General features: G+C 37.4%; 242 protein-coding genes, 14 tRNA genes, 2 rRNA genes, 1 riboswitch and 3 other annotated features (1 of these 262 cut by a window edge). Of the genes, 226 read left to right on the forward strand and 32 right to left on the reverse strand.

Annotated features, from left to right (window positions below; genetic code table 11):
• The 14 genes from G6O73_RS01185 to G6O73_RS01250 all read left to right on the forward strand — a co-directional run.
• Positions 1–1,173: ribosomal RNA gene (locus tag G6O73_RS01185) — 23S ribosomal RNA — on the forward strand (it extends 1,744 nt beyond the left edge of the window).
• A 79-nt stretch (positions 1,174–1,252) separates the two neighbouring features.
• A 5S ribosomal RNA gene (rrf, locus tag G6O73_RS01190) occupies positions 1,253–1,369 on the forward strand.
• A gap of 10 nt (positions 1,370–1,379) precedes the next feature.
• A tRNA-Asn gene (locus G6O73_RS01195) sits at positions 1,380–1,452 on the forward strand.
• 11 nt (positions 1,453–1,463) lie between these two features.
• Positions 1,464–1,555, forward strand: a tRNA-Ser gene (locus G6O73_RS01200).
• Between the two features lie 9 nt (positions 1,556–1,564).
• Positions 1,565–1,636: transfer RNA gene (locus tag G6O73_RS01205), tRNA-Glu, on the forward strand.
• A gap of 4 nt (positions 1,637–1,640) precedes the next feature.
• Positions 1,641–1,713, forward strand: a tRNA-Val gene (locus G6O73_RS01210).
• A gap of 8 nt (positions 1,714–1,721) precedes the next feature.
• Positions 1,722–1,795 (forward strand) — tRNA-Asp (locus G6O73_RS01215).
• Positions 1,796–1,812: 17 nt separating this feature from the next.
• Positions 1,813–1,885, forward strand: a tRNA-Phe gene (locus tag G6O73_RS01220).
• 4 nt (positions 1,886–1,889) lie between these two features.
• A tRNA-Tyr gene (locus G6O73_RS01225) sits at positions 1,890–1,972 on the forward strand.
• 4 nt (positions 1,973–1,976) lie between these two features.
• A tRNA-Trp gene (locus tag G6O73_RS01230) sits at positions 1,977–2,050 on the forward strand.
• A 5-nt stretch (positions 2,051–2,055) separates the two neighbouring features.
• Positions 2,056–2,128 (forward strand) — tRNA-His (locus tag G6O73_RS01235).
• 6 nt (positions 2,129–2,134) lie between these two features.
• Positions 2,135–2,206: transfer RNA gene (locus G6O73_RS01240), tRNA-Gln, on the forward strand.
• A 22-nt stretch (positions 2,207–2,228) separates the two neighbouring features.
• A tRNA-Cys gene (locus tag G6O73_RS01245) sits at positions 2,229–2,299 on the forward strand.
• Between the two features lie 49 nt (positions 2,300–2,348).
• Positions 2,349–2,433, forward strand: a tRNA-Leu gene (locus G6O73_RS01250).
• A gap of 62 nt (positions 2,434–2,495) precedes the next feature.
• On the opposite strand, the gene G6O73_RS01255 is transcribed toward G6O73_RS01250, so the two are convergent.
• From G6O73_RS01255 to G6O73_RS01270, 4 genes are all read right to left on the reverse strand, one after another.
• On the reverse strand, positions 2,496–3,623 hold the full coding sequence (locus G6O73_RS01255; protein WP_057886718.1) for a tyrosine-type recombinase/integrase: 1,128 nt from the start codon (positions 3,621–3,623) through the stop codon (positions 2,496–2,498).
• A 105-nt stretch (positions 3,624–3,728) separates the two neighbouring features.
• Positions 3,729–4,268, reverse strand: a complete 540-nt coding sequence (locus tag G6O73_RS01260; protein WP_057886719.1) for a hypothetical protein — start codon at positions 4,266–4,268, stop codon at positions 3,729–3,731.
• 19 nt (positions 4,269–4,287) lie between these two features.
• Positions 4,288–5,358: a restriction endonuclease gene (locus G6O73_RS01265; protein WP_057886720.1), complete on the reverse strand. Its 1,071-nt coding sequence runs from the start codon at positions 5,356–5,358 to the stop codon at positions 4,288–4,290.
• Positions 5,359–5,473: 115 nt separating this feature from the next.
• The gene (locus tag G6O73_RS01270) at positions 5,474–6,100 is read right to left on the reverse strand and encodes a LexA family protein (protein WP_057886721.1); all 627 of its coding nucleotides are present in this window, start codon (positions 6,098–6,100) and stop codon (positions 5,474–5,476) included.
• A gap of 153 nt (positions 6,101–6,253) precedes the next feature.
• Here G6O73_RS01270 and G6O73_RS01275 point away from each other — a divergent pair, with 153 nt between their 5' ends.
• The 3 genes from G6O73_RS01275 to G6O73_RS12930 are packed head-to-tail and all read left to right on the forward strand — an operon-like array spanning position 6,254 to position 7,279.
• Entirely contained in the window at positions 6,254–6,496 is a 243-nt protein-coding gene (locus G6O73_RS01275; protein ID WP_057886722.1) for a helix-turn-helix transcriptional regulator, read from the forward strand.
• A gap of 12 nt (positions 6,497–6,508) precedes the next feature.
• Entirely contained in the window at positions 6,509–7,135 is a 627-nt protein-coding gene (locus G6O73_RS01280) for a BRO-N domain-containing protein (protein WP_057886723.1), read from the forward strand.
• Positions 7,136–7,150: 15 nt separating this feature from the next.
• The gene (locus G6O73_RS12930) at positions 7,151–7,279 is read left to right on the forward strand and encodes a hypothetical protein (RefSeq protein ID WP_268871661.1); all 129 of its coding nucleotides are present in this window, start codon (positions 7,151–7,153) and stop codon (positions 7,277–7,279) included.
• Between the two features lie 162 nt (positions 7,280–7,441).
• Here G6O73_RS12930 and G6O73_RS01285 read toward each other — a convergent pair whose 3' ends face one another.
• Complete coding sequence (locus G6O73_RS01285) at positions 7,442–7,963, reverse strand: hypothetical protein (RefSeq protein WP_057886724.1); 522 nt, start codon at positions 7,961–7,963, stop codon at positions 7,442–7,444.
• Positions 7,964–8,030: 67 nt separating this feature from the next.
• On the opposite strand from G6O73_RS01285, the gene G6O73_RS01290 reads away from it, so the two are divergent.
• Positions 8,031–8,168: a hypothetical protein gene (locus G6O73_RS01290; protein ID WP_157056715.1), complete on the forward strand. Its 138-nt coding sequence runs from the start codon at positions 8,031–8,033 to the stop codon at positions 8,166–8,168.
• On the opposite strand, the gene G6O73_RS01295 is transcribed toward G6O73_RS01290, so the two are convergent.
• Positions 8,169–8,447 carry a hypothetical protein gene (locus tag G6O73_RS01295; RefSeq protein ID WP_057886725.1) on the reverse strand — a complete coding sequence of 93 codons (279 nt, stop codon included), beginning with the start codon at positions 8,445–8,447 and terminating at the stop codon, positions 8,169–8,171. It lies immediately after the preceding gene.
• A gap of 69 nt (positions 8,448–8,516) precedes the next feature.
• Between G6O73_RS01295 and G6O73_RS01300 the strand changes: the two genes are divergently transcribed.
• The 18 genes from G6O73_RS01300 (at position 8,517) to G6O73_RS01385 (ending at position 20,154) form a co-directional block, all read left to right on the forward strand.
• Positions 8,517–8,837, forward strand: coding sequence for a DUF771 domain-containing protein (locus G6O73_RS01300; protein WP_057886927.1), 321 nt, complete (start codon positions 8,517–8,519; stop codon positions 8,835–8,837).
• Between the two features lie 297 nt (positions 8,838–9,134).
• The gene (locus tag G6O73_RS01305) at positions 9,135–9,296 is read left to right on the forward strand and encodes a hypothetical protein (RefSeq protein WP_157056716.1); all 162 of its coding nucleotides are present in this window, start codon (positions 9,135–9,137) and stop codon (positions 9,294–9,296) included.
• A gap of 2 nt (positions 9,297–9,298) precedes the next feature.
• Positions 9,299–10,600 carry an AAA family ATPase gene (locus tag G6O73_RS01310; protein ID WP_057886727.1) on the forward strand — a complete coding sequence of 434 codons (1,302 nt, stop codon included), beginning with the start codon at positions 9,299–9,301 and terminating at the stop codon, positions 10,598–10,600.
• On the forward strand, positions 10,601–11,659 hold the full coding sequence (locus tag G6O73_RS01315; RefSeq protein WP_057886728.1) for an ATP-binding protein: 1,059 nt from the start codon (positions 10,601–10,603) through the stop codon (positions 11,657–11,659).
• Positions 11,660–11,679: 20 nt separating this feature from the next.
• Complete coding sequence (locus G6O73_RS01320) at positions 11,680–12,255, forward strand: hypothetical protein (RefSeq protein ID WP_057886729.1); 576 nt, start codon at positions 11,680–11,682, stop codon at positions 12,253–12,255.
• Between the two features lie 15 nt (positions 12,256–12,270).
• Positions 12,271–13,866: a DEAD/DEAH box helicase gene (locus G6O73_RS01325; protein WP_057886928.1), complete on the forward strand. Its 1,596-nt coding sequence runs from the start codon at positions 12,271–12,273 to the stop codon at positions 13,864–13,866.
• A gap of 87 nt (positions 13,867–13,953) precedes the next feature.
• A complete protein-coding gene (locus G6O73_RS01330; RefSeq protein ID WP_057886730.1) occupies positions 13,954–14,247 on the forward strand; it encodes a hypothetical protein in 294 nt (97 codons plus the stop codon).
• Positions 14,247–16,490 (forward strand): AAA family ATPase, encoded by a 2,244-nt coding sequence (locus G6O73_RS01335; protein ID WP_057886731.1) that lies wholly within the window; start codon positions 14,247–14,249, stop codon positions 16,488–16,490. Before G6O73_RS01330 ends, G6O73_RS01335 begins: the two co-directional genes overlap by 1 nt.
• A 236-nt stretch (positions 16,491–16,726) precedes the next feature.
• Positions 16,727–17,137 carry a RusA family crossover junction endodeoxyribonuclease gene (locus G6O73_RS01340; protein ID WP_057886732.1) on the forward strand — a complete coding sequence of 137 codons (411 nt, stop codon included), beginning with the start codon at positions 16,727–16,729 and terminating at the stop codon, positions 17,135–17,137.
• Positions 17,134–17,586, forward strand: coding sequence for a class I SAM-dependent methyltransferase (locus G6O73_RS01345; RefSeq protein WP_057886733.1), 453 nt, complete (start codon positions 17,134–17,136; stop codon positions 17,584–17,586). The genes G6O73_RS01340 and G6O73_RS01345 overlap by 4 nt, the downstream gene beginning before the upstream one ends.
• A gap of 4 nt (positions 17,587–17,590) precedes the next feature.
• On the forward strand, positions 17,591–17,806 hold the full coding sequence (locus G6O73_RS01350) for a hypothetical protein (protein WP_057886734.1): 216 nt from the start codon (positions 17,591–17,593) through the stop codon (positions 17,804–17,806).
• Positions 17,807–17,826: 20 nt separating this feature from the next.
• Entirely contained in the window at positions 17,827–18,048 is a 222-nt protein-coding gene (locus G6O73_RS01355) for a hypothetical protein (protein ID WP_083478565.1), read from the forward strand.
• On the forward strand, positions 18,049–18,288 hold the full coding sequence (locus G6O73_RS01360) for a hypothetical protein (RefSeq protein WP_057886736.1): 240 nt from the start codon (positions 18,049–18,051) through the stop codon (positions 18,286–18,288).
• Positions 18,278–18,859, forward strand: a complete 582-nt coding sequence (locus tag G6O73_RS01365) for a hypothetical protein (RefSeq protein WP_057886737.1) — start codon at positions 18,278–18,280, stop codon at positions 18,857–18,859. The genes G6O73_RS01360 and G6O73_RS01365 overlap by 11 nt, the downstream gene beginning before the upstream one ends.
• Positions 18,852–19,049, forward strand: a complete 198-nt coding sequence (locus G6O73_RS01370) for a hypothetical protein (RefSeq protein WP_057886738.1) — start codon at positions 18,852–18,854, stop codon at positions 19,047–19,049. Before G6O73_RS01365 ends, G6O73_RS01370 begins: the two co-directional genes overlap by 8 nt.
• On the forward strand, positions 19,039–19,383 hold the full coding sequence (locus tag G6O73_RS01375; RefSeq protein WP_057886739.1) for a YopX family protein: 345 nt from the start codon (positions 19,039–19,041) through the stop codon (positions 19,381–19,383). The genes G6O73_RS01370 and G6O73_RS01375 overlap by 11 nt, the downstream gene beginning before the upstream one ends.
• Positions 19,383–19,730, forward strand: coding sequence for a hypothetical protein (locus G6O73_RS01380; RefSeq protein WP_057886740.1), 348 nt, complete (start codon positions 19,383–19,385; stop codon positions 19,728–19,730). The genes G6O73_RS01375 and G6O73_RS01380 overlap by 1 nt, the downstream gene beginning before the upstream one ends.
• Before the next feature lie 7 nt (positions 19,731–19,737).
• Positions 19,738–20,154, forward strand: a complete 417-nt coding sequence (locus tag G6O73_RS01385) for a hypothetical protein (protein ID WP_057886741.1) — start codon at positions 19,738–19,740, stop codon at positions 20,152–20,154.
• Between the two features lie 16 nt (positions 20,155–20,170).
• Here G6O73_RS01385 and G6O73_RS01390 read toward each other — a convergent pair whose 3' ends face one another.
• The 3 genes from G6O73_RS01390 to G6O73_RS01400 are packed head-to-tail and all read right to left on the reverse strand — an operon-like array spanning position 20,171 to position 21,671.
• Positions 20,171–20,380, reverse strand: coding sequence for a helix-turn-helix domain-containing protein (locus tag G6O73_RS01390; protein ID WP_057886742.1), 210 nt, complete (start codon positions 20,378–20,380; stop codon positions 20,171–20,173).
• Positions 20,364–21,245, reverse strand: coding sequence for an AP2 domain-containing protein (locus tag G6O73_RS01395; RefSeq protein ID WP_057886743.1), 882 nt, complete (start codon positions 21,243–21,245; stop codon positions 20,364–20,366). The genes G6O73_RS01390 and G6O73_RS01395 overlap by 17 nt, the downstream gene beginning before the upstream one ends.
• Positions 21,246–21,257: 12 nt before the next feature.
• On the reverse strand, positions 21,258–21,671 hold the full coding sequence (locus tag G6O73_RS01400) for a hypothetical protein (protein WP_057886744.1): 414 nt from the start codon (positions 21,669–21,671) through the stop codon (positions 21,258–21,260).
• Positions 21,672–21,941: 270 nt separating this feature from the next.
• Here G6O73_RS01400 and G6O73_RS01405 point away from each other — a divergent pair, with 270 nt between their 5' ends.
• The 32 genes from G6O73_RS01405 (at position 21,942) to G6O73_RS01560 (ending at position 52,267) form a co-directional block, all read left to right on the forward strand.
• The gene (locus tag G6O73_RS01405) at positions 21,942–22,430 is read left to right on the forward strand and encodes a hypothetical protein (protein WP_057886745.1); all 489 of its coding nucleotides are present in this window, start codon (positions 21,942–21,944) and stop codon (positions 22,428–22,430) included.
• 76 nt (positions 22,431–22,506) lie between these two features.
• Positions 22,507–23,301 carry a phage terminase small subunit gene (gene terS / locus G6O73_RS01410; protein WP_057886746.1) on the forward strand — a complete coding sequence of 265 codons (795 nt, stop codon included), beginning with the start codon at positions 22,507–22,509 and terminating at the stop codon, positions 23,299–23,301.
• On the forward strand, positions 23,291–24,532 hold the full coding sequence (locus tag G6O73_RS01415) for a PBSX family phage terminase large subunit (RefSeq protein WP_057886747.1): 1,242 nt from the start codon (positions 23,291–23,293) through the stop codon (positions 24,530–24,532). The genes terS and G6O73_RS01415 overlap by 11 nt, the downstream gene beginning before the upstream one ends.
• Complete coding sequence (locus tag G6O73_RS01420; protein ID WP_235805100.1) at positions 24,529–26,025, forward strand: phage portal protein; 1,497 nt, start codon at positions 24,529–24,531, stop codon at positions 26,023–26,025. Before G6O73_RS01415 ends, G6O73_RS01420 begins: the two co-directional genes overlap by 4 nt.
• Positions 26,022–26,324, forward strand: a complete 303-nt coding sequence (locus tag G6O73_RS01425; RefSeq protein WP_057886748.1) for a ribosomal-processing cysteine protease Prp — start codon at positions 26,022–26,024, stop codon at positions 26,322–26,324. Before G6O73_RS01420 ends, G6O73_RS01425 begins: the two co-directional genes overlap by 4 nt.
• Positions 26,308–26,463, forward strand: coding sequence for a hypothetical protein (locus tag G6O73_RS01430; protein WP_169787471.1), 156 nt, complete (start codon positions 26,308–26,310; stop codon positions 26,461–26,463). Before G6O73_RS01425 ends, G6O73_RS01430 begins: the two co-directional genes overlap by 17 nt.
• A 10-nt stretch (positions 26,464–26,473) precedes the next feature.
• On the forward strand, positions 26,474–26,812 hold the full coding sequence (locus G6O73_RS01435) for a hypothetical protein (RefSeq protein WP_057886749.1): 339 nt from the start codon (positions 26,474–26,476) through the stop codon (positions 26,810–26,812).
• Between the two features lie 14 nt (positions 26,813–26,826).
• Positions 26,827–28,017: a minor capsid protein gene (locus tag G6O73_RS01440; protein ID WP_057886750.1), complete on the forward strand. Its 1,191-nt coding sequence runs from the start codon at positions 26,827–26,829 to the stop codon at positions 28,015–28,017.
• A gap of 72 nt (positions 28,018–28,089) precedes the next feature.
• Positions 28,090–28,308 carry a hypothetical protein gene (locus G6O73_RS01445; RefSeq protein WP_057886751.1) on the forward strand — a complete coding sequence of 73 codons (219 nt, stop codon included), beginning with the start codon at positions 28,090–28,092 and terminating at the stop codon, positions 28,306–28,308.
• A gap of 19 nt (positions 28,309–28,327) precedes the next feature.
• Complete coding sequence (locus G6O73_RS01450) at positions 28,328–28,750, forward strand: DUF2829 domain-containing protein (RefSeq protein WP_202813161.1); 423 nt, start codon at positions 28,328–28,330, stop codon at positions 28,748–28,750.
• 171 nt (positions 28,751–28,921) lie between these two features.
• Positions 28,922–29,584 carry a capsid assembly scaffolding protein Gp46 family protein gene (locus G6O73_RS01455; protein WP_057886752.1) on the forward strand — a complete coding sequence of 221 codons (663 nt, stop codon included), beginning with the start codon at positions 28,922–28,924 and terminating at the stop codon, positions 29,582–29,584.
• A 13-nt stretch (positions 29,585–29,597) separates the two neighbouring features.
• The gene (locus G6O73_RS01460) at positions 29,598–29,939 is read left to right on the forward strand and encodes a hypothetical protein (protein ID WP_057886753.1); all 342 of its coding nucleotides are present in this window, start codon (positions 29,598–29,600) and stop codon (positions 29,937–29,939) included.
• Positions 29,940–29,961: 22 nt separating this feature from the next.
• Positions 29,962–30,972 carry a major capsid protein gene (locus G6O73_RS01465; protein ID WP_057886754.1) on the forward strand — a complete coding sequence of 337 codons (1,011 nt, stop codon included), beginning with the start codon at positions 29,962–29,964 and terminating at the stop codon, positions 30,970–30,972.
• A 12-nt stretch (positions 30,973–30,984) separates the two neighbouring features.
• Positions 30,985–31,137: a conjugal transfer protein gene (locus G6O73_RS01470; RefSeq protein ID WP_157056718.1), complete on the forward strand. Its 153-nt coding sequence runs from the start codon at positions 30,985–30,987 to the stop codon at positions 31,135–31,137.
• A gap of 12 nt (positions 31,138–31,149) precedes the next feature.
• Entirely contained in the window at positions 31,150–31,488 is a 339-nt protein-coding gene (locus tag G6O73_RS01475) for a phage head-tail connector protein (protein WP_057886755.1), read from the forward strand.
• Positions 31,485–31,844, forward strand: coding sequence for a hypothetical protein (locus G6O73_RS01480; RefSeq protein ID WP_057886756.1), 360 nt, complete (start codon positions 31,485–31,487; stop codon positions 31,842–31,844). The genes G6O73_RS01475 and G6O73_RS01480 overlap by 4 nt, the downstream gene beginning before the upstream one ends.
• On the forward strand, positions 31,837–32,385 hold the full coding sequence (locus G6O73_RS01485) for an HK97 gp10 family phage protein (protein WP_057886757.1): 549 nt from the start codon (positions 31,837–31,839) through the stop codon (positions 32,383–32,385). Before G6O73_RS01480 ends, G6O73_RS01485 begins: the two co-directional genes overlap by 8 nt.
• Positions 32,386–32,388: 3 nt before the next feature.
• Positions 32,389–32,754, forward strand: a complete 366-nt coding sequence (locus G6O73_RS01490; protein ID WP_057886758.1) for a hypothetical protein — start codon at positions 32,389–32,391, stop codon at positions 32,752–32,754.
• A gap of 13 nt (positions 32,755–32,767) precedes the next feature.
• Positions 32,768–33,229: a phage tail tube protein gene (locus tag G6O73_RS01495; protein ID WP_057886759.1), complete on the forward strand. Its 462-nt coding sequence runs from the start codon at positions 32,768–32,770 to the stop codon at positions 33,227–33,229.
• Positions 33,230–33,320: 91 nt separating this feature from the next.
• The gene (locus G6O73_RS01500) at positions 33,321–33,710 is read left to right on the forward strand and encodes a DUF6096 family protein (protein WP_187327520.1); all 390 of its coding nucleotides are present in this window, start codon (positions 33,321–33,323) and stop codon (positions 33,708–33,710) included.
• A gap of 86 nt (positions 33,711–33,796) precedes the next feature.
• Positions 33,797–34,084 carry a hypothetical protein gene (locus G6O73_RS01505; RefSeq protein ID WP_057886761.1) on the forward strand — a complete coding sequence of 96 codons (288 nt, stop codon included), beginning with the start codon at positions 33,797–33,799 and terminating at the stop codon, positions 34,082–34,084.
• 1 nt (position 34,085) lies between these two features.
• Positions 34,086–40,178, forward strand: coding sequence for a hypothetical protein (locus G6O73_RS01510; RefSeq protein ID WP_057886762.1), 6,093 nt, complete (start codon positions 34,086–34,088; stop codon positions 40,176–40,178).
• Between the two features lie 14 nt (positions 40,179–40,192).
• Positions 40,193–40,555 (forward strand): DUF6711 family protein, encoded by a 363-nt coding sequence (locus G6O73_RS01515; RefSeq protein ID WP_057886763.1) that lies wholly within the window; start codon positions 40,193–40,195, stop codon positions 40,553–40,555.
• A 16-nt stretch (positions 40,556–40,571) separates the two neighbouring features.
• Positions 40,572–44,813, forward strand: a complete 4,242-nt coding sequence (locus G6O73_RS01520) for a gp58-like family protein (protein ID WP_057886764.1) — start codon at positions 40,572–40,574, stop codon at positions 44,811–44,813.
• Positions 44,813–45,250, forward strand: coding sequence for a DUF1617 family protein (locus tag G6O73_RS01525; RefSeq protein WP_057886765.1), 438 nt, complete (start codon positions 44,813–44,815; stop codon positions 45,248–45,250). Before G6O73_RS01520 ends, G6O73_RS01525 begins: the two co-directional genes overlap by 1 nt.
• Before the next feature lie 2 nt (positions 45,251–45,252).
• Entirely contained in the window at positions 45,253–45,483 is a 231-nt protein-coding gene (locus G6O73_RS01530) for a hypothetical protein (protein WP_057886766.1), read from the forward strand.
• A gap of 15 nt (positions 45,484–45,498) precedes the next feature.
• Positions 45,499–45,759, forward strand: a complete 261-nt coding sequence (locus G6O73_RS01535; protein WP_057886767.1) for a hypothetical protein — start codon at positions 45,499–45,501, stop codon at positions 45,757–45,759.
• An 11-nt stretch (positions 45,760–45,770) separates the two neighbouring features.
• A complete protein-coding gene (locus G6O73_RS01540; protein WP_057886768.1) occupies positions 45,771–46,268 on the forward strand; it encodes a phage holin in 498 nt (165 codons plus the stop codon).
• Positions 46,269–46,280: 12 nt separating this feature from the next.
• A complete protein-coding gene (locus tag G6O73_RS01545; protein ID WP_057886769.1) occupies positions 46,281–47,513 on the forward strand; it encodes a GH25 family lysozyme in 1,233 nt (410 codons plus the stop codon).
• A 500-nt stretch (positions 47,514–48,013) separates the two neighbouring features.
• On the forward strand, positions 48,014–48,457 hold the full coding sequence (locus G6O73_RS01550; RefSeq protein WP_057886770.1) for a hypothetical protein: 444 nt from the start codon (positions 48,014–48,016) through the stop codon (positions 48,455–48,457).
• Positions 48,458–48,467: 10 nt separating this feature from the next.
• Entirely contained in the window at positions 48,468–49,616 is a 1,149-nt protein-coding gene (locus G6O73_RS01555; RefSeq protein ID WP_057886771.1) for a DUF6575 domain-containing protein, read from the forward strand.
• 1,334 nt (positions 49,617–50,950) lie between these two features.
• Positions 50,951–52,267 (forward strand): ammonium transporter, encoded by a 1,317-nt coding sequence (locus G6O73_RS01560; RefSeq protein ID WP_057886772.1) that lies wholly within the window; start codon positions 50,951–50,953, stop codon positions 52,265–52,267.
• 90 nt (positions 52,268–52,357) lie between these two features.
• Here G6O73_RS01560 and G6O73_RS01565 read toward each other — a convergent pair whose 3' ends face one another.
• Both G6O73_RS01565 and G6O73_RS01570 read right to left on the reverse strand, forming a co-directional pair.
• Positions 52,358–52,894, reverse strand: a complete 537-nt coding sequence (locus G6O73_RS01565) for a 3'-5' exonuclease (protein WP_057886773.1) — start codon at positions 52,892–52,894, stop codon at positions 52,358–52,360.
• Positions 52,891–53,661, reverse strand: a complete 771-nt coding sequence (locus G6O73_RS01570; protein ID WP_057886774.1) for an exodeoxyribonuclease III — start codon at positions 53,659–53,661, stop codon at positions 52,891–52,893. The genes G6O73_RS01565 and G6O73_RS01570 overlap by 4 nt, the downstream gene beginning before the upstream one ends.
• Positions 53,662–53,788: 127 nt before the next feature.
• On the opposite strand from G6O73_RS01570, the gene murB reads away from it, so the two are divergent.
• Complete coding sequence (gene murB / locus G6O73_RS01575; RefSeq protein WP_057886775.1) at positions 53,789–54,697, forward strand: UDP-N-acetylmuramate dehydrogenase; 909 nt, start codon at positions 53,789–53,791, stop codon at positions 54,695–54,697.
• 82 nt (positions 54,698–54,779) lie between these two features.
• Complete coding sequence (locus tag G6O73_RS01580) at positions 54,780–56,921, forward strand: cation:proton antiporter (protein WP_057886776.1); 2,142 nt, start codon at positions 54,780–54,782, stop codon at positions 56,919–56,921.
• On the opposite strand, the gene G6O73_RS01585 is transcribed toward G6O73_RS01580, so the two are convergent.
• Positions 56,908–57,597 carry a DUF1361 domain-containing protein gene (locus G6O73_RS01585; protein WP_057886777.1) on the reverse strand — a complete coding sequence of 230 codons (690 nt, stop codon included), beginning with the start codon at positions 57,595–57,597 and terminating at the stop codon, positions 56,908–56,910. The genes G6O73_RS01580 and G6O73_RS01585 overlap by 14 nt on opposite strands.
• Before the next feature lie 172 nt (positions 57,598–57,769).
• Here G6O73_RS01585 and cdaA point away from each other — a divergent pair, with 172 nt between their 5' ends.
• The 15 genes from cdaA (at position 57,770) to fba (ending at position 71,571) form a co-directional block, all read left to right on the forward strand.
• Positions 57,770–58,612 carry a diadenylate cyclase CdaA gene (gene cdaA, locus G6O73_RS01590; RefSeq protein ID WP_057886778.1) on the forward strand — a complete coding sequence of 281 codons (843 nt, stop codon included), beginning with the start codon at positions 57,770–57,772 and terminating at the stop codon, positions 58,610–58,612.
• Complete coding sequence (locus G6O73_RS01595) at positions 58,609–59,748, forward strand: CdaR family protein (RefSeq protein ID WP_057886779.1); 1,140 nt, start codon at positions 58,609–58,611, stop codon at positions 59,746–59,748. Before cdaA ends, G6O73_RS01595 begins: the two co-directional genes overlap by 4 nt.
• Positions 59,749–59,785: 37 nt before the next feature.
• A complete protein-coding gene (glmM, locus tag G6O73_RS01600) occupies positions 59,786–61,138 on the forward strand; it encodes a phosphoglucosamine mutase (protein WP_057886780.1) in 1,353 nt (450 codons plus the stop codon).
• Positions 61,139–61,858: 720 nt separating this feature from the next.
• A complete protein-coding gene (locus tag G6O73_RS01605; protein ID WP_057886782.1) occupies positions 61,859–62,167 on the forward strand; it encodes a hypothetical protein in 309 nt (102 codons plus the stop codon).
• 220 nt (positions 62,168–62,387) lie between these two features.
• Complete coding sequence (locus tag G6O73_RS01610) at positions 62,388–63,287, forward strand: phosphate ABC transporter substrate-binding protein (RefSeq protein ID WP_057886783.1); 900 nt, start codon at positions 62,388–62,390, stop codon at positions 63,285–63,287.
• 16 nt (positions 63,288–63,303) lie between these two features.
• Positions 63,304–63,471 (forward strand): hypothetical protein, encoded by a 168-nt coding sequence (locus G6O73_RS01615; RefSeq protein ID WP_157056720.1) that lies wholly within the window; start codon positions 63,304–63,306, stop codon positions 63,469–63,471.
• Positions 63,472–63,546: 75 nt separating this feature from the next.
• Entirely contained in the window at positions 63,547–64,464 is a 918-nt protein-coding gene (pstC, locus tag G6O73_RS01620) for a phosphate ABC transporter permease subunit PstC (RefSeq protein WP_057886784.1), read from the forward strand.
• 1 nt (position 64,465) lies between these two features.
• The gene (gene pstA, locus G6O73_RS01625) at positions 64,466–65,359 is read left to right on the forward strand and encodes a phosphate ABC transporter permease PstA (protein ID WP_057886785.1); all 894 of its coding nucleotides are present in this window, start codon (positions 64,466–64,468) and stop codon (positions 65,357–65,359) included.
• Positions 65,360–65,373: 14 nt separating this feature from the next.
• Positions 65,374–66,183, forward strand: coding sequence for a phosphate ABC transporter ATP-binding protein PstB (gene pstB, locus G6O73_RS01630; RefSeq protein ID WP_057886786.1), 810 nt, complete (start codon positions 65,374–65,376; stop codon positions 66,181–66,183).
• A gap of 12 nt (positions 66,184–66,195) precedes the next feature.
• Complete coding sequence (gene pstB, locus G6O73_RS01635; RefSeq protein WP_057886787.1) at positions 66,196–66,951, forward strand: phosphate ABC transporter ATP-binding protein PstB; 756 nt, start codon at positions 66,196–66,198, stop codon at positions 66,949–66,951.
• Positions 66,952–66,963: 12 nt separating this feature from the next.
• Positions 66,964–67,623 (forward strand): phosphate signaling complex protein PhoU, encoded by a 660-nt coding sequence (phoU, locus tag G6O73_RS01640; protein WP_057886788.1) that lies wholly within the window; start codon positions 66,964–66,966, stop codon positions 67,621–67,623.
• Between the two features lie 174 nt (positions 67,624–67,797).
• Entirely contained in the window at positions 67,798–68,295 is a 498-nt protein-coding gene (locus G6O73_RS01645) for a FeoA family protein (RefSeq protein ID WP_235805101.1), read from the forward strand.
• Positions 68,292–70,424 carry a ferrous iron transport protein B gene (gene feoB / locus G6O73_RS01650; protein ID WP_057886790.1) on the forward strand — a complete coding sequence of 711 codons (2,133 nt, stop codon included), beginning with the start codon at positions 68,292–68,294 and terminating at the stop codon, positions 70,422–70,424. Before G6O73_RS01645 ends, feoB begins: the two co-directional genes overlap by 4 nt.
• Positions 70,421–70,594 carry a FeoB-associated Cys-rich membrane protein gene (locus tag G6O73_RS01655; protein WP_148126848.1) on the forward strand — a complete coding sequence of 58 codons (174 nt, stop codon included), beginning with the start codon at positions 70,421–70,423 and terminating at the stop codon, positions 70,592–70,594. Before feoB ends, G6O73_RS01655 begins: the two co-directional genes overlap by 4 nt.
• A gap of 113 nt (positions 70,595–70,707) precedes the next feature.
• The gene (gene fba / locus G6O73_RS01660; RefSeq protein WP_057886791.1) at positions 70,708–71,571 is read left to right on the forward strand and encodes a class II fructose-1,6-bisphosphate aldolase; all 864 of its coding nucleotides are present in this window, start codon (positions 70,708–70,710) and stop codon (positions 71,569–71,571) included.
• 71 nt (positions 71,572–71,642) lie between these two features.
• On the opposite strand, the gene G6O73_RS01665 is transcribed toward fba, so the two are convergent.
• Positions 71,643–71,864, reverse strand: a complete 222-nt coding sequence (locus tag G6O73_RS01665; protein ID WP_057886792.1) for a hypothetical protein — start codon at positions 71,862–71,864, stop codon at positions 71,643–71,645.
• Between the two features lie 137 nt (positions 71,865–72,001).
• Positions 72,002–72,082, forward strand: a riboswitch (SMK box riboswitch).
• On the opposite strand from G6O73_RS01665, the gene metK reads away from it, so the two are divergent.
• From metK to G6O73_RS01685, 4 genes are all read left to right on the forward strand, one after another.
• Positions 72,082–73,272, forward strand: coding sequence for a methionine adenosyltransferase (gene metK / locus G6O73_RS01670; protein ID WP_057886793.1), 1,191 nt, complete (start codon positions 72,082–72,084; stop codon positions 73,270–73,272). (Overlaps the previous riboswitch by 1 nt.)
• Before the next feature lie 55 nt (positions 73,273–73,327).
• Positions 73,328–73,549: a binding site (T-box leader), on the forward strand.
• 58 nt (positions 73,550–73,607) lie between these two features.
• The gene (leuS, locus tag G6O73_RS01675; RefSeq protein WP_057886794.1) at positions 73,608–76,022 is read left to right on the forward strand and encodes a leucine--tRNA ligase; all 2,415 of its coding nucleotides are present in this window, start codon (positions 73,608–73,610) and stop codon (positions 76,020–76,022) included.
• Between the two features lie 194 nt (positions 76,023–76,216).
• Positions 76,217–77,578 (forward strand): amino acid permease, encoded by a 1,362-nt coding sequence (locus G6O73_RS01680; protein WP_057886795.1) that lies wholly within the window; start codon positions 76,217–76,219, stop codon positions 77,576–77,578.
• A 63-nt stretch (positions 77,579–77,641) separates the two neighbouring features.
• Complete coding sequence (locus G6O73_RS01685; protein ID WP_057886796.1) at positions 77,642–79,285, forward strand: putative polysaccharide biosynthesis protein; 1,644 nt, start codon at positions 77,642–77,644, stop codon at positions 79,283–79,285.
• Between the two features lie 116 nt (positions 79,286–79,401).
• On the opposite strand, the gene G6O73_RS01690 is transcribed toward G6O73_RS01685, so the two are convergent.
• Complete coding sequence (locus tag G6O73_RS01690) at positions 79,402–80,247, reverse strand: NAD(P)H-hydrate dehydratase (protein WP_057886797.1); 846 nt, start codon at positions 80,245–80,247, stop codon at positions 79,402–79,404.
• Between the two features lie 198 nt (positions 80,248–80,445).
• On the opposite strand from G6O73_RS01690, the gene G6O73_RS01695 reads away from it, so the two are divergent.
• Both G6O73_RS01695 and G6O73_RS01700 read left to right on the forward strand, forming a co-directional pair.
• Positions 80,446–80,691 (forward strand): hypothetical protein, encoded by a 246-nt coding sequence (locus G6O73_RS01695; protein WP_057886798.1) that lies wholly within the window; start codon positions 80,446–80,448, stop codon positions 80,689–80,691.
• A gap of 49 nt (positions 80,692–80,740) precedes the next feature.
• The gene (locus G6O73_RS01700) at positions 80,741–81,025 is read left to right on the forward strand and encodes a hypothetical protein (protein ID WP_057886799.1); all 285 of its coding nucleotides are present in this window, start codon (positions 80,741–80,743) and stop codon (positions 81,023–81,025) included.
• On the opposite strand, the gene G6O73_RS01705 is transcribed toward G6O73_RS01700, so the two are convergent.
• Both G6O73_RS01705 and G6O73_RS01710 read right to left on the reverse strand, forming a co-directional pair.
• Positions 81,026–81,475 carry a universal stress protein gene (locus G6O73_RS01705; protein WP_057886800.1) on the reverse strand — a complete coding sequence of 150 codons (450 nt, stop codon included), beginning with the start codon at positions 81,473–81,475 and terminating at the stop codon, positions 81,026–81,028.
• 598 nt (positions 81,476–82,073) lie between these two features.
• Positions 82,074–82,157: transfer RNA gene (locus G6O73_RS01710), tRNA-Leu, on the reverse strand.
• 171 nt (positions 82,158–82,328) lie between these two features.
• Between G6O73_RS01710 and G6O73_RS01715 the strand changes: the two genes are divergently transcribed.
• From G6O73_RS01715 to G6O73_RS01735, 5 genes are all read left to right on the forward strand, one after another.
• Complete coding sequence (locus tag G6O73_RS01715; protein ID WP_057886801.1) at positions 82,329–82,607, forward strand: hypothetical protein; 279 nt, start codon at positions 82,329–82,331, stop codon at positions 82,605–82,607.
• 98 nt (positions 82,608–82,705) lie between these two features.
• Complete coding sequence (locus tag G6O73_RS01720; protein ID WP_057886802.1) at positions 82,706–83,158, forward strand: universal stress protein; 453 nt, start codon at positions 82,706–82,708, stop codon at positions 83,156–83,158.
• Between the two features lie 23 nt (positions 83,159–83,181).
• Positions 83,182–83,517 carry a hypothetical protein gene (locus G6O73_RS01725; RefSeq protein ID WP_057886803.1) on the forward strand — a complete coding sequence of 112 codons (336 nt, stop codon included), beginning with the start codon at positions 83,182–83,184 and terminating at the stop codon, positions 83,515–83,517.
• A gap of 253 nt (positions 83,518–83,770) precedes the next feature.
• On the forward strand, positions 83,771–85,228 hold the full coding sequence (locus tag G6O73_RS01730; RefSeq protein WP_057886804.1) for an APC family permease: 1,458 nt from the start codon (positions 83,771–83,773) through the stop codon (positions 85,226–85,228).
• The gene (locus tag G6O73_RS01735) at positions 85,215–86,552 is read left to right on the forward strand and encodes an aspartate aminotransferase family protein (protein WP_057886805.1); all 1,338 of its coding nucleotides are present in this window, start codon (positions 85,215–85,217) and stop codon (positions 86,550–86,552) included. The genes G6O73_RS01730 and G6O73_RS01735 overlap by 14 nt, the downstream gene beginning before the upstream one ends.
• A gap of 80 nt (positions 86,553–86,632) precedes the next feature.
• On the opposite strand, the gene G6O73_RS01740 is transcribed toward G6O73_RS01735, so the two are convergent.
• The gene (locus tag G6O73_RS01740; RefSeq protein WP_057886806.1) at positions 86,633–87,193 is read right to left on the reverse strand and encodes a nucleotidyltransferase family protein; all 561 of its coding nucleotides are present in this window, start codon (positions 87,191–87,193) and stop codon (positions 86,633–86,635) included.
• Positions 87,194–87,352: 159 nt separating this feature from the next.
• On the opposite strand from G6O73_RS01740, the gene G6O73_RS01745 reads away from it, so the two are divergent.
• From G6O73_RS01745 to purD, 14 genes are all read left to right on the forward strand, one after another.
• Entirely contained in the window at positions 87,353–88,573 is a 1,221-nt protein-coding gene (locus tag G6O73_RS01745; RefSeq protein ID WP_057886807.1) for an acetate/propionate family kinase, read from the forward strand.
• A 109-nt stretch (positions 88,574–88,682) separates the two neighbouring features.
• The gene (locus G6O73_RS01750; protein ID WP_057886808.1) at positions 88,683–88,886 is read left to right on the forward strand and encodes a hypothetical protein; all 204 of its coding nucleotides are present in this window, start codon (positions 88,683–88,685) and stop codon (positions 88,884–88,886) included.
• A 196-nt stretch (positions 88,887–89,082) separates the two neighbouring features.
• Positions 89,083–89,592, forward strand: a complete 510-nt coding sequence (gene purE / locus G6O73_RS01755; protein WP_187327521.1) for a 5-(carboxyamino)imidazole ribonucleotide mutase — start codon at positions 89,083–89,085, stop codon at positions 89,590–89,592.
• A gap of 1 nt (position 89,593) precedes the next feature.
• Positions 89,594–90,706, forward strand: a complete 1,113-nt coding sequence (gene purK / locus G6O73_RS01760; RefSeq protein WP_083478575.1) for a 5-(carboxyamino)imidazole ribonucleotide synthase — start codon at positions 89,594–89,596, stop codon at positions 90,704–90,706.
• A gap of 16 nt (positions 90,707–90,722) precedes the next feature.
• Positions 90,723–92,024, forward strand: coding sequence for an adenylosuccinate lyase (gene purB, locus G6O73_RS01765; RefSeq protein ID WP_057886811.1), 1,302 nt, complete (start codon positions 90,723–90,725; stop codon positions 92,022–92,024).
• Between the two features lie 349 nt (positions 92,025–92,373).
• Positions 92,374–93,087, forward strand: coding sequence for a phosphoribosylaminoimidazolesuccinocarboxamide synthase (gene purC, locus G6O73_RS01770; RefSeq protein WP_057886812.1), 714 nt, complete (start codon positions 92,374–92,376; stop codon positions 93,085–93,087).
• 5 nt (positions 93,088–93,092) lie between these two features.
• Positions 93,093–93,341: a phosphoribosylformylglycinamidine synthase subunit PurS gene (gene purS / locus G6O73_RS01775; RefSeq protein ID WP_057886813.1), complete on the forward strand. Its 249-nt coding sequence runs from the start codon at positions 93,093–93,095 to the stop codon at positions 93,339–93,341.
• On the forward strand, positions 93,338–94,021 hold the full coding sequence (gene purQ, locus G6O73_RS01780) for a phosphoribosylformylglycinamidine synthase subunit PurQ (RefSeq protein ID WP_057886814.1): 684 nt from the start codon (positions 93,338–93,340) through the stop codon (positions 94,019–94,021). The genes purS and purQ overlap by 4 nt, the downstream gene beginning before the upstream one ends.
• On the forward strand, positions 94,021–96,246 hold the full coding sequence (gene purL / locus G6O73_RS01785) for a phosphoribosylformylglycinamidine synthase subunit PurL (RefSeq protein ID WP_057886815.1): 2,226 nt from the start codon (positions 94,021–94,023) through the stop codon (positions 96,244–96,246). The genes purQ and purL overlap by 1 nt, the downstream gene beginning before the upstream one ends.
• The gene (gene purF, locus G6O73_RS01790; protein ID WP_057886816.1) at positions 96,222–97,676 is read left to right on the forward strand and encodes an amidophosphoribosyltransferase; all 1,455 of its coding nucleotides are present in this window, start codon (positions 96,222–96,224) and stop codon (positions 97,674–97,676) included. The genes purL and purF overlap by 25 nt, the downstream gene beginning before the upstream one ends.
• Complete coding sequence (gene purM / locus G6O73_RS01795; RefSeq protein ID WP_057886817.1) at positions 97,676–98,713, forward strand: phosphoribosylformylglycinamidine cyclo-ligase; 1,038 nt, start codon at positions 97,676–97,678, stop codon at positions 98,711–98,713. The genes purF and purM overlap by 1 nt, the downstream gene beginning before the upstream one ends.
• Positions 98,714–98,722: 9 nt before the next feature.
• Positions 98,723–99,307, forward strand: coding sequence for a phosphoribosylglycinamide formyltransferase (purN, locus tag G6O73_RS01800; protein ID WP_057886818.1), 585 nt, complete (start codon positions 98,723–98,725; stop codon positions 99,305–99,307).
• A complete protein-coding gene (purH, locus tag G6O73_RS01805; RefSeq protein ID WP_057886819.1) occupies positions 99,307–100,848 on the forward strand; it encodes a bifunctional phosphoribosylaminoimidazolecarboxamide formyltransferase/IMP cyclohydrolase in 1,542 nt (513 codons plus the stop codon). Before purN ends, purH begins: the two co-directional genes overlap by 1 nt.
• Before the next feature lie 15 nt (positions 100,849–100,863).
• Positions 100,864–102,138, forward strand: coding sequence for a phosphoribosylamine--glycine ligase (gene purD / locus G6O73_RS01810; protein ID WP_057886820.1), 1,275 nt, complete (start codon positions 100,864–100,866; stop codon positions 102,136–102,138).
• A gap of 99 nt (positions 102,139–102,237) precedes the next feature.
• Here purD and G6O73_RS01815 read toward each other — a convergent pair whose 3' ends face one another.
• Entirely contained in the window at positions 102,238–103,422 is a 1,185-nt protein-coding gene (locus tag G6O73_RS01815) for an aminotransferase-like domain-containing protein (RefSeq protein WP_057886821.1), read from the reverse strand.
• Positions 103,423–103,542: 120 nt separating this feature from the next.
• Between G6O73_RS01815 and G6O73_RS01820 the strand changes: the two genes are divergently transcribed.
• The 10 genes from G6O73_RS01820 (at position 103,543) to G6O73_RS01865 (ending at position 113,299) form a co-directional block, all read left to right on the forward strand.
• Entirely contained in the window at positions 103,543–104,430 is an 888-nt protein-coding gene (locus tag G6O73_RS01820; protein WP_057886822.1) for a LysR family transcriptional regulator, read from the forward strand.
• A 130-nt stretch (positions 104,431–104,560) separates the two neighbouring features.
• On the forward strand, positions 104,561–105,946 hold the full coding sequence (locus G6O73_RS01825) for an MATE family efflux transporter (protein ID WP_057886823.1): 1,386 nt from the start codon (positions 104,561–104,563) through the stop codon (positions 105,944–105,946).
• 73 nt (positions 105,947–106,019) lie between these two features.
• Positions 106,020–106,226 carry a hypothetical protein gene (locus G6O73_RS01830; protein WP_057886824.1) on the forward strand — a complete coding sequence of 69 codons (207 nt, stop codon included), beginning with the start codon at positions 106,020–106,022 and terminating at the stop codon, positions 106,224–106,226.
• Positions 106,227–106,274: 48 nt separating this feature from the next.
• A tRNA-Gly gene (locus tag G6O73_RS01835) sits at positions 106,275–106,345 on the forward strand.
• Positions 106,346–106,551: 206 nt separating this feature from the next.
• Complete coding sequence (argS, locus tag G6O73_RS01840; RefSeq protein ID WP_057886825.1) at positions 106,552–108,255, forward strand: arginine--tRNA ligase; 1,704 nt, start codon at positions 106,552–106,554, stop codon at positions 108,253–108,255.
• A 151-nt stretch (positions 108,256–108,406) separates the two neighbouring features.
• Positions 108,407–109,129, forward strand: a complete 723-nt coding sequence (locus tag G6O73_RS01845; RefSeq protein WP_057886826.1) for a Crp/Fnr family transcriptional regulator — start codon at positions 108,407–108,409, stop codon at positions 109,127–109,129.
• A gap of 92 nt (positions 109,130–109,221) precedes the next feature.
• Complete coding sequence (locus tag G6O73_RS01850; protein WP_057886827.1) at positions 109,222–109,683, forward strand: arginine repressor; 462 nt, start codon at positions 109,222–109,224, stop codon at positions 109,681–109,683.
• 45 nt (positions 109,684–109,728) lie between these two features.
• A complete protein-coding gene (locus G6O73_RS01855) occupies positions 109,729–111,858 on the forward strand; it encodes a PBP1A family penicillin-binding protein (RefSeq protein ID WP_057886828.1) in 2,130 nt (709 codons plus the stop codon).
• An 81-nt stretch (positions 111,859–111,939) separates the two neighbouring features.
• Positions 111,940–112,287 carry a YlbF family regulator gene (locus G6O73_RS01860; protein ID WP_057886829.1) on the forward strand — a complete coding sequence of 116 codons (348 nt, stop codon included), beginning with the start codon at positions 111,940–111,942 and terminating at the stop codon, positions 112,285–112,287.
• Between the two features lie 43 nt (positions 112,288–112,330).
• Positions 112,331–113,299, forward strand: coding sequence for a 3'-5' exoribonuclease YhaM family protein (locus tag G6O73_RS01865; protein WP_057886830.1), 969 nt, complete (start codon positions 112,331–112,333; stop codon positions 113,297–113,299).
• A gap of 281 nt (positions 113,300–113,580) precedes the next feature.
• On the opposite strand, the gene G6O73_RS01870 is transcribed toward G6O73_RS01865, so the two are convergent.
• The 3 genes from G6O73_RS01870 to G6O73_RS01880 all read right to left on the reverse strand — a co-directional run bounded on the left by G6O73_RS01870 (position 113,581) and on the right by G6O73_RS01880 (position 115,350).
• Positions 113,581–114,474: a peptidylprolyl isomerase PrsA gene (locus G6O73_RS01870; RefSeq protein ID WP_057886831.1), complete on the reverse strand. Its 894-nt coding sequence runs from the start codon at positions 114,472–114,474 to the stop codon at positions 113,581–113,583.
• 144 nt (positions 114,475–114,618) lie between these two features.
• Positions 114,619–114,918 carry a hypothetical protein gene (locus G6O73_RS01875; protein ID WP_057886832.1) on the reverse strand — a complete coding sequence of 100 codons (300 nt, stop codon included), beginning with the start codon at positions 114,916–114,918 and terminating at the stop codon, positions 114,619–114,621.
• Positions 114,919–114,921: 3 nt separating this feature from the next.
• Complete coding sequence (locus G6O73_RS01880) at positions 114,922–115,350, reverse strand: HIT family protein (protein WP_057886833.1); 429 nt, start codon at positions 115,348–115,350, stop codon at positions 114,922–114,924.
• A 105-nt stretch (positions 115,351–115,455) separates the two neighbouring features.
• Between G6O73_RS01880 and G6O73_RS01885 the strand changes: the two genes are divergently transcribed.
• From G6O73_RS01885 to trmB, 4 genes are all read left to right on the forward strand, one after another.
• Positions 115,456–116,196 (forward strand): ABC transporter ATP-binding protein, encoded by a 741-nt coding sequence (locus tag G6O73_RS01885; RefSeq protein ID WP_057886834.1) that lies wholly within the window; start codon positions 115,456–115,458, stop codon positions 116,194–116,196.
• A complete protein-coding gene (locus G6O73_RS01890) occupies positions 116,189–117,403 on the forward strand; it encodes an ABC transporter permease (protein ID WP_057886835.1) in 1,215 nt (404 codons plus the stop codon). The genes G6O73_RS01885 and G6O73_RS01890 overlap by 8 nt, the downstream gene beginning before the upstream one ends.
• Positions 117,404–117,467: 64 nt before the next feature.
• On the forward strand, positions 117,468–118,268 hold the full coding sequence (locus G6O73_RS01895) for a phosphotransferase family protein (protein ID WP_057886836.1): 801 nt from the start codon (positions 117,468–117,470) through the stop codon (positions 118,266–118,268).
• Positions 118,269–118,353: 85 nt separating this feature from the next.
• On the forward strand, positions 118,354–118,992 hold the full coding sequence (trmB, locus tag G6O73_RS01900) for a tRNA (guanosine(46)-N7)-methyltransferase TrmB (RefSeq protein WP_057886837.1): 639 nt from the start codon (positions 118,354–118,356) through the stop codon (positions 118,990–118,992).
• Here the strand turns inward: trmB and G6O73_RS01905 are convergent.
• Positions 118,989–119,339, reverse strand: coding sequence for a hypothetical protein (locus tag G6O73_RS01905; RefSeq protein WP_057886838.1), 351 nt, complete (start codon positions 119,337–119,339; stop codon positions 118,989–118,991). The genes trmB and G6O73_RS01905 overlap by 4 nt on opposite strands.
• Positions 119,340–119,495: 156 nt before the next feature.
• Here G6O73_RS01905 and G6O73_RS01910 point away from each other — a divergent pair, with 156 nt between their 5' ends.
• The 27 genes from G6O73_RS01910 (at position 119,496) to G6O73_RS02035 (ending at position 143,223) form a co-directional block, all read left to right on the forward strand.
• Positions 119,496–119,816, forward strand: a complete 321-nt coding sequence (locus tag G6O73_RS01910) for a thioredoxin family protein (RefSeq protein WP_057886839.1) — start codon at positions 119,496–119,498, stop codon at positions 119,814–119,816.
• Between the two features lie 22 nt (positions 119,817–119,838).
• Positions 119,839–120,474: a YtpR family tRNA-binding protein gene (gene ytpR / locus G6O73_RS01915; RefSeq protein WP_057886840.1), complete on the forward strand. Its 636-nt coding sequence runs from the start codon at positions 119,839–119,841 to the stop codon at positions 120,472–120,474.
• Between the two features lie 173 nt (positions 120,475–120,647).
• Positions 120,648–123,011: a DNA translocase FtsK gene (locus tag G6O73_RS01920; protein ID WP_057886841.1), complete on the forward strand. Its 2,364-nt coding sequence runs from the start codon at positions 120,648–120,650 to the stop codon at positions 123,009–123,011.
• A gap of 84 nt (positions 123,012–123,095) precedes the next feature.
• Positions 123,096–124,427 (forward strand): UDP-N-acetylmuramate--L-alanine ligase, encoded by a 1,332-nt coding sequence (murC, locus tag G6O73_RS01925; RefSeq protein WP_057886842.1) that lies wholly within the window; start codon positions 123,096–123,098, stop codon positions 124,425–124,427.
• Between the two features lie 190 nt (positions 124,428–124,617).
• On the forward strand, positions 124,618–125,325 hold the full coding sequence (locus tag G6O73_RS01930) for a Bax inhibitor-1/YccA family protein (RefSeq protein ID WP_057886843.1): 708 nt from the start codon (positions 124,618–124,620) through the stop codon (positions 125,323–125,325).
• 162 nt (positions 125,326–125,487) lie between these two features.
• Entirely contained in the window at positions 125,488–128,148 is a 2,661-nt protein-coding gene (gene polA, locus G6O73_RS01935) for a DNA polymerase I (protein ID WP_057886844.1), read from the forward strand.
• A 15-nt stretch (positions 128,149–128,163) separates the two neighbouring features.
• Complete coding sequence (gene mutM, locus G6O73_RS01940) at positions 128,164–128,994, forward strand: DNA-formamidopyrimidine glycosylase (RefSeq protein ID WP_057886845.1); 831 nt, start codon at positions 128,164–128,166, stop codon at positions 128,992–128,994.
• Positions 128,991–129,590, forward strand: coding sequence for a dephospho-CoA kinase (gene coaE, locus G6O73_RS01945; RefSeq protein WP_057886846.1), 600 nt, complete (start codon positions 128,991–128,993; stop codon positions 129,588–129,590). The genes mutM and coaE overlap by 4 nt, the downstream gene beginning before the upstream one ends.
• Before the next feature lie 20 nt (positions 129,591–129,610).
• Complete coding sequence (nrdR, locus tag G6O73_RS01950; RefSeq protein WP_057886847.1) at positions 129,611–130,105, forward strand: transcriptional regulator NrdR; 495 nt, start codon at positions 129,611–129,613, stop codon at positions 130,103–130,105.
• Positions 130,106–130,129: 24 nt separating this feature from the next.
• Positions 130,130–131,476, forward strand: a complete 1,347-nt coding sequence (locus G6O73_RS01955; protein WP_057886848.1) for a DnaD domain protein — start codon at positions 130,130–130,132, stop codon at positions 131,474–131,476.
• 23 nt (positions 131,477–131,499) lie between these two features.
• Positions 131,500–132,423, forward strand: a complete 924-nt coding sequence (dnaI, locus tag G6O73_RS01960; RefSeq protein WP_057886849.1) for a primosomal protein DnaI — start codon at positions 131,500–131,502, stop codon at positions 132,421–132,423.
• Positions 132,424–132,480: 57 nt separating this feature from the next.
• A complete protein-coding gene (locus G6O73_RS12935; RefSeq protein ID WP_268871662.1) occupies positions 132,481–132,603 on the forward strand; it encodes a hypothetical protein in 123 nt (40 codons plus the stop codon).
• 123 nt (positions 132,604–132,726) lie between these two features.
• Positions 132,727–134,676, forward strand: coding sequence for a threonine--tRNA ligase (gene thrS, locus G6O73_RS01965; protein ID WP_057886850.1), 1,950 nt, complete (start codon positions 132,727–132,729; stop codon positions 134,674–134,676).
• Between the two features lie 52 nt (positions 134,677–134,728).
• Positions 134,729–134,848, forward strand: a sequence feature (ribosomal protein L20 leader region).
• 45 nt (positions 134,849–134,893) lie between these two features.
• Positions 134,894–135,400, forward strand: a complete 507-nt coding sequence (gene infC / locus G6O73_RS01970) for a translation initiation factor IF-3 (RefSeq protein ID WP_057886851.1) — start codon at positions 134,894–134,896, stop codon at positions 135,398–135,400.
• Between the two features lie 22 nt (positions 135,401–135,422).
• A complete protein-coding gene (gene rpmI / locus G6O73_RS01975) occupies positions 135,423–135,623 on the forward strand; it encodes a 50S ribosomal protein L35 (protein ID WP_057735940.1) in 201 nt (66 codons plus the stop codon).
• Between the two features lie 74 nt (positions 135,624–135,697).
• Positions 135,698–136,057, forward strand: coding sequence for a 50S ribosomal protein L20 (gene rplT, locus G6O73_RS01980; RefSeq protein WP_057886852.1), 360 nt, complete (start codon positions 135,698–135,700; stop codon positions 136,055–136,057).
• Positions 136,058–136,567: 510 nt separating this feature from the next.
• A complete protein-coding gene (locus tag G6O73_RS01985; RefSeq protein WP_057886853.1) occupies positions 136,568–137,104 on the forward strand; it encodes a YqeG family HAD IIIA-type phosphatase in 537 nt (178 codons plus the stop codon).
• Positions 137,094–138,212, forward strand: a complete 1,119-nt coding sequence (gene yqeH / locus G6O73_RS01990) for a ribosome biogenesis GTPase YqeH (protein ID WP_057886854.1) — start codon at positions 137,094–137,096, stop codon at positions 138,210–138,212. The genes G6O73_RS01985 and yqeH overlap by 11 nt, the downstream gene beginning before the upstream one ends.
• 1 nt (position 138,213) lies before the next feature.
• Entirely contained in the window at positions 138,214–138,549 is a 336-nt protein-coding gene (locus tag G6O73_RS01995) for a YhbY family RNA-binding protein (RefSeq protein WP_057886855.1), read from the forward strand.
• Between the two features lie 11 nt (positions 138,550–138,560).
• A complete protein-coding gene (locus tag G6O73_RS02000; RefSeq protein ID WP_057886931.1) occupies positions 138,561–139,196 on the forward strand; it encodes a nicotinate-nucleotide adenylyltransferase in 636 nt (211 codons plus the stop codon).
• Positions 139,183–139,779: a bis(5'-nucleosyl)-tetraphosphatase (symmetrical) YqeK gene (gene yqeK / locus G6O73_RS02005; protein WP_148126830.1), complete on the forward strand. Its 597-nt coding sequence runs from the start codon at positions 139,183–139,185 to the stop codon at positions 139,777–139,779. Before G6O73_RS02000 ends, yqeK begins: the two co-directional genes overlap by 14 nt.
• An 18-nt stretch (positions 139,780–139,797) precedes the next feature.
• On the forward strand, positions 139,798–140,151 hold the full coding sequence (gene rsfS / locus G6O73_RS02010; protein ID WP_057886856.1) for a ribosome silencing factor: 354 nt from the start codon (positions 139,798–139,800) through the stop codon (positions 140,149–140,151).
• A gap of 21 nt (positions 140,152–140,172) precedes the next feature.
• Positions 140,173–141,327, forward strand: coding sequence for a nucleotidyltransferase (locus G6O73_RS02015; protein WP_057886857.1), 1,155 nt, complete (start codon positions 140,173–140,175; stop codon positions 141,325–141,327).
• A 77-nt stretch (positions 141,328–141,404) separates the two neighbouring features.
• A complete protein-coding gene (locus tag G6O73_RS02020; RefSeq protein ID WP_057886858.1) occupies positions 141,405–141,938 on the forward strand; it encodes a YceD family protein in 534 nt (177 codons plus the stop codon).
• A gap of 79 nt (positions 141,939–142,017) precedes the next feature.
• Positions 142,018–142,194, forward strand: coding sequence for a 50S ribosomal protein L32 (gene rpmF / locus G6O73_RS02025; protein ID WP_057870847.1), 177 nt, complete (start codon positions 142,018–142,020; stop codon positions 142,192–142,194).
• Positions 142,195–142,320: 126 nt separating this feature from the next.
• The gene (gene yihA / locus G6O73_RS02030; RefSeq protein WP_057886859.1) at positions 142,321–142,905 is read left to right on the forward strand and encodes a ribosome biogenesis GTP-binding protein YihA/YsxC; all 585 of its coding nucleotides are present in this window, start codon (positions 142,321–142,323) and stop codon (positions 142,903–142,905) included.
• A gap of 18 nt (positions 142,906–142,923) precedes the next feature.
• Positions 142,924–143,223: a nucleoside triphosphate pyrophosphohydrolase family protein gene (locus G6O73_RS02035; protein WP_057886860.1), complete on the forward strand. Its 300-nt coding sequence runs from the start codon at positions 142,924–142,926 to the stop codon at positions 143,221–143,223.
• A 46-nt stretch (positions 143,224–143,269) separates the two neighbouring features.
• Here the strand turns inward: G6O73_RS02035 and G6O73_RS12940 are convergent, their stop codons facing one another.
• Positions 143,270–143,404, reverse strand: coding sequence for an SPJ_0845 family protein (locus G6O73_RS12940; protein WP_261905927.1), 135 nt, complete (start codon positions 143,402–143,404; stop codon positions 143,270–143,272).
• A 201-nt stretch (positions 143,405–143,605) separates the two neighbouring features.
• Here G6O73_RS12940 and G6O73_RS02040 point away from each other — a divergent pair, with 201 nt between their 5' ends.
• From G6O73_RS02040 to uvrC, 3 genes are all read left to right on the forward strand, one after another.
• Positions 143,606–145,066 (forward strand): ABC transporter substrate-binding protein/permease, encoded by a 1,461-nt coding sequence (locus tag G6O73_RS02040; protein WP_057886861.1) that lies wholly within the window; start codon positions 143,606–143,608, stop codon positions 145,064–145,066.
• Entirely contained in the window at positions 145,059–145,811 is a 753-nt protein-coding gene (locus tag G6O73_RS02045) for an amino acid ABC transporter ATP-binding protein (protein ID WP_057886862.1), read from the forward strand. Before G6O73_RS02040 ends, G6O73_RS02045 begins: the two co-directional genes overlap by 8 nt.
• Positions 145,812–145,974: 163 nt before the next feature.
• Positions 145,975–147,762, forward strand: coding sequence for an excinuclease ABC subunit UvrC (uvrC, locus tag G6O73_RS02050; protein WP_057886933.1), 1,788 nt, complete (start codon positions 145,975–145,977; stop codon positions 147,760–147,762).
• Here uvrC and G6O73_RS02055 read toward each other — a convergent pair.
• Positions 147,756–148,667 carry a cation diffusion facilitator family transporter gene (locus G6O73_RS02055; RefSeq protein ID WP_057886863.1) on the reverse strand — a complete coding sequence of 304 codons (912 nt, stop codon included), beginning with the start codon at positions 148,665–148,667 and terminating at the stop codon, positions 147,756–147,758. The two genes, uvrC and G6O73_RS02055, sit on opposite strands and share 7 nt — an antisense overlap.
• A gap of 213 nt (positions 148,668–148,880) precedes the next feature.
• Here G6O73_RS02055 and obgE point away from each other — a divergent pair, with 213 nt between their 5' ends.
• From obgE to G6O73_RS02095, 8 genes are all read left to right on the forward strand, one after another.
• Complete coding sequence (gene obgE, locus G6O73_RS02060; RefSeq protein WP_057886864.1) at positions 148,881–150,179, forward strand: GTPase ObgE; 1,299 nt, start codon at positions 148,881–148,883, stop codon at positions 150,177–150,179.
• A gap of 29 nt (positions 150,180–150,208) precedes the next feature.
• Complete coding sequence (locus G6O73_RS02065; protein WP_057886865.1) at positions 150,209–152,116, forward strand: acyltransferase family protein; 1,908 nt, start codon at positions 150,209–150,211, stop codon at positions 152,114–152,116.
• Between the two features lie 211 nt (positions 152,117–152,327).
• A complete protein-coding gene (gene rnz / locus G6O73_RS02070) occupies positions 152,328–153,284 on the forward strand; it encodes a ribonuclease Z (RefSeq protein ID WP_057886866.1) in 957 nt (318 codons plus the stop codon).
• Positions 153,281–154,090: an SDR family NAD(P)-dependent oxidoreductase gene (locus G6O73_RS02075; RefSeq protein WP_057886867.1), complete on the forward strand. Its 810-nt coding sequence runs from the start codon at positions 153,281–153,283 to the stop codon at positions 154,088–154,090. Before rnz ends, G6O73_RS02075 begins: the two co-directional genes overlap by 4 nt.
• Positions 154,091–154,103: 13 nt before the next feature.
• Complete coding sequence (locus G6O73_RS02080; RefSeq protein WP_057886868.1) at positions 154,104–154,448, forward strand: lipopolysaccharide assembly protein LapA domain-containing protein; 345 nt, start codon at positions 154,104–154,106, stop codon at positions 154,446–154,448.
• Positions 154,449–154,462: 14 nt separating this feature from the next.
• Entirely contained in the window at positions 154,463–156,775 is a 2,313-nt protein-coding gene (recJ, locus tag G6O73_RS02085) for a single-stranded-DNA-specific exonuclease RecJ (RefSeq protein ID WP_057886869.1), read from the forward strand.
• A 16-nt stretch (positions 156,776–156,791) separates the two neighbouring features.
• Entirely contained in the window at positions 156,792–157,310 is a 519-nt protein-coding gene (locus tag G6O73_RS02090) for an adenine phosphoribosyltransferase (protein ID WP_057886870.1), read from the forward strand.
• Between the two features lie 86 nt (positions 157,311–157,396).
• Positions 157,397–158,059 (forward strand): potassium channel family protein, encoded by a 663-nt coding sequence (locus tag G6O73_RS02095; RefSeq protein WP_057886871.1) that lies wholly within the window; start codon positions 157,397–157,399, stop codon positions 158,057–158,059.
• Here the strand turns inward: G6O73_RS02095 and G6O73_RS02100 are convergent.
• Positions 158,056–160,707 carry a YfhO family protein gene (locus G6O73_RS02100; protein ID WP_057886872.1) on the reverse strand — a complete coding sequence of 884 codons (2,652 nt, stop codon included), beginning with the start codon at positions 160,705–160,707 and terminating at the stop codon, positions 158,056–158,058. The genes G6O73_RS02095 and G6O73_RS02100 overlap by 4 nt on opposite strands.
• 186 nt (positions 160,708–160,893) lie before the next feature.
• On the opposite strand from G6O73_RS02100, the gene G6O73_RS02105 reads away from it, so the two are divergent.
• The 5 genes from G6O73_RS02105 to G6O73_RS02125 all read left to right on the forward strand — a co-directional run bounded on the left by G6O73_RS02105 (position 160,894) and on the right by G6O73_RS02125 (position 165,017).
• Positions 160,894–162,960 carry a peptidoglycan D,D-transpeptidase FtsI family protein gene (locus G6O73_RS02105; RefSeq protein WP_057886873.1) on the forward strand — a complete coding sequence of 689 codons (2,067 nt, stop codon included), beginning with the start codon at positions 160,894–160,896 and terminating at the stop codon, positions 162,958–162,960.
• 128 nt (positions 162,961–163,088) lie between these two features.
• Positions 163,089–163,238 (forward strand): 50S ribosomal protein L33, encoded by a 150-nt coding sequence (rpmG, locus tag G6O73_RS02110; RefSeq protein WP_057886874.1) that lies wholly within the window; start codon positions 163,089–163,091, stop codon positions 163,236–163,238.
• A gap of 171 nt (positions 163,239–163,409) precedes the next feature.
• Positions 163,410–163,652 carry a YqgQ family protein gene (locus tag G6O73_RS02115; RefSeq protein WP_057886875.1) on the forward strand — a complete coding sequence of 81 codons (243 nt, stop codon included), beginning with the start codon at positions 163,410–163,412 and terminating at the stop codon, positions 163,650–163,652.
• Complete coding sequence (locus G6O73_RS02120; protein WP_057886876.1) at positions 163,627–164,586, forward strand: ROK family glucokinase; 960 nt, start codon at positions 163,627–163,629, stop codon at positions 164,584–164,586. The genes G6O73_RS02115 and G6O73_RS02120 overlap by 26 nt, the downstream gene beginning before the upstream one ends.
• A gap of 23 nt (positions 164,587–164,609) precedes the next feature.
• On the forward strand, positions 164,610–165,017 hold the full coding sequence (locus G6O73_RS02125) for a rhodanese-like domain-containing protein (RefSeq protein WP_057886877.1): 408 nt from the start codon (positions 164,610–164,612) through the stop codon (positions 165,015–165,017).
• 121 nt (positions 165,018–165,138) lie between these two features.
• On the opposite strand, the gene G6O73_RS02130 is transcribed toward G6O73_RS02125, so the two are convergent.
• Positions 165,139–165,315 (reverse strand): DUF3042 family protein, encoded by a 177-nt coding sequence (locus G6O73_RS02130; protein ID WP_083478569.1) that lies wholly within the window; start codon positions 165,313–165,315, stop codon positions 165,139–165,141.
• 96 nt (positions 165,316–165,411) lie between these two features.
• Here G6O73_RS02130 and miaA point away from each other — a divergent pair, with 96 nt between their 5' ends.
• The 4 genes from miaA to glnA all read left to right on the forward strand — a co-directional run bounded on the left by miaA (position 165,412) and on the right by glnA (position 169,452).
• On the forward strand, positions 165,412–166,338 hold the full coding sequence (gene miaA, locus G6O73_RS02135; protein ID WP_057886878.1) for a tRNA (adenosine(37)-N6)-dimethylallyltransferase MiaA: 927 nt from the start codon (positions 165,412–165,414) through the stop codon (positions 166,336–166,338).
• A gap of 5 nt (positions 166,339–166,343) precedes the next feature.
• Positions 166,344–167,618: a methionine gamma-lyase family protein gene (locus G6O73_RS02140; RefSeq protein WP_057886879.1), complete on the forward strand. Its 1,275-nt coding sequence runs from the start codon at positions 166,344–166,346 to the stop codon at positions 167,616–167,618.
• Between the two features lie 75 nt (positions 167,619–167,693).
• Positions 167,694–168,083: a MerR family transcriptional regulator gene (locus G6O73_RS02145; protein ID WP_148126821.1), complete on the forward strand. Its 390-nt coding sequence runs from the start codon at positions 167,694–167,696 to the stop codon at positions 168,081–168,083.
• A 25-nt stretch (positions 168,084–168,108) separates the two neighbouring features.
• Positions 168,109–169,452, forward strand: a complete 1,344-nt coding sequence (gene glnA, locus G6O73_RS02150) for a type I glutamate--ammonia ligase (RefSeq protein ID WP_057886880.1) — start codon at positions 168,109–168,111, stop codon at positions 169,450–169,452.
• Between the two features lie 31 nt (positions 169,453–169,483).
• On the opposite strand, the gene G6O73_RS02155 is transcribed toward glnA, so the two are convergent.
• Positions 169,484–169,840: a hypothetical protein gene (locus tag G6O73_RS02155; RefSeq protein WP_057886881.1), complete on the reverse strand. Its 357-nt coding sequence runs from the start codon at positions 169,838–169,840 to the stop codon at positions 169,484–169,486.
• Between the two features lie 216 nt (positions 169,841–170,056).
• Between G6O73_RS02155 and gmk the strand changes: the two genes are divergently transcribed.
• The 11 genes from gmk (at position 170,057) to G6O73_RS02210 (ending at position 181,931) form a co-directional block, all read left to right on the forward strand.
• On the forward strand, positions 170,057–170,677 hold the full coding sequence (gene gmk / locus G6O73_RS02160; RefSeq protein ID WP_057886882.1) for a guanylate kinase: 621 nt from the start codon (positions 170,057–170,059) through the stop codon (positions 170,675–170,677).
• Positions 170,674–170,886, forward strand: a complete 213-nt coding sequence (rpoZ, locus tag G6O73_RS02165; protein WP_057886883.1) for a DNA-directed RNA polymerase subunit omega — start codon at positions 170,674–170,676, stop codon at positions 170,884–170,886. Before gmk ends, rpoZ begins: the two co-directional genes overlap by 4 nt.
• A 145-nt stretch (positions 170,887–171,031) precedes the next feature.
• Positions 171,032–172,240, forward strand: coding sequence for a bifunctional phosphopantothenoylcysteine decarboxylase/phosphopantothenate--cysteine ligase CoaBC (gene coaBC / locus G6O73_RS02170; protein ID WP_057886884.1), 1,209 nt, complete (start codon positions 171,032–171,034; stop codon positions 172,238–172,240).
• Position 172,241: 1 nt separating this feature from the next.
• The gene (priA, locus tag G6O73_RS02175; RefSeq protein WP_057886885.1) at positions 172,242–174,656 is read left to right on the forward strand and encodes a primosomal protein N'; all 2,415 of its coding nucleotides are present in this window, start codon (positions 172,242–172,244) and stop codon (positions 174,654–174,656) included.
• A gap of 22 nt (positions 174,657–174,678) precedes the next feature.
• Positions 174,679–175,632, forward strand: coding sequence for a methionyl-tRNA formyltransferase (fmt, locus tag G6O73_RS02180; protein ID WP_057886886.1), 954 nt, complete (start codon positions 174,679–174,681; stop codon positions 175,630–175,632).
• Positions 175,629–176,936 (forward strand): 16S rRNA (cytosine(967)-C(5))-methyltransferase RsmB, encoded by a 1,308-nt coding sequence (rsmB, locus tag G6O73_RS02185; RefSeq protein WP_057886887.1) that lies wholly within the window; start codon positions 175,629–175,631, stop codon positions 176,934–176,936. Before fmt ends, rsmB begins: the two co-directional genes overlap by 4 nt.
• Before the next feature lie 14 nt (positions 176,937–176,950).
• Positions 176,951–177,703, forward strand: a complete 753-nt coding sequence (locus G6O73_RS02190) for a Stp1/IreP family PP2C-type Ser/Thr phosphatase (RefSeq protein ID WP_057886888.1) — start codon at positions 176,951–176,953, stop codon at positions 177,701–177,703.
• Entirely contained in the window at positions 177,700–179,718 is a 2,019-nt protein-coding gene (pknB, locus tag G6O73_RS02195) for a Stk1 family PASTA domain-containing Ser/Thr kinase (protein ID WP_057886889.1), read from the forward strand. The genes G6O73_RS02190 and pknB overlap by 4 nt, the downstream gene beginning before the upstream one ends.
• Before the next feature lie 11 nt (positions 179,719–179,729).
• Positions 179,730–180,599, forward strand: coding sequence for a ribosome small subunit-dependent GTPase A (gene rsgA, locus G6O73_RS02200; protein WP_057886890.1), 870 nt, complete (start codon positions 179,730–179,732; stop codon positions 180,597–180,599).
• A gap of 28 nt (positions 180,600–180,627) precedes the next feature.
• Positions 180,628–181,287 (forward strand): ribulose-phosphate 3-epimerase, encoded by a 660-nt coding sequence (rpe, locus tag G6O73_RS02205; RefSeq protein ID WP_057886891.1) that lies wholly within the window; start codon positions 180,628–180,630, stop codon positions 181,285–181,287.
• A complete protein-coding gene (locus G6O73_RS02210; RefSeq protein ID WP_057886892.1) occupies positions 181,284–181,931 on the forward strand; it encodes a thiamine diphosphokinase in 648 nt (215 codons plus the stop codon). Before rpe ends, G6O73_RS02210 begins: the two co-directional genes overlap by 4 nt.
• Positions 181,932–182,010: 79 nt before the next feature.
• Here the strand turns inward: G6O73_RS02210 and rpmB are convergent, their stop codons facing one another.
• Positions 182,011–182,196, reverse strand: a complete 186-nt coding sequence (gene rpmB, locus G6O73_RS02215; protein ID WP_056959959.1) for a 50S ribosomal protein L28 — start codon at positions 182,194–182,196, stop codon at positions 182,011–182,013.
• A gap of 212 nt (positions 182,197–182,408) precedes the next feature.
• Here rpmB and G6O73_RS02220 point away from each other — a divergent pair, with 212 nt between their 5' ends.
• The 14 genes from G6O73_RS02220 to rplS all read left to right on the forward strand — a co-directional run bounded on the left by G6O73_RS02220 (position 182,409) and on the right by rplS (position 197,312).
• Positions 182,409–182,771, forward strand: coding sequence for an Asp23/Gls24 family envelope stress response protein (locus G6O73_RS02220; RefSeq protein ID WP_057886893.1), 363 nt, complete (start codon positions 182,409–182,411; stop codon positions 182,769–182,771).
• Between the two features lie 22 nt (positions 182,772–182,793).
• Positions 182,794–184,500: a DAK2 domain-containing protein gene (locus tag G6O73_RS02225; protein ID WP_057886894.1), complete on the forward strand. Its 1,707-nt coding sequence runs from the start codon at positions 182,794–182,796 to the stop codon at positions 184,498–184,500.
• A 61-nt stretch (positions 184,501–184,561) separates the two neighbouring features.
• On the forward strand, positions 184,562–186,604 hold the full coding sequence (gene recG, locus G6O73_RS02230; protein ID WP_419504873.1) for an ATP-dependent DNA helicase RecG: 2,043 nt from the start codon (positions 184,562–184,564) through the stop codon (positions 186,602–186,604).
• Positions 186,605–186,620: 16 nt separating this feature from the next.
• Positions 186,621–187,658, forward strand: coding sequence for a phosphate acyltransferase PlsX (gene plsX / locus G6O73_RS02235; RefSeq protein WP_057886895.1), 1,038 nt, complete (start codon positions 186,621–186,623; stop codon positions 187,656–187,658).
• Positions 187,655–187,897 (forward strand): acyl carrier protein, encoded by a 243-nt coding sequence (gene acpP / locus G6O73_RS02240; protein ID WP_057886896.1) that lies wholly within the window; start codon positions 187,655–187,657, stop codon positions 187,895–187,897. The genes plsX and acpP overlap by 4 nt, the downstream gene beginning before the upstream one ends.
• 119 nt (positions 187,898–188,016) lie before the next feature.
• The gene (gene rnc / locus G6O73_RS02245) at positions 188,017–188,715 is read left to right on the forward strand and encodes a ribonuclease III (protein WP_057886897.1); all 699 of its coding nucleotides are present in this window, start codon (positions 188,017–188,019) and stop codon (positions 188,713–188,715) included.
• A gap of 19 nt (positions 188,716–188,734) precedes the next feature.
• On the forward strand, positions 188,735–192,268 hold the full coding sequence (gene smc / locus G6O73_RS02250; protein ID WP_057886898.1) for a chromosome segregation protein SMC: 3,534 nt from the start codon (positions 188,735–188,737) through the stop codon (positions 192,266–192,268).
• A 16-nt stretch (positions 192,269–192,284) separates the two neighbouring features.
• On the forward strand, positions 192,285–193,292 hold the full coding sequence (ftsY, locus tag G6O73_RS02255; RefSeq protein WP_057886899.1) for a signal recognition particle-docking protein FtsY: 1,008 nt from the start codon (positions 192,285–192,287) through the stop codon (positions 193,290–193,292).
• An 18-nt stretch (positions 193,293–193,310) separates the two neighbouring features.
• Entirely contained in the window at positions 193,311–193,649 is a 339-nt protein-coding gene (locus G6O73_RS02260) for a putative DNA-binding protein (protein WP_057886900.1), read from the forward strand.
• A 14-nt stretch (positions 193,650–193,663) separates the two neighbouring features.
• Entirely contained in the window at positions 193,664–195,100 is a 1,437-nt protein-coding gene (gene ffh / locus G6O73_RS02265) for a signal recognition particle protein (protein WP_057886901.1), read from the forward strand.
• A gap of 97 nt (positions 195,101–195,197) precedes the next feature.
• Complete coding sequence (gene rpsP / locus G6O73_RS02270) at positions 195,198–195,473, forward strand: 30S ribosomal protein S16 (protein WP_057886902.1); 276 nt, start codon at positions 195,198–195,200, stop codon at positions 195,471–195,473.
• A 135-nt stretch (positions 195,474–195,608) separates the two neighbouring features.
• The gene (gene rimM, locus G6O73_RS02275) at positions 195,609–196,121 is read left to right on the forward strand and encodes a ribosome maturation factor RimM (RefSeq protein ID WP_057886903.1); all 513 of its coding nucleotides are present in this window, start codon (positions 195,609–195,611) and stop codon (positions 196,119–196,121) included.
• Positions 196,121–196,864 (forward strand): tRNA (guanosine(37)-N1)-methyltransferase TrmD, encoded by a 744-nt coding sequence (trmD, locus tag G6O73_RS02280; RefSeq protein WP_057886904.1) that lies wholly within the window; start codon positions 196,121–196,123, stop codon positions 196,862–196,864. The genes rimM and trmD overlap by 1 nt, the downstream gene beginning before the upstream one ends.
• Before the next feature lie 97 nt (positions 196,865–196,961).
• Positions 196,962–197,312 (forward strand): 50S ribosomal protein L19, encoded by a 351-nt coding sequence (gene rplS, locus G6O73_RS02285; RefSeq protein ID WP_057886905.1) that lies wholly within the window; start codon positions 196,962–196,964, stop codon positions 197,310–197,312.
• 83 nt (positions 197,313–197,395) lie between these two features.
• Here rplS and G6O73_RS02290 read toward each other — a convergent pair whose 3' ends face one another.
• Together G6O73_RS02290 and G6O73_RS02295 are read right to left on the reverse strand one after the other, a co-directional pair.
• The gene (locus G6O73_RS02290; RefSeq protein ID WP_057886906.1) at positions 197,396–197,818 is read right to left on the reverse strand and encodes an ImmA/IrrE family metallo-endopeptidase; all 423 of its coding nucleotides are present in this window, start codon (positions 197,816–197,818) and stop codon (positions 197,396–197,398) included.
• A gap of 15 nt (positions 197,819–197,833) precedes the next feature.
• Positions 197,834–198,151 (reverse strand): helix-turn-helix domain-containing protein, encoded by a 318-nt coding sequence (locus G6O73_RS02295; protein WP_057886907.1) that lies wholly within the window; start codon positions 198,149–198,151, stop codon positions 197,834–197,836.
• Between the two features lie 184 nt (positions 198,152–198,335).
• On the opposite strand from G6O73_RS02295, the gene G6O73_RS02300 reads away from it, so the two are divergent.
• Positions 198,336–198,542 (forward strand): helix-turn-helix domain-containing protein, encoded by a 207-nt coding sequence (locus tag G6O73_RS02300; RefSeq protein WP_057886908.1) that lies wholly within the window; start codon positions 198,336–198,338, stop codon positions 198,540–198,542.
• A 98-nt stretch (positions 198,543–198,640) separates the two neighbouring features.
• On the opposite strand, the gene G6O73_RS02305 is transcribed toward G6O73_RS02300, so the two are convergent.
• The gene (locus G6O73_RS02305) at positions 198,641–198,760 is read right to left on the reverse strand and encodes a DUF4044 domain-containing protein (protein ID WP_083478571.1); all 120 of its coding nucleotides are present in this window, start codon (positions 198,758–198,760) and stop codon (positions 198,641–198,643) included.
• A gap of 207 nt (positions 198,761–198,967) precedes the next feature.
• Here G6O73_RS02305 and dapG point away from each other — a divergent pair, with 207 nt between their 5' ends.
• From dapG to recD2, 29 genes are all read left to right on the forward strand, one after another.
• Positions 198,968–200,188 (forward strand): aspartate kinase, encoded by a 1,221-nt coding sequence (gene dapG, locus G6O73_RS02310; protein WP_057886909.1) that lies wholly within the window; start codon positions 198,968–198,970, stop codon positions 200,186–200,188.
• On the forward strand, positions 200,178–200,540 hold the full coding sequence (locus tag G6O73_RS02315; RefSeq protein ID WP_057886910.1) for a DUF3397 family protein: 363 nt from the start codon (positions 200,178–200,180) through the stop codon (positions 200,538–200,540). Before dapG ends, G6O73_RS02315 begins: the two co-directional genes overlap by 11 nt.
• A 258-nt stretch (positions 200,541–200,798) precedes the next feature.
• On the forward strand, positions 200,799–201,230 hold the full coding sequence (gene mraZ, locus G6O73_RS02320; protein WP_057886911.1) for a division/cell wall cluster transcriptional repressor MraZ: 432 nt from the start codon (positions 200,799–200,801) through the stop codon (positions 201,228–201,230).
• Positions 201,231–201,250: 20 nt separating this feature from the next.
• On the forward strand, positions 201,251–202,186 hold the full coding sequence (gene rsmH / locus G6O73_RS02325; protein WP_057886912.1) for a 16S rRNA (cytosine(1402)-N(4))-methyltransferase RsmH: 936 nt from the start codon (positions 201,251–201,253) through the stop codon (positions 202,184–202,186).
• A gap of 31 nt (positions 202,187–202,217) precedes the next feature.
• On the forward strand, positions 202,218–202,586 hold the full coding sequence (ftsL, locus tag G6O73_RS02330; protein ID WP_057886913.1) for a cell division protein FtsL: 369 nt from the start codon (positions 202,218–202,220) through the stop codon (positions 202,584–202,586).
• Entirely contained in the window at positions 202,583–204,724 is a 2,142-nt protein-coding gene (locus G6O73_RS02335; RefSeq protein WP_057886914.1) for a penicillin-binding transpeptidase domain-containing protein, read from the forward strand. Before ftsL ends, G6O73_RS02335 begins: the two co-directional genes overlap by 4 nt.
• 16 nt (positions 204,725–204,740) lie before the next feature.
• Positions 204,741–206,231 carry a UDP-N-acetylmuramoyl-L-alanyl-D-glutamate--2,6-diaminopimelate ligase gene (locus tag G6O73_RS02340; RefSeq protein WP_057886915.1) on the forward strand — a complete coding sequence of 497 codons (1,491 nt, stop codon included), beginning with the start codon at positions 204,741–204,743 and terminating at the stop codon, positions 206,229–206,231.
• Positions 206,228–207,190, forward strand: coding sequence for a phospho-N-acetylmuramoyl-pentapeptide-transferase (gene mraY / locus G6O73_RS02345; RefSeq protein WP_057886916.1), 963 nt, complete (start codon positions 206,228–206,230; stop codon positions 207,188–207,190). Before G6O73_RS02340 ends, mraY begins: the two co-directional genes overlap by 4 nt.
• 20 nt (positions 207,191–207,210) lie before the next feature.
• Positions 207,211–208,584 carry a UDP-N-acetylmuramoyl-L-alanine--D-glutamate ligase gene (gene murD / locus G6O73_RS02350; RefSeq protein WP_057886917.1) on the forward strand — a complete coding sequence of 458 codons (1,374 nt, stop codon included), beginning with the start codon at positions 207,211–207,213 and terminating at the stop codon, positions 208,582–208,584.
• A gap of 3 nt (positions 208,585–208,587) precedes the next feature.
• Positions 208,588–209,673, forward strand: coding sequence for an undecaprenyldiphospho-muramoylpentapeptide beta-N-acetylglucosaminyltransferase (gene murG / locus G6O73_RS02355; RefSeq protein WP_057886918.1), 1,086 nt, complete (start codon positions 208,588–208,590; stop codon positions 209,671–209,673).
• A 15-nt stretch (positions 209,674–209,688) separates the two neighbouring features.
• Positions 209,689–210,537, forward strand: coding sequence for a cell division protein FtsQ/DivIB (locus G6O73_RS02360; RefSeq protein ID WP_057886919.1), 849 nt, complete (start codon positions 209,689–209,691; stop codon positions 210,535–210,537).
• A gap of 147 nt (positions 210,538–210,684) precedes the next feature.
• On the forward strand, positions 210,685–212,022 hold the full coding sequence (ftsA, locus tag G6O73_RS02365; RefSeq protein WP_057886920.1) for a cell division protein FtsA: 1,338 nt from the start codon (positions 210,685–210,687) through the stop codon (positions 212,020–212,022).
• Between the two features lie 18 nt (positions 212,023–212,040).
• Positions 212,041–213,315, forward strand: a complete 1,275-nt coding sequence (ftsZ, locus tag G6O73_RS02370; RefSeq protein WP_057886921.1) for a cell division protein FtsZ — start codon at positions 212,041–212,043, stop codon at positions 213,313–213,315.
• 27 nt (positions 213,316–213,342) lie between these two features.
• Positions 213,343–213,771, forward strand: coding sequence for a cell division protein SepF (locus tag G6O73_RS02375; RefSeq protein ID WP_057886922.1), 429 nt, complete (start codon positions 213,343–213,345; stop codon positions 213,769–213,771).
• 10 nt (positions 213,772–213,781) lie between these two features.
• On the forward strand, positions 213,782–214,042 hold the full coding sequence (locus tag G6O73_RS02380; protein ID WP_057886923.1) for a YggT family protein: 261 nt from the start codon (positions 213,782–213,784) through the stop codon (positions 214,040–214,042).
• Between the two features lie 12 nt (positions 214,043–214,054).
• Positions 214,055–214,840 (forward strand): YlmH family RNA-binding protein, encoded by a 786-nt coding sequence (locus tag G6O73_RS02385; protein ID WP_057886924.1) that lies wholly within the window; start codon positions 214,055–214,057, stop codon positions 214,838–214,840.
• A 24-nt stretch (positions 214,841–214,864) separates the two neighbouring features.
• Positions 214,865–215,590 carry a DivIVA domain-containing protein gene (locus G6O73_RS02390; protein WP_057886925.1) on the forward strand — a complete coding sequence of 242 codons (726 nt, stop codon included), beginning with the start codon at positions 214,865–214,867 and terminating at the stop codon, positions 215,588–215,590.
• Positions 215,585–215,814: a binding site (T-box leader), on the forward strand. Its footprint overlaps the gene before it by 6 nt.
• A 38-nt stretch (positions 215,815–215,852) precedes the next feature.
• Positions 215,853–218,648: an isoleucine--tRNA ligase gene (gene ileS, locus G6O73_RS02395; protein ID WP_057886926.1), complete on the forward strand. Its 2,796-nt coding sequence runs from the start codon at positions 215,853–215,855 to the stop codon at positions 218,646–218,648.
• A gap of 159 nt (positions 218,649–218,807) precedes the next feature.
• Positions 218,808–220,199 (forward strand): ISLre2 family transposase, encoded by a 1,392-nt coding sequence (locus G6O73_RS02400; protein WP_219935191.1) that lies wholly within the window; start codon positions 218,808–218,810, stop codon positions 220,197–220,199.
• 160 nt (positions 220,200–220,359) lie between these two features.
• On the forward strand, positions 220,360–221,352 hold the full coding sequence (gene dapF / locus G6O73_RS02405) for a diaminopimelate epimerase (RefSeq protein ID WP_057885732.1): 993 nt from the start codon (positions 220,360–220,362) through the stop codon (positions 221,350–221,352).
• Positions 221,342–221,896 (forward strand): NUDIX hydrolase, encoded by a 555-nt coding sequence (locus tag G6O73_RS02410; RefSeq protein WP_057885733.1) that lies wholly within the window; start codon positions 221,342–221,344, stop codon positions 221,894–221,896. Before dapF ends, G6O73_RS02410 begins: the two co-directional genes overlap by 11 nt.
• 4 nt (positions 221,897–221,900) lie before the next feature.
• Positions 221,901–222,155: a hypothetical protein gene (locus G6O73_RS02415; RefSeq protein ID WP_057885734.1), complete on the forward strand. Its 255-nt coding sequence runs from the start codon at positions 221,901–221,903 to the stop codon at positions 222,153–222,155.
• A gap of 13 nt (positions 222,156–222,168) precedes the next feature.
• A complete protein-coding gene (locus tag G6O73_RS02420) occupies positions 222,169–222,864 on the forward strand; it encodes a 5'-methylthioadenosine/adenosylhomocysteine nucleosidase (protein WP_057885735.1) in 696 nt (231 codons plus the stop codon).
• Positions 222,865–222,902: 38 nt separating this feature from the next.
• Positions 222,903–224,057: a cysteine desulfurase family protein gene (locus tag G6O73_RS02425; protein WP_057885736.1), complete on the forward strand. Its 1,155-nt coding sequence runs from the start codon at positions 222,903–222,905 to the stop codon at positions 224,055–224,057.
• Positions 224,058–224,061: 4 nt separating this feature from the next.
• The gene (locus G6O73_RS02430) at positions 224,062–224,403 is read left to right on the forward strand and encodes a cysteine desulfurase (RefSeq protein WP_057885737.1); all 342 of its coding nucleotides are present in this window, start codon (positions 224,062–224,064) and stop codon (positions 224,401–224,403) included.
• A gap of 113 nt (positions 224,404–224,516) precedes the next feature.
• On the forward strand, positions 224,517–225,644 hold the full coding sequence (gene mnmA / locus G6O73_RS02435) for a tRNA 2-thiouridine(34) synthase MnmA (RefSeq protein ID WP_057885738.1): 1,128 nt from the start codon (positions 224,517–224,519) through the stop codon (positions 225,642–225,644).
• A 135-nt stretch (positions 225,645–225,779) separates the two neighbouring features.
• Positions 225,780–226,433, forward strand: coding sequence for a histidine phosphatase family protein (locus G6O73_RS02440; RefSeq protein ID WP_057885739.1), 654 nt, complete (start codon positions 225,780–225,782; stop codon positions 226,431–226,433).
• Between the two features lie 10 nt (positions 226,434–226,443).
• On the forward strand, positions 226,444–227,157 hold the full coding sequence (locus tag G6O73_RS02445) for a tetratricopeptide repeat protein (protein ID WP_057885740.1): 714 nt from the start codon (positions 226,444–226,446) through the stop codon (positions 227,155–227,157).
• Positions 227,144–229,645, forward strand: coding sequence for an SF1B family DNA helicase RecD2 (recD2, locus tag G6O73_RS02450; RefSeq protein WP_235805072.1), 2,502 nt, complete (start codon positions 227,144–227,146; stop codon positions 229,643–229,645). The genes G6O73_RS02445 and recD2 overlap by 14 nt, the downstream gene beginning before the upstream one ends.
• A gap of 19 nt (positions 229,646–229,664) precedes the next feature.
• Here the strand turns inward: recD2 and G6O73_RS02455 are convergent, their stop codons facing one another.
• Positions 229,665–230,609 carry a hypothetical protein gene (locus tag G6O73_RS02455; protein WP_057885742.1) on the reverse strand — a complete coding sequence of 315 codons (945 nt, stop codon included), beginning with the start codon at positions 230,607–230,609 and terminating at the stop codon, positions 229,665–229,667.
• Positions 230,610–230,686 lie beyond the last annotated feature (77 nt).

The following is a 230,686-nucleotide window of genomic DNA, read 5'->3' on the forward strand; positions in this document are numbered from 1 at the left end:
AAGGGGTGCTGAGCGTAAGCTCAGCCGCAGTGAAAAGGCCCAGGCGACTGTTTATCAAAAACACAGGTTTCTGCAAAATCGTAAGATGACGTATAGGGGCTGACGCCTGCCCGGTGCTGGAAGGTTAAGAGGATGGGTTAGCTTCGGCGAAGCTCAGAATTGAAGCCCCAGTAAACGGCGGCCGTAACTATAACGGTCCTAAGGTAGCGAAATTCCTTGTCGGGTAAGTTCCGACCCGCACGAAAGGCGTAACGATCTGGGCACTGTCTCGACGAGAGACTCGGTGAAATTATAATACCCGTGAAGATGCGGGTTACCCGCGACAGGACGGAAAGACCCCATGGAGCTTTACTGTAGCTTGATATTGGGTGTTTGTACAACTTGTACAGGATAGGTAGGAGCCATAGAAGCCGGAACGCTAGTTTCGGCAGAGGCATTGGTGGGATACTACCCTCGTTGTATGAACACTCTAACCCTCGCCAATAAACTTGGCGGGAGACAGTGTCAGGTGGGCAGTTTGACTGGGGCGGTCGCCTCCTAAAAGGTAACGGAGGCGCCCAAAGGTTCCCTCAGAATGGTTGGAAATCATTCGCAGAGTGTAAAGGCACAAGGGAGCTTGACTGCGAGACAGACAAGTCGAGCAGGGACGAAAGTCGGGCTTAGTGATCCGGTGGTTCCGAATGGAAGGGCCATCGCTCAACGGATAAAAGCTACCCTGGGGATAACAGGCTTATCTCCCCCAAGAGTCCACATCGACGGGGAGGTTTGGCACCTCGATGTCGGCTCATCGCATCCTGGGGCTGTAGTCGGTCCCAAGGGTTGGGCTGTTCGCCCATTAAAGCGGTACGCGAGCTGGGTTCAGAACGTCGTGAGACAGTTCGGTCCCTATCCGTCGCGGGCGTAGGAAATTTGAGAGGAGCTGTCCTTAGTACGAGAGGACCGGGATGGACACACCGCTGGTGTACCAGTTGTTCTGCCAAGAGCATAGCTGGGTAGCTAAGTGTGGATGAGATAAACGCTGAAAGCATCTAAGTGCGAAACTCACCTCAAGATAAGATTTCCCATTCTTTAGAGAAATAAGGTTCCTGAGAGAAGATCAGGTAGATAGGCTGGAAGTGGAAGTTCAGTGATGAATGGAGCGGACCAGTACTAATAAACCGAAGACTTAACCAAAGAAGAAGAACGGAGTTCGAGGGAAAAAGAGAAAGATATTAGCTGGTTTTGAGAGAACAAGATTTTCTCAAAAGAAGAGTGCGGTGGCGATAGCAAGAAGGATACACCTGTTCCCATGCCGAACACAGAAGTTAAGCTTCTTAACGCCGATAGTAGTTGGGGGATCGCCCCCTGTGAGGGTAGGAAGTTGCCGTGCTTTCTAATATTCCGGCATAGCTCAGTTGGTAGAGCACCTGACTGTTAATCAGGTTGTCGACGGTTCGAGCCCGCCTGCCGGAGTTATTGTTGCTGGAGAGTTGTCCGAGTTGGCCGAAGGAGCATGATTGGAAATCATGTAAACGGGTGTTGACCTGTTTCAAGGGTTCGAATCCCTTACTCTCCGTAGCAGGATGACCCGTTGGTCAAGTGGTTAAGACACCGCCCTTTCACGGCGGTAACATGGGTTCAAATCCCGTACGGGTCATTTTGGAGGATTAGCTCAGTTGGGAGAGCGTCTGCCTTACAAGCAGAGGGTCACAGGTTCGAGCCCTGTATCCTCCATGAGTTGTGGTTCTATGGTGTAGGGGTTTATCACGCCTGCCTGTCACGCAGGAGATCGCCGGTTCAAATCCGGCTAGAACCGCTAATTATTAATTTTATGGCTCGGTAGCTCAGTCGGTAGAGCAATGGATTGAAGCTCCATGTGTCGGCAGTTCGATTCTGTCCCGCGCCATTATGGAAGGGTAGCGAAGTCTGGCTAAACGCGGCGGACTGTAAATCCGCTCCTTCGGGTTCGGTGGTTCGAATCCACTCCCTTCCATTGTAGGGGTATAGTTTAAAGGTAGAACTACGGTCTCCAAAACCGTCAGTGTGGGTTCAATTCCTACTACCCCTGCCATTATGGCGATAGTGGCGAAGTGGTTAACGCACCGGATTGTGGCTCCGGCACGCGTGGGTTCGATTCCCACCTATCGCCTGTTATTGGGTTATAGCCAAGTGGTAAGGCAAGGGACTTTGACTCCCTCATGCGCTGGTTCGAATCCAGCTAACCCAGTTGATGAAGTTTAATTTTAGCTGGCGGTATAGCCAAGTGGTAAGGCAGAGGTCTGCAAAACCTTCATCACCGGTTCAAATCCGGTTACCGCCTTTTAAAAGGTAGTATTTTTACCATCTTTATGCTACAATTTAAACATCATGCCGGTGTGGCGGAATTGGCAGACGCGCTGGACTCAAAATCCAGTGTCCGTTGAGGACGTATCGGTTCGACCCCGATCACCGGTATTTTTATTAATATTTAGAAGACGTAAACGTTGATTTATCAGCGTTTATTTTTTTATAAATGGTTAAAAGCCGTTATAAAATATAACTTTGTTGTCTTGCTGTTGTCCTAAGTTGTCCATTAAATGTTCTATCTTATTGTCATTACGAGCTTTATACTCATCAATGAGATAGGCATATTTTTTTGCTGTAATCATCATATTTGAATGACCAAGACGTTTGCTAATTGCATATAGATCAATACCTTTAAATAGCAAGTAAGCAACATGAGAGTGACGTAGTGAATGAAAATGAAAGCCTTCCTTTTTTATATTGCACTGTTTAAATAGCTCTCTAAGTTTTTTATTAACAGCATTGGAACTAGGGACAGTGTTTTGATTGTTGCGAAATACATTGTCCATTCCATTTTTCTTCAGCTGTGATAAGCAGTTGAGTAAATCATTATTTACACTAATAGTTCTATTTGAACTTGTTGTCTTTGTTGTCTTAGTCTTGTGACTGTGATAATCATAAGATTTATTTATCGAAATTGTCTTGTGTTTAAAATCAATATCTTCCCAAGTTAAAGCCATTATTTCTCCTAGGCGCATTCCTGTATAGATGGCAGTTAGAATCATATAGCGGCTAGTGTATCTCGTATCCAGCTTATATTTAGCTGCATTTATTAGCATATTTATTTCTTTAACATTTAGATATTCAACCTTCATAGAATTCTGCTGATTAAACTTAAGCTCAGTCCTTTGAGTGAAATCTTTTGTAATAATATCATCTAAAATTGCATTTTTTGCACAAGCACGAACATAACCATTTATTTTTGCAATTGTTTCTTTAGCATGATTAGCTCCATACCAATTCAAAAAAGATTGATAATCTTCACGGGTTATTTTTTGAATCCTTTTAATTCCAAAGTATTTTTTTATAATTTTGCTGGTAAGCACATAATGCCGAAGCGTAGATTCTGTTACTTTGTTTTCCTTATACGTTTTATACCAATAATCAAAATATTTTGAAAGTTCAATATCCTTTTTAGCGGAAATAACGCCTGACTTTTTTGCTTCAATTTTAGCAGCATATAACCGCGCTTCCGATTTGGTTAAGAAACCACTTTTTGATGTTTGTTGCAATTTTCCATTATTATCACGTTGTGAAATTGTAACTTTCCAACCAGACTTAAGTTTCCTAAAACTTGCCATTGTAAAAGCCTCCTTCTTAATTTAATATATAAATAGGGTGTAAAAGCCCTTAGTTATTTATTTGACGGGCACATCTCAAACTTTGGCGAGTGGGGATGTGTTTTTTTACAACTTGATCTTGAATTTTTTACCACACTTCATACATACGGCATCGTATTTTTTTCCGCGTTTACCAGCAAATCCTGCAATTGTTCCAATTCCACCATATAAAACGCCACCAACAGCCGCCTTTCCTAGAGAAAAAGCTTTTCTTCGATTATCTAGTATTTGGATGTTATGTGACTTGCATTTCGGACACTTCGGAGCGTGACGAGAGTATTTTTCTTTTGGCTGTTCTATATTATTAATAATTGGTTGAGACTGCAGTTTTGGTTTTGAAACCGAATTGTTCTTTGTGTTATCCGGCAAATTGTGAACAAATTCTTCAGCATCTTTATACTTAGCATTTTCTTTGTCTCTTTTATCAGCACGTCCTTTAAATTGTGGCTGTGTGCCTTGAAATAGCCAAACACCTATAAACGCAATAATTCCTATATGCCACCAATGAAGAAATAAAATGTTAATTATTCCAACAACAATACCAACCATTAAGCCACTAGCAAATCCGCCAGCAGGATCTCCCTTCCAAAACTTTTTATCTTCCATTTTATTTTGCTCCTTTTCCTTAAATTATTTCAATTTGTTTATATTTATATGGAACGTATTCATATTGAAAAACAGCCTTTTTGATTATTTCATACAGCCCATAATTGTTAATTAGTGAGACATTTGTTTTTAAAGCTAATGTTATTGCAGAATCAGTAAAAGTGCTGTTAGTAATAACAACTGCTCTATCTAGACCATAATATTGTGTTCCGGCGATTGCCTGTTGAACTGCACTATTGCCAACAGGTGTGGAATATAATTTGCATTGGATTCCGTATTTTAAATTATTTTTTTCAGCAATGACATCAAGTCCTTGATCGTTAGAATCTTGCGTTCTTTTTATATTACTGTATCCAGCAAAACTTAACAGGCGTGCTATGTAGTATTCAAATTCTAATCCATTCATTTCTTTGATGCTAGATAGATCCATATCGATAAAAATTTGTTCAAGGTTGCTAATGTGTCTTTCCTTGTTATTGATTTCTTTATTAAGAGAATCGATAGTGTTTCTCATTTCAATTTGTTCAAGCCTGTATTTTTCCTTTGACAAACAGATATTGTTGTTTAATTCTTTTAATTCAGATTTCTTTAAAATGATTTTTTCATCTAATTTGTGGGCCTTCTCTCTATCCAAATTTACATCTTCTAGCACTTCTTTGTTTTGCCTTTTAATTTCACTGAGAGTTTTGTTCTTATCCATAATAAGCAAGTCTTTTTTTAGAACTACGGATCTATATTTAAGAACTATCAGCAATTCAGAAATCAGAATATGTTTTTCATGCTTTTCAGCTATTCCGGTTAATATGTCCGCTCTTTTGTTTTGCTTAGAAATTAGTTCTTTCATATTATTCTTTAGACGAGATGAAAAAACTCTTAATCTAATTTTATCATAATATTTTTGTGAGGTTTCAGTTATACGGAAGCCCAATTGTTTTAAACAAAAAATTAGACCAGTGAAAAAAATTATTAAGAAGAAAAGTGGATAAGGTTCTTTAGGCTTAGCTATATATAGTATAAAAGAAAATATCAGTAATATTGAAAAAACAACTGTAAGAACCCAGAAAAAAAGTTTCTTTAATATTTTCTTCATAGCAATCACTTCCTCATATATAAAAATATCCGAGTTTGATATATAATTAACTCGGACACATCATAAACCTTAGCTTATCGACCTCCACTCGCTCAAGCTGAGGCTTATTTTTTTGCTATAAATCAGTAACCACTCTAAACGCTTTTCCTAATATTCTAACTGGGTTATCTTTGCCAACAATAATTGGTGTGAACTCTGGATTATCCGGCATTAAGAACATCGTCCCATTTGACCGCTTAATTCTCTTTAGCGTGGCTTCATTTGTTTCAGTCATCAGAACAGCTGCTATCTCATCATCTTCTACATCTGGCTGTTGACGGATTAGAACTTTTGACCCGCTTGGGATAGTAGGTTTCATTGAATCACCTTTAGCCTTTAAGTAGAAGCATTTTCCGCTGGGTAGATAATTAACCGGTTCATCTATATATTCTTCAATATTTTCCTCAGCTAAAATTGGATCACCACAAGCAATTTCGCCTAGCAGTGGGATCTTAACCGTTTTAGTAATTGGTATGACATTATCAGGTTTTCTCTCAATTAAATCAGATTTTTCAACGTTAAAATAATCTGCCATTTTTTCAATACTACCAATCCTTGGATAGGAATTTCCGTTTATCCAATCAGTTAAGGTTGTATATTTAACGTTTAAATCAGCAGCCATTTTTGATCTCTCGGTTCCGTGCTGTTTCATAAACCTTTTAATATTATCAGATAGAACCCTTTTATTTCCTAAATCGCTCATCATTTTCACCTCACTTTCTACATATATTATACGGCTGTTCCGTAAAAAGTAAATAGAAAATCAACAAAAAAATATGTTTTTTTCGTATTTTGTTATTGACTTTACGATTTAATCGTATTAATATTGAAAATGCAAAGAGGAGGTGGAAAACAAATGGAAATTCAAAAACATTTCAAAGTAACTTTAAGAGGCCTACGTGCAACTTATGGGCTAAGCCAAAAAGAAGCGGCTGAAGCTATTGGTGTGGGGCTTGAAACGTGGAGAAACTATGAACGTGGGATCACTTCACCTGATGAAAAGAAGCTCAGAGTGATTGAAAAAGTATTCAATATAAGTTACGACGATATTATTTTTTGTCGTCAATTACGATTAAATCGTAGCAAAGTCACAGAATAGGAGGAACAAAATATGAAAACAGAAGTTTGGAATGGGCATCAAATAAGATTCATTGAATTGAACAATGAATGGTTTGCTATCGGCAAAGATGTTACTGACGCTTTGGAATATATCAATAGCAGAGATGCAATCAAAGCACATGTTGATGAAGAAGATAAGAATACCGTAGCGATTCACGACGGTATTAAAGGAAATCCAAATAGAGTAGTAATTTCTGAGTTTGGAATTTATGATTTGATTTTTAATTCAAAAATGCCACAAGCAAAACAATTTAAACGCTGGGTCTTCAACGTAATCAAAACATTGCGTACTCAATCAGGACTAGAGGGCTTTGAGATTTTCCGAACACTTGATAAGGATCATCAACGAAAAATGATGAATCAACTTAATCAATCATTATCACATCCAGTGCGACTAAATTTTATGAAAGCAAACACGATTACAAATAAAGCAGTATCAACTAAGTTTGGCTTTAAGAAAATGATTAAAAAGGGTGAAATGACACCACAGATGCTAGCTGAACGTGAGCATGTTTTAGAGGATGTAGTAAATTTGATGGCTTTACGAGATAAGTACGGATTGAATATTTCAATCAGTCAGACAATTTACAACTCGGATAAGCAACTAGTTACGGAATAAGGAAGAGTGATACAAATGGAAAAGTTGGATAAAGCAATCAGTGATTTTATAGTCGACGTTTTGTCTGAAAAAGAAACAAAAACAAGCCCTGAAATGGTGGCAGCCATTGCAGAACTTGTAGAAAGTGTTAACAAATATGGTTAGAACTTCTTTCGAATTGTTTGTTGTGACTTTGTTAGTAGTTGGGAATTTTTATTTAGCATTCTCTTTTACAAAAATGTTTAGCAGAGATAAAGATATTAGTTATTATCTTTTAATGTCAACTTTAGCCATTTTTATAATTGGAACATTAATAGAGTTCTTCTACTAAACGTGTCTCATAACAAATCCTTGCTTCTGAATCCTATCTAAATAGTTGTAATTTGAAAGCTTTTCGAGATAACCGTTCGCATGACGAAACCAACTAATATTTTGCGAATCGGTAAATAAAATAGCGGGTAAGTAATGATCGTTCCCCATAGCATGACTATCTATAAGATGAAACGTTTTTTTGCCGGGTGGAAATGTTTCTTGGAATTTACCAAGATTGCCATCTGAATTTAACTTTTCAATTAATGAATCGATATCTGATTTATCGATGTTGCGGCACATAAAGACAAACAAATTGTATATTGGAGAATCATTTCCATTTCTCACTATTATTTTTTCTTCGTGGTCTTCAAAATCTTCCCAGGCTGAGACTCTTGAAGCTTGTGTTCTTTCAATGCGTTCATTTGTGTCTTTGTCAATTTTATTTTGATGCTTAATTGAATAGACCAGAGTTATGAAGGCTACTAAAGATGGTAAAGCGGGTAACCAATATTTTACAAAATAAGTTATTTTAATCACCTCCTTCGAGATGATTATATCAAATATTTGCAGTAGGTGAGGGATTAAATAGAAAGGGGGGAATTAAATGAAATTAACTATTGAAGGCAATACAGAGGAAATTAAAAACGTGCTCCAAGCTATTGGTGGTAGCAAGGAGCACAAAAAAATATTTAAACCCTCAGATAATAAAAAAAGTCAAAGAAACATTCCTAACCCTTATTAGTTAAGAAAAGATGTTTTCTCGAATAAACTTCCATTGATCATCTGTGGCTAATCCTTGGTAATTTTTAACTAATTCGCAGACAAACAAACAATCATTTTTATCAAGTGCTTGTTCCAATTTAGTACACATATCTTCTGGGGACAGACTATTTCTTACCAGCCAAACAGATCCTTGAATTTTGATATATGCGCCACCAAAAGATTTAATGATTTTTTCAACCTGATCGTATTTTTGACCAGGATTGTCTAAATCATAAGAAATAATATAAGGCTTATCCATGTGTTTCACCTCGATTATGTTGGATTAATTAAATTATATACCAAAAATTTTATGAAAGGGGATGTAAATATGCCCACATTGATAAATGAAAATGCAATTGCCGAACTTGTAGAACAGCAAGTCAACAAACTTACTGATGAGCGACTACTAACTAGGCTTGATGGCATAACGTGGTCAACTGACCAATTCCGCAAAGCTTGCTGTGGTGGCAAAGACAGCGGCTGGGTTACGACTTTCATTTTAGACAAGTTTCTTGATGAGATTGATTACTACCACGGTGGCTGGCTGATTCGTGGTGGACGAGGAAAGGCAAATATTATTTTCGCCAAGCCTGCTTGCGAGTGGATGGAGAAAAATCGTAACCGAATTGATTGGGAGGCGAAAATATGACGTTTGCAGACTGGTTTGTAACGCTGATTATCGTCTATTTCATCGGCTGTTATGTGGGGAGGCATGAGCGAAAATGATTGGGTTTCTATGGTTTCACACACTATTTTTTCCCAGCGATTGTTTTTATAGGCGGCTTAATCGTTAGTTTGTGGTTGGTCGGAAAGGTGGCAGATGCAATTGAACGTATTGGGTCAAGAATTGCTAGGTGTTGGCTGATTAAAAAAATAGAAGCCTACGGCAATGGGCTTCATTACAAATATTTCTTACAAAAATTATACCACAGAAAGGATTAAAAGCATGAAAAAACAAATTACAGTAGGAACGGTTTTAAGAATGAAAACAACTGAAGAGTTAAAAACATTGAACACTATATTGGCTTTAGAAGCAGCAAGCCTTAAAGATCATCATCACTTAGAACAATTTGCTAAAAATGTAAGCTTTTTAGAAGAAGGTGAGTGAAATTGTCAGTCAAAATTAATAAATTAGAAATCGAAAATGTTAAACGCGTTAAGGCAGTCAAAATTGAGCCTAGCCAAAATGGATTAACTATCGTAGGCGGAAATAATAACCAAGGGAAGTCAAGCGTACTTGATGCAATTGCTTGGGCATTGGGTGGAAATAAGTACAAACCGTCAAAGGCAGAACGCGAAGGGTCAGCAATCCCACCTAGATTACACATTGTGATGAATAACGGCTTAATCGTTGAACGTACTGGTAAGAATTCAAGCTTAAAAGTAATTGATCCGAATGGTGAAAAGGGTGGCCAACAATTACTAAACGATTTTGTTGAAGAGTTAGCTATCAACTTGCCAAAGTTTATGGAGTCAACGAATAAAGAAAAAGCAAAAATATTGCTGCGAATAATCGGTGTTGGTGACCAGTTGTATCAACTAGAACAGAAAGAACAGGAAATCTATAATCAACGCCACACTATTGGACAGATAGCTGACCAAAAAGGTAAGTACGCTAAAGAACAGCCTTATTTTCCAGACGCGCCAAAGCAGTTAGTTGATGTTAGCGAGTTAATCAAGCAGCAACAAACAATTTTGGCTAAGAATGGTGAAAATGCTCGAAAACGCCAGCAGGTTAAAGAAATTCAAGGACAATTTGAACTTGAAAATCAGCAAATTAAACAGCTTCAGGAACAACTAGCACAGCTACAAGCCAAACATGCTAAGACAGAAGCAGATTTACAAGTAGCTCAAAAAGATACATCAATTCTGCATGATGAATCGACAGCAGAACTTGAAGCAAACTTATCTCATATTGACGAAATCAACCGCAAAGTTCGGGCTAATCTCGATAAAGATAAAGCCGAAGATGATGCAAAACAGTACGCTAATCAGTACGACAAACTAACCGAACAAATTAATCAAGTTAGAAAAGATAAAGCTGCATTGTTAAATAACGCAAAGCTACCTTTACCGGGGTTGTCCGTTGAAGATGGGGAACTAACTTACAACGGTCAAAAATGGGACAACATGAGCGGTTCGGACCAGCTAAAAGTGTCAACTGCGATTGTTCGTCAGCTGAAACCAGATTGCGGATTCATACTCTTAGATAAATTAGAACAGATGGACATGGTTACATTAACAGAATTTGGAAAGTGGCTTGAACAGGAAGGCCTTCAAGCAATTGCTACAAGAGTTTCGACTGGCAGAGAGTGTTCAATAATTATTGATGATGGTTATGTTAAAAGGCAAGAACAAACAATTAAGCAGCCTAAACCAGAATCATCATGGGCTGGGAAAGGAGCATTTTAAATGAATATCACGAGTGGAATTGTACCCAAACCTCAAAAGTGTGTTTTGTACGGAGTGGAAGGCATTGGTAAAACGACATTTGCCAGTCAATTCCCAGATCCATTATTTATAGACACAGAAGACTCAACTCTGTATCTGAATGTTAAACGTTTCGACAAACCCACCAGCTGGGAAATGCTGCTACAGCAAGTTGAATATGTTAAAACAAATCGTCCGTGTAAGACATTAGTAATCGATACGATGGATTGGGCCGAAGAATTATGCAAACAACATTTGATGCAAAAAAACGGTTGGAACGCAATTGACGCAACTGGATATGGAGCTAGATATGTTGCATTAGCCGGAGAAATTGGGGGTTTGCTTAATAAGCTGAGTGAAGTAATTGAAGTTGGAATCAATGTTGTAATCACTGCACATGCTTGGCTGCGAAAAAAAGAAGAACCTGACGAAATGGGTGCTTATGATCGATACGAATTAAAGCTCGAAAAGAAAACAGCGCCACTCGTTAAGGAGTGGGCTGACATGGTATTGTTTGCTAATTACAAAACACTGATTATTACTGATGAAAAGACAAGCAGTAAAAAAGCACAGGGAGGTCAACGTGTAATGTATACAACACACCGACCAACATGGGATGCAAAAAATCGTTTAGGTCTACCAGATGAATTACCTTTTGATTATTCACAAATTGCGCAGGCATTTATGAAAGCAACTACTCCAGCCACATCAATCAGTGAGCCGGTTAAACCAGCAATTTCACAAGCTAAAGCTGCTGATCAAGAAGTAGGGCCAGTTCCACCAGAACAACTGGATCCAATTCCACAACCAGATCCAGCACCAGAATTTGCAGAAGATATTCCTGATGTAATTCCGCAAAGTGTTGCTGACTTGATGAAGATTAATCATGTGACTGTTAATGAAATTACTCAAACTATCTACAAAGGCGGATTCATGCCAGCAGACACACCACTAAAAAATATTCCTGACGATTTGTGGAATTACTTAGCAACTAATTGGAATAACACTCTAGGATTTATCCAAAACACATTAAGAAAATAAAAATTAGGAGGAATTGGTAAATGAACAACAATGAAAATGAGTTTTTAAACTGGGATGAAGGCTGGGTAGCCGAAGAAAGTGAGTTTACATTACTACCAGAAGGCAACTATCCATTTCAAGTGACAAATTTGGAACGCAAAATCTATTCTGGACAATCTGACAAAATTCCTAATGGTGCACCGTATGCAGAAGTGACATGCGAAGTTAATGGCGGTGAAAAAGGAAAAACGACTATTAAAGAACGGCTTTATTTGATGAAAAAATTCACCTGGAAATTAACACAATTTTTTAATTCAATTGGGCAAGTTCAAGAAATTGGACAGCCATTTCAACCAAAGTGGAATCAAGTAATCGGCGCAAACGGCCGAGCAAAATTAGAAGTGAATAACTACACAGACAAAGACGGCAACAAAAAACAGAATAACCGCATTAAAGAATTTTTAAAACCTGCTGCTAATGCTGGTGTAGTCCAACAACAATCAAACTTCAATCAGCAAGCACCACAACAGCTAGCACAGCAACAACAGCAGCAATGGACCCAACCACAACAACCACAAGGGCAACAGCAAGGTGGATTTCAACCAGGAGCATTTTAAAAGGGAGTGAGAACAATCGAATTAAGACCGTATCAAGAAGAATCACGTGAAAAAGTTGAATCAGAATGGAAAAAAGGGCATAAAAAAACCTTGTTAGTTCTTCCAACGGGAACGGGTAAGACGATTGTATTCGCCAAAATTATTGAAGATTGTGTTAGAGCAGGTGAACGTGTACTTGTCTTAGCGCATCGAGGAGAATTACTAGAACAGGCTTCAGATAAATTAGCCAAAGCGACAGGCTTGAAAACTGCAACTGAAAAAGCTGAACAGACTAGCTTAGGCAGTTTTTATCGTGTAGTAGTCGGGTCCGTCCAAACACTGCAGAGGTCAAAACGACTTAAGCAATTTGCAACTGATTATTTTGACACAATTGTAGTTGATGAAGCACATCACTGTATTTCAGACGGATATCAACGAGTATTGAATTACTTCAAAGATGCAAAAGTGTTAGGCGTAACTGCTACAGCAGATCGTGGCGACCAACGCAATCTTGGCGAGTATTTTCAAAGTCTGGCATATGAATACAGTTTGCCGGCAGCTATCAAAGATGGGTATTTAACGCCAATTAAAGCACTGACTATTCCACTAAAACTTGATATTTCTGGAGTTAAACAGCAAGCCGGAGATTTCAGCACTAAAGAATTAGGTACTGCGTTAGATCCATACCTAGAGCAGATAGCAGACGAAATGGTTAAAAATTGTATGAATCGCAAGACAGTTGTGTTTTTACCGCTTGTCAAAACATCAAAAAAGTTCACTGAAATTTTAAATCAGCATGGATTTAAAGCAGCAGAAGTTAATGGTGAATCTGATGACAGAAAGCAAGTACTAGCTGATTTTGAGTCTGGGAAGTACAACGTTTTGTGTAATTCAATGTTGCTAACAGAAGGTTGGGATTGTCCATCAGTTGACTGCATTATCGTTTTAAGGCCGACAAAGGTACGCGGTCTTTACAGTCAGATGGTTGGTCGTGGGACTCGCTTAGCACCAGGAAAAACAGAATTATTACTACTTGATTTTCTATGGCACACTGAACGCTTAGACCTTTGCCACCCAGCACATTTGATTACCAAAAATGATGAAGTTGCTAAAAAAATGACTGAAAACATTCAGGATTCTACTGCACCAATCGATATTGAGGAAGCCGAAAAGGAAGCTGCAGAAGATGTTGTTGCGGAACGTGAGGAATCGCTAGCTAAACAATTGGCTGAGATGAAACGTAGAAAACGTAAGCTAGTTGATCCATTACAGTTTGAAATGTCAATCCAAGACGAGGACCTTTCAAGTTATGTTCCAAGTTTCGGCTGGGAAATGGCTCCGCCAAGTGATAAGCAGAAAAAAGCACTCGAAAAAATGGGTATCATGCCAGATGAAATTGATAATGCCGGGAAAGCTGATGTTTTATTAACCAGATTATCAATGAGACGTCAAGGCGGCTTAACAACGCCTAAGCAGATTCGATTTTTAGAGGGTCGAGGTTTCCAGCATGTTGGAACTTGGCAGTTTGAAAGTGCTAGCAAGATGATTAACAGAATTGCAGCAAATGGTTGGCGCACACCTCAGGGCATTAAGCCAACCGAGTACAAGCCACAAGAATTAATGACAGTATAACCACAGTCTGGTGACATCAGCATGGTTCGATTCCATGCTGTGGCATAGTTTGGCCAAACTAAATATTCTTTTGAAAGAGTGACCGAAATGAAACGGATCAAAAAAGGAAATCATTTAGTTAATGTTAAAGATGTCCATGGGATTCTCCATGAAAAAGCGGTAATTACAGAAATTTATAAAAGTACAGTAGTGATTTTAGACTGCAACACGAAAACAAAATGGATTGTTCATAAAAAAACAATTGGAGTCAAGCCGGATAAACAGCCTAATTGGTTAAAGTCTAAAAATCACTTTGATTTAGAAGCTAGTCAAAAGAGAGGTAGTATGCCACACTTCGACGAAGCAAATCAGTCAGTGTTTAAGAAAAGGGTGTATTACTAATGGAAAAGTTCAATTTATTGGACCCACTAGCTGCAATCAGTCCGTCAATGCTTAGCTACCAGGAGTGGTGCGATGTAGGAATGGCTTTAAAACATGAGGGCTATTCAGTTGATGATTGGGATAGTTGGAGTCGAAGTGATCCAGGTCGATATCACGAAGGTGAATGTGAGCGCAAATGGAATACTTTCAAGGGTACTAATACGCCAGTAACGGGTGCGACAATCACACAGATGGCAAAAAATAACGGCTGGCAGCCACATGGAAGCAATCCAGATGGCAACGAGTTTATTGGCTGGAATGACAGTTTTGTGACCTCGATTGATAAAGATTACAAAATTATTGACCCTGATTATATAGGTGGTCGAGCGATACAAGAGCCGACTAATTGGAACCCAGCAGAACAGATTATTAATTATTTAAAATCATTGTTCGATATGGGCGAAGTAATCAGATTCGTTAACGATGCTTGGTATGACGAAAACAATGATAAATGGAAGCCAGGCAACGGTGTGTATACTCAGACAGCTGGGACTATTATCGAAAAACTGCAAAAGTCCAATGGAGATATTGGTGCAGTAATGGGTGACCCAGAGAAAAGAGCAGGTGCATGGATATGTGTTAATCCGTTGGATGGTAAAGGTACTAAAAACAATAATGTTACAGATTATCGTTTTGTTTTAGTTGAAAGTGATTCGATGGAATTAGAAAAGCAAAACGAATTATTACGAAAACTGGAATTACCAATTGCAACGTTGACTTATTCAGGCAGTCGCAGCTTACATGCGGTAGTTAAAGTTGATGCAGTCAACTTACCGCAATATCAGGAACGAGTAGATCACCTTTACAAGATTCTTGAAAAGAACGGTTTGCGAGTTGACAAGCAAAACAAGAACCCAGCAAGGCTTACTAGGCTACCAGGTTTTGAACGTGGGGAAAAGAAACAATTTTTAATCGCTACGAATCTTGGCCAAGAAAGTTGGGATGATTGGAAAGATTATATTGAGGACATGAACGACAATCTACCAGAAATGGAAAATATGTCTGATTTGTTCGATAAGCCGATCATCTTAGCACCAGAATTGATTAGTGGAGTTTTGCGGCAGGGGCACAAGATGCTAATTGCTGGACCTAGTAAGGCCGGAAAGTCATTCGCGTTAATTCAGTTAGCAATTGCCATAGCAGAGGGGTGGAAATGGTTCAACTTTCAGTGCCAACGTGGCCGAGTTTTATATGTCAACTTAGAGCTAGACGAGCGTTCAGCTAAAAAACGTTTTGTCGAAATCTACAATACGTTAGGTCGGGGTCATGATCACGTAGATAACATTGATGTTTGGAACTTACGTGGGAAAACCAGTCCAATGGATAAGTTAGCACCGAAACTGATTCGTAGAGCAGAAAAAGCAGAGTACAAAGCAGTCATCATTGACCCAATTTACAAAGTTTTAACAGGTGATGAAAACAATGCTCATGATATGTCATTGTTTGTTAATCAGTTTGATTTAATCGCTACGGAATTAAAGTGTTCAGTCATCTATGCACATCATCATTCAAAGGGATCTCAGGGTGGAAAAGCTTCAATGGACCGCTCTTCTGGGTCTGGAGTGTTTGCTCGTGACCCGGATGCAATTTTGGATTTGATCGAATTGCCTGTTGATGAGCCGCGATATGATCAGCGCGAAAATGAAGCAATTTGTAGCGTGTATCAGTCAGCTATCAAGCACTTTAATTCGAATTATGAAATTCCGCTTGATGACACGTTTAGCCTGAAACAGATGTCACATCACTTATTAGCTGCATTAACTGGATTGCCAAATTCAAAGCAGATTTTAAAGCAAATAAACGAACAAAAAAATGCAGCAGTTACTGCAATCCGTCAGGCAACCGCTTGGAGATTGTCCGGAACACTGCGTGAGTTTCCAAAATTTGATCCAGTCAATGCATGGTTCCAATATCCAATTCACGTTTTGGACGACAGTTTGCAGGACATCAAAATCGATGATGATCAGAAAACGAAATGGAAAAAAGGAACACAAAAAGCCAATCAGTCCAAAAGCGAAAAATCACAACAGGAGCTTGAAGAAGCATTCAATATTTTGAGCATGGATGGCGGAGCGATTGAAGTAAATAAAATTGCAGATTATCTAGAGGTGTCAAAAAGAGCTGTTTATAACAGGATCAAAAAGAGCAAAAAGTTTAGTGCAGATGGTGGGATGATAGAAAAAATTAATAATAATGATAAATAAAAAAGTGTCATAGCTATTAGCTATTCACTGGCTGTGACAACTTAGTTTGTTCGTGAAGGGCTATTTAGCTATTCACTAGCTGTGACAACCCAAAAAGCCTGTCACACCGCTGTCCGTCTGTCTTGTCATAGCTCTCCTCAGGAGAGTAGCTATGACAACAGACTGAAACGGACAATGAAATAAAATGAAAAATTAAAACGTAATAGATAAAATTAATAAAGTAAAGAGTGGTGGAAATGACAGAAAAAGTAATTCAGTTTTTTGTACCAATGAAAAAAATACCGACAGTCACGCATCAGGAAAAACAGGTGGCTGTTGTAAAAGGTAAGCCACATTTTTATGAGCCAGCAGAATTAAGAAATACTCGTCAACTGTATATGGATATGTTTGGGCAATATGTTCCTGATCAAAAAATGCTTGGTAAGGTTCGGATGACAATTAAGTATTGTTTCCCGCTTCAAGGAAAACATGTTGATGGTGAGTACAAAGATACAAAGCCGGATTTGGACAACATGACTAAGCTAGTTCAAGACTGCCTGACTAAATTAGGATTTTGGAAAGATGACAGATATGTGGTTAGCCTGATTGCAGAAAAGTTCTGGGCAAAGATTCCGGGAATATTTATCAGAATAGAGGAAGTGAGATGAAAATATTAGACGTTTGTTGTGGCTCAAAAATGTTTTGGTACGAGAAACATGAACCGCACACAACATATATGGATATTCGAAAATATTACCATCACCTAGAATCTGGCCACGTAATTGATGTTAACCCAGATATTCAAGCGGATTGGAAACATATCCCACTTGATGATGAAACTTTCGATTTGGTAGTTTTTGACCCGCCGCATCTAATTCATGCAGGCAAAACAAGTTGGCTTGCTGAAAAGTACGGAGTGCTACCTAAGGATTGGCAGCCTGAATTAAAAGCTGGTTTTGATGAATGCCGACGAGTATTAAAACTTAATGGTGTGCTGATTTTTAAATGGAATGATGACCAAATCAAGTTTTCAGAAGTTCTAAAAGTTTTTGGTCAACGTCCTATTTTAGGAGACAAAAGGTCAAAAACAAAATGGTCAGTATTTTTAAAGGAGTGATTGAATGAATTGGGATAACGTGTTTATGGATATTAAAAAGTGGATGCAAGCTTCAAATCAAATAATGCAAAAATATCCGATTTCATCAAATGAATACTGGCATTGGTTAGTGGGGTCACTTGGCCATTTAGAGCAAAAATATAATAGCCATCCTGTAGTAGTTGGGTTTTGTGTATCGCTGATGAATTATGAAGAATCGTACTGGAAAAAACAGAAATGAAAATGTTGGGAGGAATAAAAATGATAATCACTGGTAAGGAATTTCGCACAAGATGCAGAAATAACACTTTTACCGGGAATATGTTTCCAAGAGAAAGTATTGAACGGGCTGTTCCGTCAGGCTGGGAAACTGCAGATACTCATGAAGCAGTGTACGGCTTTTCTTTTAAGGATAGTGACAGGATTGTTATTAACAATAGCTTGCTAAGAGCTGCTGGTTGGAAGAAAGAGGGAGAAATATAAATGAAACTAGTAAAAATTAACACTGCTTGGCATATCTGTTTCATGAACCGAGCAGGCGAGTTGATGAGTGATTGTGGGGAAATTAAAGCTAGTCGACACGGTGGAGTGTTGAGGAACATTAACGGCAAGCGAGCAGATTTTGTTGAAGCAGGCTCTGATTCTAATTTTGTTAAAACGCACAGGCTATGTGAGAGATGCGAATATCTAAAAAATAAGTGGGGTGTTGATGATGGAATATAAACGTGGAGATAGGGTAGCTATCATCGGAACTATAACTCATTCAGAAGATGAATTTGGAAATTTAGGCATTGATTTACCAAATGGTGATTATCTACGACGCGCACTTAAAACAAACGAAGTCACTCATTTAGAAGATTTTCATCCTGACGAGAAGGAAATAAAAATGACAGTTGACGAGAAAAGAGAGTTTGACGAATTAGTTAAGACAGTTTTCCACGACCATCAAAGCAACGTTTATAAGATAATTTGTACTTTAGTTGAATCCAACAATTACCCAGCGTTGAATGTAAGAGTGGCTGGTTCATTTGAAAAGCAAATGGAGTTACTAGAATGTGTTCGTAAGCCAAGTAGGATTGAAGTTGAAGAGAAAAAATACTATGTGCATTTGCTGGAAAATAATCCATGTGGATATCTTAATTACTATAAGTCAATTAAAGAATATTGCATTGGCAGCAAAAGAGAATTGGGGAGCGATTATAAAACAAAATTTACTAAGTCTGAGATAGAAAAAATGTGCTTTGACAACTTTAAGTTTACCAATAAAGCATTGGAGGAAGTTGAAGATGAATGAGCAACTAGAAGAATTACAGAGACGAATTATTGAAGACATCAAAGAAAATGAACGGTGTATTGCTGAAGATGATCTTAGCCCTGCAGAAAAAGCTGAATTGCGCGGGGGAATCGGCGGAATGAAAACGGCACTATTTGAAATTAGCGGATTGGATATGCCATATGTTGGGAGTAAGGGAAATGAAAACTAGAAAAATTAAGTTTAGAGTGTGGAGCAAAACTAAAAAAGAATATGGATATACGGATAAGGGTTTAAAACTTATTTTTCCAAACATTTTAGCCAATGAACACTTGGTTATTGAACAATATACTGGTTTGAAAGACAAGAATGGCAAGGAAATCTATGAAGGAGACATTCTCAAATATTACGTTGATGGGAGAAAGAAGTATGAGTATCTAGTTGTTAAATATCAGCAAGAAGGTGCTTGTTTTATTACTGGTTGGGTTCGTGTTGATTATGCAACTCGCATGGGTGAAGTTGTAGGCAATATCTACGAGAACGCAGACCTATTGGAGGAAAAATGATGAAAACTAGGGAAGAACTATTAGATAGATACGAAAATGAACCAACGGCTAACAAATTTAGTAAATCAGATAAGGTATTACATTTTACCCCGAAAGAATTAAAAGAGGTTCTATCTGCACCAACCGAGGAACAGATGAAATGCGAGTATTGTCATGAACCGTTTGGCAATTTGGCAAGCTTTCGAGTGAAGGGCGGTAGACAAGAAGTATATAACCTGTCTGTTCCAAGCTTTGATGGGTTAAGCAATGGGCAGCTTGATTATGATTGTGCACATGCCTATCAGCCTTATGGAGATTTTAGAAAATTTGATTATTGCCCAATGTGCGCCAGAAAGCTAGGAGAGTGATTACTAATTGAAACGGTCATTGTTTAATTATATTGCGGATATAATACGCGAATATCCAGTATCTGAAACGTACATCAAAAAGCGTGAAGACGAACTGATGAACAAGTTTCAAGAGTTTAAAGATGAGAATGTTGGTGGTGGACGCGCACAAAACAGAAAAGATGATGGTGTCGAACAGCTGGCTATCACTCTAGCAATTGATAAGCGCATTGAAAACATAAAACGCAATCAAGAAGCGGTGGGGAAAGCACTAGAAAACTCAGCTCCCGAAACACAAGACATCATATACGAGCTATATTTGAGAGAAAATGCAATTTACAATACTGAGGGGGTAGCACAAAAGGTTAATCTTTCGGTGAGCCAAGTAAGGCGCAGACGAAATAAGTTTTTCGAAAAAGTGGCAATTGAAAGAGGATTAATATAGACACTAAAAAAGGGGACTAAACATCCTCTTTTTGCATTTTTAAATCATCATAGAATTTTTGAAGTTTCAAAGCTGTCTTAATGGTCATATTTTCGAGTTTAGTATCGCCAGTCCTGTAGCGATTAATCATAGCACGAGTTAACCCCGTTTCCTCCGCTATAGCGTATGCCGAGATATCCGAACTTAACAGCTTTTCAATTTTGCTTAAATCAATTTTCTTTTCCATTGTTTAGCGGATCGCCCTTCCATTTTTCAAGTGTATTTCCCCATAATTCTTCTTGAAGTCTATCACGAGCTTCAATGGCATCGCTTAACTTTGCGTATTTTCCACCATAGTTTATTTTTTTCTTAAAGGCGACTAGCACTAAATATCTGCCATCATTTTGCACGTAGATATTTCGATAACCAGAAGTATTTGCTTTTGTAGGGTTATTTCCCAACATAGCAGGGCTTGTTCCACCATATTTTGTATTTATTTTTCTAATTTTTGCTTGGCCTTGTTTAACATTATTTTTAGCTTTTTTCATTTTCAAATGGCCACAAGATTTTAGATTGCCTCCTTTTAAAGCTGATGCTGTTGCGTAGTATATTTTGCCACAGGAACACTGTGTTTTATACAGTTTGCTCCCGTTGCATGTTATCCCTGTATATCTAATAACTGTTAATTCATTGAACTTCTCTCCAGGTTTTATTTCTCGACTTATATGCTCATACTGCCATTTATCCGTGGTGCCTTCAATAATGGCTTTGGCTAAACTCTCTTTAGCCTTGATTGCTTCTTCTAAAGTAGAGTATGCTCCACCAGCAAAATGTTTTCCATTTTCTGAAAGCCTAACGTAAAATTTATTAGAATTTTTATTAAATGAAATTCCTCTGACTCCAGTTAAAGAATTGCTTTGAGCCTTACGACTACCGGGCCTGACAGGAATAATTGGGTGGGCTTTAATCATTTCTTCAAGGCATTTTTCAGCTTCTACTCTGGTTTTGAAGCCTCTTTTTGAAATGGTTTTTCCCATAATTTTCAGTCTTGCGCCGTACGAAAATTCACCAGTAGCTAGTTTAAATTCTTGTATGCTTCCTCTTTTCTTCATAATTAATTTTCCTTAGAGAAGGCCTTCTGAAATTTCAGCGCCATCTGCTAATTCTTCTTGATATTCTTCTTCTGAAAGTGAAATTAATTCGACAAAGATAAACCCTTTGCCTTCTTGGTCCTCAGGCTCTGCCCAATCAATTTTGAAGTGAGTACCTTTTTTTACAATATATTCATCTTCACCTTTGATAGCGTCTAACTTATCGACTTCCTCTTTGTTAGAGTAGTCGACTTTGTGAGCTTCAACAGCGTTCATAATCGAGAAAACTACTTGACCGCCCAGATTGTTTTCAGGGCGAAATGCTTCTTCATTTTCGCCACCTGCGAAACTTGCGTCATGATCAAGAGTCATCAGCTGACCCTCTTGATAGTCTGAATAATATTCGGGCTGCAACGCTATGATTCTTGCTAAGTTTTCGTATTTCATATTAATTACCTCCTAGTTTTTTTATTTATCTTCCTTACAAGTATTACTATAACGTATCTATAAAGATACGTCAATAGTTTTTTTGAACTTTTTCAAATTTATTTTCAGTGTTAGTATGATGCGTGTTTTTGGAGTACTTTAGGTGTTAATGTGATAGTGTCAGATAGTTAGATATCTGGCTCCCTCGATAAATATTTTAACGGGCGTTCAGAAATGGACGCTATTTTGGTGTATAATTTATAAATAAAATAATTATTATGGGGTGGGAAAATGAAATACTTTATAGGGTTTATTATTTCGATATGGAATAGTGCGTTTTTTTGGAAGCTTACGACACTTGTGACGACAATATGGGCTATAATTCAAACAAATGTATCAATGAAAAAAGCATATACAAAAAAAGCAGTTGTAAATATTAATTACGTTATAACTACACCTATGGGGCAAGAAGCAATTTGTGTAAATGTTACCAATGATGGCAATGTTGATATGAAAATAAATGCATTGGGAATGACTGATAAAAAAAGTGGTAAAAATGCTTTTATACCCACAAATGCAGATGTGTTAAAAGAAAGTGTACTGCCAAAAAAGCTTTCAACAGGAGATGATGTAAAACAAGCTATAGCTATTCAGCCACTGCTTGAAAGCATAGAAACTGTTATGGATCTGAGCTGTATTTATGGTTTTGCAGATTTAAGCACGGGAGAAAGAATCTATAGTGAGAGTCCTATAGATATTAGTAGTTGTTTGAACAAGTAAAATCCAATTTATAACAGCCATTGAGCTGCTTTTTTTGTATGCAAAACAAAACACTTTCAGGAGGTGGTGGACATGAATGCCTAGAAAAAGAAATCCAAAGCGAGAACAAGCAAGACAAATGTGGCTTGATTCAGGTGGAAAAAAGAAATTAATAGAAATCGCTGATGAACTCGATGTCAGTCCATCACAGATTCGTAAATGGAAGTCACTTGATAAGTGGAGCGACGATTTAAAGGGTAACGTTACTAAAAAAAAAGAACGTTCCTCTATGAAAGGGAACCAATACGCCAAAGGTAATCCTGGCAACCCACACGCTTCGCCGCCAAAGGGAAATAAGAATGCAGTGAGCCATGGGCTTTTTGCTAAGTGGCTGCCTGACGATACTAGGAAATTGGTTCAAGAAATATATACGTCTGAACCAGCTGATATCATTTGGAATAATATTATGATTCAATACGCCGCTATTATTCGTTCCGTGAAAATAATGAATGTGGCTAGTGAATTTGATGTGACTAGTGATGTTACTGAAGTGGACCTGAATCCAACGATCGTAAATAAAAAGACAGGTAAGCCAGTTCAGACTAAAGAAGTCAGACAGTATCAATACGCATGGGATAAACAGGCTAATTATTTGCAAGCATTATCCAGGGCACAAACAACGTTAGGAAATCTGATTAAACAATTCGTTAAAATTGCTGATGAAACAGATGAGCGCAGAAAGAAACTAGCTTTAATGGATCAACAACTTAATATCCTTGAAGCTAAAGCACGTATCCTAAATGACAACGGCAACGATACGGAAGCTAAAGTATCTAAGTTACTGGATAAGATTGATGAAACGATTGAAGGTGACAGTAACAATGCTGACTGATCTATATACTCCAAAACAAATTGAAGTAATGAAAACAGTATTGAGTAGAAATGATTGGCGGCTGTTGATCAACTATGGTGCTGTTCGTTCAGGCAAAACAGTAATTGACAATGATGCCTTTTTGATGGAGCTAAGGCGCGTTAGAAAACTGGCTGATCAGCTTGAAGTTAAAGAGCCAATGTACATTTTAGCTGGGTATTCGAGCAAATCGTTACAAAATAACGTTCTGCAAGAACTGTCAAATAAATATGATATACAGTTCAAGTTCGACAAGCATGGATCCTTCAGATTGTTTGGAGTCAAGATTATTCAAACTTTTACCGGAAGTATAGCTGGTTTAGGTGCAATCCGTGGTAGTACTGCATTTGGTGCATATGTCAACGAAGCTAGTCTTGCTAATGAAGAAGTGTTTAATGAAATCCTTAATCGTTGTTCAGCGCCAAATGCTCGCATTATCTGTGATACTAACCCGGATGTTCCAACTCATTACTTGAAAGCTGATTATATCGACAACAAAGATAAAAAAGCAGGGATTGTCAGTTATCATTTTACGATTGATGATAATACTTTTTTGCCAGCAGAGTACGTTCAGCATATGAAAGCCGGAACACCAAGCGGTATGTTTTATGATCGCAGTATTTTAGGTTTGTGGGTATCTGGTGAAGGCATGGTGTACAAAGACTTTGACAAAGACACTATGATTATTCCCCGTTCAAAATTGCCAGAAAACTTAACTTACTATTGTGGAGTTGACTGGGGATATGAGCATAAAGGGACAATCGTAGTTATGGCTGATGATGACCAAGGCAACACTTACTTAGTCGAGGAACATACAAAGCAGTACGAAGAAATAGACTACTGGGTTAGAGTTGCTAAGGAGATTCAAAGCCGATACGGTAGCAGAATTAAGTTCTTTGCTGATTCGGCAAGGCCTGAGCATGTAGCACGTTTCAGACGTGAGAATCTTAATGTATTTAACGCAAATAAAAGTGTATTAAGCGGTATTGAGTCAGTTGCAAAACTGATGAAAGAACACCGCTTTTTTGTTGTCAAAGAATCGATAGACAAGTTCCTAGAAGAAATTTATCAGTATATCTGGGACGAGAAAACAGGCATGCCAGTCAAGGCTAATGACGATGTGCAAGACGCTGTTAGATACGCTGTACACAGCCAACATAACGAATTAAACAAAGCCAAAGCGGTAGTTAAGCCGAGTTGGCTTAGGAGGTGATTACGATAGATTTATTAAATTTTAAAGGCGAAAGAAGTTCAAATGTAGCAGTTGACCCAGCGCTAATCGGCGATGTTAACAACCCGAGTTTCGACGCAATCAATTACGCCATTAACGCACAAAAGAATAGAATCGAGCGTTTTAACTGGTTGGAAGATTATTATGAAGGTAATCAGGACATTTTCAGACGTCAGTTGAATAGTAGCTTAGGCAAAGCTAATGAAAAAGCTATGACTAATCATGCTAAATACATTACTGACATGAATGTCGGTTTCACGACTGGTAATCCTATTTCAATCGCTGCTGGTAAAGATAAGGATATTAAGCCAATCCAAGAGCAGCTAGATGATATGGATATCTCAGCACATGATACGGAATTAGAAAAGGATTTAAGTGTGTACGGCTGCGGTTATGAGTTGCTTTATATCAAGCAAAACAATGGTACACCAGTATTGTCTATTCAGAAGATTGACCCTCGTGGTTGTGTGCTAGTGACAGATGATACAGTCGATAAAAATTCATTGTTTGGTATTTACTATGTACAAAAGCTTGATTTGCTTGGCAATCCCAACGGTTATTTAATTACTGTTTATACTCAGAAAAATATTATTGAGTATCGAACAAGAATTGGCTATGAGTTATCTGACACAAACATTGCTGATGGATATCCGCAAGTTGCTCAACATTATTTCGGTGGTGTGCCTTTGATAAGCTACAGAAACAATGAAGAAAAGCAAGGCGATTTCGAGCAAGTAATTAGTTTGATTGATGCATATAACGAGCTCCAATCAGATCGAATCACTGATAAAAGAAACTTTATTGACGCGTTATTAGTATTGTATGGATTCACTTTAACAGATGAAAAAGGCAACGATATTAACGTTGATAAAGACCACACGATGATTTATGCACCGCCTAAAACAGGTGATAATGCAGCAGACGTTGAGTGGCTGACTAAAACTTTTGATGAAGATCAGCTTCAAACTCTAGTCAAATCAGTCAAAGATGATATCCACCAGATGACTTATGTTCCAAACATGCTAGATGAAAACTTTTCAGGCGTTAGCTCGGGTGAAGCAATGAAATACAAGCTGTTTGGATTGTATCAACTGTTAGCTACTAAGCAGCGGTATTTAATCCGGGGTATCCGGCAGAGATTACAGTTAATTCAGAATCTACTAGTTTTCAAGGGACAGTCTTGTGATGCGTCAGGTGCAGTTATTTCAATTAATCCTAACTTGCCTGTCAATATGAGTGACATTATCAATAACATTAAGAATGCTGACGGAGTAATTCCACAGAAAGTCGCATTAAGCTGGTTGCCTGGTCAAAATGACCCAGATGAAATGATTAAAGAACTTCAACAGGAAAAGGCTGATAATATTAAAATGCAAGACAAAATTTTAGGCGGTACAGCACTAACTGAAAACAAGACAATTGACGACAATGGAAACGTGATAGACAAACAGCAGAAATCAGATGATGAGTCATGATTAAAGCTGTTTTTTATTTACACAAAAAACATGTAATTGGATATGAAATAACTGGTCACGCTCATTTTGCAATCAGGGGGTCTGACATTGTCTGCGCGGCTGTTTCAGTTCTTAGTCAAGCAATCACAGCAGAATTAAATAATGCTGTCCTAAACGATTGTGAGGGCATTTCAGTTAGATTGATTGAGCCTAATGCAAAAAACAGAGTGTTATGTGAAACGTTGATTCACGGACTTAAACAGATTGAAGAACAATATCCTAAGAATCTAAAGGTGGACGTATATGAAACTCGAAATTAAAGATCAATCAAAGCAATTAGACTCAATCATTAAGTCAATTGGTATTTTCACGATTGTAATTTTAAAAATGCTAGGTTTGATTAGTTTAAGTTGGAAGCCTTTAGTTGGCGCTTTGATACTTTTGTATTTGTTTCTTTAGAGGATAGCAAATGAAAAAAATAAAAATTAATGTTTTAGGTATCGAATACACAGCTCATTTGGGAGCACTAGAAGAAAACGAACCGAGATTATCAGACTTTGATGGTTTTACGGATACTTCGACTAAGGACATTTATATTGCCAAATTTGAATATGACAATCATTCAATAAAAGACTTGAAAAAACATTCGCACCAAGTTTTGAGGCACGAGATAGTTCATGCTTTTTTATTTGAAAGCGGACTGGATTGTAATTCCGATTGGGCTAGGAATGAAGAAATAGTTGATTGGATAGCTTTGCAGTTCCCAAAAATAAATAAGGTATTTGAAAGTTTAAACATCAAAGAATAACGGAGGTGTGATTATTGGCAGAGAATCAAAAATTAACGTATTGGCAACTGCGTGCAATTCGTAACGAGGAAAAGTCACATGAAGCTGCTAATAGCAAGATACCAGTAATCACTAACGCCTATATTCGTGCACAAAACTATTTGCAAGGTGAAGTTAAGCAAATATACCGAAAATATTTCAGCAATGGAACGTATACCGAAGCACAAGCAGCAGAAATCTTGAATACAACCGTTAGTCCTACCGAGTTAATAACCTTGCGTGCATTAGCCAAGAATATTGCTGATAGCGAGTCAAAGAAACAAGTTACTGATTATCTATCTGCTTTAGCTGCTAAAGGACGTATCACGCGCTTAGAAGAACTACAGGCTAAGTCATATATAGCAGTTAAACAGGTTTCAAGCGTGGAAGTACAGGAGTCAACAGATTTGTATACCAAGGTTATTCAACAAGCTTGGAACGAAGCAACTGCTGAGGGAGTAATAGGCGATGTTGGCAAAGATGTGAAGCTATTTGAAAAAGGTTATGTGCCACAGATTGACGAAAAAACTAAGCAAATTAGTATTCTAAATCCATCTACAGGAAAAGAGATTACTAAAGTTAAAGCAGTTCCAGATAAAACAATAACAAGCTTTAAAGAGCTATCAGGAAAGTACGTTAAAGCTGCACTTGACACCCCCTTTTATGGGAAGAGTTACTCACAGCGTATCTGGGGCAACACTGATAAGCTAGCAGCTAGGCTAAAAGAATTGTTTACCACACAACAGATGTCGGGCATGAGTGAACGTGACATGGTCAAGGCATTATCTGATGAGTTTGGTAGCGGTATGGCTAATGCTAAGCGGTTAATCAGGACAGAAGCTAATTATTTCCACAACACGACAAAAGTGGCTGGTTGGAAGCAAAGGAATGTCAAAGAGTTTGAGATAGTGGCAATTCTTGATAATCGGACTTCACAGATATGCCGGCACGCTGATGGAAAAGTTTATCCAGTTAGTGAAGCCGAGGTGGGAAAGACATTACCACCATTACACGTTTATTGTCGTTCTGTGGCAGTAGTACATTTTGCTAATAGTCCATACACAGGAACACGGACGGCTAACAATCCTAACACCGGTAAAACATTTCAAATTGATCAAAGCAAAACCTATCGAGATTGGGAAAAGATTATTAATGATACCAGAAAGAAAAATCAAAGTGGGAGTTGATAATATGCGCTTAACGTTACTGTGTTTGCTATTTTGGGTGCTTGTGTTTTTAGCAATATAGGAGGCTTAGCTATGCACAAAAGAGCTAGAAACCATAAAACCAAGGTGGCTTATGAGGAATTAAGAAAGGAATGGCTCAAAGCTGGGGACGTATGGGCTTTGCCTATTGTTGAAGATTACAAAGGTGGGTCTGAAAGCTATGAACCACAAGGCAAACGTGAAGCTAGAAAGAATGTTGTTATAGGGCTGTTTTACTATAAGTCGAGCAATTTTAACGAGTTGCATTTTTAATCTATAGGAGGCTGTTAAAATGACTAAAAAATATGAAGTAGTTGATATTGCAGAATTAAAAGAAAAAATTGAGCAATTAGCAACAGACTTAGATACCACAAACGTAGCGGTTTCACGACTTATAGATGACAACGCCAAATCTAATCAATCCTTAGCACAAAAAGTTATAGAATCAGCTGCAACAAAAACAGAGAATATGAATTTTGGTGAAGCACTAGAAGCCGTAAAGAATGGCAAAAAAATTGCTCGCAAAGGTTGGAATGGTAAAGGACAGTACGTTTTTCTAATTGAGGGTATGGAATTAACTGAATTTATCGTTAAAAATAAATTGGGCGACTTTGCAACTGGAGTATTAGCAATTAAGACGTCTAATGGCATAACTCAAGTAGGCTGGCTTGCAAGTCAAACGGATATGCTAGCTAGTGATTGGTATATAGTTTAATTATCTTGACCCGAGTAGGTCACTAAACTGCTTAAATTAAATAGCATGCGTGGGTCTGCTGAAGATACCACGATTAAATTAGCACAATGTGTGGGGCTTAATTGCAATGCATGGGGTGCTTTTTTTGTGGCCTGAATTAACAGAAATGCGTGGGCGAAAGGAGTTTTTACAATGAAAAAGCTACTAAAGATGAATTTACAAATGTTTGCTGAGGGTGATGGCCCTCAAGGCGGAGGAGATCCAGCACCTGTTGACCCAACACCGGTAGATCCTAAGCCTAATGATCCCAACCCAGCTGGCCCTAAGCCTAATGATCCGGCACCAAAGCCGTTTAAGTCATTTGCTGATGAAAAAGAATTGCAAGCCTATACTGATAAGCTAATTCAGAGTGCAATTAAGACTCACGATGAGAAGAAAGCTATCGAAGGGCGGCAGAAGAAGTCTTATGAGAAAATGACTGACTTGGAAAAAGCACATTATGACAAAGAACAGCTTCAAAAACAGCTAGCCGAGTCACAAACTCACGCTAAGGTGGTTGAAAATCGTGCGAAGATTACTGAGCGATTAGGCTCAGATGATTTGCCGACTGGCTTAATCAGTGTATTTAGTGAAGGCGTGTTAGCTAATGATGAACAGCTTGAAGAAGCTTACAAGAACGTGTCTAAGGTGTTCACTGAAAGCTTACAAAAAGCTATCGACAAGCGGATTGCTGGTTCAAGTACAACAGTTACCAGCGGAGCAAACGGGGCAAAGAAATCTGAGGGAGCAACAGTCGCAGAACAGTTCAATAAACAACAGCAGCCTATTAAAACAAACTTTTGGGCTACTAAATAAGGAGGAATTTTAAATGGCTTATGTAAAAGCAACAGAAACAGTTAATGAAACTAACTTTTTAGCTTCAGAAAAATTTGTATCTTTTCCACGTCAAGTGGATTCAACTAGCTATGCAGTAACAACAGATGGTCGTGGGCACAAAGTTATCCCAGCGGGTACTGTTTATCCAACTAACGATGCTAGTGCAGAGGGCGTGACAATTGATGAAGTTGACGTAACTAATGGTGCACAACCTGTTGGTGTTATCGTTGATGGATTCATTTATGGTAAGAAGTTGCCAGTTGAACCCGCGACAGCTGCTATTACTGCATTGAAACGGATCACGTTTGTTGATGAAACTGTATCAGCAGGCTAATTAAAAAAGGAGGAATGTTTAAATGACAACAATTGGAGATTTATTTTCACAACATGATTTAATTGACTATTCTTTGAATCGTCAATATCCTGTATTACTCGGAGATAGCCTATTTGAACCAAAAAAGGTTAATTCACTAACAGTAGATGTTCTTAATCGTCAAAATCGTGTTCCAGTTATTGCTTCGGTGGCAGCATTTGATGCAGAAGCTGAGATTGGTAGCCGTGAAGCATCTAAAAAGGTAGAGGAACTTGCATTAATCAAGCGTAAAATGAAGATTTCAGAAAAAGATTTATACGCAATGCTCAACCCACGTACACCCGCTGAATTAACATATCTCAAGAGCCATGTATTCAATGATTTTGATGTCCTTAATCAAGGAATTCTTGCTCGTGTTGAAAAGATGACATTCGATGTTCTTTCAACAGGTAAAACAATCCTAGCCGATGAAAACAATAAGCTGAACATTTCACTTGATTATGGTGTTCCTGCTGCGCACCAAGAGGCTTTATCAGGTACATCTCTGTGGGATACAGATACTGCTGATATTATAAAGGATATTACACGCTGGTGTGATGCTTTAGATGTCACTCCTACTCGTGCTTTAACAAGTCGAAAGGTATATCGTGCAATTACTACTAATGCAAAGGTATTGCAAGCAGTATTTGGTACTTCAACACGTGCTCTTGGCCAAGCTGAATTCGATCAATTCATGCAGTTACAAGGTTTACCAATCATTCGCACATACGACCAAAAGTACAAGGATGGTTCGGGCAATTCATACCGTTATTTCCCTGAAAACCGTATTGTGTTGATGAATGACGACCCATTGGGCAACAAATTATTTGGACCTACTCCAGAAGAACTTGCTCAATTTAATGGAGATGTGCAGTTAAACTCTGTTGGAAACGTTTATGACATGATTTACACAGAAGATAAAGACCCAGTCATCACATGGGAAAAGGCCTCTGCCGTTGCATTGCCAGCTTTTGCCGCTGCTGATGAAGTGTTCCAAGCACAAGTTTTAGCCTAAGAGGTGTTTTAAATGAAAGTTAAAGTTAAAGGTATGCCTGTTAGGCATAACGGTAAACGTTATAAAAAGAATGAGGAGCTTGTCATTGAGCAAAAGCATTTCAATGATGAGCTTTTTGTTTGCCTTGATTCAGGCAAGAAAGAAAAACAGCCAGCCAAAAAATAGAGGTGATTGTTTATGCCAGCACCAAGTCCGCCAGACAAGGCGGGGCAACTTACTAAGTTGTATGCACGATTAGGAGTGACTACTGATTCAGACGATGCAGTAGTTGTCTCGGATATGTTTGACGATGCTATCCAGATGTGTCTTGACTACACCAACCGCGCTGATTTCACTACGCCAATCTTGATTCAGGCTAAACGATTAGCGATTGTCATGTATAACCAACAGGCTGATGAGGGCGAAACTGCTCGGTCAGAAGGTGGTGTGTCACAGACGTTTGAAACAGGCATTCCAGCCAATATTATAGCTGCACTTACACCATATCGAGTTGGTAAAGTGAGGGGATTTTCATGAGATTAAGGTTCGGAGATTTAACTACCGTCTATGTTAGAAAGCCACAGCAGACAGTTGACAATGAGGGCAATATCATCACAGGCGGTTGGTCAGATCCAATTGAAATCAAAATGAATGTTCAGAGTGCCGGTGGCCAAGTTAATGCACAGGTGTGGGGCAAACAGCTTAAATACATTAAGTCATGCAAGTACCAAGGCAATGTGCTTAACGAAAACGAAAGTGAAAACTGGGGTGTTTGCTTAAATGTAGTCAAAACTGATGAGCCAGACTATCTAATCAATCAAGTCCAGACGTATTCAACTCATAAAAATATCACACTTGAAAAACGTGACCAGGGGAGTGACGACGATGGCTGATATTGAGATTAAAGGGCTAGATAGTTTGAAAGCTAAATTGCAAAAGCTACCTAGCATTTTTCATGATTCTATCTGGGATGGCGCTTTTGATGTAGCTGAGAAAGCTGAGGGCTATGCAGTTAAAGAGCTTCAATCATCTGTTAAACATGGCACTGGTGAATTAGCACGTAGCTTGAAGTATGAAGTTGTTGAAAAAGATGGCAAGATAGTTGGTCGTGTTTGGACAGACGACAAGATTGGGGTTTTTAGAGAATTAGGAACTGGTCTTGTTGGACAAGAATCACCTAAAAAACTGCCTGATGGATTTGAGCCGTCGTATCGACAGACACCGTGGTTTATTCCAGCTGACAAAGTAGATGTTGATTTAAATGCTATCTATGGCATGCCTAAGATTGTCATAAAAGGTAAGACATATTATCGCACCAAAGGACAACCGGCACGGCAATTTTTAACACCGGCTATTGATCAGACGTCCGATGAAGCTGACCAGATTGTTGTTAATCGAATTAACACAGCTTTGCATAACAAGTTGGGGGGTTAGCAGATGGATATAATCAATATGAAAACAATAGCGTATCAAACTATTAAGTCGGTTACAGACATCAAGCTTGTCACAACTAACTATCCTGATACATTCACTGTTTACCCTACTGCAATATATTCAGCAGAACACAAAAGCCATTTTAGAGATTCGAGTATGAACGAGTTGCAAACGGAATGGACCATTACAGTAGACATCTTTAAAGATCAAGGAAGTTTAACAGACATTACAAATAAGCTCATAGCGCTTTTTAGTGCTATGGGCTTTTCTAATGATGTCGGTGATGAAAACTTGAACGGTATTTCAAGAGTATTTATCAAATTTACAGGAATTGTAGATAACGAAATGAACAGAGTTTACGAAAACTAAGGAGGAATAATTAATGGTTAATATTGATTTACAAAAATTTGCAGTTGATCCAAGCGATGGGTTGGTTGCGACAGGAACAACACTGGGGATGTCCACAGATGGTACATCTTTTACAACTATCGCGGGTTTGAAAACAGTACCCGACATCGGTGCTGACCCAGAAACAGTTGATGTTACTGATTTATCTGATACTAAAAAGAAAAGTGTTGCGGGTATTGAAAATACGCAAAACCTTGCTCTTGCTTGCGTTTATAAAGGCACTAACTTTGCAGATCTAATTTCTAAATCAGGCGACGGAAATCAATATCATTGGAAGGTGACTTATCCAGACGGTTTAGTAGCAACATTCCAAGGGTCATTTACTTTGAAAATTGGAAATGTTGCAGTTAACGGTGCTATGGACTTTACCATCACAGTTGTTGTTTCAGATGGCCCAGATTTTACAGCGCCTAGTACAGGCACGAATGGGCAGTGATAGTCAGACGGTAGCTAACTAATCGATTCAACATATAGTCGCCTTTGAAATACACAATAGCTTATGCGGCGGCTTTTAAAATTAGGAGGAAATGTATATGCCAGTAAAAAAAGCAACAAAAGAAATTAACTTTGGTGGATTAAATCTTGAATTAAAGCTTGGAGCACGCGACATTTTAGAGATTGAAAAACGCTTAGGCAAATCTATGATGTCATTATTCATGAGTGGTGACGGAGAGATGAAATTGCCACCTATTAATGAAATTTTGATTGTATTGCAAGGCGCTAATCAAGTTCACGGTGTGACCGATAACGATATTTTTAAGGCTTTTGAAAAGTATCTGGATGAAGGACATTCACCAATGGATTTGTTTAAAGTGCTAACTGATTTATTTCAAGAATCAGGTTTTTTCGGCAAAAAGGATTTGGGTTCGAAGACAGCTTCGGAATCTCGACTGAGCCTGCTAGACAACAATCAGTAAACAACTATCAAACGATAAGTGAACTGTTAAGAGCTATCTATCCGGTTGCTGTCCAGTATGGTGTTGATGCAGAACAGTTTTGGGAAATGAGCTTTGAAGAAATCATGGTTCAGACACTTGCTAATCGCAAAAATCGAGTGGATGAAATGAAATTTAGAGCAATGATGGATCATCAGCAGGCAAATCTAATGTCTTATGCGTTCAATGATCCAAGCAAAATGCCTAAAGTTGAAGAGGCTTATCCTTTTTTGAAAGATGAGCAGAAAAAGCAAGCTGAACAAGTACCGCAATGGAAAATAAATCAGTTAAAGATGATAGCTAGGGCTAAGCAAATTAAGCAAGCTAGAAAAAAGTTACAGAAAGGAAGTGAATAACGTGGAATTAGAGGAACTTGAGGTCCTTTTTAAAGTCAATACTGCACAAATCCAGCCTATGTTAGATAAGTTGCAAGAAGCTTTTAGTAACGTAACTGGCAAGATTGCTGACACTACAAAAAGTGGCATGCAAAAAACAGAAGATTCAATGAACATTTCCAGCGGCTTGAAAAAGGTTCAAGAACAGATTAAACAGCTTAACGAAACAGTAAGTACTTCATTTGAAAAGATGTCTGATACCACTAAAAGTGATGCTGCTAAGATTAGCCAAAATGCTAGCAAAATGTTCAGTGGAACAAAACAAAAGGTTAGTACAGATTTACAATCGATTGTTTCTGAGATCAATACAAAAATGCAACAAGCTCGTGCAGCTCAGGCTAAAGTAAATGAGCTTCTTGGGCGGAAAAATTCTCTAAGCAATGAACAGCAAAATGGCAAGCAAGGAGTTAAGATTGACAACCAAGTAGCTTCAGCACAGGCTCAAATGACACGTTATCAGAATCAAGCTAAAGCGTTAGCACAAGCGATGCAACGTGAGTTCAACGCAATCCCCGATTCATTAAAACGAATTAGCACTGCTATGGATCAAAACGAAGGCAAAATTAATACTCTGAGAAGTCAACTAAAAAGGTTACAGCAATCTTATGAAGATGTTCAAGGTGCCGCACAAGTTGCCCCTGGAAACAAAAGAACACAAGCTAACCTAACATCGCTTGAAAAGTCAATGATGTCGACACGGGACAAAATGAACAAACTTATTAGTGGTAATGATGAACTTGCACAGTCTTATGCTTACATTGAGGATCGTGCAAAGCCACTTAAAGCTGCACTTGCACAAGTGGATACAGAGTTAGGTTCAACCGCAGCCGTGGCAAGCAAATCTTCAAGTGTGTTTAGCCGTTTAGGTGGTTCAATGGGTAATTTTGGTAATCGTATGCGCAATATTGGCAGCTCTATCCGTGAAGCAACAAGTGGAATGAGATTGTTTGGAAGTTCCAGCGAGATGTCAATGAATCGCGCTAGCCGTGCCGGCCGAAGCTGCTATGGAGTTTTAAGTAGTATCCGCCAGCAATTAGTATTTTTACCGTCAATGTTGCTTGTCTATGGCCTGCTGTACAATGGCATAACAAATATGGCCAGTGGCATGTTGTCAGCACTAAAAACTAATCAGCAGTTTGCTACTAGCCTTAATCAGATAAAAGTAAACCTTTTAACTGCTTTTTACCCGATTTATTCAGCCGTTTTACCAGCAATTAATGCTATGATGTCGGCGATTTCTAAAGCAACATCTTGGATAGCACAATTTACATCTGCGTTGTTTGGAATGAACTATTCTACAGCTAAAAAAGGAGCTTCTAGCCTATATTCACAAATTCAGGCAATGAATGATACAAGTTCAGCATCTTCTAAGTCGTCTAAGGCAATTAAGGAAGCTAACAAGCAAATCACTGCTTCAAACAAAGCTAATGCTGAAGCGGTCAAAAAAGCGAACGAACAAATTAAAGCTTCGAATCGGACTGGTGCTGCTCAAGTTAAAGAGGCTAATAAGCAGATTACGGCATCTAACAAAGCTGCTGAAGCATCTTATGAACAGCAAAAGAAAGCTGCACAAGATTTAGCTGACTCCCTAATGGGATTCGATGAACTCAATATTCTTGACAAAAATCAGTCTAATGATATCCAAAAACCTGATAAACAATCACTTGAATCATATGATTCACAGCCAACCGAATCATCACCAGATTCTCAATCACTTGAAAGCTCTGATGATGATGGCGATTCAGGCGACAACGGAATTAATTTTGATACACCTAACACTGTATTTGGTTCTGCAGGTGACGCTGCTAAGGAACTACAAAAAATTCTTGGTGAACTGTTTGACCCGATGAAAGAAGCTTGGGATGCTAAAGGACAAGCAGTTATGGACGCTGCCGAATATGCTTGGAAAGAACTAGAACACGCTGTTGAAGATGTTGGTAAATCATTCATGCACGTTTGGGACAATGGAACTGGCGAAAAAACAGTAGAAAACTTGCTGCAATTGTTAGCTGATATGCTTAATATTATCGGTGATATAGCCAAGGCCTTTTCTGAAGCATGGGAAAAAAATGACGCTGGCACTAAGTTGATTCAGACTATTTTCAATTCATTAAACGATGTTTTGAAATTAATCCATGACATTGCTACCTCATTTAGACAGGCTTTTAATGACAATAATTTAGGTGAACAAATATTCAGTAATCTTATCAAGTTAGCAACTACTTTAGCTGATATAGTTGGCGATTTCGCCAAAGCGTTTGATGCGGCTTGGGAAAAAGGCAATGCAGGAACTAACCTATTTAAAGCAATTCTAAATTTGGCTAATCAAGTGCTAGTATTGCTTAATAATATTGCTACTTCTTTCCGCAATGCATTCAACGATGGAACCGGTGAAAAAATATTCTCAAATATACTTGGAATTGCTACAGATGTATTTAAAATAATTGGCAATTTTGTAGGGCAATTTGATAAAGCTTGGCAACATGGAAATACTGGCACTTCAATCTTCAAAACGTTGCTAGGCATGGTAAATGACATGCTAGGCGCTTTAAAAGATATGGCTGATTATACGGTTACATGGGCTAAAAAGCTTGATTTCTCACCATTATTGCAATCTATAGACAATTTATTACAAGCAATCAGACCAATAGCTAAAGATGTTTGGGATGGGGTTGCTTGGGGATATGAAAATGTCTTATTGCCCCTTGCTAAATTCACCATTACAGAATTAGTTCCTAACTTCTTAAATCTATTAGCAGCTGCTTTAAAATTAGTCGGTTCAATTATTAACGCAGCTAAGCCAGCATTCCAATGGATATGGGATTCATTCTTTGAGCCTATAGCAAAATGGACTGGCGGAGTAATAGTTGGAGTTATGAAAGACTTAACTTCTATTATGAGTGGATTAGCAGATGTTATAGACAAACATAAAACGGCTTTTGAATTAGTTGCAAAAGCAATTGTAACGATGTTGACAGTTAAATTAGTTGCTGGCGGTTTAGATAAAGGCGTGGGACTAGTTGGAAAATTAGCAGATAGTGCAACTATATTATCTGGTAATAAACATTTGTTAATGGACTTTTTTGGAAAAATAACAGGACTATCCGATTTGAAGTCGGCAGTTACAAATCTAAAAACTATAAAAGATGTTACAAAAGAACTTGTAGTCCAAAATTGGCAGAATTTTGTGACAGATGCTAAAAATCTTGCAAGCGTAACATGGTCATCATTTACGAAAATTGGAACACTTATAATTGATTTGTCAAAGGCTACATGGGGAGAATTTATGACCTATGTTAGCGGAATGAAAAAGTTAGCGCAAATGAGTTGGTCGGGATTAGTCACAGCTGCTTCAGCAATCAAAAACTGGGGTGGATGGGCTAAACTCGCCGCGGCAGGACAAGTTATTTTAAATGCTGCTATGGACTTGAACCCTTATGTACTGTTAGCTGCTGCAGTGGCAGCAGTTGTAGTTGGACTAGTTGCACTGTACAAGCATGATAAGAAGTTTCAGAAGTTCTGTAATGATGTGTACAAGTCGATTACTAAGTGGATGGGTGATTCACTAACTTGGCTTAGGAAAAACTGGGTGCAAGCAACTGTAACGATCATCAATCCCATTGCAGGAGTAGCTCTTTGGTTTCTAAAAGATACCTCTGTCGGTAAGAGCATTATAAAGTGGGCTGCCTCATTGCCTGGCAAAGCGGCTGGTTGGGCTAAATCAGTTGGTCCTGAAATTAATCAGCATATCAGCGACGCTAAAAAAGATATCCAAAAAGCAGGTAAAAACGTTGGCGATTGGTTCAACGGCTTCCAGCCTGATGCCAATCGAGAATTATCTAATTGGGCTGGTGGATTAGGCCAGTTAGTCAGTGACGCGATTAATGGAACTAAAGACAAAGCATCTGATGCTAAAAAGCTAGTTCAAAATGCAGGGCAAAATATTGGCACTTGGATCAATGGTTTTCAATCCGATGCAAATAAAGTGATGTCTAGTTGGGCATCTAGCCTCGGGCAGCTGATACATGATGCTATATCAGGAGCCAAAAGCAAAGCGTCAAGTGTTGAAAATCTTGTTACAGAGGCTGGTGCTTTAATTGGAAATTGGGTTAATGAATTCCATGACAGTGCCAACAAGACAATGTCATCATGGGCTAGTGGGCTAGGAACTTTCGTAAGGAATGGAATAAACGGTTCTCAGACACTAGCTCAACAAGCTGGGTCCGCACTTGGAAATTGGGTCAATGACTTCCGTAGCAACGCTAGCCGCACGGCAAGTAACTGGGCTTCTTCACTAGGAAACACAGTTAGAAATGGTATCAATGGTGCTAGAGATTTAGCGCAAAACGCTGGTTCGGCATTAGGTGGTTGGGTCAATGACTTCAGAAACAATGCAAGTAATACGCTAAACAACTGGGCTAGCAGCCTAGGTGGAACAGTTAGAAATGGCATCAATGGTGCACGCTCATTAGCTGAAAGTGCTGGCTCTGCAATTGGAAGTTGGATTTCTAATTTCCGTGGTGGAACAGCCCAAACATTATTTAATTGGGCAGGTAACCTAGGCGGAAGTATTGCTACAGGAATTAGAAATGGCTTAAGTGCTATCAAAAGTGCTATGAATGATGTTGCTGATACAATTAAATCTCCCGTAAAGTCTGCTGTTAATAAAGTTAAGGATGGCATTAATTGGGTTCTTAACAAAGTTGGTGCTGGTAGTCCCAGCTGGGGCTGGTTCAATTGGGCCAAAGGCACTAACAGCCACCCTGGTGGCTTGGCTATGGTTAATGATCAACAAGGACCAAGCTATCGTGAATCATTTGAATTGCCAAACGGGAAAAAGGGGATTTTCCCAGATGTGAGAAACTTAGTCTTGCCACTGCCTAAGGGTACGAAAGTTAAAACTGCCTCTGAAACTCAAAAAACTATGAGCCATATTATGCCACATTATGCTAGCGGCATTGGCTCATTCGATTTTGACTTTAGTGGGCTCGATGCTCTATCTAAAATCAATTGGGGTGACCTGTTTAGTGGAATTGGTAGTGGAATCGGAAACATTTGGGATGGTGTCACTGATGAGTTTGACAGCATTTTGTCAGATATATCACATCCAAAAAAACTGCTAGATTATATGGTTAATAAGTTTATGACTTATGACTGGGGTTGGTCTGGCACACAAACTAAGCTAGCCAAAGGCACTGTCGGAACATTAGAAAATGGTTTAACAGGCTGGGCTAAAAACATTATGAAGAAATTTGGCATTGGCACTCAAACTGGCCCTGGTGCAACAGGGTGGACAGATGCTGTTAAAAAAGCTCTTGCTAAGCTAGGTTTACCAACAACTTCTGATTATGTTAGTGCTTGGGTAAAACAGATCCAGACTGAATCAGGCGGAAACGAAAAAGCAATGGGTGGCAACGACGGCTTATCAGACGGCAACGCTGAGGGATTATTGCAAGTTAAACCGCCTACTTTCGCCGCTTACCACTTATCGGGCTTTAATGATATATGGAAAGGCTACGATAACATGCTGGCTGGCATTAACTATGCTAGACACCGCTATGGAGTATCAGGAATGCTAGATGTAATCGGTCATGGTCATGGCTACGAAAATGGTGGTTACGGAGATCAGCAAGGCTTGTACCCGTTGTTCGAAGGCAATAAGCCTGAAATAGTTTTACCGTTGACTAATAAGGAACGGACGTTAAGCCTGATCCAACAAGCATTAAAATTTATCGGCATGAACTTTAGCAATGGTTTTCAAATGCCGTCAAGCCTAACTGCTCAAACAAGTTTGACTAGTTCAAGTTCAGTATCTAATGAGCAAAACACAGCAACAGCTGGCGTAACAAGTGGTGGAATTAATGAACTTGGTAGCACTATTGTTAATGCTTTGCTTCAAGGATTGCAGATGAGCAGCTTGAATGGCACGGCTTCAGATAATCCAATCAACATTAATCTGACAGTAAACATGGACAGTGACCAGCTCGGGCAAGCGGCTATCAAAGGTATTAATTCGGTTAACGCTAAGAACCATCGCAATATGTTAAATCTTTAGGAGGTGAGTAACTTATGGCTTATTATTTAGCGATAAATGGGGCACAGGTGAAAGCCCCAGCATCATTGGAAGTGGCGATTCAAGACATTGATACCAAAGCTTCACGCGATGCAAATGGATTACTTCACCGCGACCGTGTGGCCATTAAAAGGAAACTCACTGTAAAGTGGGGTCCATTAACTGTTTCTGAATGTAGTGTGATTCTAAAAGCTATATCAGGGCAGTTTTTTTCTTGCACATATCTTGACCCGCAAGAGGGTAGCATGGTTACCAAAACGTTTTATACAGGCGACCGAACAACGCCAGTTTATACTTTCAATCCAGATACATTGGAGTATATTTGGCAAAACTTGTCGGCCGACTTTATCGAACAGTAGGAGGTGAAATTAAAAAATGTATAAACAAAGTGATGCGGCAATTGTCGCTTGGCGTGCAACCGAGCGAACGCTTGATGGAAAGGTTACCATTACAGATAGTAATGGTAATGAAACTAATTATGGAACCAGTGATATAACTTCGATTGCCTATGATTCGGGTGCGTGGACTGGCGATACTTTTAGTATTGGTTCAACTTATGAAAACAATATAACTGTCACTTTTGCTCATCTAGTTGAAGGGCTAAAACAAGGATATAAAGTAACAGCTAAAATAGGAATTAAATTGCCTGATGGGACTTATGAATATTGTCCATTGGGTGTTTTTATTATTAGCGATGAAATCACGATGGATCGAAACAACGATGCAACGACCATCAAAGCTTATGACCAATTTTGCACCATGCAAGGAACATACACATCTAAGCTAACTTATCCAGCTAAGATTACTGATGTGATTGCTGAAATAGCTAACATGTCAGGTGTAGAGCTGAACACTGATGACATTGCAGAATTGCCTACTCAGACTGATTTAGCAAGTGCAATTAGTGGTCAAACTTACTGCACAGCAATTGGCTGGATAGCACAGTTTTATGGTGGTTTTGCCACTTTTGACCGTGATGGAAAGCTAACAATCAGAACAGTTACTGATGCAAGCTATATTTTAGATGCTAGCCAGTATGAGCAGAGTGGATTAACTAAAAACGAAGCTACGTATCAAATTGGCGGTATGTCTGTATCAGTTACAACAACCACTACTGATTCAACTGGAGAAAGTAGTGAAACAACGTCAACTTTAACTGCCGGCGAAACTACTGGTTCGCAAATTGAATTAACCAATAACGTTATGACACAAGCAAGGTTGGATAGTATTTGGTCAGCAATTAAGGATATTACGTTTTATCCATACTCATTAACGTGGTTTGGCAATCCAGCTATTGAAGCTGGTGACTGGCTAACCTTGAAAGATACAGCTGGTAATAGTTTTAATGTGCCTAATAATTCATACACTATGACCTTTGACGGTGGATTAACAGCAACTTCTAAAGCTGACCAAACATCAACTTCAAGCAGCAGTTACTCATACTCAGGTGCACTATCGCAGACAGTAAAACAATTAGCCGGTCGGCAAGGTGCTACAGGTAACTACATTTTCGGTACTGATACGACTGTTGAGCCGACTACAGCTAAGATTGGAGACCTGTGGTACAAGCAAAACGGTAATCAAGTCGAAATGTGGCAATATGTAAAACAGTCTGATGGTACCGGTAAATGGGAATTAATTGTATCTGATGCCACTGGCGAGGAAATTAAAGCAAACGTTGATAAGGCTATGGCCGAAGCAGATACAGCTACAAAGAATGCTAATACGGCTGTTGATACGGCTAATTCAGCACTGACTAAAGCACAAACTGCAATCAATAATGCGCAAACTGCAAGTGACGCAGCAAATGATGCTACTACGGTGGCTAGTAATGCTATATCACAAGCAACGAGTGCCTCAAATGTAGCAAATAATGTTAATGAAGAAATAACAACGTTAAAAGGTGGATCAACAGCTACCATAGCAGAATTAGAAGACGGACTAGCGTTAAAGCTTTCAACGAGTGATTTCGATACTCAAATTGCTAATTATGCTACTCAAACTTGGACTACTGATCAAATCACAGCAACTGCAACAAGTTTAAGTAGTACGATTTCCAGCGTACAAACACAAGTGAACAATAGCGCTGTGGGGACTAATTTGCTTGTTGGAACCTCAGACACCCTGCAAACTGTTCCAGCTTCTTCAAATAAGTACGCTGGTGGGACTATTTATATTTTTACATCTTCTGAGCTGCCTTCATTGGTAGGACAGACCTGCACTTTAAGAGTATTTATCCATAATACTTCTTCTTATGCTGTTAGAGTAACTTTATATGGTAAAAGTTCAAATTTTGCTTCTAGGATTGGTTCCGCGATTGCTGCTAATAGTGATGGGTATTCCACAGTTACTTTTTCAAATACTAGTTCTAGTGATATATCTGGCGATATTTCTATAAGAGCTTGGGATGATAATACTGCTACTTCTGGAGTACAATACAAAGACCTAAAGCTAGAAAAAGGCAGTGTTGCTACTGACTATTCTGCGAATCCAGCGGACAACGCTACAGTTACATCGGTAACAAACTTAACACAAACGGTCAGCTCACTATCCACAACTGTATCAGGCAAAGTAGATACTACCACGTATACGTCTAAGATTACAGAACTGGCTAGCTCGATAGCTACGAAAGTGTCGCAAGCCGATTACAACACGAAGATTACACAGCTAAGTACAGCTATTGACGCTAAGGTTGCCACAACAGATTACAACACGGAAGTAACACTGCTTAGTAATCAGATAAACTCTAAAGTCAGTCAGTCAGATTGGGCAAACAGTGCGGTGGGTGTAAACTTAGTGCCTAACTCAAGCGCTGATGTCAGTGGAATTGCATATGGTAGCAATAGTGTACTAGGAAAACATAGTTTTTATAATGGCGGCAATTCGTATTTAAACATTATTCACAATACAAAAACTTCAGAAATAACTTCTAGTTCAGGACGTTTCTTTATTACAGCTGGTGGAACATATACTCTAAGCTTTAAAGCTTTCAATAATAGTCTATTGACTAGCTGTGACGTATGGTTATTGGGCAGACCAAACTCAAACACCACTGATGACTATACAGTTGCACAGCAATTGGTAACTACTGTCAAATTTTCTACAGCCTCGGTTCAATATTACAAAGTTACATTCACTGTTAAGTTAGGAATTGAAAATGCCTACTTACGTTTTGATAACAATGGTACTTCTACCAGTGGTTCAAGTGCCGATTTATACTTTAATGAAGTAAAAATTGAAACTGGTTCTACAGCAACGCCATGGTGCCCCGCTGTTTCTGAAATAACTAATTATTCCCAAATCCAGCAACTTTCCGATAACATTAACTTACGTGTTGTTAAGAATGATGTTATTAACCAAATCAATATTTCTACAGAAGGAATTTTAATTGCTGGCAACAAAGTTCACATCACCGGCTCAACTACGATAGACAATGCTGTAATCAAGTCAGCGATGATCGATTCAATCTCCGCGGACAAAATTACAGCTGGCACGCTGAATGCGGCGAACGTTAATGTGATTAACTTGAATGCAAACAATATCAGTAGTGGGACATTAACAGGTGTATCTTTTCACCAGTCTAGTTCAGGTCATGACACCTGGATAGATGGTAATGGTGTCCATGATTATGATGGCTCAGGAAATAATGCGTGGATACAGAAAGGAACATTGCAGGTCTATGATAAAAACGGCGATGGTTTTTTCATGGACAGTGGTAAGTTAGAACTTACAAGTCAATATCTCTGGCAACAGGGACAGTCCGTTAAATACGGATTAATAAAATTAGATGACGATATTCTTGCATTAGGAAAAGCAGGAATGCACATTCAGGGATATAACGGACTTAGACTTGATACAGGTCATTCCATGTTCGATGGTCTAACGGGTGCACTCGATGATAATTACACGGGGGCAGCTATAAATTTATCAGATAATGGTCAAATTGCAATAGGTAGTTATGCAGAGACATGGCTTAGTGCTGGTGCTCCGTATACTATGGCCGATAATAGTTCTCTGACTCAGAAGCCTAATATTTATATTGGGACAGCCATGTGGGATGATCGCTCAACTGTTGGACGTGGGCAGAATATTATTATGCAAGCTAATGGCATAATACTACAAACTCATGGTGAAATAAAACTTAAACCAAATAATGGTGACCTCTGGCTTGGTTATGCTCGTATTAACACTGGTAGTGATACAAACACCTGGTATTCAGGGCCAACTGGCACAGCATGGTGGTTTAGAACTTATGGTGGTGACATGGCGACCATTCACGTTCAGTCCGTTGCGCAATCATCATTGTTAAGCTTAAAAACAAATCTTAACAAGTTAGATCCAGCTAAAGCATTGGCAACATTAACAAATACAGATATATGCAGTTACAATTACAAATCTGATTTAAAAAATGGAATATCTAAAACCTATGCAACAGCGGTTATCGATGATGTTAATGATAAGCCACAGTATAATACGCCATATGATTTCATTAGTGCTGACGGAACCGGACGTGACGATGGAACAATTTTAGGATATGCAGTTGCGGCTATCCAAGAACTAAATAGTAAAATAACTAGTCTCGAAACGGAAATCAAACAATTAAAAGGAGCAGCATAATGACAAAAACAATTAAATTACAGAACGCAGACTTGGTACCAGTAGGCAACTTCTTAGGAAAATTAAAACTTAAAGGGAAAGCAAGCCGTGGACGTACTAAGCTAATTAAGCTACTGGAAGATAAAAATAAAGAATACAACGAGGACCGCGAGGAAGTTCGTGATCCTTATTTTGAACACGATGATAAAGGCAAACGTGTAACAAAAGATAATGCTTATGTGCTGAAAGACCCAACGAAAGGGGCTGATTTAAATAAGGAATTAGTTGATTTAGCGAAAGAAGATGCGGTAATTGAGTTCACGGAATATTCAGATAAGTTTCGGGCACTGTATGACGCGCTTAATGCTTATTCATATGAGTTAGCTGATGCAGATGCGACATTGTACGATTTATTGATGGACGAACTGGAAAACAATTTTAAAAAGGAGAATGATTAATTATGACAATTTCACTAAATAGATTAGCATACCAATTTGATAATGATGGTAACACATCAAGTGTTTCAGTTGGCTTGAATGGTTCAGATAGTGGCGATGCGGTTAGTGCTACTTTACAGATTATTTCTAGTGATTTAGCAACAGGCAAGACTTTCGATGACATGACCAAAGCTGATTTTGAGACACTTGCTAAAGCTAAATTGGCTAACTTAACAGCAGTTAAGAGTGCTTAATAAGGGGCTGGTCGTATGGATGATAAAGGGAAAGACGATGTAAACGTAATCGAGCTGCTAATGGATATACAACAGCGATTAGCGAAAGTCGAAGTTAATACGTCAGGTGTTAATGATACTGCTCGAAAGACAGAGGAAACATATCAGCTTAGCAAGCAAAACGAGCAGGACATCAAAGATTTAAAATCGAATAGCCAATGGTGGTCACGCACAATGTGGGTGGCTATTTTATTGCCATTAGCTTTATTTGTCGTAGAAAACTTTTTCATGAAATAGGAGGATTATCAATGAACGTACAAAATATTTCAGATTTAATTGTCGCGGTTGCAGCCGCAGCTGTGCCGGTAGTATTTGCTTATATCACTAAATTTTTAAAGGATAACAAACAAGCGATGTCAATTTTAGACGCAGTAGCTCCGCTTGCTAAAGATGCTGTTGTCGCAGCCGAAAAATTAGGCGTGGATAAATATATTGATGGAGCTGTTAAAAAGTCAAAAGCTGTTGAATATGTAATGAACGGGTTAACAGCACTTGGTTTTGATAAAGTGGATTTAACCATTATCGAAAATGCTATCGAAAAAGCCTATGCAGAAGCTAAGGCTACATTGAAAACTGTATATCCGCAGAAAACTGAGGAGCAGCAAGAAAAAGCTGATGAAGCTAATCAAGCAAAAGCACTTGCTGATGCTAAAGCCAAGAAATTGGAACTTGCAAAATCAGACTTAGAAGCTAAGCAAAAAGCTTTAGCCGATGCACAAAAAGCTGTCGATGAGTTGTCTAAATAAGGGGGCTTAAGATTGAAAAAGAAAGTCTTACTTGGAGTGCTGGCGTTTGCCAGTGCTTTTTGTTTTGTAGTCAGTGTAAGTGCTGACCGTGATCAAGGCGTGGATTTGTCAAAGTATCAAGGCTCAACGGCTGTATTTGGCCAAGCTAGTGACAAGTTTGCCATCTGCCAGATCGGTGGCTACTATGATGGTATATTTTACCCACAATCAACTTATCAATCACAAGTAGCGTCAACGATTGCGCAAGGCAAACGGGCACATACTTACATTTTTAGTGAGTTCAGTACCCGAGCACAAGCGGATCAGATGCTAGATTACTACTTGCCAAAAGTGCAGACACCTAAAAATTCGATTGTTGCTTTAGATGTAGAATCTGGTACGCCTAACACTGATGCTGTTATGTATGCCTTAGTTAAAGTCAAGCAAGCTGGATATACTCCAGTTTTATACGGTTATCTTAATTTCTTAAAAGCACATTTAGATTTATCTACGATTGCAGACAGTTATCCTCTGTGGTTAGCAGAATATCCAGACTATCAGGTACGCACTACGCCAGACTATAATTATTTTCCGAGCTATAAAAATATTCATATGTTTCAGTTTACCAGCACATACAAAGCTGGTGGATTGGACGGAAATGTGGACTTGCTAGGAATTACTAAAAACGGCTATAATGGAACAACTACCAATAGTGTGGGAGCCACAACCGTTAAGACTACAACTACCACGGCTGCAATCAAGCAAGGCCAGACAGCTAATGCTACATCTAAAAGTGATATTGCTGTCGGGTACACGGTTAAGGTTAATTTTTCTGCATCTAAATGGTCAAATGATTCAAATATTCCAAGCTGGGTAAAAGGTAAGAGTTATAAAGCTCAGCAAGTTTCAGGTAGTAAAGTTTTACTTGCTGGCATTTTAAGCTGGATTGATAAATCTAATGTTGAGATTTTACAAACGGCTAGGCAAGCAACTTCAACCAGCACTAGCTCATCTAGTTTGCCAAGTGGAGTACACGCGCAAAGCGGTACTTTCACACCTAACCAGAGTCTGATGGTATGGCATGGTGCAGGGTATAATGCAACATATCAATATTACTATCGTGGTGAAAGCATCAAGTACGTTGGGTATATCGACAACTGGAATGCAGGGTACAGATATATCGTGTACAAGGGTGCATCTGGCATCTGGTGCTACGTTGCCGACAGACATTTAAGCCCTAATTACATGCTAGGATATGCTAAATAAAAATCGGGGCTTTTGCCCCATACATAATAAAATTATTGTGATATTATATACTTAATGACATATAATAATAGAAATAATAAGCTTTCATTTTTTGAAAATGATGTGTTCTGTTGACATTTAAATTATATATTGTATATTAAGTATAGGGTTGTGGTAATTCGGAATGTACTCGCGCAAAGGCTATGAGAATAGCTAACCGTCGTAAGCTGCCTGCATGGTAGTCGAGCTTCCGTTGAACCCTTAATACATATCTCAAGTCTATCGCGTAATTTATTATGTGATAGACTATTTTTGTATATTAAAAGCCTATCTCTTAATTGAGGTAGGTTTATTTTTTTGAAATGGTTGATTTAAATTATTATATTTGTATAATGTATGAAAAAGGATTGTTACCTATGGCTTTAATAATTGTCTACATATAGAATTACCGTATTTTTTTTACTATATATAGTATTTGTAAGATTATATAAAACCAAGATCTTTATGAATCGAGTGATATTGTGCATTATTTTAATGAGAAATATTTTCCTTCAAAAAAGCAACTGTGTTGCCCTCCTGAAGATAGTCATAGTTTTAATGGAACTCTGTATAGATTCACTCAAAGTTCACCCATTTCGACTATGAAAGATTGGGAAGCATATGTGACTAATGAAATAAAGAGAAAGCGTTGGGTTGATAGCTGTGATTACAGCACTCTTTGCAAAAGTTCAGGAGTCTCGTGTTATCAGACTGAGGCCGAAGCTAAAAATGCATTCGAAGCAATGAAAAAACGTTCACCTGCATTCAGAAAAAAATTCAATGGAATTTTTTCCGTGGATATTAGTCCTGTGGATGGAGTTCTAGCGGAAACATCCAATCCAAAGAATACCTATAGGCACTTTACTTTTTGGATAAACAACAAATCGAAGATTACTACCAATAATTATACCTGCATCAAAGAATGAGGAAATAAAAATGAATAAGTTAAGTAACTCTCCAATAAAAAAATTTAAAATTTATCATGTCTATGATTATTATGATGAACCTATACTTTATTCTTTTTTAAATGAAACAGGAGCATTATTTTTGGCTAACTTTGTAGATTATGATGAAGATAGCACTGAAACATGGTTGTATTTACCAGTATCTTTTCAAGAACTTAAAAAAGTTGAATCTGGCGAATGTTCTTTGAGAACACTTATTTTGAGTGGTGAATCTTCTTTTGCTTATATTGAGAAACAAAAAGATGAAATTTCTAACTTTTTTATTGAATCTACTAGCAATATAGATTCAAGTTATTTACCTGAAGAAAATGTATATATTGAATATCAGACAGATCAACTTATTGAAAGTAATTCTACTGATAATAAAATTACGCCCGATAATAGGTACGCAATTGATATTTCATTCACCTCAGATAAAAATCAGTATGAGATGTCTGCTTCTCTTTTATCTGGAGTCCTAGTTAACTTACAAAGAATAATGACCGCACTTACTTTGGACAAAAAAGCAAAGCGTATATACAAGATTCATAATGAATTAAATATTGTTGGAACATTTGCAGGTTCATTTGGAATTAGATTACTATCTGATAAAGTATCTTCACTATTAAATGAAAATGAGTCAGAACCTTATAGAAAGATAGTGAGTCTATTTAAAATGACTAACCAAAAGGAAATAGACGTAGAAAAGATAGTTAAGGACTATGGTTGGTTAACGTTAAAACATTTTTTAAGTTTATCTAAAAATCTTTTAGATTTAAAAGGAGGGAAAATTGAATCAGGTATTCCCCTACCGGGTGCGGGAGTGGAAAGAATTAATACTACTTTTGAATCAAATAAAGTAAATAATTTTATGAGTTTGTTAAGTAAATCAGCTGTTAAAGTAAGCAGAGAAACGGAGACTTTACAAGGGACTCTCACTAAATATGATTTTGTAAAACATCAATTTTCATTTACATCGGATAAAGATAAGGCATTTAATGGTATTGTTAAAACAGAAAAAAGTACCTACACTATACCAGCAGTTGGAAAAGCAGTACTTTCTGTGGAGATAACTGAGGATAGATTAAATGAAACCACTCAAAAAAAAATAAGCTTAGTATCTTGGACCCCTCAAAAATAGAATTATGCCCGATATAGTATAAGATGTTTAATCCTATTTTGAAACATTAAAGCCTCACTCTTAATTGAGTGGGGCTTATTTTTTTACGCGCATTCTACTGTGATTTCAGATTTTAGACGTGTAGTTGTACGTTGGTTTGCAAAATAGAACGCATAAAAATAAGCCAGCTAGGCTGACTTAATCTGTTGTCCTGTTGTTGTCCTCGATGCGGCTTTCTACCTATATTATAGGCATCTATAACCCCGATCACCGGTATTTTTATTAATATCTGGAGAATATAAACGTTGATTTATCAGCGTTTATTTTTTTGGGGTCTCCGTCAAATCGTATTGGTGAAGCCATGAAGTCCTCTGAATAGGGGGCTTCTTTATTTTACAATTAAAAGAATTCTGGCATAAAAATGATCCATGTTTTTGAATCCGTAACAGATCCGTTTAAGTGCTTTGATTTTACAATAGTTTTGTTAAGACCTCTAAAATTTTTGTGTTTTCCAACAATTGGCGACGTAAGGGACCCTACTAGTCATTTGACAAGACTTACAAAGATAATGTTGTTTTCGAGATACCAACTCATTTGAACGTTAAGTATTGTTAAACGGGAAAGGTTGATAACTAAAGGCGCGGCTGGATAACTTTAAAATGATCGACAACGCCATTTTAGTAGTTCTATGATTTTCAACTTTAAAGAATTTAATATTTGAATTTTTTATTTCAAGTAATTTTTCGATAGAATTTGATTGAGACATGGTTTATCATTCTTTCGATTGGTTTTAGACACTTAACTTGTAATATAGAATGCCCTGCCCTTTAACGTATAAAAACATTAATATTGTTTTTATACTGGACAAGTTCGGGAAGGATAGATATAGACTCACATAAAAATGGTATTAACTTTATGTTTCACGTTGTTCCCAATTTTTAAATAGATATTTTATTTTGTGATTGTTGGTACTCTTGTGTTCATCAATGAAATAAACGTGTTTTTATTTAGTACTGTTTTATGTTGCTTAAGTGCCTTCTTGGCTAATTTTTCCTGATAAAAAGGCGTATTTAATTTGGTATTTCAAGGTAATAAAATAACAACAGAAATTTTTTCATTTTTAAACTCATCAGTAACTAGAAGGATAGCTTTGATTGTTAGTGTTTGGTGTTTGTGTTAAGAAATAATAACCTGATCTGTTTTTATTAAGAATTCTTCCTTTCGTGTTAGTTATAATAACATGAAAGGGCATTAATTCTTTATTTACTAATTAAATTTCATATATTAAGAATTTAATGGACACTCATAAACTTATAATGTTATAATTTGTGACATTGAAAGCAAGGGGGATTTTTATGAGTGCAGCAAATACGACGTTTCTAATAGTTTCAAGTGTTCTGGTATTCTTCATGACGCCTGGATTAGCTTTTTTTTATGGAGGCTTGGTTTCACGAAAAAATGTTGTTAATACAATGTTGTCTGTATTTTTCATTTGTGGAATAGCAGTATTGCTTTACGTAGCTGTTGGGTATGAACTATCTTTTAATAGTGACTTAGGTGGAGTGGTTGGCAAAGTTCATCATTTTTTCTTAAGTGGAGTTGATTTAACAGCAATTGTTAATAAAGATCTAGGAATCAACACGGGAGCTTATTTGATTTTTGAAATGATGTTTGCAATTATTACTCCTGCGCTGTTTGTTGGTGCGGTTGTCGGACGGATGCGGTTTAATTTTCTTTTGGCTTTTATTATCTTATGGTCGCTTTTAATTTACTACCCAATGGTTCATATAGTTTGGAGCACAAGTGGATTTTTAGCAAAATTTGGGGTGCTCGACTTTGCGGGTGGAACTGTGGTGCATATTAACGCCGGTGTAACAGCATTAGTTTTGTCGATTTTTCTTGGACGGAGACTCGGTTTTGGAAAAGAAAAAACACAACCGTACAATTTACCATGGGTACTTTTGGGAACTACAATTCTGTGGATTGGGTGGTATGGTTTCAATGCTGGTTCAGCACTTGGAATGAACGAAATTGCAGTTCAAGCTTTTCTAACGACTACAGTAGCAACAGGAGCATCTTTGGTAACTTGGATGATTATTGACATGATTGTTGTTGGTAAGCCAACGTTACAAGGAACATGTACAGGAACATTGTGTGGTTTAGTTGGAATAACCCCTGCTTGTGGTTTTGTAACTGCTGGAGGAGCATTTTGGATTGGAGCTATTAGTACAATCGTTAGCTATTGGTTTATTACTAAAATAAAACCAATTTTGAAATATGACGACCCGTTGGATGCGTTTGGATGTCATGGTATTTCCGGAATTGTGGGTTCAATTTTAACTGGGGCATTTGCCAGCAAAGCTGCTAATAGCGGAATTGCCCATAACGGCTTATTTTATGGTGGGGGTTTTAGTCAACTAGGATTACAACTAGTTGGAACTTTATTTACAATTGTATTTGTAACAGTGATGGTTTGCTTAATTGTTTTCGTCTTGAAACCATTTATAAAAATTCGTGTTAATGAAAAAGAAGAATTGACTGGCTTAGATCAGTCTGAACACGGTGAGTTTGCAGACTATACTGTTGCTGAAGTTTCTAACACAAGTGATATTTCAAAGTATCGTGGAGAATTTCAGGGTCAACTTGCACATCTAAATAATCCACCAAAATAATTAATTAGGCAAGATTTTAGAATAAAAGACAAACCTATGAAGAGGACTAACATCCCAATTCATGAGTTTGTTTTTTTTCGAAATCATTTATTAATTTGACTGTTTTATAAATGGTAAAAGTGCATCTTGACCAAACCTGTTTTCTTGCCAAAGTGCAATCTTGGCACAGGCAATACTGTCAGCTAAAGCATTATGATGATGGAGTAATTGAATATTGAGATTTTTGCAAACTGTATTTAAGCGATAATTTTCAAAGCCTTTTAATAAACGACGGCTTGATTGTAAAGTGTCTAAAACTGCAAAAGATTCTGGCGAAAGACTGAAGGCGCTAAGCGAATTCTGTAAAACACTGCAATCAAAACGAGCATTATGGGCAACAATTAATTTATCAGGTTGAAACAAATTGGAAATATGTGGCCATAAATCGGCAATTGTTGGTGCATCTTGGACATCACTTTCATGGATTCCATGAATGCTGACATTTCTGCGATCGAAGTAAGTTTGTGGATTTAATAACGAGTATAATTGATCGACAATTTGATTATTTTTTACAACAGTAATTGCTAAGGAACAGGCGCTATCGCGATGACCATTAGCTGTTTCAAAATCAATAGCAGTGAAATTCATTTTTTCTCCTTTTCATCTAGTAAAATTAATTCAACTGGGCAATGGTCGGATCCTAAGATGTCAGTTAAAATTTCAGCAGTTTTAATTTGGGGTTTCAATCGTTTTGAAGTGATAAAATAATCGATTCGCCATCCAGCATTATTTTCACGCGCATGAAAACGATAGCTCCACCAAGAGTAGACACCAGTTGTTTCTGGATGTAATTCACGAAAAGTGTCAATGAAACCATTTCCTAATAGATTTGTCATAGCGGAACGTTCTTCATCACTAAAGCCGGCATTATGGCGATTAGTTTTCCAGTTTTTTAGATCAATTTCTTGATGCGCAACATTTAAATCTCCACACAAAATGACTGGTTTTATCTGATCCAAATCTTGTAAAAATTTACGAAAAGCCTTTTCCCAGCTCATTCGAAAATTTAAACGTTTTAATTTTTGTTGGGAGTTAGGTGTATAACAAGTAACTAAGAAAAAATTGGGGTATTCGAGTGTGATGACCCGTCCTTCGTGATCGAATTCGTCAATACCTATGCCATATCTTACTGAGGAAGCTGGGAGTTTTGCAAAGATTGCTGTTCCAGAATAGCCTTTTCGTTCAGCATAATTCCAATAGGCGGTATATCCAGGAAAGTTTAGGTCGATTTGGTCTTGCTGCAATTTTATTTCTTGTAGGCAGAAAAAATCAGCGTCTAATTGATTGAAAGTTGTAGAAAAATCCTTTTTTAAGATGGCACGTAAACCATTAACATTCCATGAAATAAATTTCATTTGACTTTAACACCCTTCCTAAATCATCTAAAATTGATTTTAGCAGTAAGTTTTAAAAAAACTAGCGTTGCTAACTTAAAAAAATGCTAAAATTAGTTTTGAATCTTGATTTGAGTGAGGAATAAAAATGAACAAAAAAGTTTTACAATTAATGGAAAAATTACCACAAATATTACTATTGCAAGGTGAACCACTATCAAAATATAGCAATACTCGTACTGGCGGGCCGGCAGATTTATTAGCTTTTCCTGCTAATAGCCAACAAGCGATAGAATTAGTTGAGCAGGCGAACAAATTGCAACTTCCAATAACAATCTTAGGAAATGCTAGCAATTTGATTGTTAAGGATGGCGGGATTGAGGGTTTGGTGATTATTTTGCGTAACATGAAACAAATTAATTGTCAGACAAATAAAATAACGGCTGAAGCTGGAGCGTCATTGATTGATGTAACAGAGATGGCCTATCAAAGAGGGTTAACAGGACTTGAATTTGCAGCTGGAATTCCTGGAAGTGTTGGTGGTGCAATCTTTATGAACGCTGGTGCCTATGGTGGGGAAATCAGTCAAGTAGTTGAATCAGTAACTGTCATTGATAGGCAGGGACAATTAAAAAAATATACTAAGCAGGATTTAAATTTCAACTATCGACATAGTAGAATTCAAACTGAAGGTGATTTAGTACTCGAGGCAACTTTTAATTTGGAGAGTGGCAATCAACAATTAATTCATGAAAAAATGAATGATCTAAACTTTCGTCGAGCAGCTAAACAGCCCTTGGAATATCCTTCTTGTGGCAGCGTATTTAAGCGCCCGCAAGGACACTATACTGGGAAACTAATTCAAGATGCAGGTTTGCAAGGCTTTCGAGTCGGGGATGCTCAAATCTCACTTAAACATGCAGGGTTTATTGTTAATTTGGGTCAAGCAACAGCAGGCGATTACCTGACAGTTATTCAACATGTTCAACAAACTATTTTGAAAAAATTTCAGGTTAAGCTAGAAACAGAAGTTCGAATCATTGGTCGAGATGCTTAAAAAGTAATCTGCCTAATTAAAATAGGCGGACTGCTTTTTTTTAAGCAATTTTTTTGTCATAATAGAGTTAAGGGGTGAAAAGATGGCAATTGTCGAGACGGTTTTAGGCTTAATTTTGATTGTATTGTTTTCCAATTTAGTTAACCATTATTTTCAGTGGTTACCAGTTAGCTTAGTTCAGATTTTTTTAGGAACACTGGCAACTCTTATTTTTAATTTAAAAATTGATTTGGATGCGAGTTGGTTCTTACTGCTGTTTATTGCGCCTTTGCTATATAATGATGGTCGACGTTTTCCGCGAAAAGAATTATGGAAGTTAAAAGGTGCGATATTTAATAATGCAATTTTATTGGTATTTTTGACAATGTTGATTGGCGGATTTCTAATTACGTTATTAATTCCTAAATTGCCATTGCCAGTTGGAATTGCCTTAGCTGCGGTTTTAGCTCCAACTGATCCAGTGGCAGTACATTCAATTTCTAAACAGGTGAAATTACCAGATAATATTTTGCATTTGGTTAGTGGTGAAAGCTTGATTAATGACGCTAGCGGTCTAATTGGATTTAAATATGCATTGGCAGTAGCTGTAACTGGATACTTCTCATTAACTCATGCGGTTGGTGATTTCTTTTATGTTGCTATTATGGGTTCGATTGCAGGTCTTATATTAATTGGAATAGTTATTTTAGCAATTGAGTGGTTGGTGGTCAAGGGCTTTAATGATGTTGTTTTTAATACTGTTTTGCAAGTAGCGGTTCCCTTTATTATTTATTTAATTACTGAAAAGTATTTACATGCTTCTGGAGTCATAGCAGTTGTGGTAGCTGGTGTTTTCTTTGCTAGTCAAAGAAACAATTTTGTCAGTGTCCAACCAGAAATTAATTTAGTTACTGAAAGAACTTGGGACATTATTGTTTATTTATTGAATGGAACTATGTTTACAATTTTAGGTGTCGAATTGCCAGTTGCCATGCAAGGAGCTATTCAAAGTGATCAGGTCGATACCTTACGGGCTTTTTGGTTGGTTGGGGGTGTCTGGTTAATTTTATTGCTGATTCGAGTTGCTTGGACGTTTATTTATCAGTTATTTGATCAACAGCATGAGTCCTGGAGATTTAGACTCCGAATTGCGCTTATTTCCGGACTTTCTGGGGTTCGTGGAGCAATTACCATGGCTGGAGCATTGACTATTCCAGTTCAAATTGCTGATGGGTCAGCCTTTCCTGAACGTTCCTTAGTGTTGTTTATAGCGGCAGGTGTAATTATTTTAAGCATGGTCATGGCAATAATTGCTTTACCATTATTTGCGGGAAAATCTTTAGCAATTCAAACGCGTGGAGCGAATGCTGACTTAGATGCTAATAAATCATTATTAATCGAAGAAGAGGATGACGATTCAACAGACAAGACCGATAAAAATGAAACAGTAGTGGAAAATCTTTTAACTTTGAACCAAGCAAAATTATATTTACTGAAAAATGCAGTCCGTTCTTTAGAAGAGCAACGTCGGCAGCATAATCAACTAGCAGTCTATCAACTGATATTGGAATACCAATACTTGATTAAACGGTTAGAAATTGTAGAAGAACAAGCTGTTGGAGATTCAGGAATTGTCCAAGACGAACTTGATCTTAATCGAGTCGCCATCAAAGGAGAGTTGCGCGAACTGCAACGTTTGTATCAGACAAATCAAATTAGAGAAAAAGTTTATTTGCGTTATAAAAAGGCCTTGGCTAAACAACTTAAAGGAATTAATCGCGGGACCACTTTACCACAATTTGGCTTAGCACTTAATTTACGACTAAGCGGTCGAAAAATTTATCGTCATTTTTTGATTCGTTGGGGAACACCTCAGGATGAAAAATATATGGTGGAAGTTCGATTAGCTGAGCGGGCGCTAGCTAAGGCTGCTATCAAAACATTATCTGAGTATTTACGTAAACCAGATGTTAATGAACAGGCATTTAATCGAGAGGCTATTTATCATTTGATTATTCGTTATCGGTCGTTGATCGAAAAACAAAAAAAACAGCAGGGAAACCAATTGGATCCAGCTGTTTATCAGCAACAATTGCGGAATTTACATTTGCGTTCAATAAGTGTTCAACGCATATCATTGCAATATTTAATTGAGCAAGGATATTTGGACCGTCGTGCTGCAGTTGCTTTACGACAATACATTAATCACGAAGAAAATTTATTACTACGAGTTAGTTCGGTTTAACTGAGGTTAGCATTTTTTCAGTGTTTTGCAGTGAAAGACGAGAAATGAAAATTACAATCCACATAATTAATTGAATGATGAACATAAAACCAACAAATATTAACATTCGTGGGCTCCACATATCAACTAATTGCTGTAGCACCCAATTTGGATCGAGAAAAAGGTAGGCTGTATGTAAGCGCAAGAAACGACCAATATATATTCCTACAGAAGACAGAAGTAGTAAGATGCTAATTGTTAAAAATTGCCATTTGCGTGAAAAGCGTTGTAGTTTAATTAACAATTGATCAGTAACATATTCGACACTCCAGATGCCAACTAGTGAACAAGCAAGTGCACTCGCAACTAAGTTAGAAAAGTTCAACCATAAGTGAAGATTAAATTCCATTAATCCCGTGGCACTATTGTATGGATCGAGCTTTGCCAGATGAAACAAGTCAGTTAAAACGTAAGGGGCATTAGGATAAAAAAGTAACCAGAGTATAAATATAAGCCCAAAGACGAATTTGTTTTGTTGATATTTCAAATGGAATGAAAGCTCGATTGGCAAGTAACCTAAAAAAGTGTTTAGTAATAAAAAACTATAAGTGCCGCCCCGAGAATAAACTGTTAAATAGATATATAACATGAATAGCCAAAAAGCGAGACGAACGAACCAGCGATTTTTTGCAGCCATAAAGTTCACCTGAATTTTTACGTATTTAATCAATTTTACCAAATTTACAATGAGATGTGGGTGTTGTTGACTGCTTTTTATAAGATTTCAAGAAAAATTAATTATTAGTAATTCAAGTGAAAAAACTTACACCGTGATATAATTAATCTGTTTGTTATAAGGGGGTAGCCAATTGACCATTGACTTTGAGAATTTATTTATTTGGCAAAATGCAATTAATTTAATTGACATTTTAGCAGTTTGGTTTGTGATTTACAAATTGATGATGCTGCTACGGGGCACTAAAGCGGTTCAACTTTTTAAAGGTGTTGTTGTAATAGTTATAATCAAAGTAGTTAGTTTGTATTTAGGTCTAAAAACAGTTTCATGGATTACTGATCAGGTGATCAATTGGGGGCTAATTGCAATTATTGTAATTTTCCAGCCTGAAATTCGTCGTGGGTTAGAACATTTAGGCCGTGGTTCCATTTTCTTGCATAATAAGCAACAAAATGAAAAACAATTGAAAATGATTAATGCTTTAGATCAGGCAGTGCAATACATGTCTAAGCGACGAATTGGAGCGTTAATTACGATTCAAATGAAAACTGGCTTGGAAGACTATATTGAAACGGGTATCAAGTTAGATGCTGAGATAACAGGGGCATTGTTAATTAATATCTTTATTCCTAATACACCACTGCATGATGGAGCAGTTATCGTTCGTAATAATAAAATTGCCGTTGCCGCCGCCTACCTACCATTGTCAGAGAGCAATTTAATCCCTAAAGAGTTAGGTACAAGGCATCGAGCCGCAGTAGGAATTAGCGAAGTTACTGATGCATTGACAATTGTTGTTTCGGAAGAAACTGGAGGAGTAACCATTACCAAAAATAATGAGTTAATTCGCGATTTGACGCAAGAAGATTATCTGAAATTGCTGAAGAAAGAATTAATTAGCACTCCTGAAGAAACACACAATTCGCCAATTGCCAATTTTTTTGCAGAAATTTTTAAGGGGGGCAAGCATCAATGAAATTAAATCATTTTTTTGATAATAAATGGTTTTATCGCTTGTTGTCTTTGGTTTTTGCAGTTTTATTATTTAGTTATGTTAATTCGTTAGGACTTAACAGCAGCTCGTCAAATAACAATAGTGATTCCATGCTGTCTGAGCGTTCAACGACATTGAAAATGCCTTTAAGTCTAAACATCAATAGTGATAAATATTTTGTTACCGGATATCCAGAAAAGGTCAACATAAAAATCAGTGGAGCAAGTTCAATGGTTACGGCAACTACTAATACGCGTAATTTTAGTGTATATGCAGACTTGAGCAAATTAAAACCAGGGACACATCGGGTAAAATTGCAAGAAGCTGGGCTAAGTCGTAATTTAAGCTACAAAATTTCACCAGCCACTGTCAAAGTTAAAATCAGTCTAAGAAAAACAGCGAGTTTCCCGGTTCAAGTTGTTTATAATACTAATCAATTAGCTAATGGCTATCAAGTAGGTGATAGCTCGACTAGCCCACAAATAGTTTCCGTTACGGGTGCTAAAAGTGATATTAATAAAATCGATCGAGTAGAGGCCTCACTAGCCATTCCGCAAGGCACTGATGAAACTTTAGTTCGTCAAGTCATGTTGCAAGCTGTTGATAATAGCGGTAAAATTCTAAACGTGGTAATTAGTCCAGAAACTGTAAGGGTGAGGTTGCCGATTTATAGTTCCACCTCAACTAAAAAAGTTCCTCTGAATTTTGTAGCAAGCGGTGGTTCAAGTGAACAAAACTATAACTTTAGCAGTAAAACCAAGGAAGTTACGCTCGAAGGAACTAAAAAAGCGCTCGATAAACTATCACAGTTAACTGTCTCGGTACCTGTGACTGGAATATCGAGTGAAACGACTAAAACAATTAAAGTTACGGCGCCAACTAATGGTGTTTCAAGTGTTAATCCTAATCAAGTTACCGTCACAATTACACCAAGTTCGGTCTCTAATGGAAAAGCAACTTCAAATGCTGATTCGTCCTCTTCGACAGAGACTCAAAGCGATTCAGCAACAGCTGGCTCTGATACTTCAAGCTCCTTAACAACGAGTACATCAACAAGTAATTCGAATAGCAGTAGTGACCGATCAGTGACATCAGAAACAAGTAGTAAAGAAGATTAATTAAAGAATTAATAGATAGAAATGAGGAAATAAAAAAATGAAATATTTTGGTACAGATGGAGTTCGCGGAGTAGCTAATCAAGGTTTGACTCCAGAATTAGCTTTTCGTTTAGGTCGTTGTGGCGGTTATGTTTTAACTAAACACGCCAAAGATGAAACTAAATCGCCGAAGGTTTTAGTTGCTCGTGATACGCGGATTTCAGGTCAAATGCTTGAGCAAGCTTTAATTGCTGGTTTGTTATCAGTGGGTATTGAAGTCTTTTCATTAGGTGTAATTACAACCCCAGGAGTCGCTTATTTAGTTCGAGCACAGGCTGCAGATGCTGGTGTAATGATTTCAGCCTCACATAATCCAGTTCAAGATAATGGAATTAAATTTTTTGGTGGAGATGGCTACAAGCTGTCTGATGAAAAAGAAGCTGAGATTGAAGTTCTTCTCGAATCAACTGCTGACCAATTACCCCGTCCTTCAGCTGAGGGACTAGGCACTGTCAATGATTATCATGAGGGGATTTTGAAGTATACACAATTCCTAGAACAAACAATTCCCGATGATTTAAGTGGTCTTCATGTTGGAATTGATGGAGCAAATGGAGCAACCAGTGGAATTGTATCGCGTTTATTTGCTGATTTAGGTGCTGATTTTGATACAATTGCTACTAAACCCGATGGACTTAATATTAATAAACAGGTTGGTTCAACTCATCCTGAAAACTTAGCCAAATTTGTAGTTGAACAAAAATTGCAAATGGGAGTAGCTTTTGATGGTGATGGAGATCGCTGTATTGCAGTTGATGAATTAGGGAACATCATTGATGGCGATAAAATTATGTATATTTGTGGTAAGTATTTAAGCGAACGTGGCCGATTAAAAAAGGATACAATAGTTACGACTGTGATGAGTAACTTAGGACTTTATAAAGCCATGGCTGCGAAAAATCTGAAATCAGTTAAAACTAAAGTCGGCGATCGGTATGTTGTTGAAGAAATGTTAAAGAATGGGTACAACCTAGGTGGAGAACAGTCGGGCCATGTTGTTTTCTTGGACTTTAACACTACTGGTGATGGTATGCTGACGGCAATTCAGTTAATGAACGTTGTTAAGAAAACTGGGAAAAAGTTGTCTGAATTAGCAGCTGAGGTTACTAGCTATCCGCAAGAATTGGTAAACATTCCTGTAACTGATAAAAAAGCAGCAGCTGAAAACGTAGTAATTAAAGCAGCAATTGAAAAAGTTGAAGACAAGATGGGTTCTGAGGGACGGGTCCTCGTTCGCCCAAGTGGAACGGAGAGTTTGTTGCGGGTAATGGCAGAAGCTCAAACTAAAGAACAGGTTCATGAATATGTAACAGAAATTGCAGAAGTCGTTAAGGAGCAAGTAGGCAAGTAATCAGTTAATTTACAGGTGTGAGTCACAGAATGCCAAAGAGGAAGCTAATTTTTTATTAGCTTCCTCTTTTTTTAGGGCGCAGTTGGCAATCAACCAAAGAAAAAGATATTTTACCAATTTGATCAAATTTTCTGGAAATTATCTTGGATGGATAGGGAAAAAAGATAATGTTTGAAAATCTTTAGTCATGTAGCCAAGCAATTCGAATTTTTCGAATGAGAAAATTGATAATTCTGAAAATTAAATAAAAAATTAGTGTTAAAAATATTAAATACCACAACAAGAGAACTAATAAAAGCAGCCAGTTACCCGTTTGTAACATTAGAAAACTGCTTTGAAAAAGTGAAGTTGCCCAAGCAGTTTTAAAATAAAGGACTTTTATTATTTTGACAAGAACTATAATGATAGCTAACCAAAAGCTTATTTTCAACTGTTTACTATTAATCAAAATCAGCACTCCCAACTAAGATTCTTTAACGTTATCTTAGCTTAAATTAAAAAAAAAATCAGTAATTTTGCAAACTTTTATTGACAGCGTTTCCAAAAAAGGTTATGATGCAGTTATAAGGTAATAATTTATTTACCTTCTAATCAATTCTCTTTCTCTCTTATGCCGACCACCGCCTAATCAGCGGTGGTTTTGCTTTGTTTAAAAGATTGACGTTCCTGGGGAGTTTTCTTATAATTTATCAGAGAAGAGATTGCAGAGGAGATAAGACAATGAAAAATCATGAAGAATTAACATTAATTGAAGAAATTATTTTAAACGACGGTACTAGTTACTTTGAAATCTCTAATATGGTTCAAAATGGACGGGCCGAATTAGCGGCTCAACGTGGATACATTAAGAGCGTAAGAATTTTGCAATTGAATATTCCTCGTTCAACTAGTGTTTTAATTTATGAAAAATTTATTAATGAAAATTTTTCGATGCCAACAGAAAATCTTGATCACTTTGAACGGTGGCAGCGAACACCCGAAATGGAAAAAGTTGCGGAACAAATTTTACAGGAAAACCATATTGCTTAAACGGATCAATCAAATAAAAAAATGTGGTTATAGATTTTAACGAGAACAATTTAGTAATGAAGTTTAAAATAAATTATTTATAAAATTATGAGTAGGCTGGGCAAAAAGCATTTTGCTGCAGCCTTTTTTATTATTTACATAAACGTTACAAAAACGAGTATTTGTTCTTTACATTCAAATAATAAAATTAACATGTAACAAGGAAAGGAAGAAGAAACTTATGAAAAATCTCACCAAAATGGCCACGATTATTCTTGCAACATCAGCACTTTTAGTTGGATGCGGCAAATCAAGTTCAAGTTCAAATTCGTCATCGAAAGCAACATCTAGTACAGCAGTGTCCGGTAAAATTACGATTGTCGGTTCAACTGCCTTACAGCCGTTAGTTGAAAAGGCTGCGGAAAACTATCAAGCTGATAATTCCAAAGTAAATATTACTGTTCAAGGTGGGGGATCTGGGACCGGTCTTAGTCAAGTTCAGTCTGGGGCTGTCACAGTTGGCAATTCTGATATTTTTGCTGAACAGCAAAGTGGTATCAAGTCTAAACAATTAGTAGATCATAAAGTTGCAGTTGTGGGGATGGCACCGGTTGTTAATAAACAAGCAGGCGTTAAAAATGTCACCATGACACAATTACGTGAAATTTTCACTGGCAAGATTACTAACTGGAAACAAGTTGGTGGTAAAGACCAGAGTATTGTTTTAATTAATCGGCCAGAAGGTAGCGGTACTCGAGCAACATTTGAAGGTGCGGTTATGAATGGTCAAACAGCTAAAAAATCGCAAGAACAAGATTCAAATGGTACGGTGCAGAAGATGGTTGCCCAAACTCCAGGTGCAGTTAGCTATTTAGCTTTTTCATATATTAAATCAAATGTTCAAGCACTTTCAATTGGTGGTGTCAAACCGACAGATGCCAATGTAACTAATAATAAATGGAAAATTTGGTCTTATGAACATATGTATACTAAGGGACAGCCGAACAAAGTTACTAAGAGCTTTTTAAACTATATGACCTCAAGCAAAGTTCAAAAGAGCTTAGTTAAAGATTTAGGCTACATTTCGATTGGTAATATGCAAGTTCAAAAGGATGCATCAGGTAAAGTGACATCGAAATAAGAAATCGGTGAGCTGAATGGCAATCGCACTGATTATTTTACAGAGTGGGCTGTTTATTTTAACGGCCGTTGCATTAATAGCATATATTCATTTTGAATTAGTTTGGTCACAATTAATGGAAGTTATCGGTGGGCTGATGATTATCGGGATAACTTGTTTACTGATTTGGAAATTAGTGAATTAATGCTTAAGGGAGCAGACAAAACAGCGGTGAATGTTGTTTTGGCTACTCCCGACTTTTAGTAGAAAGGTGAAATTTATGGACCCAATAAAAAACAAAATCCAGAATAATTCAAAGGAGACTAGGCAGGATTTAATAGGCAAGATCCTATCATATAGTTGTATTTTATTAATTGTTTTGGTAGTACTATCAATTTTTTTCTTTGTAGCCTCAAAAGGGATCGCAACATTTACGGTAAATCATGGCAATCTTTGGACATTTTTAACTGGTAAAACTTGGAATCCGATTGCAACTGATGCTAAAGGACAACCGGAAATCGGTGCGTTGCCAATGATTGTGGGGTCGTTTGGTGTTACGATTTTAGCAGCTTTATTCGCGACACCATTTGCAATCGGCACAGCTCTTTATATGACTGAATTAGCTTCTAAACGCGGCGAACGTTTACTGCAAAGTGTCGTTGAATTACTCGTGGGAATTCCATCAGTTGTTTATGGCTTTATTGGCTTATCGGTAATAGTTCCCTTCGTACGAAATCATTTTGGTGGTTCAGGTTATGGAATTTTATCTGGTTCATTCGTGTTATTTGTGATGGTTTTACCAACAATTACTTCAATGACGGTTGATAGTTTACGCTCGGTGCCGCGATTTTATAAAGAGGCATCTTTAGCTTTAGGAGCAACAAAGTGGCAAACAATTTACAAAGTTATTTTGCGTTCAGCTACCTCGGGAATTTTAACTGCAATTATTTTCGGGATGGCGCGAGCATTTGGTGAAGCGTTGGCAGTGCAGATGGTAATAGGAAATGCAGCTGTTATGCCTAAAGACCTGCTGTCATCGGCATCAACCTTGACCAGTATTTTAACGATGGGAATAGGCAACACTGTAATGGGAACAGTTGGTAATAATGCTTTATGGTCACTAGCTCTGGTCTTATTATTGATGTCACTACTATTCAATATTTTAGTCCGCTTAATCGGTCGAAAGGGAAGGATGTAGTATGAAAACAAAAATCCAAAATAAGATAGCGTTGACAACGATTAGAGTTATTGCTTTATTAGTTGTCTTGATCTTAATGTTCCTTTTAGGCGATATATTAATTGCCGGAGTGCCACATATTTCTTGGCATTTTTTAACTGCTCCTTCACAATCTTTTACTAGCGGTGGTGGAATTGGGGTACAACTTTTTAATTCATTTTACTTGTTATTTTTGACTTTAATAATTTCATTCCCGATTTCTTTAGGAGCTGGGATTTTCTTAGCAGAATATGCACCGAAGAATTTTCTGACGGCAACGGTTAGGATGTCAATTGAAGTTCTAAGTTCGCTACCATCAGTGGTTGTTGGTTTATTTGGTTTTTTATTGTTTGTAGTTCAAATGAAAATGGGCTTTTCAATTATTGCTGGGGCCATTGCGTTAACATTCTTTAACTTGCCGCTTTTAACAAGAAATATTGAAGAATCATTAACAGCTGTTTCTGATTTGCAACGAGAAGCTGGTATGGCATTAGGTTTATCTAAGTGGCGCACAGTAACCAGAATTATCTTGCCAGAGGCTTTACCAGGAATTATTACTGGCGTTGTCTTAGGAGCTGGAAGGGTCTTTGGTGAAGCTGCTGCTTTGATCTTCACGGCAGGCCAAAGTGCTACTAATATTGATTTTACACAATGGAATCCTTTGAATCAGGCAAGCCCGCTGAATTTAATGCGACCAGCTGAAACATTAGCAGTTCATATTTGGAAAATTAATTCTGAAGGCGTTATGCCGGATGCTAATGCAGTATCAGCAGGTTCTTCGGCAGTCTTGATTATCGCTGTTTTGTTCTTTAATTTATTAGCAAGGTTATTAGGGAATGCATTGTATCATAAATTAACAGCGACCAAAACCAGATAGGAGGACTCTAGTTAATGGATGTTGGAAAGTATAATTTAAACGAAAATAGTATTTTAAAGTTTTCGCCACAAGAACACGAGATTGCGATTGAAACGCAAGAATTAGGTGTTTATTATGGGAAAAAGCAGGCAATTTTTAATGGTAATTTGCAATTTGAAAGGTATCGAATTACGTCTTTAATTGGAGCCTCTGGTTCTGGAAAATCAACTTATCTTCGTTCATTAAACCGAATGAACGATGATATTGCGCAAGTCAAGGGTAAAATTATTTACCGTGGTTTGGATGTTAACAGCCCTAAAATCAATGTTTATGAAATGCGTAAACATATTGGGATGGTTTTTCAACGGCCCAATCCATTTTCAAAGTCAATCCGTTCTAATATTACTTTCGCTTTAAAACAAAATGGAATCAAAGATAAACAGCGATTAAATCAAATTGTTGAGTCAAGTTTAAAAGATGCAGCCTTGTGGGATGAAGTCAAAGATGATTTGGATAAAAGTGCCTTGGCCTTATCAGGTGGACAGCAACAGCGACTATGTATTGCACGAACGATTGCTATGAAACCCGATATTTTATTATTAGATGAGCCTGCGAGCGCACTAGATCCAATTTCAACCAGTAAGATCGAAGAAACTTTAATTGAACTAAAAAAGAAGTATACAATAATCATTGTAACTCACAATATGCAGCAAGCATCCAGAATTAGTGACTACACAGCTTTCTTTCACTTAGGACATATTATCGAGTATGATAAAACTAAACACTTATTTACAACGCCGAAAATTGCGGCAACAAACGATTATATTTCAGGTAATTTTGGTTAGGAGGAGCAATTGATGGCAGAATTTATTGAGACAAAAGATGTCCATTTGTACTATGGTGAAAAAGAAGCGTTGAAAGGAATCAATCTATCTTTTCCAGCAAAAGGTATTAATGCTTTAATTGGTCCATCGGGTTGCGGAAAATCAACTTATCTACGGACATTAAATCGAATGAATGATTTAATTCCGGGAGTGACTATGACTGGTAGTATCCAAATTAATGGCAAAAATATATACAGTCCTAAGATGGATACTGTTGAGCTACGTAAAAAAGTTGGGATGGTTTTTCAACAACCTAATCCTTTTCCTTTTTCAATTTATGACAATGTAACCTATGGTTTGCGAATTGCCGGCATTAAGGATAAACAGATTTTAGATGAGCGTGTTGAACAAAGTCTGAAACAAGCGGCTGTTTGGGATGAAATTAAAGATGATTTGCATAAAAGTGCTCTTTCTCTTTCTGGTGGGCAGCAGCAGCGAGTCTGTATAGCTCGGGTACTAGCTGTTAAACCGGACGTTATTTTATTAGATGAACCAACCAGCGCGCTAGATCCAGTTTCAAGTGGTTTAATTGAAGATATGTTACTAACAATTAGAGATGACTATACAATTATTATTGTGACCCATAATTTACAACAAGCTTCAAGAATTTCAGATCGAACCTCATTTTTCTTGAATGGAGAATTGATTGAAACTGGCAAAACAAAAGATATTTTTATGCGGCCGCATCAACAAGAAACAGATGACTATATTAGTGGCCGATTTGGTTAAGGGGGAATAAAAATGGCAAAAATTTTAGAGAATCAATTAGCGAGTCTGCACCAAGATTTTGCATCGATGGGTCGTGAAGTAGCGACGGCTATTCAACAAGCTGCGCAAGCCTTTAAACAAGAAGATCAGCAGTTAGCTAAACAAGTGGTTGATCACGATTTGCAAATTAATCAGCAAGAGATGTATCTTGAAAAAAAAGCTGCCCAGGTAATTGCTTTGCAGCAACCAGTTTCAAGTGATTTAAGAATTTTAATTACTATTTTAAAAGCCAGCTCAGATCTTGAAAGAATTGGTGACCACGCTGCTAGTTTTGCCCGAGCAACTTTACGCATTCCAGTTGACCAAAAAAATCCATTGATTGAAGACGCAATTTTTAAAATGAGTCAGCATGCTTATGAAATGTTGCAGCAGGTAATCCAAGCTTATGTCGACAATGATGAAAAAGCTGCTCGTCAAATTGCACAAGCTGATTCAAAAACGGATGATTACTTACGCTTGATTCGCAAAGAAGCCATGAGTTGCATGCAAACAGATCCAGATTTTGTTACTTTTGGGACGGAGTATATTGTAGTCGCCGCACACATCGAACGAATCGGTGATTATGTGACTAATGTTGCTGAATGGATTGTGTATACAAATTCAGGAAAAATTGTTGAATTAAGCAATAACTGAGTTTGAATTTCTTAAATTAAAATAAGTAATTAATTAAGTCGTAATTTTTCTTCTTAGTAGGAATAAGAACAAAAATTACGATTTTTTTGAATACGATTCAAAACAGCTCAAAAAATGATTGAAGTTTAAAACAAATTATGCTAATTTTAAAGTAAATGAAAATGATTCTCATTTATGACTGGAAGTGGAGTAATGGAATCTTTAGCAGAAATCAAATCTAAAGGTCGTTTTATCGTGGTTGATATTGTTGGTGACCCACGTTTTATCCGTAGATTAGCAGAACTTGGGATGGTTTTAAACACAAATTTAACAGTTGTTTCACCATCCCAAAATAATAGCGGTTTAGTAATTTTTTTAAGAGGGCAGCGTTTGGCTATCAGTCACACTTTAGCGACTAATATTTTAGTAAAAGGTGTCAATGAATTGGCAACAGCAAAAACTCAACCATTGTCGAGATTGACTGTTGGAAAGTCGGCAATCGTTGGCAAAATTATTGGTGATCGACCAGTCAAACGACGATTAATGGACATGGGCCTAACTAAAAATACTGTAGTCAAAGTTCACCAGGTTGCACCATTAGGTGATCCGATTGAATTGCTGGTTCGTGGTTATAAGTTAAGTGTACGCAAACAAGAAGCTGATTATATAATGGTACAGGAGGTAAGCCAATGAAGATGATTGCTTTGGCTGGAAATCCTAATAGCGGGAAAACAACCTTATTTAATTGGTTGACTGGTTCGAATCAGTCAGTTGGAAATTGGCCAGGAGTGACAGTTGAAAAAAAGCAGGGAATCTTACGAAACTATAAACAATTTGTTGTTCAGGATTTGCCGGGCATTTATTCATTGTCTCCTTACACGGCTGAAGAAGTTGTTTCACGTAAATATCTTGTGGAGCAAGCTCCAGATACAGTAGTTGACATCGTTGATGCGACCAATATTGAACGTAATTTGTATTTAACTTTACAGTTAATGGAAACTGGCCGACCATTGATTGTTGCGCTTAATATGATTGATTTGTTAAAAAAGCAACAACGTAAAGTGAATTTGAAAAAATTATCTTATTTACTAGGAGTTCCAGTAATTGGAATTTCAGCTCTAAAAAAGAAAAATCTTTCTCAGTTAGAAGAAACGATGATTGCCGAGACCAAGAAACAGACAAGTTATCCCTTTCCTAAATATGATGATCGTTTAGAATCGGCTTTAACGATGATTAGTCAACAATTAATTGGAATTGTTCCGGAAGAAAAAGCACGCTGGTATGCAATTAAATTATTTGAACGAGATGAACAAGTTGAACAAGAGCTGAATTTAGCAGTTGAACGTCAATCAGAGATTGAACAAACAATTGTTACCGCTGAAAAACTCTTTCAAGACACCAGTGATAGCATTGTTGTTAATGCACGCTATGATCTAATTTCGCAATATGTCAGAATGTGTGTTATTGATGAAAATGATTTTGTTACCAGCATGAGCGACCAAGTTGATCGGGTCATAACTAATCGCTGGTTAGCTTTACCAATCTTTTTTTTCGTCATGTGGCTGGTTTACTATTTGTCAATTCAAACGATTGGTACAATTGGGACTGATTGGGTCAATGATGTTTTGTTTGGTAAAGTAATTCCTGATACAGTTCAAGGTTGGTTGTCTCATTGGCAAGTAGCAGCGTGGATGCAAGGCTTGATTATCAATGGAATTATTAATGGTTTAGGTTCGGTTTTAGGTTTTGTGCCACAGATTATGATGTTATTTTTGTGTTTAGGGATTTTAGAAGATTGTGGTTATATGTCACGAATTGCTTTTGTGATGGATCGAATATTTCATCGTTTCAATTTATCAGGTAAGTCATTTATTCCTATGTTAATTTCAACTGGTTGTGGAGTTCCAGGGATTATGGCAACCCGGACAATTGAAAATGAAAAAGATCGTAAAATGACAATTATGTTAACGACGTTCATGCCTTGTTCGGCTAAATTAACTGTTATTGCATTAATTTCAGGAACTTTTTTTCCGCAACAAAGCTGGGTGGCACCATCAGCTTACTTTTTAGGAATGTTGGCCGTAGTTGGCTCAGGAATCTTCTTAAAGAAAACGCGTTTATTTGCTGGACCTCCGCAACCTTTCGTAATGGAATTGCCGGCTTATCATTTTCCCAAAGCTGGCAATGTTTTGCGACAAGTGGCTAACCGAGCAGCAAGTTTTGTTAAAAAGGCCGGAACGATTATTTTTGCATCATGTGTTTTGATTTGGTTTTTCTCTAGTTTTACTTTTACTTTGCAAATGACAGATCAGAATCATAGTATGCTGCGATATATTGGAGCAGCAATTGCCCCAGTTTTTGCACCACTTGGTTTTGGTGATTGGCACACAACTGTTGCTGTAATCGCAGGATTAATTGCTAAAGAAAATTGTGTCGGTACTTTGCGGATAACTTTTGGTAGCCCTACGGCAACTTCTTTTGCAGCAACTCTGCGTCAAGCGTATTCTCCAGTGGCTGGTTACTCATTTTTAGCCTTTAATTTGTTATGTGCTCCGTGTTTTGCGGCAATCGGTACAATGTATAAAGAATTTGGAGATACCAAATGGACATTACGAGCAGTTGGTTACCAGACAGCTTTGGCTTATTTAACGGCTATGTTGATTTATCAAGCTTCACAAATGCTTACTACTGGTTCGTTAGTTAGTGTTGCTTTAACAGGAGCAGTTATTTTAGTAATGGTATACGGTTTGTTTTTCAAGCGAGATGCCAGTGATGATTTGTATCAAGTTAAAAATGAAATTAGAGAGGAAGTTTTAAAATGATTGCAACCATTATTTTAGCAATAGTGATTTTTTCGGGTGTGGCTTATGTTATTTATACGCGATTTATCAAACATAGTGCGAGTGCAGGTTGCCATGATTGTGACGATGTTGGCTGCCCACTTGTGGATCCAGTTAAATTGCAACATCAAACTGCCAAGAAACATAATTGAAAAGTTTTTGAAAACTTAGTGAAAAACTTTCAAATTAAACCTGCGTTTTCATTTACTTTTGTGTTAGAATAAAAGTGTACTCAAAAGAGTAATACAATTTAGGAGGCTGTTTTATGTCATTCGTAAACGGTAATGAAATCTTTACTGCAGCTCGCAAGGGCCATTACGCAGTCGGTGCTTTTAACACCAATAACTTGGAATGGACTCGTGCCATTTTAAAAGCTGCTCAGGAAAAGAACACTCCAGTTCTGATCCAGGTATCAATGGGCGCTGCTAAATACATGGGCGATTACAAATTAGTTAAGAGCTTAGTTGAAAACGAAATGCGCGTAATGAACATCACAGTTCCAGTCGTAATGCATTTGGATCATGGTAACTATGAAGCTGCTAAAGAATGTATTGAAGCTGGTTATACTTCAGTTATGTTTGATGGTCATGATTTGCCATTTGAAGAAAACTTAGAAAAAACCAAAGAAATTGTTGCTTTGGCACATGCTAAGAATATTTCTGTTGAAGCAGAAGTTGGTTCTATCGGTGGTGAAGAAGACGGAATTATCGGTGAAGGTGAATTGGCTGACGTTGAAGAAGCAAAGAAAATTGCTGCTACTGGCGTTGACTATTTAGCATGTGGTATTGGTAATATCCATGGCAAATATCCGGCAAACTGGAAAGGCCTGCACTTTGATCGTCTGAAGGAATTAGCTGACGTAATTGAAACACCATTAGTATTGCATGGTGGTTCAGGCATTCCTCAGGAACAAGTTGTTAAAGCAATCAAGATGGGTATTTCTAAAGTTAATATTAATACAGAATGCCAGTTGGCTTTCGCTGCTGCAACACGTAAATACATTGAAGCTGGTAAAGATCAGCAGGGTAAAGGCTATGACCCACGTAAGTTATTGGCTGACGGAGCACAAGCAATTACTGATACTGTTGAAGAAATTATTGATTGGTTGGGAACACCTGCCGTTAAATAATTTACTTGTTTAGATTAAAAAAACCTGTTCCAAACTTTGGTTTGGTAACAGGTTTTTTTTGCAGAGAAAGATTAGTGATTATGCTCGTAAGTTGCAAAAAGTTGTTGAAGTAATTTAGGATCAGCTAAGACTTGTTTATCTAATTGCTGAACGACTTTTAAGAGTGCTAGATCACCCGTTTCAGCAAAAGTTGAGTGGCTAATCATTTCCTGATCTTTTTCGACATCGGCAAACCATTGTTCTAACTTTTCAGTAAAGCATTTAAAATCTTCTGCTTGACTAATAACAATCAACTCCCTTAGAATTGTTTTCTCTCTACAATTAATATTTTAATTCAGTGTAAGCGCTTTTACAAGTGGATAAAAATTATCTTTAATTGTCTATTTTTCAAAAAGAATTATAAATCAGTTTAAAGACTGTGCTAAAATAGAATTGTTACAGCACATTCCCGAGAGGATTCATTTTATGTGAAGCTGCCTTGTAACCAAATTATTGAATGGGGGAATTTATGTGTCGGAGAGACATTTATTTACATCAGAATCAGTTTCAGAGGGACACCCAGATAAAATTGCTGATCAAATTAGTGATGCCATTTTAGATGCTTTATTAGCAAAGGATCCAAATGCTCGTGTGGCGTGTGAAACAACAGTTACCACTGGATTGGTAGTGGTTGTTGGAGAAATTTCAACCAGTGCTTACATTGATATTCAAAAAGTGGTTCGTCAAACTATCAAGGAAATTGGATATACGGATGGGAAATATGGCTTTGATGGCGACAATTGCGCGGTTATGACAGCTATCGATGAACAATCACCAGATATTGCGCAAGGTGTTGATAAATCCTTAGAAAATCGTGAAGGCCAAGGAGATCCGCTTGATCAAATAGGCGCTGGGGATCAAGGAATGATGTTTGGTTATGCCATTAACGAGACACCTGAATTGATGCCATTACCGATTGCTCTTAGCCATCGATTAATGCGAAAAATTGCTGAAATCAGAAAACAGGGCGTTTTGAGTTATCTAGGACCGGATGCAAAAGCTCAGGTAACAGTTGAATATGACGAGAAAAATCATCCGGCTCGAGTAGATACAGTGGTTGTCTCAACGCAACATAGTGCTGAAACACCGCTTGAAACTATTCGGCGAGACGTAATTGAAAAAGTAATTAAAGCTGTTATTCCAGCTGAGTTATTGGATGACAAGACTAAGTATTTTGTTAACCCAACAGGTCGTTTTGTGATTGGTGGGCCTCAGGGTGATGCCGGTTTAACTGGTCGCAAAATTATTGTTGATACTTATGGTGGTGCTGCACACCATGGTGGTGGTGCTTTTTCTGGTAAGGACGCGACAAAGGTAGATCGTTCTGCAAGTTATGCTGCCCGTTACATTGCTAAAAATATAGTTGCTGCTAAAATTGCATCACAAGTTGAGGTTCAATTGGCTTATGCAATTGGTGTTGCACAACCAGTGTCAATTTCAGTTAATACTTTTGGAACTAGTCAAGTAGAAGACCAACGGTTAGTTGCGGCAATTCGTAAAGTGTTTGATTTGCGGCCAGCAGGAATTATTAAAATGCTTGATTTAAAACGACCAATTTATAAACAAACAGCTGCCTATGGTCATTTTGGTCGAACAGATATTGATTTGCCATGGGAACATACTGATAAAATTGACCAATTAAAAAAAGAATTACAAGTTTAAGTTAATTTCTAAGAAATCAGTTGCAGCTGGCTTAAAATTTTGCTATCATGAGTGCAATACATCAATGAATTAAGGACTAGTAGTTAGAGTTAGCATTTTATTAGAGAAAGTATGGCTGGTGAAAGTACTTATTTGCTGCTTCAAACGAACTCACCTTGAGTAATTTCTGTTGAATTAAGTAGGCAGGAACGGTGGTTTTACCGTTAGCAAACTTTAAGTGTCAGTTTAACGACTGGAAAATAGGTGGTACCGCGAGTTTTGTTTGCTCGTCCTATATTGACTTTTGTCAGTATAGGACTTTTTTTAACTTTTTGAAAGGGAAGGATCTATTTATTATGGCGTACGAGCATCAAAAGATTGAGAAAAAATGGCAGCATTATTGGGAAGCGCATAAAACTTTCAAAGCTACTGAGAATACTGATCAAAAGAAATATTATGCGTTAGATATGTTTCCTTATCCATCAGGTCAAGGACTGCATGTCGGTCATCCAGAAGGGTATACGGCAACCGATATTATTGCACGAATGAAACGAATGCAGGGATTTGACGTCTTGCATCCAATGGGCTGGGACGCTTTTGGCTTGCCGGCAGAACAGTACGCTTTGAATACGGGCCATTCACCACGTGAATTTACCAAAGTTAATATCAATAATTTTCGGCGCCAGATAAAATCACTTGGTTTGTCGTATGATTGGGATCGAGAAATTAATACTACTGATCCTTCATACTATAAATGGACGCAGTGGATTTTTGAAAAATTATACGAGAAGGGCTTGGCATATGAGGCTGAAGTTCCCGTAAATTGGAGCCCAGATTTGGGAACAGTAGTTGCTAATGAAGAAGTCATTGATGGGAAGACTGAGCGTGGTGGTTTCCCAGTTATTCGCAAGCCAATGCGTCAGTGGGTACTTAAAATCACAGCCTATGCTGATCGCTTAATCGATGATTTGGATGATTTGGATTGGCCGGAAAACATTAAAGAACAACAGCGTAACTGGATTGGTCGTTCGATTGGTGCCAGTATTAAATTTGCTGTGGCGGGTAAAGAAAATCTCAATATAGAAGTTTTTTCAACCCGACCTGATACTATTTTTGGTGTTTCTGGTATGGTTTTGGCACCGGAACTGGATTTAGTTAAAGAATTGACAACTCCAGAGCAAAAAGAGGCTGTTGAAGAGTATGTAAATAAAGTAGCTCATAAATCTGATCTAGAACGAACGGATTTGGCTAAAGAAAAAACAGGTGTCTTTACGGGAAGCTATGCAATAAACCCGGTAAATGGTGAAAAAGTACAAATTTGGATTGCTGACTATGTTTTAGCAACTTATGGAACTGGTGCGGTTATGATTGTTCCAGCTCATGATGATCGTGATTATGAATTTGCTAAGAAATTTGCTTTACCGATTGTTCCAGTTATCGAAGGTGGCGATATTGAAAAAGCTGCATATACTGGTGATGGTACACACATCAATTCTGGTTTTTTAAACGGTTTGAATAAGCAGGATGCAATTGATAAAATTATTGATTGGCTCCAAGAAAGACAAATTGGTAAGAAAAAAGTTAATTATCATTTACGAGATTGGCTCTTTTCGCGTCAACGTTATTGGGGTGAACCAATTCCAGTTATTCATTGGGAAGATGGTGAAACAACATTAGTACCAGAAGATCAGTTGCCATTACGCTTACCAAAAGCAAAAGACATTAAGCCTTCTGGTACTGGAGAAAGCCCATTAGCTAACTTGGATGATTGGGTAAACGTAGTTGATAAAAATGGTCGTAAAGGCAAACGTGAAACGAATACGATGCCACAATGGGCTGGTAGCTCATGGTATTTCTTACGTTATGTTGATCCACATAATCAAGGAGCAATTGCAGATTATCATAAATTAGAAGATTGGATGCCGGTTGATTTATATGTTGGTGGAGCTGAGCATGCCGTTTTGCATCTGTTGTACGCTCGTTTCTGGCATAAATTTTTATATGATATTGGTGTTGTGCCAACTAAAGAACCATTCCATAAATTAGTTAATCAAGGGATGATTTTAGGTGACAATCACGAGAAAATGTCGAAATCTAAGGGGAATGTTGTTAACCCTGACGAAATTGTTGAACAGTATGGTGCTGACACATTGCGATTATATGAGATGTTTATGGGCCCCTTAGATGCCTCGATTGCTTGGAGTGAGGATGGTTTAAATGGTGCTTATAAATTCATTAAGCGTATTTGGCGGTTATTGATTGACGAAAATGATAGTTTGCGCGATCGGGTAACTACGTTAAATGATGGTAAATTAGATCATGTTTATCACCAGACTGTCAAGAAGGTAACTGAAGATTTTTCGGCGATGCATTTTAATACAGCAATTTCACAGTTGATGGTTTTTGTTAACGACGCCTACAAAGCAGATGCGCTTCCATTAGACTATATGGAAGGTTTTGTTAAAATGATTTCACCGGTTGTTCCACACCTAGCGGAGGAATTATGGACTAAACTAGGTCATGTCGGAACAATTACTTATGAAAAATGGCCGACTTATGATAAAGATAAGTTGGTTGAAAATACAGTTCAGGTAGTTGTTCAAGTTAATGGTAAAGTTAGACAGCACCTGACAATTGCTAAGGGAACTGCTAAAGCCGAATTGCAAAAGCTAGCCCTAGCGGATGTTAAAGTTCAAAATGCAATTGCTGACAAAAAGATAATTAAGGTAATTGTTGTGCCGGATAAATTAGTTAGTTTAGTTATTAAATAAGATTAACTAGAGTTATTTGAATATTGGTTTTTTTCTGAAAAAAGGCTCTGCTGATTTGACCAATTATTATTCATTGGAATTGTTGGTCAATCAGTGGGCTTTTTTAACTTGCAAGTATTTAGATAATTCAATATACTTGATAGCATAAATTATTATTAGATGGACAATTGACGTCGGAGAAGGAGTAGGAAAATATGAAAAATGAATTGTCGCGTGGGCTGACTCATCGCCATATTCAGATGATTGCCATTGGAGGAGCGATTGGTACTGGTCTTTTCTTGGGATCAGGCAGCGCAATCAAAGCAGCAGGGCCAGCTATTATTTTGGCTTATTTGATTGCTGGTATAATTTGTTTCTTTATGATGCGAGCAATTGGTGAATTAGTGTTATCTGATTTGAAATTAACTTCATTTATCGATTTTGTTCGGCGCTATTTAGGTGATCGGTTTGAATTTATTATTGGCTGGACTTATTGGCTTTGTTGGGAAAGTTTAGCGATGGCTGATTTAACGGCCAGTGGCATATATTTACGCTACTGGTTTCCAGTAATTCCTCAGTGGGTAACGCCATTGATTATCATTTTAGTACTATTAGGATTTAATTTATTGAGCGTTGGTGTTTATGGAGAACTGGAGTCATGGTTCGCTAGTATTAAGGTTTTGGCAATTGTTGCTCTAATTATAACTGGGGTAATTTTATTATTGCTTGGTGCCAATGTGGGTGGTCATCAAGTTTCTTTAGGCAACTTAGTCAATTATGGTGGCTTTTTTCCTAAGGGATTTAAAGGATTCTTAGCTGCTTTTCCGATGGTTATTTTTGCTTTTACTGGAATTGAAATGGTTGGATTAACTTCGGGTGAAACGGAAGATCCTAAGCATGATCTGCCACGGGCAATTAACAGTTTGCCAATTAGAATTGGATTGTTTTATTTAGGCTCAATGTTTGTTTTAATGTGTATTTATCCCTGGAATGAAATTACGACAACGTCAAGTCCATTTGTACAAGTTTTTGCGGGAATTGGGGTTAAAATGGCCGCTGGAGTGATTAATTTTGTTGTTTTGACGGCAGCTTTGTCTGCTTGCAATAGCGCTATTTTTAGTACTAGTCGAACTTTATATGTTTTATCGCGTACCAAAAAAGCTCCAGCATCATTTGGAACAACAAGTAATCGCAGTGTTCCGGTAAAATCATTACTTTTCTCGTCATTGACTTTGCTGGTAATTGTGCTGTTGAACTATGTAGTTCCAAAAACAGTTTTTGAAATTATTTCGGGGGTAGCCACAGTTAGTTTTATTTTTGTTTGGATTGTGCTAATGATCTGTCATTATCGCTGTCGTAAAGCAAAAGATACTAAAAATAAAACTTTTAAAATGCCATTATTTCCTTTTTCAAATTATTTAACAGTAATTTTCTTTTTAATGGTTACAGTGTTATTAGCTTTCGAAAAAAGTACTTTAATTTCGCTAATTTTTGCTGCTGTTTGGTTTGCAGGATTGAGTTTAATTTACACTTTGATAATAAAAAAGTCACAGTTTTCTAAAAATAACGTAAAGTGAAGTATGATTTTGCAGTTCTTGATTAAAGCTTCAAGCTAATTAGATTAAAGGCAGGATGAAAAGATGTCAATTAATTCACAATCTGGTGTAACAGCGAGTGAAAATACAGCGAAAGAAAAAATGCTCCGAGGATCGGCTTGGATGACGGCCGGAAGCGTTTTTTCGCGAGTTTTGGGTGCAATATATATCATTCCATGGTATGCGTGGTTTGGCAAAGATAATTTAGCTGCTAATGCTTTGTACACCAAAGGGTATACTGTTTATAGTGTTTTTTTGATGATTTCAATTGCGGGGATTCCGTCAGCTGTTGCAAAACAAGTAGCCCATTATAATGCGCAAAATGAATACGCGGTTGGTCAACGGCTTTATAAAAAATCATTAATATTGATGCTAGCAATCGGACTTCTAAGTGCTCTTTTGATGTGGTATTTGGCACCTTTGCTTTCATTAGGTGAAGCAGATGTTATTCCGGTTTTTCGTTCCTTAGCCTTAGCTTTGATTTTGATTCCTGTAATGAGTTTGACACGAGGATTTTTTCAAGGATATCAGGATATGTTTCCATCGGCAATGTCTCAACTAGTTGAGCAAATTGCGCGGATTATTTATATGTTAGCAGCTACTTATATAATTATGCAAGTCATGCACAGTAATTACCAACTAGGGGTTATCCATTCAACTTTTGCAGCTTTCATTGGTGCTTTGGGTGGTTTAGCAATTCTTGGGTGGTATTATTGGCGCAAACATCGAGAGCTAAAACAATTTGCAACTGAAAGTGCTGGTCAGTTACAGATTAGTGATCGACGTTTAATCACTGATTTACTGTTGCAGTCAGTTCCATTTGTTTTGATTGGAGCTTCAACTACTTTGTATAACCAGTTGGATTATTTTACTTTTAAACCAACGATGATTATGCTTTCCCATACTAGCTTAAAGACAATCAATGATTTATATGCGATTTTTGCAGGTAATGATAATAAGTTGATTATGATTGTAGTAGCGTTAGCTTCTGCAATGGCGGCGACGGCTGTTCCATTGCTATCTGAGGCGTATACTAAAAATGATCAAAAAAAGATTGCGATCCAACTAGCAGATGCCTTGGAATTATTTTTTATTGTGATGCTGCCATGTTCTTTAGGAATGGCAGCAGTTGCTAAACCGTTATATATCGTTTTTTATCAGTATAATTTGACTGGAATTTATATTTTAAGCTTCTCGGCTTACGTGGCTTTGCCAATTGGGTTGTTCATTGTTTTGTCCTCGTTGATGCAAGGAATTTATCAAAACAAAAAGGCAGTTAAGTATTTTATAATTGGTTTCTTAGTGAAGATCTTAGTACAGATTCCACTGACACTTTGGTTGCAAGCTTTTGGTCCAGTCATGGCTACAGGAATTGGAATGATGGTTTCTAATATTTTGATGTTACGTTACTTCTACTATCGGTATCATCTTGATTTGGATCGATTACAGCGGCGGTTTGATGGTCTGTTGCTTTTCTCATTCGCAACATTTGCAGCAGCGTTATTAATAGTTCTAGCGGCTTCATTAGTTGTTAATCTTGAATATCGCTTGTGGGCATTTTTAGTATTAGTGATTGCTGCTACGGTGGGAGCTTGGATATATCTATACCTTTGTTTAAAAACACGCTTGGCAGACAAAATTATTGGTGCTCGTGTTTCACGGTTAAGAAAATTATTGCATATTAAATGATAAAAAGATTCTGGGTTAAACACTGAAAGTAGCTTAACCCAGAATCTTTTTATTAAATCGGTTTTAAATTTCAAAAGGCTGTCTTATTTTGGAATATACGAAAATTATGATTTATTTTAGGAATTAACAACTTTTTGCATAAATTGGGGCAAAGCAGCAATAATGGAAGTTGGTAAGACAACATAATTATTCTCAGCAAGTTGTTGTGCAACTGCACTATGGCAATAAACGGCAGCTTCAATAACTAGCTTAGTAGGAGAATTTTTAAATTGGCCTAAAAAGGCAGCTATTATTCCGGCAAGTGTATCGCCCATTCCCCCAGTTGCCATATAAGGGCCGCCAATTGTTAATTTAGCAGTGGTTTGATCTGGATGATAAATTACTGTACCATTTTTTTTAAGTACAATGGTAGCTCCGGTTTGTTGTTGGACATGCAAATTTTGCTCAAGATCGTTTTGGTCTGCTATCCTAATGCCACTTAATCGTTGCCATTCCATCTGGTGTGGAGTCAGAATTGTTTGTTGGGGTAACAATTTAGGCCAATTTTCTTGTTGGCTTAAAATAGTTAATGCTGAACCATCAATGATTAGTTGTTGTTTGCCAGTAATTTGGCTTAAAACTTGTAATAATAAATCGCTAGCTAAGGAATCATTACCTAAACCAGGACCAATTACAATTACATCAGCCGACTGAACGGCGTTTAATAAGCTTGGGCGATTTTTGTAGTCGAGAAACATTGCTTCTGGAACAATTGTATGTAAAGCAGTCAAATTGGCCGAATTACAGGCACAGGTTACTAAACCAGCTCCGGCATGAACGGCAGCGCTTGTAGTCATAATAATTGCCCCACCATAATTTAGATTACCACCGATTGTCACAATGCGACCAAAAGTACCTTTATAGCTATTTGCTGGACGCACTTTAACTACTTGTTTTAGGATATCAGGTTTAATCAATTTCATTTTTATCCTCCAAAAACAATATTTAAATCAAATACCATTTTAACCCTCTTTGCCTTGAAAAAGATACTTTATAAAAATTTTCCGATGGAAATATATGAATTATTCAAAAATGCGAACACTTTTAGTTGGGTAGTTTTGAATTTTTGTGTTTTTAGGGGTAAAATTAATATGATAAATAAAAGATAGGAGGTTAAAAGCATGCAGAAAAGTTTTATTCAAGAACTTGAAGCTAATGTATTGGCAGAAGACGAAACTTCAAAGACTTATTTGGTGCCAAGTAAAAAGGAACGTTTAGCAGTCAAAATTGATAAGGAAGTTTTAAAAAGGCTATCTGATAATCAAAAACTTGAACGCATGTTGAAAAACTTATTAAAGATGAACTCTAAAAGTACTACTCAAGAGCTCATAAATATAAACAAACGTAATTATCGTATTTTTGTCTAATCATTTTAATTTGGGTAATTAGTCCTGCTGAAACAAAGGGGGAAAAGTAGTGTTTTTGACAACAGGTGATGTAAATCGCTCATATGTAATTTTAGGGATCGTAAATGCAACAGTCAAACGAACGTTGCTAGCTGATGAAATTGATGAGCTTGCTGAGTATGATGAGTTATATAACGAAGTGAAGACAAAAATGGTTGATCGTGCCGTGACTAAAAACGGCGATGGCCTTTTACAAGTGCGATTTGTTCCACAAATTGTCCAAGTTGGCCCTGGACCTAAGTATATGCTTTTGCATGGTTATGGAACTGCTGTCAGATTCCCTAGCAAAAAGTAATCAATGCATGACGACAACATCGGCTTGGGCATTTTTAATTACATAACTGGAAACTGATCCGGTAAAAAAACGCTGCAGATGATTTTTTCGAGAACTACTTAATACAATTAAGTCATTTTGGTATTCAGTGGGAAATTCCTGAGCAACAATGATTCTGGGATCACCAATTCGCAAATGAACATGAACTTGATATATTGACGAACCTGAAATAATTAAACGCCGCTTGATTATTTCTAATTGGCCGATAGACTTTTCTTCCAAATGATATAAGCTTTCGCTTGAAAGCTCAATCTGAGTATTACCAAAACCGGCAATTGCAGGATCGAGCACATATAAGATATCTAATTGGATATTGTTTTTATTGGCATATTCAGCGGTGCGCTCTAAAGCTGTGATATTATTTTCTGATTGATCAGTTGCAAATAAAATTCTTTGATAGGGTTGGGTCATGTAAACACTTCCTACTTATAATTAACTAAGGAATTTATTAGTGAAACATTTTTATTATTATAGGGCAAAAAAAGCTATCCTGCAATCTTTAAAAAAATTCAGGTGGCTTTTTATTATTATTTGGATATGATTTTTGAATCTCCAAGCTTGAGATATTGACTTTAATATTTTATGATTTCCTATTTTTCAATGATAGGCAACATCTATCAATCAATAAACAGATTTTGGTACTGAGAAAAAGCATATTGAAAAATACCGTCTCAGCTATTAGTTTTGAACCCTTAAGAATTGCTTCGGTAACGATAAAATAAATAGCTTGAAGCAGCTGTGAGTTAAAGTTTAGATTCTTTGACCTGTTCGAATATGGTGAGTATCAGGAAGCTCATTGACGAGTAGGCTTATTTTTATTTTTCGGGAAAGGCTTTTTGGAAAAACACGAAATGTTTAAAAAAATATTTATAATATTAAAATGCTTGGGGAAATTATTGACTGCAACAAAACAAACTAAACAATGCTAAGCTATACTAATTTAAGAAATAAAAAAAGCCTTCAAATCAATGATTTAAAGACTTTGAAATGATTCATTTTTAGTTAAGTATGCCCTCGGCAGGAGTCGAACCTGTACTTGGAAACCCAAACAGCGACCTGAACGCTGCGCGTCTGCCAATTCCGCCACGAGGGCAAAACAATAACAAAGATAATTATATTATATTGGTAACAATATGACAAGTTATTTTTAAAAATTTGACGTACCCTCAAATTAATTAGATGTTAGTCGTAGTTTGAGTTGCAATTCTGTGAAAATAATTCTAAAATTGTTATTAAATGTAAGCGCAAACATGGAGGAGAGATTATGGACAAAAATACTTATCAGTTAGATCGAGCAAAAATTTATTTATCGGAAACTCAGAAAGCAATTGAGTTTTTAGCTAATAACGATCGCTTATTGGCTGATTTGGTAATCAGAAATTTGCAAAGATCTTGTTCTTCAGAGTTGAAGAGTCAACGGATGAACGATACTAATTACCGAATTTTATTAGAAAAAATTTCGCAAATTTTTAGCCAAGGAATTGATCAGACTAAAGAATTAGAACAGATTCGCACAGCCTGTCATCGATTCATATTAAAATAATATTTTGCGATATTTAGCTGGTGTTGCCAGTTTATAGCGGACAGACCTGAACTGAGAATGGTATAATAGACTTAGCAAAGAGAAAGAAGTGACTGACAATGCAGCAAACTTATCGTGATATTTTGGTACCAGTTGATGGTTCAAAGAACTCTGAGCATGCTTTAGAGCAGGCAGTTGAAATCGCCAAAAGAAATCAAGGAAAAATTGAAATTTTAAATGTAATTGATATTAGAAATTTTAGTAATGCTTTTGGAAGTATGATGGATGCTAGTGGGGATGTGGTTTATTCATCATTCAACTCAGTTGAAGAATATTTAAATATGTTGAAAGAAAAAATTATTAAAAAGTATGATTTTAATCGGGTGAGAGTACATGCGCGATTTGGCTCACCACGCGTAGTTATTGCAAATGATTTTTTACGTGATTACCCAATTGACTTGATTGTAATGGGCAAAACAGGCTCAAATCCAGTTGAGCGCTTTTTGATTGGTTCAGTAACAGATTTTGTAACTCGTTCAGCCAGTTGCGACGTAATCATCATTCATCAATAAAAATCCTGACAGGAGGAAGATAGATGTCTAAACCTGAGTTAGTCGGTATGGTAATTCTAATTGTTTTGATTTCTTATAATTTTAAATTGAGCCTTTCTGTCAAACGTTTACGTAATCAAATTGGTAAAAAAAAGCTCAATGAATTATACCAAACTAAAAGTCAGCAATTGATTGATGTCATTCGTGAGAAAAGAAAATGGACTATTTTGAGTCAAATATTAATTTTTGCTAGTTTTATTGTTGCTTTAACAGGTGTAAAACTAGTGGTCTTGCTATACTTTTTGATTCTTTATACTTTCACGACAATTTATATCAATATTCTAACTAAACGAGTTTTTAAGAATTATGTTCAGCATTAATTGGGATTGCAAGGTTGTTTAAAAAGACTGATTTACCTTAAAAAAAGGCAGATCAGTTTTTTTAGTATCGTAATAATCTTTGTAAAAACGGCTACAACATACTAATGGAAGATAGCTTGGAAAAATAAAGTAAAAGGTAGTTTTTTTTCTGAAAGATTAAGTTATCATAGGAATTTGTTAAAAATAAATTGACATTTCTAATATATTTGTTATAATTCCTTTAATTGTTGTAACTTTTCATGGAGGGATTTTTATGGGTAAATTGTTTAGCAGGTTAACTTTAAAAGAGAATCCGAATGTTTATCAAGATAAGGATTCGCATTTGAAACAGGTTCTGACAGTCAAAGACTTTTTGGCTTTAGGGGTCGGAACGATTGTTTCAACGTCGATTTTTACATTACCAGGGGTGGTTGCTGCTCAGCATGCTGGTCCAGCGGTCGCACTGTCATTTTTGGTTGCTGCTATTGTAGCCGGTTTGGTTGCATTTGCCTATGCTGAAATGGCATCAGCAATGCCTTTTGCTGGTTCAGCATATTCTTGGATTAATGTTATTTTTGGAGAGTTTTTTGGTTGGGTTGCTGGCTGGGCTTTGCTGGCTGAATATTTTATTGCGGTTGCCTTTGTAGCTTCCGGACTTTCAGCTAATCTTCAAGGATTATTGCAACCGCTGGGCTTTACAATGCCCAAGCAGTTAGCTAGTGCCTTTGGAACAAATGGCGGTATGGTTGACGTAATTGCAGTTATTGTTGTTGTTCTGGTAGCTCTGTTATTATCGCATGGTGCTTCGGAAGCAGCGCGCGTTGAAAACTTGTTAGTTGTGCTGAAAGTTTTAGCAATTTTATTGTTCGTTTTTGTTGGAATGACTGCGCTAAAAGCTGCAAACTATGTTCCATTTATTCCTGCTTATCATCAAAACGCTGATGGTTCAGCTTTTGGTGGCTGGCAAGGAATCTATGCTGGTGTATCGTCGATCTTCTTATCTTATATTGGATTTGATTCGATCGCAGCAAACTCAGCTGAAGCTAAAAATCCACAAAAAACGATGCCACGCGGAATTTTGGGTTCATTAGCAATTGCAGTTGTTTTATTTGTCAGCGTTTCTTTAGTTTTAGTTGGTATGTTCAAATATACGGCATATGCTAATAATGCTGAACCAGTTGGTTGGGCTTTACGTGAGAGTGGCCATGGAACAATTGCGACCGTTGTTCAATCAGTTGCAGTTGTGGGAATGTTTACCGCTCTGATTGGCATGATGCTGGCAGGTTCTCGTTTACTTTATTCATTTGGGCGTGATGGTATGTTGCCAAAATGGTTAGGAAAATTAAATGATAATGATTTGCCGAATCATGCACTACTGGTGTTATCAATTGTTGGAATTATTTTGGGAGCCGTGTTTCCATTTGCTTTTTTGGCACAATTAGTTTCAGCTGGGACGTTGATTGCCTTTATGTTTGTTTCGTTGGGAGTTTATGCATTGCGTCCACGCGAAGGCAAAGATTTGCCGGTACCTAGCTTTAAAATGCCATTGTACCCAGTTTTGCCGACGATTGCTTTCCTAGGAGCCTTTTTGGTTTTCTGGGGCTTAGATAAAGATGCTAAGCTATATGCGCTTTTCTGGTTTATTTTTGGAATGATTCTGTATTTTTCATATGGTATTCGACATTCTTATTTAGCAAAAAGTCAAAGAAGTGATAATCGTGACGACAAATAAAGAACTTTTAGCTGCTGAAGCGGGAGCCTTAGCTAAAACGGCCCGAATTAAATATTTTGATATCGTGATTGATTCGGGTAAGGGTGCATTGTTAAAAGATGTGGAAGGTCATACGTATCTTGACTTGTTAGCTAGTGCGTCCTCAACAAACACTGGTCATGCTCATCCTAAAGTTGTTGCAGCCATTCAACAGCAGGCAGCAAAAATTATTCAATATACGCCGGCTTATTTTGCTAATTCTCCTGCAGCTGAGTTAGCGCAAAAGCTAGCTGATATTGCACCGATTAGTGGACCAGTAAAGGTTGCCTGGGGAAATTCAGGTTCAGATGCTAATGATGGAATTATCAAATTTGCACGGGCTTTTACTGGTCGCCAGTATCTGGTCAGTTTCATGGGGGCCTATCATGGGTCAACTTATGGTTCTTTATCAACTTCAGCTGTTAGTTTAAATATGGCTCGTAAAATTGGCCCGTTACTTCCTGGAGTTGTAAAGGTACCTTATCCTGACCCTTGGCATCGGTTGCCAGATGAAAGTGAGACAGCATTTGTTGATCGAATGTTTGCTGCATTCCTTGAACCTTTCAAAACATATCTACCGGCTGAGGAAACGGCAGTAATAATGATGGAACCAATTCAAGGTGATGGTGGCATTGCTAAGGCACCAACCGAATTCGTCAAACGGGTGGCTGATTTTGCTCATCAGCATGGAATTTTATTTGCAGTTGATGAAGTTAATCAAGGATTGGGTCGAACTGGTAAAATGTGGTCAATTCAACATTTTGGAATTGAACCAGATTTAATGTCAGTTGGAAAATCAATTGCTTCTGGCCTACCTCTAAGTGCAGTTGTTGGACGGGCTGAAGTTATGGATTCACTCCCAGCGCCGGGACATTTATTTACTACTTCTGGCAATCCAGTGACAACTGCGGCCGCTTTGGCAACTCTCGATGTAATTCAGGAAGAAAACTTGCCAGAACGTTCAGCTCGTTTAGGCAAGTTAGCGGCAGATTTTTTTGCAGAACAAGCTGAAAAGCATGCTTTTATTGGAAATTGGCGGATGTATGGTCTTGATGGTGGAATTGACATTGTTGATCCACAGACGAAAGCAGCTGATCCGGTTGCAACGACAAAGTTAATTTATCGGATTTTTCAATTAGGTGCAATCATGATTAGCTTGAAGGAAAATATTTTGCGTTTTCAACCGCCGTTAGTAATTACAGAAAAACAGTTGCAGCAAGCTTTTGCGATTTTGGCACAAGCTTTTGCCGAACTTGAGATGGGAAAACTGGTTTTACCAGAAAATGCAGCACAGATTGGCTGGTAAAAAATTTAATTTTTAATAGCGCCCTCTAGAAATTAGTCTAACGACTAGCTTCTGGAGGGCGCTATATTTTGGCGGTATTATTATTTTGAATAAGTTTTTAAGTTTGGCCAACGATCAAGCCAGTTTTTCCAATTAAGGCGTCGTTGATAGGCTGCCATCTTAGCTTTATTATTTAACCAAGTTGGATTTGGATGAATCTCAAAATTGAACAAGTCGTCAAGTCCGAATGGAGCAAGAATTTCAAATTCTCCTTGTTTAGAAATACTTACTCCAACTGCACTGCAGGTTTCAGGAATTGTCATTAGGGCATTTTCAACAGAATTACCAAAAGGTTGGTGACTAGTCGAATTATTTTGCCGAACATTTTGAATATTCCAAAGATATTTTGAATATTTCTGATTAATAATGGCCTTTTTAGTCAATAGTTTTTCGTAAGACAAACCTTGATCTGCAAAAAGAATGTCAATGTTTTCTTGCAGAATGTTGTACTTTTGCTGAGTAAGCTTATCCCAAACTAAATTACGGACTGCGCCTGCGGTCAAAACCGCTTCATTTATTTGTTGCTGTTTTAGAATTGTAAAAATTTCTTGAATTTCTGTTTGAGTTGATAGAAACTCAATTAGTTGTTGTTTATTGTTCAACTTTACTCCCTCCATAGTAATTCATTGTAGTTTTTTTTGGCAAGAAATAAAAGTTATTTTTAAATTTTAGAGATTATATCTGGATTATCGTGAAAAAAACCAAAAAATTTGTTATATTGTACATATGGAAGCGTTTAAATGTTGTTTGGAGGGATAGCAATGGCAAAAATTTTGGCAATTAATGCTGGTAGTTCTAGTTTGAAATTTAAACTATTTGAAATGCCTGCGGAGAAGGTTTTAGCAAGTGGGGTCTTTGAGAGAATCGGTTTGGCGCAAGGAAAAATTAAGATTAAGTCAACAACTGGTGTTTACACAAGTGAAGAGCCGTTAACGGATCATTCATACGCTGTTAAGCGCTTACTTGAATTGATGAGAGAACTTAAAATAATTATTGATTTTAATGAAATTATTGGAGTTGGACACCGCGTAGTTGCTGGTGGAGAATATTTTAAAAAATCAGTTATTGTTAATGGACAAGTTATTCGGCGGATCAATGATTTGGCAGAATATGCTCCTATTCATAATCCGGCTAATCTGATGGGAATTAAGGCTTTTCGTAAATTGTTACCTAAGGCTGTTTCAGTTGCAGTTTTTGATACTTCTTTTCATCAGACAATTCCCAAGACAAATTATTTATATAGTGTACCGTATGACTGGTATCACAAATATGGTGTCCGACGTTATGGGGCGCATGGTACTAGCCATCGATACGTTGCTAGTCTGGCAGCTAAATTAATGCAGCGGCCATTAAATGAATTAAAATTAATTAGTTGCCACCTAGGAGCTGGTGCTTCTTTATGTGCAATCAAAAACGGCAAGTCTTTTGATACTTCGATGGGCTTTACTCCATTAACCGGAATTACGATGGCTACTCGTTCTGGAGATACTGATGTAGCAATGATTTCATTTATGATGCAAAAATTAAATATGCATTCAATGCCTGAAGTAATTTATGATTTGAATAAAAAATCTGGTTTGCTGGGAATTTCTGGTGTCTCCTCTGACATGAGGGATATTTTGGCGGCTGCAGAACAAAAGAATGAACGGGCTCAGCTAGCTATTGATATATTTGTCAAAGATATTGTCAAATATATTGGAGCATACACAGCTGAAATGGGTGGTTTGGACGGTTTGATCTTTACAGCTGGTATTGGAGAAAATTCACCGGAAATCAGAGAATTAGTAACTCAGAGAATAGCCTATCTAGGAATTGATCTTGATCAAAAGCTTAATCAGGTGCGCGGCAAACCAGTCATTATTTCACAGCCAGCTTCAAAAGTGGAGGTAATGACAATCCCCACTAATGAAGAATTGATGATTGCGCGCGATGTTGAAGAATTGATTAAAGAATCAAGCGTAAAAAAAGCAGCAAATTTCTAATTTGACTTTTTATTTTAAGAAAAGAAGCGAAAAAGGTTCACAAACGAAAGAAAAAGTGTTAGATTATTCAAGTCGACATAGTCAGATTCTTTTTTTAGGGGGTTTTGTCATGAGCAACAAGTTTGATATCATCCATGAGTATCAAGTAGTTGAAGCGAAATTGGCTGAACTGGATCAAGTTTGTGAAAGAATCAGTGAAACCAATCGTGGAAGGCACTTGCTTGAGGCTTACGATGAAAAACGGCAGCAATTATCTGCCGAAAAAGATCGTTTGGGTGCTATTTTGGAAGCAATGTCAGCTGCGGAAGATTAAAGCTGATAATCGTTTAGTAAGTTTGAAAATAATAGCTGTTATTCGGATTTGAATCTGAATAACAGCTTTTTTTACAATATACGGCTAATTTTAGCAAGTTATTCGGGAAATCTATAGCTGTATACGTATAAAAATAAAATAATGCTAAATAAAGTTCGATATTTCTTTGACAATACCAGCTTGATTTGCTAAGCTTATGGCAAATGGAGGGATCAAATTGAATCAACAAGTCAGTGTAGTTATGGGGAGTATCTCAGATTGGGAAACAATGAAACCAGCCGCAACAATTTTAGCTGATTTCGGAATAAAATTTGAAAAAAAAGTTATCTCAGCTCATCGAATGCCAGCGGAGATGTTTTCTTTTGCCCAACAAGCAGCAGACCGTGGAATAAAAGTAATTATTGCTGGAGCAGGTGGAGCAGCTCACTTACCAGGAATGCTTGCTGCTAATACGACTTTGCCGGTGATTGGTGTACCGGTTAAAACTCATGCACTTAATGGAATGGATTCACTTTTGTCAATTGTCCAGATGCCAGCAGGAGTGCCAGTTGCTACGACGGCCATTGGCGTTGCGGGGGCTAAGAATGCGGCTTTATTGGCAATTGAAATCTTAGGAATTGAAAATGCATCATTGATTGCTAAGTTAGTTGAATTTCGTCAAAGCCAACATGATGCAGCTTTAGAAAGTGGTGAAAAACTTGACTGAAATGTTTAGACCAGGAAAAACAATTGGAATTATTGGCGGTGGTCAGCTAGGACAAATGTTAACTTTTTCCGCAAAAAAGGCCGGTTTTAGGGTGATAATTCTTGATCCCAATCCTGATTGTTCAGCTGGACAAGCTGCCGATGACCAGATTGTGGCTGAATATGCTGATCGGCAGGCTATTGAAAAATTAGCAAAAAAAGCAGATGTCTTAACCTATGAATTTGAAAATGTTGATTTGAAAGCACTTGAGGCGGTTCAGACAGAAGTCTCAATCCCACAAGGTACTCAGTTACTGTCAATTACTAAAAATCGCTTGCGAGAAAAGACCTTTTTGCGCGATAATGGACTACAAGTGGCACCATTTGCAGCTGTTAAAAGTCAAGCAGATTTAACAGCTGCTTTAGCTAAGATTGGATTTCCAGCTGTTTTGAAAACTTGCGAAGGTGGTTATGATGGTAAAGCACAAATTGTTTTACAAAGTCAAGCTGACCAAGCAGCGGCAAGTGATCTTTTAGCTTATGGTGAATGTATTTTGGAAGGCTGGGTTGATTTTTCGCATGAATGCTCAGTAATGGTTGGACGTAACTTGGCAGGGAAAATTTCACTTTTCCCAGTTAGCGAGAATATTCATCATCATCAAATTCTGCATGAAAGCATCGTACCAGCCAGAATTACACTGGCAGCTCAACAAGCAGCTCAGGAGATGGCTGAAAAAATTGCGACAGCAATTAATTTATGCGGTATTTTAGGTGTTGAGTTTTTCCTAGGAAAAGATGGTCAGCTGTATGTTAATGAGTTGGCCCCACGTCCGCATAATTCTGGTCATTATTCAATTGAAGCCTGTGATTTTTCACAGTTTGACGTACATAATCGGGCTATTTGTAATTGGCCGCTACCCAAAATTCACTTATTGAAATCGGTTGTTATGGTTAATGTTCTTGGTCAGCATGTTGCTGGAGTTGAACAATTGATTGCTCGGAAACCTCAATGGCAATTTCATGACTATGGCAAAGGAGAAATTCGCCAGGATCGGAAAATGGGACATATAACGATTTTAACCGATGATATTAAGGCTACTTTGACAGAGATTCAAGCAACAAAAATCTGGGATTAGCATAAAGGAGAAAATTATGATTTCAAGATATACCCGTCCAGAAATGGCAGCAATTTGGAATGATGAAAAAAAGTATCAGTGTTGGTTGGAAGTTGAGTTAGCTGCAGACGAAGCTTGGTCAAAGTTAGGTCATATTCCAGCTACCGATGTTGAAAAATTACAGCAACACGCTAAGTTTAATGTTGAACGGATTCAAGAAATTGAAGCTGTTACCCATCATGATGTAATTGCCTTTACCCGTTGTTTGTCTGAATCACTAGGGCCTGAAAAAAAGTGGGTTCATTATGGGTTGACTAGCACCGATGTGGTTGATACAGCTTATGGTTATCAATTGAAACAAGTTAATGAGATTTTGCGACAGGATTTGGCTGATTTTAAAGCGATTGTTGCCAAACAAGCATTGAAGTACAAAGATACGGTCATGATGGGACGCACTCATGGAGTACATGCAGAACCAACCACCTTTGGTTTGAAGCTAGCACGTTGGTATTCAGAAATTAAACGTGATATTGAACGTTTTGAACACGCAGCTGCCGGAGTTGAGGCAGGAAAAATCAGTGGAGCAGTTGGGACTTTCGCTAACATTGACCCATTTGTTGAAAAATATGTTTGTCAGAAATTAGGAATTCGCGCTCAAGAAATCTCCAGTCAGGTTTTGCCACGTGATTTACATGCTGAATATTTAGCAACTTTAGCTTTGATTGCAACAAGTCTAGAAGAATTTGCAACTGAAATTCGTGGCTTGCAAAAATCAGAAACGCGTGAAGTCGAAGAACATTTCGCAAAGGGACAAAAGGGTTCGTCGGCAATGCCGCATAAACGCAATCCAATTGGCTCAGAAAATATTTGTGGTTTAGCACGAGTAATTCGTGGTCATATGGTAACAGCTTACGAAGATGTTTCTTTATGGCATGAAAGAGATATTTCACACTCTTCAGCTGAAAGAATTATTTTGCCAGATACAACGATTTTGCTTGATTATATGCTGCATCGTTTTGGTAAGATTTTGGAAAGTTTGACTGTTTTCCCTGAAAATATGAAACGCAATATGGGACGAACTTTTGGTTTGATTTATAGTGGTCGTGTTTTGCTGAAATTAATTGACAAAGGCATGAGTCGTGAAGCTGCCTATGATTTAATTCAACCTAAAACGGCTCAATCATGGGATCAGCAAGTACAATTTCGACCATTGTTGGAAAAAGATCCCGAGATTACTTCGCGTTTGTCTACGGACGATTTGGATGATGCTTTTGATTATCATTGGCACTTGCGTCGAGTAGATGAAATTTTTCAACGTGTTGGTTTAGAAGAAAAGTAATTAATTTAAATCGTATTTAAAAAATAAATAACTGCTGAGATTGACCAGATATTTTGGTCAATTTTTTTGTCTTGATAGAACTTGAACAAACATTATTTTTAAAGCACAATATTATTTTGGCTTTTAGAAGAGCAATATTCTTATATATGACAGATATGAGAGGATCTTAGCGGATTCCAATCTTTTATACCGAATAAAAATTAACAAATACACTAAAAAACATTTAAAAGTTCGTGTTTTGTCTATTGACTAAACGGCGTAAAATTGTTAATCTTTATGGTAAATAGCGATTGTTAATTACTTAACTTGCTATAAATATTCGTGTTTTATGAAAGGGTGGCAGTTTCTAATGGCAAAAATGATTTATGCCGGAAAAGCAAAGCAACTTTGGACAACTGATGATGAGCAATTACTTCGCGTAGTTTATACAAATCAGGCAACCGCACTTAATGGAAAACGCAAGGATCAGATTAGTGGAAAAGGTGAATTGAATAATCAAATTTCAACGCTGATTTTTGAATACTTGTCAGCACACGGTATTCCAACTCATTTTGTCAAGAAACTGTCAGCTACTGAAGAAATAGTTAAACGAGTTAAAATTATTCCTTTAGAAGTTGTTACCCGTAATCTTGGAGCTGGTCATTTTGCTTCTCGCTTTGGTGTTAAAGAAGGCTTGAAATTCAGCCAACCTGTTGAAGAACTTTATTATAAGAGTGATGAGTTAGCAGATCCTTTTATGAATGAATCACAAGCAGCTGCTTTAGGAATTGCAAATGCCGAAGAAATTAAGCAAATTTGGGAAATATCTCGTCAAGTTAATCAGCTTTTAAGTTCGTTATTTGCTGAAGTTGGGCTGGATTTAGTTGATTTTAAATTAGAGTTTGGCAAAACGGCGACCGGAGAAATTATTTTAGCCGATGAATTTTCGCCAGATAATTGTCGCTTGTGGGATCAAAAAACTAAACAACATATGGATAAAGATGTTTTTCGCCGTGATCTGGGTGATTTAGCTCCGATTTATCAAGAAGTTTTACGTCGCTTGACAACCAAATTGGGAGCGTGAAGAAAATGAAAAAAGTTAGAATTTTTGTCACCTACAAGGAATCAGTATTTGATCCACAAGGTGAAACAATTACTGCGGCTGTTAAAAGTTTAGGCTTCCCAGAAGTTAAAAAAATTGGTGTTGGTAAATTTTTCGATATTACATTATCAGATGAAGCTGACCTTGATCAAACAATTCCAGCAATCTCTGAAAAACTATTAGTGAATTTTAACTTAGAAACTTATCGCTATCAAGTATTGGAGGAGCAAAAATGAAAGTTGCAGTGGTCGTTTTTCCTGGGTCAAATTGTGACATTGATTTATATGAAGCTTTGACATCAGTTTGTCAAGTTGAAGCGGAATATGTATCATATCAGCAAAATACTTTGACCGGGTTTGATGCTGTTATGCTGCCAGGCGGCTTTTCTTATGGAGATTATTTACGTTGTGGAGCAATTGCACGTTTTAGCAACATTATGCCAGCAATTCAAGCATTTGCCGCTCAAGGAAAACCGGTTTTTGGAACTTGTAATGGATTTCAAATCTTGACTGAAGCAGGTTTATTGCCAGGTGCTCTGAAACAAAATGATTCATTAAAATTTGTCTGCAAAACAGTTGCTTTGAAAGTAGAAAATAACCAAACCATTTTCACTAATCAGTATCACACTGGAGAAGTAATTCAGCTACCAATTGCGCATGCTGATGGTAGCTATTACGCTGATCCACAAACTTTAGCTGCTTTGGAAGCTAATCACCAAATTGTTTTCCGCTATGCTGCTGAAAATCCCAATGGTAGTTTAAATAATATTGCTGGAATTACTAATCGCCGAGGAAATGTGTTAGGAATGATGCCACATCCAGAACGGGCAGTTGAATCAATTTTAGGCAATACTGATGGTTTGCGGCTTTTTAAATCATTATTGGATAGCCAATCAGTTAAGGAGGCAGTACATTAATGGTAAAAGAATTAACGCCAACACAAATTCAGCAGCAAAAGCCTTATCTTGCTTGGGGCTTAAGCGAAAAAGAATATGATTATATCAGCAAACAGCTAATTAAACGATTGCCCAATTATACTGAAACGGGGCTGTTTGCAGTTATGTGGAGTGAACACTGCTCTTACAAAATGTCCAAACCAGTTTTGCGTGAGTTCCCCAATACTGGGAAGCGTGTTTTGCAAGGCCCTGGCGAAGGAGCTGGTATTCTAGATATCGGGGATAATCAGGCGGTTGTTTTTAAAGCGGAAAGTCATAATCATCCTTCCGCGGTTGAACCCTATGAAGGGGCAGCTACAGGAGTTGGCGGTATTATTCGTGATATTTTCAGTATGGGAGCACGACCAATTGCGATGCTTGATTCACTGCATTTTGGCGAAATTAACCATCCACGAACAAAATATTTAATCAATGAAATTGTTGCTGGAATTGGCGGATATGGTAACTGTATGGGAATTCCAACAGTTGGTGGTGAAACGACTTTTGATCCTTGTTATGCTGGTAATCCCTTAGTTAATGCGATGTGTGTCGGAGTTATGGATCAATCTGACATGCAAAAGGGGCGGGCTACGGGAGTTGGTAATGCAGTCATGTATGTCGGTGCCAAAACTGGTCGTGACGGTATTCATGGAGCAACCTTTGCTTCTGCCGATTTTGCTGATGATAAGGAAACTCAGCGCTCAGCGGTTCAAGTTGGAGATCCCTTTATGGAAAAACTATTATTGGAGGCTTGTTTGGAATTAACTCACAAGCATCATGATTGGTTGGTAGGAATTCAAGACATGGGAGCTGCCGGGTTAGTTTCTTCAAGTTGTGAAATGGCTTCTAAGGCTGATAGTGGGATGGAACTGGATTTGGATTTAGTTCCACAGCGTGAACCGGCGATGTCAGCTTACGAAATTATGTTGAGTGAATCACAGGAGCGAATGTTACTGTGTATCAGAAAGGGTTTTGAAAAACCAGTTCAGGATTTATTCAAGGGTTATGGTCTTGAAGCAGTAGTAATTGGGCGAGTAACTAAGGGTCATCAGTATATCTTGAATCATCAAGGAAAACAGGTAACGGATATTCCAGTTAGCTCGCTAACAGATGATGTTTTAGAAGAACAAGGTGCTGAAAAAATGCCGCAGCGCTTGCAAGATATGCAATTCTCACATCAGTGGCAACCCACAGCTTTAAATGTTACAACTGCTTTTTATCAAATGCTGCAACAACCAACGATTGCTGCTAAGACTTCGATTACCCAGACTTATGATTCACAAGTGCGGACTAATACAGTCGTTGGTCCTGGCAGTGATGCAGCTGTGTTGAGAATTAGGCGAACAAAAAAAGGTTTAGCAATGACAACGGATGGTAATGGGCGCTTTGTTTATCTAAATCCAGAAGTTGGCGGTAAATTAGCTGTTTTAGAAGCAGCTGCAAATTTAGTTGCTAGTGGAGCGGAGCCGCTAGGAATTACTGATTGTTTGAATTATGGTGATCCACATGATCCTGAAGTTTATTGGGAACTGCATCAATCAGTCAAAGGAATGGCTGCCGCTTGCCGGGCGTTAGAAATACCAGTTATCTCAGGTAATGTATCGCTATATAATGAAACCAATCAACAAGCAATTTATCCGACACCGATGATTGGCATGGTTGGACTGGTTAAAAACATTCAGCAACATGCAACATTGAACCTAAAAACTTCGGGTGATCAATTGTTCTTAGTCGGAGATACCAGAGATGATTATGCAGGTAGTGAATTGCAAAAGATGTTACAGCATAAAATTGATGGTGAACTGAATGATATCGATTTGGCACAAAATATTGCTCAGTTGCGATTAGTTTTACAAAGTGTTCAAAGTGGGTTAACCAAGAGTGTTCATGATTTAAGCGAAGGTGGCTTGGCAATTGCTCTGGCTGAAAGTGCTTTTGGAACAGGACTTGGAATGAAAATTGACGTCAAATTAACTGATGCTCAGTTGTTCAGTGAAACACCTGGCCGCTTCTTAGTTTCAGTTGTTCCAGAAAAAGCAGCAGAATTCCGTCAATTAATGCGAGATCATGCTGTCTTAATTGGAAAAACAATTTCGCGGCCGGTACTGGAATTGACGACACTGACAGCTGCCTACCAATTAGATTTATTAAAGGCAGAGAAATTATGGGAGGACGCAATACCATGTCTGATGAAATCAAAGGCTTAAATGAAGAATGCGGTGTTTTTGGAGTTTTTGATGCCACAGATGCCAGCCGACTAACTTATTTTGCTTTACACAGTTTACAGCATCGTGGTCAAGAAGGCGCTGGCATTGTTAGTAGTGATGGTCAACAGCTGTATCAGTTTCGTAATCGTGGCTTGTTATCAGAGGTTTTTGCGGATAAAAAGGATTTAGCGGGATTGATTGGTCGTTCGGCAATTGGGCATGTTCGTTATGGAACGAGTGGTAATAATGTGTTAGCAAATGTACAGCCGTTTTTATTTCATTTTCATGATGGTGATGTTGCACTGGCACATAATGGCAACTTAACTAACGCACAGACACTTAAATCCCATTTAGAAGATGATGGGGCAATTTTTCAGTCAAGCTCAGATACAGAAATTTTAATTCATTTAATTCGTAAGAATCAGCATCTAAGTTTCATAGATGCATTGAAAAAAAGTTTAAATCAAGTTCGTGGAGGTTTTGCTTTTTTATTATTGCGTAAAGATTGTTTAGTCGCAGCTTTGGATCCGAATGGCTTTCGGCCACTATCAATTGGTCAGTTAGCTAACGGAGCTTATGTTGTTGCAAGTGAAACTTGTGCATTTGATATGATTGGAGCTAAATTTGTGCGGGATGTCTTGCCAGGTGAATTGATTGTAATTGATCAAGATGGACTACATGTTGATCATTATACAACTGACACCCAACTGGCAATTTGTTCAATGGAATATATTTATTTTTCGCGACCAGATTCAATTATTCATGGAGTAACAGTTCATAATGCTCGTAAGATGATGGGACGACTATTGGCACAGCAATCACCAGCTGACGTTGATATGGTAATTGGCGTGCCCAATTCATCATTGTCAGCGGCTAGTGGATATGCTGAAGAAAGTAATTTGCCATATGAAATGGGCTTAATTAAAAATCAGTATATTGCACGAACCTTCATTCAACCTACTCAAGAATTACGTGAACGTGGTGTTAAAATGAAATTATCAGCAGTTCGTGGGGTAGTTGAGGGAAAAAGGGTCGCAATTATTGATGATTCAATTGTTCGTGGAACAACTAGCAAGCAGATTGTACATTTGCTGCGCGAAGCTGGTGCTAAAGAAGTGCACATGCGAATTGCTTCCCCACCACTTCGTTTTCCGTGCTTTTATGGAATTGATATTTCAACTCGGTCAGAGTTAATGGCAGCAAACTATTCAGTTACTGAAATGTGTGAACAAATTGGAGCAGATTCACTGGAATTTTTGACGATTCCTAATTTAATTAAAGCAATTTCAGTCCCTGACGGCAAAAATACTCCCCATGGTGGTTTATGTGTAGCATATTTTGATGGAGATTATCCAACGCCACTTTATGATTATGAAGCTGGGTACTTAGCATCTTTGAAAAAACAACAAGCACGTGAGGTGATACAATAATGAATCGTTACCAACAAGCAGGTGTAGATGTTACTGCTGGCTATGAAATGGTTCAACGAATCAAAAAAAACGTTGCAGCTACGAAAAGAACCGGAGTAATGGGAGGATTTGGCAGTTTTGGCGGATTGTTTGATTTAGGTGCTTTAAACTTAAAACAGCCAGTATTAGTTTCTGGAACTGATGGTGTTGGGACTAAATTGCTAATCGCTCAAACAGCTAACCAACATCAAACAATTGGGATTGATTGTGTTGCAATGTGTGTTAATGATGTTTTAGCTCAAGGAGCAGAACCCTTATTTTTTCTCGATTATATTGCTGTTGGGCAGAACCGACCGGCTAAAATGGCACAGATTGTTAGTGGAGTTGCTGCGGGCTGCCAACAGGCTAAAATGGCTTTAATTGGTGGTGAAACGGCTGAAATGCCAGACATGTATGCTAAAGAGGAATATGACTTAGCTGGTTTTGCAGTTGGAGCGGCCGAAAAAGAGCAGTTGTTAACAGCAGAGTCTCCCCAAGCCGGAGATGTTTTGATTGGATTGCCGGCTTCGGGTTTGCATTCCAATGGCTTTTCACTTGTCAGACAAATTTTGTTTAAGGATCATCACCTGCAATTGGATTACAAACCAGTTGAATTAGGAGGTCGGAGTTTAGCGGAAGAACTATTAGTTCCAACCAAAATTTATGTTGCGGCAGTTTTACCGTTAGTCAAAGCCGGATTGCTGAACGGAATTAGTCATATTACTGGGGGAGGTCTTTATGAAAACCTACCACGGATGTTTGCCGACTCTTTGCAGGCAGTTTTGCAAGCTGATAGTTGGCCGAAATTACCGATTTTTAATTATTTGAAGAAACTTGGAGATTTATCGACAGCGGATTGTTTCCATACCTTTAATATGGGAATCGGTCTTGTTCTGGCTGTTGAACCTACAAAGGTAAAGCAGGTGCAGCAGCAATTACAAATTTCCGGTCAACCAAACTTTATTGTTGGCAAATTACAATCAAGACCAGCTAACCAAGCTAAGATTATGATTAAGTGAGGCGCAATAATGAGAGTGGCAATTTTTGCTTCAGGTAACGGAACTAATTTTGAAATTTTAGCTCAGCAATTCTTAAATCAGCAAATTCCTGGTCAGTTATCACTGCTTTTTTGTGACCACCCACAAGCACCGGTAATTAAACGAGCTGAACGTTTAGGAATTGCCTGGGAGACTTTTACTGTCAAAGAGTGTGGCAATAAAGTTGCTTATGAACAGCGATTGGTACAGTTGCTAAAAGATTATAAAATTGATTTTATAATCTTGGCCGGTTATTTACGGGTGATTGGTAGTCCAATTTTAGATTATTATCCAAAACGGATTATTAATTTACATCCAGCTTATTTACCAGAATATCCAGGTTTGCATTCGATTGAACGTGCTTTAGCTGATAAAAAAACGCAAACGGGGGTTACGATTCATTATATCGATGCTGGCTTAGACTCGGGGCCAATTATTACGCAAAAACGGGTGCCAATTTTACCTAATGATACCTTGACAACTCTTGAAGCACGGGTTCATGCTTGTGAACACCAATTATATCCGCAAGTTGTTAAACAATTAATGACCGCATTTGAAAAAAAGGAGCAAATTTAATGAGAAGAGCTTTACTGAGTGTTTCTGATAAATCTAACTTGATTCCGTTTGCTAAAAAACTGATTGAACATCAATTTGAAATTATTTCGACTGGTGGGACTCGCCAGGTTTTAAATGATGCGGGTGTAAAAACTATTTCGGTTGAAGATGTAACTGGTTTTCCCGAAATTTTAGATGGTCGCGTTAAGACCTTGAACCCATTTATTCATGGCGGTTTGCTTGGTCGACGTGAATTGCCAGAACATCGTCGAGTAATGAAAAAATTAGGGATTCACCCAATTGATCTGGTTTGCGTGAATTTATATCCATTTAAGCAAACAATTCTCAAACCAGGCGTTAAATTAGCAGACGCAATCGAAAATATTGATATTGGCGGTCCGAGCATGCTCCGGAGTGCTGCCAAAAATTATCGCGATGTAACCGTAGTTGTTGATAGTACAGATTATCAACTGATTAGTGAACAACTGGATCAACAAGATGAAGTTGATTTAACAACGCGTGCTCAGTTGGCTGCTAAAGCTTTTCGTCATACAGCTGCTTATGATGCTTTAATAGCTAATTATCTTTCAGAACAAGTTAAGGTAGTTGCTCCTGAAAAATTAACTTTGACCTACGAATTGGAAGAAACGATGCGTTATGGTGAAAACAGTCATCAAAAAGCTTGGTTTTATCGGGATGCTTTACCAAATAAAAAATATTCAATTACTAACGCTCAGCAATTGCACGGGAAAAAACTTTCTTATAACAATATCAAAGATGCCGATGCAGCAATTCGGATTGCTCGTGAATTTTCCAAGCCAACTGTTGTTGCTTTAAAACATATGAATCCTTGTGGTATCGGTCAAGCAGATAAGTTAGAAACTGCTTGGGATCGGGCATATGCGGCGGATTCAATTTCGATTTTTGGTGGAGTAATTGTTTTAAATCGGAAAGTTGATTTGGCAACGGCAACTAAAATGCATAAATTATTCTTAGAAATTATTATTGCACCTGAATTTGACCCAGCGGCTTATGATATGTTAGCCAAAAAGAAAAACTTGCGCATTTTGCAGCTAGACTTCACCGCCAAAGATGAACCAGCAAAAAAAGAAACAGTTTCTATTATGGGTGGCTTATTAATGCAAGAACAAGATGTTTTAGCTGAGGATCCACATAGTTGGAAAGTCGTCACTAAAACAACGCCAACAGACCAACAGCTTGCTAACTTACTTTTTGCTTGGAAAACGGTTAAGCACACTAAAAGTAATGCAATTGTGGTAGCTAACGGACAGCAGACACTAGGAATTGGCGCTGGTCAGCCGAATCGAATTGATTCAACCAAAATTGCAATTAAAAATGCTGGCGAACAAATTGATGAGCAGACGGTGCTAGCTAGTGATGCTTTCTTTCCAATGGATGACTGTGTTCAATATGCCGCTGAGCACGGAATTAAAGCGATTGTCCAACCAGGTGGTAGTATTCGTGATCAAGATTCGATTGCAATGGCGGATAAATACGGCATTGCGATGGTAACTACTGGAATCAGACATTTTCGCCATTAATAGGAGGCTGACTTGATGGGTAAGACGGGGTTAAAAATCTTAGTGGTCGGTTCTGGAGGAAGAGAACACGCGATTTGTCGTAAATTTCTAGCTAGTCCACTGGTTGATGAAGTCTATTGTGCGCCGGGAAATCCGGGAATGTCGTTTTCTGGGGTTAAAACGGTGGCTATTAATGAACTTGAGTTTTCAAAATTACGTAAATTTGTTGAAGAAAAACAAATTACTTGGACTTTTGTGGGACCTGAAGATGCTTTAGTTGCAGGTATTGTAGATGACTTTCAAACGGCTGGTCTCAAAATTTTTGGGCCGACTGCGCGAGCCGCTCAATTGGAAGGCTCAAAAAAATTTGCTTTAGAATTTATGCAACGTTATCAGGTTCCAACTGCTACTTATCAAGCTTTCCAAGAGCCTACAGCTGCTTTGAAAGCTTTACCAGCGTTTAAGTTGCCAGTAGTTGTGAAAGCAGACGGCTTAGCAGCTGGCAAGGGAGTTACTGTGGCAACCACCCAAGCAGCTGCCGTCGCAGCGATTAAGCAATTATTTAACGAGGGTCAGCAAGAAGTTGTTCTTGAAGAATACTTAAGTGGCGCTGAATATTCACTTTTTGCTGTAATCGGTAAAAATAATTATCAACTATTGCCAATGGCACAGGATCATAAACGAGTCTATGATAACGATCTTGGTCCGAATACGGGTGGCATGGGGGCCTATAGTCCGTTGCCCCAACTTTCAAAACAACTTTATCAAAAAATTGTGACCGAAGTTGTTGAACCGAGTGTTCAGGGATTACGGCAAGAAAAATTTAATTATCACGGGATTTTGTATATTGGGTTGATAGCAACTGAGAGCGGTCCAAAGGTCATTGAATACAACGTTCGTTTAGGCGATCCAGAAACACAAGTTGTATTGCCACGCGTTAAAAGTGATTTTGCTGAATTGATTTCTGATTGTTTAGCAGATAAAAGGTTGGCACCAATCAAGACTAGTGAGCGAGCTTGTTTAGCAGTAGTTATTGCTGCACAAGGATACCCGCAAAACCCCCAATCAGGTCAACTATTACCAGAACTAAATGAAAAATCGGAAGTTACAGTTGATTTCGCTAATGTTGCGGTTGCTTCAGCAACGACTTTAAAAGCTGCTGGTGGTCGGTTAGCTGCTGTTGTAGCAGAAGCTGATTCTTTAATCCAAGCTCAAACAAAGGCATATCAATATTTATCTGAAAAGCAATTTGATAACTGCTTTTACCGCCATGATATTGGCATGAAAGCAACGCATAAATCCTATAAATAGCTTGCAAATAGGCCGAATAACTATCTGGATAATAGCTGTTCGGCCTATTTGTTATACAATCTTTTCTATTGCTAAATAAAATGTTAAGATAGTGATAATTTATTTTGGGGTTGTAACTAGTGCTGTTTTCATTAAATTTCCCAGCTCCTGACAGCCACGTTGGATTTCTTCCAATGTTGTTCCAGTAAAGTTCAAACGTAAATGATTAATTGGATGTGAATTAACAAACATATCTTTGCCAGGCAAAAAAGTAACTTGTTGGCTTAAATGGAGTAACTTACTTGCATCCAAGTCTTGAGGGAGCGTTACCCAAACAAAGAAACCTCCTTGGGGCTTGGAAAAATGACATTCATTTGGCAAGTATTGTTGTAAGCAGTTCAACATGACAGCCAATTTTTGACGATAACTATTGCGTAACTTCTGAATATGGTCACTCAGACAATTATCTGTTAGATACTGATCAATCGCTTCAAGAACAACATTTGGTGACTGGCAATCAAACGCTAAGCGCAAATTTGCTAAGTCGCTAATGATTGAGTGAGCAGCAATGACCCAGCCGGTTCTTAAAGCAGGCGATAAAATTTTGGAAAAGCTGCCAATTAGAGCAACATTCCCTGTTTGGTCAAAGGCTTTGATCGGTGGTAAAGACTCACCAGCATAACGTAATTCGCGATAAGGATCATCTTCAATTATCAAGGCATCGTATGTAGCAGCTAATTTAGCGAGGCGTTTTCGTTTGGGAATACTCATACAATAACCAGTTGGATTTTGAAAATTGGGGATCGTGTAAATTAATTTTATTTGATGGTGTTGTAATTTTTCTTCAAGAACATCAAGATCCATGCCATCGCTTTCCATTGGAATCTCATAATAAGTAGGTTGATATTCATTAAAGGCTTCAACTGCTCCAATATAGGTTGGACCTTCAACTGCAAGGCCATCTCCAGAATTCAAGAATAAGCTAGCTAAGAGTTTAATTGCTTGCTGACCACCTTGAGTGAACATAATGTTTTCAACGGAGCACTCAACATTTAGTTGGTGAATATAATTAGTTAGTTTTTTTCGTAAGTTAAGATCACCCAAAACAGATCGATATTGAAATAAGTCAGGGGCAGCAGTTGCCAAACGTTGTTGAAAGGCTTGTTGCAGTTTCTCTTGTGGAAAAAGGGCAGCATCAGGATAACCACCGGAAAACGAAATGGCATTTGTTTGGTCGCTGAGTGAAAATAAATCAGCTAAGCTAGATGATCCTTGAAAATTACGGACTGCATTTTTTGGCAACATATTAAGCTCCTCCTTGTTTTTTATGCTTGTTATTAGTGTAGTCTAGTTTTATAATTAAGTAAAATTCATTTTATTCATGATAAAGTGAAACTGATTCACTTTATGAAAGGGGGAGTTTTAATGTCAACATTTGCATATGAGGTTTTTAGTGAAGTAGCCAAACAAAAAACTTTTTTTGCTGCGGCTAATCAATTGAATGTCACACCATCAGCGATTAGTCATTCAATTTCAAATTTAGAAAAAGATTTGGGCTTTTCTTTGTTTATTCGTAATCGGACAGGAGTCAAATTAACACCAGATGGTGAAAAAATTTTGCCAGTTATCCAGGACATCTTAAATGCAGAAGCCAAATTGGCTGAGGAATCAGCACGGATTAATGGGTTGAATCAAGGAAGAATTCGAATCGGTGCTTTTAGTAGTGTTTGCATCAATTGGTTACCGGATATTATTCGTGAGTTTAAAAAAAGTTATCCCGAAATTGAACTTTCAGTTTCACAAGGTAATTTTAATGCAGTAGCAGAACAAGTTCGGCTTGGAACCTTGGATATTGGCTTTAGTGCTTTGCCAATTAAAGAAAAACTTGAGGTAATTCCTTTACATCGTGATCCGATTTACTGTGTAGCTCCAGAAAAATTTAAACCAGCGGAAAGTCGGATTGTGACAGCTGATGATATACGTGGCAAAAATTTTATTTTACAACAAATTGATTATGACCGGGATACTAAAAAGGCCCTGGACACTTATGATGTATCCTTAAACTCAATTGATTATAGTATTGATGATGCTTCAATAATTGCGATGGTTGAAAGTGGACTAGGATTAGGAATTTTGCCAGAACTAGCTTTACAGAAATTGTCAGGCAATGTAACGTTCTATCCATTTAAGGAGCATTTTTATCGGACTATTTGTTTAGTGACTCATACTGAAGCAAAACAAACTCCATCAACTAAAGCATTTATTAAAGCTATTCAAGATTATTTACAAAGTCGATATGGACAAGAATGGTGAAAAACAAATAAATTTCTCTTAAATAAAAAAAGATTATAAAAGGGTATTGCAATTCACAAATTATGTGCTATGATTTAAAAACATGATTTTTGCAAGCCTTTTTCTTTGTCAAATTTTGAGGAGGATCACAGTGAAAGAACTGACCAAAGGAAGTCCGATTAGATTAATTTTAATGTTTACTTTTCCATTGTTAATTGGAAATTTATTTCAGCAATTTTATAGCATATCAGATACGTTGATTGTCGGACAAACGTTAGGGGTCAAGGCTTTAGCCGCTGTTGGTTCAACTGGCAGTATTCAATTTTTAATTATCGGATTTGCTCAAGGATTGACGGCTGGGCTTTCAATTTTAACGGCGCAATATTTTGGGGCACATGATTATAAAAAAGTAAAACAAAGCTTCGCAGTTAATATTATTATTTGTCTGGTAATGACAATTATTTTAACGGCACTGAGCTTGTTCTTTGTAGAAGATATTTTAGAATTGATGAAAACTCCGGCAGCCATTGAAGCGAATGCCAGAACTTTTATTTCAATTATTTTTGCGGGAATTTTTGCATCGATGGCATTTAACTTACTTTCGAATATTATTCGTGCGCTAGGTGATAGCAGGACGCCCTTGTATTTTTTGATAATTGCCGCTTTATTAAATATTGTTTTAGAATTAGTTTTCATTTTAGTTTTTAAGCTAGGGGTAGCTGGAGCAGGCTATGCAACTGTTATTGCCCAGATCTTTTCGGTCGTTTTATGTATCTGGTATATTATCCGACGAATACCATTACTCCAAGTTACTAAGCGGGATTTCCAAGCAATTAGCTGGGTCGAAATTGGGCACCACTTGTATATCGGACTGCCAATGGCCTTTCAGACTTCAATTATTGCTATTGGATCGATTATGATCCAGTCAGCTTTAAATAGTCTTGGAACAACTGCAGTTGCCGCAACGACTGCTGCTAGCAAAATTGATCAATTAGCGATTCAGCCAATGATGTCTTTTGGGATTGGCATGGCAACATTTACAGCACAAAATTATGGAGCGCGGCTGTATGATCGTATTTTACAAGGGGTTAAACAATGTTTAGCAGTTTCAATCTTATTTAGTTTAGCAGCTGGTTTTTCAGTTATTTTCTTTGGCAAAGCAATGGTTTCCCTGTTTGTTGGTAATTCAGCAACTGAGGTTTTGCAGTTAGCTCAAGTTTATTTCAATGTCAATGGCTCATTTTATTTTGTACTAGCAACCTTGTTTGTTTTACGCTATACTTTGCAAGGACTTGGACAAAGTATTGTTCCAACTCTAGCTGGAATAGCAGAATTAACAATGAGAAGCTTAGCAGCATTGTTGTTAGCAACTTCTTGGGGGTATATTGGGACTTGTTTTGCTAATCCTTTGGCTTGGTTTGGTTCTTGTTCAGTGCTGTTGTTTTCTTATTTTAAGGCAATTAAGATGCTGCGTTCGCAAAGTAGGCAGTTACAAGCAAAGGAAGATTCAAAAAAGATTCCTTGTTTGGAAGAATAGTGAGCTGTTTTAATTGAGAAGATGTTTTTTAAGGTGTAGAATCAAAAGATAATTAATTAAAGGTGGTTTTTTTATGAGTAATGAATTTAAAATCGGTGAAAAAGTAAAATGCAAAAAATTCGGTGCATTGAATCATGATTTTATTGGCAACATTGAGAAAATCTATGAAAATTCGGCACTTGTTTCAATTCAAGAACATGAAAAAGAAGATGAAGTTGCCGTTAATGATTTCCATAAACGAGTAATTGTTCGACTAACAAATATGAAAAAAATCAGTTAAAAATTGGCTGACAGCTGGAATATTTTATGCTATACTATAATCTGTCTTGCGGGTGTAGTTTAGTGGTAAAATTCCAGCTTCCCAAGCTGATGTCGCGAGTTCGATTCTCGTCACCCGCTTAACCGCCGCAAAGGAGTAGTAAAATGGTAACTGTTTTCAGCAAGTCCGTGTTGATGTGAGACGGATATACAGCCCATTCGAAGCGTGTCTTTGCGATAATTAGATAATTTTTGAGTGGATCTCCGATCAAAAAGAGTGGTACCGCGGGTAATTCTCGTCTCTTACATATATTGTAAGAGGCTTTTTTATTATATGGAGGAAAATTATGGATTTTAAAGAGCAAGTAGTTGCAAGTTTAAAGCAAGTATTACCAACCGAATTAACAACTGAAAAAATAACCGCTTTGTTAGAAGTACCTAAGAATGACAAAATGGGAGATTTAGCTTTTCCAACATTTATTTTGGCAAAATCATTACACCAATCACCAGTTAAGATAGCAGCCGATTTAGCTGAAAAAATTGACCAAACCAATTTTGAAAAAGTTCAAGCAGTTGGACCTTATGTCAACTTCTTTTTAAACAAACAGAAATTGGGAACAGAAATTTTAAGAGCTGTTTTGCAGCAGCAAGCAGAGTATGGGGACCAAGATTTCGGCCATGGTGGGAATGTACCGATTGATATGTCATCACCTAACATTGCTAAACCAATGTCAATGGGACATTTACGCTCAACTGTAATTGGTAATTCGTTAGCTTATTTACTGACAAAAGTAAATTATCATCCAATCAAAATTAATCATTTAGGAGATTGGGGAACTCAATTTGGAAAGTTAATTACAGCTTATAAAAAATGGGGCTCTGAAGCAGAAGTTAAAGCTGATCCAATTAATAAGTTGTTGGCTTATTATGTTCGTTTTCACCAAGAGGATGTGGATCATCCAGAATTAGATGATGAAGCTCGAGCTTGGTTTAAACGGCTGGAAGATGGTGATCCTGAAGCGATGGAACTTTGGAAATGGTTCCGTGAAGTTTCATTGCAAACCTTTATGAAGGTTTATCAACGACTGCATGTTGAATTTGATTCATATAATGGTGAGGCATTTTACAATGATAAAATGGCTGAAATTGTTGAAATTTTGGAGAAAAAGAACTTACTTCAAGAGAGTCAAGGTGCCCAAATTGTTGACTTGAGCAAATATAATTTGAATCCTGCCTTGATCAAGAAAACAGATGGAGCAACACTTTATATTACGCGTGATTTAGCAGCTGCGCTTTATCGGAAACGGACCTATCAGTTTGTTCAATCACTTTATGTTGTGGGTAACGAACAAACTAATCATTTTAAACAATTAAAAGCCGTTTTAAAGGAAATGGGAGAAGACTGGTCTGATCAGGTTCATCACATTCCGTTTGGATTGATTACTCAAGGTGGACATAAATTATCAACCCGTGCTGGTCGAGTAATTTTGTTAGAAAAAGTTTTAGATGATGCTGTTGAATTGGCTCAAAAGCAAATTGAACAAAAAAACCCTGCTCTTAAAAACAAAGCACAAGTTGCCGAACAAGTTGGCGTTGGAGCGGTTATTTTCCATGATTTAAAAAACGAAAGACTGAACAATTTTGATTTTGATTTGGCTGAGGTTGTTCGTTTTGAAGGTGAAACCGGTCCTTATGTCCAATATTCACATGCACGAGCTCAAAGTATTTTGCGTAAAGCCAAGAACTTAGGAGTTGAACCTGCCATAGGGGAAGATATCAGTATTGCACCAGACGAGGATACATGGAATGTTTTGAAACAATTAAATGATTTCCCAGTTGCAATAAAACGGGCTGTTCAAGAATATGAACCTTCAGTTATTGCTAAATATGCATTGCACTTAGCTAAGTCTTTTAATCAATATTATGCTCATACTAGGGTTTTAGCAGAGGACAACCAGCTAGCTAGTCGTTTGGCTTTGGTTAAGAGTGTAGCCATTGTTTTGCAGGAAGCGTTGCGTTTATTAGGAGTAGCTGCTCCCAATGAAATGTGATTGATTACTAAAAAATAAAAACATCTAAGGCTGAACAATTTATTGTTGCAGTCTTTTTTTATTGATAATTAACATAAAAATAAAAAAGCGTTTTCATTTACTGATTTTTTTGATAATATTTTATATGTAAAAGGAAATTGGGGGAAATGCTATGAAAAAAGTTGATCGAAAAAAAATGATTATTGAGCAAATGGAAATATTTAAATTACTTGATAATCATTCACAGCGATTGTTGAGTCAAGCAGCGCATGTACGTGAGTTTAAAAAAGGCGAGTGTATTAATAATGGCATCGATCTGGCAAAGTCGGTCATTATTGTCTTAGAAGGAAAATTGTCTTGCGATCGGTTTCATGCTAATGGGGAGGCTTATTCATTGTTTTTTTTGAAAGAAGAGGAGCACTATCCTTTCATTGATAGGAATTTATCAGAATTCTTAGATTCGCATTTAATTGGAAAAACACGTGGAAAAGTTATAATTTTATCAATTAAGATTCTTGATCAGCTTAGATTAAGTAATCCATTAATTGACCAACTGTTATTAAGTAAAACGAATTGGCATTTTAACTTTGCAATTTCATTACGTTGCGTGTATTCTGCTACCAATGCCAGCGAAAGAGCAAAAAGAATTATTTATTTATTTAATCGAGAATTTGGAGTCAAGCAACCGGATGGTTCGTTTTATTTTCCGAAATGGATTAAGCATTATGAAATTGCTAATTCAGCTGCAACTACCCGAGAAAAAGTTAGTCAAACAATCAGTCAATTGCGGCAACAAGGATTAGTTGAAAATCGAGGGCATTTGTTGATTTTAAAACCAGCCTTTTTAGAACAGTTAAAAGCGGTTGTAAATTTAGAACCACAACGAATTGCCTAAATGAAATTTTAAAGATAGGTTTTAATCAAAAGCAGTGGTTCGAAAGCTGCTGCTTTTTTTGTTATAATTAGGAAAAAATACGAGGGATAAAAATGAAAAAAGAAATTCGACAAGCAACAATTGAACAGTTGATTTCTCAGACAGAAATCTCCAACCAAGAAGAATTAATGCAGGCTTTACTGAAAAAGGGAATTAAAGCAACCCAAGCAACGATTTCACGTGATATTCGTGAGTTGCGGATTGTGAAAGAACAAGGAATTAGTGGTAAACTGCATTATGTGATTTTTAAAGACGATCCAGTCTCAGAAAAAGAACAGCTTTATATGAATATAACTGAAATGGTAATTGAAGCAACTCAAGTCCAGTTCTTAAATGTTGTTAAAACTTTGCCACATAGTGCGAATGTTTTAACGGCAATCATTGATGATTTGGAATTACCAGAAGTAGTCGGAACAATGGCAGGTTATGATACAATCATTATTATTAGTCAAAATGAGCAGGCTGCGTCAGTGTTGAATCAAATGTTTTTAAAACATATGCAACAATCTGAGTGATAATTTTATACCTGCTGCTTTTAAGTGAGGATTGATATAAGAGAAATGAAAGAGGATTCAATAGCAAAGAAAAGTTGGCAAGCAGTAAAACATTGGTTGCATCCAATATGGTTGTGGTTGCGTAAGCAATGGAAAAGATTTTGTGTTGGTCGAATAATTTTAATCGGCCTACTCAGTTTATTTCTAATTGCTAGTTGTTACTTAGTCTATGTCGCTAAGACGGCTAAAGTTGGTAATTTAAAAGCTGAATTAGAGCAGTCAACTGAAATTTATGATTATCAAGGTAAAAAAGCTGGGTACCTATATTCACAAAAGGGAACATGGAAAAATCTTAACCAGATTTCCCCAAATATGCAAAATGCAGTGTTATCAACTGAAGATCGTAATTTTTATCATGAGTATGGTTTTTCATTTAAAGGAATTGCACGAGCGGGACTTTTATATCTTCGTAATAAGTTATTAGGGAAAAACTATATCAGCGGTGGGGGAAGTACCTTAACGCAACAATTGGTAAAAAATGCTTTTTTATCGCAGGAGCAAACTTTTTCGCGGAAGGCCAAAGAAATCTTCATTGCGATGCAGGTTGAAAATGAATATAGTAAAAAAGAAATTTTAACGATGTATCTCAACAATGCTTATTTTGGCAATGGTGTGTGGGGAGTTGAAGATGCTTCTTTGAAGTATTTTGGCGTTCATGCAAGTCAACTGAGTGTACCTCAAGCCGCTACACTAGCAGGTATGCTGACAGATCCAGGAGGCTATAATCCAATCGATCATCCTCAAGCGTCTAAGCAAAGAAGAAATGTAGTTTTACAGTTGATGGTTGAAAATCAGAAGTTAACGGCTGCCGAAGCGAAAAACTATCAACAAACAGCAATGACAACCGATGACCAATATCAATATCAGTCTGGATACAAATATCCATATTATTTTGATGCGGTAATTAGTGAAGCTATTAAGAAATATGGCTTAAGTGAAACTGAAATTATGAACGGTGGCTACAAAATTTATACTTCTCTAAATCAAAATTATCAAAAAGAATTGCAAGATGATTTTGCAGATAATCAGTTGTTTCCTTATAATGCCACTGATGGAACAAAAGCTCAGGGTGCCTCGGTAGCAGTTAATCCCAAAACTGGAGGAGTAGCAGCTTTAGTTGGTGGGAGATCGGGTTCTCATGTTTTTCGTGGGTATAACCGAGCCACTCAGCTAATTCGTTCTCCTGGGTCAGCAATTAAACCAATTGCAGTTTATGCAGCGGCCCTTTCTGCAGGTTATCACTACGATTCGTATTTGCAAGATAAACTTCGGTCTTATGGAACTAATAAATATACACCGCATAATTATGATAATCAATATGCGGGGAAAATAATGATGTATAAAGCATTGGCCGAAAGTAAAAATGCAGCAACGGTCTGGTTGTTAAATAAGATTGGCGTTCAGCGCGGGTATAATTTAGCCAAAAAATTCGGTTTAAATGTTACAAGTAGTGATGATAATTTAAGCTTGGCTCTTGGTGGAATGAAAAAGGGTGAATCGCCTTATCAGATGGCAAGTGCTTACGCAGCTTTTGCAGCAAATGGAGAACTGCATTCACCATATTTAATTACTAAAATTGTTGATGCTTCTGGTAAAGTGATAGTTAATAACCCGCAAACTTCGAGCAAACGTGTTTTGAGTAAGAAAAATGCCCAGGAAATGACTAGTATGATGATGGATGTTTATAATGACGGGACGGGAATTAATGCTAAACCAAGTGGCTATACAATTGCTGGTAAAACTGGAACCACTCAATATACTTCTGGATCAACTGCTGATAGCGATCATTGGTATATTGGTTACACACCAGATGTTGTTGTTGCTACTTGGGTTGGATTTGACTCGAATAAATATTCATTAATTGATGAAGGAACTCGAGGGGGCTCAGCCTTATTTAAAACTGAGATGGAGGGGATTTTACCAAATACAGCGGGGACAAGCTTTAAGATTAAAAGTGCCGGTTCTCGTGTGGCAGCAACTGAGTCTGATAGTAGTGATAATCTTTGGAGTGGAGTGGCTAATGCAGGTAAAAAAATTAAAGATAATGTTTCGCAATCTGCAAATCAGGCCCAACAAAAAGCAGCTGAATTGTTTAGTGAGGGCAAACAAAAACTTGAAAGTATTTTCGGCAGATAATTAACAATGCTTTTTAATTAAAAAGTGTTAAACTTATGAAAGACAGGATTCAACCCAAAATTTTTTATTGGAGGAAAAGTAATGGTCAACATTTATGATACAGCTAATCAGATGGAAGAAGATTTAAGACAAACAAACGAGTTTATTGCTTTGAAAGGGGCTTATGCTCGTTTAAAACAAGATCCATTAGCTTTTACGATGTTTAAGAAATTTCAACAACATCAGATCGAATTTCAAAAAAAACAAACTGATGGCAGCTTAAAAGACAGTGATTTAGAAGAACTAAAAAAATTGGGCGAACAAATTGAAAAAAATCCAGCTATTATGGAGTTAATGACGAAAGAACAACAACTTGCAAAATTAATGGATGAAGTAAATCAAATTATGTTTAAACCAATTAACGAACTTTATCAAGATCAACAGAATTAGAAATTGTCAAAGATCCCAATCGAATTAAGCAAGGGGGATTTAGATGAGTATCAAAAAAATTTTTGATTATCAAATTGACGAAAAGTTAGAATTATTTGTTTTAATTAAAAGTGCTAATGTCCGGATTGCTAAGAACGGAAAAAAATTCATTGCTTTTGTACTGGCTGATGCATCCGGCGAAATTAGTGCGAAGTTTTGGGATGCAACTGACGATGAAATAGCTAGGTTTCAGCCGGGCAAGGTTGCGTTAATTAAAGGGAAACGTGAAGTATATCAAGGAAATCCACAAATCAAACTTTTTCATGTCCGTTTAGCTGTTGAGGATGAGCCGCAAGACCCACGGCTGTTTGTTAAACGTGCTCCACTAAAAGCTGAACAGATGGCTGACGAGATCAATCAAGTGGTTTTTGCAATCACAAATCCTGATTGGAATCGAATTGTAAGATTTTTATTAAAAAAATTTCAAAAGCAATTTTTTACTTATCCAGCTGCCAAAAAAAATCACCATGCTTTTGCCGGTGGATTAGCATATCACAGCTTATCAATGTTGCGTTTAGCTCAGGCGGTCGCTAAGCAATACCCGATAATTAACGCACCGCTGTTATATGCAGGAGTGATTTTGCATGATATGGGAAAGACGCTTGAACTTTCAGGAGCAGTTGCAACAAGTTATACAGTAACGGGAAATTTGATTGGTCATATAGTTTTAATTGATGAACAAATTGTGTTGGCTTGCCATGAACTGAAAATTGATGAGAACAAAGAAAATGTTGTTTTATTAAGACATTTAATTTTATCTCATCATGGCTTACTAGAGTATGGTTCACCTGTTAGACCACACCTTCTTGAAGCAGAAGTTTTACATCAGATTGATCAATTGGATGCATCGATTCAAATGCTTTCAGGTGTTCTAGAACATACTGCTCCAGGGGAGTTTTCAGAGAAAATTTTTGGGATGGATGGTCGTAACTTTTACCGTCCTGAAATTGCAGATTTCTCAACTAAAAATTAATTTCATTATTTACGACTGCAAGTTAATACTAGGATGCGGTAAAAAAACCGACCCCCAAAAGTTAGATTTTTGGTCTAACTTTTGGGGGTCGGTTCATTTTGCCTGTCTTTTTTATTAACTGTATTAGTAGAAATCATTTTACAGTGACGATCAATCAGATAAATTATCCAGCGAAGGCTAACAAAGTAATTTACAATTGAATCGATACAAAAAACCTGCTTCATCAAGATACTTAATGAAACAGGTTAAAATTATCTGAACTATTTTGAATGGAGAAACCTTTAATTACTTGAGCTAGAACTTGAGCTTGAAAGGTAATTAGATAAAATATCCTTCAAGTCATTGTCTTTGATTGATACGTTACCTTTCTTAAGTACTTTAGCTACGACACTTTGTAAGACGGTTGAATCATTCATGTCGTTATCAATAATTTGTGTTTTGAGTTCAGCAGTATGGTCAGACATTTTGCCCTTAGCTGGACGATTAATTGATTTGATAATATGGTAGCCATAGCTGGTCTTAACTGGTGTCTTGGTATATTCACCCTGTTTTAAAGCAAAAGCAGCTTTTTTGAACGTTGAGTCCAATGAAGAATCAGTATTGTCAAAAGCTGATAATTTTCCACCTTTATTTTTGGTTGAAGAATCAGTTGAATACTTTTTAGCTAATTGGCTGAAGTTTTTACCTTGATCGCTATTCAACTGAGTAATAATTTTTTCTGCGGTTGATTTTTTAGCAACTAAGATATGAGCAACGGTTGTTTTAGGCTGATAACTCTTCCACTGTTTAACTAACTGTTTGTGTGTAATCTTTTCGTTGGCTTTAACAGCTTCCTTTAGCAAAAGGTTTGAACGAATTGATTTTTTGAAACTTGATGCAGTCATGCTATTTTGTGATAAGACAGAAGAAAAAGATGAACCATACTGTTTCTTGTATGCATTATATTGAGTATTAACTTCTTTTTGCGAAACTTTATCACCATATTGTTTCTCAAGAACCTTATCTAAAATCATCTGTTCCAAGATTTGTTTTCCAGATGAGGTCTTCTTCATACTGTCATAATATTCACTTTCAGTGATTTTGCCACCTGAAGTGGTAGCAACTGTTTTTGAGCAGGCACTCAAAGTTGTTACGGTTAATAAAAGCCCCGCGGCTGCTAGTAGCCATTTTTTCATTACGATCAACACATCCTATTCTGATTATTTAAAACATAAAGAAAACTAACGGTTATAACTATAACACACTGATACAACTTGGATAGTAAAAAAAGCAAAATTTACCAAAAATTTCACTCTTTATTCAATTTTAAAAAAATTTTCCTATTGAATTTTTTTGCTCAGTTTTTGAATCCGCTTCAAAATTGGTTCGATTTGAAATTGATAATCGGTTAAAGAATTAGCTAATTGTTCTGAAAATTTTTCATTGTTTAACTGGTTTGTTAATTGCTGGGTTTGTGTTTTGATTTTTTGAATAGCAGTTTGAACATGTTCGATTTTTCCAGCCAGTTCCTCGACTTCGTTAGCAGTAATTTTTGAAACCTGATTTTTCTGATGCTTATATAGCCAAAAAGTACCTAAAATGGCAGTTGTTGAAAGAAACAGTACTTTTTTATATTTCATAAACTAAACCTCCAACTGATTTTTAATGGTTTGAGCAATTGCTTGGAGTTGCTCAGTTGAATAGTTAGCGGAGTTATCTTTGAAAACCATTTGAAAGTCATCATTTTCACTATAACGTGGGATTAAGTGTATATGTGAATGAAATACTGATTGGTAGGCAATTTCACCATTATTATTAACGATGTTCATTCCTTTAATCGCAGGATTACTCTTTTTGATTGCTCGAGCTAACTTGGGTAACCGGGCAAAGACTGTTTCAGCTAGTTGCTGATCGTAAGCAAAAATATCAGGAACATGTTTTTTCGGTACTAATAAAGTATGACCAGGAGTTCCTTGAGAAATATCTAAAAAAGCTTTAACTTGTTTATCTTCATAAACGGTAATACTTGGGATCTCGCCGTTGATTATTTTACAAAAAATGCAATCGTCCATAAAATTTGACCTTCTTTCTAATTCTTATAATTTAGTATACACTATCAATTAGATAGATGTCTCTTAGCAGGCAGATAAATCCAATTCTCAGAAGGGATTAACATTATGTCACTTGAAGTTGAAAATTTAGTTGGTGGTTATTCACAAATCCCGGTTTTAAAGAATATTTCTTTTAAAGTTAAGCCAGGTCAAATTGTTGGTTTGATTGGCTTGAATGGGGCGGGAAAGTCGACAACAATTAATCATATTATTGGTTTATTGCGACCACAACAAGGAAAAATAACAATTGATCAAATTAGTTTACAACAAGATCCGCAAGCGTATAAACAAAATTTATCATACATTCCAGAAATGCCCGTTTTATATACTGAATTAACTTTACGGGAACATTTAGATCTGACAATAATGGCTTATAATTTAAATCGTGAACAAGCGTGGAAAAAAGCCGATCGGCTATTAAGAATATTTCGATTGGACAATAAATTAGACTGGTTTCCAGCTAAGTTTTCTAAGGGAATGCGACAAAAGGTCATGATTGTTTGTGCTTTTTTGGCAGATAGCAGTTATTACATCATCGATGAACCCTTTTTAGGTTTAGATCCTTTAGCAACTAGAGACTTATTGCGTTTAATTGCTGCGGAGAAACAGCGTGGAGCAGGTATTTTAATGTCAACTCACGTTTTAAGTACGGCTCAGACTGAATGTGATTACTTTGTTTTATTGCATGCTGGTAAAATCAAAGCGCAAGGGAATTTGGCTGAGTTGCGTGAACAAGCTGGAATTGCTAGCGACCAATTAGACGAAGTTTATTTCGCGCTAACAGAGGAAGATCGCTATGATGAATGACTTATGGAAAAAGCGTCAGCAAAACTACCAAAGCTTTCTTTTGAAGTATTCGAAATATGTTTTAAACGATCATTTTATCATTGCTTTATTATTTTTTGCGGGTGGGTTAGCATTAGCATATTCGCATTTAGTTAAAAATTTACCAAATCAGCCGTTTTGGTGGGAAATACCAGTAGTAATACTCGCGTTATTGTTTTTACTGCAATTTGGCCGATCGGTTACGCTATTGCAGGCAGCTGATATTGTTTTTTTATCACCACTTGAATATCAGCTCCCGCTCTATTTAAAAAAAGCCTTTAGATATTCTTTTGCCAGAAGTGGGTTTATTCAAATTTTAGGTTGGATTGTGATTTTACCATTAATCGTGCAGGGTTTGCATTGGAGTAACTGGTTGATACTGCTATTGCTAGGACAACAGTTATTGCTGAAATATTGTTGGCAACAACTAGATTTTGCTAAGGCTTACCAACCAGCTTTTGCAAAAGTGGCATGGCAAATTGGAATTCACTGGTTGCTGCCATTGGGGTGCTTGACACTTTTAATTTGGGGACGATTGCCAATCAGTCTATTAATTGTTATTGCGGGTATTTTTTATTTAAATCATCAAATAAAGCTGCAACAACAAGCTGCAGTCTTTAGCTGGAAATTAATGATAAATCTTGAAGAGCAGCGGTTACAAGGAGTTTATCGCTTAATTAATTTGTTTATTGATGTACCACAGATTAAGGGGAAAGTTCGGCGGCTGCATTGGTTTGATCGTTGGTTGCCATCAGCCCAAAAGACGACTAATGGGTTTGAATTTCTTTTTAGCCGTAGTTTTTTACGCCGCAGCGAATATAGTGGATTGTATCTGCGCTTAATTTTATTAATGATATTTTTAAATGTCATTTTTCAAAATAATTGGCTGCAGCTGGCGGTTATTTTGATTGGAATTTATTTAATTGGTTTTCAATTATTTCCATTATTTAGTACTTTTGAAGAAAATGTTTTTGTTCACCTGTATCCGATATCAGCTCAACAACAAACAGATGCTTTCAGCAAATTATTGCAACGAGTTTTAGTGATCGCGTTACTGATTGGAATTTGCAGCGGTCAGCTTGCTAAGATTTCAATTGAAAACTTAATTTGGCAGCTTTTGCTAGGTTTGGTTGAAATCTGGATAATAAGTAAACCTTTTTGGCAGGCGCATCTTAGAAAAAATGCTTGACACTCTGAAAAGAGATTTGTAGACTAAGAGATAGTTAGGTATTATGCAGAGGAGACTGGCCAGAATGGATCTTAGATTAAATGATGGCTGGCAGATCAGACCAATCGGTGGAAGTACTGGAATGGCGTATATGGGGGTTAAAGAACAGCAAAAACTGTTCATTAAACGAAATACTTCACCTTTCTTAGCAGCTCTTTCCCTTGAAGAGATTACCCCACGGTTGGTGTGGACAAAACATATTTCAACTGGTGACACTTTAACGGCTCAGGAATGGTTAAATGGTCGTTGCTTAGATAAAAGTGAAATGGCTCAAAAAAGTGTTGCTGGATTATTAGCTAAAGTTCATCGCTCAGCATTATTAAAAAAAATGTTGAAGCAGGTGGGCGGAACTTATGTTTTCCCTAATGATCTGTTAAGCGAGTATTTTCGCGGACTGAGTAGTGATCTACGACAGCATCCGTTGTTGAAACAAGTTGCCAATCGTCTACGTTCACAGCAGCCAGAATTAAAATGGCAAGACTATCGGGTTAGTCATGGTGATTTGAACCATAAGAATTGGTTGTTATCCGATAGCGGGAGATTATATTTAGTTGATTGGGAGTCGGCTTCATTAGCTGATCCAGCATTGGATTTAAGTATGTTAATGCGTCAATATGTTCCACGTCAGCAATGGCAAGCTTGGTTGCTTCAAAAGTATCAAGTAGAAGTGGTACCACAGTTGCGACAGCGGTTAGAATGGTATAGTTTATTGAATTTGTTGCTGGAAATTAAAGAATTTCATCAGCGTGGTCGTTTCTTTGAAATGAACCGAGACATATTGGATTTAGCAAAATTGGTTAAACAAGAACATTTTATTGAGTTGTAGAATTAAAGTGGACATGTTCAAACTGAATATGCGCCACTTTTTATTTGCAAATCATTTGAACTTTATAGAAAGAAGGAATAAATCGATGCGTCTACGCAACAAACCTTGGGCCAAGCCTTTGATTGCTGCCAATCCAGAATTAATTGTAACTGATCCCTTACCTTTGAAGGGCAAATGGCAAAGTCGTTTTTCTCAGTCAGCACCACTTTATTTAGAGATTGGGATGGGAAAGGGCAATTTTATTATTGAGCAAGCTAGAAATCATCCAGAAAATAATTATTTGGGAATGGAAGTACAAACAACCATCGCAGCAATTGTTTTGAAGAAATTGTTGGTGCAGCCTTTACCCAACTTGCAACTAATTGTCGCAGATGGCAGACTTTTAACCGAGTTTTTTACAGAAAATGAAGTTACTGGTATTTATCTTAATTTTTCTGATCCGTGGCCAAAAAAAAAGCAAGCCAAAAGACGGCTTACTTATCATACTTTTTTAGCTCAGTATCGCCAAGTTCTTGTTGAAAATGGGCAAATTGAATTTAAAACTGATAATCAAGGACTATTTGAGTTTTCTTTAAAAAGTATGAATAATTTTGGAATGCATTTTGCTGGGGTTTGGTTAGACCTACATCATAGTGAAGAAAACGAACACAATGTTTTAACTGAGTATGAGGCAAAATTCAGTCAAAAGGGACAACCAATTTATAAAGTAACAGCAAATTTTTAATTATTTAATTGAGCATTGAAATTATTGCGTTTCAATTCAAGAATACTGCCGGTATTTGCATCAGCTAAGAAGTCATATTGGATCAGTTGCTGATCTTCCAGTCTTGAAACGCCGCCATGATAGACAAAAGTTTTTAGTGCAAATTTTTGAAAAGGTTCAGGACGAGTGTTAATCCAAGAATCTTGAATTGGCGTTTCTTTTTGAAATTCATGACGAACTCTGTGTAATATTTGTTGAGGAGTTAATCGGCCGGATTTCTGAAACAAACCACTAGCTTGTAAACCGCTAATAAATCCAGCAATAGCTCCCAGCAATAATGGAAAGAAGCTCCTGCTTTTGACATTCATTTCGGAAGACCTCCTTTGTTAGTTAATTATATGCTGAGTATAGCACAACTAATAGAACAATGAATTAAGAAAGCTTGAATAATAATTGTTTTAGTTGCTTTTATTTTAGGTGTTGCTTGTTTTATAATGAAATAAATATGGATGGAGGTCACTCTTATGCAAAAACTAGAAAAAATTAATTTATCGGCCCTCGAACAAAAATTTAATCAAGGAGATTATGTTTTTTTCTTTGAAGCCGGCTGGTGCCCAGACTGCCAGTTCATTAAGCCTGCTATGCCAGAAATTGAACAAGATTTCCCCCAGTTTAAATTTATTAAAGTTGATCGTGATGAGAACATTGATTTGTGCCAAGAAATGGGAATTATGGGGATTCCTAGTTTTGTAGTCTATAAAGATGGCCAAGAAGCAGATCGTTTTGTCAATAAAGATCGAAAAACTAAGGCTGAAGTTGAAAAGTTCTTAAGTAAATCAGTCTAATGAGATAAGAGGAGTTTTATTAATGTTGATCACCTGTTATAATCCTGCAGAATTAGGAGACATCTTATTGGTTGTTGTTGCAGCAGATGTTTCCAATCAGCAGGTTATTCAAAAAGAAGATATCGTCCAATTTTCAGACCCAGTTAGCGGAAAGCCAATCGGTTATAATGTTATGCATGCCTCAAAGTTATTACCCGGTTTAATCGGAAGTGGTCAAATAGAATTAAAGGTACAACAGTTGCAAATCTTGAATGAGGCATTGCAGCAGGCTGGCTTTTCTTCTGAATTGGTTGCTGATCGAAAACCTCATTTTGTTGTTGGCTTGGTTAAGCAACTTGAAGTTCATCCTAACTCTGATCATCTTCAGATTGCTCAAGTTCAAGTTGAAAAGCAACGATTGGTCCAGATTGTTTGCGGGGCACCTAATATTGCTGCTGATCAATTAGTAGTAGTTGCTGAACCTGGTGCAATGATGCCCAGTGGTGAAATAATTTGGCCTGGTGAATTACGCGGTGTAGCCAGTTCTGGTATGATTTGTTCGGCGCGTGAGCTAGCTTTACCAAATGCACCGCAGAAACGCGGAATTTTAGTCTTGCCAGCAGCTGATTATCAGCCGGGAATGCCATTTGATTTAGCTAAGCATCAAGCAGGTAAATAATATTGTAGCTTTAAAGATGATTTTAAAGTAGTTTGTTTGAATATAGTGGGTTGATCAGGCTGCGGCAGCTTCTTGTCACAGCCTGATTGATTATTGACAGGCTTTATTACTAGGATACATACCAGAAATGTTATATTTGTGGCAATAGTCAAAATTATTGGAGGAGTGTATTGATGAGGCATTATGATGGACCGGCTTTTTATCGTTCAAAACAGCAATTGCCATCAAAAAAGCCGCATTTTATTCAGAATTATCGACTACCAAGTGGTAATTTGAATGAAAAAACGACTAAAAAAATAAGTTCGCATGGTTTTCATCCCAGCTATGTGCCGCCTTCTTTACAATCATTAACTGATCGGCGTCAGCAAGAACAGTATCAAATTATAGTGCATGATTTAAAAAAATCACCTTCAAGTTATTTTTTGTTTGCAGAAAATCCGCAATCAACTGAAGAACTGATTGATTTAGAACATTTGACGACTAACACAATTGATTCAAAAAAGCCGCTAGCTCAATCAACGGCTGAAGCAGATCCAGTAGATTCATCAATGGAAATTAAAGCTGATCAGGCAAAAGCCTTTGCTGATTCAACTTATAATGAATCAGTAGATAAACAGCTGGCTAATCAGACTTCAACAGATAAAATATTACCAGCTTTAATGAATTTTGATTCAACAAATAGTCCCAAGAATAGTTCCCAAGTTACTCCAGCAATTGAATCAGTTGATCCTCCTTTAACTGTTGAAAAATCGACCACAGAAGATTTGACTACTGGAAGTGAATCTTCATCAATTATGGCGAATCAAGCCGGTATTAATAAAAACGAGTCAGAGACAGTAGTTGCTGAATCAGTTCAAACGGTCGAGTCAGCTAGTCAGGAATCAACTGAAGAAGAAAAGGCAAGACCAAATTTAACAGAAGTTGAAAATTCAAATATTTCAAACAAGGATGAAACAACTACTGTTAATGATGACCAAATTCAACCAGTTGACGAGAAGATAAATGAGAATTTAACTGGACAGTTTAATCCAACAAAAGCAGTCGTTGAAGAGGCTACAGTTGTTGACAAAGCTGATAAAAACGAAACAATAGCTGAATCACAGCTAAATAATTCGCCCAAACAATCATTAGAATATCAGTTTCCGCCATTGAGATTGTTGCCAACACCGGTCGATAAAAATGATGAGTCGCTGGATGAGTGGGTTTTAAAAGAAATTGATGTTTTAAATGAAACTTTGAAGTCTTTTCGTGTTCAAGCAACTGTCAGTGATTGGACGATCGGACCAACGGTTACGCAGTTTGAAGTTAGTTTAGCACGAGGCGTTAAAGTTAGTAAAATTACTAACTTAGTTGATGATTTAAAATTGGCATTAGCTGCACGTGATATTAGAATTGAAGCGCCAATACCTGGAAAAAGTACTGTAGGAATTGAAATTCCTAACTTACATTCTCGGCCGGTTATGCTAAAAGAAATTTTACAATCTAAAGTTTTTCAGTCAGCTCGATCACCACTAACAGTTGCTTTGGGAGTTGATTTGTTTGGTCAACCACGAGTAATGGATCTCCGTAAGATGCCCCATGGTTTAATTGCTGGAGCCACCGGTTCGGGTAAGTCCGTTTTTATTAATAGCTTATTGGTTTCACTGTTATATAAAGCGACACCGAATCAAGTTAAGTTACTATTGATTGATCCTAAAACAGTTGAAATGGCCTCTTATCAAGATTTACCGCATTTGTTAGCTCCGGTTATTTCTGATCCAGCTGCGGCAGCTGCCGCTTTAAAATGGGTGGTTGAGGAGATGGAACAGCGTTATCAGCGCTTGGCAGCAGCGGGAGTGCGCAATTTGGAGGGCTATAATCAAAAAGCTGCCGAACACGGTGATTATGGCTTGCAATTACCTTATATAGTTATTGTGATTGATGAATTAGCCGATTTAATGATGGTTGCTGCCGCAGATGTCCAAGACTATATTGCAAGAATTACTCAAAAAGCTCGAGCAGCTGGAATTCATTTATTAGTTGCTACACAAAGACCAAGTGTCGATGTAGTAACTGGTACAATTAAAAATAATATTCCGACTCGGATTGCTTTTATGGTTGCCAGTCAAACTGATTCGCGAACAATTTTAGATACTTCTGGCGCAGAAAGACTACTTGGAAAAGGGGATTTGCTTTATCTGGGTAATGGTTCAAGTCAACCGTTGCGATTGCAAGGAACATATATTGGTGATGAGATTGATCAAATTACCGATTATTTGAAGCAACAGCAACAGCCTGATTATTCCTTTGACCCGGCTGGCTTGAAGGCACAGGTTCAAGCACAGGAACGAGAAGATGAATTATTTCCACAAGTAAAAGCGTATTTAGTAAATGAAGAAACAACATCGACTTCTAAACTGCAACGTGTATTTTCCATTGGGTATAACAGAGCAGCCGGTTTAATTGATGAATTGGAGAGTCGTGGTTACATTTCTGCTGCTCGTGGTTCCAAGCCACGACAAGTCTTTTTAAAAGAATCTGATTTAGAAAATGAATGAAAGCAGGAAAACTTAACACAATTATGTGAAATTTTATGTTAAACTAGGCAATGGTTTAAACATAGGCAAAGGGGATAAATTATCATGGATGCAGACACAACCTATTTTTTTGTTGGTATTAAAGGTACAGGAATGAGTTCGCTAGCGCTTCTTCTACACGATAAGGGCCTTAAAGTTAGTGGCTCTGATATTGAAAAGTATACTTTTACCCAACGCGGCTTGGAACAAGCTGGAATTGAGATCTTGCCTTTTGACGAAAAAAATATTCATGCAGGACTGACAATAGTCGAAGGAAATGCTTTTGGACCAGATCATCCTGAAATCAAAAAAGCTCATGAATTAGGATTACAAATTTGTAGTTATCCGGCAATGGTTGAAAAAATTATTGCTGAAAATACAAGCATTGGGATTGCTGGATCACATGGCAAGACCAGTACAACAGGTTTATTGGCTCACGTTTTAAGCGGAGTTTCTGCTACTAGTTATTTAGTTGGTGATGGCTCAGGAAAAGGTGTACCTGAATCAAGGTTTTTTGTGTTTGAGGCTGATGAATACCGGCGTCATTTTGTAGCTTATCACCCAGATTATGTTATCATGACGAATATTGATTTTGATCATCCCGATTATTTTACCGGCATAGAGGATGTTTTTGATGCCTTTACAACACTGGCAAATCAAACGAAAAAGGGCATTTTTGCTTGGGGAGAAGATAAATACTTACGCAATTTGAAAACAGCGGTTCCAGTACATTATTATGGAACAAATGAAAATGATGAATTTAGAGCGGTAAATATTAAACGCACTACTAAAGGCTCAACTTTTGATGTTTATCGGGAAGATAAGTTTTTAGGGACATATGAAATTCCGCTATTCGGTGAACACAATGTTCTGAATAGTTTGGCTGTTGTGGCGGTCTCTTACTGTGAAGATGTCCCACAAGAAGAAATTAAACGTGAATTACTCAGCTTTAAAGGTGTAAAGAGACGTTTTACGGAAAAGGTTGTCGCTGATATGACAATTATTGATGATTATGCTCATCATCCATCAGAAATTAAAGCAACTTTGGATGCTGCACGACAAAAGTATCCCAAAAAGGAAATTATTGCTGTTTTCCAGCCACATACCTTTAGTCGGACGATTGCTTTGATGGATGACTTTGCTGCTAGTTTGAATTTAGCTGATAAAGTTTTTTTGACAGATATTTTTAGCTCGATTCGTGAACATAATGGAAATGTTTCAAGTGATGATCTTGGTAGTAAGATTACTAAGGGTGGAGAGGTCTTAAAGTTGGATAATATGTCGCCACTACTTGATTTTCATGATGCGGTTGTTGTCTTTATGGGTGCCGGAGATATTCAAAAGTACGAATATGCCTATGAAAGACTATTAAGCAATTTGAGCTTAAAGAATAATTAATAAATTACCGACAAACAAGCTGTTGACCTACTCAGAGCTTGTTTGTTTTTTTATTTTAGGGGGGGTTGATTGAGCTGATTGATTAGATATGTTAGAATACTCTCAAGTATCTTTAATGACGAATGTCTAGGTTGCATAAAAGTTGATAACTTAGGCTTTTTCGAGTAAAATTTTAGTAGAGGTGAAATAAATGGATAATAATGGACAAAGAATTGTAATTAATCCGGAGACAGCTGGATTGAGCAACTTTTTGACTAAAATGTACGCGTTCATGGCTGGTGCAGTTGCAATTTCAGCTATTGTGGCTTATCTAGTTGCTAAGGTTTTTTATGCACAAGTTGTAACAACAATTGCCCAACATAGTTTTTTGATGTGGTTGTTGTTCGGTGTTCAGTTTCTGATCGTTTTAGGGATGTCTTTTAAAGCTGATCGTTCACCATTAATGACTGCTGCTGGCTTAATATCATTTGCAGTGATTGAAGGTTTGTTTTTTGGGATAATCGTAACGGCTTATACTGGAGCAGATGTTACAATGGCATTTGTTGGAGCTGCAGCAGTTTTTATCTCAATGACTGCTATTGGGACAGTTACCAAACGTGATTTGTCAAGAATTGGAACGCAAGCATTAGCTGCTTTGATTGGATTGGTAGTTGTTTCGATTATCAATATTTTCTTGCAAAGTGCGATGATTCAATTCGTCTTTTCATTTATTGGTGTAATTATTTTCACAGCTTTAACAGCTTGGGATGCACAAAAGTTCAAGCGACTGTATGTTCAGACAGCTGGTCAAGTTAATGAAAATAATTTGGCGATGATGGGTGCTTTGCAGTTGTACCTTGATTTCATTAACCTGTTTATCAGTTTATTGAATATTTTCGGTGGTTTTAATAAAAATTAATTAGTTTCTGATAACTAAGTAGAGCGGCTTGATCTTGAGCTGCTCTTTTTTTGTTTAAACTGAAAATTGTTGTTGGATTTTTGATTGCTTTTAGCGCGATGCTGTTACTTAAGATATTTCTCTGTTAAAATAAATTTAGTAGATACTGAAGGAGTTAAAAAAATGGATAAAGCGAAGAAATTATTATTGATCGACGGCAACAGTGTAGCCTTTAGAGCCTTTTTTGCTTTACATCAGTCCTTGGAGCGTTTTGTCAATCACGACGGGCTTCATACTAATGCAATTTATGGTTTCAAAAAAATGTTGGACAATATTTTAACCCAGGTACAGCCAACACACATCTTGGTGGCTTTTGATGCCGGTAAGAAAACTTTTCGAACCGAAAAATTTAGCGATTATAAGGGGGGACGCTCGAAAACCCCAAGTGAATTAAGTGAACAATTTCCTTATCTTAGAAAACTATTAAGTGCATATGGAATCACTAGTTATGAACTGGCTGATTATGAAGCAGATGATATTATCGGCACTTTAGCGTCTCAAGCTGAAGCTACAGACTTTTCAGTTACCATTGTCACGGGGGATCGAGATTTAACTCAATTGGCAACTAAAAAAACGACTGTCGCTGTGACGCAAAAAGGTGTTAGCGAAATTGAATTATACACTCCAGCACATGTCCAAGAGAAATATGAACTAACTCCGCAACAGATTGTTGATTTGAAGGGACTCGCAGGTGATGCTTCAGATAATTATCCAGGGGTAACTAAAGTGGGTCAAAAAACAGCTTTACGCTTATTGCATCAATTTGGTTCGGTTGCTGGTATATATGAACACTTAGATGAAATTAAAGCCTCTAAGATGAAAGAGCATCTAATTGAAGATCAAAAGGTTGCTTTTTTATGTCGAGATTTGGCTCAAATTAGACAGGATGCGCCTGTGGAGGTTCAAATAAATGATTTAAAATGGCAAGGGAAAAATCAGCCTGAGTTAATCTCTTTTTTTGAAGAAATGGATTTTCGTAGTTTTTTAACTGAAATTCAGCCTGAAAATCAACCTGTTGCAGCAATTGAAAAATTACCAGTTAAAGTGTTACAGGAGTCTAATTTAGCAGATTTGCCGACTCAACCAGCTGTGGTTAGTTTTCAATTGGAAATGAACGGAGATAATTACCATACTGCGCCTTTTATTGGCTTTACTTTGGCGGTCGATCAAGTCTTTTATGCAGCGCGAAATGTTGAACTATTAAAGTCTCCCCCATTAAAAAATTGGTTGGAAAGCTCCCAAGTGAAAATTGATTTATTTGATGGTAAGCGAACTTTAGTTGGTTTACAACGACTAGGGATTCATCTGTCAGCGGTAGATTTTGATTTGTTGTTGGTTTCGTATTTGTTGGATACTAGTGACAATAGCAATGATCTAGGAAAATTGGCACAACAACATGGGTATACAGCTGTTGTTAGTGATGAAGAATTCTACGGACGGGGAGCTAAATATCAGATTCCCAGCGATGATCAATTGCTTTTTCAACATTTAGCGCAAAAAGTATTAGCAATTAGTAAATTAAAAGTTCCGTTGTTGAAAAAGCTCCAAGCTAATCAGCAAGCAGATTTGTATTTAAAAATTGAAAAGCCATTATCGTTAGTTTTAGCAGCAATGGAAATCGCTGGGATTAAAATTGATACACAACGTTTGACCGAAATGGATAGTGAATTTAAGGAAAAAATTAGTGAACTCGAAGAACTAATTTACCAAGAAGCCGGGGAAAAGTTTAATTTAAATTCACCTAAGCAATTAGGCGTAATCTTATTTGAAAAATTAAAATTGCCCGTAATTAAAAAAACTAAAACCGGTTATTCGACAGCGGTTGATGTTTTGGAGAAATTACGTGGAATGGCACCAATTGTTGATAATATTTTAAATTACCGGCAAATTGCAAAATTGCAGTCGACTTATGTTACCGGTTTGCTAAAAGTTGTTTCAGATCAAGATCAAAAAGTTCATACGCGTTATACGCAAACTTTAACAGCAACTGGTCGACTATCCTCAGTTGATCCTAATTTGCAGAATATTCCAATCAGATTAGCTGAAGGTCGCAAAATTCGACAAGCTTTTGTCCCGAGTCAGCCAGGTTGGCAAATATTTTCTTCAGACTATTCTCAAATTGAATTGCGCGTACTAGCCCATGTTTCACAAGACCAAAACATGCAGCAGTCTTTTAAAGATGGGGTAGATATTCATGCTAATACAGCGATGAAAATATTTGGGTTGCAAGATGCTAATGAAGTAACTCCGAATATGCGTCGGCAAGCAAAAGCTGTTAATTTTGGAATTGTTTATGGGATTAGTGATTACGGTTTATCGCAAAATATTGGAATAAGTCGCGCACAGGCCAAAAAATTTATCGAAAAATACTTTGAAATTTTTCCTGGAGTTCATGATTATATGAAGCAAATTGTGAAAACAGCTAAAGAGCAGGGGTATGTTGAAACGATCTTTAAGCGTCGTCGTTATTTGCCGCAAATCAAGAGTAGCAACTATAACTTGCGTTCATTTGCTGAACGAACAGCGATGAATACCCCAATTCAAGGTAGTGCAGCGGACATTATCAAAGTTGCAATGATCAGGATGCAGCGGACCTTAGCTGAAAAGCATTTACAAGCAAAAATGTTACTTCAAGTTCACGATGAATTGATTTTTGAAGCTCCTGTTAGCGAGATTCCGATTTTAGAAGAACTTGTGCCTAAAATTATGGATAGTGCTGTTTCGCTAGCTGTTCCGTTAAAGGTTGAGAGTGCTCACGGGAATACTTGGTTTGATGCTAAATAAAAGGAGAAATGCCGTTTGCCAGAATTACCAGAGGTAGAAACCGTTCGTCGCGGCTTAGTAAAATTAATACAGAATAAAACAATTAAAAACGTTAAAGTAATTTATCCTAAGATAATTACTGGAGATGTTGGTCAATTTGAGCAGCAATTGCATGGTAAGTCGATTCAATCAATTGGTCGTCGCGGAAAATTCTTATTATTTAATTTTGACCAAGGATTAACAATGATTTCTCATTTACGAATGGAAGGAAAATACTTTGTAAAATCGAGCCTTGACCCGTTAGAAAAACATACGCATGTTATATTTGAATTTGTGGATGGTTCGCAGCTACGCTATAATGATGTTCGAAAATTTGGCCGAATGCAGTTGATAAAAACTCAGCAAGTAAAAGAAGTCTCTAACTTAGCTAAACTAGGGCCAGAACCCCTGGATAATCAGTTTCTTCTAGCGGATTTCATTCAAAAATTAGCAGGTAAGAAAAAAGCAATCAAACCAGTTTTGTTAGATCAAACAGTCGTTGCCGGACTGGGGAATATTTACGCAGATGAGGTGTTGTGGTTGAGTAAAATTCACCCCTTAACACCGGCCAATAAATTATCGCCTGCGCAAATTTCACTTTTGCGTCAACAAATAATTAAAGAGTTAACGGCGGCAGTAGCAGCTGGTGGAACAACGATTCGTAGTTATACTGATGCTTTCGAACACTCTGGCAAGTTTCAATTTGATCTGCATGTCTATGGTCGCCAAGGTCAACCTTGTCAACGATGTGGCACTGAAATTGTTAAAATCCGTGTTGCACAACGCGGTACACACTTTTGTCCTAATTGTCAGCGGGTGACTAAATGACATATATTTTAGGATTGACAGGTGGCATTGCTTCAGGCAAATCAACAGTAGCTAAAATTTTTGCAGATAATGGAGCAAAAGTTATTGATGCCGATCAAGTAGCACGTCAAGTTGTTCAAGTTGGAACAGTAGGCATCAAAAAAATTCAGCAAACCTTTGGTGGACAAATTTTAGCTGCTGATGGCCAGATAGATCGCAAAAGGTTAGGCCAAATTGTTTTTTCAGATCCATTGGCCTTAAAAAAATTGACAGCAATCACTGGTCCTTTGATTCGAGAGGAATTACATCGGCAATTGGCTAATTTACAGCATCAACAGGCGAAATTAGTGATTTTAATGATACCACTGTTGTTTGAAGCGGGTTATCAAAAGTGGTGTAATGAAACAATGAGTGTTACCTTGGCACCCAAAAAGCAATTACAGCGGTTGCAACAGCGTGATCAATTATCTTTGGTTGAAGCTCAAGCAAGGATTAATGCACAAATGTCAGCAGAAAAGCGCAATCAGTTAGCGAATTATGTAATTTCAAATGATGATGGTGTTGGCGCTTTAGAAAAGCAAGTGATAAAATGGCTTCAAGAAAGAAATTTAAGATGATGATTAACGGGGTGAAATGAATGAGGTGTCCACATTGTCAACATAATGGTTCACGTGTTGTGGATAGTCGACCGACCGATGATGGCAAAGTTATTCGTCGACGGCGAGAATGTGAAGCGTGTGGTTTTCGTTTCACAACATTTGAAAGAATTGAGGAAACTCCGCTATTAGTAATTAAGAAGAATGGTGATCGGGAAGAATTTAGCCGTGAAAAAATCTTACGCGGGATTATTCGTGCTGCCGAGAAAAGACCAGTAGCCATGGAAGAAATCACTAAAATTGTTGATGAAGTTGAAAGTAAAGTTAGAACGCTTGGTGAAAATGAAGTTTCAACCCAATTAATTGGGGAATACATCATGGGATTGTTAGCTGATGTTGATGAAATTTCATACATTCGTTTTGCAAGTGTCTACCGCCAATTTAAAGATATGAGTGTTTTTATGAAAGAGTTAGAGGAAATGATGGCGCGTGACAAAAAAAATCATAAAAAAAGTCAAAACGAAAATGAAAAGTAAGCTGAAAATGGTAGGTGTTGGTGAATGAGCAATCAGAGCGTAATATCTCCAACCAACAACTTTGTTGTGACAACACAAGAACGATTATTTAGCAGCGATTTAGAAATAGTACTCTGGTTATATCAACCAATGTTAGGTGCTAAAACGGTTGCAGTTTATAATCTACTTCATTCTTTTGCACAGGCAGCAATCGAAAAGCGTCAAATAAAAAGTCTGCTGGAACAGTTAGCAATTGGCCTGCCGAATTTCATTGATGCAAGAATACAGCTTGAAGCATTAGGACTATTGCGCACTTTCCAAAAGCAAGCTGCGTTTGATAATTCACTGACTTTTTTGATACAGCGGCCAGTTCAACCAGAAATTTTTTTTAAAGATGATTTATTACGGAGTTTGTTATTGGAAACGGTGGGTGAACCTTCTTATCGTCGATTGCATCACTACTTTTTTAAACCAGCTCCTAATTCAATTACAATTGGCAATGAAATTTCGAAAACATTTTTGGAAGTCTATCAAGTAAATCAAGCAGAATTAACTAACGCTCAGCTGAATAATCTAGCGACCGTAGATGAACCAGCAGCTGAACCAGTAATTAAGGGTTGTTCGCTGGATTTTGATTTATTGAAAAGTTTGTTGCAGAACTCCTTTTTAGATACTAATCAGGTTTGGCAACATCAGCGCTTTTTAGCAACGGCTAATGTAGTTTATGGACTAGATGAAATAACATTAATTAAAATGTTAGAAAGTGCAGCTGACGTTCAGACAAATCAGGTTGATTTCAAAATGTTTGCCCAGTTACTGCATCAAACAACTCACTCGAAAAGTAACCAGCCTTCTTCAACTGTTATCGACTCTAAGACTTCTGCGGCGAATAATAAAACAGTGATTGCTAATTCAGGTGATCAGGCTTTACTGGCAGCTTGTCAAGCTTACGCACCGTTAGAATTTTTACAAACTTTAAAAGATGAGGAAGGAAGTTTTGTAACTAATTCTGAACAACATCTAATTGAAAACTTTGTGCAATTAAATTATTTTTCTCCTGATGTTGTCAATGTTTTGATCCACTATATGATTGTTGATCGCGGAATGACCAGTTTAAATCGAACATTCTTTGAAAAAGTTGCGGCTGATTGGAAGAAAAAGAAAATTTCCTCGGCTATTCAGGCGATTCAGCAGGTTAGACAAGTTAATCGACCGCTTAAAACTAGAACAACAACTAGTCGCCGATATCCGACTAAAAAAGTTGTTCAAAAAGAGCAACTTCCCGACTGGGCACAAAGTAACTTTAAACCAGCAAAACAACCAAATTATTCAGCAGAAGAACAGCAAAAGTTGCAGCAAAAGTTGCATGACTTGACTCATAAAAAATCCTGAGATGGCGAAGAAGGTGGCAATTGATGAAAAATATTGGTAAAGAAATTAGCGATGAGTTAGCCAGTCATCATTGGAATGAAAATTATCGACAGTTAATCAAAGAAGCATTTAACGATCCGGATGTTCAGTCGTTGATTACGACCCACCGGGATGAATTGACTAATGAAGATTTGAAACGCAGTGCCAGCAAAGTCTATGAGTTTTTTACAATTAAAAATCAGCTCAAACGTGGTGAAGCAACGTTAGCACCAGGATATGAACCAAAACTAAATGTAGTAAACCATACATTGGAAGTAGTTTATATTCCTAGTCAACAATTGATGGCAGAACAAAAGATCGCTCAGCTCCATGCTCGGGTCAAACTGTTAAATTTACCAAAGTCATTAAGGCAAGCAAGCCTAGCAGACTTTGAGGTAGCAGGGCGTGAAGCAGCAGCTAGTGCAGCAGCAGATTTTGTCCAGCAGTATTTAGCTGATCCAAAAAAATTTCATCAAGGCCTTTATTTATCGGGTAGTTTTGGTGTAGGTAAAACTTATCTATTAGCTGCAATTGCAAATAAATTAGCGGCCGAGAATATTATTTCAATGCTGATCCACTTTCCGTCATTTGCGGTTAAATTAAAAAATTCAATTGGAACCAGCCAGAACACTCCATTTATTGAAACGGTTAAGAAAGTTCCGATTTTAATGCTTGATGATATTGGAGCGGATCAATTGTCTAGTTGGATTCGTGATGATATTCTTGGTGTAATTCTGCAATATCGAATGCAAGAACAATTAGCAACTTTTTTTAGCTCAAATTTTTCACAGCAACAGTTGTTACAGGAATATTTAACAGTGAATAATCGAGGTGAAGCTGAGCCATTAAAAGCTCAGCGAATTATGGAACGGATTCGTTATCTCAGTCGTGAAACGATAATGATTGGTAAGAATCGGCGCAATCAATAAAAATTAACGTTGAGGCTTGTTTTTTGGGTAGTTGAGTGGTTTAATAATAGTTAATTGATGTGGAAGACAAAAGGACGATACTTACAGGGATGGCAGTTATTAACTGAGAAGCTGCTTCTAATCGGCTTACCACTTCCATTTACTGCTCAATTAAAAGTTGAGTCGGGTCGTGTCCGTTAAGCACGAATTCGAGGAGATCTTTGACTGATCTTGAAATTGGGTGGAACCACGGATAAACGTCCCAGATATGCAAATTTGTATATCTGGTTTTTTTTATTCGCTAAAAAATTAGGAGGCTTTAGTATGTCAAATATAGAAATTGAATTCCCTGATGGGGCAAAAAAGGAATTCGCTACGGCTACAACGGTTAGAGAAGTTGCTGCAACAATCAGTAATAGTTTAGCCAAAAAGGCGGTGGGAGCGAATTTTGCTGGTAAAGTAGTTGGGTTGAATCATCAGTTGAAATCCGATGGTAAGTTAGCTATCTTAACTAAAGACCAACCGGAAGCTTTACCAATTTTATGGCAGACTGGAGCAGTTGTCTTGGGAGCCGCTTTACAAGAACTTTATCCAGAAATGTATTTTGGCGAAAGTGATATTACGGAACATGGATTCTTTTTAGATACAGATAATCAGAGTGGACAAGTTGCAGAAACAGAATTTGAAAAGTTAAATCAGCATTTGCAAAAATTAGTCAAACAAGCACTTCCTTTGGAAGAAGTTGAACTTGATTTGCAAGCAGCTTTGAAAATCGTTGGCAATGATCCTTATCGCCAGGAATTGATTAACGAGCAGGCAACTGATGATCAAAAAGTTACAGCAATTAAATTAGGCGATTATTATGACTTTTCAGTTAGAGCAGTTTTAGGTAATACTGCAGCCTTAAAAGTTTTTAAGCTATTGTCAGTGGCTGGAGCTTATTGGAAAGGTGCTTCTAGCAATCCAATGTTACAACGAATTTATGGGACAGCTTTCTTCAAACAAAAAGATTTGGATGCTGAGTTAGCGCGGCAAAAAGAAGCTCATGAACGTGATCATCGAGTTATTGGGAATGAATTGGATTTATTCTTCGTTGATCCCAAAGTGGGAGCAGGGTTACCATATTGGATGCCAAAGGGTGCAACAATTCGACGCACAATTGAACGTTACATTATTGATAAAGAAGTTGCTGATGGATACCAACACGTCTATACACCAGTTTTAGCGAACTTGGATTTGTACAAGCAGTCGGGCCATTGGGATCATTATCGAGAAGATATGTTTCCACCAATGGATATGGGAGATGGTGAGATGTTGGAATTGCGTCCAATGAACTGCCCATCACATATTCAAATCTATAATCATCATATTCGTTCTTATCGTGAGTTACCATTGAGAATTGCTGAATTAGGGATGATGCATCGTTATGAAAAGTCGGGTGCTTTAACTGGTTTATCACGTGTTCGCGAAATGACTTTAAATGATGGTCATACTTTTGTAGCTCTTGACCAAATTGAAGCAGAATTCAAAAAGATTTTGCAGTTGATGGTTGGAGTTTATGCAGACTTTGATATTACTGATTATCGTTTCCGCTTAAGTTATCGTGATCCTGCGAATAAGCGCAAATATTTTGATGATGATGAGATGTGGGAAAAATCTCAAAAAATGTTGAAATCAGCTATGGATGATTTGGGATTAGAGTATTTTGAAGCTGAAGGTGAAGCTGCTTTCTATGGTCCAAAACTTGATGTTCAAACTAAAACCGCTTTGGGTGGGGAAGAAACTTTGTCAACAATTCAATTAGACTTCTTATTGCCTGAAAGATTTGACTTGCATTATATTGGTGCAGATGGACAGGAACATCGTCCAGTTATGATTCATCGTGGAATTGTTTCCACAATGGAACGCTTTACGGCTTATCTGACCGAAATTTATAAAGGTGCTTTTCCAACCTGGTTAGCACCACAGCAAGTAGCAATCATTCCGGTAAATAATGATTTACATCTTGATTTCAGTCAAAAATTACGTGATCAATTGGTCGCAAAGCATGTTCGAGTTCAAATCGATGATCGTAATGAAAAAATGGGGTACAAGATTCGCCAAGCTCAAGTTAATAAAATTCCGTATACGTTAGTTGTTGGAGATAAAGAGATTGCAGCTGATCAAGTAACGGTTAGAAAATATGGCGAAGAAGCTACAAATACGATGGCAGTAACTGATTTTATCAAAGAAATTTCTGCTGATGTTGCCAGCTATAGTCGTGAAAATAATTAATTTGTTAGATTTCTTGACTTCTCATTTAAAAGTTGTTATTCTATTAGAGTTGAGAAAAAAGCAGAAGCACCCGCTTCTCGCCTAGCAGACATGAGCCTGCGGGCCGATGAACGATTTAATTATTCAAATTAAGCGGGGAGCTTTGAAGAGCTTTCCGCTTTTCTGCTGCATTTCTCTGAAATTTTAATGGAGGTGAAAGACCATAGCAATTGATAAAATGGTTAACGAAGGCATTCGTGCCCGTGAAGTTCGGCTGATTGCCGGTGATGGTTCACAATTAGGAGTTAAATCCAAACAAGATGCATTGAAGATTGCTGAACAAGACAACTTGGATCTCGTTTTAGTTGCCCCTAAGGCAAAACCACCAGTTGCCAGAGTCATGGATTATGGGAAGTATCGGTTTGAGTTGCAGAAAAAGCAGCGTGAAGCACGAAAAAACCAGAAAATTGTTAATGTTAAAGAGGTCCGCCTGAGTCCTACAATTGATGTTAATGATTTTAATACCAAAATGAAAAATGCTCGTAAATTTATGGCTAAGGGTGATAAGGTCAAGGTTTCTATTCGTTTTAAGGGTCGGGCAATCACTCATAAAGAAATTGGTTACGAGGTTTTGGATCGCTTCGCTAAAGCAGCAGCAGACATTGCTGTTGTTGAATCTAGAGCTAAAATGGACGGCCGGAGTATGTTTATGATGCTTACTCCCAAGACTGAAAACAAGGCTTAATATTTAGGAGGAAGAAAAAGTTATGCCAAAACAAAAAACACATCGCGCATCAGTTAAACGCTTTAAGCGGACAGGAAATGGTGGTTTGAAGCGTTCGAATGCTTTTACTAGCCATCGTTTCCACGGAAAAACTAAGAAACAGCGCCGTCAATTGCGCAAAGCATCAATGGTTTCCAGTTCAGATATGAAGCGAATCAAACAGATGCTGTCACAGGTTAAATAGATTTATAAATCGGCAGCAGTCGCTGTCTGTAAGTTGCTCGAGTTTGGTCGAGCAAAATTAAGGGAGGAATTATTATGCCACGTGTTAAGGGCGGTACAGTTACGCGTCAGCGTCGTAAAAAAATTATTAAATTAGCTAAAGGATATCGCGGTTCAAAGCGCGTTCTTTTCAAATCAGCTAAAGAACAAGTATTAAAATCATATCAATATGCATTTCGTGATCGTCGTAAGAATAAGACTAACTTCCGCAAATTGTGGATTGCACGGATTAATGCAGCAGCACGAATGAATGATATCAGTTACAGCCAATTAATGCATGGTTTGAAATTAGCTGAAATTGAAGTTAACCGTAAAATGCTTGCTGATTTAGCTGTTACTGATGAAACTGGCTTTACAGCATTAGTTGCTGAAGCAAAGAAAGCATTAGCTAAGTAAGCAATTTAATCAAGATATTTTTAAAGGCCGGGACAAAACAATGGTTTTGATCCAGGCCTTTAGTTTTAATTAAAATTAAGACCGAAATTTCTTAATTTTAATTGGGTAGCTGAATGCCCTAAAATATTAAAGATATCATGGAATTATCGCAACTGCCCACCGTTAAGTAGTGTAATTGGATGTGTCCCCAATGTGATGCTTATCATATTGGCAACTATAATGTAGCTAGGAACATTTTGGTTAAAGTGATAGTTTCGTGGTAAATATTCAGTCCGTCGGGTAATCTGCGGACTCTAAAGGCTTTGGTAATTAGCACGTCAGACCTGTTTAGAGGCAATTGCTGTATCTAAGCAAATTGTGGTCGTTGCACCATTAGATGCAGTTTCCACAAGCTTTTGACTTTAGTCGGGAGTGGTTGACTGGTTATACTAACAATTAAGTTTAACTATTTTGCTTATTATGATGTTTTCGGCCTATAATAAAAGGCAAAAGAAAATAGGAGTGTCATGCATGTTTACATGGTTAAAACCAACCTGGATGTTAGAATCAATTTTTGATTTGACACCAGAAGATTTAAAGTCCCAAGGAATTAAAGTTGTTCTGACAGACCTTGACAATACTTTGATTGCTTGGAATCAGCCCTCAGGATCTTCACGACTGACAACTTGGCTGAAGCAGATGGAAAGTGCTGCAATTCCGGTAATCATTGTTTCGAATAATAGTCGTGCAAGAATTGAATCGTTTGCAGCACCATTGAACTTACCTTTTGTTGCTCGAGCAATGAAGCCATTAGGAGTAGGAGTTAAGCGGGCAATGAAAGTTGCCGGTATTAATAATCAAGAAGTGGCACTGATAGGTGATCAACTATTAACGGATGTAATGGCTGCTCATAGTGCTGGTATTCGCAGTATTCTTGTTAAACCTTTGGTCGAATCGGATGCTTGGAATACAAAAATTAATCGTTTTTTTGAAAAAATATTAAAGCATTATTTACAGAAGAAAAACTTGTTGTCAAAGAATTGGGGGAAGAAGCTTAATGATCGCTGAAATACCATATTGCATCGGTTGTGGAGTTAAGCTGCAGACAACAGCCCCGCAGGAGTTGGGGTTTGTTCCAGCAAGTGTTTTAGAAAAAGAAATGAGTTCTCAAAACCATGAACTTTACTGCCAAAGATGTTTTCGGCTGCGGCATTATAATGAAATGCTGCCGGTCTCTTTAACTAATGATGATTTTTTACGAATTTTAACAAAGGTTGGTCAACAAAAATCCCTAGTTGTTAATGTGGTTGATATTTTTGATTTTAATGGTTCAGTCTTAGCATCGTTACCACGTTTTGTGGGAGATAACCCAATTATTTTAGTGGGAAATAAGGTTGATCTTTTACCGAAGTCGTTAAAAAAAACAAAAATAAAAGAGTGGTTGCGTCAGCGGGCTTATGAAATTGGTTTGCATCCGGTGGCTGTTGTTTTGATTAGCGCCGCCAAAAATTTAGGAATTGATGATTTGTTGACCGAAATTAGTGATTTTCGCCAGGATAATGATGTGTGTGTTGTTGGAGTTACTAATGTTGGTAAATCTACGTTAATCAATCGTTTAGTAGCTCGTTCGGGAGGAAATGACAATCTATTAACTGTTTCGCGTTTTCCAGGGACGACATTAGATATTATTAAACTTCCGTTAGATGATGGCGGAAATTTGTGGGACACACCAGGCATTGTTCAGGCTAAGCAATTGACCAATAGATTGAGCCCTAAAGAATTGAAGTATGTACAGCCAACTCGTGAATTAAAACCTAAAACTTATCAATTAAATACAGAACAGACATTGTTTTTAGGTGGCTTAGCACGATTTGATTATTTAAATGGACAAAGCAAATCAATTGTAGTTTATTTAAGCAATCGTTTATTAATTCATCGAACTAAAACAATTAATGCGGATCAATTTTTTAAGCGACATTTGGGGGAATTATTGCAGCCGCCGTTTAAACAAAATGCAGCCACTTTTGCAGAACCTAAACGTCATGTCTTTAAAACAACTCAAAAGAGTGATGTGGTTTTAGCAGGTTTAGGATGGATTACGATACCTGCAAATGCAACAGTTGCAGTTTGGACAGCTGCAGGAGTAGGCGTTTCAATTAGGAAGGCAATGATTTAAAATGAATTCAGATAAATTAAATAATAAACAAAAAAAGTGGTTAAAATCACAAGCACATTCAATGCGTCCAGTGGTACAAATTGGCAAAGAAGGATTTTCTGCGCAATGGCTGCAACAATTAGAGTTGGTAATTGAAAAACGTGAATTGTTGAAGATTAACATTTTAGCTAATGCTGCTGTTGATGAGCAAGAAACTAAGGAATTTTTGGAAAGCAATTCACATATTCAGGTGATTCAGATTTTGGGCCACGTGCTAACAGTATACTGTCCCGCTAAAAAAATTGTTAATCGCAATTTTTCTTCCCAGTTAGATCAATTGGTATCAAATAAGGGGTGAGATGATTGCCAGTGGTTACTTTTCAGCAACCGATTGTTAAACCGGTTTTGCAAGCTGAGTCAATTATTAAGAAAAAAAGAATTGGAATTTTGGGCGGAACTTTTAATCCGCCACATATTGGTCATTTGATTATTGCTGAACAAGTTTATGAGCAACTGGGACTGGAGAAAATTTTATTTATGCCGGATGCTAATCCGCCACATGTTGATCATAAAGAAGCAATCGCTGCCCAACATCGTCAAAAAATGGTAAAAGCAAGTATTAAGGATAATCCGCATTTTGAATTAGAAGATTGTGAATTAAAACGTGGTGGAGTTAGTTATACATTTGATACAATCAAACAATTACTGGCAAAGCATCCAGAATATGAGATTTATTTTATTATTGGCGGCGATATGGTAGCGTACTTACCGAAATGGCATCGAATTGATGAATTAGTCAAATTAGTGCATTTTGTTGGAGTTAAACGTGTTGGATTTCCATTAGAAAGTAAGTATCCAATTATGTGGGTTGATATTCCTTTGATTCAAATCAGTTCAACTGGTGTTAGGCAAAGGGTAGCTCATAATCAATCGATTCGTTACCTAGTACCAAGTGCTGTTCAGCAATATATTCAAAAAGAAGGGCTTTATCGTGAAAAAAATTGATTATCGCCAGCATTATTTTCCAGGTTCGCGTCAAGAACTGCTGCAAGCAGTAAAAAAGAGTGTTAAGGCTAAGCGCTATCAACATATTTTAGGAGTAGAGCAGACAGCACTTAAATTAGCAGCAGTTAATGGTGTTGATCTAGAACAAGCCAGCGTTGCAGCTTTAGTGCATGATTACACTAAAAATCGTTCAGATGATGAATTTAAACAAGCAATAAAAAAATATCAATTGGATGATGATTTATTAAATTGGAGTAATTTTATTTGGCATGGTGTTGTTGGAGCTGAGATAATTAAAACTGAGCTAAAGATTACTGATCAAGTTATTTTAAATGCAGTGCGGAGACACACGGTGGGAGCTAAAATCATGACACCATTGGACAAGGTAATTTATGTGGCAGATTTTATTGAACCCGGGCGTGATTTCCCTGATGTTGAAGTAGCTCGAGCCGTAGCTAAGGGCAGTTTAGATCAAGCAGTTGCCTTTGAAACCAAACATACATTAACCTATCTAATAAACGGCAGCCAAACTATTTATCCAGGAGCTATGGCCGCTTATAATCAATGGGTTGTAAAAAAATAAAGGAGTTGAATCATAAATTTGGAAAATTTGAAATTATTGCAGACAATAGTTGCTGCAGCTGATGATAAACATGCTGAGGATTTAGTGATTTTAGATGTTGAGCAATTGACAACAGTCGCTGATCAATTTGTAATTATGCAAGCAGATAGTCAACGACAAATCCAAGCAATTGCTGAGGCGATTGAAGAAAAAGTAACAGCAGCTGATTTTCCGATTAGCCAAATTGACGGGAAAAGTAGTAAAAGTTGGATTTTGATTGATTTAGGGACAGTTATTGTGCATATTTTTCAGACAGAAACTCGTAAGTTTTATAATCTGGAAAAGCTCTGGTCACAAGCACCACAAATTGATTTAACACAGTTGACCAAATAGTTTATTAGTGGGTGACAAAAAATGACAGTTGTGGGAATTATAGCTGAATATAATCCTTTTCATAATGGTCATCTCTATCAATTACGGGAAATTCGCCGTCACTTTCCGAATGCAGTGATTGTTGTTGTTATGAGTGGCAATTTTCTGGAAAGAGGAGAACCGGCTTGTGTTGACAAGTGGACTCGAGCAAAACAGGCATTAGTTGCTGGAGTTAACTTGGTAATTGAGTTACCAGTTACCTACTGTGTCCAACCAGCTGATCGTTTTGCTGAAGGGGCAATTAAACTTTTGCAAGAATTACAAATAGATTACTTGGCTTTTGGTGCTGAACATGCAAGTTACGACTTTTTAGCAATGGCTCGAAAGGTCCAGCATGTGCATGGGGATTTTAGTCGTTTCAATGAGTCGTATGCTGCTGCATATCAACGAGCAGTTACAGGAAAATTGGGATATTCAGTTGAGCAACCAAATGATTTATTAGGCTTAGCATACGCTAAAGCAATCTTAATCAATCATGCATCAATTAAATTGTATCCTCTACAGCGAGTAGGTGCAGCTTACCATGAGCAAAATTTGCCGGCTAATCAATTCATTGCTAGTGCTTCTTCGATTAGGCGGGCTTGGAAACAAGACACAAAAAAAGTTTTACCATATTTGCCAATCGGAAGTCAGGCGGTTATTCAAAGAGATCAACCGGTCAGCTGGGAAGATTTCTGGCCGTTACTACGTTATCAGCTAATTGTTACACCACTGGAACAGTTACGACAACTTTATGACGTAACAGCTGGGGTTGAGTATCGCATGCAGCAACAATTAGAGTCTTTAATGGCAGTTTCACCTTTGACTTTTGAAACTTGGCTTCAAAAAGTGAAAACTAAACGTTATACTTATACGCATCTTAGTCGCCTTGCTGTTGTTGTTTTACTGCAATTAACTAATCAAGAAGTTGAACAGCAGCGGCAAAATCCCTATTTGCGAGTACTTGGTTTTGATATTGCGGGTCAGAACTTGTTGCATCAGATTAAAAAAACTAGTCGGTGGCCTTTAATTACCAAAATTTCTCAAAATGAAAAAAAGGGAATTATTAGCAGTGATTATAAAGCTGGTCGAATATATGCAACTGTTTGGCAGCAAGCACAAGATTTAAAAAGATTGCCGATAATTTTAAATCGTTAAGTAGCTGTCAAGTAAAAACCATTGACATTGCACACGCTGGCCGGTATAATCAAGCTTGTTGTATTGGAGGAATCTTTTTGATCAAATGGACACTTGATGAATTACGCCGTAATTGTACTGAACCGTTGGCGCTGAATGAAACAGTCGATATTTCATCGTTAATTAAAAGTAAAAATGAGAGTATTATCTCAGTTTCTCCGGCTAAGATTAACGGTTTTTTTGCATTAAATCAATTAGGAGTCTTAGGAAGCTTTAAAATCGAAATTAAGCTGGTTTTACCATCGACTCGATCGTTACAACCAGTTGCCACTCAGCTGAACTTTGATATCAACGAGTATTATGTTGATCAGCAGACAGAAAATTTAGCCGCGTTCGGCAAGAATGATGTTGTGATTTTTTTAGCTGATGGTTTGTTGGATTTAAGTGAAATTATCTGTGATAATGTTTTAGCACGGTTGCCACTGAAAGTTTTGACTCCTGCAGAAAATGCTGGAAAGGCTGTCTTACCAACTGGTAAAGATTGGCAAGTAGTTGAGGAAGGTCATGCTGCCAGTAATCAAAAAAGCATTGATCCACGGCTAGCAAAACTTAAAAACTTTTTTAAAGATTAAGGCAGTCCTAGTTGCAAAAATGAAAAATAACCGGTACAATTTTGTTTGTTGAATATTTATTTTAAAGGAGGTGGCTTTAATGGCAGTTCCAGCAAGAAAAACTTCTAAGACACGGAAACGTCTCCGTCGTACCCATTATAAGCTTCAAGTACCTGGCTTGAGTGCTTGCCCAAATTGTGGTGAATTAAGAAAATCACATCGAGTTTGCCCAAGTTGCGGTTATTATGATGGCAAAGAAGTTGTTAAAGTTAAGTAATTGAATTTATTCAATTTGCAATGATGGGTGTTCTAAGTAAAAGCTTGGAGCGCTTTTTTTTTGGCTTAATTACTGAGTAGTCATAAAAATTATGATAGAATTTAACTTTGGAAGGTTGGTGTAGAAATGAAATCACATCAAATAGAATTAGAAATTAGTGCCGTCCGTCCGACACAGTATCCGACAGATCAATTGCCAGAGATTGCTTTTGTTGGCAGATCAAATGTCGGAAAGTCTTCACTAGTCAACTCACTGACGGGCAGAAAAAGTTTTGCTCGAACATCGAACCAACCAGGTAAAACACAAACATTAAACTTTTATACAATTGATCAAAATTGGCGGATAGTTGATGTTCCTGGATACGGCTACGCAAAGGTTTCCAAAAAACAACGTGCTGAGTGGGGCAGGATGATCGAAACTTATTTGACGCAACGAGAAAATTTACGTGGAGTTGTTTCATTGATTGATGGTCGTCATGCACCAATGAGTTTAGATAAACAAATGGTTGAGTTTTTACATTATTATCAGTTGCCGGTCTTAGTTGTTGCTACTAAGACCGACAAAGTTCCACGTAATCAGCGAAACAAAATTAGTTCAACTTTTAAGCAACAATTAAAAATTGAAAATTCCGACGAATTAGTTCTTTATTCGACGATTGAACACTATGGTCAAGAACAAGTCTGGGGTTGGATTAACCAGTTGATTAAATAAAGGTAAGGTGATTTGAAAATGGAATTTAATGAATATCAGCAAGCTGCTAATCGGACACTTTATGGTAATGAACAGATTCTAACTAATTGTGCTCTTGGATTAGCAGGAGAGAGTGGCCAATTAATTGATTTAATTAAAAACTATACTTTCAAAGGTAAAGAATTGGATCGCGAAGAGATGATTAAAGAAATGGGAGATGTTTTATGGTATTTATCCCAAATTGCTCAATGGGCAGATGTTCCCTTTGAAGATGTGGCAAAAACAAATATTGCCGCTTTAAATAAACGTTATCCGCATGGTTATTCAGCTGACAAATAAAAAGGAGAGCTGGCATTAAAAAACGCCAACTCTCTTTTTTTTTAAACTATTTTTTTTTCTTAGCAGTCTCTTTTTGTTCCTTTTCAGGTTTTTCTTTCTTTTCAGTCGGTTTAAGTGGATCAGCTGCAAATTTATCAAATAACTGGTCTAATTGATTTTGACGATTAATGGTAAGTCCCATTGTGGTTTTTCCTCCCATTTAATAATTAATACTTTAAATGCATTCTATCAAAAGCTTTGAAATTTTTCAAATATTTGGCTAGTGGTTGTTAATTATCAATTTAAATGCATAAAAATAATTAATTTCGGTTTATTATTGCATAATAATGCTTTTTAAAGTATACTAGCTTTATTAAGTTAAGTTGAATAAGGGGATAAGCAGATGAAAATTAAAAAGTTATTAGTTTTACTAGCTTTTTTCATGTTGGGAACTTTGATTAGTTTTGGACATGTTCAAGCGGCTAGTGATAATTATTTAAATCAAGTTAAACAAAAGGGAACATTAGTTGTTGGAACTAGTGCTGACTACCCACCATATGAATTTACGGTGAAAACATCAGGGAAAACAGATTATGTTGGATTGGATATTGATATTGCCAAAAAGTTTGCCAAAGATTTAGGAGTCAAATTAGAAGTTAAAAACATGGATTTTGATTCCTTATTAGTTGCTTTAGAAACACATAAAGTTGATATGGTAATTGCTGGTATGAATCCAACTCCTGAAAGAAAAAAGAGTGTTGATTTCTCGAATATTTATTATCGCGGTAATCAATATATGTTGATTAATAAAAAGGATGCGGCTAAGTATAAAAATATTCAAAGTTTCAAGGGTGCAACTATTGGAGCTCAAACAGGTTCACTTCAGTATCAGTTGGTTAAGGACCAGATGAAGGGCAATAGTATAAAGGGACTGGCAAAATTAAATGATTTAGTGATTGCTTTACAGTCTGGCAAAGTTAACGCAGTTGCTATGGAAGAGGCAACTGCTAAAGCATTTGCAGAAAATAATTCATCATTGAAAGTTATTAATCCAAAATTTGATGTTGATTCTACGCAGACGGGTTCAGCTATTGGCTTTCCTAAGGGTGCAACTAGTCTAGTTAATGCGGCGAACAAGACAATTAGCCAAATAAAAAAGCAGAACTTAATTAATAAGGAGTATATACCCGAAGCTGGTAAATACATGACTTCGAATTCTAAAAAGAGTACGATGTTAAATTATTGGACCTACTTCGCCAAAGGAATTGAATATACGCTTTTAATTACAGCTGTTTCGGTATTTTTTGGCTTTTTGTTAGGAACGATTTTTGCCTTAATGCGGTTATCACGTGTAAAAATTTTCCATTTGATTGCTGTTTGTTATATTGAATTTGTTCGTGGAACACCATTGATGGTTCAAGTAATGTTTGTTTATTTTGGAATTGGCGCAATAATTCAATCTTTGCCAGCTCTGGTTGCCGGAATAATTGCTGTTTCATTGAACTCAGGCGCCTATGTAGCTGAGATTATTCGTTCAGGGATTCAATCGATTCCAGTTGGGCAAACTGAAGCTGCTCGAAGTTTAGGAATGTCGCAACGAGAAACATATCGTTTTGTTGTAATTCCTCAAGCATTGAAAAATATTTGGCCAGCTTTGGGTAATGAATTTATCACGTTAATCAAGGAAAGTTCAATTGTATCGATTATCGGTGTTGGGGATTTGATGTATCAAATGCAATTAGTTCAAGCAGCAACTTATAAAGGTGTTCTGCCAATTTTTGTCGCCATGGTCTTATATTTCATCATGACCTTTGGTTTATCAAATGTGCTTGGACATTTTGAGAGGAAGATGAAGCATGCTTAAAGAACAAAATCAAACAATTATTGAATTACAACATTTAAAGAAGTCTTTTGGCGAAAACGTAATTTTAAAAGATATTAGTGAAACGGTGAAGGCTGGACAAGTAATTTGTGTGATTGGGCCTTCAGGCGCTGGTAAAAGTACTTTTTTACGTTGCTTGAATGTTTTAGAAGCGCCCACTTCAGGAAAAGTTTTATTTGAAGGAAATGATTTAACGGGAATCAAAGAGGATGAATTAAATCATTTACGACAAAAAATGGGAATGGTGTTCCAAAGTTTCAATTTGTTTCCGAATTTAACGGTTTTGGATAATTTGCAACTTGCTCCATTAAAAGTTCGTAAATTGGCCGCTGATCAGGCAAAAGAACAAGCTGAAAAATTATTAGCTCAGGTAGGCTTAGCTGACAAAGCAAATGATTATCCAGCTAGTCTTTCTGGTGGTCAACAGCAGCGAGTTGCGATTGCACGAGCTTTAGCAATGGATCCAGCGGTAATGTTGTTTGATGAACCAACATCAGCACTAGATCCAGAAATGGTTGGAGAAGTTTTGAAAGTTATGCGTGATTTAGCTAATTCCGGAATGACAATGGTGGTTGTAACTCACGAAATGGGTTTTGCCAAGGAAGTAGCTGATCAAATTTGGTTTATGGCGGATGGCTATATCCAAGAAAAAGGTAAGCCAGCAGATTTCTTTGCCAATCCACAAACGGAAAGGGCTCAAGATTTTCTTTCTAAAATGCTTAATTAATCATGAATGTAGCTAAGGGTCGATAATCATTCCCTTGATTATCGACCCTTTTTATGATGTGTTATTATTTTTCTTGTAACCAGCAAGTGTGCTAGTATAATTGTTAGCTTTAATAGTTCTTGGCAGATAACACTATTGAGATTTGAATGTGAAAGGATTGAAAATGGCAATACAGCATATTGAAAATAAATTGAAATTGTTACCGGATTTGCCGGGTTGCTATTTGATGAAAGATTTAAATAGTCAAATAATTTATGTTGGCAAAGCAAAAAATTTGAAGAATCGGGTTCGATCGTACTTCAAAAGCAGTCATGAGGGTAAAACAGCTCGCTTAGTTAGTGAAATACGAGATTTTGAGACGATTGTGACGACGACCGACAAAGAGGCGTTTTTGTTAGAGATCACGCTAATTCAAAAGCACAAACCTTATTACAATATAAAATTAAAGCGGGGAACCGGTTATCCATATATTAAAATTACCCACGAAAAAGATCCGCAATTAAAAATTGTTAGTCAAATTAAAAATGATGGTGGTTACTATTTTGGACCATATCCGAATGTTTATGCAGCTGATGAAACAATGCAGTTACTCCAAAAGGTTTATCCATTAAGGCGTTGTAATGGGTATCAAAAGCGGCCATGTTTGTATTATCATATGGGGCAATGTCTCGGAGCTTGCTTTCAAGAAGTTCCCCCAGAAAAATATCAGCAGCAAATTCGTAAAATTAAAGCTTTTTTAAATGGTAATGTTGCTAAAATTAAAAAAGAATTGCAGCAAAAAATGTCAGCGGCAGCAGCTAAATTAGAATTTGAAAGAGCGGCTGAAATTCGCGATCAAATTCACTATATTGAAGTAACTGTTGAAAAACAAAAGATTATTTCAAATGATAACACACCACGCGACTTGTTTAATTTTTATATGGATAAGGGATGGCTGTCACTCCAAGTATTTTACATCCGTCAGGCGCGTTTAATGAAGCGTGAAAAACGGCTCTTCCCTTGCATTGATACTCCAGCAGCTGAAATGGAATCGTTTATTTTGCAGTTTTACAATCAAAAAAACAAACTTTTACCACGTGAAATATTGGTCCCAGCTCAAGTTGATCGGCAAATTTTAAGCGAAATCCTGCAGGTTCCAGTGCGAACGCCACAGCGGGGACAAAAAAAAGAACTTTTAGAATTGGCAGAAAAAAATGCCCAATTAGTTTTAGATGAAAAATTCCGGTTGTTGGAATTGGATGATCGTAAAACAATTGGTGCAATGAATCAGATCATGCAGCAACTGAAGTTACCTACTGGTCATAGAATTGAGGCTTTTGACCATTCACATCTTCAAGGAACAGATTTGGTATCAGCGATGGTTTGCTTTGTAGATGGGCGACCAGAAAAAAGTCAATATCGAAAATACCGATTGCGGACGGTGGATCATGCTGATGAAACGGCTAGCACACGAGAAGTAATTCGTCGGCGTTATATTCGGTTATTAAAGGAAAAAGCCCAGTTGCCAGATTTAATCTTAATGGATGGAGCAGAAATTCAAATTGAAGCAGCCCAGGATGTTTTGCAAAATGAATTAAATTTGAATATTCCAGTTGCTGGCATGGTCAAAAATGAACATCACAAGACGGCTGATTTAATGAACAACCATTTTGAAAAACTAGCTTTAGATCCGAAAAGTGAAGGTTTTTACTTGTTGCAGCGGATTCAAGATGAAGTTCATCGTTTTGCGATCACCTTTCATCGTCAAACTCATTCAAAACATTCATTGGCATCACGGTTGGATCTGATTCCTGGAGTAGGTCCGAGAACGAGAGTAAAGTTATTAAAAAAGTTTGGATCATTAAAAAAAATTGCTGCAGCTTCAATTCCGGAATTGCAATCGTTGGGGATTTCACATCAGGTTGCACAGACAATCAAGATTAGTTTGCAATCATCGCAATCTGCTCAGTGACTATTTAATTCATTTGGGCGCTGTGGTTCGTAATCAACATCCCAAGGTTCAACATGAACATCAGTATCAAGAACATTGAATTTGCGACGTAAAAGGCTTTCAACTTTTTCGGTAACATGGTGACTTTCACGAACTGTCATTTGCGGATCAACCCAGATAATAATATCGACAAAAATATTAGCTCCATAGGTTCTCCCTTGGATATTGTGAACACGTTCAACGCCAGGAACTTTTTCGACAGCGGCAATATATTCATCAAGCAAGTCATCGTCAAAACCATCGGATAGAGCAAAAGCGCTGTCTGAAAGAATATCATAAGCGGTTTTTAGAATTAAACCACCAATGATTAAGGCAACAATGTTATCTAGGCGCGGAAAGTTTAGATTAGCAGCAATAATTGTTAAACTAGTCCCGAAACTTGTCCAAGCATCATTTCGAGTATCTTTAGCAATAGCCATCAAAGAAGAAGATTTTAGTTTTTTAGCAATTCGGGCATTATGGAAATAAATAGCATACATGATTCCACCACTAAAAAGTCCGACAAATAAAGCAAAAATATCAGGAGTTGAATTCTGGTTGGCCAAGATGGATTTAATTGAAGAGTAGATAACACTTCCACCGACTAGTAACATGATTAAAGAAGTTGCAAAAGTCGCAATTGTTTCAGCTTTCCAATGTCCGTACTGGTGATGCTCATCTGGTGGGCGGCGTGCGAGATGAAGTCCGTAAATAATCGCCATTGAAGATAAGATATCCGTTAGATTATTTGAGGCATCAGCCAATAAAGTGGCAGAATGACTCATTTGACCAACCACTAGTTTTAACATAGCTAAAAAAACATACGCTAAGGAACTTATTAAAACCCAGCGCTGAGCAATTTTTAAATTTTGGTATTTTTCTTGCAAAATAATAACTTCCTTATTAATCTTAATTTATTCAATAACAAAATTATAAATGGTTGTTAAAAAAAAGCCAAATATTTAATGCACTCTTTCTAAGTTGTTCCATTTAAGTTTTTAGAATAATTAGAATTTTTTTGACCACCTTTCGAAAAACTGTTATAGTGATGCTTGTAGTTTTAGGAGATATATCATAGTAAATAAAAAGGAGGCGCTGACATGTTTGTTGACCAGGTCAGAATTAACGTAAAATCTGGTAAGGGCGGCGATGGAATGGTTGCATTTCGACGAGAAAAGTACGTTCCAAATGGCGGTCCGGCTGGTGGTGACGGTGGCCGTGGGGGAAATGTGGTTTTGGAAGCAGCTAATGATCGTCGAACTTTATTAGACTTTCGTTATCATCGTCACTTTAAAGCTCCTAGCGGTGGTAAAGGTATGATTAAAGGAATGTATGGCCGTGGGGCGAATGATTTAATTATCAAGGTTCCCCGTGGGACAACTGTTTCTGATGCAGAGACACAAGAAATCTTGGGTGATTTAACTGAGGAAGGGCAACAATTGATCGTTGCTAAGGGTGGCCGTGGTGGTCGCGGAAATATCCACTTTGCTAGTCCAAGAAACCCAGCACCAGAAATTGCTGAGAATGGTGAACCGGCAATTGAACGGATTTTGCAATTAGAATTAAAAGTATTAGCTGATGTTGGTTTAGTTGGTTTTCCTTCGGTAGGCAAATCAACGTTGCTGGCGGCAGTAACAAGTGCTAAGCCTAAGATTGCTGCTTATCATTTCACCACTCTAGCACCGAATCTGGGTATGGTTCGTTTAGGAGATGGTCGCGATTTTGTGATGGCTGATATGCCGGGGTTAATTGAAGGAGCGGCGCAAGGAGTCGGTCTGGGAATTAAGTTTTTACGACATATTGAACGGACACGTGTGTTGCTCCATTTAGTTGATATGAGTGGGACAGACGGACGACATCCGCTGACTGATTATCAAAAAATTAATCATGAGCTAGCGGTTTATGATGAATTGTTGTTAAAGCGGCCACAGATTATTGTAGCAACCAAAATGGATTTGCCGAGTTCAAAAGAAAATTTAAAAGAATTTAAACAAGAATTAAAAAAAGACATGGATCAACTGCCACAAATTATCGAAATATCAGCAGTTACTCATCAAGGCTTAGATACTTTGTTGAATCGAGCTGCCGATTTACTAGCAACTGCTCCAGTTTATCCAACTTTGGCTGAACGTCAGCAGCAGCAACAGTATTCAGCCGAAACTATGGAAGTTAGTGAAACTCCATTTACAATTACACGAGACGCAGATGCAGTTTGGATTTTAAGTGGCGAAAAGATTGAAAAATTATTTGAAATGACTAATTTGGAACATGATGAAAGTTTAGCTCGTTTTGCACGTCAGCTAAGACATCTTGGGGTTGATGATGCATTACGGGAACGGGGAGCAAAAGATGGAGATTTGGTAAGGTTAAAAGACTTCACTTTTGAATTTGTAGATTAATTTTTCAAAACTGATCGAGGGTTTATAGAATGAATCAAAGAATAAAAAGGCACCGTTATATTACCGGATTTGACGGTGTTAGAACAATAGCGGTTATTGCGGTCATCTTATATCATTTAATGCCTTATAACATTCAAGGGGGATACTTAGGAGTACCAATCTTTTTTGTTTTATCGGGTTATTTAATCACTGATTTGTTGAATCAAGAATGGCAACAAAACGGAAAAATTGATGTTTGGGGATTTTATCAACGACGAATTCGGCGGCTTTATCCTGGACTGGTAACGATGGTAGTTGCTACCGCAGCATATATAACTTTATTTCAGCGAAGTTTATTAGTAAATTTACGAGCCGTAATTGTTACTAACTTTTTATATGTTTATAATTGGTTAGAAGTTCATCAAGGGCAATCATATTTTGATCGTTTTGGAACCCAATCACCCTTTGTCCATTTATGGTCACTTTCAATTGAAGGCCAATTTTATTTGTTCTGGCCGTTAGTACTAATTTTTTTATGGGTCGTTGTTCGACGTCGGCAACCAATTTTTGATATTATCTTTATTGGCGCATTTTTTTCAGCATTGGCAATGGCTTTACTTTTTCAACCAGGACAAGATCCTTCACGCATTTACTTCGGGACAGATACACGAATGTTTTCGATTTTATTAGGGGCTTCATTATCGATTATTTGGCCGAGTACTTCGTTAAAAAAAGATTTACCTAATTCAGCACGACTTTTTTTAGATGGCGCTGGAGTCGGAGCATTACTGTTAATTATTTGGATGTTTTTTCAATTGCCAGGTGAAAGTGATTTAAATTATCGTGGAGGAATGTTTTTCTTCTCGTTATTGTCAGTTATCTTGGTGGCAGCTGTTGCACATCCAGGTGCTGATATGAATCGACTATTGAGTAATCGAGTTTTTTCATGGTTAGGTAAGCGGAGCTACGGAATTTATTTATATCAATATCCAGTAATGGTTTTTTATGAAACCAAAGTTACTAATATTGCACAGCATCCGTGGTTACATGCTTTAATTGAAATTGGATTGATTGTCACAATTAGCCACTTATCTTATACTTACATTGAACGACCTTTACAGCATTTTGATTATCGACAAACAAAAAAAGTTTTGCATGAGTTTATCCAACGTGACTCACGTTATGGGTTTAAACGGGCCTGGATTGTTTTGGCAGCTGTAGTTTGTTTAACTGCTGCAATCGGTTCGTTTAGCAGTCAAGCAGCCCAAACTAAACCGAAAACTTCAACTTTACAGTCTAAGATTGCTGCCAATGAAAAGTCAATTCAAAAACATAATCAAAAAGTTGCTAAAGAAAGTGGTAGTCAAAAAATTGCGGCTAGTTCTAGTGATACTAGCGCAACAGCTGATTCTTCAAGTAGTAGTTCAACAAGTCAACAAACAGGGGTGGATCAATTAACTTCATCAGAGCGTCAACAAGCTGCTAAGTTACAGATTACGGCAGTTGGTGATTCGGTACTAGCTGATGGCTCAGTTGACCTGCAACAGATTTTTCCACAGATGTATATTGATGCTAAGGTTGGTCGCCAAGCCAGTGATGCAATTGGAGTTTTGCAAGGCTTAGCACAGCAAGGAAAATTAGCCACGACAGTTTTGCTCAGTTTAGGAACTAATGGGCCATTTACCGCTGATCAACTGCAGCAAATTATGCAGATTATTGGAAAACAAAGAAAAGTATTTTGGATTAACACGCACGTACCAACTCGTCGCTGGCAAGATCAGGTTAATCAATCATTACAAAGTGCGACCAATCATTATGAGAATCTTAAAGTTATTGATTGGTATACTTATAGTAATTCTCATAGTGATTGGTTTTATGGAGATAATGTTCACCCTAATGAATATGGCTTGAAATTTTATAGTAGTTTTGTGGCTAAAAAAGTTTTACAAGGTGAATGATTGAATAGTTGAAGTTGGCAAAGAATTGTAAAAATCAGATTAGGACTGGACAAAAGATTTGTTTTGCCACAGTCCTTTTTTATAATTTTAGTCGCTTTGCTTATCTAGGAACATTTAGAAGTAAACTGGATAAAATTTAGATTAATGATAAAATAATCTTTAGTCAGAGTTACTGAAAAAGCAATTAAAATTTAACGGAATGGAATTTAATATGGAATTAGAATTTTTAGGAACTGGAGCCGGTTCTCCGGCAAAATCACGCAATGTATCTAGTGTTGCATTAAAATTACTGGAAGAGATTAATGAAATTTGGCTGTTTGATGTTGGAGAAGGTACCCAACATCAAATTTTGCGCACCACAATTAAGCCCCGCAAGATTAGTAAAATTTTTATTACTCATTTACATGGAGACCATTTATTTGGTTTGCCGGGTTTTTTAAGTAGTCGATCTTTTCAGGGAGCACAGAAAAATGAACCGCTTGTAATATTTGGTCCCCGGGGAATAGCTGATTTTGTCAAAACTAGTATGCGAGTTTCACAATCGAAGTTAAGTTATCCCATCAAATTTGTTGAGTTAACTCAAGATGGTCTAATTTTTGAAAATTCACGTTTTCGGGTTTATGCGGCACATTTAAATCATCGGATCGAGTGTTTTGGCTATCGAATTGAAGAAAAAGATTATCCAGGAGAATTATTAGTAGATAAATTAATTGCTGCTCAGGTTCCCAGTGGGCCACTTTATGGTCAACTTAAAGCTGGGAAAAAAGTTACTTTAGCAGATGGCCGTGTCCTAGACGGGCGAGACTATTTAGGTGAAACACGTAAAGGACGAATTATTGCTATTTTAGGCGATACTCGTCAAACACCGGCAATCGCAAAGTTGGCTCAAAACGCTGATGTGTTGGTTCATGAGAGTACCTTTGGAAGAGGAGAAGCTCACTTGGCTCATGATTATTATCACTCAACTTGTATGGAAGCTGCTCAGTGTGCTTTAAGATGTCAAGTAAAGCAACTATTCTTGACTCATATTTCAGCGCGTTATGTTGGAATTCAAGCTTTGCAGTTAGCTAAAGATGCTAGCAAGGTTTTTCCTAAAACTAAGGTTGTCAAAGATTTTGATGTTTTTACTGTCCCATTTCCTACTAGAAAGCGAGGAGTTCATTCATGAAAGGATATAGTCAGTTAAAAGATTTGCGAAACCGGATTGCCGTTGTTACAGGAGCTTCTTCAGGGTTAGGCGAACAAGTAGCTTATCAGCTAGCACAAAAAGGAGCAATAGTAGTTGTTTGCGCTCGTAGATTAGAACGTTTGAAACAAGTTAGTCAACGTTGTCAGCAGCTCTCTGGTCGCTTAGCATTGCCATTACAACTAGATGTTAGTGACCCGGCAGCAGTTGAAGCGGCGGTGGATCAGATTGAAACTGACTTGGGACCGATTGCAATTTTGGTTAATGATGCTGGTTTTGGCTTAATGGAGAATTTCTTAGATTTTGAAATGGCTGTTACAGAAAAAATGTTTCGGGTCAACGTTTTAGGGTTAATGTACCTGACACGTTTTGTTGGTTTGAAAATGGCGGAACGTCAAGTGGGAGCGATTATTAATGTTGCTTCTATTGCAGCTAAAATTGCTACTCCTAAGTCGGCAGTTTACGCCGCAACCAAAGCGGCAGTTTTAGCCTTTTCAAATGCTTTACGGTTGGAATTAAAACCACTTGGCATTTCTGTTTTAACGGTTAATCCGGGGCCAATCAAAACAGAGTTCTTTTCAATTGCTGACCGCGGAGGACATTATCTAGATAAAGTTGATTGGCTGTCCTTGAATCCTCAGGAAGTTGCTGAAAAAATTGTTAGAGCAATCGGCACAAGTCGACGAGAACTTAATCTGCCATACTTGTTTGAGGCAGCTTATCACTTTTACAATCTTTTTCCTCGAGTTGGTGATTGCTTAGCAGGTGGCTTGTTTAACAAAAAGTGAGAAGGGGATTGGAATGAAAAATCAGTGGCGTTTATTAAGCGCAATTTTTTTAACATTAATAATTGTTGTATTTGCATTGTTGAATACGCAAAAGGTTAAATTAGATTTATTTTTGTGGCAGCCGGAATTTCCTTTAGTTTTAGTGGTGATTTTGGCAGTTCTGTTGGGTGTTTTGATTGCGGTTTTACTTTCAATGGTTACTATTTATCAATTGAGAAAAGAAATTAAGGAATTTCAAACTCGTGAAGCACAGTTGGATGCTGAGTATCAAGATAAGTATCAAAAAAAATTAACGGATACACAAGTTAAATATCAACAACAAATTAATCAACTTAAAAATAAAATCGCTAAACAGTAGGGAGAGCATTTTTAGTGTTTGAGGCAAAATATCATTGGGTTGCAGCTTCTGCGGTAGATGAAACTGAAATTAAAAATTTAAGTCAAGCGTTGAAAGTAGATTCATTAACTGCTAGATTATTGCTGCAGCGTGGTGTAAAAACTCCAGCTGAAGCAGAAATTTTCTTGAATCCCACGCTAGCACAAATTGATGACCCTTTTAAAATGCATGATATGCAGCGGGCGGTTGAAAGAATTCAGCAGGCAATTGCTACCGGTGAACAAATAACAATCTATGGTGACTATGATGTTGATGGCATCAGCAGCACAGCGGTTGTTTATGAAGCGTTGATGGAGCTGGGAGCCAAAGTTGATTATTATATTCCAAATCGTTTTAAAGATGGCTATGGACCCAATCTTGAACGTTATCAGCAATTAATTCAAGAAAAAACTGAGTTATTAATTACAGTCGACAATGGTGTCGCTGGTGCAAGTGCAGTTGAATTTGCCCAAAAAGCAGGTGTTGATGTTATTATTACAGATCATCATGCTTTGCCAGCAAAACTGCCAGCAGCTTACGCGATTGTCCATCCCCGCTATCCAGGCAGTGAGTATTCTTGCCCTAATTTAGCTGGAGTTGGGGTTGCTTTTAAATTAGTTTCCGCTCTGTTGGATGAAGTACCACAAGAAATGTTGGATTTAGTTGTCTTAGGAACGATTGCTGATTTAGTTGATTTAACCGGTGAAAATCGGGCCCTTGTTAAATTTGGTTTATTAGCTTTACAGCAAACTCAAAGACCTGGTTTATTAGCTTTAGCAGCTAATGCTAAGTTGGATCTAACCCAAGCAGATCCGGAAACGATTTCTTTTGGTTTGGCACCAAGATTGAATTCCTTAGGCCGTTTGGCAAGTGGACAACCAGGTGTCGAGTTATTAACGACCTTTGCGGAAGATAAGGCTGCGGAAATTGCAACTAAAATTGAGCAACTGAATCAAAAGCGGCAACAAGAAACCGAAAAAATCACTACAGCTGCTATGAACCAATTAACTAATAATGGTGGGCGACACTTAGTTAATGTAGTGGCAGGAGCAGATTGGAATCCTGGCTTGGTCGGAATTGTTGCTAGTCGTTTAGTTGAGAAAACACAGCGACCAACTTTGGTTTTGGGAATTGATGCGAAAACTGGATTAGCAAAAGGTTCTGGTCGATCAATTGCGGCGTTTGATTTATTTGCAGCTCTTGATCCGCAACGTCAACTGTTCGAAGCTTTTGGTGGGCATCAACAAGCTTGCGGCTTAACAATCAAAAAGGAGCAATTGCCACAATTACAGCGAGCACTCGATCAAGCAGCTGATCAGCAACAGATAAAAACAGCAGGTAAAGACAAATTGGTAATAGCTGCTAGCTTACCAATTACTGAAATTGATCCAAAATTAATCAAGCAAATTAATTTATTACAACCTTTTGGACCGGGAAACCCAGCACCAACATTTTCTTTTACAGATTTTAATGTAGTCCAGCCAAGAATGATTGGCAAAAAAAAGAATCATTTGCAATTCAAATTGCAGGGCGAAAAGCACTCGATCACAGCAATTGATTTTTTTGCGGGTGAACAAGGAGAGGCATTCATCAGACAACCGACAGCATTTAAGTTTGTGGGGCATTTAACCCTTAATAGGTGGAAGAATCAGTTAAATCCGCAAATTATGGTGGCTGATCTAGCTTGTGACAGTCCTGTCGTGATTGATCAACGAACATTAAAATTGTCACGAAAGTTATTTCAGCAATCCGCTACTTACTTTTTCTTTGAAGAGCGGCATTATAAATTGTTGAAAACCTATTTGCCCCTCAATGGTCAGCTAGTAATTGGCAAGAAACAACTACTTAGCCAACATTTTGCACGCTTGGTGATTGTTGATTGTCCACCATCAATTTCGGAAGGTGAACAAATATTTTCTCAACTGCAAGTTGACCAACTAGAATTGATTTTTTATCCATTTAATTTACAAGCTGGAATAAAAATTCCAACACGAACAGAACTAGCTCAAGTCTACCGCTATGTTGTTAATCATCAGCAAATTCAAATAACCAATAACGTAGAAAAAATGGCAGCTTATTTGCAAGTTAAACCACAGCAGTTGAATTTCATCTTACAGATGTTTTTTGAAGCAGGATTTGTTAAAATAGATAACGGACTGATGACTGGTTGTACAAGTCAGCGGAAGATTGATTTGACGAAATTGGACAGTTACCGTTCGAGATTACAACAGCTTAAGTCGGAAAAAATTTTGATTCAAGGCAAATCAGCTGGCTTAACCAACTGGATCTTACGACTTTTGACTAACTAAAGGAGCGTTTTAGAGCATGGCAGTAGATTTAACTAAATACGTTGCAAGCATTCCGGATTTTCCTGAAAAAGGGATTGTTTTTCGTGATTTATCTCCTCTGATGGCTGATGGAACTGCATATAAGCAGGCAACTGATCAAATTGTGCAATTTGCTAAGGATAAAAATGTGGAAATGATTGTCGGACCTGAAGCTCGAGGATTTATTGTCGGCTGTCCAGTCGCTTATGAATTAGGTGTTGGCTTTTCTCCGGCAAGAAAAAAAGGAAAATTGCCTCGTGAAACAGTAGAAGCTAGTTATCAATTAGAATATGGCACTGCTGAATTGTATTTGCATCGAGATGCAGTGAAACCGGGGCAACGAGTTCTTGTCGCCGATGATCTATTGGCAACCGGTGGTACAATTGGTGCAACAATTGATTTAGTTAAGCAATTAGGCGGAGTTGTAGTTGGTTGTGCTTTTATTATTGAATTAGATGCACTAAAAGGACGAGACCGCATTAAAGACTATGACGTATTAAGCTTGATGCATTACTAAAAATTTTAATAGTAGATTTTATGGCAGGAAATTCAGTACATTGGAAGATGAGTCTGATTTCCTGCTTTTTTGTGGAGGGGTAGATTTTGACAAAACAAACATTTGCAATTATTGGTTTAGGTAGATTTGGTAGTAGTGTTTGTAAAACCTTAGTAGACGGTGGTGCTGAAGTATTAGTAATTGATAAAAGCGAAGCCCAAATTAATAATTATAAAAAAATTGCAACTCAAGCAATTATTGCTGATGCACAAGATGAGAACACTTTGAAATCAATTGGTATCCGTAACTTTGATCATGTAATTGTAGCAATAGGAGAAGATATTCAGGCAAGTATTTTGGTATCCCTAATGGTTAAGGAACTTGGTGTTAAGCATGTCACGGCCAAAGCACAAAATAAATACCACGCACGAGTTTTAGAAAAACTCGGCGTGGATAAGGTTGTTCGACCGGAACGTGAAATGGGAAAAAGAATTGGTAAGGGTTTATTATCTGAAAACATGTTAGACTATTTGAATTTATCAGCAAATATTCAAGTGGCAGAAATTAAAATTACTAAACCTAGTTTTGCTAATAAGGATTTGGCAAAATTACGTTTCCGTAACCACTATCATTTAAATGTGATTGCAATAAAACGCAACGATGACATTATTATCTCGCCGCGTGCTGATCAAAAATTATTAGTAAATGATAGTCTGCTAGTTGTTGGAAAAACAGCCGATGTTGATCATTTTAGCCAATCAATGAGTTAAATAAATTTTTTGGGACGATATTTGGGACGATAAAACCAATAGCTAAAGATTAAAACAGCGATTGAAATTAAGGAAACTATTAATCCAGTTAGTAGATACGGTGGTCGATAAGTTAAAGTAATCTTTTTAACACCAGCACCGTTAACTTTAATGCCTAAAAACATCTGCTGAATTTTAGTAGTCTTAACTGGTTGACCATTCACTTCAGCATGCCAGCCGCTACTATAAGGAATTGTAGTAGCTACCAGTTGGTGTGATTTCTTTTGGGTATAACTAATTTGCAACCGGCGTTCCGATAATTTTTTTACAGTAGGTTGCTGCTTTTTCAATTGGCTGAGTCTTTGGTTAACCAATCGGTTGTTCATTTGATATAGAACAAAATGATTTAGCCACAAAGAGCTTTTCTTAAAGACAGCTGTTAAAACTATTTCTTGTCCTTTTGCGTGAGATGCAAGGTTAACAACTACAGTATGGCGAAAAGTACTATACTGGTTTAATTGTCGATTTCCTAAATAAAAGGTTACATTGTCGCTATCAAGAGGAGCTCCCAAGGTTAGATAGTAAGAATTATTAGTTGTAGGGACAAATTTAAAGATAATTTTTGCTTCTTTAGCTAAGTTTTTCTTTTTAAAAACAGTATCAGTTAAACGTAGCTGTTGAGTCACGTTTTGAAAAACCACCTCATTAAAGTTTTGTGGCGTAAAGTATTGATCACTTTGATGACCAGTAGCACTCTTTAACCAATTAGTTTGAAAAGTTGTAGGATCATCGTAAAATGATTTTGTTTTTGTTAGCTGGTTTGAAGCTAAGTAAGCCAATGGTAAACTGTGCTGATTTAGATAAGTTTTTGTTAACTTATTGGTTGCTATTTGTCGATAAGTTTTTAAATCAGGCTTTTCTGTCAATTGAGTTAATGATTGCTGAGTATTGCTCAAGTTGCTTTTGGGAGTGATAAAGTATTTCATTCCTAATAAAGCATCGGAAATAAGCGTACCATTTGAATAAGTTACGTAATTATCACCATCAGGATTACCAATCATGCCATAAAAATCGGGAACATTCTTTTCCAAAGCTGAACTAAAATAGGAACCAGTATTCAAATCATGGGCTAGACCATCATTTTTAGTTCGACTATAAACTTCACCAGTTCGAAAAAGGCCATGGTTATGATTGTGAATCCAAGTAGCATTATTTGTCAAAGCAGCCGTGGGTTGTGCGTACTCTTTTTCGCTAAGATAACTTAAATTATTCAAAGAAATAAAGGCGTTTGAAGCAACTTCAACTATGACAATGATACTTAGTAGGCAGATTTTTAATGCTTGATACTTCAAATCAACTGGCCAAAAAAGCAATAGCCAAATTAAAATTGCCATGACGACGGTCAGAGTTAAATTAGTAGTTGAGACAAAACTGAACTTCTTAAGATTTAAAAAAGTATACAAGATGATTCCAGCATAAAGTACAAAACTGCTGATGGCAGCAATTTTCCAAGACGGTACTTTTTTTAACTGCTGGAGTGCACGTCCAGCTAATAAGAGCATCCAAAAGCTAACAATAAATGAGAAGCGATATGGATACCATACAGGAAACTGCATTCCATGCCAAAATAAATCAAGTGGTTCAAAACAAAGTGATAATAATAAAAATAATGTTATTAACAATGAAGCAATTCTTTCTTTCCAAGGAAATTGACGGAAGAAAAAATATGCTATAAAACCAAGTAATCCAAGTGAACCGATAAAAATGTTGGGTAAGCCACTGGGCATCTGTTGAAAATTAAAGCTACCAATGATTAGCTTAGCTAGCATTTTAGGCGGAAAATATTCAAATTTGTAGTGAATGAGCTGCTGAGTATATTGACCTTTGCTACCAATTAACGAGTAGAAAGTCGGAACTAGGATGATTGCAGCTAATCCGGCAGCTAAAATTGAATTGCTAATAAACAGCAAAATTTGATGCCCAAACTTTTTGGCTGATTGATAATGAGCGATAATTAACCAGCTGGCATATAAGAGTAAAAAAATACAAATCATATAAGCAGTGTAATAATTAATAATTAAAGCAGCTGCTAAAGTCAGCGAGTAGGCAATTTTTTGTTGATTTTGTAGTAATAACTGGTTTAAAAAATAACAAATTAAAGGTAATAATATTGCAGCATCTAACCAAAGTAGGTTTAATTGATAAGCAACAAACCAACCCATCAGGGCGTAACTAACACTAAGCATCACAGTTTTTAAGCCACGTAAATGTTGCGTTTTTTCAATGAAAAAAGCAAAACTTAAACCAGCACAACTATATTTAAGGATGGTTATTAAAAAGATCGCAGCATCAATATTTTTAGCAGGGAAAATCAATAACAATAGATTAAATGGGCTCAGCAAGTAATAAGCCCATTCACCGAGCATATCTCCACCTAAAGCCTTACTAAATGAATAAAAAAAGCTCGTTGGATGGTGCAGCAAAGTATTCCGAAAAAAAGCAAAAAAGTCAACGTACTGCTGACCAAGATCAACAGTTAGGAGACTGCTGCTGCCAAATGGATACATATTACGAGAGATAAAATAGCCACCCATAATCAAAAAAGGTAACCAAAAACTTAGTAACAACGAATAATGACGTTTGGTAAAATCAACAATTTTTACTTTCATAGAATAACTCCTCAATCAACTTACGAATCTAATTTTATTATACCGTTGATTTATAATAAAATATGGCGAATTTGTTAAATTTTAGTATAAGTGCTCAGCAAAATCAACTTGTCTATGTTACGATTAAAGAGTATGGTGAATTAGTTATCAAAAGTCAAAATTTTAGACTATAAGGAGTCAGGATCAGTGAAGTTTTTACGGAGAAATCAAGTTAAACGACAGAAGGTTCAATCATCAATTCCATTTAGGCTGAATTTTCTTTTTTTTATTGTTTTCCTGCTATTTGCAGCGTTGATTGCTCAGCTAGCTAATTTGCAAATTAATCAGCAAAAGAAGTTTGCATCTGAGGTCAATAGTACTGATACAAAAGTTGAAACCAAAAACGTTCAACGGGGAATGATTTATGATTCTACTGGTAAAGTTCTGGTTGCTAATGATGCTTCTCGAGCAATCACTTATACCAAACCAATGAATGTGTCTTCACTGAAAATGTATCAAATTGCAAATCAACTGGTTAAATCAGTCAAGATTAGTACCAGCGGTTTAACCGAGTCAATGGAAGCTCAATATTATTTAGCTGTTCCATCGCAATTGAAAAAAGTTGATAAGCAAGTTGAGAAAAGTCAAGGTAGTTTATCAAGCACTAAATTGTATCAAGCTGAAGTTGATTATGTGAAGCAGAAAAATTTAACGTCCAATTTAACGAGTAAGCAAAAGCAAGCCGCAATTGTTTATTCCAAAATGAGTGGCGCTTATGCTTTGTCAACAGTCTATTTGAAATATAATGATGTCAGTGACCGTGAAATGGCTGAAGTTGGCGAAAATTTAACCTCAATGCCAGGAATTAAAATTGGAACTAGTTGGTCACGTAGTTATCCTTATGGTAAATCAGTTAAAAGTGTCATTGGAACTGTCACTAATCGCAAGCAAGGACTGCCAAGTGATCAAATTAATAGTTTGCTGGCTGAAGGTTATGCGCGCGATGACAGTGTCGGGTCTAGTTATATTGAATCTCAATATGAAAATGTTCTCAAAGGATCTAAGCAAATTATTACGTTGGAAACACAAAATAATAAAATAACTAAGGAAGTTAAAACTTTTGGTGGTCAAAAGGGCGATAATTTGGTTTTGACAATTAATGCCGATTTTCAACAAAAAGTTCAGGACATCATTAAAAGTGAAGTTGAAAGTGTTGCGGGCAGTAATCCTTATTTACCGGGAGCTTATGCAGTGGTGATGAATCCAAATACTGGTGCAATCTATGCTTTAGCTGGTGTTAGTCGTAACCTAGAAACGGGGAAGATTTCTGAAAATGCTTTAGGTACAATTAATCAAACCTTTGTTATGGGGTCGGTTGTGAAAGGTGCTACAGTTCTTGGCGGTTTGTTATCAGGAGTAATTACACCTAACAGTAATACTTTGACTGATCAACCAATCAAACTTAAGGGAACTGCTACTAAAGCATCTTGGTTTAATGCAACTGGAGCTGAGGATATGTCTCTGACAGCTTCTGATGCTTTGATGGTTTCTTCTAACTCATATATGATGCAGTTGGCAATGTTGGAAGGTGGGTTCCATTATTCACCTGGGTCAGCTTTGGATTTGCCAACATCAATTTTTAGTAAGTTGCGGGGTTACTTTAAACAATTTGGCTTAGGGGTTAAAACCGGAATTGATATTCCAGGAGAGTCTTCGGGGTTTGAAGGGGTATCAAATCAGGCTAATATTGGTAAAGCACTTGATCTTTCCTTTGGAAACTATGACTCTTATACAACAATGCAATTAGCTCAATATATATCTACTATTGCTAATGGCGGCTATCGGTTGCAACCTCATATCTTGCAATCTATTAGAGAATCTAATAATGATGGGAAACTTGGCAAAACTGTTTACGAATTTCAACCAAATGTTTTAAATGTGGTTCAAGCTAGCCAGTCACAATGGGGAGTTATCAAAGATGGACTCTGGAAAGTAGTTCATAGTTCAAACTCACTAAGAACCGGAGGTCTATTGAGTGATACTACACCTGCTGTTGCAGCTAAGACTGGTACAGCAGAAACTTTCCATGGTTCAACGGAAACTGAAACTGATAGTAGTGTTAGTTATGCTCCAGCAGATAATCCCCAGGTGGTCGTTGCATTAGCCTTTCCTGGGATGGCAAGCGGAAATGAAACGCATGCAAGCACACAAACAGCTGCCACAATTTACAAAGCTTACTGGAAGATGGTTCAGTCGGACCAAGGTTTTAAATAGAAGTGTCAAGTAGATTTACTTAACGTTATCAGAAAAAACACTGGCGTTTGTTCAAAAAAAATGATATTATTAAAAACGTTCGAAGTCGTAGGGCTTTTTAGAAATAGAGTGCTGAGGAGGGTTAAGTAATGCGTGTTAATATTACAATGGAATGCACTGAATGTCATGAACGGACATACCTTACAAGCAAAAATAAACGGAATAATCCAGATCGCTTGGAATTAAAGAAATTTTGTCCACGTGATAATAAAGTGACATTGCATCGAGAAGTTAAGTAATGACAGGATTTTTCCTGTTTTTTTTTGGATTTTTTAACGGAAGCGTTATCTAAAACCTGATGCTGGCAGTTTTAACTGGTATTTAATTATTCTCAAAATTAACTTGAAAAGGTTAATTCTCTGGGTTTTAAAATCCGAATTTTTTTCTTATAATAAATGGAGGACATCAGTGTGAAAACTCTTTATGATGTGCAGCAACTTTTAAAAAAATTTGGAATTTTTGTGTATGTCGGAAAACGTTTGTGGGATATTGAATTGATGTCTTTAGAACTTGATCATTTGCATCGAGCACAAGCAATTGATGACCAGATTTTTCTGAAAGCACGAATGGTTTTGACACGTGAGCACCATTTGGAAGAAAAAAGAGCCACTAGGGAGGAACAAAGTCGTGGAAAAAAAGTTGATCGGTATTGATTTAGGTGGAACAACGATTAAATTTGCAATTTTGACTTTAAGCGGCGAGATTCAACAAAAATGGAGTATCAAAACTAACATTTTGGATGAAGGTAGCCATATCGTACCAGATATTATTACTTCGTTAAAACATCATTTGAAGCTTTATGAAATGCAGCCAAATCAATTTAGTGGAATTGGTATGGGTTCACCTGGTACGGTAGATTTACAAAAAGGAACAGTCATTGGGGCTTATAATTTAAACTGGAAAAAATTGCAACCAGTTAAGGATATGATTGAAAGTGGGCTTGGAATTCCATTTATCATTGATAATGATGCCAATGCAGCAGCTTTAGGTGAACGTTGGAAAGGCGCTGGTGAAAATGATGATGAAGTGGTTTTCATCACTCTGGGAACTGGTGTCGGTGGAGGTATTATTAGTAATGGTAAACTAGTCCATGGAGTTCAAGCAGCTGGTGAAATTGGTCATTTAAATGTTGAGCCAGAAGGCTATTTATGTACTTGCGGCAATCATGGCTGTTTAGAAACTTATGCTTCTGCTACTGGAATTGTCCGTGTCGCTCGTGACTTAGCAGAAGAATACGCTGGGCCAGCTGAGTTAAAGCGCTTATTAGATGATGGACAAGATATATCTGCTAAAACAATATTTGATTTGGCTAAAGAAGATGACCAATTAGCAGTAATGGTTGCTAATCAAGTTTGCAATTATTTAGGTTTGGCTTGTGCTAACATTGGTAATTTGCTGAATCCATCATTCATTGTGATTGGTGGTGGGGTAAGTGCCGCAGGTAAGTTCTTATTAGATCGCGTAAATACAAGCTTTCTTAAATATGCCTTTCCAACAGTTCGGACAACAACTAAACTTAAGTTAGCTCAATTAGGTAATGATGCTGGAGTAATTGGAGCGGCCTCGTTAGCTTTGATGATAAAATAGAATAAATAAGAGGTGAGTTGGTTTTGTTAGGTACAATTTCAATTTGGGTAATACTTAATATTGTTTTAGCTGTTATTTTGCTAGGAATCGTTGGCTACCAATTTTATTTATGGTATCGCGGTCGAAAAGTGGCAACTTTACTTGATAATCAGGCATTTAAAACCGGTATGCATCGAGCACAGATTATTGATTTAAGAGAACAAAGTAATTTTGACCAAGGACATATTTTAGGAGCACGTAATTTGCCCTTTAGCCAATTTAAAATTTCACGCGAATCAATTCGCAAAGATATGCCAGTTTATTTATATGATCAAGGTAAAGCCTTAAGCACCCGTGCTGCTGTCCAATTAAATAAACTTGGCTACCAAAATATTTATATTTTAAAAGATGGTTTTGAACGCTGGGATGGCAAAATTAAAAAAGCTAAATAATTTTTAAAAACAAAAGGATATTGGATTTTATGCAAGAATTTAGCCAAGCTTATTTCTAATATTATAAAAAATGGCGAAGACAATCAGAGTTCAATTGTCTTCGCCTTTTATACATGAAATGTTAACCTTGGTGAGCAGCGTGCATTTTACGAACAGCTCGTTTCTTGTGTTCATCAATCATAGCTTCTTTTTCCTCGATTGGATCAACTACATTTTTTTTGAAAGCGTAGAAACAGCCAACAGCAGTTCCGACAGCTGTTGCAAATCCAAGGACAAATCCCTTACTAAAAACGTTCATAGTCGTTTCCTCCCATTCATATGTTTATTTCCATTATGACTGAAACACAAAAAAATATCCAGTTAAAGAGTATTCAAAAATTCGAGGTGAGTTTTAATCAAAAAAAAAGTTTTATTAATTGTCGGGCCAACAGCTGTTGGAAAAACAGCATTATCGCTTAATTTAGCCCGTAAATTTAAAGGTGAAATTATTTCGGGTGATTCAATGCAGGTTTATCGTGGTTTAGATATTGGCACGGCAAAGGTAACTGAAAGTGAACAAAAAAGTACTAAGCATTATTTAATTGATATCTGTGATCCTGACGAGAATTTTTCAGTTGCAGAATTTACTAAATTGGGTCGTCGTAAGATTATTGAAATTGAACAGCAAAATAAGTTGCCACTAATAGTAGGGGGAACAGGCTTTTATTTGCAGGCGTTGTTAAATGATTTTAAACTTGGAGGGCAGATGGCCGAGAACAGCCAATCATTTCGCGAGGGATTGCAAAAATTTGCTGAAGATCAGGGTCAACAAAAGCTTTGGGAAAAATTAAATGAGGTTGATCCTGCGGCGGCTAAGAAAATTCCGCCAGCAAATCAACGGCGGGTAATACGAGCTTTAGAAGTTTATCAAATAACAGGGGAAAAATTTTCCCAGCAAGCTGACGTACCTAAAGCAGATTACGATCCATTGATCTTAGGACTGAATATTGAAAGAAAATTATTATATCAGCGTATTAATCAGCGAGTGGATTTGATGATTGAACAAGGCTTATTAGCTGAAGCTAAGACTTTGTTTGAACAAGGCGGGGCTGACTTACCTGCTGGAAAAGGAATTGGCTATAAAGAACTTTTCCCATATTTTAGAGGTGAAGTTTCTTTAGCAACAGCAATAACGGAAATTAAAAAGAATTCGCGCCATTATGCCAAGCGGCAATTAACATGGTTTCATAATAAAATGATAGTGACCTGGTTTAATCCGCAAGCAGCGAATTTTGAAAGTCAAGTAATAAAAAAAGTTGAAGATTGGTTAAATGAGGGATGAATAAGATGAAAAAATTGTGGATGGAACATTTTCCTGAAGAATTACAACAAAAAATAAGTGAAGTAGAGCGGCAGATTGAACCACAAATAGCAGAAATCGAACAGCGCCAGCTTTATAATCAGGGACGGGTATTGAACTGCTTTAAAGCACATCGGGTAGCTGAAGAAGATCTAGTTGGCTCGACTGGCTACGGCTATGATGATATTGGCCGGGAAAAACTAGATGCAATTTATGCGGATTATTTTCAAAGTGATGATGCGATTGTTAAACCACAGATTATGTCAGGAACTCATGCGATTACCACCGCTTTTTTTGCAGTTTTAAGACCACAAGATAAGTTGTTTTATTTGACGGGCATGCCTTATGATACGATTCAGCATGTTATCGGGATTGCTGGCAATGAGCCTGGAACTTTGAAAGATTTTCAGATTAATTTTGATTATCAACCACTACTTGAAGATGGAGAAGTTGATTACGAACAAGCTATTAAAAAGTTGCAAGATCCAGCAATTAAAATGGTAGCCCTTCAACGCTCACGGGGGTATGCGGTCCGTAAAAGCTTTACCATTGAGCAATTAAAAAAGATGATTGAATTTATTCGCAGGATTCGAACGGATGTGGTAATTTTTGTTGATAATTGTTACGGCGAATTTTCTGAAATTCATGAACCAACTGAATATGGAGCTGATTTAATGGCTGGGTCGCTTTATAAAAACGCTGGTGGTGGAATTGCTAAAACTGGTGGTTATTTAGTTGGGCGCAAAGACTTGATTCATTTAGCAGGCAATCGATTGAATTCACCTGGATCTGGGAAAAATGAAGGAGCGACTATTGGTCATCTACGTGATATGTACCAGGGCTTCTTTATTGCTCCTCATGTGACAGGTGAAGCGATTAAAGGGGCTATTTTTGCCAGTGCTTTATTAGAAAAGATTGGTCTAAAAGTTTCACCAAGATGGAATGATCCGCGAACAGATTTAGTCCAGACAGTGGAACTAGGGTCACCTGAAAAAATGGCACAGTTTTGTGCTGCGATTCAACACTTTTCACCGGTGAATGCTTTTGTTGATCCAATTGCCAGTCAAATGGGTGGTTACGAAGATCAAGAGATTATGGCATCTGGTAGTTTTACTGAGGGATCGACAATTGAGCTTTCCTGTGATGGACCAATTCGTCCGCCATATGCTTTATATATCCAAGGTGGATTAACTTTTGAACACGTAAAAGTTGCGATTAGTAATGCAATTAACGAAACTTTTTTCAAAAACAAAAACATGTAAGAAAAAGTAACATTGGATATTGACATCACATAGACCACTTGTTATGATTAGTGCGTACTTTAGAGGAGGGTTGTTATGAAAGAAAAGGAACTTCGCCGATCGCAAGCTGTTTTGCCAATCGGAACTGTGATGAAATTAACAAAATTGTCAGCACGACAAATTCGTTATTATGAAGAACAGTCATTGGTAACGCCGCAACGAAATGAAGGCAATCGTCGAATGTATTCGCTGAATGATATTGATCGCTTGCTTGAAATCAAGGATTATCTCGATGAAGGGATTAATATGGCGGGTATCAAACACATCTATGATGAAAAGGCGCGTAAACAGGCTCAAAAAAAAGCTCAAATGGAAAAGCCTTTGACAGATGCTGATGTTCGGCGGATTTTTCGTGATGAAATTATGTCAGTTAGCGGCTTAAGCAAGCGGGATGAGTTGCCTTTCAAACATAACAGGAACTTCTAAAATTTAGAAATAGGGAGCGATTTAAATGGTAAAGCCTAACTATACCAAAGATGACATCCGCAAAATTGTTAAAGATGAGAATGTTAAATTTTTGCGTTTGATGTTTACTGATTTATACGGTGTGATCAAAAATGTTGAGGTCCCGGTCAGTCAATTGGAAAAACTGCTTGACAATAAATTGATGTTTGACGGTTCATCGATTGATGGATTTGTTAGAATTGAAGAAAGTGACATGTGGCTTTATCCTGATCTTTCAACTTGGATGATTTTCCCATGGGGAAATGAACACGGAAAAGTGGCTCGTGTGATTTGCCGTGTTTATAATGCTGATCGGACTCCATTTATTGGTGATCCTCGAAATAACTTGATTCGGGTATTGGATGAAATGAAAGAGTTAGGCTTTACCGATTTTAATATTGGACCTGAGCCAGAATTTTTCCTTTTCAAGCTCGATCCAGAAACTGGCAAACCAACAATGCATTTAAATGATAATGGCAGTTATTTTGATTTGGCACCAGTCGACTTGGGTGAAAACTGTCGTCGCGATATTGTGCTAGAATTAGAAGACATTGGTTTTGATGTTGAAGCTTCTCATCATGAAGTTGCGCCAGGTCAACATGAAATTGATTTTAAGTATGCAGATGCTCTACATGCATGTGATAATATTCAAACCTTTAAATTAGTTGTTAAAACCGTAGCTCGTAAATATGGGCTGCATGCAACTTTCATGCCTAAACCACTTGATCGAATTAATGGTTCTGGGATGCATATTAATATGTCTCTCTTCCATAAAGACGGGAATGCTTTCTTTGATGAAAATGGTGATATGCAATTATCTGAAACGGCTCACTATTTCTTGGGCGGCTTATTGCAACATGCTCGTGGCTTTACCGCAGTAACAAATCCAATTGTTAATTCGTACAAACGATTAGTACCTGGTTACGAAGCACCAGTATACGTTGCTTGGTCAGGCCGCAATCGTTCACCATTGGTTCGTGTTCCAATTGCCCGTGGGTTGTCTACACGTCTGGAATTACGAAGTGTTGATCCTGCAGCTAACCCATATTTAGCAATTGCTGCTATATTAGAAGCAGGTCTTGATGGTTTGCGCAACAAAATTAAAGCACCAAAACCGATTGATCGAAATATTTATGTTATGGATGATGAGGAACGGAAAGCAAATGGTATTAGCGATTTACCATCAACTTTGCATAACGCATTGAAATCACTGCAAAAAGATGAAGTGATTGCTAAAGCTTTAGGGCCTCATTTATATCAGAACTTTATTGAAGGTAAAAAGCTGGAATGGTCAGCGTACCGGCAAGAAGTTACTCAATGGGAAAGAGATCAATATTTAGAGTTGTATTAAGATGTAGACTAAATATTTTATGGGACGATGATTAACTGATCATCGTCCTATTTTTGTCAATTTCAGTGGCCAGTGCTAAATATTTTATTTGAGAAAAATTAGCCAAATAGGTTAAGCGGCTTTCTTGGCTTTTAATTAAAAAACTGTCTTTTTTTAAAAGATGTTGTTTGATTTTACCGGTGACTGGATACTCGTTATCTTCTTGATCAGTAAGCCAAATCGTGATTAACTGATTTCGTTTAAAAGCTTGATGAATAAAAAACCGTAGTTGAAAAGCTGACATTTGAGGATGCAGGAAATCTTTAGCTGGAATTTGGTAAATTGTTTTAAGTTGACGATAAAAGTGAGTCGGGAGTTGAAGCCATTTGTTTTGTTCAATTTCAATCATTTGTAGTTTCTCCTTTCAGAACTAGTGTTCGTTATTTATATTATATGAACATACGTTCGAAAAATCAAGTTATAAATTAATTAGCTGCTTTTCAATTAATAAAAAATGACAGTTGATAATTTTAAGAGAATTAATGGTTTTTAAAAGAACAGCTTGAAAATCACATTAAAAAAGTACATTATAGAATTAATAACTTTTAGAGGAGAAGTATGCAAGATGTCTAACAGGGGAATGCTGATTGTCCTATCCGGTCCTTCGGGAGTTGGAAAAGGAACAGTTAGAAAAGCTATTTTTGAGCAAGATAACAATAAATTTCATTATTCAGTTTCAATGACGACGCGACAAATGCGACCGGGAGAAACTAATGGGAAAGATTACTATTTCGTTAGTCAAGATGAATTTGAAAGTGAGATAGCCGCTGGGGACATGTTAGAATATGCCAGATATGTTGACAATTATTATGGCACCCCTTTAAAATATGTAAATAAGATGTTGGAAGATGGCAAAGATGTTTTCTTAGAAATTGAAGTCAATGGGGCAATGCAGGTTCGAAAAAAATGTCCAGATGGCTTATTCATTTTTTTAACACCACCAGATTTAATGGAATTGCGCCATCGAATAATAGAGCGGGGAACAGATGATTTAGCGACAATTGACAAGCGTATGCATAAAGCTGTCGGTGAGATCGAAATGATGCAAAACTATGATTATGCTGTTGTTAATGATGAAGTTCCAGTTGCTGTTGAAAAAATTAAAACGATTATCCGCGCAGAACGTTGGCGTGTGAAACGTTTTCTACCAAATTATAAAAAACAATTAGGAGATGTTTTTAAATGATTCTTTATCCTTCAGTTGATGACTTATTGGAAAAGGTTGATTCGCGATATATGCTAGTTATGTTAGCCGGCAAGCGCGCTCATGAATTAGATGCTGGTTCATTACCATTAATGTCAGATTATAAATCAGTCAAGAATGTTGGTAAAGCTTTGGAAGAAGTGGCAGCCGGCAAACTGATTATTGATCCAGATGAAAAAGAAAAAATTTAGAATTTTGAAGTTAAGTTAATTTAAGATTGACTGGTTTTTGGTTATTAACCAATTTACCAGTCATTTTTTTTAAAATTTCCGCTTCAATTAAATAATCACTGTTGATTCTGTTAAAATAGAAATGATAGTTAGAGGAGGAACGACGGTGGGAAAAAAGAAAATTTTAGTTTGTCTAACGGGTGGAATTGCTTTATATAAAGCGGCATTAGTAGTCCGGGGATTATTGAAAGCAGGATTCGAGTTAGAAATTGCAATGACGAAGGATGCACAAAAATTTGTTACACCGCTGACTTTTTCATCTTTAATTAAAAAAAAGGTTCACACGGATGAAGAGTGGTTCAAATCTGATGAGGTTTTACATATTAAGTTAGCTGACTGGTCAGATGCGATAATCGTAATACCAGCGACAGCCAACATCTTAACCAAAATGGCGGTCGGGCTAACAGATAATCTCGTGTCTGCAAGTATTCTTGCAAGCCAAGCAACTAAATATGTTATTCCAGCGATGAATCAAAAAATGTTGACAGCACCAGCAACGCAGCGTAATTTTCAACGATTAAAAGCAGATGGAGTGCAATTTTTATCTCCCGTTAAAGGATTGTTAGCGGAAGGGTATTCAGGTGACGGACGTTTACCGGAACCACCAGAAATTATAAGTTGGTTAATTGATCGTTTAGAAACAGAGAATAAAAAAGATTTAGTTGGCAAAAAAGTTTTGGTTTCAGCTGGGTCTACCGTTGAACCGCTTGATCCGGTTCGGTACTTATCGAATAATTCGACTGGAAAAATGGGATTTGCTATTGCCAAAATAGCTCAGCAACGTGGAGCCGAAGTAACGTTGGTTGCGGGCCCAAATCAGCTGGCATTACCAAATAGGGTTAATTATCAACCAATTAAAACTGCTCGGCAAATGGAGCAAAAAATGCTTGAGTTTTATCAACAAGCTGATTTTGTGATTATGGCGGCGGCAGTAGCCGATTTCCGTCCAGCTAAGACAGCAGAGCAAAAAATAAAAAAACAAGAGTTGGATCAACTGACTCTTAGATTAGTTCGTAACCCGGATATTTTGGCTGAATTGGGAAGAAAAAAGCAAAAGCAATTGTTAGTAGGCTTTGCAGCTGAAACACAAGAACTGTTACACAATGCGACTCAAAAGATGCAGCAAAAGAAAGTTGATCTATTAGTAGCTAATGATGTTTCTCGTCATGATATCGGGTTTGGTACTTCCCAAAATGAAGTGTTTTTTTTGCAGCCTGACGTTGCACCAGAATTGCTTTCCAAGCGAAGTAAAGAGAAAATAGCTGATAAAATTTTTGATTTACTAATGGATTTAAACCGGCAAAGGAGGAAATGATTTGCAAGTAGCAGCTGTAATTGTCGACGTTCCATCAAGACAGACTGATCGACCTTTTTCTTATTTAATTGGTTCTGAATTGACAGATAAGGTTGCTGTTGGGATGCGGGTAATTGTTCCCTTTGGCCGTGGGAATCGTTTAATTCAAGGTTTTGTAATCGGAATTACACAAAAGCCAGCTGCGGAAACAAGTAAGCTAAAGAAAATCAATGAAGTTCAGGATTTAGTTCCAGTATTAAATGCTGAAATGTTAGCTTTGGCTGATTGGTTGGCTATATCGACTTTTTCTTTCAAAATATCTTGTTTGCAGTCAATGATTCCAAATGGCTTGCGTGGAAAATCAGAAAAAAAGCTGAGACTAGTATCACTTGAACAAGTTGATCCAGTGGTTCGTAAATTTTTTGATGGCAAAAATGAACAGATTTTGCAACCAAGCAAAACTTCAGCCGAAACCTTTAAAAAATTACAAAAAGCTCGAGCAGCTGGGAAAATAGAACTCATTTACCAAGTTAAAGATCAAGCCAAGCCCAAAAAAGTCCGAATAGTTAGTAACTTATTGACCACATCTCAGGCTGAAAAACTCAAAAAAAAACAGCGTGCCAATGCGCATCAATTAATTCACTTATTGGACTTTTTAGCTGATCATCCGCAAATAATGATCCAACAGTCAGTTTTAGCGGATCGGTTTGAGATTAGTCCAACTGCGATTCGATCGGCAGTAGAAAAAAAGTGGCTAAAGATTTCTAATCAAGTAGTTAAACGAACCACTTATGATCCGCAAAAAATTACTGCGACAACAGCCAAAAATTTAACTATGGACCAACAACAAGTTTATCAATCGATTGTAACCACGATCCAACAAAAAACAGCAGTACCTTTTTTATTAGAAGGAGTTACTGGCAGTGGTAAAACTGAAATTTATCTGCAGTTAATGGCAGCAGCTATCGAGCAACAGCAAGCTGCATTGTTACTGGTTCCAGAAATTTCTTTAACACCGCAAATGGTAGCTCAGGTAGTTGGTCGGTTTGGAAAACAAGTAGCTTTATTACACAGTGGTTTATCAATTGGTGAACGTTTAGATGAGTGGCGGCGAATTGAGGATGGTACCGCTACGATTATTGTTGGTGCACGTTCAGCTGTTTTTGCACCAATAAAAAATTTAGGAATTATTATTTTAGATGAAGAGCATGAAAGCAGTTATGCTCAGGACAGTATGCCCCGCTATCATGCTCGTGATGTTGCATTGTGGCGTAGTCGCTACCATCATTGCCCAGTTGTTTTGGGTAGCGCTACCCCAGCTTTAGAATCGCGTGCTCGGGCACAAAAAGGCGTCTATCATTGGCTCCGATTGCCACAACGGATCAACACTCGACCGTTGCCAACTGTTGCGCTGGTCGATATGCGACAGGCAGTAACTCAAAGCCATGATGCGGATTTTTCAAATGAATTATTAACGGCTATCAAGGATCGTTTACAAAAACACGAACAAATTATTCTGTTATTAAATCGCCGAGGATATGCTTCTTTTATGATGTGTCGGCAATGTGGTTTTGTTTTGAAATGCCCAAACTGTGATATTTCATTAACGTTGCATAAGGACCTGCGGCTGATGAAGTGCCATTATTGTGGTCATGAGGAGTCAATTCCGGTAAAATGTCCTGCCTGTGGTAATTCAAAAATTCGTTTTTACGGGACGGGAACACAAAAAATTCAAGAAAAATTACAACATTATTTTCCAACAGCTAGGATTTTAAGAATGGATGTTGATACGACGCGACGCAAAGGTGCTCACCAGCAAATTTTACAGCGATTTGGTCGTCATCAAGCAGATATTTTGTTGGGAACGCAAATGATTGCTAAGGGGCTTGATTACCCAGAAGTAACTTTAGTGGGCGTTTTAAATGCTGATACTTCACTTAGTTTGCCGGATTTTCGAGCTAGTGAACAAACTTTCCAATTATTGACACAGGTTAGTGGTAGAGCAGGTCGAGCAGAAAAAGAAGGGAAAGTTGTTATTCAAACCTTCAATCCACAGCATTATGCGCTACAATTTGCTAAGACGCAAGACTATGAACAATTTTATGCTTATGAAATGCATTTACGTCATCAAGGTGATTATCCACCATATTATTTTACAATTCAGTTGGCGGCCAACGCTGTCAGCGAACAAGCTGCAATTAAGTATTTATTTAAAATAATGCAGGAGCTGAAAACTAAGCTAAGTCCTGAGGCCAAATTACTGGGACCAGTTCCCCAAATGATTTTACGAATTAAGAATCAGTACCGCTATCATTTAATAATAAAGTTCAAACATGAACCACAATTAATGGAATACTTGCATCATTTATTGGAAACAAGTCAACGTCAAAAAAACGTTCAATTAATAATTATTCGTGAACCAATGAGTTTTATTTAACTAAAAGAAATGAGGCATAATTATGACATCAATTATTTTTATGGGAACACCAACATTTGCAGCAACAATCTTGACTGGACTATTGCAAGAAAAAAAATACCAAGTTGTTGCAGTTGTTACGCAGCCAGATAAATATGTTGGTCGTAAAAGAGTTTTGACAGCTTCGCCAGTTAAGCAAGTTGCGTTAAGCCATCAGTTGAAAGTTTATCAACCAGCAAAACTTTCCCAAAGCGCAGAACTTGAACAGTTGCTATCTTTGAAAGCAGATTTGATTGTTACTGCCGCATATGGACAATTTTTACCGACAAAATTACTGAAAAGTGTTAAAATTGCGGCAGTTAATGTCCACGGTTCATTATTACCGAAGTATCGAGGTGGAGCTCCAATTCAGTATGCTTTGTTAGCAGGTGAAGCCAAAACAGGGATTACTTTAATTAACATGACCAAAAAAATGGACGCTGGTTCAATGTTGGGCAAAGCAGAATTGCCAATTACACCGACTGATGATGCTGGCAGTTTATTTGCAAAATTGAGTTTGATTGGTCGTGATTTATTATTAGCAAAACTCCCAGCTATTATTGCTGGTGAAATTTCGCCTGTTTTGCAAGATGAACAGCAAGTTTCGTTTGCTCCAATTATTACTGCAAAACAAGAACAATTAGAGTTATCGGCAACTGCACGACAATTAGATCAGAAAATTCGTGCTTTACGTCCAAGACCAGGCGCTTATTTTGCCAATTTTGGCGGTAAACGGACGAAGCTTTGGGAGATTGAGCCTATAAATGAAACAACTACTTTAACAGCTGGAAAAGTTGTTGAAGTGACAAAACATACATTAAAGTTAGCGGCTGCGCAAGGAACCGTCTACCAAGTCAAAGAAATCCAACCAGCTGGCAAAGCACGGCAAAAAATTAGTGATTATTTAAATGGTCAAGGAAAGCAAATCAAAGCAAATCAGAGGTTAATTACGGAATGAAAAGGAAATTCGATAGTGGGCATTCAGTCCGCGGATTAGCGGTAGGAATATTAACACGAGTGCAACAAGAAAATGCATATTCAAATTTATTATTGAATCAAGTTTTGCAAACAGAACATTTAACAGCTCGTGATCAAGCATTGCTAACACAAATTGTTTATGGAAGTTTGCAACATAGATTGACTTTAGAGTATTGGCTGACGCCATTTATTAAAAATAAAAAAGTTTTGCCATGGGTGTATGAATTGTTATTAGCAGCTTTATTTCAATTGCAATATTTAGACCGAGTTCCAGCACGAGCAATTTTAGACGAATCAATCAAAGTTGCTAAAATTAATGGGCATGATGGCATTCGTAAGTTTGTAACAGGAGTTTTGCATGCTATTTTGCGCCAGAAGTTACCCAATCCACAAGAAATCAAAGATCCGCTACAAAAAATGAGCATTTGTTATAGTTTGCCGATTTGGCTTTTAAAACAGTTAGTCAAAGAAAATGGCAAAGCAAAAACAGCGGCAATTTTGAAAACCATTAATCAGCCGCCACATCAAGTAGTTCGGATTAACCAATCATACCTATCAACAGCAGCAGCTAAACAGCAATTGGAAGCAGCCGGTTTTATGTGTGAATTCAGCCGTTTAAGTCCCACAAGTTTGATTATTAAACATGGAGTTGCCAGTCAAAGTAAACTTTTTTCAGCTGGAAAACTGGTTTTTCAAGATGAAAGTGCAGCTCAAGTGGTTGCTGGGATGCAGATTCAACCAGCCGATCAAGTTTTAGATGCTTGTGCTGCCCCTGGTGGGAAAACTTTACAAATTGCCGATGCTTTGACTAGTGGCTCAGTAACAGCACTTGATATTCATCCCCATAAAATTAAATTAATTGAAAAAAATGCTCAACGTTGCGGCTTCTCACCTCAAGTTAAGGCGAAATGTCTTGATGCTCGGCAAGCGATAATGGAATTTAAGCCAGCAACTTTTGATAAAATATTGGTTGATGCACCTTGTTCAGGAATTGGATTGCTTCGACGTAAGCCGGAAATTCGTTATCGTAAGACTGCTGCTGGGGTTGCTCGTTTGCAACAGTTGCAACTTGAATTATTGGCAAGTTTAACTGGTTTGGTTAAAAATAACGGGATTCTAACTTATAGTACTTGTACAATTCTAAAATCAGAAAATGATCAAGTTATAACAAAGTTTTTAAACCAGCACCCAGACTTTAAACTATTAAGAAAACGAACAATTTTACCAGATGAATTTGACTCGGATGGCTTTTTTATGGCATTCTTAGAAAAAACGCAGGATTAATTGGGGGCAAAACAGTGGAATTTTCATACAAGAGTGATATTGGTCAAGTACGTGAACGAAATGAAGATTATGTTGGCTTGTTTAAGAATCGAGCTGGAATTCGTTTTGCTGTTGTTGCTGATGGATTGGGCGGACACCGTGGTGGTGATGTTGCTTCTGAAATGGCAGTTTCTCATTTAGGGTATCAATTTGAAACGACTATTTTTACCGATCCACATGTAGGGGCTAAATGGCTGGAAGAACAAGTCAAACAAGAAAATCAATTAATCTTACAACGAGCTAATCAATTCAGTGATTTAACTGGTATGGGGACGACACTTGTTTGTGCGCTCTTTTTTGGCAAAAGGGCTGTTTTAGCAAATATTGGAGATAGTCGGGGTTATTTATTGCGGGATGATAAACTATTTCAATTAACTGAAGATCATTCTTTAGTTAATGAGTTGGTTAAACGTGGACAAATTAGTTCAGAAGAAGCACGCCATCACCCACAAAAAAATATTATTACACGGACATTAGGCGTCTCTGATGAAGCTGTTCTTGATCAACAACTAATTGAGCTATTGCCTGGAGACTTGCTGCTTTTGTGTACAGACGGATTGACGAATATGCTTGAAGATCAGCAATTGTTGGAAACTTTATTAAATTCAACAACCTTATCGGTAAAGTGTGAAAATCTGATTAAACAGGCGAATGAAGCTGGAGGCAAAGATAATATTACGGTATTAGCAGCAGCTGTCCAGGATGAAGTTGAGGTGGCTGAAAGATGAGAGCCGGATATGTTTTGAGCGGTCGTTATAAAATAAAACAAACTTTGGGCGAGGGTGGAATGGCCAACGTTTATTTGGCTCAAGATTTAATTTTACAACGACCGGTTGCAGTTAAATTGATGCGGTTGGATTTGCGGGATGATCCAGCTGCTGTTCGGCGTTTTCAGCGTGAAGCAATCTCATTGACAGAATTGACACATCCAAACATTGTTAGCATCTATGATGTTGGCGAGGATAATGGGATGCAGTATTTAATTATGGAATATGTCGAAGGAACTGATTTGAAAGCTTATATTCAGCAAAAATTTCCGCTGTCTTTTCCAACCGTGGTAGCAATTATGGAGCAAATTTTGGCAGCGGTTGAACATGCCCATAGCCATGGGATAATTCACCGCGATTTAAAGCCGCAAAATATTTTAATTGATCAAGCTGGTCAAGTGAAAATCACTGATTTTGGCATTGCTTTGGCTACTACTGATTCACTAACGCAAACTAATACTTTAATGGGTTCCGTCCATTACCTGTCACCTGAACAGGCGCGTGGAAGTGTGGTTACTAAGCAATCTGATATTTATTCATTAGGAATTATTTTGTTTGAGTTATTGACTAAAAGAGTTCCATTTCAGGGCGAAACAGCTGTTTCGATTGCTTTAAAGCATTATAAAGATGAGATGCCGGCTGTTCGACAATTTAATTCTGAAATTCCGCAGGCACTTGAAAATGTCATTGCCCATGCTACAGCTAAAAGTTTAGCTGATCGTTACCAAACAGCAGCTGAGATGGCAGCAGATTTGAAAACGGCACTTAGTTTAGAAAGAGCAAATGAAATGCCATGGCATCCGGCACAGTATTTAGATGATGAAACAAAAGTGTTAGAGCCAATTGTTGTCGATAAATCACAAAAAAATCAAACAACTGAAAAAAAGCCTGTCAAAAAAAAGCCGTGGAGTAAAAAGAAAAAATGGCTGGTAATTATAGCTGCCTTTGTGGGGTTTTTAATTATTTTAAGTTTGATTGCCTACGCGGTTGCTCCACGTTCAGTCAAAGTTCCTGACTTACAAGGAATGACGAAAGGAGAGGCTGAAGCCGTTTTACAGCAAAAACAATTAAAAGTAGGTAAGATTAAGCATCGTGCAAGCGAAAAATATTATGAAGGTCAGATTGTAACAACTGATCCAGCAACCGGTTTGAGTGTGCGGCAAAATTCAAAAGTAACTCTTGTACTTTCAAGCGGTCCTGAAAAACGACCTTTTGGAAATTATAATGGTCAATCATTTAGTAAAGTTAAGCGTCAATTGGAGAAAAAGGGAGTTACTGTTTTAAAAGATACGAAGCATTCAGAAAAAGTAGCTGCTGGTGAAATTATTTCACAAAGTATTCGCCCCCAAAAGAAGATTGTTTGGCAAGACACTACAGTTACTTTTACAGTTAGCAGTGGGACAAATGTAATAAAATTGCGTGATTTGACTGGCTATACGCGCAAGAGTGTTGTTGATTACGCAGCTGAAAGAGGTTTGGAATTACAAAGTAACTGGCAAGATGGCTCAAGTGGAACTGAAAATAAAGCCGATTTAGTGGTAGGGCAAAATCCGGCTGCTGGGACAATAGTGCAAAGCGGTAGTATTTTATCAGTTACTTTTGCGAATGCAACTTCAACAACCGACAAGGATTCTTCTGTGGATTCAAGTAAATCTAATGACAGTTCAAGTTCAGTTAGCAATGAGACTTCGGCTAGTTCTTCAACTGCAAATAATCAGTTCAATCTTGCTGTTACAATTCCTTATAATAGCGCAGGAATAAATTCAACTAGTTCAAGTTCGACAGCGCAACAAGTGCAAGTTTATCTTGCAGATGACAACCACAGCTTGGATCAAGTTTATCAAACGCTGTCAATTACCAAGGACACTAAAATCTCGTTGCCTTTTACGTTGAACAAATCGAAAACAGGAAAATACAAAATTGTTGAAAATGGGACAACAATTGCTGAAAATAGTAACGTTACCAGTGGAAACTAGGAGGCCAATCAATGGTAAAAGGACAGATTTTACAATCGCTTAGTGGGTACTATGATGTAATTGCCAATGGTTTACTTTATCGTACTCGTGCTCGGGGAAATTTTCGACAAAAAAAAATTACACCACTTGTGGGGGATTGGGTTGAATTTAAGGCGGATAACCAACAGGAAGGGTACCTGTTAAAAATTGATCCACGTAAAAATCATTTAGTTCGCCCACCAATTGCAAATATTGATTGTGCAATTGTAGTTGTTTCTTGTAAAGAACCAAATTTTTCAGCAAATTTATTAGATCGTCAGTTAGTGATGTTAGCAGCTCAAAAAATTACGCCGTTAATTTACTTTTCAAAGCTGGATTTGTTGACACCAATTCAACGAGCTGAATTTAAGTTGATCGTAGCAGTTTATCAAAAATGGTATCAGACTTTTACAACTATTTCCGAAATAAAAGATTTGCTAATGAACAAATTATCTCAGCAGACTTTAGTGGTAATGGGACAAACTGGAGCTGGAAAATCAACTTTATTAAATCATTTAGCACCAGAACTTAATTTAGCTACTGGAGCAGTTTCAAAAGCATTAAGTCGTGGAAAGCATACTACGAGAAAAGTTGCGTTATTTCAAATTGGCCAGAATTATCTGGCCGATACACCAGGATTTTCATCATTTGAATTACAAAATATTATTGCGGTTGAGCTACGTGATTACTTTCCAGAATTGGCAGCTTGTCAAACTGCCTGTAAGTTTCGTGGCTGTCTTCATCAAAAAGAGCCCCATTGTGCAGTCAAGGCAGCAATTCAAGCTGGTTCGATTGCCGCTAGTCGGTATCAAAGTTATTTGCAGTTGTTAACAGCTATTCAGCAGCAAAAACCTCGATATTAATATTAATTACAGAAGGGATTGTTTTAAAATGAAAATTGCTCCATCGATTTTAAGTGCCGATTTTGCTAATTTAGGTCGTGATGTTCAACTGCTAGAACAAGCTGGAGCAGACTATTTGCACATTGATATTATGGATGGTCATTTTGTACCTAACCTTTCATTTGGTCTGCCGATTGTTAAGGCTTTGCGTCCAATAACCAAATTGCCGTTTGACTGTCACTTGATGGTTACAGATCCAGCAGCTTATATTCAACCTTTAGCGGCAGCAGGTGCAACAATGATTGGGTTCCATGCTGAAGCAACGCCACATATTTTTCGGATTATTCAGCAAATTAAGCAAGCAGGCTGCCGAGCTGAAGTAGTTGTTAATCCAGGAACCAGTTTATCGACTATTGAAGAAGTCTTGCCACTAGTCGATTCGATTTTGGTTATGACAGTCAATCCAGGTTTTGGTGGACAGAAATTTTTGCCATTAATGTTAAAGAAGATTCAACGTTTAGCAGAACTTAAACAACGCCACCACTATAATTTTGAGATTGAAGTTGATGGCGGAATTAATCAAGCCACCATTAAGCGTTGCTATCGTGCTGGAGCAACCATTGCAGTTGCGGGTTCATTTGTTTTTGCAGCCGAGCCAGCTAAACAAGTGAACTTATTGCGTGAAGCGGCTGAGGCTGAGCAATTATGAAAGAAGTTAATTTGTTAGTCGGGGGTCCACTTGCTCAATTACCGGATAATTTGTTACAGTTAAAAAGAAATGCAGCTTGGATTGGCGCTGATCGGGGGGCCTTGCGACTAATTAGAGCAGGAATTGTCCCTAAATTAGCAATTGGCGATTTTGATTCTTCTTCGGCGGTTGAAAGAGAATTGATATTCAAAAATAGTTTGCGGGTTGAGACGGCTCAAGCTGAAAAAGATGATACTGATACTGAACTAGCTGTTCGCTTTATTTTACGAGACTTTCAACCAGATCTGCTTAAAATTTATGGAGCTACTGGTGGGCGAATAGATCATTTGTTAGCAAATTTGTTTTTTGTTTTGCGACCGGAATTTTATTCATCACTTGAACGAATTAAGTTGATCGATCGTCAAAATGAAATCAGCTTTTTTAAACCAGGAACTTATACTTTGAATAAACAACACGATAAAAAATATTTAGCTTTTGTTCCCTTGACGAAAGTATCACAGTTGGTTTTGTATGATGAAAAATATCAACTGCCTGGAAATGATTTTAACTGGCCTGTTTCTTTGGCTAGCAATGAATTTGTTGGTTTAACGGCTAAGTTTTCTTTTAGTAGTGGTGTGGTTTGTGTCATTCAAAGTAAAGATTAAAAAAAACCAGCAACTAAAGTGAAAAGATTAAGTTATACTTTAATCTTAACTACCATTAGTTGCTGGTTTTCTTTTTTAATTAAACGCGAGTAACTTTACCCGACTTCAAGGCACGTGCTGAAACCCAGACGCGTTTCGGTTTGCCGTCAACTAAAATCCGAACTTTTTGCAAATTTGGTTTCCAACTGCGACTAGTTTGGTTTAAAGCGTGTGAACGTTTTTTGCCAAAAGTTGTTTTACGACCGGTGATAAAATCTTTAGCCATGATTATCCTCCCTGATGCTGAATTTCGTAGCATTAAATGCTCGCTCATTAAATAAAAATAGCATAGTTAACTACTTAATGCAAGAACTTTGTGTAAAGTAAAAATCCTTGGCAGCTGTTTTGGTAGATTAATTAGATGATTTGGTGTTGTTTTGGCTTTTATGATAAAATATGATTAATTGTTGTGTTCTTTTATAAGGAGGGCTATCATTTATGGCTGTTAAAATTAAAACACAGTATGGGGACATTGAAATAACCAATGATGTAATTGCTACAGTCGTTGGCGGAGCTGCCACCGAAATTTTTGGAATTGTTGGAATGGCTAGCAAAAATCAAATCCGTGATAATTTAAATGAAATTTTAAAACGCGATAACTATGCAAAAGGGGTCGTTGTTCGTCAAGAAGATGAACGAGTGGCGGTTGATGTTTACATTATTGTTGGTTATGGAACTAAGATTTCGGAAGTTTGCCGTAATGTACAAGATAAAGTCAAGTATAATTTAAAATCAATGCTGGGAATAACTGCTAATTCAGTAAACGTCATTGTTCAAGGCGTTCGAGTAATTGAAGAGTAGTTATAACAGGGAGGATATAATTTTGAAAGTTAAAAAGATAACGGCAGCAGAGTTTCGTAAAATGGTTGCTGTCAGTTCTGATCGTTTAAATAATAATGCTGACTTTATTAATTCGTTGAATGTTTTTCCAGTACCAGATGGTGATACAGGAACTAATATGAGTTTATCTTTTGCCAGCGGAGCAAAATATGTTGCTGAATCAACAGCAGATGATGTAGGGACTTTGGCCGCTGCCCTAGCTAAAGGATTGTTGATGGGCGCGCGCGGAAATTCAGGAGTAATTTTGTCACAAATTTTTCGGGGCTTTCATAAAAGTACTGAAAAGAAAGTTGAATTGACTCCTGCTGATTTAGCAGCTGCTTTGAGTAGTGGGGTTGAATCTGCTTATAAGGCAGTTATGAAGCCTACTGAGGGAACGATTTTGACAGTTGCTCGCCAAGCAGCTAAAGCGGCTAATAAAACTAGCAATCAGACAGACGTTACAACAGTTATGTCGGCGGCTTATTCAGCGGCTAAGGAAGCTTTGGCACATACTCCGGAACAGTTACCAGTTCTTAAAGAAGTTGGGGTTGTTGATTCTGGTGGACAAGGACTGACTTTTGTTTATGAAGGATTTGCAGCGGTTCTTTCTGGTAAAACGTTAGCTGAACCAACTGAAAAACATCAGCCGAATATGGTTGAAATGGATGAAATGGTTAATGCTGCCCATCATCAAAGTGTTCAAAGTCAGTTGAATACTGAAGATATTCACTACGGCTATTGCACTGAAATTATGGTTCGCTTGGGAGCTGGCCGCTTAGTCGATCAAAAATTTGACTATGATGCATTTCGTCAGCATTTAAGCGAAATCGGTGATTCATTATTAGTAGTTGCTGATGAGCAAGTAGTTAAAGTTCATGTTCATACAGAACATCCAGGCGATGTTTTAGCTTATGGACAGCATTTTGGTTCTTTAATTAAAGTCAAAGTTGATAATATGCGTTTGCAGCATGAAACAATTTTGGAACATGATCGGGAAGCCGATAGTTCATCAACGACTGAACCGACTGAACCAGCAACGGTTGAAACTATTAATGGATATGGAATTATTGCAATTGCTTCTGGAGTTGGCTTGGGTAAATTATTTAAGAGTTTGGGTGCAACTTTGATCTTAAATGGTGGTCAAACAATGAACCCAAGCACTGAAGATATTGTTCAAGCAATTAAACAGACCAAAGCGAAAAAAGTTATAATTCTACCAAATAATAAGAATATCTTTTTAGCTGCCAATCAAGCAGCTCAAGTGGCGGAAGTAGCTGTTGCAGTTGTTCCCAGCAAAACGGTTGCTCAAGGGATGACTTCGTTATTGAGTTTTGATAGCCAAGCTTCACTGAAAGAAAATCAAGCAAAAATGACTGCTGAACTAGATTCAGTTATTTCTGGTCAGATTACAACAGCTGTACGAGATACTTCAATTGATGGTCAGACGATTAAAAAAGATGATTTTATGGCAATTGTTGACGGCAAGATTGTTTTAACAAATGCAGTACGTAAAACAGCGGCAATTTCAATGTTAAAGCGGATGCTGACAGCTGACAGCGAAATCGTCACTATTATCTATGGAGCTGATGGAAATCAAGAAGAAGCACAAGAAATCGCTGCTGCCGCTCAGCAGCTAGATAGTGATTTGGAAATTGAGGTTCATTTCGGCGGTCAGCCGGTTTATCCATATTTAATTTCAGTGGAATAAGAATAATTTTTTATCTGACCGGCGAAGTCGGTCAGTTTTTTTATTTTTGGAGGTGAATAATTTGACAACGATATCAAGGCAGTCGCTTGCAGTTTTAAAAGGAGTTGGCCCAAAAACAATACAGGCACTGCAGCATTTAGGGATTACAACGATTGAGGACTTGCTGACTGCCTTTCCATTTCGTTATGATGATTATCGTCCTCAAAACCTGGCGGAATTGGTTGATCAAGAAAAGGTGACTTTACGTGGGGTAGTTGTAACTGCTCCAGTGTTGGTACGTTTTGGTCGCAAAAAAAATCGTTTAAATTTTAACTTGTTGATTGATAATCAAGCAGTTTTAGTAACTTTTTTTAATCAAGGGTATTTGGCCGAAAAAGTAATTGAGGGCGCAGAACTGACAGTTTTTGGAAAATGGGAAGCTGCGCGGCAGCGATTGATGGGAATAAAATTATTGTCGTTTAATAAACAAGAACAATTAGCAGGGGTATACCGTTCATCCAAAGAAATTCGTGCTACTCAATTACAAAAGTTAGTTAAACAAGCTTATGAACTCTATCATGGACAGATTAGCGATTTGATACCCAGAAAATTACAAAAAAAATATCATTTATTATCACGGCAACAAATGATTCATGACTTGCATTTCCCGGCAGATCAACTGACTGCTCAGGCTGCTAAAAGGACAGCTGTTTATGAAGAACTATTTTTATTTGAAGCCCGTCTACAGTATCTAAAACAAATAGATCAACAGCCAAATGGTCTGAAACTTAATTACGATAACCAGCAGTTAAAAAAATTTATTAGTCAATTACCATTCGAATTAACGCCAGCTCAAAAAAGAACTGTTAATGAGATCTGTCACGACTTACATCGACCGGTGCACATGAATCGCCTTTTGCAGGGTGATGTTGGTTCTGGAAAAACAATTGTAGCTGCAATTGCAATGTATGCAGCAGTAACCGCGGGCTATCAGGCAGCTTTGATGGCTCCAACTGAAATTCTTGCTCGTCAGCATGCAGACAAGCTTTTCCGCTTGTTTCAACCGTTAGGAATTAATGTTAATTTGTTAACTGGGACGACTTCAGCAAAGAGTCGTCAGCGGCGTGAACTTTTACAACAATTAGCAAAAGGTTCAATCGATATTTTGATTGGAACTCATGCGCTAATCCAAAATGGTGTTGAATTTAAAAATTTGGGTTTGGTAATTACTGATGAACAGCATCGTTTTGGAGTTAATCAGCGGCAAGCATTGCGATTAAAGGGCAATGAGCCTGATGTTTTAGCTCTAACGGCTACACCGATTCCACGAACCTTGGCTTTAACAGTTTACGGTGAAATGGATGTTTCAATCATTAATGAGTTACCTCGTGGACGAAAACCAGTAAGAACTTTTTGGCTTAAAAAAAACCAGCTGAAACGAGCTTTTAGTTTTATTGCTGAGCAGCTAAAACAAGGAAAACAAGCTTATTTAGTTACTCCTTTAGTTAGTGAATCTGAAGCACTAGATTTACAAAATGCTGAACAACTTTTAACTGATGCAACTAAATTTTTTGCGCCAGAATATCAAGTTGGGTTAATTCATGGTAAAATGAAGAGCGATGAAAAAGAACAAATCATGACGGATTTTACTGCTGGAAAAACGAAAATTTTAGTTGCTACCACGGTGATTGAAGTTGGGGTGGATGTTCCTCAGGCATCGGTAATTTTAATTGTAGATGCCGATCGATTTGGCCTAGCTCAATTACACCAGTTGCGTGGACGAGTTGGTCGCAGTAGTACGCAGTCTTATTGCTTATTGCTAGCTGATCCTAAGACTGATTACGGCCGGCAGCGATTACAAACGATGACTGAGACTACTGATGGCTTTGTCATTGCTCAGCGAGATTTAGAGTTGCGTGGACAAGGTGATATTTTAGGCCGCAAGCAGGCAGGATTACCGGAATTTAAAGTTGCTGATCCGATTAAGGATTTAAAAATTTTGGAAACAGCTCAAGTTGATGCTGCAGAAATAATTAATCAAAGTAATTTTGGCAAAACAATTGAAACCAAACCATTAGATGAGTACTTGCAACAGCAGTTACAACTAGAATTAGGTTTTGATTAGTAGGAGGAAAAAAATTTTGAAAATAGCCGTTGATGCAATGGGAGGAGATCATGCTCCCGAAGCGATTGTTGCTGGAGTTGCCAAAGCGCGTGATCAATACCCGCATTTAGAATTTTTGCTTTATGGAAAAAGTGAACAAATTAGTAAACTATTGACTGACCAAACTCGGATCAAAATTATTCAAGCTGATGAAGTAATTGGTATGAACGATGAACCTGTTCGAGCAATCAGGCGCAAAAAACAATCTTCTTTAGTTTTGGCAGCCCAAGCGGTTAAAAACGGAGAAGCTGATGCTTTGTTTTCTTGTGGAAATACAGGGGCGTTGTTGACAGCAGGTTTGTTAATTGTTGGCCGAATTAAAGGAATTGTACGCCCCGGATTGCTTTCAACCTTGCCAATGATTGGTGAGCAGACGGGAGCTTTTAATTTATTGGATAGTGGAGCAAATGCTGAAAATAAAGCGGAACATTTGCATCAGTATGCGATTTTGGGAAAATATTATGCCCAGAAGGTTCGGGGGATTGCTGATCCGCGGATTGGACTCTTGAACAATGGCACTGAGCCACATAAGGGCAGTAAAATTACTCAAGAGGCTTATCAATTATTGCAAGCTGATCCAGCAATCAATTTCGTTGGGAATGTTGAGGCCAATTCTGTTTTACGCAATCAAGCAGATGTAATTGTGGCTGATGGTTTTATGGGGAACACCTTGTTAAAGTCAATTGAAGGAACGGCTTCAGCAATTATGCATTTACTCAAAGAAACAATTATGAATAGTGGTGTCAGCAGTAAGCTAGGAGCAGTGTTGCTTAAACCAGCTTTTAAACAGCTAAAAGCTAAAATGAATCAAGCACAATACGGTGGTGCAGTTTTATTAGGGGTAAAAGCTCCAGTTGTTAAAGCACATGGCGCTAGTGATGCAGAAACGGTTTACTATACATTAGGCCAGATTGAGCAGATGTTGAAAGAACAGATGATTCCAGATTTAGTGGACTACTTTTCAAAATTGAATCAAGCGGAAAAAAATAAAGTTATTGAGGAGAAATCAAAATGACAGAAAAAGAAATTTTTAATAAATTGGCTAAAATTATCCATGAACGTTTCGAAATTGAAGTTGATCAAATTACACCAAATTTGAATTTTACTACCGATTTGGATGCAGATTCGATTGATTTAGTAGAATTTGTTTTAGAATTAGAGGATAGCTTTGGAGCGGAGATTCCCGATGAAGAAGCTGAAAAATTGCAAAAAGTTCAGGATGTTGTCGACTATATCAAGAAACATCAAAAATAAAGAGTAGTTTATGATATCAATCAAGGCCAGCACAAAACGCATGTTTTGATTGCGGCCTTTTACTTTTATAAATGGAGTCAGTAATTATATGAAAATTAAATTTAAGGAGCAGACGAAGATTGACAAATGGATTAACTGATTGGCTTAAAGAGCATTTTGAAATTGAATTTCAACGAACAGAATTATTGGATGAAGCATTTACTCATGCTTCATATGTTAATGAACACCCTAACCAAAATTTGAAATATTATGAGCGAATTGAATTCTTGGGTGACGCAGTGATGCAGTTAGCTGTTTCTGAATATTTATTTTTACGTTATCCGTCATTGCCGGAAGGAAAACTTTCGCGGTTACGAGCAGCTATGGTTTGTGAGGACAGTTTTAGTAAATTTGCAGTTGAATGTCATTTTGACCAATATATTCGTTTAGGAAAGGGAGAAGAAAAATCGCAAGCACGACAACGTCCGTCCCTACTTTGCGATATTTTCGAATCATTTATTGGAGCGTTGTATTTAGATCAAGGAAAACCAGCAGTAGATAAATTTATTTCACAAATTGTCTTTCCCAAGATTGATTTGGGATGGTTTGACCATTTACTGGATCATAAAACTGAATTGCAGGAGTTCTTGCAGCAAGACGGCGATGTTGATATTGAGTATCATGAGTTGGAAAATGATGGCCCTGAGCATGACAAGCGTTATACTATGACCGTTAGTGCTGATGGCGAGTTATTAGGCCAAGGTCAAGGACACTCGAAGAAAGCTGCTGAGCAAGTAGCTGCCAGAGAAGCTTTGATCAAATTACATGCTAATAAATAAAGAGTAAGGAGCGGCGAAAATGAAACTCAAGTCATTAGTACTGGATGGTTTTAAATCATTTGCGCAGAAAACACAAATTGAGTTCCGTCCGGGATTAACGGCAATTGTCGGTCCAAACGGCAGTGGAAAAAGCAATTTAATTGAAGCAATTCGTTGGGTTTTGGGTGAACAATCAGCTAAAAGTTTGCGTGGTTCTCGGATGCCGGATGTAATTTTCGCCGGATCAGATAATCAAGCTGCTTTAAATCGGGCTGAAGTTGAAATTGTTTTTGACAACAGTGATCGTTTTTTGGCCATGGAAAGTGATGAAGTCGCCATTACGCGTCGCATTTTTCGTGACGGAACAAGCGAGTTTCTTTTAAATCAAAAAACGGTGCGTTTAAAAGATATCATCGATTTATTAATTGATACTGGATTAGGAAGAGATTCTTTTTCACTAATTTCACAAGGAAAAGTTGAGCAAATTTTTAATAGTAAGCCTGAAGACCGGCGCCAATTTATTGAAGAAGCGGCCGGAATTTTGAAGTACAAAAAAGAGCGGTTAAATGCTCAGACTAAAATGGCAGAAACTGATGATCACTTACTTCGAGTTGCTGATATTATTAGTGAATTAGCTGGACAAGTTGAACCGCTCAAACAACAGGCCAGTATAGCTAAAGATTATTTGAATCAAAAAAAGCAGCTAGCTTTTTTTGAGCGCAGTCAACTGATTTGGCGATTGCAAAAAACTACTGAAAAACAACAGACTCGACGAATAAAATTAACAGCAGCAACAGCTCAATTAGCTAAACAGCAGCAATTAACTGATTCTTTGCAACAACAGCAAACTAAAGTGCAGCAGCAACAATTGCAAGTGAATCAACAAATTGATAATTGTCAAGCTGGATTGGTACAAGTAGTTAAGCAACGAGAACAATTGAACGGACAGCAACAGTTAACAGCACAACAAGAAGATTATCGTCAGCAGCGAAAGCAAGAATTAGTACAGCAACTAGCTGAGGCCGAACAAACCACGCAACAACTACAAAGACAATTACGTGAGCTTAAACAACAATTATCTCTGCAAAAAACAAAAACTGCTAAATTGCAAAAGACAATTAGAATTCAGAAAAATGAACTCCAACTTGGATCTGATGAATTACAGCAGCAACTGGAAGAATTGCGTAATCAAATAGTTGCCAAAATGCAACGCCAGGCTTCAGTCAATAATCAGATTAATTATTTAGCTAAAGAACAGCAGCGCCAACTAGCACACCAGCAACAACTATTAGCTAAATTAACAACGTTGCAGCAACAACAACATACTTCCACGAATGAACATCAAGATGCGACTAATCAGGCGACGGCTTTGAAAGAGCATCTAGAACAATTACAACAGCAAGAACAACAATTGTTGGATCGACAAGAACAATTGCAACGAAAGTATACAGTTCAGCAGCAACGCTGGTATCAGGCTAATGGAATTTTTCAACAGGCACGTGCAAAATATGATAGTTTGCATGAGATTTCTAGTAGTTATAACAATTATTATCAAGGTGTTAAACAAGTTTTATTGGCAAAAAATCGGTTAAGTGGAATTATTGGTTCAGTAGCGGAACTGTTAACCGTTCCGCCAAAAATCTCAGTTGCAATTGAGACAGTTCTAGGAGGACAACTACAGAATATTGTAGTTACTGATGAACAGGCAGCTAAACAAGCAATTAATTATTTAAAAAGCAATCATTATGGTAGAGTAACTTTTTTGCCGCAGACGACTGTCCAAACACGAAAAATTTCGTCAATGATAGAAGAGCAACTGAAAAACATATCAGGGGTTGTTGGAGTAGCTAGTCAGTTGGTTAAAACGGCAGCTTCCAACCAACATGTTTTAGAACATTTATTGGGTACAACCGTGATTGTTGAAACAATTGACAATGCTATTACAACAGCTCAAAAATTGCATTTTCGTTGTCGAATTGTTTCGTTAGATGGCGACGTGATTAATGCTGGTGGTTCAATGAGTGGCGGTTCCCGGCGAAACAACAATGGTTTGCTTTCCCAGCAACAGCAGTTAACCGATTTAGCAGCTGGAATTGCAAAAATGCAACAGCAATTAGTCCAACTTGAAGAATCAGGCGGTCAGCTTAAACAACAGCGAAAAGCGGCAGCTAAACAATTAGCTGAGCTTAAGCCCGAGCTCAAACAAGCTGAAATAGTTTACCAGAATGCAGCTACTGACTTGAAGTTGCAGCAAAATGAGAAGAATCATCTGCAACAACAATTAACTGCTCAACAATTTGAGGTAGAGCAAAGCAAATTGGCGATGGAAAACTTTACAGCTGATCAAGCTAAAGCGGTTCAGGAAAAGAAACAGTTGATACTTGAATTGGAACAGTTAAAGAATGAATTTGCAAAGCGCCAGCAACAATTAAAAAATATTACGGCTACTCATCATCAGCAAGAAAGTGAGTTAGCTGAACTTGAACAACAACAGGCAGTTTTACAACAGCAGCAGGCTTCTGGCCAGCAGCAAGTCGAAGAATTAAGTAAACGTTTGACAACGCGCCAACAGCAATTGCAGCAAAAACAAGCAGAATTAACGGCGTTAACTGCAACAGCAGCCAAACAACAAATCAGCGGTAAAAACTTGGTGCAACAATTAGCAGATTTATCTCATCAGCAGCAAACCGCGGAAGGAAAACTGCAAGAGCTTCAGCAACAGCGAACCCAATTACAAGAAAAGGTATCACAACAGCAGGTTAAAGTTAAACGACAAACAGAACTGCAACAATTAGCGCAACAGGAATTTCAACAACTCAAGTATCAAGTTGAACAACAAGATCAGCAACTTGATCAAGATTTGCAAACGCTAAGTGAAAAGTATCAACTGACATTTGAAGCAGCTCAGCGTCTTGAGCGTGAAAAAGATTCGACAGTAATTGAGCGTCAGTTAAAGCTTTTGAAGCGTGGAATTAGCGAATTGGGTGAAGTTAACTTGGGAGCAATTCAAGAATTTGAGCGGGTTAATCAACGGTACCAGTTTTTAACAGCTCAGCGGCAAGATTTGTTGGACGCCAAGATTGAATTACAAAAAAGTATGGCGGAGATTGATCAGGAAGTTAAAAGCCGATTTGAAAAAACTTTTAAGCAAACTGCAACAGCATTTAGTCAAATTTTTCCAGAAATGTTTGGCGGCGGTCAGGCTAGTTTAAAATTGACAGCACCAGACAATTTGTTGCAAACTGGGATTGAGATTATGGCTCAGCCACCGGGCAAAAAATTGCAGCGCCTATCGTTATTATCAGGTGGTGAAAAGGCTCTAACTGCGATAGTTTTATTATTTGCAATTTTGAGAGTTAAACCGGTACCATTTGTAATTTTGGATGAAGCTGAAGCAGCCTTAGATGATGCAAATGTTGATCGTTATGCTCAGTATTTGAAAAAGTTTTGTCAAAAAACGCAATTTATTGTCATTACACATCGTAAAGGAACGATGGATCATGCTGACGTACTTTATGGGATTACAATGCAACAGTCAGGTATTTCGAAAATGGTTTCGGTGGCATTAACCTAGGTTAGGGAGGAATACAATGGGGTTTTTTGAAAAAATCAAACAGGCGTTTACTGGAGAAGAAGCGCCGAAACAAGATACAACAGAAAAAAAATATGACGAAGGATTAGCTAAAAGTCGGCAGACGTTCGGTGACAAATTAAATAGTTTGCTAGCAAATTTTCGAACAGTTGATGAAGACTTTTTTGATGATTTGGAAGAAACTTTAATTGAATCAGATGTTGGTTTTGAAACGGCAGTTAAAATTAGCGACGAATTGCGTCAGGAAGTTAAATTAAAGAATGCCAAAACCAAACAGGCCGTTTCTGAAGTTATTATTCAAAAACTGATTGAACTGTATGAACATGAAGGGGCTGATGAAGACGCTAAACTCCATTTTGCAACAAACGGGCCGACTGTATTTTTGTTTGTGGGAGTTAATGGAGTTGGCAAGACAACGACAATTGGTAAATTAGCTCACCGCTTAAAAAAAGACGGGAAAAAAGTTTTATTGGCAGCTGGGGATACTTTTCGAGCTGGTGCAATTGAGCAATTGGCTGAATGGGGCAAACGGGTTGAAGTTCCAGTAGTTCGTAAACCAGCTCAAAGTGATCCAGCTGCTGTGGTTTATGATGCGGTTAAACGCGCTAAATCAGAAAATTTTGATGTTTTATTGGTTGATACAGCTGGTCGGCTGCAAAATAAAGTTAACTTGATGAAAGAGCTTGAGAAAATATCGCGAGTTATTACTAGAGAAATTCCAGCAGCTCCACAAGAAGTATTGCTGGCATTGGATGCTACTACAGGTCAAAATGCATTAACCCAAGCAAAGCAATTTAAAGATGTAACACCTGTTAGTGGAATAGTTTTGACTAAATTGGATGGTACAGCCAAGGGCGGAATTGTGTTGGCTATTCGGAATGAATTGCATTTGCCAGTCAAACTGGTTGGTTTGGGCGAGCAAATGGATGATTTGCAGGACTTTGATCCCGAAAAATTCGTTGCAGGATTGTTTGGTGGATTGCTACAAGATATTGGAGCAAATTGAAAAGGGGTCTAGCTGCGGATGACAATTGAAAAGACAAACCAAATAAATGCACTGCTTGATTTTTATGAACCACTACTAACTGGAAAACAAACTAAGTATATTGCATATTACTATCGGGAGGATCTATCTTTAGGAGAAATTGCAGAGAATTATCATGTCTCACGGCAAGCAGTTTATGATAATATTAAAAGGACTGAAAAGATTCTGGCTGCTTATGAAGAAAAGCTGCATTTGTATCAGCAATTTCAGCAAGTCAATCAACAAACTGAGCAGATTAAAGCATATGTAGTCAGCCATTATCCAGAAGACACAAAACTTTTGCAGCTATTGAAACAGTTGGAAAGCATAGAAGAATAGGTTGGTGATTTAGCGTGGCATTTGAAGGCTTAACTGAAAGACTGCAGCAGGCAATTGGAAAACTGAAACGCAAAGGTAAAGTTAGTGAAGGCGATGTTAAGGAGGTTATGCGGGAAATCCGCTTGGCCTTGCTGGAAGCTGATGTTAATTTTCAAGTAGTTAAAGATTTTGTTAAAGAAGTCCGTGAAAAAGCCATTGGTGCAAAAGTTTTAGAGAGCTTAACTCCAGCGCAACAGATTGTTAAAATTGTCAATGATCAGTTGACAGCGGTGATGGGGCAAGAAGCTGTTCCGTTACAGAAATCAGAAAAAATACCAACTATTATTATGATGGTTGGTCTGCAAGGTGCCGGTAAAACGACAACTTTAGGTAAGCTGGCTCTAAAACTAAAAAATGAACAGCATGCACGACCATTATTGATTGCTGGGGATGTTTATCGCCCCGCGGCAATTGATCAGCTGCAAGCGCTTGGTGAGCAAATTGGGGCTCCAGTATTTTCGTTAGGAACTGATATTTCTCCGGTTGAGATTGTTCGGCAAGGCTTAAAAGCTGCTCAAGAAAAGAAAAATGACTATGTTTTGATCGATACTGCAGGGCGCTTACAGATTGATCAGAAGTTAATGGAAGAACTTAAACAAATTACTGAATTAGCCCAACCAAATGAAACTTTATTAACGGTTGATGCAATGACCGGGCAAAATGCGGTTGAAGTTGCTAAGGGCTTCAATGAGCAGCTGAACATCACTGGGGTTGTTTTGACAAAGCTCGATGGCGATACTCGTGGTGGAGCCGCCTTGTCAATTCGAGCAGTTACCGGTAAACCGATTAAGTTTATTGGTCAAGGCGAAAAAATGACTGATTTGGATATTTTTTATCCGGATCGAATGGCTTCAAGAATTTTGGGTATGGGCGACATGCTGACCTTAATTGAGAAAGCCCAGCAAGATTTTGATGAAAAAAAAGCTGCTGAAATGCAAGAAAAGATGCGTGAAAATAGCTTTGATTTCAATGATTTTTTGGACCAAATGGAGCAAGTTCAAAAAATGGGCCCAATGGATGACATAATGAAAATGATTCCAGGAATGGCAAATAACCCAGCACTAAAAAACTTTCAAATTGATGAAAAGCAAATTGCGCATATTAAAGCAATTGTTTTATCAATGACTCCGAATGAACGTGAGCAACCTGATATTTTGAATCCAAGTCGTCGTCGCCGAATTGCTGCTGGATCTGGACGCCCAGTTCAGGAAGTTAATCGGATGATTAAGCAGTTTAATCAGATGAAAAAAATGATGAGCAATATCAGCAAAGGTAATTTGAATGGAATGGAAGGACTATTAGGTAACGGTTTGTCCGGTAAAATGGCTAAAATGTCATTAAACTCGATGGTTCGAAAAAATAAAAAACGTAAGCTCAAACGCTTGAAAAAGCTCAAAAAGAGACGAAAATAACTAAATAAAATACAGCTGTCAAGAAATAATACTTTACAGGCAGTCAATTTATTGGTATATTATTATTCGTTGATAAATTAATTAGGAGGTGTCATTCATGTCAGTAAAAATTCGTTTGAAACGAATGGGTTCAAAGAAACGTCCATTTTATCGGATCGTTGTAGCCGATTCACGTTCACCACGTGATGGTCGCTTTATCGAAACCGTTGGAACTTACAATCCGTTAACTCAGCCAGAAAAAGTAACTCTTAAAGAAGAGACTATTATGACTTGGTTAAATAATGGTGCTCAGCCATCAGATACGGTTAAAAATATTCTTGCAAAACAGGGAATTATGAAAAAATTCCACGAAGCACGTTTTGCTAAAAAGTAAACTTTTAAATTAATTTGAGGTTTATGATTAAAATTAGCTGATTTTTTAAAGTAATTGGCTGAATATTTCTGGTATAAGAACTCTCTTGATAAGACAGCGATGTTTTGTTTAGAGAGTTTTTTTAAGGAGAGGTTTATGAAATATTTTGAAGTTGGAACAATCGTTAATACACATGGAATTAAAGGTGAGGTCAAAGTAGCAGTTGTTACTGATTTTGCTAAGCAACGTTTTCAACCGGGAAAAATCGTTTATCTGCAAAATAATCAAACCAGTCCAGAAAAAGTGACGCTTAAAACAGTTAGAACCTTTAAACAATTTTATTTGCTCTCTTTTAACGAGTATTCTGATTTAACTGCGGTAGAACATTTAAAGCAGGTTAAGATATTAATTGATGAAAACCAGCAAGCCCCACTTGCGCAAGGAGATTATTACTACCATCAAATTATTGGACTGCAGGTTATAGATCAGCAACAGCAAAGTTTAGGCAAAATTAAAGAAATCTTGAGCCCAGGTGCAAATGATGTTTGGGTTGTCGAACGTTCAGGTAAAGCTGATTTGCTCCTTCCGGCAATTCATGATGTGATCAAAAAAATTGATATTGAACAGCATAAAGTCGAAGTTGAGCTGCTGGATGGGTTGGATGATTGATGAAAATTAATATTTTAAGTCTTTTTCCAGAAATGTTTACCGGTCCGCTGCATGAATCAATTGTCGGTAAAGCAATTGAAAAAACTTTAATTGAAGTACAAGTTGTTAACTTTCGCGATTATACTACTAACCGCCAAAAACATGTTGACGATTATCCTTACGGTGGTGGAGCGGGAATGTTATTGCAAGCCCAGCCAATTTTTTCAGCCCTAGACTCTCTGGAAAAAAAGGATGGTCAATTAGGACGAGTAATTTTACTTGATCCAGCCGGAAAAAAATTTGACCAGTCATTGGCAGAAGAATTTTCCCAAGAAAAGTCGCTGACTTTTATTTGTGGTCATTATGAAGGTTATGATGAACGAATTAGAACTCGAATAACAGATGAAGCTTCTTTAGGCGATTTCGTGATGACCGGTGGTGAAATTGCAGCCATGGCAATGATTGATGCAACTGTTAGGCTGTTACCTGGGGTTTTGGGCAATCAAGCTTCAGCACCAGCCGATTCATTTTCCCGAGGTTTAACGGGATTATTGGAATACCCGCAGTATACTCGGCCGGCTGATTTTCAAGGCTTAAAGGTTCCCGATGTTTTGTTAAGTGGGAATCATCAAAAAATTGCTGAATGGCGTCAGAAAGCTGCACTTTTACGAACTTATCAACGACGGCCGGATTTATTGAAAAAAATTGAGTTAAATTCACAACAGAATCAGTGGCTGCGAGAATTTTCTAAAAGAGTTGATTAGCTGATTTAAGTATGATAACATGGTGATTGGCTTATTAGCCAGATTAACAGCATTCCGCTGCAACTGGACATGAATGCTGGCGAAAGGAAGAAAAAAAATGAATCCATTGATTCAAAAGATTACCGAGTCACAATTACGCAAAGATATTCCTGATTTTCGTCCGGGAGATACAGTTCGAGTTTATGCTCGAATTGTTGAAGGTACCCGTGAACGAATCCAGTTATTTGAAGGTGTTGTTATCAAACGCCGCGGCCAAGGAATTAGCGAAACTTATACAGTTCGCAAAATTAGTAGCGGTGTTGGTGTAGAAAGAACTTTCCCAGTTCACTCACCACGTGTTGATAAAATTGAAGTTGTTCGCCAAGGTCGTGTACGTCGTGCTAAATTGTATTATTTACGTGCACTTCATGGAAAAGCAGCTCGTATCCCAGAAAAATTACGCAAATAGAGTTAAGAAAAAAGCCTTGGATACCAAGGCTTTTTTACTTACATATTTTTAAACGCTAAATTTCGCAGATTTTAAAAATTAGTTTAGTGGCACTCAGCTAGGTAATGTGCAATTTCTTGTTCAACTAATTTTGAGCAATGCTGCGGAAGTCCAAAACTTTGGATAAAAAATTGGCTATTAATTACTGATTTAGCTGTTTCGTTCAGGTAAAATGGAATTAACAAACGAATAGCAAGTTGATTTGTCCGATATTCGATACTGATTAATTGTGAGGCACTGGTGTGATAGAGAATTTGATCAGTTGGATCATTCAGGAGAAGATGGGCCAGTTCATGAGCTAATTGAAAAATTAATTCATGTGGTCTTGTCCAATTTTGGTTCATAATAATAATTTTTTGCTTAGCACATGCAATTGAAGGAGCTGTTGCTGATAATGATTTTGTCCAAAAAATGGTAATTTTTTTTTGATGAGCTATTGCAGTTAATTGAGAAAGAATCTGTTCCAAAAAAACACCTCCGCATTATTTGTCTACTTTATTATTTCGCAAAATTGACTCAATAATTGCGAAATCTGCCGGAGATATTTTTTTCCCTTCATAGGTAAAAATTACATCTTTATCTTGCTTTAGTTCAATTTGTGGATTTTTTTGACTTTCTCTTCCCAATAAATAGTCAATAGAAACGTTAAAGTAATCTGCAATTTTCTCAACGCGAGTAATTGAAGGTTGTCTTTTGTTCCATTGATAAATTGTATTATGGCCTAAACTAAGTTCTGATTCTAATTGATAAACGGTAATATGATTTTCTTTGGCCAATTCTTTAATGCGTTCAACGATCATCTTAGTTGCTCCCTTTTTCTAGCTTAAAGGTTAGATAAACTGTTGAAATCTAACTTATAAGTTAGTATAATTTAAGATATAAAAGATTTTGCTTTAATCCTTAGAATATCCTTTATAATATAATATTGAACAAATCTTAGTCAAATTTGTTAGATAACAATTTAGAAAATAGGAGTGGGGCTGAATGAATTATGAATTTTCAGATGCAATTATGCTTTGTTTAAAAAGAAATAAACGACTAGGTGTCAAACCTTCGTCGCAATCGGATATTGCCGATCATTTTGGCTTGTCAAAACCTTATGTTAATCAGCTAATTAATGGTCATGTTACAGATTCAGCAAACACTAGGCAGCGGCTAGTGGAAATTAAAAAATATGTTGGCATGGAATAAAATCACGTAAAAAAGATATGTCTTGCTTGCTTTAGGCAACAGACATATCTTTTTTACGTGATTGATATTTTGAAAATTATATTTTTAATGCAAAATAGTTAATAACCCATGACTGAAAAAATAGCTGTTAAAAAGACAGTTCCTACAGTAACAAGGATCATAAGCCAAACAACGACCATTGTGATTTTTTGAAATCGGCTGCGTTTCTTTTTTGCCACGTTTGTTCACCCTTTTTAATTATTGTTTATAGATAACTATACCGTTTTCGCTTTGATACTGTCAAACGGAAAAACGAACACTTAGAAATTGCGACTTGAAAATTTTGGTTATTTCACGTACACTATGAACGATTTATAATTTTTGAGGAATGGGAACTCATCTAAAATTAATAATTTTAGATGAGTGAAAGTGAGGAATGATCAACAGTGGAAATCATGGTACAAAAATTTGGCGGCACCTCCGTTCAAGATGATCAGTCAAGAGAAAAAGCAATTGGACACGTTCAATATGCCGTTGATCAAGGTTATAAAGTTGTAGTAGTAGTGTCAGCTATTGGTCGTAAAGGAGCACCGTATGCAACAGATTCATTATTAAATTTAGTTGATGGTGATCATTCATTGTTATCTAATCGTGAATTGGATATGTTAGTTTCAGTTGGGGAGATCATTTCAACAGCTGTCTTTACCGAAATGCTGAAAAAACAAAAATTTGCAGCAATCGCATTAACGGGACCTGATGCCGGGGTACGGACAAATAATGAGTATCAAAATGCTAAGGTTTTGGATGTTAAAACAGATGCTATTTTAAAAGAATTTAAAACTCATGATGTTGTAGTTGTAGCCGGATTTCAAGGCCTATCTCGTGAAGGTCATATGACAACTTTAGGTCGTGGTGGCAGTGATACTTCAGCTGCTTTATTGGGTGCTGCCTTGTCAGCTAAAAGGGTTGATATTTTTACTGATGTTTCTGGAATGATGACAGCTGATCCACGGCTAGTAAAAAAAGCTAAATTTTTAAAAAATGTTAGTTATGAAGAAGTTGCTAATATGGCGCATGAAGGGGCAAAGGTAATTCATCCACGAGCGGTCGAAGTTGCTCAACAGGCACATTTACCTTTAAGAATCCGCTCAACGTGGGACAGTGTAGAGGAGTTAGGAACTTTAGTTTCCGACAAGGATTTATCAATTCGACATTATCGTGCGGTAACCGGAATTGCCCATCAAGTCGGCTTAACCCAATTTATTGTTGCAACTGCAAAATGGTCTGCAGAAGACATTTTTAAATTATTAGCAGATAATCATCTAAGTGTTGATTTTATCAATATCTTACCAGAAAAAGTGGTGTTTAATTTAAATCAACAGCAAAGTCAGATTGCTAAACAATTACTGACAGCTAAAAATATTAAATCTGAAATTATTGAAAACTGTGCAAAAGTTTCGATTGTTGGAGCTGGAATAATGGGTACGCCAGGAATTACTGCCCAGATTGTGTCAGCTTTGAGTACCCATAAAATTAAAATTTTGCAAACTACCGATAGTTACACAACGATTTGGGTGTTGGTCAATCAAACAGACTTAATAGCAGCGGTTAATGCACTACATGATGCTTTTTTAAATGAACAGCAGGATGCTTCTGATGAAATTTGAGTGGTTGATCCAATTAGTTATTATTATTCTAATATGGGTTATTTTGCATTTTTGGAAGAAAAAATTTCCACACTTTTTTTTTAAGAGAATCTATCCAATTGATGTGGTCATTATTTATTTAATTTATTGCATTCATTGGTTATCTACTGCGATTTTAGCAACTAGTTTATTGCCAGAAGTTTTTTTTGCAGCAGCGTTGTTAGGAATTGGCTTAACAATATTTTTAGCAATTACCAAAGGCGAAATTATTTATCCACTTTTTTGGCTTCGCTTTTGGCGCCTTTTTGGAATATTAGTTACAATTAGTTATGTAATTTTATTTGGAGAATATTTGTTGAAATTTGTTTTTTAAATATTCACTTCACCTATATCTTATTTTTTAATCGTTTGAAGCCTGAAAAGGGCTTCTTTTTTTATACCAATTTGCTCAAGTAGACTTTAAGAAACCGCTGAATTAAGCAAAAAGACAAAATGATAACTTAAATTTCAAATGAAAAAAGATTAGAATTATAATTTTTTTTATTGTTTTAATAATCAAGTGGTAAAATAGTGGTTGAGAGTGGGAGATTGTGGTAACATCAATTATAGTTAGTGGAAGGAGGCTAAGCTGTTGTTAATGGGAGAATTTCACCACGCAATTGATAGCAAAGGGCGGTTAATTATTCCAGCAAAATTTCGTGAGCAGCTCGCCGATCAATTTGTGCTGACACGTGGCATGGATGGCTGCCTATTTGGCTACCCTGCATCAGAATGGCAACAGCTTGAAGAAAAATTACAGCAACTTCCACTAACTAAGCGTGATGCTAGAGCTTTTGTCCGCTTCTTTTATTCAGCAGCTACTGAATGTGAATTTGATCACCAAGGTCGAATTGTAATTCCAAAATCTTTGCGGCAACATGCAGAATTGACCAAAAAGTGTGTAGTAGTCGGTGTTTCCAATCGATTTGAGATTTGGTCTGAAGAACGTTGGAATAAATTTAGTGAGCAAGCTGAAGAAAATTTTGATGATATTGCTGAAAATATGATTGATTTTGGTTTGTAAATGATTATGGAGGAATAATTGTGGCAGAAAACTTTGTTCACAAGACAGTTTTACTGCAAGAAGCAGTTTCCGGTCTTCAGGTGAAACCTGATGGCAAATATGTTGACTGTACTTTAGGCGGTGGAGGGCATAGTACTTTAATTGCCCAAAAATTGACATCAGCAGGGCACTTATATGCTTTTGATCAAGACGAAACAGCGATTCAATTTAATCTACCATGGTTTAAAAATTTGCCAGTAACTTTGATTGCAGCTAATTTTCGTGAGATCAAGCGAAAATTGACAGATTTAAACGTGAATAAGGTTGATGGTATTCTTTATGACTTAGGTGTTTCTTCGCCACAATTCGATGATGCCAAACGTGGCTTTAGTTACCGGTTTGATGCTCCTTTAGATATGCGAATGGATCGATCACAAAAACTGAATGCTGAAATAGTTGTTAATGATTGGCCTTATGGGAAGTTAGTTAAAATATTTTGGCGCTATGGAGAAGAAAAATATGCGAAATCAATTGCTCGCCATATTGAGAAGGCTCGAATAATAGCACCGATTAAGACGACTGGAGAATTAGTTGAATTGATTAAGGCAGCTATTCCTGCAAGAGCAAGAAGAACAGGCGGGCATCCAGCTAAACGTGTTTTTCAAGCGATTAGAATAGCTGTTAATGATGAATTGGGTGCATTGGAAGATTCGCTGAGTCAAGCACTTGATTTACTTTCACCTGGTGGACGAATTTGTGTAATTACTTTCCAATCATTAGAAGATCGTTTGGTAAAAACAATGTTTAAAGAAAAAACATCCTTACCAGATCTTCCGGCTGGTTTACCCGTGGTTCCAATTGAAATGGAGCCAAATTATCGTTTAGTTACACGTAAACCAATTTTACCAACCGAAGTTGAGTTGGAGCACAATCACCGGGCCCACTCAGCTCGATTACGGATTATTGAAAGAAAATAGAAGGATTAATTATTTAGAGGATGTGATTTGAATGTCAGAAAACACTGCTACTCAGTGGCAAGAAGTTGTTCCGCAAAAAGATCCAATACATAAACCAGCTCCACGAAGAAATCTAACTAAACATCGTGTGGCATTTTCTAAACTGGAAATTAGCAGTACAATTATTGGAGCACTTGTATTAATGATCCTGACTATTGCAGTTATTTCAGGTCAAATTGGGTTAACCAAAGCACAATTTGATTTGCAGAAAATCAATCAGCAGATTACGACAACTCAAAATAGTAATGTCAATACGAAACAAGAAATTAGCTCTTTGTCCAGTCGTGACCGTCTGTTAGAAATTGCTAAAAAAGACGGATTGACGATGAACAATAGCAACATAAGGAATGTTACCAAATGAATAATAAAAAAAAGCAGCTGAAACGACAAACCAATCGAAAGTTTTATGGAATCGGAATTTTCTTGATGGTAGCAATAATCTTTGCCGTTTTCATCGGCCGCTTTTTTTATATTGGCGCTTTTAAAACGGTTGATAAGGTTAATTTATCCAAAAAAGTTAGCCAGTTATACGCTAGTAAGACGCAAGTCAAGGCGCAAAGAGGAACAATTTATGATAATGATAATCAGCCAATTGCTGAAGACTCATCAACCTATAGTATCTACATTGTTTTGTCAAAAAAGGCGACGGCTTTTGGTAAAAGAGAATATTTAGCAACTAAAGATAAACCTAAAGCAGCTAGAGTCTTGAGTAAATATCTGGGAATTAGTTATCAAGAAGTTTTGAAAGATTTAAATCCAAGCGATCGCGATTTGTATCAAGTTGAACTAGGGAGTGCCGGAAGAAATTTATCACTTGAAACAAAGCAGGAAATCGAAGCTGCAGGGATTACTGGAATAAACTTCACTTCAACTTCAGCTAGACTGTATCCCAATGGAATTTTTGCTTCACATATTATTGGACTAGCCGAAAATCAAGCTGGTCAGTTAACCGGTGTTTCTGGGATTGAGAAAGCTTTTAACAAGGCACTTTCTGGACATAATGGTGTTCGCAGTTTTGAAAAAGACACTCGTGGCACACCAATTCCTGGTAGCAAGGTTAAATCTCGTGCAGCCAAAAATGGTGATAATTTATATACAACTTTAGATACTCGGTTGCAAACATATTTGGAAACGTTAATGTCGCAAGCCCAGTCAACTTATCATCCTCAAGAAATGACTGCAATTTTGATGAAAGCTAGTACAGGTGAAATTTTAGCTGCTACTCAACGTCCGACTTATAATGCCCAAACTAAAGCAGGAATTAATCAAATCTGGCGTAATATTTTAGCACAAGATAGCTACGAACCTGGTTCAACCATGAAAGTATTTACAATGGCAGCCGCGATCAATAGTGGTGTTTATAATCAAAATGCAACATTCAAATCCGGCTCATATGAAATTGATGGTAAAAAGGTAGACGATTGGGATACTAATGGTTGGGGTTATATTACTTATCGTGATGCTTTTATTAGGTCATCAAATGTTGGAATGGCACACTTAGAACAACAAATGGGAGCCAAAACTTGGTTAAAGTATATCAAGAAATTCGGCTTGCTTAAAAAAACTGGTTCTAAAATGCCAGATGAGACTAGTGGTAGTATTGAGTTTGGTTATCCAATTGAGCAAGCTAATACAGCATTTGGTCAAGCAATCGATGTGACAGCTTTACAGATGATGCAGGGATTTTCAGCTATCGCTAATCATGGTAAAATGGTAAAGCCGTATTTGGTTAAACGGGTGGTCAATCCCAACAATGGCAAAACTGTCTATCAGGCGGGAACAAAAGTTGTTGGTAAACCAATTCGAAGCCAAACTGCTAGTCAGGTTTTGAGTATGATGCAGGATGTAGTTTATAATGAGAATGGTACAGGGTCAGCTTTTAAAATTAATGGTTATCGAATAGGTGTTAAAACGGGAACCGCTCAGATCAGTAATTCAAAAGGTACGGGCTATCTAACAGGTGAGACAAATTATCTGTTTTCGGTTGTCGGAATGGCTCCAGCTTCTAATCCCAAATATATTTTGTATATCACGATGAAACAACCGACAACTTTTGCCGGTCAAACATCTGGTCAAATGTTAGCTTCAGTTTTTAATCCAATGATGAAACGTGTTCTGGATGAAGATCAGGAGACTACCAATCAAAAACAAACACAAGTTACTTTGCCTGATGTTACCGGTCAATCAGTAACTAAAGCAAAAACAGCTTTAAATAATGCCGGATTGCTAGTAACTGTTATTGGTAATGGTAAGAAAATTACAGCTCAATCAATAGCTGGTGGACAGACATCTCTAACTGGAGAAAGAATTATTTTATTAGCCAATGGCGAAAGACTAATGCCTGATTTGACAGGCTGGTCGCGAAGTAATGTGGCAGCGTTAGCTAATCTTTTGAATATTAAAGTTAGTTTTCAAGGTTCAGGATATGTAAAAAGTCAAAGTCTAGCTGCTAACAAGTCATTAACGAATCAAAAAAAGATTGTAGTACAATTGAAATAAAAAATGTGGTGAAAAAATGCAAGCAAGCAAATTAATTGAATGTCTAAGATTTAAACAAGTTTTTCCAGCAGACTATGCAGATTTTGCGGTAGCTCTTTTAACGCAAAACACAAAGGAAGTCGTAGAAAATAGTATTTTTGTGGCAGTTAAGGGTGCACAGTTTGATGGACATCGATTTGTCGAACAAGCAATTCAAGCTGGGGCAAAAATGATCATTGCACAAGATAAAGTTGCGACTGGGGAAGTGCCAGTGGTTTATGTTGAAAACTCAAAAAGAGCTATGGCTATTCTTAGTAGCCGTTTTTATGGGAATGCTAGCCAAGCTTTACGGATAATTGGGGTTACTGGAACTAATGGTAAAACAACGGTTACGCATCTTATTGAGGCGATTTTTCGAGCTCAAGGAGAAGAAACTGGCTTAGTAGGAACAATGTATCGCAAGGTTGGTAATGAGATCTTTCCAACTAAAAATACTACTCCAGATATTATCACGCTCCAAAGGACTTTAAATAAGATGGTTGAGCGGCATGTTTCAACTGTCGCAATGGAAGTCTCTTCGATTGCTTTGATTCAAGGACGCGTTTGGGGGATTGATTTTGATATCGGAGTATTCACAAACTTAAGTCGTGATCATCTTGATTATCATAAAACGATGGCCAATTATGAGCATGCTAAAAGTTTGTTGTTTTCACAATTAGGAAATCAATATTCTGGTAATGGAGATGACAAGGTTGCGGTTTTGAATATTGACGATCCGGTTGGGCAAAAATTACAGCAAGATACGGCCGCACATGTTTTAACATACGGAATTGAACGATCAGCGATGATTCAAGCGACTGATGTAAAAATTCATAGTCAAGGAACAGATTTTAAGCTGCATGTTTTTGAACAAGTTTGGCCGTTACGAGTTAAAATGATTGGTCTGTTCAATGTATATAACATTCTGGCTGCTTTTGCGGCGGCATATGCTGCTGGAATAAAAGTAGAAAAAATTCTAGCTGCATTAACAGCATTTCCAGGAGTCAAAGGACGAATGCAGTTGTTGACTTCAACAACCGGAGTTAGTGCTGTGATTGATTATTCGCATACTCCGGATGGTTTATTGAAGGCACTTGAAACGCTGGATCAAGTGGCTCAAAAACGGGTTCTTTGTGTAATTGGCTGCGGTGGTGATCGTGACCATGGTAAGCGCCCGAAAATGGGGGAAATTGCGGTTAAGTACAGTGACTTGGCAATTTTTACGTCGGATAACCCACGGACCGAAGATCCGCAAAAAATTATTTCGTCCATGCTTAGTGGAGTAGAGCAGCCGGATCGGGTTCCGGTATTTGTTAAACGGCGCGAGGCAATTAATTATGCGATTCAACAAGCTCAAACCGGTGATATTGTATTGATTGCTGGTAAGGGACATGAAGATTATCAAATCATTGGTAAAGAAAAGCATCATTTTGATGATGTAGAAGAGGCAATGAAAGCATTAAGATTAAAGGAGCAAGCTAACAAATGACATTTGTAGAAGGCATTATTTCACTCGTTTTGAGTTTGGGACTGACGGTTTTGTTTTTACCGCAGTTTATTAATTATGCTCATCGAAAAAAACAGGGGCAGATGATTCGTGAAGAAGGACCCAGTTGGCACCAGAAAAAATCAGGCACGCCGACAATGGGGGGCTTGATTTTTAATTCAGTCATTTTAGTAGTCAGCCTAGTTTGTGGACTTATTTGGCAACAGTTAAGTGCGAAATTATTGGTCTTGCTGTTTATTTTAGTTTTATATGCTGGTTTGGGTTTTTGGGATGATTCAATTAAGCTTTGGAAAAAACAAAATGAAGGTTTAAAAGCTTGGCAAAAACTTTTAGGACAAATTATCGGTGCAATTGTCTTTATGGCTGTTTATTATCATGAAGAATTGCCATTATCCTTGCATTTATTCGGTTATGAAATTTCAATTGGTGTTTTCTTTATCATATTTGCAATTTTTTGGCTGGTCGGGTTTTCGAACGCGGTTAATTTGACTGATGGAATTGATGGCTTGGTAGCTGGTCAAGCAACAATTGCTTTTACGGTTTATGCAATTATTGCTGCACACCAACAGCAATTTGATATTTTATTGTTTTGTTTAGCAATTATTGGAGCTTTGTTAGGATTTTTGATTTTTAATCATAAACCAGCTAAGATTTTCATGGGTGATATGGGATCGTTAGCCTTAGGTGGAGCTTTAGCAGCTGTTTCAATGCTAGTTAATCATGAAATCTCGCTTTTATGGATTGGCTTGATTTTTGTGATTGAAACGGCCAGCGTAATTTTGCAAGTTGCTTCATTCAAACTAACCGGAAAAAGGATTTTTAAGATGAGTCCTATTCATCACCACTTTGAACTTTGCGGCTGGAGTGAATGGCGAATTGATTTGACATTCTGGTTTGTGGGAATTATTACTGGCGTTAGTGCTTTACTAACAATTTTTTAATTTAAAAGGAAGTAAATTGAATGAAGGTAATTAAGAGCTATCAAGATAAAAAAGTTTTGGTATTGGGTTTGGGAAAAAGCGGAATAAATGCTGCTAAGCTGTTAGCTAAGCTAGGTGCTAAAGTTACAGTAAATGATTTGCATGCTCCTAAAGATCCACAAGTTATTAAAGATTTAACAACACAGGGAATTAAAGTGATTACTGGGAGTCATCCTTTGGAATTAGCTAAACAAAATGAACTGATGGTCAAAAATCCTGGAATTCCCTATAGCAATCCTTTAGTTGAAGCGGCACAAGCGGCTGGTTTGCCAATTATAACTGAACCTGAATTGGCCTATGAAATTTTAGATTCACCATTAGTTGCAGTTACTGGAACTAATGGTAAAACCACCACTACCACTTTGATAACCTTAATGCTTGACCAAGATCGGACGGCTGGAAGAGCTTATTCTGCAGGAAATATTGGTATTCCAGCTAGTCAAGTAGCACAAAAAGCAACTACAAATGATGTTATGGTGGCTGAATTGTCAAGTTTTCAATTACTGGGAATTACTCAGTTGCGGCCACATGTTGCTGTTATTACTAATATCTATGAAGCGCATACTGACTATCATGGCTCGCGAGCAAACTATGTCAAAGCCAAGCTACGAATTACTAAAAATCAAACAGCTAAAGATTACCTGATTATTAATTGGGATTCAGAGGAATGGCGAAATCTAAGTCAAAAGTCGGCTGCGCAGGTTATTCCATTTTCACGCAAAACGGTTGTTCCAAACGGAGCGTACCAGCAAGGTGAATACTTATATTTTAAGGGTGAAAAAATAATTAAAGCTGCTGATATCAAAATTCCTGGCAGTCACAATATTGAGAATGCGTTGGCAGCAATTGCTGCGGCCAAGATAATGGGACAGAACAATCAGGCAATTTGTCAAGTGTTGCGAACCTTTAGTGGTGTTAAGCATCGTATCCAGTATGTAATGACAGTTAATCAGCGGAAGTTTTATAATGATTCAAAGGCAACTAATATTGAGGCCTGCGAAAGAGCTTTAGGCAGTTTTGACCAGCCAATTGTTCTTTTAGCTGGGGGGTTGGATCGAGGATTTACTTTTGAAAGATTAATTCCTGACTTCAAGCATGTTCGGGCAATGATTTGTTTCGGTGAAACGGCTAAATTAATGGCAGCGGCGGGCGAACAAGCTGGAATTAAACAGATTGAATTTACTCAAGATGTGATTAGTGCTGTTCCACTAGCCTACCAATTAAGTCAGCCCGGTGATGTTGTCTTGTTGTCCCCAGCTTGTGCTAGTTGGGATCAGTACCCAACCTTTGAAGTTCGTGGAGATCGATTTATTAATGCCATTGAAAAGTTAGCAACTGAACAGGAGGAAAAATAAGTCATGCGTTTACTGATATCAGGTGGTGGAACAGGTGGGCATATCTATCCTGCCTTGGCATTGATTGAACAATTGAAAAAAAGAGATCCTCAAGCAGCGGTTTTATACGTTGGAACACACCGTGGATTAGAAAATAAAATTGTTCCAGCAGCTGGCATTGATTTCAAAACAATTGAAATTCAAGGATTTAAACGTTCTTTGTCATTGGAAAACTTTAAGACAGTTTATCTGTTTTTGAAAAGTGTTGAAACGGCCAAAAAAATAATTCGTGATTTTAAGCCGGATGTAGTTGTTGGAACTGGTGGTTATGTTTGTGGAGCAGTTGTTTATGCGGCAGCGAGAATGCATATTCCAACTTTTATTCACGAACAAAATAGTATTGCTGGAGTAACTAATAAATTTTTAAGTCACTTTGTTGATCGAATTGGAATTTGCTTTCCTGAGGCGGCTAATGAATTTCCAGAAAAAAAGGTTGTTTTCACCGGAAATCCTCGAGCACAACAAGTAGCAAATATTCAACCGACTAATTACTTAGAAAAATTAGGATTAAATCCAAACAAACCAACGGTCTTAATTTTTGGCGGTTCCCGTGGAGCTCGACGAATAAATGAAGCAACGGTGGCAGCTTTAAAAAATTTTGCTGATAAGCCATATCAAGTCTTGTTTGTGACGGGGAGTGTTCATTATCAGAAAATCAAACAATTAATCAATAATTTACCAACTAATGTTGTTGTAGAACCCTATATTGAAAATATGCCACAAATTTTACCAGAAATTAGTTGTATTGTTGGTCGCGCAGGAGCCACCAGCTTGGCGGAAATTACCGCGTTGGGAATTCCATCAATTTTAATTCCAAGTCCTTATGTAACACATGATCATCAAACACACAATGCACAGAGTTTAGTAAAAATTTCAGCCGCAGTAATGATTCGTGAAGATCAGTTGGACGAGGCGATTTTGACTAAAGAAATTGATCGTTTGTTGGCGGATCAAAAATTAAGAAGTCAAATGGCAAAAAAAGCCAAAACAGCAGGAGTACCAGATGCAGCAGATCAGGTGTTGCGCCAATTGCAAGCAATAAGCAAATAAAAGAGGTGTTGGGGAATGGCAGGTAAAAAGAAAAACAAACAAATTATTAAAACCTCAGTTCCTCTGACCCCATGGGAAAAAGCTCAGATTGAACGAAAACAGCAAAATAGTAGAAAAAGATTCGACTTTTTGCATAAAAAAAGAATTGGCAATAAACTACCAGAATTAGTTGCCTTGCACCACAAGCGGTTAAAAAGGGCTCTAATTCTTAATTTGTTGGGATTTACAATTTTACTGCTTGGTTCACTTTATTTTATTTCACCTTATAGCAAAATTACTGAAGTTGACGTACTAGGGCTCTCTCCAAAGTTGGAAAAACAAGTTATCAAGTTCAGTGGATTAAAGTCTGGCGATTATGTAGTAGGAGCTTTTCTCAAACAGAAAAAATTGGAAAAACAACTTCGAAAAAAAATGCCAGAAGTAAAGCAGGTAAATTTCTCAATCACAGGCAGAAACGTTCAGTTTAAACTTATTTTTAATCGTAACCTGGGGTATGTAGAAAAAAATAATCAATTTTATCGTTTAGGACTGAATGGCAAAATCTCACATTTGGCTCATTCAAGCCCTCAGGGAAACACACCACTTTACGTTGGATTTGCGGATCAAAAATTGTTAAAGACAACTGTCCAACAAGTTCAGCTATTGTCGCCTAAAATTGTCCGCGCGATCTCGGAAATTCATGCAGAACCAACTAAAACTGACCAGCAGAAACTGCATCTCTATATGAACGACGGGAACCAAGTTTTGGCGACAACCACTAGTTTTGCTCGGAAAATGAAATACTATCCTGAAATTAAGGCACAAACTTCAGGTAAGGTAATGATTGATCTTCAAGTCGGTGCATTTTCTTATCAGTTGAATTAGTAATTTTGATAAAATGTAATTTTTCTGCAACCTGAAACGTGTAATATTGCTAATGGGTGTGGTAAAATTAAACTATCGAAATGAATGATAAATAATATCTACAAAACTTGTTTTTTGATTAAAATTTGAGAGAAGGAGGCTCAATTGATGGAGAAATCTGGAATATATGTCGGATTAGATATTGGGACAACTTCAATCAAAGTGATAGTTGCGGAATATCTAAAGGGCCAGCTTAATATTATTGGTGTTGGAAGTGAACGTTCCGATGGCCTTAGTCGTGGGGTTGTGATTGATATCGATCATGCTGTTAAGGCAATCAATCGAGCGATTACCCAAGCCGAAGAAAAGGCCAGTTTAAAAATTAAGGATGTTCAAGTTGGATTACCGGCTAATTTACTTGAAATTGAACCGTGCAGCGGTATGATAGCTGTTAATAAACAAGGTGATGGGGCTAAGGAAATTAATTCGCAAGATGTAATGCGAGTGACTAGGGCAGCCTTAATTCAACAGTTACCACCTGAAAGGCAAATAGTTGACGTTATTCCAGACGAATTTACAGTGGATGGATTTGACGGAATTAAAGATCCCCGCGGCATGGTTGGCGTCCGCTTAGAGATGAAGGGCGTTGTTTACACTGGCCCGAAAACAATTCTGCATAATACTTTAAGTTGTGTTGAACGTGCAGGTTTACATGTTACTGATGTTGTGGTCGCTCCGTTAGCTTTGGCAAGTTTAGCATTAACCGATGGTGAACAAGATTTTGGTTCAGTATTGATTGATTTAGGAGGCGGGCAGGCAACTGCTGCAGTCGTTCACGATCACAAGTTGAAATATACATATGTTGATCAAGAAGGTGGACAGTTTATTACCAAGGATATTTCGGTTGTTTTAAATACTTCATTAGGCAACGCAGAAAAAATAAAGCGCAACTATGGCTATGCAGCCGGCTTTTTAGCTCCTAAGGATGAAACTTTTAATGTTGAAGTTGTTGGTCAAGCCGATCCGGGAGAATTCACAAGTGAATATTTAGCGGAGATTATTGAAGCAAGACTAACACAAATTTTTAATCGCTTGAAAACTGTGCTGAATGATATTTCAGCTTTACAATTACCCGGTGGAATTGTCATTACAGGTGGTCAGGCTGCCTTACCGGGCGTTAAGGATTTGGCTGAAGAAGTATTTGAGACAAATGTCCGGTTGTTTGTCCCTTCACAAATGGGATTGCGGCACCCTTCTTTTACTCAAGTAATTGGTTTAATTGAATATAGTGCGCATCAAAGTGAAATTGTTAGAGTTGTCAAAAAAGCAGTTTTTCCTGAAATGGAATTACCCGCAAGCATTTCACCAGAAAGTGGTCGGCAAGCCGAAACAGATGAGCTGGAAAATCAAGTGAGGCAAGAAGAAGTTTCACAGGAAAAAGTTGACCGTGATCATAAAGGAACATTTGATGGTATAAAAAAATTTTTCAGTACTTTTTTTGATTGATAAATGGAGGTAAAAGGCATGGAGTTTTCACTGGATACAAATGAAAATACAGGTGCAAATATTAAAGTTATCGGTGTTGGCGGAGCTGGTGGCAACGCTGTTAATCGCATGATTGCTGATGATGTCAAAGGAGTTGAATTCATCGTTGCAAACACTGATGTTCAAGCTCTTAAAGGATCAAATGCTGAATCTAAAATTCAGTTGGGGCCAAAATTAACTCGTGGTCTTGGAGCGGGTTCAAATCCTGAAATTGGTAACAAAGCCGCTCAAGAAAGCGAAGAAGCTATCGCTGAAACACTTAAGGGTGCTGATATGATTTTTGTAACAGCCGGAATGGGTGGAGGAACCGGAACTGGAGCCGCTCCGATTATCGCTAAAATTGCTAAGGAACAAGGTGCCTTAACAGTTGGAGTTGTGACACGCCCATTTAGTTTTGAAGGACCCAAACGTGCACGTTATGCAGCCGAAGGTGTTTCACAAATGAAAGAACACGTGGATACTTTAGTAATTATTGCTAATGACCGTTTGTTGGAAATCGTTGATAAAAAGACGCCAATTATGGATGCATTTAAAGAAGCAGATAACGTTTTACGCCAAGGGGTTCAAGGAATTTCTGATTTAATTACTTCACCGGGTTATGTTAACTTAGATTTTGCTGATGTAAAAACAGTAATGGAAAATCAAGGCTCAGCTTTAATGGGGATTGGTTCAGCAAATGGTGAGAATCGAACGGTTGAAGCTACTAAAAAAGCAATTTCATCTCCTTTACTAGAGGTTTCAATTGATGGTGCGGAGCAAGTCTTGCTCAATATTACTGGTGGTCCTGATTTGAGCTTGTTTGAGGCACAAGATGCATCTGAAGTTGTTGCGCAGGCTGCTACCAGCGATGTGAATATTATTTTTGGAACCTCCATCAATAATGAGCTGGAAGATACAGTAGTTGTAACCGTGATTGCAACAGGAATTGACAAAAAGAAACGTGAAAGTAAAATTCAGCGACGAGCAAACTTTAACCCAGTAAGACCGACCAGAAATGAACAAACAACTTCAATCGAAGAAGATTCATCAGAAACAAAACCACATCAAGTTTCAGAAAATGATCCCCTTCATGATTGGGATTTACGTCGGGAATTTTCCGATAATAAGCGGGAATCTCAAGAACGGCAAGTTGATTTTGATAATGTTGAGAAAAAGAAGTTTGACGTTTTTAAAATGGATACGGCACAAGAAGAAAATGAAAGTGAAGCTGATGATTTAAATAAGCCACCATTTTTCAGACACCGTCGTAAGTAAATTTATTCCAAATAAGGGGTGATTTCAATGGGAATTGGTAACAAGATTAGCCGCTTTTTTGGTGTCGAAGCAGAAGAGTATGATGAAAATACTTTTCCAGAAGAACAAGCTGTTAATTCAGAGCCAGTTTTTGCAACACACGGTCAGAAGGTGGTTTCAATTACTGATAAAGGTCGAACAGGTGCTGAAAAGAAAATCGCACTCTTTGAACCAAGAATTTATTCTGATGTGAAGTCAATCGCTGGAAAACTAATTAGTGATCAGGCGGTAGTTGTAAATTTCCAGCGAATGGATGATGACCAGGCTCGCAGAGTTGTTGATTTTCTGACTGGAACTATTTTTGCAATTAATGGTGAAATTCAACGAATCGGTGATCAAATTTTTCTATGTACACCACGGGGATTTGCAGTTGAAGGAAGTTTGGCTGGTAACTTTGATAATGATGAATTCAGTTAGGAGTGTCTAGTTGCTAATTTTAACAATAATTAATCGACTATTTGAATTATACTCTTTGGCATTGGTGATATATGTATTAATGTCATGGTTTCCAAATGCGCAGCAAAGTCGCTTTGGACAATTATTAGGGCGTTTTTGTCAACCATATCTAGATTTTTTTGATCGTTTTATTCCGCCGATTGGGGGAATTAGTTTTTCACCAATTGTTGCACTTATAGCGTTGCAGTTTATTCAAAATGGATTAGTGTTAGTTGTAAGCATGTTTTTTTGAGAGGGTAAAGGTTTGCAATCAGAAGCAGTTTATCAACATTTTCGTTCAGAAGAAGCACCTTTAATAGCTGAATTTAGCGATTTAATTAATCAAGCTGAAAGTGAATATCGCCCAATTCTAACAAACTTTTTAGATCCGCGGGAGCGGGTGATTATTGCTGCTTTATTGCCAGATAATGGTTTAGTAAAATTTAAAAGTTGGGGCGGATTTAAAGATGCAGAACGACAGCGGGGAATTTTTTACCCAACTTATTTTAAACCAAGGCAAGATGATTTTGAATTAACCCTACTCCAATTGCGTTATCCAATTAAGTTTGCGCAACTTAAACATAGTCAGATTTTGGGAACAATTTTGGGAAGTGGCTTACAGCGTCAAGTTATTGGTGATATTATAACTGATGATCAACAATGGCAAGTAGTTGTTGATCAAAAAATTGCTCAGTATTTGATTAATCAAGTAGATCGGATTGGTCGCACTAAGGTCAAATTTGAAACTACATTATTAAGTCAAGTTCTTTCACCAGCAATTGACTGGCAAAGAGCTGAAATTTCAGTTTTATCATGGCGATTAGACACAGTGTTAGCAATGGTTTTTCATTTTTCACGTAAAAAAGCTAAGGAACTTTTGGCGGCTGATAAAGTTCAATTAAACTGGTCTCGTTTAAATCGACCAGATACGCAATTGAAATTACAGGATGTTTTATCAGTGCGTGGATATGGCAGAGTAAAATTAGTTAGTACAACAGGTGTTTCTAAACGCGGACGAATTCATTTGCAAGTAGATATTTTAAAAAAATAATACATAGCTGGAGGTGTTGGGGATATGGCATTGACCCCGTTAGATATTCATAATAAAGAATTTCGTGTAAAATTGCGTGGTTATGATCAAGATGAAGTAAATGATTTCTTAGACCAAATTATCAAAGATTATGAGATGACTCTCAAAGATAATAGTCGTTTGACGGAATCACTGAAGCAAAATCAGGAAAAATTAAAGTATTTTAACGATCTAAAAGATTCATTAAATCAATCTATTATTGTTGCACAAGAAGCCGCTGATCGCGTGAAATCTAATTCACAGCGTGAGGCTGACATCACTAAACGTGAAGCTCAGAAACAAGCAGAGGATGTAATTTCTGAGGCTCATGAGAAAGCCCATGAGATTATTGAACAAGCTTCACAAAAAGCAAAGAGATTAATTTTTGAAACGGACGATTTGAAAAAACAAGCACGTATTTTCCGTCAGAAGTTACAAGTTATGTTGGAATCACAGTTGGAAGTCGTTAAAGGAAGCGAATGGGACGATATTTTGCGTCAGGGGGATACTAGCGACTATGAAGCAATTCAAGAAGTAATTCGTCGCGATGAAGACCTTGACAAGCAGGCAGCTAAGGCAGTACAATCAGTCTCAAACAGTGAAACTGTTGAACCGACTGATGATGAAGCTGCAGCATTAGTATCAGAAGATTCAACAAAAAAGGCAGTTGTTATTTTCCCTGATGAGGAAGATGAAGGACAGCACTTTTCTGAGGATTCACAAAAGAAATAGTTAATTAAAGCAGAACAAGATTAATTTAGCAGATGGTTTAGAGAGTCGACGTTTTGGTGAAAAGTCGAACCCAACACTAAATTGATTATCATCTGCTCAAGAAAGTAAAACTGAACCAAAGTAGGTTTTGCCGGTTCATAACCGTTAACCAATGTTAGAGAAGAATACAGTATTAACATTGTGTTCTTAAATCTGGGTGGTACCACGAAGAATTCGTCCCTTTACGGACGGGTTCTTTTTTATTTTTCGAAAGGGTGATCAAATGCGAGTCAAAGAAACGTTAAATCTAGGTAAGACTAAATTTCCAATGCGTGGAAATTTACCAGTACGTGAAGTAGAGCGACAAAATGAATGGGAAGAAAATAAAGTTTATGAGCAACGTCAAAAGCTAAATGAAGGTAAACCAACATTTGTATTGCATGATGGACCGCCATATGCAAACGGAAATATTCATATGGGACATGCATTAAATAAAATTTCGAAAGATTTTATTGTCCGTTCAAAATCAATGATGGGATTCCGTAGTCCATATGTTCCAGGATGGGACACGCATGGCCTGCCAATTGAACAACAATTGAAAAAGGCTGGAGTCGATCGAAAAACTTTATCAGTTGCTGATTTTCGAGAAAAATGTCGTGAATATGCTTTGAAGCAAGTTGACAAACAACGTGCCGATTTTAAACGCTTGGGTGTAGCTGGTGAATGGGATAATCCTTATTTGACACTAGATCCAAAATTTGAAGCTCAAGAAATTCGAGTTTTCGGCAAAATGGCTGAACGAGGCTTGATCTATAAAGGCAAAAAACCAGTTTTTTGGTCATGGTCTTCGGAGTCCGCTTTAGCCGAAGCTGAAGTTGAATATCATGATGTGACATCACCATCAGCATTTTATGGTGAAAAAGTGATTGATGGTAAAGGAGTTTTGGACGAGAACACCTATTTAGTTGTTTGGACAACTACACCATGGACAATTCCAGCTTCTGAAGGAATTACGGTTGATCGGGATTTTGATTATGCATTGGTTAAACCAGTCGGTGAAGAACGTAAATTTGTTTTGGCAGCTGAATTAATTGAGAAATGTGCCGAGTTATTTGGTTGGCAACAGTATCAAGTTGTTAAAACATTCAAAGGTCAAGACTTGGAATATGTAACCGCACAGCATCCTTTTTATCCTGAACGAAAATTGTTGACCATGTTGGGCGACTTTGTAACTTTAGATGCAGGGACTGGATTGGTTCATACAGCTCCTGGCTTTGGTGAAGATGATTTCAATGTTGGTAAACAATACGGTTTGGATATTTATGTTCCAGTTGATGATAAGGGCTACTTGACACCGGATACTGGTAAAGATTTTGCAGGTGTTTTCTATGATGATGCTAATGAAATTTCACTTAATAAATTAAAAGCAGCTGGACTATTACTGAAGTACATGCCAATTGAACATAGTTATCCCTTCGATTGGCGGACCAAAAAACCAATTATTTTCCGAGCAACGCCGCAATGGTTTGCTTCAGTTGACAAAATTCGAACAGAAATTTTGGATGCAATTGATGAAGTTAAGTTCTTCCCAGATTGGGGTCAAAAACGCTTGCATAATATGATTGCTGATCGTGGCGATTGGGTAATCTCGCGTCAACGCGTTTGGGGTGTTCCATTACCAATTTTCTATGGTGAAGATGGTGAAGCAATTATTACCAAAGAAACGGTTAACCATGTTGCCGACTTAATTGAAGAAAATGGGTCAAATATTTGGTTCCAACGCGAAGCTAAGGATCTTTTGCCAGTTGGTTTTACTAGTGAACATTCTCCTAATGGTAAGTTCACTAAAGAAAATGACATTATGGATGTTTGGTTTGACTCAGGCTCATCTCATCAAGGAGTACTGGCCGCACGGGATTATTTAACTTACCCATGTGATATGTATCTTGAAGGATCTGATCAGTATCGCGGCTGGTTTAACTCAAGTTTGATTACCAGTGTAGCTGTTTCGGGTCACGCACCATATAAACAGGTTTTGTCACAAGGATTTACGCTTGACGGTAAGGGTCGTAAGATGAGTAAATCTTTAGGAAATACAATTGTTCCAGCTAAAGTTATTAAACAATTTGGTGCTGAAATTATCCGTCTATGGGTGTTAAGTGTTGATTCGTCGGCTGATGTTCGGGTTTCAATGGAAAGCTTTAGCCAAATTTCAGAAGCATACCGGAAGATTCGCAATACAATTCGTTTCTTGTTAGCTAATACAACTGATTTTGAACCAGAAACTGATCAGGTATCATTTGAAGAAATGGCTTCATTGGATCAGTATATGGAAATTAAAATTAATCAGTTTACCAAAGAAGTGCTTGATGGTTATGCTCAATATGATTTTATGAATATTTATAAAAAATTGTTGAATTTTGTGACAAGCGATTTATCCGCATTTTATCTAGATATTGCAAAGGATGTTGTGTATATTGAAGGTGAAGCAAGTCAACGACGTCGTTCAATGCAGACAGTTTTGTATGATGTTGCAGTTCGATTAACTAAATTGTTGACACCAGTTTTACCACATACGACAGAAGAAATTTGGCAATATTTGAAAGAACCGGAAGACTATGCACAATTGGCTGAAATGCCAGAAGTTGCCCACTTTAATGATGAAGCCAAAAAATTGGCACTGTGGGGAGAGTTTATGGCAGTTCGTAGTGATGTCTTTAAAGCTTTGGAAACGGCACGCAATGAAAAATTAATTGGTAAGTCATTTGAAGCACATGTTACCTTATTCTTAAAACCGGAAGATCAGGAACATTTGGCTGCACTTGAAACTGATTTACGGCAGGATTTAATTATTTCAGCGTTGGACATTCAAGATTTTGAAGCTGCTCCAGCAAATGCGATCAAGTATCGTGATCGAGCCGTTTTGGTTGAACATGCCGCGGGGGAAGTTTGCCCTCGTTGCCGAATGATTAGAACTGACGTGGGCAGTGATGCTAATTTACCACAACTATGTGGGCGCTGTGCTAAATTGGTTGAAACTGAATATCCTGCAGCTTTGACAGATGGCTTAACAGATTAAATAAATTTTGTTTCTATAAGAGAAGAGGGCTGGACAAAATATTGTCACAGTCCTTTTTGGTTAGGTAAAGTTTTTCTCAGTAAGGGGTTTTCAAATAAAAAGAAGGCCGCTATCCTTCTAATTGAATCAACTAAAAACAAGGAGAAGGAGCGGCCCTCTATGACTGAAATTGTATCAGAAATTGTGGAAATTTTAAAGAGTTCAAATGATTTATTGGAAGCAGAGCTTAAAATTCTACGATTATTTTCAAGCTTATTATGCGAAGCGTTAGGAACTTCTTTAGAACAGTTGGATCAAGAGTTAGAAAAAGATGCAAATGTAAAAGTGCTGCGACGGGATCAAAGGACAATTCAGTTTCTTTTTGGTGAAGTAACTTTTAAACGTCGGTTGGTAGAAGAAACAGGTGGTTATCATGTCTATTTGTTAGATAGACATTTAGGAATCAAGCCACGCAAACGCTATTCACCTTTACTATTAGCGCGAGTATCGGGCTTAGCTTCCAAGGGGGTTATGCGCACGGTGGCAAGTGCAGTAAATTTATTGACTCCAATATCAATGAGTCATCAAAAAGTTGCCGGTGTTATTAAAGAGGCTGGTGCACGGATAGATAATTATCAGCGGCAGCAGGGAATAAATGATACTGTGGGAAAAAATAAACCAATGATTCTTTATCTAGAAGGCGATGCCTTCAGCGTTAAGCAGCAAGCATTTCATCATAATCGACAAATAAGGAATCTTTTTGTCCATCGTTTTCAGATTTATGAAGGGATACGAAAGAATGGGAAGCGCCGCGAACTGATTAATCGTCATATCATCAGTAGTCTTGATCGTCAACAGGCAATGAAAGAAGTAAGTGAATATCTACAGGCTCATTATGATTTAAAGAAGACGATAATTATTTCTGGAAGTGACAATGGCAGTGGTTATGAAGCTGAGGTATTCAAAGAGTTGGCACCAGATTGTCTTAAGCAAGAACATTTTTTGGATCAATATCATTTGAACCGTAAGCTTCAGGAAAGACTTAGTTTTGATTTTGAGTTAATAAAGCCGATGAAGAAAGCTGTTTATTCTTGGAATTGGGATCAGGTAAGAGTGATTTTAGATACTGCGGAAAGCAGAATAACAAAAGAAGATCAAGCTGGTCAAGAAAAGCGAATGGCATTACGGAAACTAGAGAATTACCTAAAGCGGAATTGGCAATATATTAAGCCAGCAAAGTTACGAGGGGTAAAGAAGCCCAATGGATTAGGAAGTTGCGAAAGTAACCATCGTCGATACACCTATCGTTTAAAACGTCAAGGAAGATCATGGAGTAAGGCCGGGTTAAAAGCAATGTTGCGAATTATTGATGCGCAACAGAATGAAGGATTGGTGGAAGCAATGAGATTTAAGGAATTGGCAAAACGATTTACCCATCAAGTTAAGGACAAATTATCAAGTCTCAAGCTTTTTGAGAAAGTCCAGGCACCGCATATAGGAGTTCTGCAAGGTAGGATAGTTCAAGATGCGCCAAGCAGTTCGGCGATTGGAAGACTAGCAAAGATCTTTTAGAATAGTTAAGATGAGAAAAGATTCAATTTTTGGAACTACCGAGAGAAACTTGACACATACTCCTTTTTGAGTGCTTTTAACTGAATGTTGTATAATATGATATTATATGAACAGAATCTGATTGTTGATAATTCAAGCAAGATAACACGGAGGAAATAGTATGAAGTTACTCAAGGTTCATGGTTCAGGAAATGATTTTTTTATTTTAGATCAGCAACAGTTTAAGCAGCCGCTAGCTGAAAGTCAATTGCAGTTGCTAGCAGAAAAAATTTGTAATCGAAAAACTGGTTTGCATGGTGGAGCAGATGGTGTCTTGGCAGTTGGTGCTAGTTCAAAGGAATCAGCCGCAGTTGGCAGAATGCGAGTTATCAATGCTGATGGCAGCGAAGCTAGTATGTGTGGTAATGGATTACGGACAGTTGCTCGTTATTTAAGTTTGCAAAACCAGCAGGCAACTTTTAAGGTCCAAACAATGTATGCAGATTTGCAAGTTAAACAATCTACCGATTTTGCGCCACAAGTAAAGGTTTTTGCTGCAGAAATTTCACCGGTCAGTTTTGCTGCTAAAGATTTGAAAATGCATTTTGCAGGGCGAGAGAAATTAATTAATCAGGAATTACCAGAAATAGCAACTGATTTTAAATTTTCAGCTGTTGCGGTACCTAATCCTCATTTGATTGCTTTTGTAAGTCATCAGCAATTGATTGGTTCTAAATTAGGTGAGATTGCCAGCTATCTAAATGATGGCAAAAATCCATATTTTCCTGATGGAGTTAACGTCAGTTTTGTTGAAATTTTGGCAGAAAATAAAATTTTTGTTAGGACTTATGAACGTGGTGTGGGTTACACCAATGCTTGTGGTACAGCAATGTCAGCTGCTAGCTTAATGTATGTTTTATTATATCAGCCGCAAAATTTTGAACAGCAAATCGAAGTTCAAAATCCTGGTGGAATGGTTAAAACAGTGGCACATCAGCGTTCGAATAAATCTTACTGGATTTCATTGATTGGCAATGCAACCTTTGTAGCCAAGGTGACTGTTCCACTGGCTGATGCACTTCAAGGAGATTTTAAGGCAATTACTTGGGAAGAAACTGGTGAACAACAGGCTTATGAAAACTTTGTCAGGGGGTTGAAAAAAAGTGAACTTTGAAGAAAAGGTATTAACCACTAAATCAATTTATCATGGTCGAATCATTAATTTGGAAGAACAAACGGTTGAGCTTCCCAATGGTCAAACAGCACAGCGAGAAATTGTCCGTCATCACGGTGCTGTTGCCTTACTCTGCTTAACTGCGGCTCAAGATAAGCTGATTTTAGTCCGGCAATGGCGACAACCATTAAGCAAGACGACTTTAGAAATTCCAGCAGGGAAAATCGAGATTAATGAAAGTCCCTCTGTAACAGCCGAACGTGAGTTGAACGAGGAAGTTCGACTGACAGCAAAAAGATTGGAAAAAATTGCTGTTTTTTACACTTCCCCTGGTTTTGCGGATGAAAAAATGTATTTGTATTTAGCTCATGATTTACAACCAGTGCAAAAAAAATTACCACAAGATGCAGATGAATTTTTAGAATTGGTTGAATTAACTATGGAAGAAACTGATCAGGCTGTAGAGCAGGGTGAAATTTGTGATAGCAAAACTTTAATGGCAGTTTGGTATTGGAAATTGCTTCAGACTCAAGCGAAAGGATGATTTATTGAAACTTTCCCAATTTTTTAGACAGCACCATGGTCGTCATTTGGAAGAAACGCCGGGTGAAGAAAAGCCAATTGAATCTAATGAAACTGTTGATGAAACTAACTATAGTCGGACAGCTCATCTAAGGCAAACTAAAGCAGAAAAAGTGAACGCCAGTCATCAGCGATTGGCCCGTCGCTTAAATTGGATAATCTTTTATTTGGTAGTAGCAATTATTTTAGTATATTGCTTTATGATTTTTATTAATTTCTAAAGAGGGTTAAATTATGAAATATGGTATTTTGTGTGCAATGGAAGAAGAAATTAAGGATTTGCGAGCATCCTTAACGGATTGTCAAGAAACGACAATTGCCGGAATTGATTTTTATGAAGGTTATTGTCAGCAACAGAAGGTCGTTTTAACTCGTTCAGGAATTGGCAAAGTTCAAGCGGGAATGACGACAGCCTTATTGTTTGCTGAATTTCAGGTTGATGCAGTGATTAATTCGGGTTCAGCTGGTGGAATCGCAACGGGATTACAGGTAGGTGATGTAGTGATTGCTGATCAAGTTGCGTATCATGATGTTGATGCAACTGCTTTTGGATATCATATTGGCCAATTGCCACAGCAACCGGTTAGCTTTGCAGCTAATCAAATGTTAGCACGTCAGTTAGAACAAGCTGCTGCTAGAACTACTTTGAATGTTAAAAAGGGTTTAATTGTTTCTGGCGATCAATTTGTTGCTAGTGAAACGGCTATTGCAGCAATTAAACAAAATTTTCCGAATGCTCTAAGTTGTGAGATGGAAGGGGCAGCAGTTGGTCAAGCAGCCCATCAATTTAAAAAACCTTTTGCAGTTGTTAGAGCAATGTCAGACACAGCTGATGGGCAGGCCAGTCAATCATTTGATGAATTTGTAATTGAAGCTGGTCATCGTTCAGCAGCGATGATTTTGAATTTTTTGACTGATCAAGCCCAATAATTTAGAAATAACAGGCAAGTAAACAAGGAGTAATAATCGTGGAACATATTTATTTAGACAATGCGGCAACGACTCCGATGGATCCAGCCGTCATTGAGACAATGACTCAGGCCATGAGGACAGTTTTTGGTAATGCATCCAGTGTCCACTTTTTTGGTCGCCAGGCACGTAAAGTTTTGGATGATAGTCGGCATTTAATTGCTCAATCAATTAATGCTACCCAAGATGATCAGATTGTTTTTACTAGCGGTGGAACTGAGAGTGATAATACGGCAATCATTGAAACAGCCTTAGCTCGTCAAAGTCAGGGAAAACATTTGATTTCGACTGCGATTGAACATGAAGCTATTTTAAAACCTCTGAAATATCTAGAAGGGTTGGGGTTTGAAGTAACTTATTTACCAGTCGATCAGCAGGGGTTAATTTCCTTGGCAGATTTAAAAGAGGCATTGCGACCGGATACGACGCTAGTTTCGATTATGATGGGAAATAATGAAGTTGGTAGTCATCAACCAATTCATGAGATCGGCCAAATTGTGGCTGCCTCAAACGCATGGTTTCATACAGATGCAGTTCAAGCTTATGGACTATTAGATATTGATGTGCAAGCAGATCAAATTGACTTGCTCTCAACTTCAGCCCATAAGTTGAACGGGCCCAAGTTTTTAGGCTTCCTTTATCGCTCGAATCGGGTTAAAATTCCTTCACTAATTAAGGGTGGCGATCAGGAATTAAAACGTCGAGCAGGGACAGAGAATATTCCAGCAATTGCTGGCTTTGCTAAGGCGGTGTCGTTATTGGATTCAAAGACAAAAGCAGTAAAACAAGCTAAATATGCTGAATTACAGCAACAATTATTGCGGGGATTGAAAACCAATGGAGTTGATTTTGCTGTTAACGGCGGACAGTCACCAGACAAATTGCAGCATGTTTTGAATTTGTGGTTTAAGGGATGCCAATCAGTTCCATTATTGACAAATTTGGATTTGCATGGGATTGCGGCTTCTGCTGGTTCAGCTTGTACTGCGGGTAGTGTTGAACCATCACATGTTTTGACTGCTATGTATGGTGCAACTAGTCCGCGACTGCAAGAATCACTGCGATTTAGTTTTGGCAGCCAGAACACAGCGAAAGATATTACTTATCTAGTTGATGTTTTAACAAAAATCACTCAGAAATTGAAACGGAGTTAATAAAATGGCCTACGAAAAGCAAGTAAAATTACTGGGAGATCAACGACTTTTTGAGTTGAATCCGGCAGTTAAAAAATATACGCTGCGCGATATTGGTTTTGTTGAGTCTAAAAATGGTCGATTTGTGCTAGAGCGGCCACTAGATGTTAATGCTGGCTTTAACAATAGTTTCAAACTTAAAATGGCAATCAGTTCTGATTTAAGAACATTTAAATTAACGACAACGAGTGCGAATGGTTTACAGGAAGTTAATCTATTCAAAAAAGATGATTCTCAACTTTTGGAGCAGTTAGACTATGTTTTGCACCAGTTAATAGAAAGAAAGGTCATTCAATTAATAAGCTGACTGAAGAACTTAACTTGTCAAACTTACTGATGCTCGCTATAATTAAATCTACTGAAATAACGCGACCTTCAATCGTGGATTCAGAATCTAAATGAAGTGATGGTGAAAGTGTTATGAAAGCAAAAAGTCAAACGCGAGTCATTGTTGGAATGAGTGGCGGCGTTGATTCTTCAGTAGTGGCTTATTTGTTAAAAAAACAGGGATATGATGTTGTTGGTGTCTTCATGAAAAACTGGGATGATACCGATGATAGTGGGGTTTGTACCGCGACGCAAGATTATGAAGATGTTGCTAAGGTTGCAAATAAAATTGGCATTCCCTATTACTCAGTTAATTTTGAAAAAGAATACTGGGATCGAGTTTTTTCTTATTTTTTGGATGAATATCGGCACGGCCGGACTCCTAATCCAGATGTAATGTGTAATAAGGAAATTAAATTCAAAGCCTTTTTAGATTACGCATTAGAATTAGATGCTGACTATATTGCGATGGGGCATTATGCGCGATTAAAACGTGATGCAGATGGAACAGTTCATTTGTTGCGCGGTGCTGATGGTAATAAAGATCAGACCTATTTCCTTAGTCAATTATCGCAGCAGCAACTGCAAAAAGCGATGTTCCCGATTGGTGAGATTGAAAAGCCAGAAGTTCGTCGCTTAGCTGCAGAAGCGGGTTTAGCAACGGCTCATAAAAAAGATTCAACGGGAGTTTGTTTTATTGGCGAACGTAATTTTAGCAAATTTCTAAGTGAATTTTTACCTGCTAAAGCGGGTTTAATGAAAACTTTGACCGGCGAAGTCAAGGGAAAACATTATGGGTTGATGAACTATACAATTGGACAGAGGCGTGGATTGGGAATTGGTGGAAATGGAATCAGCAATGACCCTTGGTTTGTTATCGGCAAAGATTTGAAAAGCAATACTTTGTACGTTGGTCAAGGATATCATAATCCACATTTGTATGCTGATATGTTGGATGGTAGCAAGGTCAGCTTTATTGCTCCAATTGATCAGTATGGTCGTGAATTTCACTGTACAGCTAAGTTTCGTTATCGACAAAAAGATTGCGGAGTCACAGTCAAATTAAGTGAAGATTTCCAGAAAGTCCAAGTTATTTTTGATCAACCAGCTCGAGCGGTAACACCGGGTCAAGAAGTTGTCTTTTATGATGGTGCAGAATGTTTGGGAAGTGCCACGATTGATCATGCTTATCAAAAAGAACGAGTCTTACAGTATGTTTAAAATCCCCTAATTAATTAATAAAAGGTGACCAGCCACTTGTCAGGGCTGGTCACTTTATTAGATAATAGGAGATAAAGAAGTTTTAAACTTGTAAATTTGGGCATTTGAAAATAAGTCAGAAAGAGGGCTTTGTAAGTGACGAAGCTATTTTTTATTCGGCACGGCAAAACACAATGGAATTTAGAGGGGCGCTATCAGGGTGCTCACGGAGATTCACCATTGCTGCCAAGCAGTTATCAAGAAATCAAACAATTGGTAAATTTTTTAAAAAAGTACCAATTTGGTGCGATTTATAGTAGTCCGATTCAGCGGGCACGTATAACAGCTACTGAAATTGCTAAAGAATTACCACAGCAGTTGCAAGTTCAATCAGTGGCGGGCTTGCGCGAATTTGATCTAGGCAAGATGGAGGGCATGAAGTTTAGTGATGTTGCCCTTAAATATCCCCAAGAATTAGCAGCTTTTCGGCATCATGCTGATCAATACCAAGCCAAAAAAATAGCAGGTGAAAGTTTTCCTGAGTTATTTCAACGAATGACACCAGCAATTGAACAAATTGTGGCGGCGCATCCACAAGAAAATGTTTTACTTGTTAGTCATGGAGCAGCATTATGTGCAGAGATTCGTCATTTATTAGGCTATTCATTAGCCGATTTAAGAGCTAATGGCGGATTGGCAAACACGAGTACGACTATCTTGAAAACAACTACTGATGAAAAATTTGAATGTTTAGCTTGGAATAAAACAGATTATCTTGAACGGGAAATTACGGCATCAGATATTGTTTAAGGAGGAAAAAATGGCTTCGGATCAAGCAGACAATAAAAAAAAGTCAACAGAAAAACTAAATAGATCAGTAGAACGTCTGATTAGCTCAATCGATCAACAACCCAAAAATGCGGAGAACTACTATGCTTTGGGAATGTTATTAACCGATGCAAAACAATATCAGCAAGCTGAGGAACTTTTTAAACGAGCAATTAATTTCTTTACTAAGGAACATTTGTCATTAGATTTATTGTTTTATGGGTTAGGAAATGTTTTGTATGCGGCAGGGATGTATCCAGAAGCTCAAGCTTACTTTAAACAAATTAAACAGCCTAAGCTTAAAGCAGCGGCATATTTAATGATTGCACAAACTTATTATGCACAAGAGAACTATCAACAGGCGCTAGTTTTTGGATTGACAGTTGCTGAGCAGACTGGCAAGAATCAAACTGACGCATGTTTAATAGTGGCTGAAAGTTTGCTGGCCTTAGGGGAATTAACACAAGCAGCTAACTACTTTGATCGTGTTTTAGCGGTTAGTGCAACGAACTTTCAAGCTAATTTTCAACGTGGAATTATCGAAATGGTGCTGCATCGTGACGGTGAGCGGTTTTTTTCACAGGCGAAACGAATTAATCCGCAAAAGTTTGTTCAACAACAGCAGCGTTTAACTGATATTGAACGTCTCTTGCTGGCTAAGCAGGTAAAGGCTGAACGAAAAGAGTCTGATGATGGCAATAAATGATAGCGCCAGTGAACAAAAATTAGTTGGTAAGATTCAAGCAATTTTTTTTGAAAACCAGGAAAATTTCTATAAAGTGATTCAAGTAAAAGTATCTAATAGTAGTTTCAAATGGGATGAGGATCAAATTGTTGTTACTGGCAATTTTGCTGAAGTTAATGAAGGTGAAGAATATCAATTTAGCGGCAAGCTGGTTGAACACCCGCGTTATGGTCAGCAATTTCAGGCAAATAATTATCAGAGTCAGCTTCCAACAACGCGGACGGGAATTATTAATTATTTGGCCGGTGAAAATTTTCCGGGAATCGGTCAACGAACAGCAGAAAAAATTGTTGCTCAACTGGGTGATCAAGCAATTGAAAAGATTTTGGCTGATGAGAATGTTTTAAAGCAATTGAACTTGAAACCAAAACAACAACAATCATTGCTAGAAAATCTACGTTCAGACAATGGAATGCAGCAGGTTGTTATTGAGTTGAACCACTTTGGCTTTGGTAATCAATTGACAGCAACAATTTATAATCATTTCCGGGAAAAGACTTTGGATGTTTTACATCAAGATCCTTATCGACTAGCTTTGGAAATTAATGGAATTGGTTTTAAAAGAGCGGACCAGATAGCTGAACAAATGGAGTTAGCAGCAGATGATCCCAAGCGTTTGCAAGCTGCATTATATCAAAGTGTTTTTGACAGCTGCTATACATCAGGCAACATTTATACGGATGCTGAGACGGTATTAGAACAAGCAATGTCATTGTTGTTAAATAGTCGCCGAGTTTCTTTGTCGGATCAGCAAGTGGCTGAACAACTAGTAGCTTTAGCTAGCAGCGGTAGGATTGTGGTTGAAGATCATCGAATTTATTTACGTTACTATTATGAAGCTGAGTGGAAAATTGCTGAGAATCTCAAGAATTTGTTGACCAAAAAAGTTGATCTTTCGGCTGAACAACTAGAAGCTTTACCTAAACTTGTTGACCAGATAGCTAGTCAATTACAGATTAGTTACGGTGTTGAACAAGCAAAGGCGATTGGTCAGGCTTTGCAAAATCGATTGTTTCTATTGACTGGGGGGCCGGGTACCGGGAAAACGACTATCATTAATGGAATTGTGGCTAGTTTTGCAGCTTTACATGACTTATCACTCGATCCTAATGAGTATTCAGATGAGGATTTTCCAATTTTATTAGCAGCACCAACTGGTCGAGCTGCAAAAAAAATGAAAGAGACAACTGGACTTCCTGCAGCAACTATTCATCGATTATTGGGTCTTAACGGAAGTGATGCACCAGAATCTGGTGAGCAAGATTTGACCTTATCAGGGCAACTTTTGATTGTTGATGAAATGTCAATGGTCGATACTGAGTTATTTAATAAATTACTGGCAGCAGTTCCACCATCAATGCAATTGGTCTTGGTTGGTGATCAGGATCAGTTGCCATCGGTCGGTCCGGGAAGGGTTTTTGCTGATTTGCTAGCTTGTTCACAGTTGCCACAAATTCGTTTAAACAAAATATATCGTCAACAGAAAACTTCTTCGATTATTTCTTTAGCTCATGCGATTAAGCAGGGGAAGCTGCCCGATACGACTTTTAAAAATCAGCCAGATCGGTCTTTCATAGCCTGTCAAGCTAATCAGATTCAAGTAGCTGTACAGCAAATTATTACACATGCGCAAAAAAAACAGTTACCTTTGAGTGATATCCAGATTTTAGCTCCGATGTATCGAGGCTCCGCTGGAATTGATCACTTAAACCAGGTTTTGCAGCAATTGCTTAATCCGCCATCTTCAAGTTCTAAAGAAGTAATTTTTAATCAACAGCACTTTCGAATTGGTGACAAGGTTTTACATTTAGTTAACAGTCCGGAATTTAATGTTTTTAATGGTGATTTAGGTCGAATTACAGGAATTATTTTAGCAAAAGAAAAAGATAATGAAGATCATCAAGATAAACTGGTTTTAGATTTTGATGGCAATCAAGTGACTTATCTTCGTAAGGACTGGTTAAAGATTAAGTTAGCTTACTGCATCTCAATCCATAAAGCTCAAGGCAGTGAGTTTAAATTAGTTATTTTACCATTGGTGCGTCAATATCGGAGAATGCTAAACCGTAATTTGCTCTATACTGCGGTTACTCGTGCAAAAAGCTTACTTGTTTTACTGGGAGAACCGGTTGCATATCAAGAAGCAGTAGCTCATTTAGCTGTTAATCGCCAGACAAGTTTACAGCAACGAATAGGAGAGTTAATTAAGCCGATTGGGAAGGTGAAAAAACAAACCGAATTAACTCTGGAAACTAAGGTAGTCGCAGAAGAAAAAGGTGCTTTGAAACCAAGTTCAGCTAAAAAAGATGTTACTGAACTTGATGCTCCAAAAGATGGGAATTTCCGTTTAACGGCTGAATTAATTGTAGATGGGCAAATTGATCCGCTAATTGGAATGAATGGAATCACGCCCACAGACTTCCAGCAACAAAAAGAAAAAAACAGTTGAAGCTTTGATTATCTCAGCTTCAACTGTTTTTTTCAGCAAGTGATAAATTGTCAGGATCAAACCAGAATGGATATTGAAAACTCTTAATCATCAAATCATAAAATTGATTGCGTAACTGTTGCCCATCAAATTCACCAAATTCTAAGGAGTTTGTTGTCAATTGAATTTGCGAATCTGTAAAATAATGTGAAAAGGGTAGATAAGGCGTTAATTTTAACCGTCGTGAAATTTCATAGAGTATAAATGTAAAGAAATTCAAACTAGTAATTATTTCTAATTGCAATGGTATGTCGGCAGCATCCATTGGATTATCAGCAGAGCTTGGTTGATTACTTAATTTAACGGCGAAAACATGTTTAAAGAAAAAATATTTTCGATTTAGTCTAAGAGTGACATTGAATGGTTCTTGGTCAATAATAGCAGTTAAGCGTCCATAAAGATTTAAACTTTTTTTTAATGGTACAGGTTTTAGATGACCAGCGAGGGAGGTATCCTTAACAACGTTTGCAGCATAAGCTCCAAGTCCCAACGAGAAGTCATGACTAAAAATCCAGCGACCACGATGATTCATTTCTTCAATCTGTCCTAAATTAACGAAGACCGGTTGAAAGGCCGCAATGATTTGCTTAACTGCCAAACTTGGATCTTCAGCTAAACCAATTGACTTAGCCAAACTTTTGGTTTCTTTGGTGGGGATGAATGAAATTGGTTGAGCTGAATGTTTCACCTTAAGAGTATCTAAAATTAAAATTGATTGCAGTAATAAATTCAATGAACCGATAGTGACGATAATTTTGTCCTTCGAATTATTCTCTAACAACTGATTAATTTGATCAAGTCTAATAACATTTTTAATTTGATAAGAAATATTTTCTTGTTCAAAGAAGGGTTTAACCGTTTGCCAAATAGTCATTGCATCAGTTGTTTTATTTTGGGTTTCAATTAAGAATAAGAATTTCTTCAAAGTTAATGATGCTCCCTTCTAAAAATAGCCACCAGCTAATTATACGCAATGTTACAGTTTAATTACAAGGTAAATTA

The sequence above is a fragment of the Liquorilactobacillus nagelii DSM 13675 genome (assembly GCF_019444005.1).
In the GTDB taxonomy this organism is placed as follows: domain Bacteria; phylum Bacillota; class Bacilli; order Lactobacillales; family Lactobacillaceae; genus Liquorilactobacillus; species Liquorilactobacillus nagelii.

Coding starts and splice junctions, on each gene's coding strand:
- G6O73_RS01255 (WP_057886718.1), bottom strand. CDS start 3,623: ATGGCAAGTTTTAGGAAACTTAAGTCTGGTTGGAAAGTTACAATTTCA.
- G6O73_RS01260 (WP_057886719.1), bottom strand. CDS start 4,268: ATGGAAGATAAAAAGTTTTGGAAGGGAGATCCTGCTGGCGGATTTGCT.
- G6O73_RS01265 (WP_057886720.1), bottom strand. CDS start 5,358: ATGAAGAAAATATTAAAGAAACTTTTTTTCTGGGTTCTTACAGTTGTT.
- G6O73_RS01270 (WP_057886721.1), bottom strand. CDS start 6,100: ATGAGCGATTTAGGAAATAAAAGGGTTCTATCTGATAATATTAAAAGG.
- G6O73_RS01275 (WP_057886722.1), top strand. CDS start 6,254: ATGGAAATTCAAAAACATTTCAAAGTAACTTTAAGAGGCCTACGTGCA.
- G6O73_RS01280 (WP_057886723.1), top strand. CDS start 6,509: ATGAAAACAGAAGTTTGGAATGGGCATCAAATAAGATTCATTGAATTG.
- G6O73_RS12930 (WP_268871661.1), top strand. CDS start 7,151: ATGGAAAAGTTGGATAAAGCAATCAGTGATTTTATAGTCGACGTTTTG.
- G6O73_RS01290 (WP_157056715.1), top strand. CDS start 8,031: ATGAAATTAACTATTGAAGGCAATACAGAGGAAATTAAAAACGTGCTC.
- G6O73_RS01295 (WP_057886725.1), bottom strand. CDS start 8,447: ATGGATAAGCCTTATATTATTTCTTATGATTTAGACAATCCTGGTCAA.
- G6O73_RS01300 (WP_057886927.1), top strand. CDS start 8,517: ATGCCCACATTGATAAATGAAAATGCAATTGCCGAACTTGTAGAACAG.
- G6O73_RS01305 (WP_157056716.1), top strand. CDS start 9,135: ATGAAAAAACAAATTACAGTAGGAACGGTTTTAAGAATGAAAACAACT.
- G6O73_RS01315 (WP_057886728.1), top strand. CDS start 10,601: ATGAATATCACGAGTGGAATTGTACCCAAACCTCAAAAGTGTGTTTTG.
- G6O73_RS01320 (WP_057886729.1), top strand. CDS start 11,680: ATGAACAACAATGAAAATGAGTTTTTAAACTGGGATGAAGGCTGGGTA.
- G6O73_RS01330 (WP_057886730.1), top strand. CDS start 13,954: ATGAAACGGATCAAAAAAGGAAATCATTTAGTTAATGTTAAAGATGTC.
- G6O73_RS01335 (WP_057886731.1), top strand. CDS start 14,247: ATGGAAAAGTTCAATTTATTGGACCCACTAGCTGCAATCAGTCCGTCA.
- G6O73_RS01340 (WP_057886732.1), top strand. CDS start 16,727: ATGACAGAAAAAGTAATTCAGTTTTTTGTACCAATGAAAAAAATACCG.
- G6O73_RS01345 (WP_057886733.1), top strand. CDS start 17,134: ATGAAAATATTAGACGTTTGTTGTGGCTCAAAAATGTTTTGGTACGAG.
- G6O73_RS01350 (WP_057886734.1), top strand. CDS start 17,591: ATGAATTGGGATAACGTGTTTATGGATATTAAAAAGTGGATGCAAGCT.
- G6O73_RS01355 (WP_083478565.1), top strand. CDS start 17,827: ATGATAATCACTGGTAAGGAATTTCGCACAAGATGCAGAAATAACACT.
- G6O73_RS01360 (WP_057886736.1), top strand. CDS start 18,049: ATGAAACTAGTAAAAATTAACACTGCTTGGCATATCTGTTTCATGAAC.
- G6O73_RS01365 (WP_057886737.1), top strand. CDS start 18,278: ATGGAATATAAACGTGGAGATAGGGTAGCTATCATCGGAACTATAACT.
- G6O73_RS01370 (WP_057886738.1), top strand. CDS start 18,852: ATGAATGAGCAACTAGAAGAATTACAGAGACGAATTATTGAAGACATC.
- G6O73_RS01375 (WP_057886739.1), top strand. CDS start 19,039: ATGAAAACTAGAAAAATTAAGTTTAGAGTGTGGAGCAAAACTAAAAAA.
- G6O73_RS01380 (WP_057886740.1), top strand. CDS start 19,383: ATGAAAACTAGGGAAGAACTATTAGATAGATACGAAAATGAACCAACG.
- G6O73_RS01390 (WP_057886742.1), bottom strand. CDS start 20,380: ATGGAAAAGAAAATTGATTTAAGCAAAATTGAAAAGCTGTTAAGTTCG.
- G6O73_RS01395 (WP_057886743.1), bottom strand. CDS start 21,245: ATGAAGAAAAGAGGAAGCATACAAGAATTTAAACTAGCTACTGGTGAA.
- G6O73_RS01400 (WP_057886744.1), bottom strand. CDS start 21,671: ATGAAATACGAAAACTTAGCAAGAATCATAGCGTTGCAGCCCGAATAT.
- G6O73_RS01405 (WP_057886745.1), top strand. CDS start 21,942: ATGAAATACTTTATAGGGTTTATTATTTCGATATGGAATAGTGCGTTT.
- terS (WP_057886746.1), top strand. CDS start 22,507: ATGCCTAGAAAAAGAAATCCAAAGCGAGAACAAGCAAGACAAATGTGG.
- G6O73_RS01415 (WP_057886747.1), top strand. CDS start 23,291: ATGCTGACTGATCTATATACTCCAAAACAAATTGAAGTAATGAAAACA.
- G6O73_RS01425 (WP_057886748.1), top strand. CDS start 26,022: ATGATTAAAGCTGTTTTTTATTTACACAAAAAACATGTAATTGGATAT.
- G6O73_RS01430 (WP_169787471.1), top strand. CDS start 26,308: ATGAAACTCGAAATTAAAGATCAATCAAAGCAATTAGACTCAATCATT.
- G6O73_RS01435 (WP_057886749.1), top strand. CDS start 26,474: ATGAAAAAAATAAAAATTAATGTTTTAGGTATCGAATACACAGCTCAT.
- G6O73_RS01445 (WP_057886751.1), top strand. CDS start 28,090: ATGCACAAAAGAGCTAGAAACCATAAAACCAAGGTGGCTTATGAGGAA.
- G6O73_RS01450 (WP_202813161.1), top strand. CDS start 28,328: ATGACTAAAAAATATGAAGTAGTTGATATTGCAGAATTAAAAGAAAAA.
- G6O73_RS01455 (WP_057886752.1), top strand. CDS start 28,922: ATGAAAAAGCTACTAAAGATGAATTTACAAATGTTTGCTGAGGGTGAT.
- G6O73_RS01460 (WP_057886753.1), top strand. CDS start 29,598: ATGGCTTATGTAAAAGCAACAGAAACAGTTAATGAAACTAACTTTTTA.
- G6O73_RS01465 (WP_057886754.1), top strand. CDS start 29,962: ATGACAACAATTGGAGATTTATTTTCACAACATGATTTAATTGACTAT.
- G6O73_RS01470 (WP_157056718.1), top strand. CDS start 30,985: ATGAAAGTTAAAGTTAAAGGTATGCCTGTTAGGCATAACGGTAAACGT.
- G6O73_RS01475 (WP_057886755.1), top strand. CDS start 31,150: ATGCCAGCACCAAGTCCGCCAGACAAGGCGGGGCAACTTACTAAGTTG.
- G6O73_RS01480 (WP_057886756.1), top strand. CDS start 31,485: ATGAGATTAAGGTTCGGAGATTTAACTACCGTCTATGTTAGAAAGCCA.
- G6O73_RS01485 (WP_057886757.1), top strand. CDS start 31,837: ATGGCTGATATTGAGATTAAAGGGCTAGATAGTTTGAAAGCTAAATTG.
- G6O73_RS01490 (WP_057886758.1), top strand. CDS start 32,389: ATGGATATAATCAATATGAAAACAATAGCGTATCAAACTATTAAGTCG.
- G6O73_RS01495 (WP_057886759.1), top strand. CDS start 32,768: ATGGTTAATATTGATTTACAAAAATTTGCAGTTGATCCAAGCGATGGG.
- G6O73_RS01500 (WP_187327520.1), top strand. CDS start 33,321: ATGTATATGCCAGTAAAAAAAGCAACAAAAGAAATTAACTTTGGTGGA.
- G6O73_RS01505 (WP_057886761.1), top strand. CDS start 33,797: ATGAGCTTTGAAGAAATCATGGTTCAGACACTTGCTAATCGCAAAAAT.
- G6O73_RS01515 (WP_057886763.1), top strand. CDS start 40,193: ATGGCTTATTATTTAGCGATAAATGGGGCACAGGTGAAAGCCCCAGCA.
- G6O73_RS01520 (WP_057886764.1), top strand. CDS start 40,572: ATGTATAAACAAAGTGATGCGGCAATTGTCGCTTGGCGTGCAACCGAG.
- G6O73_RS01525 (WP_057886765.1), top strand. CDS start 44,813: ATGACAAAAACAATTAAATTACAGAACGCAGACTTGGTACCAGTAGGC.
- G6O73_RS01530 (WP_057886766.1), top strand. CDS start 45,253: ATGACAATTTCACTAAATAGATTAGCATACCAATTTGATAATGATGGT.
- G6O73_RS01535 (WP_057886767.1), top strand. CDS start 45,499: ATGGATGATAAAGGGAAAGACGATGTAAACGTAATCGAGCTGCTAATG.
- G6O73_RS01540 (WP_057886768.1), top strand. CDS start 45,771: ATGAACGTACAAAATATTTCAGATTTAATTGTCGCGGTTGCAGCCGCA.
- G6O73_RS01555 (WP_057886771.1), top strand. CDS start 48,468: ATGAATAAGTTAAGTAACTCTCCAATAAAAAAATTTAAAATTTATCAT.
- G6O73_RS01560 (WP_057886772.1), top strand. CDS start 50,951: ATGAGTGCAGCAAATACGACGTTTCTAATAGTTTCAAGTGTTCTGGTA.
- G6O73_RS01565 (WP_057886773.1), bottom strand. CDS start 52,894: ATGAATTTCACTGCTATTGATTTTGAAACAGCTAATGGTCATCGCGAT.
- G6O73_RS01570 (WP_057886774.1), bottom strand. CDS start 53,661: ATGAAATTTATTTCATGGAATGTTAATGGTTTACGTGCCATCTTAAAA.
- murB (WP_057886775.1), top strand. CDS start 53,789: ATGAACAAAAAAGTTTTACAATTAATGGAAAAATTACCACAAATATTA.
- G6O73_RS01580 (WP_057886776.1), top strand. CDS start 54,780: ATGGCAATTGTCGAGACGGTTTTAGGCTTAATTTTGATTGTATTGTTT.
- G6O73_RS01585 (WP_057886777.1), bottom strand. CDS start 57,597: ATGGCTGCAAAAAATCGCTGGTTCGTTCGTCTCGCTTTTTGGCTATTC.
- G6O73_RS01595 (WP_057886779.1), top strand. CDS start 58,609: ATGAAATTAAATCATTTTTTTGATAATAAATGGTTTTATCGCTTGTTG.
- glmM (WP_057886780.1), top strand. CDS start 59,786: ATGAAATATTTTGGTACAGATGGAGTTCGCGGAGTAGCTAATCAAGGT.
- G6O73_RS01605 (WP_057886782.1), top strand. CDS start 61,859: ATGAAAAATCATGAAGAATTAACATTAATTGAAGAAATTATTTTAAAC.
- G6O73_RS01610 (WP_057886783.1), top strand. CDS start 62,388: ATGAAAAATCTCACCAAAATGGCCACGATTATTCTTGCAACATCAGCA.
- G6O73_RS01615 (WP_157056720.1), top strand. CDS start 63,304: ATGGCAATCGCACTGATTATTTTACAGAGTGGGCTGTTTATTTTAACG.
- pstC (WP_057886784.1), top strand. CDS start 63,547: ATGGACCCAATAAAAAACAAAATCCAGAATAATTCAAAGGAGACTAGG.
- pstA (WP_057886785.1), top strand. CDS start 64,466: ATGAAAACAAAAATCCAAAATAAGATAGCGTTGACAACGATTAGAGTT.
- pstB (WP_057886786.1), top strand. CDS start 65,374: ATGGATGTTGGAAAGTATAATTTAAACGAAAATAGTATTTTAAAGTTT.
- pstB (WP_057886787.1), top strand. CDS start 66,196: ATGGCAGAATTTATTGAGACAAAAGATGTCCATTTGTACTATGGTGAA.
- phoU (WP_057886788.1), top strand. CDS start 66,964: ATGGCAAAAATTTTAGAGAATCAATTAGCGAGTCTGCACCAAGATTTT.
- G6O73_RS01645 (WP_235805101.1), top strand. CDS start 67,798: ATGACTGGAAGTGGAGTAATGGAATCTTTAGCAGAAATCAAATCTAAA.
- feoB (WP_057886790.1), top strand. CDS start 68,292: ATGAAGATGATTGCTTTGGCTGGAAATCCTAATAGCGGGAAAACAACC.
- G6O73_RS01655 (WP_148126848.1), top strand. CDS start 70,421: ATGATTGCAACCATTATTTTAGCAATAGTGATTTTTTCGGGTGTGGCT.
- fba (WP_057886791.1), top strand. CDS start 70,708: ATGTCATTCGTAAACGGTAATGAAATCTTTACTGCAGCTCGCAAGGGC.
- leuS (WP_057886794.1), top strand. CDS start 73,608: ATGGCGTACGAGCATCAAAAGATTGAGAAAAAATGGCAGCATTATTGG.
- G6O73_RS01680 (WP_057886795.1), top strand. CDS start 76,217: ATGAAAAATGAATTGTCGCGTGGGCTGACTCATCGCCATATTCAGATG.
- G6O73_RS01685 (WP_057886796.1), top strand. CDS start 77,642: ATGTCAATTAATTCACAATCTGGTGTAACAGCGAGTGAAAATACAGCG.
- G6O73_RS01690 (WP_057886797.1), bottom strand. CDS start 80,247: ATGAAATTGATTAAACCTGATATCCTAAAACAAGTAGTTAAAGTGCGT.
- G6O73_RS01695 (WP_057886798.1), top strand. CDS start 80,446: ATGCAGAAAAGTTTTATTCAAGAACTTGAAGCTAATGTATTGGCAGAA.
- G6O73_RS01705 (WP_057886800.1), bottom strand. CDS start 81,475: ATGACCCAACCCTATCAAAGAATTTTATTTGCAACTGATCAATCAGAA.
- G6O73_RS01715 (WP_057886801.1), top strand. CDS start 82,329: ATGGACAAAAATACTTATCAGTTAGATCGAGCAAAAATTTATTTATCG.
- G6O73_RS01720 (WP_057886802.1), top strand. CDS start 82,706: ATGCAGCAAACTTATCGTGATATTTTGGTACCAGTTGATGGTTCAAAG.
- G6O73_RS01725 (WP_057886803.1), top strand. CDS start 83,182: ATGTCTAAACCTGAGTTAGTCGGTATGGTAATTCTAATTGTTTTGATT.
- G6O73_RS01730 (WP_057886804.1), top strand. CDS start 83,771: ATGGGTAAATTGTTTAGCAGGTTAACTTTAAAAGAGAATCCGAATGTT.
- G6O73_RS01745 (WP_057886807.1), top strand. CDS start 87,353: ATGGCAAAAATTTTGGCAATTAATGCTGGTAGTTCTAGTTTGAAATTT.
- G6O73_RS01750 (WP_057886808.1), top strand. CDS start 88,683: ATGAGCAACAAGTTTGATATCATCCATGAGTATCAAGTAGTTGAAGCG.
- purE (WP_187327521.1), top strand. CDS start 89,083: ATGGCAAATGGAGGGATCAAATTGAATCAACAAGTCAGTGTAGTTATG.
- purK (WP_083478575.1), top strand. CDS start 89,594: ATGTTTAGACCAGGAAAAACAATTGGAATTATTGGCGGTGGTCAGCTA.
- purB (WP_057886811.1), top strand. CDS start 90,723: ATGATTTCAAGATATACCCGTCCAGAAATGGCAGCAATTTGGAATGAT.
- purC (WP_057886812.1), top strand. CDS start 92,374: ATGGCAAAAATGATTTATGCCGGAAAAGCAAAGCAACTTTGGACAACT.
- purS (WP_057886813.1), top strand. CDS start 93,093: ATGAAAAAAGTTAGAATTTTTGTCACCTACAAGGAATCAGTATTTGAT.
- purQ (WP_057886814.1), top strand. CDS start 93,338: ATGAAAGTTGCAGTGGTCGTTTTTCCTGGGTCAAATTGTGACATTGAT.
- purL (WP_057886815.1), top strand. CDS start 94,021: ATGGTAAAAGAATTAACGCCAACACAAATTCAGCAGCAAAAGCCTTAT.
- purF (WP_057886816.1), top strand. CDS start 96,222: ATGTCTGATGAAATCAAAGGCTTAAATGAAGAATGCGGTGTTTTTGGA.
- purM (WP_057886817.1), top strand. CDS start 97,676: ATGAATCGTTACCAACAAGCAGGTGTAGATGTTACTGCTGGCTATGAA.
- purN (WP_057886818.1), top strand. CDS start 98,723: ATGAGAGTGGCAATTTTTGCTTCAGGTAACGGAACTAATTTTGAAATT.
- purH (WP_057886819.1), top strand. CDS start 99,307: ATGAGAAGAGCTTTACTGAGTGTTTCTGATAAATCTAACTTGATTCCG.
- purD (WP_057886820.1), top strand. CDS start 100,864: ATGGGTAAGACGGGGTTAAAAATCTTAGTGGTCGGTTCTGGAGGAAGA.
- G6O73_RS01815 (WP_057886821.1), bottom strand. CDS start 103,422: ATGTTGCCAAAAAATGCAGTCCGTAATTTTCAAGGATCATCTAGCTTA.
- G6O73_RS01820 (WP_057886822.1), top strand. CDS start 103,543: ATGTCAACATTTGCATATGAGGTTTTTAGTGAAGTAGCCAAACAAAAA.
- G6O73_RS01830 (WP_057886824.1), top strand. CDS start 106,020: ATGAGTAATGAATTTAAAATCGGTGAAAAAGTAAAATGCAAAAAATTC.
- argS (WP_057886825.1), top strand. CDS start 106,552: ATGGATTTTAAAGAGCAAGTAGTTGCAAGTTTAAAGCAAGTATTACCA.
- G6O73_RS01845 (WP_057886826.1), top strand. CDS start 108,407: ATGAAAAAAGTTGATCGAAAAAAAATGATTATTGAGCAAATGGAAATA.
- G6O73_RS01850 (WP_057886827.1), top strand. CDS start 109,222: ATGAAAAAAGAAATTCGACAAGCAACAATTGAACAGTTGATTTCTCAG.
- G6O73_RS01855 (WP_057886828.1), top strand. CDS start 109,729: ATGAAAGAGGATTCAATAGCAAAGAAAAGTTGGCAAGCAGTAAAACAT.
- G6O73_RS01860 (WP_057886829.1), top strand. CDS start 111,940: ATGGTCAACATTTATGATACAGCTAATCAGATGGAAGAAGATTTAAGA.
- G6O73_RS01865 (WP_057886830.1), top strand. CDS start 112,331: ATGAGTATCAAAAAAATTTTTGATTATCAAATTGACGAAAAGTTAGAA.
- G6O73_RS01870 (WP_057886831.1), bottom strand. CDS start 114,474: ATGAAAAAATGGCTACTAGCAGCCGCGGGGCTTTTATTAACCGTAACA.
- G6O73_RS01875 (WP_057886832.1), bottom strand. CDS start 114,918: ATGAAATATAAAAAAGTACTGTTTCTTTCAACAACTGCCATTTTAGGT.
- G6O73_RS01880 (WP_057886833.1), bottom strand. CDS start 115,350: ATGGACGATTGCATTTTTTGTAAAATAATCAACGGCGAGATCCCAAGT.
- G6O73_RS01885 (WP_057886834.1), top strand. CDS start 115,456: ATGTCACTTGAAGTTGAAAATTTAGTTGGTGGTTATTCACAAATCCCG.
- G6O73_RS01890 (WP_057886835.1), top strand. CDS start 116,189: ATGAATGACTTATGGAAAAAGCGTCAGCAAAACTACCAAAGCTTTCTT.
- G6O73_RS01895 (WP_057886836.1), top strand. CDS start 117,468: ATGGATCTTAGATTAAATGATGGCTGGCAGATCAGACCAATCGGTGGA.
- trmB (WP_057886837.1), top strand. CDS start 118,354: ATGCGTCTACGCAACAAACCTTGGGCCAAGCCTTTGATTGCTGCCAAT.
- G6O73_RS01905 (WP_057886838.1), bottom strand. CDS start 119,339: ATGAATGTCAAAAGCAGGAGCTTCTTTCCATTATTGCTGGGAGCTATT.
- G6O73_RS01910 (WP_057886839.1), top strand. CDS start 119,496: ATGCAAAAACTAGAAAAAATTAATTTATCGGCCCTCGAACAAAAATTT.
- ytpR (WP_057886840.1), top strand. CDS start 119,839: ATGTTGATCACCTGTTATAATCCTGCAGAATTAGGAGACATCTTATTG.
- G6O73_RS01920 (WP_057886841.1), top strand. CDS start 120,648: ATGAGGCATTATGATGGACCGGCTTTTTATCGTTCAAAACAGCAATTG.
- murC (WP_057886842.1), top strand. CDS start 123,096: ATGGATGCAGACACAACCTATTTTTTTGTTGGTATTAAAGGTACAGGA.
- G6O73_RS01930 (WP_057886843.1), top strand. CDS start 124,618: ATGGATAATAATGGACAAAGAATTGTAATTAATCCGGAGACAGCTGGA.
- polA (WP_057886844.1), top strand. CDS start 125,488: ATGGATAAAGCGAAGAAATTATTATTGATCGACGGCAACAGTGTAGCC.
- coaE (WP_057886846.1), top strand. CDS start 128,991: ATGACATATATTTTAGGATTGACAGGTGGCATTGCTTCAGGCAAATCA.
- nrdR (WP_057886847.1), top strand. CDS start 129,611: ATGAGGTGTCCACATTGTCAACATAATGGTTCACGTGTTGTGGATAGT.
- G6O73_RS01955 (WP_057886848.1), top strand. CDS start 130,130: ATGAGCAATCAGAGCGTAATATCTCCAACCAACAACTTTGTTGTGACA.
- dnaI (WP_057886849.1), top strand. CDS start 131,500: ATGAAAAATATTGGTAAAGAAATTAGCGATGAGTTAGCCAGTCATCAT.
- G6O73_RS12935 (WP_268871662.1), top strand. CDS start 132,481: ATGTGGAAGACAAAAGGACGATACTTACAGGGATGGCAGTTATTAACT.
- thrS (WP_057886850.1), top strand. CDS start 132,727: ATGTCAAATATAGAAATTGAATTCCCTGATGGGGCAAAAAAGGAATTC.
- infC (WP_057886851.1), top strand. CDS start 134,894: ATGGTTAACGAAGGCATTCGTGCCCGTGAAGTTCGGCTGATTGCCGGT.
- rpmI (WP_057735940.1), top strand. CDS start 135,423: ATGCCAAAACAAAAAACACATCGCGCATCAGTTAAACGCTTTAAGCGG.
- rplT (WP_057886852.1), top strand. CDS start 135,698: ATGCCACGTGTTAAGGGCGGTACAGTTACGCGTCAGCGTCGTAAAAAA.
- G6O73_RS01985 (WP_057886853.1), top strand. CDS start 136,568: ATGTTTACATGGTTAAAACCAACCTGGATGTTAGAATCAATTTTTGAT.
- yqeH (WP_057886854.1), top strand. CDS start 137,094: ATGATCGCTGAAATACCATATTGCATCGGTTGTGGAGTTAAGCTGCAG.
- G6O73_RS01995 (WP_057886855.1), top strand. CDS start 138,214: ATGAATTCAGATAAATTAAATAATAAACAAAAAAAGTGGTTAAAATCA.
- G6O73_RS02015 (WP_057886857.1), top strand. CDS start 140,173: ATGACAGTTGTGGGAATTATAGCTGAATATAATCCTTTTCATAATGGT.
- rpmF (WP_057870847.1), top strand. CDS start 142,018: ATGGCAGTTCCAGCAAGAAAAACTTCTAAGACACGGAAACGTCTCCGT.
- yihA (WP_057886859.1), top strand. CDS start 142,321: ATGAAATCACATCAAATAGAATTAGAAATTAGTGCCGTCCGTCCGACA.
- G6O73_RS02035 (WP_057886860.1), top strand. CDS start 142,924: ATGGAATTTAATGAATATCAGCAAGCTGCTAATCGGACACTTTATGGT.
- G6O73_RS12940 (WP_261905927.1), bottom strand. CDS start 143,404: ATGGGACTTACCATTAATCGTCAAAATCAATTAGACCAGTTATTTGAT.
- G6O73_RS02040 (WP_057886861.1), top strand. CDS start 143,606: ATGAAAATTAAAAAGTTATTAGTTTTACTAGCTTTTTTCATGTTGGGA.
- G6O73_RS02045 (WP_057886862.1), top strand. CDS start 145,059: ATGCTTAAAGAACAAAATCAAACAATTATTGAATTACAACATTTAAAG.
- uvrC (WP_057886933.1), top strand. CDS start 145,975: ATGGCAATACAGCATATTGAAAATAAATTGAAATTGTTACCGGATTTG.
- obgE (WP_057886864.1), top strand. CDS start 148,881: ATGTTTGTTGACCAGGTCAGAATTAACGTAAAATCTGGTAAGGGCGGC.
- G6O73_RS02065 (WP_057886865.1), top strand. CDS start 150,209: ATGAATCAAAGAATAAAAAGGCACCGTTATATTACCGGATTTGACGGT.
- rnz (WP_057886866.1), top strand. CDS start 152,328: ATGGAATTAGAATTTTTAGGAACTGGAGCCGGTTCTCCGGCAAAATCA.
- G6O73_RS02075 (WP_057886867.1), top strand. CDS start 153,281: ATGAAAGGATATAGTCAGTTAAAAGATTTGCGAAACCGGATTGCCGTT.
- G6O73_RS02080 (WP_057886868.1), top strand. CDS start 154,104: ATGAAAAATCAGTGGCGTTTATTAAGCGCAATTTTTTTAACATTAATA.
- G6O73_RS02090 (WP_057886870.1), top strand. CDS start 156,792: ATGGCAGTAGATTTAACTAAATACGTTGCAAGCATTCCGGATTTTCCT.
- G6O73_RS02100 (WP_057886872.1), bottom strand. CDS start 160,707: ATGAAAGTAAAAATTGTTGATTTTACCAAACGTCATTATTCGTTGTTA.
- rpmG (WP_057886874.1), top strand. CDS start 163,089: ATGCGTGTTAATATTACAATGGAATGCACTGAATGTCATGAACGGACA.
- G6O73_RS02130 (WP_083478569.1), bottom strand. CDS start 165,315: ATGAACGTTTTTAGTAAGGGATTTGTCCTTGGATTTGCAACAGCTGTC.
- G6O73_RS02140 (WP_057886879.1), top strand. CDS start 166,344: ATGAAAAAATTGTGGATGGAACATTTTCCTGAAGAATTACAACAAAAA.
- G6O73_RS02145 (WP_148126821.1), top strand. CDS start 167,694: ATGAAAGAAAAGGAACTTCGCCGATCGCAAGCTGTTTTGCCAATCGGA.
- glnA (WP_057886880.1), top strand. CDS start 168,109: ATGGTAAAGCCTAACTATACCAAAGATGACATCCGCAAAATTGTTAAA.
- G6O73_RS02155 (WP_057886881.1), bottom strand. CDS start 169,840: ATGATTGAAATTGAACAAAACAAATGGCTTCAACTCCCGACTCACTTT.
- gmk (WP_057886882.1), top strand. CDS start 170,057: ATGTCTAACAGGGGAATGCTGATTGTCCTATCCGGTCCTTCGGGAGTT.
- rpoZ (WP_057886883.1), top strand. CDS start 170,674: ATGATTCTTTATCCTTCAGTTGATGACTTATTGGAAAAGGTTGATTCG.
- fmt (WP_057886886.1), top strand. CDS start 174,679: ATGACATCAATTATTTTTATGGGAACACCAACATTTGCAGCAACAATC.
- rsmB (WP_057886887.1), top strand. CDS start 175,629: ATGAAAAGGAAATTCGATAGTGGGCATTCAGTCCGCGGATTAGCGGTA.
- pknB (WP_057886889.1), top strand. CDS start 177,700: ATGAGAGCCGGATATGTTTTGAGCGGTCGTTATAAAATAAAACAAACT.
- rsgA (WP_057886890.1), top strand. CDS start 179,730: ATGGTAAAAGGACAGATTTTACAATCGCTTAGTGGGTACTATGATGTA.
- rpe (WP_057886891.1), top strand. CDS start 180,628: ATGAAAATTGCTCCATCGATTTTAAGTGCCGATTTTGCTAATTTAGGT.
- G6O73_RS02210 (WP_057886892.1), top strand. CDS start 181,284: ATGAAAGAAGTTAATTTGTTAGTCGGGGGTCCACTTGCTCAATTACCG.
- rpmB (WP_056959959.1), bottom strand. CDS start 182,196: ATGGCTAAAGATTTTATCACCGGTCGTAAAACAACTTTTGGCAAAAAA.
- G6O73_RS02220 (WP_057886893.1), top strand. CDS start 182,409: ATGGCTGTTAAAATTAAAACACAGTATGGGGACATTGAAATAACCAAT.
- acpP (WP_057886896.1), top strand. CDS start 187,655: ATGACAGAAAAAGAAATTTTTAATAAATTGGCTAAAATTATCCATGAA.
- smc (WP_057886898.1), top strand. CDS start 188,735: ATGAAACTCAAGTCATTAGTACTGGATGGTTTTAAATCATTTGCGCAG.
- ftsY (WP_057886899.1), top strand. CDS start 192,285: ATGGGGTTTTTTGAAAAAATCAAACAGGCGTTTACTGGAGAAGAAGCG.
- G6O73_RS02260 (WP_057886900.1), top strand. CDS start 193,311: ATGACAATTGAAAAGACAAACCAAATAAATGCACTGCTTGATTTTTAT.
- rpsP (WP_057886902.1), top strand. CDS start 195,198: ATGTCAGTAAAAATTCGTTTGAAACGAATGGGTTCAAAGAAACGTCCA.
- rimM (WP_057886903.1), top strand. CDS start 195,609: ATGAAATATTTTGAAGTTGGAACAATCGTTAATACACATGGAATTAAA.
- trmD (WP_057886904.1), top strand. CDS start 196,121: ATGAAAATTAATATTTTAAGTCTTTTTCCAGAAATGTTTACCGGTCCG.
- rplS (WP_057886905.1), top strand. CDS start 196,962: ATGAATCCATTGATTCAAAAGATTACCGAGTCACAATTACGCAAAGAT.
- G6O73_RS02295 (WP_057886907.1), bottom strand. CDS start 198,151: ATGATCGTTGAACGCATTAAAGAATTGGCCAAAGAAAATCATATTACC.
- G6O73_RS02300 (WP_057886908.1), top strand. CDS start 198,336: ATGAATTATGAATTTTCAGATGCAATTATGCTTTGTTTAAAAAGAAAT.
- G6O73_RS02315 (WP_057886910.1), top strand. CDS start 200,178: ATGAAATTTGAGTGGTTGATCCAATTAGTTATTATTATTCTAATATGG.
- ftsL (WP_057886913.1), top strand. CDS start 202,218: ATGTCAGAAAACACTGCTACTCAGTGGCAAGAAGTTGTTCCGCAAAAA.
- G6O73_RS02335 (WP_057886914.1), top strand. CDS start 202,583: ATGAATAATAAAAAAAAGCAGCTGAAACGACAAACCAATCGAAAGTTT.
- G6O73_RS02340 (WP_057886915.1), top strand. CDS start 204,741: ATGCAAGCAAGCAAATTAATTGAATGTCTAAGATTTAAACAAGTTTTT.
- mraY (WP_057886916.1), top strand. CDS start 206,228: ATGACATTTGTAGAAGGCATTATTTCACTCGTTTTGAGTTTGGGACTG.
- murD (WP_057886917.1), top strand. CDS start 207,211: ATGAAGGTAATTAAGAGCTATCAAGATAAAAAAGTTTTGGTATTGGGT.
- murG (WP_057886918.1), top strand. CDS start 208,588: ATGCGTTTACTGATATCAGGTGGTGGAACAGGTGGGCATATCTATCCT.
- G6O73_RS02360 (WP_057886919.1), top strand. CDS start 209,689: ATGGCAGGTAAAAAGAAAAACAAACAAATTATTAAAACCTCAGTTCCT.
- ftsA (WP_057886920.1), top strand. CDS start 210,685: ATGGAGAAATCTGGAATATATGTCGGATTAGATATTGGGACAACTTCA.
- ftsZ (WP_057886921.1), top strand. CDS start 212,041: ATGGAGTTTTCACTGGATACAAATGAAAATACAGGTGCAAATATTAAA.
- G6O73_RS02375 (WP_057886922.1), top strand. CDS start 213,343: ATGGGAATTGGTAACAAGATTAGCCGCTTTTTTGGTGTCGAAGCAGAA.
- G6O73_RS02390 (WP_057886925.1), top strand. CDS start 214,865: ATGGCATTGACCCCGTTAGATATTCATAATAAAGAATTTCGTGTAAAA.
- ileS (WP_057886926.1), top strand. CDS start 215,853: ATGCGAGTCAAAGAAACGTTAAATCTAGGTAAGACTAAATTTCCAATG.
- G6O73_RS02400 (WP_219935191.1), top strand. CDS start 218,808: ATGACTGAAATTGTATCAGAAATTGTGGAAATTTTAAAGAGTTCAAAT.
- dapF (WP_057885732.1), top strand. CDS start 220,360: ATGAAGTTACTCAAGGTTCATGGTTCAGGAAATGATTTTTTTATTTTA.
- G6O73_RS02420 (WP_057885735.1), top strand. CDS start 222,169: ATGAAATATGGTATTTTGTGTGCAATGGAAGAAGAAATTAAGGATTTG.
- G6O73_RS02430 (WP_057885737.1), top strand. CDS start 224,062: ATGGCCTACGAAAAGCAAGTAAAATTACTGGGAGATCAACGACTTTTT.
- mnmA (WP_057885738.1), top strand. CDS start 224,517: ATGAAAGCAAAAAGTCAAACGCGAGTCATTGTTGGAATGAGTGGCGGC.
- G6O73_RS02445 (WP_057885740.1), top strand. CDS start 226,444: ATGGCTTCGGATCAAGCAGACAATAAAAAAAAGTCAACAGAAAAACTA.
- recD2 (WP_235805072.1), top strand. CDS start 227,144: ATGGCAATAAATGATAGCGCCAGTGAACAAAAATTAGTTGGTAAGATT.